This window comes from Pseudomonas edaphica, assembly GCF_965277385.1.
Lineage (GTDB): Bacteria > Pseudomonadota > Gammaproteobacteria > Pseudomonadales > Pseudomonadaceae > Aquipseudomonas > Aquipseudomonas edaphica.
This window is the reverse complement of sequence record NZ_OZ255725.1, coordinates 1419378-1643617: the sequence shown is the minus strand read 5'-3', so window position 1 is coordinate 1643617 and position 224240 is coordinate 1419378. Positions and strand designations below refer to the sequence as shown.

222 protein-coding genes, 2 tRNA genes, 2 pseudogenes and 1 riboswitch (2 of these 227 cut by a window edge) are annotated in these 224240 nt (G+C 59.7%); of the genes and pseudogenes, 114 read left to right on the top strand and 112 right to left on the bottom strand.

Annotated features, from left to right (window positions below; genetic code table 11):
* Window positions 1-901, top strand: the 3' portion of a protein-coding gene (locus tag ACQY47_RS07385; protein WP_428556720.1) for an MFS transporter. The gene continues 299 nt to the left of window position 1, outside the view; the window shows 901 of its 1200 coding nt (coding positions 300-1200); its start codon lies off the left edge, out of view; the stop codon is at window positions 899-901.
* Here the strand turns inward: ACQY47_RS07385 and ACQY47_RS07380 are convergent.
* Both ACQY47_RS07380 and ACQY47_RS07375 read right to left on the bottom strand, forming a co-directional pair.
* Entirely contained in the window at window positions 886-1194 is a 309-nt protein-coding gene (locus tag ACQY47_RS07380) for an addiction module antidote protein (RefSeq protein WP_058419536.1), read from the bottom strand. The two genes, ACQY47_RS07385 and ACQY47_RS07380, sit on opposite strands and share 16 nt — an antisense overlap.
* A gap of 2 nt (window positions 1195-1196) precedes the next feature.
* A complete protein-coding gene (locus ACQY47_RS07375) occupies window positions 1197-1490 on the bottom strand; it encodes a type II toxin-antitoxin system RelE/ParE family toxin (RefSeq protein WP_058419537.1) in 294 nt (97 codons plus the stop codon).
* A gap of 464 nt (window positions 1491-1954) precedes the next feature.
* Here ACQY47_RS07375 and ACQY47_RS07370 point away from each other — a divergent pair, with 464 nt between their 5' ends.
* The 3 genes from ACQY47_RS07370 (at window position 1955) to ACQY47_RS07360 (ending at window position 3117) form a co-directional block, all read left to right on the top strand.
* A complete protein-coding gene (locus ACQY47_RS07370; protein ID WP_017137302.1) occupies window positions 1955-2194 on the top strand; it encodes a DUF6124 family protein in 240 nt (79 codons plus the stop codon).
* 245 nt (window positions 2195-2439) lie between these two features.
* Entirely contained in the window at window positions 2440-2742 is a 303-nt protein-coding gene (locus tag ACQY47_RS07365) for a type II toxin-antitoxin system HigB family toxin (protein WP_236460903.1), read from the top strand.
* A gap of 3 nt (window positions 2743-2745) precedes the next feature.
* Window positions 2746-3117, top strand: a complete 372-nt coding sequence (locus ACQY47_RS07360) for a helix-turn-helix domain-containing protein (RefSeq protein ID WP_138451923.1) — start codon at window positions 2746-2748, stop codon at window positions 3115-3117.
* A gap of 329 nt (window positions 3118-3446) precedes the next feature.
* Here the strand turns inward: ACQY47_RS07360 and ACQY47_RS07355 are convergent.
* The 11 genes from ACQY47_RS07355 to ACQY47_RS07305 form a co-directional block, all read right to left on the bottom strand.
* Window positions 3447-3520 (bottom strand) — tRNA-Gly (locus ACQY47_RS07355).
* A gap of 184 nt (window positions 3521-3704) precedes the next feature.
* Complete coding sequence (locus ACQY47_RS07350; protein ID WP_428556717.1) at window positions 3705-4589, bottom strand: alpha/beta fold hydrolase; 885 nt, start codon at window positions 4587-4589, stop codon at window positions 3705-3707.
* Window positions 4590-4894: 305 nt separating this feature from the next.
* A complete protein-coding gene (locus tag ACQY47_RS07345; protein WP_177032625.1) occupies window positions 4895-5587 on the bottom strand; it encodes a 16S rRNA pseudouridine(516) synthase in 693 nt (230 codons plus the stop codon).
* Window positions 5587-5799 carry a cysteine-rich CWC family protein gene (locus ACQY47_RS07340; protein ID WP_017137305.1) on the bottom strand — a complete coding sequence of 71 codons (213 nt, stop codon included), beginning with the start codon at window positions 5797-5799 and terminating at the stop codon, window positions 5587-5589. Before ACQY47_RS07340 ends, ACQY47_RS07345 begins: the two co-directional genes overlap by 1 nt.
* Before the next feature lie 51 nt (window positions 5800-5850).
* On the bottom strand, window positions 5851-7623 hold the full coding sequence (gene atzF, locus ACQY47_RS07335) for an allophanate hydrolase (RefSeq protein WP_428556714.1): 1773 nt from the start codon (window positions 7621-7623) through the stop codon (window positions 5851-5853).
* 28 nt (window positions 7624-7651) lie between these two features.
* Window positions 7652-11290, bottom strand: a complete 3639-nt coding sequence (gene uca / locus ACQY47_RS07330; protein WP_428556712.1) for an urea carboxylase — start codon at window positions 11288-11290, stop codon at window positions 7652-7654.
* Window positions 11291-11531: 241 nt separating this feature from the next.
* Window positions 11532-12161, bottom strand: coding sequence for an urea amidolyase associated protein UAAP2 (locus ACQY47_RS07325; protein WP_177032619.1), 630 nt, complete (start codon window positions 12159-12161; stop codon window positions 11532-11534).
* 9 nt (window positions 12162-12170) lie between these two features.
* Window positions 12171-12896, bottom strand: coding sequence for an urea amidolyase associated protein UAAP1 (locus tag ACQY47_RS07320; protein ID WP_138453786.1), 726 nt, complete (start codon window positions 12894-12896; stop codon window positions 12171-12173).
* On the bottom strand, window positions 12893-13657 hold the full coding sequence (locus ACQY47_RS07315; protein WP_428556709.1) for an ABC transporter ATP-binding protein: 765 nt from the start codon (window positions 13655-13657) through the stop codon (window positions 12893-12895). The genes ACQY47_RS07320 and ACQY47_RS07315 overlap by 4 nt, the downstream gene beginning before the upstream one ends.
* Window positions 13654-14469, bottom strand: a complete 816-nt coding sequence (locus ACQY47_RS07310; RefSeq protein WP_428556707.1) for an ABC transporter permease — start codon at window positions 14467-14469, stop codon at window positions 13654-13656. The genes ACQY47_RS07315 and ACQY47_RS07310 overlap by 4 nt, the downstream gene beginning before the upstream one ends.
* 12 nt (window positions 14470-14481) lie before the next feature.
* Window positions 14482-15549: a putative urea ABC transporter substrate-binding protein gene (locus tag ACQY47_RS07305; protein WP_428556705.1), complete on the bottom strand. Its 1068-nt coding sequence runs from the start codon at window positions 15547-15549 to the stop codon at window positions 14482-14484.
* Between the two features lie 60 nt (window positions 15550-15609).
* Window positions 15610-15713, bottom strand: a riboswitch (guanidine-I (ykkC/yxkD leader).
* Window positions 15714-16026: 313 nt separating this feature from the next.
* Here ACQY47_RS07305 and ACQY47_RS07300 point away from each other — a divergent pair.
* The gene (locus ACQY47_RS07300) at window positions 16027-16377 is read left to right on the top strand and encodes a hypothetical protein (RefSeq protein WP_428556703.1); all 351 of its coding nucleotides are present in this window, start codon (window positions 16027-16029) and stop codon (window positions 16375-16377) included.
* On the opposite strand, the gene ACQY47_RS07295 is transcribed toward ACQY47_RS07300, so the two are convergent.
* Window positions 16374-17486: an enoyl-CoA hydratase/isomerase family protein gene (locus ACQY47_RS07295; RefSeq protein ID WP_428556701.1), complete on the bottom strand. Its 1113-nt coding sequence runs from the start codon at window positions 17484-17486 to the stop codon at window positions 16374-16376. The genes ACQY47_RS07300 and ACQY47_RS07295 overlap by 4 nt on opposite strands.
* Window positions 17487-17621: 135 nt before the next feature.
* Between ACQY47_RS07295 and ung the strand changes: the two genes are divergently transcribed.
* A complete protein-coding gene (gene ung / locus ACQY47_RS07290; RefSeq protein WP_169985500.1) occupies window positions 17622-18314 on the top strand; it encodes a uracil-DNA glycosylase in 693 nt (230 codons plus the stop codon).
* Window positions 18315-18439: 125 nt separating this feature from the next.
* Here the strand turns inward: ung and ACQY47_RS07285 are convergent, their stop codons facing one another.
* The 5 genes from ACQY47_RS07285 to ACQY47_RS07265 are packed head-to-tail and all read right to left on the bottom strand — an operon-like array spanning window position 18440 to window position 23811.
* Complete coding sequence (locus ACQY47_RS07285; RefSeq protein ID WP_026013720.1) at window positions 18440-19477, bottom strand: AbrB family transcriptional regulator; 1038 nt, start codon at window positions 19475-19477, stop codon at window positions 18440-18442.
* A complete protein-coding gene (locus tag ACQY47_RS07280; RefSeq protein WP_058419550.1) occupies window positions 19470-20984 on the bottom strand; it encodes a tripartite tricarboxylate transporter permease in 1515 nt (504 codons plus the stop codon). The genes ACQY47_RS07285 and ACQY47_RS07280 overlap by 8 nt, the downstream gene beginning before the upstream one ends.
* Window position 20985: 1 nt before the next feature.
* Window positions 20986-21444: a tripartite tricarboxylate transporter TctB family protein gene (locus ACQY47_RS07275; RefSeq protein ID WP_099548634.1), complete on the bottom strand. Its 459-nt coding sequence runs from the start codon at window positions 21442-21444 to the stop codon at window positions 20986-20988.
* Window positions 21445-21504: 60 nt separating this feature from the next.
* Window positions 21505-22488, bottom strand: a complete 984-nt coding sequence (locus ACQY47_RS07270; protein WP_017137320.1) for a Bug family tripartite tricarboxylate transporter substrate binding protein — start codon at window positions 22486-22488, stop codon at window positions 21505-21507.
* A gap of 33 nt (window positions 22489-22521) precedes the next feature.
* Entirely contained in the window at window positions 22522-23811 is a 1290-nt protein-coding gene (locus ACQY47_RS07265) for an OprD family porin (RefSeq protein ID WP_428556697.1), read from the bottom strand.
* A gap of 235 nt (window positions 23812-24046) precedes the next feature.
* On the opposite strand from ACQY47_RS07265, the gene ACQY47_RS07260 reads away from it, so the two are divergent.
* Both ACQY47_RS07260 and ACQY47_RS07255 read left to right on the top strand, forming a co-directional pair.
* Window positions 24047-24718, top strand: coding sequence for a response regulator (locus tag ACQY47_RS07260; RefSeq protein WP_017137322.1), 672 nt, complete (start codon window positions 24047-24049; stop codon window positions 24716-24718).
* Window positions 24711-26096 carry a sensor histidine kinase gene (locus ACQY47_RS07255; RefSeq protein ID WP_428556695.1) on the top strand — a complete coding sequence of 462 codons (1386 nt, stop codon included), beginning with the start codon at window positions 24711-24713 and terminating at the stop codon, window positions 26094-26096. The genes ACQY47_RS07260 and ACQY47_RS07255 overlap by 8 nt, the downstream gene beginning before the upstream one ends.
* Here ACQY47_RS07255 and ACQY47_RS07250 read toward each other — a convergent pair whose 3' ends face one another.
* Together ACQY47_RS07250 and ACQY47_RS07245 are read right to left on the bottom strand one after the other, a co-directional pair.
* Window positions 26097-26918, bottom strand: a complete 822-nt coding sequence (locus ACQY47_RS07250; RefSeq protein WP_017137324.1) for an HDOD domain-containing protein — start codon at window positions 26916-26918, stop codon at window positions 26097-26099. It lies immediately after the preceding gene.
* A 36-nt stretch (window positions 26919-26954) separates the two neighbouring features.
* On the bottom strand, window positions 26955-27896 hold the full coding sequence (locus ACQY47_RS07245; RefSeq protein ID WP_099548636.1) for a YgfZ/GcvT domain-containing protein: 942 nt from the start codon (window positions 27894-27896) through the stop codon (window positions 26955-26957).
* A gap of 140 nt (window positions 27897-28036) precedes the next feature.
* Here ACQY47_RS07245 and ACQY47_RS07240 point away from each other — a divergent pair, with 140 nt between their 5' ends.
* The gene (locus ACQY47_RS07240; protein WP_017736358.1) at window positions 28037-28291 is read left to right on the top strand and encodes a succinate dehydrogenase assembly factor 2; all 255 of its coding nucleotides are present in this window, start codon (window positions 28037-28039) and stop codon (window positions 28289-28291) included.
* Window positions 28275-28721 carry a hypothetical protein gene (locus ACQY47_RS07235; RefSeq protein WP_428556692.1) on the top strand — a complete coding sequence of 149 codons (447 nt, stop codon included), beginning with the start codon at window positions 28275-28277 and terminating at the stop codon, window positions 28719-28721. Before ACQY47_RS07240 ends, ACQY47_RS07235 begins: the two co-directional genes overlap by 17 nt.
* On the opposite strand, the gene nadB is transcribed toward ACQY47_RS07235, so the two are convergent.
* The gene (nadB, locus tag ACQY47_RS07230) at window positions 28690-30306 is read right to left on the bottom strand and encodes an L-aspartate oxidase (RefSeq protein WP_017137328.1); all 1617 of its coding nucleotides are present in this window, start codon (window positions 30304-30306) and stop codon (window positions 28690-28692) included. The two genes, ACQY47_RS07235 and nadB, sit on opposite strands and share 32 nt — an antisense overlap.
* Window positions 30307-30768: 462 nt before the next feature.
* Between nadB and rpoE the strand changes: the two genes are divergently transcribed.
* From rpoE to ACQY47_RS07210, 4 genes are all read left to right on the top strand, one after another.
* The gene (rpoE, locus tag ACQY47_RS07225; protein WP_003172477.1) at window positions 30769-31350 is read left to right on the top strand and encodes an RNA polymerase sigma factor RpoE; all 582 of its coding nucleotides are present in this window, start codon (window positions 30769-30771) and stop codon (window positions 31348-31350) included.
* A gap of 32 nt (window positions 31351-31382) precedes the next feature.
* Entirely contained in the window at window positions 31383-31970 is a 588-nt protein-coding gene (locus tag ACQY47_RS07220; protein WP_034096393.1) for a sigma-E factor negative regulatory protein, read from the top strand.
* 16 nt (window positions 31971-31986) lie between these two features.
* Window positions 31987-32946, top strand: a complete 960-nt coding sequence (locus tag ACQY47_RS07215; protein ID WP_177032613.1) for a MucB/RseB C-terminal domain-containing protein — start codon at window positions 31987-31989, stop codon at window positions 32944-32946.
* Between the two features lie 234 nt (window positions 32947-33180).
* Entirely contained in the window at window positions 33181-34620 is a 1440-nt protein-coding gene (locus ACQY47_RS07210) for a DegQ family serine endoprotease (RefSeq protein WP_017137331.1), read from the top strand.
* Window positions 34621-34687: 67 nt separating this feature from the next.
* Here the strand turns inward: ACQY47_RS07210 and ACQY47_RS07205 are convergent, their stop codons facing one another.
* Window positions 34688-36121: a M48 family metalloprotease gene (locus tag ACQY47_RS07205; protein WP_017137332.1), complete on the bottom strand. Its 1434-nt coding sequence runs from the start codon at window positions 36119-36121 to the stop codon at window positions 34688-34690.
* A gap of 95 nt (window positions 36122-36216) precedes the next feature.
* On the opposite strand from ACQY47_RS07205, the gene ACQY47_RS07200 reads away from it, so the two are divergent.
* Window positions 36217-36456: a sulfurtransferase TusA family protein gene (locus ACQY47_RS07200; protein WP_017137333.1), complete on the top strand. Its 240-nt coding sequence runs from the start codon at window positions 36217-36219 to the stop codon at window positions 36454-36456.
* A gap of 31 nt (window positions 36457-36487) precedes the next feature.
* Entirely contained in the window at window positions 36488-37558 is a 1071-nt protein-coding gene (locus tag ACQY47_RS07195) for an AI-2E family transporter (RefSeq protein ID WP_428556687.1), read from the top strand.
* Window positions 37559-37702: 144 nt separating this feature from the next.
* Here the strand turns inward: ACQY47_RS07195 and ACQY47_RS07190 are convergent, their stop codons facing one another.
* Window positions 37703-38176 carry a peroxiredoxin gene (locus ACQY47_RS07190; RefSeq protein WP_017137335.1) on the bottom strand — a complete coding sequence of 158 codons (474 nt, stop codon included), beginning with the start codon at window positions 38174-38176 and terminating at the stop codon, window positions 37703-37705.
* Window positions 38177-38186: 10 nt separating this feature from the next.
* Window positions 38187-38747 carry a glycine cleavage system protein R gene (locus ACQY47_RS07185; protein ID WP_017137336.1) on the bottom strand — a complete coding sequence of 187 codons (561 nt, stop codon included), beginning with the start codon at window positions 38745-38747 and terminating at the stop codon, window positions 38187-38189.
* A 273-nt stretch (window positions 38748-39020) separates the two neighbouring features.
* On the opposite strand from ACQY47_RS07185, the gene dapA reads away from it, so the two are divergent.
* From dapA to hepT, 7 genes are all read left to right on the top strand, one after another.
* Window positions 39021-39899: a 4-hydroxy-tetrahydrodipicolinate synthase gene (gene dapA, locus ACQY47_RS07180; RefSeq protein ID WP_017137337.1), complete on the top strand. Its 879-nt coding sequence runs from the start codon at window positions 39021-39023 to the stop codon at window positions 39897-39899.
* 17 nt (window positions 39900-39916) lie between these two features.
* Entirely contained in the window at window positions 39917-41032 is a 1116-nt protein-coding gene (gene bamC, locus ACQY47_RS07175; protein WP_017137338.1) for an outer membrane protein assembly factor BamC, read from the top strand.
* 4 nt (window positions 41033-41036) lie between these two features.
* Window positions 41037-41795 (top strand): MBL fold metallo-hydrolase, encoded by a 759-nt coding sequence (locus ACQY47_RS07170; protein WP_017137339.1) that lies wholly within the window; start codon window positions 41037-41039, stop codon window positions 41793-41795.
* Between the two features lie 27 nt (window positions 41796-41822).
* On the top strand, window positions 41823-42536 hold the full coding sequence (gene purC, locus ACQY47_RS07165; protein ID WP_017137340.1) for a phosphoribosylaminoimidazolesuccinocarboxamide synthase: 714 nt from the start codon (window positions 41823-41825) through the stop codon (window positions 42534-42536).
* An 83-nt stretch (window positions 42537-42619) separates the two neighbouring features.
* Window positions 42620-42709: transfer RNA gene (locus ACQY47_RS07160), tRNA-Ser, on the top strand.
* Between the two features lie 119 nt (window positions 42710-42828).
* A complete protein-coding gene (gene mntA / locus ACQY47_RS07155; RefSeq protein ID WP_428556683.1) occupies window positions 42829-43224 on the top strand; it encodes a type VII toxin-antitoxin system MntA family adenylyltransferase antitoxin in 396 nt (131 codons plus the stop codon).
* The gene (gene hepT, locus ACQY47_RS07150) at window positions 43214-43663 is read left to right on the top strand and encodes a type VII toxin-antitoxin system HepT family RNase toxin (protein ID WP_017137342.1); all 450 of its coding nucleotides are present in this window, start codon (window positions 43214-43216) and stop codon (window positions 43661-43663) included. Before mntA ends, hepT begins: the two co-directional genes overlap by 11 nt.
* Window positions 43664-43732: 69 nt before the next feature.
* Here hepT and ACQY47_RS07145 read toward each other — a convergent pair whose 3' ends face one another.
* The 4 genes from ACQY47_RS07145 to ACQY47_RS07130 all read right to left on the bottom strand — a co-directional run bounded on the left by ACQY47_RS07145 (window position 43733) and on the right by ACQY47_RS07130 (window position 47158).
* Window positions 43733-44020 carry a type II toxin-antitoxin system RelE family toxin gene (locus tag ACQY47_RS07145; RefSeq protein WP_065929123.1) on the bottom strand — a complete coding sequence of 96 codons (288 nt, stop codon included), beginning with the start codon at window positions 44018-44020 and terminating at the stop codon, window positions 43733-43735.
* The gene (locus ACQY47_RS07140; protein WP_026013721.1) at window positions 44010-44249 is read right to left on the bottom strand and encodes a type II toxin-antitoxin system RelB/DinJ family antitoxin; all 240 of its coding nucleotides are present in this window, start codon (window positions 44247-44249) and stop codon (window positions 44010-44012) included. The genes ACQY47_RS07145 and ACQY47_RS07140 overlap by 11 nt, the downstream gene beginning before the upstream one ends.
* 425 nt (window positions 44250-44674) lie before the next feature.
* Complete coding sequence (locus ACQY47_RS07135) at window positions 44675-45901, bottom strand: MFS transporter (RefSeq protein WP_017137346.1); 1227 nt, start codon at window positions 45899-45901, stop codon at window positions 44675-44677.
* A gap of 384 nt (window positions 45902-46285) precedes the next feature.
* Window positions 46286-47158 (bottom strand): DUF6216 family protein, encoded by an 873-nt coding sequence (locus ACQY47_RS07130; protein WP_428556679.1) that lies wholly within the window; start codon window positions 47156-47158, stop codon window positions 46286-46288.
* Between the two features lie 276 nt (window positions 47159-47434).
* Here ACQY47_RS07130 and ACQY47_RS07125 point away from each other — a divergent pair, with 276 nt between their 5' ends.
* The 6 genes and pseudogenes from ACQY47_RS07125 to ACQY47_RS07100 all read left to right on the top strand — a co-directional run.
* Complete coding sequence (locus ACQY47_RS07125) at window positions 47435-47689, top strand: hypothetical protein (RefSeq protein WP_056857345.1); 255 nt, start codon at window positions 47435-47437, stop codon at window positions 47687-47689.
* Window positions 47690-47832: 143 nt separating this feature from the next.
* Complete coding sequence (locus ACQY47_RS07120) at window positions 47833-48384, top strand: cytochrome b (protein WP_428556677.1); 552 nt, start codon at window positions 47833-47835, stop codon at window positions 48382-48384.
* 40 nt (window positions 48385-48424) lie between these two features.
* On the top strand, window positions 48425-48976 hold the full coding sequence (locus ACQY47_RS07115; RefSeq protein WP_017137350.1) for a tetratricopeptide repeat protein: 552 nt from the start codon (window positions 48425-48427) through the stop codon (window positions 48974-48976).
* Between the two features lie 60 nt (window positions 48977-49036).
* Window positions 49037-49534, top strand: a complete 498-nt coding sequence (locus ACQY47_RS07110; protein WP_017137351.1) for an RNA polymerase sigma factor — start codon at window positions 49037-49039, stop codon at window positions 49532-49534.
* Window positions 49531-50298, top strand: coding sequence for an anti-sigma factor family protein (locus tag ACQY47_RS07105; RefSeq protein WP_428556674.1), 768 nt, complete (start codon window positions 49531-49533; stop codon window positions 50296-50298). The genes ACQY47_RS07110 and ACQY47_RS07105 overlap by 4 nt, the downstream gene beginning before the upstream one ends.
* A gap of 23 nt (window positions 50299-50321) precedes the next feature.
* Window positions 50322-50554 (top strand): annotated as a pseudogene (locus tag ACQY47_RS07100) (histone deacetylase family protein); the annotation flags it as partial.
* A gap of 90 nt (window positions 50555-50644) precedes the next feature.
* Here the strand turns inward: ACQY47_RS07100 and ACQY47_RS07095 are convergent.
* Genes ACQY47_RS07095 through ACQY47_RS07085 form a run of 3 tightly spaced genes read right to left on the bottom strand, consistent with a single transcriptional unit; the run spans window position 50645 to window position 52301 of the window.
* The gene (locus tag ACQY47_RS07095) at window positions 50645-51523 is read right to left on the bottom strand and encodes a hypothetical protein (RefSeq protein WP_428556672.1); all 879 of its coding nucleotides are present in this window, start codon (window positions 51521-51523) and stop codon (window positions 50645-50647) included.
* A gap of 50 nt (window positions 51524-51573) precedes the next feature.
* Window positions 51574-51888 carry a type II toxin-antitoxin system RelE/ParE family toxin gene (locus ACQY47_RS07090; protein WP_099548647.1) on the bottom strand — a complete coding sequence of 105 codons (315 nt, stop codon included), beginning with the start codon at window positions 51886-51888 and terminating at the stop codon, window positions 51574-51576.
* Window positions 51885-52301, bottom strand: a complete 417-nt coding sequence (locus ACQY47_RS07085; RefSeq protein ID WP_225933039.1) for a ribbon-helix-helix domain-containing protein — start codon at window positions 52299-52301, stop codon at window positions 51885-51887. The genes ACQY47_RS07090 and ACQY47_RS07085 overlap by 4 nt, the downstream gene beginning before the upstream one ends.
* Before the next feature lie 209 nt (window positions 52302-52510).
* Between ACQY47_RS07085 and ACQY47_RS07080 the strand changes: the two genes are divergently transcribed.
* A complete protein-coding gene (locus ACQY47_RS07080) occupies window positions 52511-53413 on the top strand; it encodes a LysR family transcriptional regulator (RefSeq protein ID WP_017137357.1) in 903 nt (300 codons plus the stop codon).
* Here ACQY47_RS07080 and ACQY47_RS07075 read toward each other — a convergent pair.
* Together ACQY47_RS07075 and ACQY47_RS07070 are read right to left on the bottom strand one after the other, a co-directional pair.
* Window positions 53405-54163 carry a substrate-binding domain-containing protein gene (locus tag ACQY47_RS07075; RefSeq protein WP_017137358.1) on the bottom strand — a complete coding sequence of 253 codons (759 nt, stop codon included), beginning with the start codon at window positions 54161-54163 and terminating at the stop codon, window positions 53405-53407. The two genes, ACQY47_RS07080 and ACQY47_RS07075, sit on opposite strands and share 9 nt — an antisense overlap.
* Entirely contained in the window at window positions 54163-55467 is a 1305-nt protein-coding gene (locus ACQY47_RS07070) for an MFS transporter (RefSeq protein WP_428556668.1), read from the bottom strand. Before ACQY47_RS07070 ends, ACQY47_RS07075 begins: the two co-directional genes overlap by 1 nt.
* Window positions 55468-55663: 196 nt before the next feature.
* Between ACQY47_RS07070 and ACQY47_RS07065 the strand changes: the two genes are divergently transcribed.
* Window positions 55664-55810, top strand: a complete 147-nt coding sequence (locus ACQY47_RS07065) for a hypothetical protein (RefSeq protein ID WP_428556666.1) — start codon at window positions 55664-55666, stop codon at window positions 55808-55810.
* Window positions 55811-55935: 125 nt separating this feature from the next.
* On the opposite strand, the gene ACQY47_RS07060 is transcribed toward ACQY47_RS07065, so the two are convergent.
* Both ACQY47_RS07060 and ACQY47_RS07055 read right to left on the bottom strand, forming a co-directional pair.
* Complete coding sequence (locus tag ACQY47_RS07060; RefSeq protein WP_017137361.1) at window positions 55936-56328, bottom strand: VOC family protein; 393 nt, start codon at window positions 56326-56328, stop codon at window positions 55936-55938.
* Window positions 56329-56359: 31 nt separating this feature from the next.
* Complete coding sequence (locus ACQY47_RS07055) at window positions 56360-56539, bottom strand: hypothetical protein (RefSeq protein ID WP_017137362.1); 180 nt, start codon at window positions 56537-56539, stop codon at window positions 56360-56362.
* 129 nt (window positions 56540-56668) lie between these two features.
* Here ACQY47_RS07055 and ACQY47_RS07050 point away from each other — a divergent pair, with 129 nt between their 5' ends.
* From ACQY47_RS07050 to ACQY47_RS07040, 3 genes are all read left to right on the top strand, one after another.
* Complete coding sequence (locus ACQY47_RS07050) at window positions 56669-57604, top strand: LysR substrate-binding domain-containing protein (RefSeq protein ID WP_017137363.1); 936 nt, start codon at window positions 56669-56671, stop codon at window positions 57602-57604.
* Window positions 57605-57629: 25 nt separating this feature from the next.
* A complete protein-coding gene (locus ACQY47_RS07045; RefSeq protein ID WP_017137364.1) occupies window positions 57630-58817 on the top strand; it encodes a low temperature requirement protein A in 1188 nt (395 codons plus the stop codon).
* A gap of 68 nt (window positions 58818-58885) precedes the next feature.
* Window positions 58886-59272 (top strand): 5-carboxymethyl-2-hydroxymuconate Delta-isomerase, encoded by a 387-nt coding sequence (locus ACQY47_RS07040; RefSeq protein ID WP_428556663.1) that lies wholly within the window; start codon window positions 58886-58888, stop codon window positions 59270-59272.
* 21 nt (window positions 59273-59293) lie between these two features.
* Here ACQY47_RS07040 and ACQY47_RS07035 read toward each other — a convergent pair whose 3' ends face one another.
* The 3 genes from ACQY47_RS07035 to ACQY47_RS07025 form a co-directional block, all read right to left on the bottom strand.
* Window positions 59294-60235, bottom strand: a complete 942-nt coding sequence (locus ACQY47_RS07035; protein ID WP_428556661.1) for a LysR family transcriptional regulator — start codon at window positions 60233-60235, stop codon at window positions 59294-59296.
* 356 nt (window positions 60236-60591) lie between these two features.
* A complete protein-coding gene (locus tag ACQY47_RS07030) occupies window positions 60592-62034 on the bottom strand; it encodes an aldehyde dehydrogenase family protein (RefSeq protein WP_428556659.1) in 1443 nt (480 codons plus the stop codon).
* Entirely contained in the window at window positions 62031-63656 is a 1626-nt protein-coding gene (locus ACQY47_RS07025; protein ID WP_428556657.1) for a 5-guanidino-2-oxopentanoate decarboxylase, read from the bottom strand. The genes ACQY47_RS07030 and ACQY47_RS07025 overlap by 4 nt, the downstream gene beginning before the upstream one ends.
* 111 nt (window positions 63657-63767) lie before the next feature.
* Here ACQY47_RS07025 and ACQY47_RS07020 point away from each other — a divergent pair, with 111 nt between their 5' ends.
* Window positions 63768-64640 carry a LysR substrate-binding domain-containing protein gene (locus ACQY47_RS07020; protein ID WP_428556655.1) on the top strand — a complete coding sequence of 291 codons (873 nt, stop codon included), beginning with the start codon at window positions 63768-63770 and terminating at the stop codon, window positions 64638-64640.
* 120 nt (window positions 64641-64760) lie between these two features.
* On the opposite strand, the gene ACQY47_RS07015 is transcribed toward ACQY47_RS07020, so the two are convergent.
* Both ACQY47_RS07015 and ACQY47_RS07010 read right to left on the bottom strand, forming a co-directional pair.
* Window positions 64761-65375, bottom strand: coding sequence for an NAD(P)-dependent oxidoreductase (locus ACQY47_RS07015; RefSeq protein ID WP_017137370.1), 615 nt, complete (start codon window positions 65373-65375; stop codon window positions 64761-64763).
* 33 nt (window positions 65376-65408) lie between these two features.
* Window positions 65409-66275, bottom strand: coding sequence for an MBL fold metallo-hydrolase (locus ACQY47_RS07010; RefSeq protein WP_236462046.1), 867 nt, complete (start codon window positions 66273-66275; stop codon window positions 65409-65411).
* 104 nt (window positions 66276-66379) lie between these two features.
* Here ACQY47_RS07010 and ACQY47_RS07005 point away from each other — a divergent pair, with 104 nt between their 5' ends.
* Both ACQY47_RS07005 and ACQY47_RS07000 read left to right on the top strand, forming a co-directional pair.
* Complete coding sequence (locus ACQY47_RS07005; RefSeq protein WP_428556652.1) at window positions 66380-67285, top strand: LysR family transcriptional regulator; 906 nt, start codon at window positions 66380-66382, stop codon at window positions 67283-67285.
* 99 nt (window positions 67286-67384) lie between these two features.
* Window positions 67385-67561 (top strand): hypothetical protein, encoded by a 177-nt coding sequence (locus ACQY47_RS07000; protein WP_017137373.1) that lies wholly within the window; start codon window positions 67385-67387, stop codon window positions 67559-67561.
* 59 nt (window positions 67562-67620) lie between these two features.
* Here ACQY47_RS07000 and ACQY47_RS06995 read toward each other — a convergent pair whose 3' ends face one another.
* Window positions 67621-68496 (bottom strand): helix-turn-helix domain-containing protein, encoded by an 876-nt coding sequence (locus ACQY47_RS06995; protein WP_170040558.1) that lies wholly within the window; start codon window positions 68494-68496, stop codon window positions 67621-67623.
* A 190-nt stretch (window positions 68497-68686) separates the two neighbouring features.
* On the opposite strand from ACQY47_RS06995, the gene pobA reads away from it, so the two are divergent.
* Both pobA and ACQY47_RS06985 read left to right on the top strand, forming a co-directional pair.
* Window positions 68687-69871, top strand: coding sequence for a 4-hydroxybenzoate 3-monooxygenase (pobA, locus tag ACQY47_RS06990; protein WP_428557349.1), 1185 nt, complete (start codon window positions 68687-68689; stop codon window positions 69869-69871).
* Between the two features lie 67 nt (window positions 69872-69938).
* Entirely contained in the window at window positions 69939-71456 is a 1518-nt protein-coding gene (locus tag ACQY47_RS06985) for an MDR family MFS transporter (RefSeq protein ID WP_169985528.1), read from the top strand.
* Window positions 71457-71527: 71 nt separating this feature from the next.
* On the opposite strand, the gene ACQY47_RS06980 is transcribed toward ACQY47_RS06985, so the two are convergent.
* Together ACQY47_RS06980 and ACQY47_RS06975 are read right to left on the bottom strand one after the other, a co-directional pair.
* On the bottom strand, window positions 71528-72364 hold the full coding sequence (locus ACQY47_RS06980; protein ID WP_017137378.1) for a cache domain-containing protein: 837 nt from the start codon (window positions 72362-72364) through the stop codon (window positions 71528-71530).
* A 50-nt stretch (window positions 72365-72414) separates the two neighbouring features.
* Window positions 72415-73179 carry a transporter substrate-binding domain-containing protein gene (locus ACQY47_RS06975; protein ID WP_026013725.1) on the bottom strand — a complete coding sequence of 255 codons (765 nt, stop codon included), beginning with the start codon at window positions 73177-73179 and terminating at the stop codon, window positions 72415-72417.
* Window positions 73180-73512: 333 nt separating this feature from the next.
* On the opposite strand from ACQY47_RS06975, the gene ACQY47_RS06970 reads away from it, so the two are divergent.
* The 5 genes from ACQY47_RS06970 (at window position 73513) to ACQY47_RS06950 (ending at window position 78310) form a co-directional block, all read left to right on the top strand.
* The gene (locus tag ACQY47_RS06970; RefSeq protein ID WP_017137380.1) at window positions 73513-74883 is read left to right on the top strand and encodes a glutamine synthetase family protein; all 1371 of its coding nucleotides are present in this window, start codon (window positions 73513-73515) and stop codon (window positions 74881-74883) included.
* A gap of 240 nt (window positions 74884-75123) precedes the next feature.
* A complete protein-coding gene (locus ACQY47_RS06965; protein ID WP_017137381.1) occupies window positions 75124-75723 on the top strand; it encodes a class I SAM-dependent methyltransferase in 600 nt (199 codons plus the stop codon).
* A gap of 122 nt (window positions 75724-75845) precedes the next feature.
* Window positions 75846-76979 carry a ribonuclease D gene (gene rnd / locus ACQY47_RS06960; protein WP_428556647.1) on the top strand — a complete coding sequence of 378 codons (1134 nt, stop codon included), beginning with the start codon at window positions 75846-75848 and terminating at the stop codon, window positions 76977-76979.
* A complete protein-coding gene (locus ACQY47_RS06955) occupies window positions 76976-77269 on the top strand; it encodes a YcgL domain-containing protein (RefSeq protein ID WP_017137383.1) in 294 nt (97 codons plus the stop codon). Before rnd ends, ACQY47_RS06955 begins: the two co-directional genes overlap by 4 nt.
* 108 nt (window positions 77270-77377) lie before the next feature.
* On the top strand, window positions 77378-78310 hold the full coding sequence (locus ACQY47_RS06950) for a D-2-hydroxyacid dehydrogenase (RefSeq protein WP_017137384.1): 933 nt from the start codon (window positions 77378-77380) through the stop codon (window positions 78308-78310).
* Between the two features lie 152 nt (window positions 78311-78462).
* On the opposite strand, the gene ACQY47_RS06945 is transcribed toward ACQY47_RS06950, so the two are convergent.
* Window positions 78463-79047: a nitroreductase family protein gene (locus ACQY47_RS06945; protein WP_169985536.1), complete on the bottom strand. Its 585-nt coding sequence runs from the start codon at window positions 79045-79047 to the stop codon at window positions 78463-78465.
* 153 nt (window positions 79048-79200) lie between these two features.
* Here ACQY47_RS06945 and ACQY47_RS06940 point away from each other — a divergent pair, with 153 nt between their 5' ends.
* Window positions 79201-79650: a YcgN family cysteine cluster protein gene (locus ACQY47_RS06940; protein WP_017137386.1), complete on the top strand. Its 450-nt coding sequence runs from the start codon at window positions 79201-79203 to the stop codon at window positions 79648-79650.
* A 13-nt stretch (window positions 79651-79663) separates the two neighbouring features.
* Window positions 79664-80884: a hypothetical protein gene (locus ACQY47_RS06935; protein ID WP_428556644.1), complete on the top strand. Its 1221-nt coding sequence runs from the start codon at window positions 79664-79666 to the stop codon at window positions 80882-80884.
* A gap of 55 nt (window positions 80885-80939) precedes the next feature.
* Here the strand turns inward: ACQY47_RS06935 and ACQY47_RS06930 are convergent, their stop codons facing one another.
* From ACQY47_RS06930 to ACQY47_RS06920, 3 genes are all read right to left on the bottom strand, one after another.
* Window positions 80940-81281, bottom strand: coding sequence for a YgaP family membrane protein (locus ACQY47_RS06930; protein ID WP_017137388.1), 342 nt, complete (start codon window positions 81279-81281; stop codon window positions 80940-80942).
* Between the two features lie 67 nt (window positions 81282-81348).
* Entirely contained in the window at window positions 81349-81816 is a 468-nt protein-coding gene (locus ACQY47_RS06925) for an RNA methyltransferase (RefSeq protein ID WP_003189607.1), read from the bottom strand.
* Window positions 81817-81978: 162 nt separating this feature from the next.
* On the bottom strand, window positions 81979-82353 hold the full coding sequence (locus ACQY47_RS06920; protein ID WP_003210675.1) for a YajD family HNH nuclease: 375 nt from the start codon (window positions 82351-82353) through the stop codon (window positions 81979-81981).
* A 151-nt stretch (window positions 82354-82504) separates the two neighbouring features.
* On the opposite strand from ACQY47_RS06920, the gene ACQY47_RS06915 reads away from it, so the two are divergent.
* Window positions 82505-83425 (top strand): ParB/Srx family N-terminal domain-containing protein, encoded by a 921-nt coding sequence (locus tag ACQY47_RS06915; protein WP_428556641.1) that lies wholly within the window; start codon window positions 82505-82507, stop codon window positions 83423-83425.
* 140 nt (window positions 83426-83565) lie between these two features.
* Here the strand turns inward: ACQY47_RS06915 and ACQY47_RS06910 are convergent, their stop codons facing one another.
* Entirely contained in the window at window positions 83566-84252 is a 687-nt protein-coding gene (locus ACQY47_RS06910) for a spermidine synthase (protein WP_065929156.1), read from the bottom strand.
* Between the two features lie 78 nt (window positions 84253-84330).
* On the opposite strand from ACQY47_RS06910, the gene ACQY47_RS06905 reads away from it, so the two are divergent.
* Entirely contained in the window at window positions 84331-84615 is a 285-nt protein-coding gene (locus ACQY47_RS06905) for a hypothetical protein (protein ID WP_026013726.1), read from the top strand.
* Here ACQY47_RS06905 and ACQY47_RS06900 read toward each other — a convergent pair.
* A complete protein-coding gene (locus tag ACQY47_RS06900) occupies window positions 84612-85085 on the bottom strand; it encodes a cyclic nucleotide-binding domain-containing protein (protein ID WP_017137392.1) in 474 nt (157 codons plus the stop codon). The two genes, ACQY47_RS06905 and ACQY47_RS06900, sit on opposite strands and share 4 nt — an antisense overlap.
* Before the next feature lie 70 nt (window positions 85086-85155).
* Entirely contained in the window at window positions 85156-87198 is a 2043-nt protein-coding gene (locus ACQY47_RS06895) for a S9 family peptidase (RefSeq protein ID WP_428556638.1), read from the bottom strand.
* Between the two features lie 21 nt (window positions 87199-87219).
* On the opposite strand from ACQY47_RS06895, the gene ACQY47_RS06890 reads away from it, so the two are divergent.
* The 3 genes from ACQY47_RS06890 to ACQY47_RS06880 are packed head-to-tail and all read left to right on the top strand — an operon-like array spanning window position 87220 to window position 89117.
* Complete coding sequence (locus tag ACQY47_RS06890) at window positions 87220-87756, top strand: hypothetical protein (RefSeq protein ID WP_017137394.1); 537 nt, start codon at window positions 87220-87222, stop codon at window positions 87754-87756.
* Between the two features lie 30 nt (window positions 87757-87786).
* Window positions 87787-88563, top strand: coding sequence for a class II glutamine amidotransferase (locus ACQY47_RS06885; RefSeq protein WP_017137395.1), 777 nt, complete (start codon window positions 87787-87789; stop codon window positions 88561-88563).
* Between the two features lie 11 nt (window positions 88564-88574).
* Window positions 88575-89117, top strand: coding sequence for a DUF2937 family protein (locus ACQY47_RS06880; RefSeq protein WP_099548664.1), 543 nt, complete (start codon window positions 88575-88577; stop codon window positions 89115-89117).
* Window positions 89118-89221: 104 nt separating this feature from the next.
* Here ACQY47_RS06880 and ACQY47_RS06875 read toward each other — a convergent pair whose 3' ends face one another.
* Window positions 89222-90136 (bottom strand): LysR family transcriptional regulator, encoded by a 915-nt coding sequence (locus ACQY47_RS06875; RefSeq protein WP_017137397.1) that lies wholly within the window; start codon window positions 90134-90136, stop codon window positions 89222-89224.
* 175 nt (window positions 90137-90311) lie between these two features.
* On the opposite strand from ACQY47_RS06875, the gene ACQY47_RS06870 reads away from it, so the two are divergent.
* The 3 genes from ACQY47_RS06870 to ACQY47_RS06860 are packed head-to-tail and all read left to right on the top strand — an operon-like array spanning window position 90312 to window position 92664.
* Window positions 90312-91052 (top strand): 5-oxoprolinase subunit PxpA, encoded by a 741-nt coding sequence (locus tag ACQY47_RS06870; protein ID WP_017137398.1) that lies wholly within the window; start codon window positions 90312-90314, stop codon window positions 91050-91052.
* Complete coding sequence (gene pxpB / locus ACQY47_RS06865; RefSeq protein WP_169985545.1) at window positions 91049-91753, top strand: 5-oxoprolinase subunit PxpB; 705 nt, start codon at window positions 91049-91051, stop codon at window positions 91751-91753. The genes ACQY47_RS06870 and pxpB overlap by 4 nt, the downstream gene beginning before the upstream one ends.
* Window positions 91750-92664, top strand: coding sequence for a biotin-dependent carboxyltransferase family protein (locus ACQY47_RS06860; RefSeq protein WP_428556634.1), 915 nt, complete (start codon window positions 91750-91752; stop codon window positions 92662-92664). Before pxpB ends, ACQY47_RS06860 begins: the two co-directional genes overlap by 4 nt.
* Window positions 92665-92770: 106 nt before the next feature.
* On the opposite strand, the gene ACQY47_RS06855 is transcribed toward ACQY47_RS06860, so the two are convergent.
* From ACQY47_RS06855 to ACQY47_RS06845, 3 genes are all read right to left on the bottom strand, one after another.
* On the bottom strand, window positions 92771-93949 hold the full coding sequence (locus ACQY47_RS06855) for a vWA domain-containing protein (protein WP_138816246.1): 1179 nt from the start codon (window positions 93947-93949) through the stop codon (window positions 92771-92773).
* Window positions 93949-94794, bottom strand: a complete 846-nt coding sequence (locus tag ACQY47_RS06850; RefSeq protein ID WP_017137402.1) for an AAA family ATPase — start codon at window positions 94792-94794, stop codon at window positions 93949-93951. Before ACQY47_RS06850 ends, ACQY47_RS06855 begins: the two co-directional genes overlap by 1 nt.
* A gap of 236 nt (window positions 94795-95030) precedes the next feature.
* Window positions 95031-96107, bottom strand: coding sequence for a DUF748 domain-containing protein (locus ACQY47_RS06845; protein WP_017137403.1), 1077 nt, complete (start codon window positions 96105-96107; stop codon window positions 95031-95033).
* A 124-nt stretch (window positions 96108-96231) separates the two neighbouring features.
* On the opposite strand from ACQY47_RS06845, the gene cysK reads away from it, so the two are divergent.
* Window positions 96232-97206 carry a cysteine synthase A gene (gene cysK, locus ACQY47_RS06840; protein ID WP_099548669.1) on the top strand — a complete coding sequence of 325 codons (975 nt, stop codon included), beginning with the start codon at window positions 96232-96234 and terminating at the stop codon, window positions 97204-97206.
* A 312-nt stretch (window positions 97207-97518) separates the two neighbouring features.
* The gene (locus tag ACQY47_RS06835; protein WP_428556631.1) at window positions 97519-98457 is read left to right on the top strand and encodes an aspartyl/asparaginyl beta-hydroxylase domain-containing protein; all 939 of its coding nucleotides are present in this window, start codon (window positions 97519-97521) and stop codon (window positions 98455-98457) included.
* Between the two features lie 64 nt (window positions 98458-98521).
* Here ACQY47_RS06835 and acnA read toward each other — a convergent pair whose 3' ends face one another.
* Window positions 98522-101263: an aconitate hydratase AcnA gene (gene acnA / locus ACQY47_RS06830; RefSeq protein WP_099548671.1), complete on the bottom strand. Its 2742-nt coding sequence runs from the start codon at window positions 101261-101263 to the stop codon at window positions 98522-98524.
* A 196-nt stretch (window positions 101264-101459) separates the two neighbouring features.
* On the opposite strand from acnA, the gene rlmM reads away from it, so the two are divergent.
* Window positions 101460-102536 carry a 23S rRNA (cytidine(2498)-2'-O)-methyltransferase RlmM gene (gene rlmM, locus ACQY47_RS06825; protein WP_017137407.1) on the top strand — a complete coding sequence of 359 codons (1077 nt, stop codon included), beginning with the start codon at window positions 101460-101462 and terminating at the stop codon, window positions 102534-102536.
* 125 nt (window positions 102537-102661) lie between these two features.
* Complete coding sequence (gene tusA / locus ACQY47_RS06820; protein ID WP_058419610.1) at window positions 102662-102907, top strand: sulfurtransferase TusA; 246 nt, start codon at window positions 102662-102664, stop codon at window positions 102905-102907.
* Here tusA and ACQY47_RS06815 read toward each other — a convergent pair.
* Complete coding sequence (locus tag ACQY47_RS06815; protein WP_017137409.1) at window positions 102904-104286, bottom strand: MATE family efflux transporter; 1383 nt, start codon at window positions 104284-104286, stop codon at window positions 102904-102906. The two genes, tusA and ACQY47_RS06815, sit on opposite strands and share 4 nt — an antisense overlap.
* A 208-nt stretch (window positions 104287-104494) precedes the next feature.
* Between ACQY47_RS06815 and pdxB the strand changes: the two genes are divergently transcribed.
* Window positions 104495-105637: a 4-phosphoerythronate dehydrogenase PdxB gene (pdxB, locus tag ACQY47_RS06810; RefSeq protein ID WP_177032577.1), complete on the top strand. Its 1143-nt coding sequence runs from the start codon at window positions 104495-104497 to the stop codon at window positions 105635-105637.
* Between the two features lie 193 nt (window positions 105638-105830).
* Here pdxB and ACQY47_RS06805 read toward each other — a convergent pair whose 3' ends face one another.
* Window positions 105831-106004 carry a PA1571 family protein gene (locus ACQY47_RS06805; RefSeq protein WP_017137411.1) on the bottom strand — a complete coding sequence of 58 codons (174 nt, stop codon included), beginning with the start codon at window positions 106002-106004 and terminating at the stop codon, window positions 105831-105833.
* A gap of 235 nt (window positions 106005-106239) precedes the next feature.
* Between ACQY47_RS06805 and ACQY47_RS06800 the strand changes: the two genes are divergently transcribed.
* Window positions 106240-108027: an ABC transporter transmembrane domain-containing protein gene (locus ACQY47_RS06800; RefSeq protein ID WP_428556627.1), complete on the top strand. Its 1788-nt coding sequence runs from the start codon at window positions 106240-106242 to the stop codon at window positions 108025-108027.
* A 334-nt stretch (window positions 108028-108361) separates the two neighbouring features.
* Here the strand turns inward: ACQY47_RS06800 and ACQY47_RS06795 are convergent, their stop codons facing one another.
* Window positions 108362-110290: a transglycosylase SLT domain-containing protein gene (locus ACQY47_RS06795; RefSeq protein ID WP_428556625.1), complete on the bottom strand. Its 1929-nt coding sequence runs from the start codon at window positions 110288-110290 to the stop codon at window positions 108362-108364.
* Between the two features lie 213 nt (window positions 110291-110503).
* On the opposite strand from ACQY47_RS06795, the gene ACQY47_RS06790 reads away from it, so the two are divergent.
* Window positions 110504-112426 carry an ATP-binding cassette domain-containing protein gene (locus ACQY47_RS06790; RefSeq protein ID WP_017137414.1) on the top strand — a complete coding sequence of 641 codons (1923 nt, stop codon included), beginning with the start codon at window positions 110504-110506 and terminating at the stop codon, window positions 112424-112426.
* Between the two features lie 180 nt (window positions 112427-112606).
* Here ACQY47_RS06790 and ACQY47_RS06785 read toward each other — a convergent pair whose 3' ends face one another.
* Window positions 112607-113059, bottom strand: coding sequence for a universal stress protein (locus ACQY47_RS06785; RefSeq protein ID WP_056857288.1), 453 nt, complete (start codon window positions 113057-113059; stop codon window positions 112607-112609).
* A 104-nt stretch (window positions 113060-113163) separates the two neighbouring features.
* Between ACQY47_RS06785 and ACQY47_RS06780 the strand changes: the two genes are divergently transcribed.
* The 7 genes from ACQY47_RS06780 to ACQY47_RS06750 all read left to right on the top strand — a co-directional run bounded on the left by ACQY47_RS06780 (window position 113164) and on the right by ACQY47_RS06750 (window position 121634).
* The gene (locus ACQY47_RS06780; protein ID WP_017137416.1) at window positions 113164-113601 is read left to right on the top strand and encodes a hypothetical protein; all 438 of its coding nucleotides are present in this window, start codon (window positions 113164-113166) and stop codon (window positions 113599-113601) included.
* A 499-nt stretch (window positions 113602-114100) separates the two neighbouring features.
* A complete protein-coding gene (gene fadB / locus ACQY47_RS06775; protein ID WP_017137417.1) occupies window positions 114101-116248 on the top strand; it encodes a fatty acid oxidation complex subunit alpha FadB in 2148 nt (715 codons plus the stop codon).
* A gap of 29 nt (window positions 116249-116277) precedes the next feature.
* Window positions 116278-117453 carry an acetyl-CoA C-acyltransferase FadA gene (fadA, locus tag ACQY47_RS06770; RefSeq protein WP_017137418.1) on the top strand — a complete coding sequence of 392 codons (1176 nt, stop codon included), beginning with the start codon at window positions 116278-116280 and terminating at the stop codon, window positions 117451-117453.
* Window positions 117454-117550: 97 nt separating this feature from the next.
* Window positions 117551-117787: a DUF1653 domain-containing protein gene (locus ACQY47_RS06765; protein ID WP_056857286.1), complete on the top strand. Its 237-nt coding sequence runs from the start codon at window positions 117551-117553 to the stop codon at window positions 117785-117787.
* A gap of 114 nt (window positions 117788-117901) precedes the next feature.
* Window positions 117902-120523 carry a type I DNA topoisomerase gene (gene topA, locus ACQY47_RS06760; RefSeq protein WP_099548675.1) on the top strand — a complete coding sequence of 874 codons (2622 nt, stop codon included), beginning with the start codon at window positions 117902-117904 and terminating at the stop codon, window positions 120521-120523.
* Window positions 120524-120650: 127 nt separating this feature from the next.
* Entirely contained in the window at window positions 120651-121172 is a 522-nt protein-coding gene (locus ACQY47_RS06755; RefSeq protein WP_026013729.1) for a DUF6586 family protein, read from the top strand.
* Window positions 121173-121400: 228 nt separating this feature from the next.
* Window positions 121401-121634: a hypothetical protein gene (locus tag ACQY47_RS06750; protein WP_010212068.1), complete on the top strand. Its 234-nt coding sequence runs from the start codon at window positions 121401-121403 to the stop codon at window positions 121632-121634.
* A 239-nt stretch (window positions 121635-121873) separates the two neighbouring features.
* Here the strand turns inward: ACQY47_RS06750 and sulA are convergent, their stop codons facing one another.
* Window positions 121874-122347, bottom strand: coding sequence for an SOS-induced cell division inhibitor SulA (sulA, locus tag ACQY47_RS06745; RefSeq protein WP_428556620.1), 474 nt, complete (start codon window positions 122345-122347; stop codon window positions 121874-121876).
* 10 nt (window positions 122348-122357) lie between these two features.
* Window positions 122358-122966, bottom strand: coding sequence for a transcriptional repressor LexA (gene lexA / locus ACQY47_RS06740; protein ID WP_017137423.1), 609 nt, complete (start codon window positions 122964-122966; stop codon window positions 122358-122360).
* Window positions 122967-123229: 263 nt separating this feature from the next.
* Between lexA and ACQY47_RS06735 the strand changes: the two genes are divergently transcribed.
* Together ACQY47_RS06735 and nagZ are read left to right on the top strand one after the other, a co-directional pair.
* Window positions 123230-123937, top strand: coding sequence for a TetR/AcrR family transcriptional regulator (locus ACQY47_RS06735; protein ID WP_017137424.1), 708 nt, complete (start codon window positions 123230-123232; stop codon window positions 123935-123937).
* Window positions 123938-124071: 134 nt separating this feature from the next.
* Entirely contained in the window at window positions 124072-125082 is a 1011-nt protein-coding gene (gene nagZ, locus ACQY47_RS06730; RefSeq protein ID WP_017137425.1) for a beta-N-acetylhexosaminidase, read from the top strand.
* A 100-nt stretch (window positions 125083-125182) separates the two neighbouring features.
* Here nagZ and ACQY47_RS06725 read toward each other — a convergent pair whose 3' ends face one another.
* From ACQY47_RS06725 to mfd, 3 genes are read right to left on the bottom strand one after another with little or no spacing between them, the layout of a single operon-like run.
* Window positions 125183-127873 (bottom strand): DEAD/DEAH box helicase, encoded by a 2691-nt coding sequence (locus ACQY47_RS06725; protein WP_428556617.1) that lies wholly within the window; start codon window positions 127871-127873, stop codon window positions 125183-125185.
* Between the two features lie 9 nt (window positions 127874-127882).
* Complete coding sequence (locus ACQY47_RS06720; protein WP_428556615.1) at window positions 127883-128452, bottom strand: CsiV family protein; 570 nt, start codon at window positions 128450-128452, stop codon at window positions 127883-127885.
* An 11-nt stretch (window positions 128453-128463) separates the two neighbouring features.
* Entirely contained in the window at window positions 128464-131913 is a 3450-nt protein-coding gene (gene mfd / locus ACQY47_RS06715) for a transcription-repair coupling factor (RefSeq protein ID WP_428556613.1), read from the bottom strand.
* A 340-nt stretch (window positions 131914-132253) separates the two neighbouring features.
* On the opposite strand from mfd, the gene ACQY47_RS06710 reads away from it, so the two are divergent.
* Window positions 132254-133717 carry a glyceraldehyde-3-phosphate dehydrogenase gene (locus tag ACQY47_RS06710; RefSeq protein ID WP_017137429.1) on the top strand — a complete coding sequence of 488 codons (1464 nt, stop codon included), beginning with the start codon at window positions 132254-132256 and terminating at the stop codon, window positions 133715-133717.
* Between the two features lie 162 nt (window positions 133718-133879).
* On the opposite strand, the gene ACQY47_RS06705 is transcribed toward ACQY47_RS06710, so the two are convergent.
* Together ACQY47_RS06705 and ACQY47_RS06700 are read right to left on the bottom strand one after the other, a co-directional pair.
* Window positions 133880-135178, bottom strand: a complete 1299-nt coding sequence (locus tag ACQY47_RS06705) for an MFS transporter (RefSeq protein WP_017137430.1) — start codon at window positions 135176-135178, stop codon at window positions 133880-133882.
* Window positions 135179-135452: 274 nt separating this feature from the next.
* Entirely contained in the window at window positions 135453-135995 is a 543-nt protein-coding gene (locus ACQY47_RS06700; protein WP_138454216.1) for a chalcone isomerase family protein, read from the bottom strand.
* A 235-nt stretch (window positions 135996-136230) separates the two neighbouring features.
* On the opposite strand from ACQY47_RS06700, the gene sthA reads away from it, so the two are divergent.
* Window positions 136231-137625 (top strand): Si-specific NAD(P)(+) transhydrogenase, encoded by a 1395-nt coding sequence (sthA, locus tag ACQY47_RS06695; RefSeq protein ID WP_017137432.1) that lies wholly within the window; start codon window positions 136231-136233, stop codon window positions 137623-137625.
* A 42-nt stretch (window positions 137626-137667) separates the two neighbouring features.
* Here the strand turns inward: sthA and ACQY47_RS06690 are convergent, their stop codons facing one another.
* The gene (locus tag ACQY47_RS06690) at window positions 137668-138390 is read right to left on the bottom strand and encodes a glycerophosphodiester phosphodiesterase (protein WP_017137433.1); all 723 of its coding nucleotides are present in this window, start codon (window positions 138388-138390) and stop codon (window positions 137668-137670) included.
* A 44-nt stretch (window positions 138391-138434) separates the two neighbouring features.
* Window positions 138435-139013, bottom strand: coding sequence for a PilZ domain-containing protein (locus tag ACQY47_RS06685; RefSeq protein WP_138453757.1), 579 nt, complete (start codon window positions 139011-139013; stop codon window positions 138435-138437).
* Between the two features lie 94 nt (window positions 139014-139107).
* On the opposite strand from ACQY47_RS06685, the gene ACQY47_RS06680 reads away from it, so the two are divergent.
* From ACQY47_RS06680 to ACQY47_RS06670, 3 genes are read left to right on the top strand one after another with little or no spacing between them, the layout of a single operon-like run.
* Window positions 139108-140358 carry a lipoprotein-releasing ABC transporter permease subunit gene (locus ACQY47_RS06680; RefSeq protein WP_017137435.1) on the top strand — a complete coding sequence of 417 codons (1251 nt, stop codon included), beginning with the start codon at window positions 139108-139110 and terminating at the stop codon, window positions 140356-140358.
* Window positions 140359-140365: 7 nt separating this feature from the next.
* On the top strand, window positions 140366-141049 hold the full coding sequence (lolD, locus tag ACQY47_RS06675) for a lipoprotein-releasing ABC transporter ATP-binding protein LolD (protein WP_020372695.1): 684 nt from the start codon (window positions 140366-140368) through the stop codon (window positions 141047-141049).
* Between the two features lie 60 nt (window positions 141050-141109).
* On the top strand, window positions 141110-142357 hold the full coding sequence (locus ACQY47_RS06670) for a lipoprotein-releasing ABC transporter permease subunit (RefSeq protein ID WP_056857275.1): 1248 nt from the start codon (window positions 141110-141112) through the stop codon (window positions 142355-142357).
* A gap of 105 nt (window positions 142358-142462) precedes the next feature.
* On the opposite strand, the gene ACQY47_RS06665 is transcribed toward ACQY47_RS06670, so the two are convergent.
* Together ACQY47_RS06665 and ACQY47_RS06660 are read right to left on the bottom strand one after the other, a co-directional pair.
* Window positions 142463-143818: a heavy metal sensor histidine kinase gene (locus ACQY47_RS06665; protein WP_428557348.1), complete on the bottom strand. Its 1356-nt coding sequence runs from the start codon at window positions 143816-143818 to the stop codon at window positions 142463-142465.
* A complete protein-coding gene (locus ACQY47_RS06660; RefSeq protein ID WP_428556608.1) occupies window positions 143815-144495 on the bottom strand; it encodes a heavy metal response regulator transcription factor in 681 nt (226 codons plus the stop codon). The genes ACQY47_RS06665 and ACQY47_RS06660 overlap by 4 nt, the downstream gene beginning before the upstream one ends.
* Before the next feature lie 156 nt (window positions 144496-144651).
* On the opposite strand from ACQY47_RS06660, the gene ACQY47_RS06655 reads away from it, so the two are divergent.
* Together ACQY47_RS06655 and queF are read left to right on the top strand one after the other, a co-directional pair.
* Window positions 144652-145182 carry a cupredoxin domain-containing protein gene (locus ACQY47_RS06655; protein WP_138453710.1) on the top strand — a complete coding sequence of 177 codons (531 nt, stop codon included), beginning with the start codon at window positions 144652-144654 and terminating at the stop codon, window positions 145180-145182.
* Window positions 145183-145248: 66 nt separating this feature from the next.
* The gene (gene queF / locus ACQY47_RS06650; RefSeq protein ID WP_177032560.1) at window positions 145249-146079 is read left to right on the top strand and encodes an NADPH-dependent 7-cyano-7-deazaguanine reductase QueF; all 831 of its coding nucleotides are present in this window, start codon (window positions 145249-145251) and stop codon (window positions 146077-146079) included.
* A gap of 136 nt (window positions 146080-146215) precedes the next feature.
* On the opposite strand, the gene ACQY47_RS06645 is transcribed toward queF, so the two are convergent.
* Both ACQY47_RS06645 and ACQY47_RS06640 read right to left on the bottom strand, forming a co-directional pair.
* Window positions 146216-146482, bottom strand: coding sequence for a DUF4404 family protein (locus ACQY47_RS06645; protein WP_017137441.1), 267 nt, complete (start codon window positions 146480-146482; stop codon window positions 146216-146218).
* Between the two features lie 110 nt (window positions 146483-146592).
* Window positions 146593-147201 carry a phosphatase gene (locus ACQY47_RS06640; RefSeq protein WP_099548682.1) on the bottom strand — a complete coding sequence of 203 codons (609 nt, stop codon included), beginning with the start codon at window positions 147199-147201 and terminating at the stop codon, window positions 146593-146595.
* 209 nt (window positions 147202-147410) lie between these two features.
* Here ACQY47_RS06640 and ACQY47_RS06635 point away from each other — a divergent pair, with 209 nt between their 5' ends.
* Window positions 147411-148100 carry an MlaA family lipoprotein gene (locus tag ACQY47_RS06635; protein WP_065929195.1) on the top strand — a complete coding sequence of 230 codons (690 nt, stop codon included), beginning with the start codon at window positions 147411-147413 and terminating at the stop codon, window positions 148098-148100.
* Between the two features lie 62 nt (window positions 148101-148162).
* Here ACQY47_RS06635 and ACQY47_RS06630 read toward each other — a convergent pair whose 3' ends face one another.
* A complete protein-coding gene (locus ACQY47_RS06630; RefSeq protein ID WP_017137444.1) occupies window positions 148163-148459 on the bottom strand; it encodes a PilZ domain-containing protein in 297 nt (98 codons plus the stop codon).
* A gap of 276 nt (window positions 148460-148735) precedes the next feature.
* Here ACQY47_RS06630 and rssB point away from each other — a divergent pair, with 276 nt between their 5' ends.
* Complete coding sequence (rssB, locus tag ACQY47_RS06625) at window positions 148736-149917, top strand: two-component system response regulator RssB (RefSeq protein WP_099548684.1); 1182 nt, start codon at window positions 148736-148738, stop codon at window positions 149915-149917.
* On the top strand, window positions 149917-150399 hold the full coding sequence (gene rssC / locus ACQY47_RS06620; protein ID WP_003172602.1) for an anti-sigma factor antagonist RssC: 483 nt from the start codon (window positions 149917-149919) through the stop codon (window positions 150397-150399). Before rssB ends, rssC begins: the two co-directional genes overlap by 1 nt.
* 197 nt (window positions 150400-150596) lie before the next feature.
* On the opposite strand, the gene tal is transcribed toward rssC, so the two are convergent.
* The 4 genes and pseudogenes from tal to ACQY47_RS06600 form a co-directional block, all read right to left on the bottom strand.
* Window positions 150597-151523, bottom strand: a complete 927-nt coding sequence (gene tal / locus ACQY47_RS06615) for a transaldolase (RefSeq protein WP_428556603.1) — start codon at window positions 151521-151523, stop codon at window positions 150597-150599.
* Window positions 151524-152284: 761 nt separating this feature from the next.
* Window positions 152285-153271 carry a tRNA dihydrouridine(20/20a) synthase DusA gene (dusA, locus tag ACQY47_RS06610; protein ID WP_428556600.1) on the bottom strand — a complete coding sequence of 329 codons (987 nt, stop codon included), beginning with the start codon at window positions 153269-153271 and terminating at the stop codon, window positions 152285-152287.
* Window positions 153272-153355: 84 nt separating this feature from the next.
* Window positions 153356-153631, bottom strand: a pseudogene (locus ACQY47_RS06605) (type II toxin-antitoxin system RelE/ParE family toxin); the annotation flags it as partial.
* On the bottom strand, window positions 153632-153874 hold the full coding sequence (locus ACQY47_RS06600) for a CopG family ribbon-helix-helix protein (protein WP_200433298.1): 243 nt from the start codon (window positions 153872-153874) through the stop codon (window positions 153632-153634).
* A 236-nt stretch (window positions 153875-154110) separates the two neighbouring features.
* Here ACQY47_RS06600 and ACQY47_RS06595 point away from each other — a divergent pair, with 236 nt between their 5' ends.
* On the top strand, window positions 154111-154854 hold the full coding sequence (locus tag ACQY47_RS06595) for a hypothetical protein (protein WP_428556598.1): 744 nt from the start codon (window positions 154111-154113) through the stop codon (window positions 154852-154854).
* 262 nt (window positions 154855-155116) lie between these two features.
* Here ACQY47_RS06595 and ACQY47_RS06590 read toward each other — a convergent pair whose 3' ends face one another.
* The 4 genes from ACQY47_RS06590 to ACQY47_RS06575 form a co-directional block, all read right to left on the bottom strand.
* Window positions 155117-155638 (bottom strand): hypothetical protein, encoded by a 522-nt coding sequence (locus tag ACQY47_RS06590; RefSeq protein WP_428556596.1) that lies wholly within the window; start codon window positions 155636-155638, stop codon window positions 155117-155119.
* A 49-nt stretch (window positions 155639-155687) separates the two neighbouring features.
* A complete protein-coding gene (locus ACQY47_RS06585) occupies window positions 155688-156272 on the bottom strand; it encodes a hypothetical protein (RefSeq protein WP_428556594.1) in 585 nt (194 codons plus the stop codon).
* Between the two features lie 79 nt (window positions 156273-156351).
* Entirely contained in the window at window positions 156352-156585 is a 234-nt protein-coding gene (locus ACQY47_RS06580) for a hypothetical protein (RefSeq protein ID WP_428556592.1), read from the bottom strand.
* A gap of 30 nt (window positions 156586-156615) precedes the next feature.
* Window positions 156616-157245 (bottom strand): hypothetical protein, encoded by a 630-nt coding sequence (locus ACQY47_RS06575; RefSeq protein ID WP_428556590.1) that lies wholly within the window; start codon window positions 157243-157245, stop codon window positions 156616-156618.
* 318 nt (window positions 157246-157563) lie between these two features.
* Here ACQY47_RS06575 and ACQY47_RS06570 point away from each other — a divergent pair, with 318 nt between their 5' ends.
* The gene (locus ACQY47_RS06570) at window positions 157564-157821 is read left to right on the top strand and encodes a DUF3630 family protein (RefSeq protein WP_428556589.1); all 258 of its coding nucleotides are present in this window, start codon (window positions 157564-157566) and stop codon (window positions 157819-157821) included.
* A 252-nt stretch (window positions 157822-158073) separates the two neighbouring features.
* On the opposite strand, the gene ACQY47_RS06565 is transcribed toward ACQY47_RS06570, so the two are convergent.
* Window positions 158074-158646 carry a hypothetical protein gene (locus ACQY47_RS06565; protein ID WP_428556587.1) on the bottom strand — a complete coding sequence of 191 codons (573 nt, stop codon included), beginning with the start codon at window positions 158644-158646 and terminating at the stop codon, window positions 158074-158076.
* A gap of 852 nt (window positions 158647-159498) precedes the next feature.
* On the opposite strand from ACQY47_RS06565, the gene ACQY47_RS06560 reads away from it, so the two are divergent.
* Complete coding sequence (locus ACQY47_RS06560; protein WP_428556585.1) at window positions 159499-159867, top strand: DUF6124 family protein; 369 nt, start codon at window positions 159499-159501, stop codon at window positions 159865-159867.
* A gap of 146 nt (window positions 159868-160013) precedes the next feature.
* Window positions 160014-160235: a hypothetical protein gene (locus ACQY47_RS06555; RefSeq protein ID WP_428556583.1), complete on the top strand. Its 222-nt coding sequence runs from the start codon at window positions 160014-160016 to the stop codon at window positions 160233-160235.
* Between the two features lie 110 nt (window positions 160236-160345).
* On the opposite strand, the gene ACQY47_RS06550 is transcribed toward ACQY47_RS06555, so the two are convergent.
* On the bottom strand, window positions 160346-161533 hold the full coding sequence (locus ACQY47_RS06550; protein ID WP_428556581.1) for an MFS transporter: 1188 nt from the start codon (window positions 161531-161533) through the stop codon (window positions 160346-160348).
* Between the two features lie 435 nt (window positions 161534-161968).
* Between ACQY47_RS06550 and mqo the strand changes: the two genes are divergently transcribed.
* Window positions 161969-163624: a malate dehydrogenase (quinone) gene (gene mqo / locus ACQY47_RS06545; protein ID WP_099549600.1), complete on the top strand. Its 1656-nt coding sequence runs from the start codon at window positions 161969-161971 to the stop codon at window positions 163622-163624.
* Between the two features lie 67 nt (window positions 163625-163691).
* Here mqo and ACQY47_RS06540 read toward each other — a convergent pair whose 3' ends face one another.
* On the bottom strand, window positions 163692-164357 hold the full coding sequence (locus ACQY47_RS06540) for an NADPH-dependent F420 reductase (RefSeq protein ID WP_240792720.1): 666 nt from the start codon (window positions 164355-164357) through the stop codon (window positions 163692-163694).
* Between the two features lie 120 nt (window positions 164358-164477).
* Between ACQY47_RS06540 and ACQY47_RS06535 the strand changes: the two genes are divergently transcribed.
* Together ACQY47_RS06535 and ACQY47_RS06530 are read left to right on the top strand one after the other, a co-directional pair.
* A complete protein-coding gene (locus ACQY47_RS06535) occupies window positions 164478-165353 on the top strand; it encodes a LysR family transcriptional regulator (protein ID WP_176991362.1) in 876 nt (291 codons plus the stop codon).
* A gap of 159 nt (window positions 165354-165512) precedes the next feature.
* Window positions 165513-165842, top strand: a complete 330-nt coding sequence (locus ACQY47_RS06530) for a YXWGXW repeat-containing protein (protein WP_099549597.1) — start codon at window positions 165513-165515, stop codon at window positions 165840-165842.
* Window positions 165843-165863: 21 nt separating this feature from the next.
* Here ACQY47_RS06530 and ACQY47_RS06525 read toward each other — a convergent pair whose 3' ends face one another.
* The 3 genes from ACQY47_RS06525 to ACQY47_RS06515 all read right to left on the bottom strand — a co-directional run bounded on the left by ACQY47_RS06525 (window position 165864) and on the right by ACQY47_RS06515 (window position 166959).
* Window positions 165864-166232 (bottom strand): hypothetical protein, encoded by a 369-nt coding sequence (locus ACQY47_RS06525; RefSeq protein WP_428557347.1) that lies wholly within the window; start codon window positions 166230-166232, stop codon window positions 165864-165866.
* Window positions 166233-166309: 77 nt separating this feature from the next.
* The gene (locus ACQY47_RS06520; protein ID WP_138816170.1) at window positions 166310-166705 is read right to left on the bottom strand and encodes a PIN domain-containing protein; all 396 of its coding nucleotides are present in this window, start codon (window positions 166703-166705) and stop codon (window positions 166310-166312) included.
* Window positions 166702-166959 carry an AbrB/MazE/SpoVT family DNA-binding domain-containing protein gene (locus ACQY47_RS06515; protein ID WP_017137462.1) on the bottom strand — a complete coding sequence of 86 codons (258 nt, stop codon included), beginning with the start codon at window positions 166957-166959 and terminating at the stop codon, window positions 166702-166704. Before ACQY47_RS06515 ends, ACQY47_RS06520 begins: the two co-directional genes overlap by 4 nt.
* Before the next feature lie 155 nt (window positions 166960-167114).
* Between ACQY47_RS06515 and ACQY47_RS06510 the strand changes: the two genes are divergently transcribed.
* Window positions 167115-167507 (top strand): RidA family protein, encoded by a 393-nt coding sequence (locus ACQY47_RS06510; protein ID WP_099549595.1) that lies wholly within the window; start codon window positions 167115-167117, stop codon window positions 167505-167507.
* On the opposite strand, the gene ppnN is transcribed toward ACQY47_RS06510, so the two are convergent.
* Both ppnN and ACQY47_RS06500 read right to left on the bottom strand, forming a co-directional pair.
* A complete protein-coding gene (gene ppnN, locus ACQY47_RS06505; protein ID WP_428556577.1) occupies window positions 167508-168881 on the bottom strand; it encodes a nucleotide 5'-monophosphate nucleosidase PpnN in 1374 nt (457 codons plus the stop codon).
* 149 nt (window positions 168882-169030) lie between these two features.
* On the bottom strand, window positions 169031-169855 hold the full coding sequence (locus tag ACQY47_RS06500) for an aspartyl/asparaginyl beta-hydroxylase domain-containing protein (RefSeq protein WP_017137465.1): 825 nt from the start codon (window positions 169853-169855) through the stop codon (window positions 169031-169033).
* Window positions 169856-170130: 275 nt separating this feature from the next.
* Between ACQY47_RS06500 and fabV the strand changes: the two genes are divergently transcribed.
* On the top strand, window positions 170131-171324 hold the full coding sequence (gene fabV, locus ACQY47_RS06495) for an enoyl-ACP reductase FabV (RefSeq protein WP_017137466.1): 1194 nt from the start codon (window positions 170131-170133) through the stop codon (window positions 171322-171324).
* 276 nt (window positions 171325-171600) lie between these two features.
* Window positions 171601-172224, top strand: a complete 624-nt coding sequence (locus ACQY47_RS06490) for an HAD family hydrolase (protein WP_017136123.1) — start codon at window positions 171601-171603, stop codon at window positions 172222-172224.
* On the opposite strand, the gene ACQY47_RS06485 is transcribed toward ACQY47_RS06490, so the two are convergent.
* Window positions 172221-173126 (bottom strand): LysR family transcriptional regulator, encoded by a 906-nt coding sequence (locus ACQY47_RS06485; RefSeq protein WP_138450197.1) that lies wholly within the window; start codon window positions 173124-173126, stop codon window positions 172221-172223. The genes ACQY47_RS06490 and ACQY47_RS06485 overlap by 4 nt on opposite strands.
* A 103-nt stretch (window positions 173127-173229) precedes the next feature.
* Here ACQY47_RS06485 and ACQY47_RS06480 point away from each other — a divergent pair, with 103 nt between their 5' ends.
* Window positions 173230-174399 (top strand): aspartate aminotransferase family protein, encoded by a 1170-nt coding sequence (locus ACQY47_RS06480; RefSeq protein ID WP_428556574.1) that lies wholly within the window; start codon window positions 173230-173232, stop codon window positions 174397-174399.
* Between the two features lie 119 nt (window positions 174400-174518).
* Here the strand turns inward: ACQY47_RS06480 and punR are convergent, their stop codons facing one another.
* Entirely contained in the window at window positions 174519-175433 is a 915-nt protein-coding gene (gene punR, locus ACQY47_RS06475; protein WP_017136120.1) for a DNA-binding transcriptional activator PunR, read from the bottom strand.
* A 122-nt stretch (window positions 175434-175555) separates the two neighbouring features.
* Between punR and punC the strand changes: the two genes are divergently transcribed.
* Window positions 175556-176740, top strand: a complete 1185-nt coding sequence (punC, locus tag ACQY47_RS06470) for a purine nucleoside transporter PunC (protein WP_428556572.1) — start codon at window positions 175556-175558, stop codon at window positions 176738-176740.
* A 158-nt stretch (window positions 176741-176898) separates the two neighbouring features.
* Here punC and ACQY47_RS06465 read toward each other — a convergent pair whose 3' ends face one another.
* Entirely contained in the window at window positions 176899-177732 is an 834-nt protein-coding gene (locus ACQY47_RS06465) for a nucleoside-binding protein (protein ID WP_428556570.1), read from the bottom strand.
* Window positions 177733-177890: 158 nt separating this feature from the next.
* Between ACQY47_RS06465 and ACQY47_RS06460 the strand changes: the two genes are divergently transcribed.
* Complete coding sequence (locus ACQY47_RS06460) at window positions 177891-179393, top strand: nucleobase:cation symporter-2 family protein (protein WP_428556568.1); 1503 nt, start codon at window positions 177891-177893, stop codon at window positions 179391-179393.
* A 99-nt stretch (window positions 179394-179492) separates the two neighbouring features.
* Here the strand turns inward: ACQY47_RS06460 and ACQY47_RS06455 are convergent, their stop codons facing one another.
* Together ACQY47_RS06455 and ACQY47_RS06450 are read right to left on the bottom strand one after the other, a co-directional pair.
* Window positions 179493-180425, bottom strand: coding sequence for a proline iminopeptidase-family hydrolase (locus ACQY47_RS06455; protein WP_428556566.1), 933 nt, complete (start codon window positions 180423-180425; stop codon window positions 179493-179495).
* 93 nt (window positions 180426-180518) lie between these two features.
* A complete protein-coding gene (locus ACQY47_RS06450) occupies window positions 180519-181283 on the bottom strand; it encodes a LuxR family transcriptional regulator (protein WP_017136115.1) in 765 nt (254 codons plus the stop codon).
* A 183-nt stretch (window positions 181284-181466) separates the two neighbouring features.
* Here ACQY47_RS06450 and ACQY47_RS06445 point away from each other — a divergent pair, with 183 nt between their 5' ends.
* The 6 genes from ACQY47_RS06445 to ACQY47_RS06420 are packed head-to-tail and all read left to right on the top strand — an operon-like array spanning window position 181467 to window position 187630.
* Window positions 181467-182354 (top strand): proline iminopeptidase-family hydrolase, encoded by an 888-nt coding sequence (locus tag ACQY47_RS06445; RefSeq protein ID WP_428556564.1) that lies wholly within the window; start codon window positions 181467-181469, stop codon window positions 182352-182354.
* 3 nt (window positions 182355-182357) lie between these two features.
* Window positions 182358-183305: an ABC transporter permease gene (locus ACQY47_RS06440; RefSeq protein ID WP_428556562.1), complete on the top strand. Its 948-nt coding sequence runs from the start codon at window positions 182358-182360 to the stop codon at window positions 183303-183305.
* Complete coding sequence (locus ACQY47_RS06435) at window positions 183302-184159, top strand: ABC transporter permease (RefSeq protein ID WP_428556560.1); 858 nt, start codon at window positions 183302-183304, stop codon at window positions 184157-184159. Before ACQY47_RS06440 ends, ACQY47_RS06435 begins: the two co-directional genes overlap by 4 nt.
* Entirely contained in the window at window positions 184156-185112 is a 957-nt protein-coding gene (locus ACQY47_RS06430; protein WP_428556558.1) for an ABC transporter ATP-binding protein, read from the top strand. Before ACQY47_RS06435 ends, ACQY47_RS06430 begins: the two co-directional genes overlap by 4 nt.
* Window positions 185109-186080 carry an ABC transporter ATP-binding protein gene (locus ACQY47_RS06425; RefSeq protein WP_428556556.1) on the top strand — a complete coding sequence of 324 codons (972 nt, stop codon included), beginning with the start codon at window positions 185109-185111 and terminating at the stop codon, window positions 186078-186080. The genes ACQY47_RS06430 and ACQY47_RS06425 overlap by 4 nt, the downstream gene beginning before the upstream one ends.
* A 35-nt stretch (window positions 186081-186115) precedes the next feature.
* Window positions 186116-187630: an ABC transporter substrate-binding protein gene (locus ACQY47_RS06420; RefSeq protein ID WP_236460668.1), complete on the top strand. Its 1515-nt coding sequence runs from the start codon at window positions 186116-186118 to the stop codon at window positions 187628-187630.
* A gap of 166 nt (window positions 187631-187796) precedes the next feature.
* Here ACQY47_RS06420 and ACQY47_RS06415 read toward each other — a convergent pair whose 3' ends face one another.
* From ACQY47_RS06415 to ACQY47_RS06400, 4 genes are all read right to left on the bottom strand, one after another.
* A complete protein-coding gene (locus ACQY47_RS06415; RefSeq protein ID WP_428556554.1) occupies window positions 187797-188537 on the bottom strand; it encodes a YciK family oxidoreductase in 741 nt (246 codons plus the stop codon).
* A 166-nt stretch (window positions 188538-188703) separates the two neighbouring features.
* Entirely contained in the window at window positions 188704-189375 is a 672-nt protein-coding gene (gene mupP, locus ACQY47_RS06410) for an N-acetylmuramic acid 6-phosphate phosphatase MupP (protein WP_099549098.1), read from the bottom strand.
* 4 nt (window positions 189376-189379) lie between these two features.
* Window positions 189380-190078, bottom strand: a complete 699-nt coding sequence (gene ubiG, locus ACQY47_RS06405; RefSeq protein WP_003172645.1) for a bifunctional 2-polyprenyl-6-hydroxyphenol methylase/3-demethylubiquinol 3-O-methyltransferase UbiG — start codon at window positions 190076-190078, stop codon at window positions 189380-189382.
* Window positions 190079-190142: 64 nt separating this feature from the next.
* The gene (locus ACQY47_RS06400; RefSeq protein ID WP_017136108.1) at window positions 190143-191474 is read right to left on the bottom strand and encodes a TRZ/ATZ family hydrolase; all 1332 of its coding nucleotides are present in this window, start codon (window positions 191472-191474) and stop codon (window positions 190143-190145) included.
* A gap of 109 nt (window positions 191475-191583) precedes the next feature.
* Here ACQY47_RS06400 and mtnA point away from each other — a divergent pair, with 109 nt between their 5' ends.
* From mtnA to ACQY47_RS06345, 11 genes are all read left to right on the top strand, one after another.
* The gene (gene mtnA, locus ACQY47_RS06395) at window positions 191584-192654 is read left to right on the top strand and encodes an S-methyl-5-thioribose-1-phosphate isomerase (RefSeq protein WP_428556551.1); all 1071 of its coding nucleotides are present in this window, start codon (window positions 191584-191586) and stop codon (window positions 192652-192654) included.
* Window positions 192655-193077: 423 nt separating this feature from the next.
* Window positions 193078-195741 carry a DNA gyrase subunit A gene (gene gyrA, locus ACQY47_RS06390; RefSeq protein ID WP_017136106.1) on the top strand — a complete coding sequence of 888 codons (2664 nt, stop codon included), beginning with the start codon at window positions 193078-193080 and terminating at the stop codon, window positions 195739-195741.
* A gap of 246 nt (window positions 195742-195987) precedes the next feature.
* Window positions 195988-197073 carry a 3-phosphoserine/phosphohydroxythreonine transaminase gene (gene serC, locus ACQY47_RS06385; RefSeq protein ID WP_026013609.1) on the top strand — a complete coding sequence of 362 codons (1086 nt, stop codon included), beginning with the start codon at window positions 195988-195990 and terminating at the stop codon, window positions 197071-197073.
* Window positions 197073-198167, top strand: a complete 1095-nt coding sequence (gene pheA, locus ACQY47_RS06380; RefSeq protein WP_003172650.1) for a prephenate dehydratase — start codon at window positions 197073-197075, stop codon at window positions 198165-198167. The genes serC and pheA overlap by 1 nt, the downstream gene beginning before the upstream one ends.
* Before the next feature lie 9 nt (window positions 198168-198176).
* A complete protein-coding gene (hisC, locus tag ACQY47_RS06375; protein ID WP_138449030.1) occupies window positions 198177-199289 on the top strand; it encodes a histidinol-phosphate transaminase in 1113 nt (370 codons plus the stop codon).
* A 28-nt stretch (window positions 199290-199317) separates the two neighbouring features.
* Window positions 199318-201528: a bifunctional prephenate dehydrogenase/3-phosphoshikimate 1-carboxyvinyltransferase gene (locus ACQY47_RS06370; RefSeq protein ID WP_428557346.1), complete on the top strand. Its 2211-nt coding sequence runs from the start codon at window positions 199318-199320 to the stop codon at window positions 201526-201528.
* Window positions 201525-202214: a (d)CMP kinase gene (gene cmk / locus ACQY47_RS06365; RefSeq protein ID WP_003172653.1), complete on the top strand. Its 690-nt coding sequence runs from the start codon at window positions 201525-201527 to the stop codon at window positions 202212-202214. Before ACQY47_RS06370 ends, cmk begins: the two co-directional genes overlap by 4 nt.
* Before the next feature lie 120 nt (window positions 202215-202334).
* Complete coding sequence (gene rpsA / locus ACQY47_RS06360; protein WP_017136102.1) at window positions 202335-204029, top strand: 30S ribosomal protein S1; 1695 nt, start codon at window positions 202335-202337, stop codon at window positions 204027-204029.
* 161 nt (window positions 204030-204190) lie between these two features.
* The gene (locus ACQY47_RS06355; protein WP_017136101.1) at window positions 204191-204475 is read left to right on the top strand and encodes a hypothetical protein; all 285 of its coding nucleotides are present in this window, start codon (window positions 204191-204193) and stop codon (window positions 204473-204475) included.
* Between the two features lie 132 nt (window positions 204476-204607).
* Entirely contained in the window at window positions 204608-204901 is a 294-nt protein-coding gene (gene ihfB / locus ACQY47_RS06350) for an integration host factor subunit beta (RefSeq protein ID WP_003172657.1), read from the top strand.
* Window positions 204902-204920: 19 nt separating this feature from the next.
* Window positions 204921-205148 carry a LapA family protein gene (locus ACQY47_RS06345; protein WP_169985671.1) on the top strand — a complete coding sequence of 76 codons (228 nt, stop codon included), beginning with the start codon at window positions 204921-204923 and terminating at the stop codon, window positions 205146-205148.
* A 60-nt stretch (window positions 205149-205208) separates the two neighbouring features.
* Here ACQY47_RS06345 and ACQY47_RS06340 read toward each other — a convergent pair whose 3' ends face one another.
* The 10 genes from ACQY47_RS06340 to wecB form a co-directional block, all read right to left on the bottom strand.
* On the bottom strand, window positions 205209-206225 hold the full coding sequence (locus ACQY47_RS06340) for an MraY family glycosyltransferase (protein WP_017136099.1): 1017 nt from the start codon (window positions 206223-206225) through the stop codon (window positions 205209-205211).
* Window positions 206222-207181 (bottom strand): UDP-glucose 4-epimerase family protein, encoded by a 960-nt coding sequence (locus ACQY47_RS06335; protein ID WP_428556545.1) that lies wholly within the window; start codon window positions 207179-207181, stop codon window positions 206222-206224. Before ACQY47_RS06335 ends, ACQY47_RS06340 begins: the two co-directional genes overlap by 4 nt.
* Window positions 207182-207183: 2 nt before the next feature.
* Window positions 207184-208362, bottom strand: a complete 1179-nt coding sequence (locus ACQY47_RS06330) for a glycosyltransferase family 4 protein (protein WP_017136097.1) — start codon at window positions 208360-208362, stop codon at window positions 207184-207186.
* 7 nt (window positions 208363-208369) lie between these two features.
* Window positions 208370-209998 carry a heparinase II/III family protein gene (locus ACQY47_RS06325; protein WP_428556543.1) on the bottom strand — a complete coding sequence of 543 codons (1629 nt, stop codon included), beginning with the start codon at window positions 209996-209998 and terminating at the stop codon, window positions 208370-208372.
* A 60-nt stretch (window positions 209999-210058) separates the two neighbouring features.
* Window positions 210059-211900 (bottom strand): asparagine synthase (glutamine-hydrolyzing), encoded by a 1842-nt coding sequence (asnB, locus tag ACQY47_RS06320; RefSeq protein WP_428556541.1) that lies wholly within the window; start codon window positions 211898-211900, stop codon window positions 210059-210061.
* Entirely contained in the window at window positions 211900-213522 is a 1623-nt protein-coding gene (locus ACQY47_RS06315) for an O-antigen ligase family protein (RefSeq protein WP_428556539.1), read from the bottom strand. Before ACQY47_RS06315 ends, asnB begins: the two co-directional genes overlap by 1 nt.
* A gap of 16 nt (window positions 213523-213538) precedes the next feature.
* Window positions 213539-214000: a serine O-acetyltransferase gene (locus tag ACQY47_RS06310; protein ID WP_026013606.1), complete on the bottom strand. Its 462-nt coding sequence runs from the start codon at window positions 213998-214000 to the stop codon at window positions 213539-213541.
* 2 nt (window positions 214001-214002) lie between these two features.
* Entirely contained in the window at window positions 214003-215247 is a 1245-nt protein-coding gene (locus ACQY47_RS06305; protein ID WP_017136092.1) for a hypothetical protein, read from the bottom strand.
* Between the two features lie 136 nt (window positions 215248-215383).
* Window positions 215384-216649 carry a UDP-N-acetyl-D-mannosamine dehydrogenase gene (gene wecC / locus ACQY47_RS06300; RefSeq protein ID WP_099549091.1) on the bottom strand — a complete coding sequence of 422 codons (1266 nt, stop codon included), beginning with the start codon at window positions 216647-216649 and terminating at the stop codon, window positions 215384-215386.
* Window positions 216646-217785, bottom strand: coding sequence for a non-hydrolyzing UDP-N-acetylglucosamine 2-epimerase (wecB, locus tag ACQY47_RS06295; RefSeq protein ID WP_099549090.1), 1140 nt, complete (start codon window positions 217783-217785; stop codon window positions 216646-216648). Before wecB ends, wecC begins: the two co-directional genes overlap by 4 nt.
* A 1189-nt stretch (window positions 217786-218974) precedes the next feature.
* Between wecB and ACQY47_RS06290 the strand changes: the two genes are divergently transcribed.
* Together ACQY47_RS06290 and ACQY47_RS06285 are read left to right on the top strand one after the other, a co-directional pair.
* On the top strand, window positions 218975-220969 hold the full coding sequence (locus ACQY47_RS06290; RefSeq protein WP_099549089.1) for a polysaccharide biosynthesis protein: 1995 nt from the start codon (window positions 218975-218977) through the stop codon (window positions 220967-220969).
* A 111-nt stretch (window positions 220970-221080) separates the two neighbouring features.
* Complete coding sequence (locus ACQY47_RS06285; RefSeq protein WP_017136089.1) at window positions 221081-221413, top strand: ComEA family DNA-binding protein; 333 nt, start codon at window positions 221081-221083, stop codon at window positions 221411-221413.
* A gap of 27 nt (window positions 221414-221440) precedes the next feature.
* Here the strand turns inward: ACQY47_RS06285 and ACQY47_RS06280 are convergent, their stop codons facing one another.
* Window positions 221441-222019, bottom strand: a complete 579-nt coding sequence (locus tag ACQY47_RS06280; RefSeq protein ID WP_428556535.1) for a TetR/AcrR family transcriptional regulator — start codon at window positions 222017-222019, stop codon at window positions 221441-221443.
* Between the two features lie 133 nt (window positions 222020-222152).
* On the opposite strand from ACQY47_RS06280, the gene ACQY47_RS06275 reads away from it, so the two are divergent.
* Both ACQY47_RS06275 and ACQY47_RS06270 read left to right on the top strand, forming a co-directional pair.
* Window positions 222153-222797 carry a GntR family transcriptional regulator gene (locus ACQY47_RS06275; protein ID WP_169985861.1) on the top strand — a complete coding sequence of 215 codons (645 nt, stop codon included), beginning with the start codon at window positions 222153-222155 and terminating at the stop codon, window positions 222795-222797.
* 15 nt (window positions 222798-222812) lie between these two features.
* Window positions 222813-223661, top strand: a complete 849-nt coding sequence (locus ACQY47_RS06270) for an urea carboxylase-associated family protein (RefSeq protein ID WP_428556533.1) — start codon at window positions 222813-222815, stop codon at window positions 223659-223661.
* Between the two features lie 6 nt (window positions 223662-223667).
* Here the strand turns inward: ACQY47_RS06270 and ACQY47_RS06265 are convergent, their stop codons facing one another.
* Entirely contained in the window at window positions 223668-223835 is a 168-nt protein-coding gene (locus tag ACQY47_RS06265) for a DUF2897 family protein (protein ID WP_017136085.1), read from the bottom strand.
* A 111-nt stretch (window positions 223836-223946) separates the two neighbouring features.
* Window positions 223947-224240, bottom strand: the 3' end of a protein-coding gene (gene eat / locus ACQY47_RS06260) for an ethanolamine permease (protein WP_428556531.1). Its footprint extends 1071 nt past the window's final position; only the last 294 of its 1365 coding nucleotides appear in the window; its start codon lies off the right edge, out of view; it ends in the stop codon at window positions 223947-223949.

Here is a 224240-nt window from a genome sequence, read left to right as displayed (position 1 = left end):
GCAGGCCACTGGGCTGATCATGCTGCTATTGGCGTTGCTGTTAGGCGGTTTGGGCGCCAGCACCCAACACCCATTAGCCTCTTCGATGATTACTGATGCTTACGAGGACGGCGGTGGGGTCAAGCAAGCCTTGTCCCAATACAACTTTTCCGGCGATATCGGCAAAACCCTGATCCCGGGGTTGGTCGGCTTGCTGCTCACCGTCATCAGTTGGCGCGCCAGTGCCACACTGTTGGGCTTGCTCGGCGTGGCGGCGGCGGGGTTGTTGTGGTGGCTGGTGCCTGCGCAAATGTCCGAAACCGCTTCTGTAAAAAAAGCCAAACCCCTCAGCGGAACCGGTTCCATTACCGGCCTGCGTGCCCTGATGCTTACCGGCACGCTCGACAGCGCCGTGCGCATGGGCTTTCTCACCTTCCTGCCGTTTCTGCTGCAAGCCAAAGGCGCGGGAACTGCCGGCATCGGCCTGGCGTTGACACTGCTGTTTATCGGTGGCGCGTTCGGCAAATTGCTCTGCGGCTACCTCGGTGCCCGCATCGGCATGATGAAAACCGTATGGCTGACGGAAACCAGCACGGCGCTGCTGATCATTGCCGCCGTGTACCTGCCGCTGCATGGACTGATGGTGATGCTGCCGCTGCTAGGGTTGGTGCTCAATGGCACCTCCTCAGTGCTGTACGGCGCCGTGCCGGACCTGGCAGCGGCGGGAAAACGCGAGCAGGCGTTTGCTGTGTTCTACACCGGTACGATCGGCGGCGGCGCGCTGGCGCCGGTTCTGTTTGGTGGTGTGGGCGATGCACTGGGCGTGCCGGTGGCGGTGATGGTATTGGCGGGCATGTTGTTGGTGACGTTGCCCTTGGCGTGGGTGGTGCAGCGGGGGTGTGTGCCTCAGGCAATCGAGTGATTGCAGGAGTGTCCAGGCCGAGCCAACAGATCAATGCCAAGTGAGTGCAGCACCTTCAGAACCGTTTCAAAACGCGGTTTTGCGCCCGGGGCAAATGCCTTGTACAAGCTCTCGCGTCCTACACCCGCATCAGTGGCGATTTTTGTCATGCCACGGGCTTTGGCTACGTAGCCTACTGCGCGAAGGAACTCCTCGTTGTCTCCGTCTGCCAGCACCTGAGAAAGGTATTCGCTGATGGCTTCATCACTGTCGAGCAGCTCGGCCATATCAAATGTCGTCAGTGTTTGAGTCATGCTCAAATCTCCTTTGCTAATTTTTTTGCTCGCCGGATATCGGCTTCTTGTGAAGACTTGTCGCCACCTGCCAGCAAGATGACGACCTCCCTGCCGCGCAGGGTGAAATAAACGCGATAACCCGTACCCACGTCTATCCGCATCTCTGAAATACCGCCGCCCAGCATCTTGAAATCACCCAGATTTCCCACACTGGCTCGCTCGATACGTCGAGCAATAGTGATTTTGGCTCGCAGATCGCGGATTGCCGAGCACCAGTGAGTGAAGGCTTGGGTTTGCTGGATTGAATAACGCACGGGGCCTCACAGAGTTTCACTGTATCTAGTTGGATACGGGCTGGCAAGAGACATGTCTGTGTCGAAGGCTGGGGAGAGTGATGCGAGGGCGTGCCGGTTTCAAACCTTCTTCAGGGTTTTCCTATTGCCAGAATTTACGGTCTGAAGGAGAACGGTACAGCGGTCCTGAATGTTGCGTTATTGCCTACACAACACACAGAATCGTCTGAGTTGTACGCCTTGGACGAGCGCTTTAAGGTTCGTCTGCCGCTGCCCATCAGCGGTCGGGTTTAGTAGCCCGATTTGATCAACGGCGTATGGCTGTCCTATCAGTCAGGCATCTCGATGTCTGTCCTCAATGGTGGCTGTACGCAGGGCACTTTCGGGTGCGCCGGTTTCGTTGATCCGCCGGTCTACTAACCTGCATACAGCCGCCACCCATTGTTTAGTAGCTCTGGAAGGTGGTCCTTACCGAGGATCAACAGATGTGTACTGACTCCTGCAACCCAACCGCGACCCTGTTCAGCGTTCGCCCTGAAGCCAACACCGAAGCCTTGCTCGCCAACGCCTACGAAACCATTGCTGGCGCGGGTGCCATGACCAACGAGTTCGCCGAAAGCCTGCCTTCTCAACATCGCTACCTGGCCTTGGCCATTCAGCAAATGATCGAACTGGGGCTGATGCTGGTAGAAGCGGCGCAAGACCGCGTGGACCGCGCCGCGTAGGTTTTTCACGCCCTGCAACAGGCTTGCCTTCCCAGGCCGCACATACCAAGGGGAAGGGGAGCCATCAGAACTGCAGCTGGCCGAGGTCGGTGACCGCGACTGCTTCTTCAACCAGATCATGGGTGTCCGACTGTAAATTTTTTCATGATTTCAGTTTGGCGTTTCTGGGCGTAGGGGAGTATCAGGGCACGGCAAACAGATGAAACGCACTTGTATGAGTCCCAGTGTGGGACTAGGATCATTCTATGAGAATCATCGCGATTAGCCAGCTCAAGACTTTTTGGCAGAAACACCCGGATTCAGAGCAACCCCTCCTTGCCTGGATTGACGAGGTCAAGAAAGCGAACTGGCAAACGCCCGCAGACATCAAGGGCCAATTTCGCCATGCGAGCGTTCTCAAGAGCCGTCGGGTCGTGTTCAACATCAAAGGCAATGACTACCGACTAGTGGTCTCTGTGGCCTACCGCTACGGCGCGCTCTACATCAAATTTGTCGGCACACATAAGCAGTACGACGCCGTTGACGCAGATACTGTTGAAATGGAGTAACCCATGAACATTCGACCCATTCATACCGAACAGGATTACCAGGAAGCGCTGAAGGCTGTCTCGCCGCTGTTCGACAACGAACCAGAGCCAGGGACTTCTGAAGGGGATTACCTTGAGGTAATGATTACGCTGATAGAGGCTTATGAAACGAAACACTTTCCGGTTGACCTGCCCAATCCGGTAGATGCCATACGTTTCAGGATGGAGCAGTCTGGTTTGTCAGCAACAGACCTTGTGCCTGCCATCGGGCGCAAAAATCGGGTTTATGAGGTGCTGAACGGGAAACGAGCTCTCACGCTGCCGATGATTTGGAAACTGCATGAGATGTTTGGGATTCCGGCGGAGAGTTTGATTAAGCCGGTAAAAGCTCTGTAGTACTCAGATGGTTTGGCTCGCTGAGAAATCCGGGCTACTTATTAGGGCACCGGATTTTTTTGCCTGCCGTTCCCGGCTGTCAGTCATCCTCGCCCAGCACCCCTTTGCCGGCAACGATGGAGTGCCTGCGCCGCTGGTAACGGCTTCAACGACGGCCAGTGCGGCGTTCATGGCGGGTTTATGGCTGATGGGGTCAATGCCGTCTGCACTCAGCTTCAGTGCTGCGTCTGATCCTTTACCTCTGGTCCCAATGCGGTCAATACCGTTTCGGCGAAGGGCTGGCGCTGGATAGGTGGGGAATGATGCGTAAAACGAGGGAAAAGCAGAAGTGGAGCGGGTAGAGGGAATCGAACCCTCGTCGGAAGCTTGGGAAGCTACTGTTCTACCATTAAACTATACCCGCTCAGAGCGGCTGACTTTGTACCAGATGTTCGCCGGGATTTGAAGTTTTTCTTCGAAAAATGTGTGAGTTGGGTTCATCAAGCTTGTGTGGGAGCTGGCTTGCCTGCGATTGCATCACCTGAGTGTGACTGGCACACCGCGGCGCCTGCATCGCGGGCAAGCCCGGCTCCCACATAAGCCGCCTTTCAGATAGCAAACGCATGCTGCGTCTGGCCCTGGTGATAACGCAACCGGCTCACCTGGCGTTCTGGTTTCAAAAATCCCACCACCGCATCCCGGCTGTCCCGGCAGGCCGCCTTGTGCTCCATGTCCAGAAAATGCCCGGTCGCCTGGATGGTGCTGAAGCTGCTGTTGGCCACGTGCTGGCCAAACAGCTTGGCATCCTCGGCGCTGGTGTATTCATCCCATTCGCCATTCAAAAACAGCACCGGAATGTCGATCTGCCTGGCGGCTTTTAGGTAGCACAGCCGGTCGCTGTTGAGCACGTGGCTGATGTGGAAGTGCATCTGCCCGTATTCATGCTCGGCCAGGCCGCTCACATGCTTGTAGTTGAAGCGCTTGAACAGTGACGGCAGGTGTTTGCCGATGGTGCTGTTGACCAGGTGGCCGACGCCGTGGCGGTCGAGGTTGCCGAGGTAGTCGACACCGCGTTCGAGGTAGTCGCGCATGGGGGTGTTGATCACCGGCGAGAACGAGCTGATCACGGCCTTTTCCACCCAGCGCGGGCGGTGGGCGAGGGCGACCAGGGCAGCGGCGCCGCCCCAGGAGAACGACAGCACGTGTTCGGCGCCGAAGTGTTCGATGAGTTCCAGCAGGATCTGGCCTTCGACTTCCTTGGTCAGCATGTGCTCATGACGGTTATGGATTTTGGAGCGGCCAGCGTAGGGCTGGTCGTACAAAACCACATTGAATTGCGGGTACAGGCTTTTCACGGTTTGAGCGAAGGATGCCGTGGTGGCCATGGAGCCGTTGACCAGGATGATGGTCTTTGCAGCAACGTCCGCGCGATAGAACTCCGTGTAAACCCGATACTGACCCTGTATATCCAACACAGCGATTTCTGGCCTCATGTCGTAAGACTCCTGGCAAGCGGGTAGGGCGCGCAGATCACTCTGCACGAGCTTTATGACAGGTAGGCATACGCCTGGAAGATGAGGGCCCATGTCGGTCCGATAGCGGCTGGCCGACGGGTGTTGTTGTGGCGGGCTGTTTGCCTGAAAGGCCCGTAGATCAAGCGCGGGCGGGGCAAGGTGTTTCTTGGAGGTTATGGGGCGACTCGCCAGTCATAATTTGGCTGGCATCTTGATTCAAGCAGCACAGGCGCCAGCTCGCAAGGCGCCAAGCTGGTTTTTTGCCATCACCGGCCGAACGGTCGTCAGACCTGTCGGATTTCTTCGTCGGTCAGTTCCCGATATTCGCCCGGCGCAAGGGTGGCATCCAGCACCAAAGGCCCCATACGCTCACGGTGCAGGCAGATCACCTTGTTATCAAAGTGCCCGAACATGCGCTTCACCTGGTGATAACGGCCTTCGATGATGCTCAGGCGTGCGGTCCTTGGGCCGAGTAGCTCAAGGTCGGCGGGTTGAGTGGTGAGATCTTCAAAGGCGAAATACAGGCCAGCGGCAAAGGTGGCTGCATACTCAGGACCAATGTCCTGCTCGGTTTCAACGAGGTAAACCTTGGGCAGTTTGGTCTGGGGCTGTGTCAGGCGCCGCGACCATTGGCCATCATTGGTGATCAGCATCAGCCCGGTGGTGTTGAAGTCCAGACGGCCGGCGATGTGCAGCTCATGCGTGTCCGGTTCACTCAGCCAATCAAGCACGGTGGGATGCACCGGGTCGGCGGTAGCGCTCACGCAGCCTTGGGGTTTGTGCAGCATGAAATAACGCGCCGGTTTGCCGGCTTGCAGTACCTCATCATCGACACAGACGCGGCTGAATGCTCGCACTTCATGGTGTGGGTCGCTGACGGCCACGCCATCAACTGTCACCCGTCGCTCAACCAGCAGCACACGCACTTGTTGGCGATTGAAACGCGGCAGGTTGCTGAGGAAACGATCAACGCGCATTACGGCTGTTCAGCCCCACGCAATTGCGCATCTACCTGCGCACAGCGTGGGCACAGGCAGGCCTTATTGCGCAGTTCATCGGGCAGCGCTTCGAGTACCGCCGGGTCGATGGTGACGCTGTAGCACCAACAGGCTTGGTCGGCGGTGCGTGGGTCGGCCAGGGTGCAGTCGTTGCGGGCACCGCAGGCAGGGCAAAGGGTGGGTGTGGTCATGTCGGTTCGGGCTGTATCGCGCAATTCCCTGCACGATACAGCCCCGCCCCGCTATTGCAAGCTGCGCAGGTAGCCGCGCCAGCCGCCGAAGTGGCTGATGTCCACGGCGCCGGTCAAGCCATAGGGCTCGCAGATGAAGCCGGTTTCCCAACGCCCGTCGGCCAGTTGCACCTTGCCCAGGCCCAACGGTGCGGGGATACCGGTGAGGAAGGAGCCCAATTCGCGGCTCGGCAGTTCCCACACTTCCACCTCAATAGCCACGCCGCCTTCGCTCACCCGCAGCATGCCGGGGCGATAGGGTGGCCCACCGGCCAGCGCGAACAACTGATAGTCGGCCGAGCTGTGGGTGCGCTCCAGCAGGCGCGCGCCACGCCGCACTAATTGGCCGTTAAGCGCCAGCCCCTGCAGATGCGCGCCGCACACCACCAGCCGGGTGAAGTCATGACCTGCGCTGCCGACAGGCACAGGCAGCGACGTATCGTGCTGGCGCTGCAACGCATCTGCCACGCCCAACAGGTATTGGTCGGTGAACGCTCGGCCAAACAGCGTCACACCCCAAGGCAAACCGTTGTGCATAAAGCCGCTGGGCACGGCGACGGCGGCGTAATCCAGCAGGTTCATGAAGTTGGTGTAGTAGCCCAGCTCGGCGTTGCGCAGCACCGGTTCGGCGCGCAGTTCTTCCAGCGTCACCGGGCGGCCGATGGTCGGCGTCAGTACGCAGTCGAGGCCTTCAAGCAAGCCATCGCACTGCGCTTTCAAGGCTTGCAGGCGGTACTGCGCACGGAAGGTCTGCACGCCGTTCACCGCAGGCGCCTTGGCCAGCACCGCACGAATCACCGGCAGCACGGCCTCGGGGTTCTGCTCCATCAGTTCACCGGCCACGCTGTAGCGTTCAGCCACCCACGGCCCTTCGTAGAGCAGGCGCGCGGCTTCCAGGAAGGGCGACAGGTCCAGCGTCACCGGCTCGCCACCCAGTGCAATCAAGCGGTCGATGGCCTGCGCAAACAACTGCGGGCCTTGCTCGCAGCCGAAGTACTCCAGGTCCTGCTCGCGCGGCACGCCAAAACGAAACGCGAGTGGTGCGCCAAACGCCGACGCATCATTCCACGCCGGGTTCGCTCGGCTGTACGCATCCAACGGATCGAGTTTGGCAGTCAGCGCCAGTAACTGGCTGGCCTCGCGCGCGGTGCGGGTAAAGGTGGTGACGCAATCCAGCGTACGGCACGCCGGCACCACGCCGGCTGTGGAGATCAAGCCTTTGCTCGCCTTGAGCCCCACCAGGTTATTCAGCGCCGCCGGCACCCGCCCGGAACCGGCCGTGTCGGTGCCCAGGGCAAAACTCGCGACACCCAACGCGACGGCCAGTGACGACCCGGCGCTGGAGCCGCCCGACGGATACTCCGGCAACACGCTGTTGGGGCACGCGCCATACGGCGAGCGGCTGCCATTGAGCCCGGTGGCGAACTGGTCGAGGTTGGTCTTGCCCACTGGCACCGCGCCCAAGGCGATCAACTGCTCGACAATGCTCGCGTTGCGCTGCGGCACGTAGGCGAACGCCGGGCACGCGGCGGTGGTGGGAATGCCGGCCAAGTCGATGTTGTCTTTGATCGCAAACGGTACGCCGAATAACGGCAACTCAGCCGGTTCGCGCGCGTCCAATGCGGCCAGGTACGGCTCCAGCTCCGCTTCGGTAAGCAAGTGGATAAACAGGTGATAATCGGGGTTCAAGTGCGCGGCTTTCTCGCGCAGGTGCAGCAGTACTTCACGGGGCGTGGTGTCGCCGCTCAGGTAGGCATTGCGCAGGTTGTCCAGTTGCAGGTTCATGGCTTGTCCGCCTGTAGAAATAGAAGAGTCAGTCACGTTCGAGCACCACCACCCGTTGCCCGGCGCCGATGCCGCTGCCGGGTTGCACGGGGATCTCGCACACGGTGCCGGCGAACGGCGCCACTACCGGGATTTCCATTTTCATTGACTCCAGAATCACCAGCACATCGCCAGCCGACACGCGCTCGCCGTTAGCCACCTGGACTTGCCAGAGGTTGCCGGCGATCGGGCTGTCGACACTGATTTGGTTGGCCTGCAACGGCGTGTCTGCACCTTGTGGTGCCGCGAGTTCTTCACTGTCGAAATGCGCCTGGCCACTGGCAATCCAGCGTTCACGCTCGGCATTGAAGGCGTGCTGCTGATGCTCACGAAACGCGCCAATGCTTGCGGCTTCGCGCGCGAGGAAATCCTGATACTCCGCGAGGTTCAACTGGCTGTGCTCGATGCTCAATTCAAAGCGCCCCAGCGGAAAGTCGCGCCGGATCTGCACCAGCTCATCAGCCGTCACCGGGTAAAAACGGATCTGGTCAAAGAACCGCAATAACCACGGCTTGCCATCAAACGCCGAGACCTCCCGGTAGCGGTTCCACATCTGCAAGGTGCGGCCCACAAACTGATAACCGCCCGGGCCTTCCATGCCGTACACGCACAAATAAGCGCCGCCAATGCCCACCGAATTCTCGGCGGTCCAGGTGCGGGCCGGGTTGTATTTGGTGGTCACCAGACGGTGGCGCGGGTCCAGCGGCGTGGCTACCGGAGCGCCGAGGTAGACGTCACCCAGGCCCATCACCAGGTAGCTGGCATCGAACACCGTGTGGCGAACTTCGTCGAGGTTGGCCAGGTCGTTGATGCGACGGATAAACTCCAGGTTGCTCGGGCACCACGGCGCGTCCTTGCGCACGGTGGTCATGTATTTTTCGATTGCCAGCTGGCACGCCGGGTCGTCCCACGACAGCGGCAAGTGCACGATGCGCGAGGGCACTTGCAGGTTGGGGGTGGCGCACACAGCGGCCCATTGCGTGGTGATCAACGCCAGTAAACCGGCCAGCGGCAGTTGTTCGGGCTGGTAGTGGATTTGCAGGGAACGGATGCCTGGGGTCAGGTCGATGACACCTGGCAGGGCGAGAGTTTCCAGGGCTTGCATGAGTACATGAGCACGAAAGCGCAGCACCAGGTCCAGCTCGGGGGCGCCGATTTCCAGCAGCAGGTGAGTGTCGCCCGCGAGGCGGGCGACGAGGCGGGTGTCGCCTTCACCCAACTCCAGCACCACAGGCGACCCGATCGTAAGTGGGCCACGGTCAATGTGGGAGCCGGGCTTGCCCGCGATGGCATCAATGTGGTCTGCCTGAGGTACCGAGTTGTCTGGATCGCAGGCAAGCCAGCTCCCACATTGATCCCATTTCAGGGCGAGGTCGCGGGCGGTTTTCAGGTTCACCGGTTCGAACCGAAGCTTGTCACCCGCCTTGAGTTGCCCCAACTGCCAAAGGTCCGCCTCGATCACCGTCACCGGGCACACAAACCCGCCCAGGCTCGGCCCATCCGGCCCCAGGATCACGGGCATGTCCCCGGTGAAATCCACCGCGCCGATGGCATAGGGGTTGTCATGGATATTCGACGGATGCAGCCCCGCTTCGCCACCGTCCGTGCGCGCCCATAAAGGTTTTGGCCCGATCAGTCGCACGCCGGTGCGGCTGGAGTTGAAGTGCACTTCCCATTGGGTTGCGAAGAAGGTGTCGATGTATTCAGGCTTGAAGTATTCCGGCGCGCCGTGCGGGCCATAAATCACCCGCAGCGTGCGCACCGCAGGCAGGGGTTCAGCGATCAATTGCTGGCCGGCGTCGGCGTCTGTCAGTGGCAGCAAATGCAACACATCGCCAGCCCGTAAAGCGCGCCCGGCGTGCCCGCCGAACTGGCCGAGGGTGAAGGTGCTTTTGCTGCCCAGGTAATCTGGCACTTGCAACCCGCCGCGCAGGCACAGATAGCTGCGCGCACCGACACCTATGATGCTGCCAAGGCTCAACACCGCGCCTGCTTCAATCCGCAACGCGGTGTTCATCGGCACTGGTTGGTCATTCAGCAACAGCGTGATGGCTGCGCCGGTAACAGCGACGACCGCCGTGCAATTAAAGCGCAACAGCGGCCCATTCATGGTGATTTCCAGCGCCGCCGCGCCGTCGTCATTGCCCAGCAGGCGATTGCCCAGGCGCAGTGCGCGGCTGTCCATCGGCCCGGAGGGCGGCACACCGACGGCCCAGTAGCCGAGGCGGCCGGGGTAGTCCTGCACACTGGTTTGGGTGCCGGCGCTGAGCACTTCGAAGGTGCTGGCGCTGTAGACCAGGCCTTCCAGGCAACGCGTCCACGGGCGGCCGCTGGCAAACGGCGTGGCCAGCAGGATTTGGCGCAGGTAGTCGCGGTTGGTTTCCACGCCGTAGAGCTGGCTGTCGCTCAATGCCTGATGCAGACTCAGACGCGCCTGTTCGCGGGTCGGCGCCCACGTGATGAGCTTGGCGATCATTGGGTCGAAGTAGGGCGGGATTTCGCAACCGGCTTGCACCCAGGTGTCGATCCGCAAACCTTCAGCCGTCGGGAAATCCACACGGGTTAACAGGCCTGGGCTCGGCTGGAAATCCTTGCCTGGATCTTCCGCATACAGCCGCGCCTGAATCGCGTGGCCCTGAGGGTGCAGCTTCAAATCTCTCAACGCAGGTAGTTCACCCGCCGCCAATTGCACCATCCAGCGCACCAGGTCGATGCCCCAGACTTGTTCGGTGACGCCGTGTTCTACCTGCAGGCGCGTGTTCACTTCGAGGAAGTAGAAGCGGCCGTCAGCGCTGTCAAAGATGAACTCCACGGTGCCGGCGCTGCGGTAATTGACCGCCCTGGCCAGGGTGATGGCCGCCGTGCACAAGGCTTCGGCCATGCCGTCGGGCAGGTTCGGCGCGGGTGTTTCTTCGAGGACTTTCTGGTTGCGCCGTTGCACGGAACAGTCGCGCACGCCAAGGGCGATGACGTCGCCCAAACCGTCGCCGAACACCTGCACTTCCAGGTGGCGGGCGTGCTCGATGTATTTCTCGATAAACACACCGGCATCGCTGAAGTTGTTTTGCCCCAGGCGTTTGACCGCTTCAAAGGACTCGCTCAGCTCTGTCGCATTGCGGCACACACGCATGCCGATGCCACCGCCGCCTGCGGTGCTTTTGAGCATGACCGGATAGCTCACGGTTTCGGCCGCCAGCAACGCTGTATCGAGGCTGTCGAGCAGCTCGGTGCCTTCCAATAATGGAATTTGATGGTGTTTGGCCAAGGCCCGCGCGGTGTGCTTGAGGCCGAATACGCGCAGCTGTTCGGGTGTCGGACCGACGAAGGCTATCCCCGCATTTTCGCAGGCTTGGGCAAAGGCGGCGTTCTCTGAGAGAAAACCGTAGCCAGGATGAATCGCCTTGGCGCCACAGGCCTTGGCGGTGGCGAGGATTTTTTCGACTGCCAGGTAGGTGGCCGCCGCCGCGCCTTCGCCGAGGCTGTAGGCCTCGTCGGCTTGCTGGATATGCAGGCTGGCTGCGTCGGCTTCGGCGTAGACGGCGATGCCTTTGACCTGCAGCTCGCGCAAGGTGCGCAGGATGCGGCAGGCGATGGCGCCACGGTTGGCGATCAAGAGTTTTTCGAACATGGCAAAACCCTGCGGGCCGTCCCGCAAAGTGAGGGAGCACTGCGGTCGTCCGCAGTGCCTGTGGTCAGTGTGGGAGCCGGGCTTGCCCGCGATGGCGGTAGGGCAGTCAGCTTATCGGTTGGCTGATGGACCGCTATCGCAGGCAAGCCAGCTCCCACATTTGAACTTCAGTGTTTTCGGATGCATTGCCCGGCTCGGGACTGGCACAGGGCGAATAACCACTTACGCAGGCGTTTTATTTTCAGTTCCATACCAGTAACTCCGCAGGGGTCGGGTTGTAGCCATTGCATGGATTGTTCAGTTGCGGGCAGTTGGAGATCAGCACGATCACGTCCATCTCCGCACGCAGGTCAACGTACTTGCCGGGTGCGGAAATACCGTCTTCAAAGGTCAGCCCGCCGTCGGCGGTGACCGGCACATTCATGAAGAAATTGATGTTCGGCCCGATGTCACCTTTACCCAGCCGGCCGTCGTGGGCGCAGGCGCGCAGGTAGTTGTCGCGGCAGCTGTGCATGTAGCGTTTTTCCAGGGCGTAGCGCACGGTGTTGCTCTCTTGGGCACAGGCACCGCCGAGGGTGTCGTGGCGCCCGCAGGTGTCATCGACGATGGTCAGCATCGGCTGGCCAAGGTTGGAATACAGCACGCTGCCGGTGCTCAGGTACACGCGGTTTTGCCGGCGTAATGTGCGCTGTACGTCGTAGCGTTCCTTGGGGTTTTTGCGGCTGTAGAACAGCGTGTCGACGGCCTGGTTGCCCTCCAGGTCGAGGATGCGCAGGGTCTGCCCGGCCTTGACCTCCATCAGCCACGGTTCGCCGGCGGGAATGATGGCGCGGTACACGGCTGCCTCGGGTTGTTTCAGTGCGATAGACATGGCAGTTCCTCAGGCGAACAGGCGGTCGGTGTTGATAAAGCCGCGCTCGTTTTCCGGGCGCGAAGTGCGGCAGTGTTCGGCGACACTGGAATCGGCGTTCATCCAGCTGAGTTTCAGCGGTTGCGGCGCGTAGTTCGGGTTGGGGTCCATCGGGTGTTGCAGCGCGGTCAGCACCACGAGTGTGTCCATCGGCGCGTAGAGTTCGATGTAGTCGCCGGCTTTGGAATTGCCCGGCACAAAATGCAGGCCGCCGCCTTCGTCAACGCTGACCCGGCTGAACAGGTTGAGGGTCATCAGCAGGTCGCTAAGCCCCAACCCCCACTTGCCCAATTCCACCAACAGGTTGTCGGTGCCGTTGCGAAAGAAGCCGTTGCGCAGCTCCTGATAACGGCCCTGGCCGTACTTTTCAGCGACCTCGGCGGCGCACAGCACGCCGCCGATGCTGTCGCTCCAGCCGCAGGTGTCGGCGGTGATGGCGGCCAGCACGCGGCCCATGTCCGAATACAGGCAGTGGCCGCGGGTGAGCTTGGCGGTGTGTTGGCATTTGAGGCTGTCGGGCAGGTTCAGACGCTCGGTTTTTTCATTGGCATTGAGCAGGGTCAGGCTGACGTTGGCGCCACCGCGAATATCCGTGAGGCGCAGCAGTTGGCCGCGCTTGAGTACAAAGGAGCGGTGGCCGCCGCCGGGTAGCATTTCTTCGGCGAAGGGTGGGAACAGTTGAATGGAATCGGTCATTTGCAAGTCGCTCCAAGTTCGGCGGCCAGCGCTTTGCGGCGCTCGCTGTTCAAAGGGATGTCGTAGGTGATGCGCGCGCCATAGGCGCCGGGGGCGTGGGGGTCGACACGGACTTTGTCGAACACCAGCAAGCGTGTGCCGAGGCTGAAACCTTCGCTGAGGTCGTGGGTGACCATGAACACCGTCAGCCGGGTTTCGCGCCATAGCGCCAGCAACAGCTGATGCATGTCTTTGCGAATGCCCGGGTCGAGGGCGCCGAAGGGTTCGTCCAGCAGCAACACGCGGGGTTTCATGATCAGGGCTTGGGCGATGGCCAGGCGTTGCTGCATGCCGCCGGAGAGCTGCGCCGGGTATTTGTCCAGTGCGTGGCCGAGGCCGACTTTTTGCAGCAGGGCGGCGGCCTGTTCCCGTACGTCTTGTTTGGCTTTGCCGAACAGCCGTCCCAGCAGCGGCGAGCGCGGTAGCTCAAGGCCAAGCGCAACGTTGTCCAGCACCGTCAAATGCGGGAACACCGAGTAACGCTGGAACACCACGCCACGGCTGGCATCCGGCTCGCCGGCAAGTGGTTGGCCGTCCAGCAGGATCTGGCCTTTGCTCGCGGTTTCCTGGCCCAGCAACAAGCGCAGGAAGGTCGATTTGCCGCAGCCGGACGTGCCGACCAGGGTGCAAAACTCACCCTCATCGACATGCAGGTTGAGCCCTTCCAGCACCACCTGTTCGCCATAGCGCTGCCACACATTGTTGACGCTGATAAAACTCATGGCCGCGCTCCTTCGTACCAGGGGAACGCACGCCGTGTGAGGGTTTTGAGGCCCCAATCCATCAGCCAGGCGAGCAGGGTGATCCACACCACGTAGGGCAAGATCACGTCCATCGCCAGGTAGCGGCGCACCAGGAAGATCCGGTAGCCGAGGCCGTCGGTGGAGGCGATGGCTTCGGCGGCGATCAGGAACAACCACGCCGAGCCGAGCATCAGCCGCAGCGAGATCAGCAAGCGCGGCAGCAGTTGCGGCAGTACCACACGCAGCATCAACGTCCAGGTGGAAGCGCCGAGGGTCTGCGCCTTGACCAGCACCTCCACGGGGATTTCCCGCGCGCGTTGCTCCAAGTCACGGGCCAGCGCCGGGGTGATACCGATGACGATCAGCATCACCTTGGACAGTTCGCCCAGGCCAAACACGATGAACAGAATCGGCAATATCGCCAAAGGTGGCACCATCGACAGCACCGTGAGCAGGGGCGATAGCGGCGCGCCAAACAGCGGCAATGTGCCGGCGGCGATGCCCAGGCACAGGCCGGCGAGGGCGCTGACGCCTAAGCCGATCGCCAGGCGGCGCAGGCTGGAGGCGCTGTCTTGCCACAGCACATATTCACCGGTACGCGTATCGGCGCTGAACGCCAGGCGTTTCACCGCGTCGCCCATTTGCGCGGCGCTGGGCAGCAGTTTGTCGTTGGGGTTATCCGCCAGGCGCTCGGCCGAGCCTACAAAGTAGGCGAACAGCAGCAGGGCGAACGGCAGCAGCACCAACAGCAGGCGGCTGGAGCGTTCCGGGTGACGGTTTATCAGGCGCATGGCCGGGTCCTCTTACAGCGTGCCGTCGGCGGCCATCTGCACGTAGCTGGGGTCGAAATGCAGCTTGAGGTTGGCGGTGTCGCCGCTGGTTACGCCATTGGCGAAGCTCATGCCCACGGCGCTGGCGTCCCTGGCCCCTTCGCCGAGCAGGCCGTGTTTAAACGAGAACTCGGCGACCTTGCGCAGGGTGGCGGGCAGTTGCGCGCTGGTGGCGAACGCCAGCGCTTCCTTGGGCGTGGCGAACAGCTTGGTGGTGTCCAGTTGCGCCTGGAAACCCTTGAGGTCGGTGCCGGAGGCCTTGGCCATATGTTCAAGCGCCGCGGTGCTGGCAGCGTTTTTGGCGTTCATCAGCGCGACCACTTCAAACCAGGCGCCGGTCAGCGCTTTGCCCAGGGCCGGGTTGTCTTTGAGGGTTTGGGTGTTGACGACCATCATGTCCATGATTTCGCCGGGCACTTTGCTGGAGTCGAACACTTGGGTGACGCCCGGTTTAGCCTTGATCTCGGAGAGCATCGGGTTCCAGGTGGTCACGGCTTGCACCTGGTCGGTGTTGAAGGCCGCGGCGATGTCGGCGTCGGAGGTGTTGACGACTTTGAGGTCTTTTTCGGTGAGATCAGCGGATTCCAGGGCGCGGGCGAGCAGGTAGTGGGACACCGAGAGTTCCACCAGGTTGACGTTCATGCCCTTGAGGTCGGCCACGGTCTTGCCGGTGCCCTTGATCACCACGCCATCATTGCCGTTGGAAAAGTCGCTGACCACCAGCGCGGTGCTGTCCACACCACCGGCGGCGGGAATGGTCAGGGCGTCCATGTTGGTCATGGTGCAGCCGTCGAACTGGCCGGCGGTGTATTGGTTGATGGACTCGACATAGTCATTGAGCTGCACCATGTCGATCTTGATGCCGTACTTCTTGGCCCACTTGTCGAGGATGCCTTGGCTGCCGGCGTATTCCCACGGCATCCAGCCGGCATAGATAGTCCAGCACACACTGAAGTGGTCTTTGGTCGCGGCTTGGGTTTGAAAGCTCAGCACGGCGGTGAAGGCGGCGGCGAGCAGGGCGGGTAAACGGATTGTGGGCATGGGGCTTCTCCAGTTGAACATGGGCGAGCAGGAGCAACGCGGCACCGTGAACGGTGGCTTGTCTCCCGGGCTTTTATCCCGCCGTGTAACCTCAACTGGAGGTCGCCAACTCTCGGACCAGCCACTCGCTTTTCAAGCGAGCCGGAACCCTAGTCGGCCATTGCAAATTGTGGTGCCGCGAACCTGTGATGAATCCTGCACAGGCTTGCTAAAGCGAGAGTCGTGCCAAGTGGTGGGTGGGCCTCTAGGGCGCGGGGTTGCAGCGAGGTGGTGGTTGGTTGGTGCGCTGACGTGCGTTGTGCTGGTGCGCCGTCGCACTGCAATGAGGCGTTCAGTTCGTCCGAAACAGGTATTTCAAACTGTGTCAAAAACGCACCAGATTCGGTTTTTGATGTCAGATATTTCGTCATTCATTGAAACACGAATGCCGCCCTTCAGCGTCGCTGAAGGTGCTCCCCAGCGGTCCAGGAGGCCGCCATGTATCGACGACTGCTGCTTAGCGCTTTATTTGGCCTGACCCTTTCCGCGTGCGTGCCCTATTACGACGGTGGTGCCACTTACTACCGCTCCGAGGTCTACACCGCACCGACGCCCGCTTATTACTACGGCGGCCCTGCTTACTACCAATACGGACGCAGCTATTACGCGCCGCCGCCGCGCTATTATTCGGCGCCGCGTTATTACCAGCCGGCGCCGCGCTACTACCCACGGCCCGGTTACCGGCCGTATCCGAACCAGGGTTGGGGCGGTGGTAACCGTTGGGGCAATGGTGGTGGGCATAACCAGGGCGGCAACCGAGGCGGTGGGCATGGTGGGGGGCACCGCTAGATATCGGATAAATCCGCCAGCGGGTGCCGTCCTTCCCAAGCCTTGTGAAAGTGCGCTTCGACCACGGCGTCGGGAATGGTATTGATATCCGGCCAATGCCAATGGGGCGTCTGGTCCTTATCGATCAACCGTGCCCGCACGCCTTCGGCAAACTCCGGGTGACGGCAGCAATTGAGGCTCAGGGTGTATTCCATCTGGAACACCTCGGCCAACGACAGGTGCCGCGCCCGCTGGATCTGCTCCCACACCAGGTGCGCGGTCAGCGGGCAGCCTTCACTCAGGTTTTTGCCGGCGCGGCCCAACAGCGGGTCGGCGTGCTCACGTAACGGGCTCAAGGCGCGCCAGCCACAGCGCACATCAGCCACATCCAGCCATTCGTCGATCTGCGCACGGCGCGGCAGCCATTGCGCTTCGGGTTGCTGGTCGACGGCTTCCTGGGCGAGCGCCTTGAGCAGGCTGTTGAGCTGCATCGCGGTTTGTTCCTGCCAGTTCAATTGCAGCAGGCCATCTATCAACGCTTCCTGCTGGTCATCGCGCAGGAAACGGTCGGCCAGGCCCAGGTCCAACGCATCGCGGCCGTTGATATGGGCGCCGGTGAGGCCAAGGAATAACCCCAGCTTGCCCGGTAACCGCGACAGGAACCAACTGGCCCCCACATCCGGGTACAAGCCGATGCTGATCTCGGGCATGGCGAGGCGGCTGCTCGGTGTGACGATACGCACCGAAGCGCTCTGCAGCAGGCCCATACCCCCGCCCAATACATAGCCGTGGCCCCAGCAGATCAGCGGTTTGGGGTAGGTGTGCAGGCGGTAGTCGAGGCGGTATTCAGCGGCGAAGAACTGCGCGGCCAGGGCGGGCACTTCGCCGGGGAATTCACGGCAGGCCTGGGCCAGGCTGCGGACTTCGCCACCGGCGCAAAAGGCTTTGGAGCCATTGCCGCGCAGCAGTACACACACGATATTCGGGTCTTTGGCCCAGGCCTCCAGGCGTTCGTCCAAGGCCAGGATCATGGGCAGGGACAGTGCGTTGAGGGATTTTTCCGCGTCCAGGCTGGCGATGCCGAGGCGGGCACCGTCGCTGCCGGTCAGCTCTTCGAAGTGCAGGTTCATCGTGACCTCAATCGAGAAAGTGAAGGTTCAGTATGAACGCTTCAAAGGAAAGTGCCGATGATGTGTCAGATCAATTGACAAGCGGGGTCGGCTTTCCTAGGGTTCGCCCATTCTTTTTTACACGATGAACACACCATGACCGAAGGCGACCGCATCAAACTCGAACCCAGCTGGAAACACGCCCTGCGGGATGAGTTCGACAAGCCCTACATGGCCGAACTACGCGAGTTCCTGCGCCAGGAACATGCCGCCGGCAAAGAGATTTACCCGCCTGGCCCGTTGATTTTCAACGCGCTCAATTCAACGCCTTTGGACAAGGTCAAGGTGGTGATCCTCGGCCAGGACCCGTACCACGGCCCCGGCCAGGCTCATGGCTTGTGCTTCTCGGTACAACCGGGCGTGCCAACGCCGCCGTCGCTGGTCAATATCTACAAAGAACTCAAGCGCGACCTGAACATCGACATTCCCAACCACGGCTGCCTGCAAAGCTGGGCCGAACAGGGCGTGCTGATGCTCAACACCACCATGACCGTGGAGCGCGCGAATGCCAATGCCCACGCGGGCAAGGGTTGGCAGTTCTTTACCGATCGTGTGATCGAAGTGGTCAGCGAGCACCAGCCGCACCTGGTGTTCCTGTTGTGGGGCGCCCATGCGCAAGGCAAGCAAAAGCTGGTGGATGCGACCAAGCACCTGGTGCTGACCTCGGTGCACCCGTCGCCGCTGTCGGCGTATCGCGGGTTTTTGGGGTGTGGGCACTTCGGTCGTACCAACAAGTTTCTTGAGCAGAATGGCGAGACGCCGATTGAGTGGCGGTTGCCGCCACTCTAAAGGTTAGTCACAAACTAATGTGGGAGCTGGCTGCCTGCGATGACGGTCTGTCAGCCGATACATTTATTGACTGAACCACCGCTATCGCAGGCAAGCCAGCTCCCACATTGGAATTTTTTGAAGGCTTAGATTTTTTCCGGCTGACGATTCCAGTGCCTGAACAACGGCTCAGCCAAAAACAGCACAAACAACAAGCGCATCACTTGCATCGCCGTTACCAGCGGCACCGATAGCTGCAAAGTCTCTGCCGTGAGGCTCATTTCGGCAATGCCGCCCGGCATCATGCCCAGGGTGAGTGAGCGCAAATCCAGCTGCGTCAGCGCGCTCAAGCCCACCGCCGCCAACGTCGCAAGCGCCATGGTCAAGGCGGTGCCGATCAAGGTACGGCCCATGAACGACGGCGCACGACGGAAGAACTGACGGTTGAAGTGGCAGCCCAGGCCGCTACCGATCAGCCACTGGCCGATCTGGCTGCCGCCGTCCGGCAGGCCGTAATGCAAGTCCCAGACAACACTGGCAGTCGCGCTGACCAACAGTGGCCCGAACAACCACGGGTTTGGCTGACGTAAACGCTGCCAGCCCCAGGCCACCAGCGCGCCCAGCGGGAACAGCAGCGCCAGCCAACCCCAACTCACTGGCGCCGGGTGAAACTGCGGCGTACCGCCTTCGAGCAAGTACTTGAAGATCGCCGGCACACACAGCACCACCACCAGCACACGCAAACTTTGCCCCGCTGCGACACGGCTGAGCACTGCGCCGTTGCGGGCGCCGAGATTGACCATTTCACCGGAACCGCCCGGCATGCTGGAGAAAAACGCGGTGGCGCGGTCTTCGCCGCTGCGGCGCATTAACCACACGCCGACCACGCTCGACAGGCTGGTGATCAGCGCACCGAAGAAAATCAGCCCGAAGTGGCTCATTACCTGTTCGATCACCACCGGTGTGAAGTGCAGCCCGATGCCGATGCCTACCACCCATTGGCCACATTTGCGCCCGCCGGGAATCTCCGCCAACTGCCACGGCGTGAGGCAACGCACCAGGATAATCGCCAGCAACGAGCCGACCATATAGGGCAAAGGCCAGCCGACGAGGCTGGCCAGGTAACCGCCGGCCAGGCCGACCAGCGGTGTTGCCCACCATTGTTTAAAGGTGACCTCAGACATCGGCCAGGGCGCGACGCTGTTGGGCACGTTTACGCCAGATACGCAGCAGCGGCACGAACAACATGATCGCCGTCAGTACCCACACGCCAAAGGTGATCGGGCTGGACCAGAGGATTTCCAGCGCACCGTTGGAGATCGACAGCGCGCGGCGCAGGTTCTGCTCCATCAGGCCACCGAGGATAAAGCCCAGCAGTACCGGCGACAGCGGGAAGTCCAGCTTGCGCAGGATGTAACCGAAGATGCCGATGCCGACCATCAGGAACAGGTCGAAGGTGGTGGCGTGAACCGCGTACACACCGATGGCGGTGATGATGGCGATCACCGGCACCAGCGCCCAGTTCGGCACGGCGAGGATGCGCGTGAAGATGCGGATCATCGGGATGTTGAGGATCACCAGCATGATGTTGGCGACAAACAACGAAGCGATCAGGCCCCAGACGATGTCCGGTTGTTGTTGGAACAGCAGCGGGCCGGGGGTGATGTTGTACAGCGACAGGGCGCCGATCATCACTGCGGTGGTGCCAGAACCTGGCACGCCGAGAGTCAACATGGGGACCAGAGCGCCACAAGCGGCCGCGCCGATCGCAGTTTCCGGTGCAGCCAGACCGCGTTTGTCACCTTTACCGAATTCGCCCGAGGCGCCGGCGATGCGCTTCTCGGTCATGTAGGCCACGGCACTGGCCAAGGTCGCGCCGGCACCCGGCAAGACACCCATGATAAAGCCGAGCACGCCGCAACGAATGTTCACGACAAACACTGATGCGGCTTCCTTGACGTTGAACATCATGCGCCCAGTGGTTTTCACGGCTTCCTGGCCACGGTGGGTTTTTTCCAGCAGCAACAGGATTTCGCTGATGGAGAACAGGCCCAGTACCAACACCACAAACTGGATGCCGTCGGTGAGGTGGATGTTGTCGCCGGTAAAACGGTACACGCCGCTGTTGGCATCGATGCCCACGGCCGAGAGGAACAGGCCGATCAGCGCTGCAACAAACGTCTTCAGCGGTTTGTCACCGGCCATGCCGCCCAGGCAGACAATCGCGAACACCATCAGTACGAAATATTCCGCCGGGCCGAAGGCAATCGCCCATTTGGCCAGCAGCGGCGCAAACAGCACCATGCCGCAGGTGGCGATAAACGCGCCGATGAACGAACTCCATGCCGACAGCGACAACGCCACACCGGCCAGGCCTTTGCGGGCCATCGGGTAGCCGTCGAGGGTAGTCATTACGGTAGAAGCTTCGCCCGGGATGTTGAGCAGGATCGAGCTGATACGGCCGCCGTATTCGCAGCCCAGGTACACAGCCGCGAGCAGGATCAGCGCCGATTCCGGCGGCAGGCCCAACGCGAACGCGATGGGGATCAACAAGGCCACGCCGTTGATCGGGCCCAGGCCTGGCAACAGGCCGACCACGGTGCCGATCAAGGTGCCACACAGCGCGGTCACCAGGTTGTAAGGGGTCAGTGCAACGCCGAAGCCCTGGCCCAAATAGCTGAACGTATCCATATCAGTTCTCCAGAACTTCAAGCAGGCCGAGGGGCAGCGGTACATCCATGGCCTTGTCGAACAGCAGGTACAGGCCGATAGCCATGAGGGTGACGATCACTACGCTGGGCAACCAGCGGCCGCCATACAGGCGTGCCATCGGAATACCGATCAACATGCTGCTGAGGATGAAGCCCAAGGGCTCGAAAGTGCCGGCAAACACGATCAGCAGCGCGACGCAAAGGCTGATCTTGATCAGGGTTTCGCGGTCCAGCGCGGGTTCTTCTTCGGTGTGCTTGGTTGGCTGCGGGCGAAAGATCATGTAGATCAGGCCCAGGCTCATCAGGCCGAGCATCAGCAGCGGAAAGGCACGTGGGCCGACCGGCTCGTAGGAAAACGCCGCCTGATACGGCCAGGCCATCAGTGCCAGGCCGGCGCAGACCAGCAGCATCACCGAGGCGAAAATGCGTTGTAAGAGCATGTGGAACTCCTGGGCCGCGCCGCCCGTTAAAGAGGGCGCAGCCGTGCAAAAGAGGGGCGATTACTGGATCAGGCCGAACTCTTTGGCCAGCACTTTGTAGTCAGCCACCTGTTTCTTCACGTAGGTGTCGAGCTCCGGGCCGGTCATGGCAAACGGGAACAGCTCGCGCTGGTCACGCAGCTTGGCGAACTCTTCGGAGGCCAGCAGTTTGTCGAACGCTTCTTTCCACCAGGCGTAGTCGGCATCGCTGACTTTTGGCCCGAGGTAGAAACCGCGGACCACTGGCCAGACGATGTCGTAGCCTTGCTCTTTGGCGGTCGGAATGTTCTTCATTTCCGGCTCGTCCAGGCGCTCTTCGGCGAACACCGCTAGCAGGCGCATGTCACCGCTGAGGATGTGCGGCATGGAGTCGGAGATGTCGGTGCTGCCCACCTGGATGTGGCCGCCGAGCAGGGCGGTGGCGATTTCACCGCCGCCTTCGAGGGCGACATAACGCAGTTCGCGCGGGTTGATGCCGGCGGCCTTGGCGATCAGGGCGGTTTGCATCCAGTCCTGGCTGCCTACGGTGCCGCCGGAACCGATCACCACGCTGCCCGGATCTTTCTTCAAGGCTTTGACGAGATCGTCGAGGGTCTTGTAGGGCGAATCGCTTTTCACTGCGATGGCACCGTAGCTGGTGCCGACCGCTGCCAACCAACGCACGGCGCTTTCATCAAAACGGCCGAACTTGCCCTGGGCCAGGTTCAACAGCGAACCGCTGGACCAGGCCACCAGTGTGCCGCCGTCCGCTGGGCGCTGTGCTACCACCGCGTTATAGGCCACCGCGCCCACGCCGCCGGGCATGTAGGTCACACGCATCGGTTTACTCAGCAGCTTCTCATTGACCAACGCGCTTTGCGCCAGTTTGCAGGTCAGGTCAAAACCACCGCCGGGGGAGGCTGGGGCGATGCATTCCGGGCGTTTGGGTTCGTCGGCGGCCAGCAGTTGGCCGGCGAACAACATGCAGCCGGCGGCGAGGGCCAATTTACGCAGTGAATAGGTCATTTGAATCTCCGTCTTGTTGTTATTTAGGGGCTACTACCAAAGTGCGACGCTATAGCTGACCAGCACGCGTACTTCATCCGCATCACGGGCCGAGTAGTTGGAACGGTACGTGGCATTACGCAGGCGAAACGCGACATCCTTGAACGTGCCACTTTGTACGATGTAGCGGATCTCGCTGTTGCGTTCCCACTCCTTGCCGGTCTCACCGTTCTTGAGCTTGATGTTGTCACCCGACAGGTAACGGCTCATGAAGCTCAAGCCGGGAATGCCCAGCTTGGCGAAGTCGTAGTCGTAACGCGCTTGCCAGGAGCGTTCTTCGGCGCCGGCAAAGTCGTTGATCTGTACGAAGTTGACCAGGTACGGGTCGGCCCCATCCACATACGGAAAGGCGCTGTCGCCGGACATGTGCTGGTAGCCGGCGCTGAGCTTATGGCCATTGAGGGCATAGCTGAACAGGCCGTTGAGCGATCTGTTGTCGATCTTGCCGCCATGGGCCGCGCCCGTGTCATCACTGATGGCCAGGCGCAGGTCGGTGCCGAAGGTGCCGGGGCCGAGTGGGCGCGAGGCAACCAGGCCGAGGAAGTGCTGGCGGTACACGTCATCGAGTTGGGCGAAGTGGTAACTGCCGGTGATCTTGTCGGCGAACTTGTAGTCAACGCCGCCGAAGTTGAAGTGCTTGCCGGTAGCGCCGCTGACGAAACGGCTGTTCTTGTTATTGAGGGCGATTTCTTCGTAGTCGGTGGAATCGCGGTCTTTGGTTTTGTCCAGGCGGCCGCCGGTAAACACCAGGTTCTTGAATTCTTTGGAGGTCAGCAAGCCACCGTTGAAGGTCTGCGGCAGGATGCGGCCGTCGTTGGGCTTGAGGGTCGGCAGTTCGGGGATCAGCGCACCGATCTTGAGTTCGGTGGCGGAGATCTTCACTTTGCCGGTCAGGCCGAGTTTGGCGTAGTCGTCGACAGCGCGGCCGTTGTCAGTGGGCAGCAAGCCAGAACCTGTGCGGTCGGGGCTGGAGTCGAGCTTGACCCCAAGCATGCCCAGCGCGTCCACACCAAAGCCGACGGTGCCGTCGGTGTAGCCCGATTGCAGGTTGAGCATGAAGCCCTGAGCCCATTCGTCGCGCTTGGATTGCTGCGCGCTGGTGCCGTCGCGAAAGTCGCGGTTGAAGTACATATTGCGGGTTTCCAGGGTCGCGCTACTGTCTTCAAAGAAGGCAGCCTGGGCAAGCGGCGAAAAGCCGGCAAGGGCGGTGGCACTGGCAAGGGCGGTCTTGGCAAGACGGGAAAAACGCACAGGCGGGCAAGCCTGGGGCTGTGTCGACAGCATCGTGGTGTACTCCGTTATTGTTCTTATTTTGGCGAAAACGCTTCGAGGCGTTTTTCGATCGCTACGGATCAGGTAGCTCGGCGGGCATTACCCACCGTTGCAGGATGCTAAAGGGCGAAGCTTTCACTAACCTTTCAGCTGCCTTTCAATGTTTTCGGGCTTCACAGGGCAGGCGGCGCCTGTAAACTGCCCGCCAAAGCGTGGCGTCGACCATGCCCGAACGAGGTGAAAATCCATGCGTGTCCTCTTGGTTGAAGACCATCTGCAACTCGCCGAAAGTGTTGCCCAAGCGCTCAAGAGCACGGGTTTGACCGTCGACGTACTGCACGACGGCGTGGCCGCGGACCTGGCCTTGAGCAGCGAGGAATATGCGGTGGTGATTCTCGATGTGGGGCTGCCGCGCATGGATGGTTTTGAGGTGTTGGCGCGTCTGCGGGCGCGTGGGAAAAATCTGCCAGTGTTGATGTTGACGGCGCGCAGTGATGTAAAAGACCGTGTGCATGGCCTGAACCTGGGCGCTGATGACTACCTGGCCAAGCCCTTCGAGTTGACCGAGCTGGAAGCGCGGGTCAAGGCGCTGTTGCGCCGCAGTGTGCTGGGCGGTGAACGTCAGCAGGCGTGCGGCGTGCTGGTCTACGACCTGGATACCCGGCGTTTCACCGTGGGCGGCGAGCTGATGACGTTGACCTCTCGCGAGCAGGCGGTGCTTGAGGCGCTGATCGCGCGGCCCGGCCGCGTGATGAGCAAGGAGCAACTGGCCTCCCAGGTGTTCGGCCTGGACGAGGAAGCCAGCCCCGACGCGATTGAAATCTACGTGCACCGCCTGCGCAAGAAGCTCGACGGCCAGCCCATCGCCATCGTGACCTTCCGTGGCCTTGGCTATTTGCTGGAAGCCCGTGATGCATAAGCCCAGCAGCCTGCGCTGGCGGCTGCTGTGGAACCTGGCGCTGCTGCTGGTGGTGCTGATGCTCGCCAGCGGCATGAGTGCTTACTGGAATGGCCGCGAAGCCGCCGACACCGCCTATGACCGCACTTTGCTGGCTTCTGCGCGCACCATCGCCGCCGGGTTGACCCAGGTGGACGGCACCCTGAGTGCCAATGTGCCGTATGTGGCGCTGGATACCTTCGCCTACGACAGTGCCGGGCGGATCTATTATCAGGTCAATGACATCGATCGAAAATTGATCTCCGGCTACGAAAACCTCCCTGGCCCACCGCCGGGCACGCCGCGCACCGATGATTACCCGGCGTTGGCGCGGTTCTACAACGCCATGTACCAGGGCCAGCATGTGCGGGTGGTCAGCCTGCTCAAGGCGGTATCAGAGCCGAACATGAACGGCATGGCGGAAATTCGCGTGGCGGAAACTGACGAAGCCCGCGAAAGCATGGCCCGCAGCCTGATGGCCGACACTTTGCTGCGCCTGGGCATGTTGGCGGTCGGTGCGTTATTGCTGGTGTGGTTTGCCGTGAGTGCGGCACTGCGCCCGCTGGAACGCCTGCGCACCGCCGTGGAAGAACGCCAGTCCGATGATTTGCGCCCGCTGCCGCTGGTGGAGGTGCAGCATGAGTTCGGCCCGTTAGTGCGCTCGCTCAATCATTTCACCGAGCGCTTGCGCGGCCAGTTCGAGCGCCAGGCGCAGTTTATCGCCGACGCCGCCCACGAATTGCGCACCCCGCTGGCGGCGCTCAAGGCCCGGCTTGAGCTGGGCCTGCGCAGCAGCGACCCGGCGACGTGGCGCAGTACCTTGGAAACCGCCGCTCAAGGCACCGACCGTCTGACCCACTTGGCCAACCAATTGCTGTCCCTGGCACGCATCGAAAACGGCGCGCGGGCGATTGCCGAGGGCGGTGCGCAATTGCTTGACCTCAGCCAGCTGGCGCGGGAACTGGGCATGGCCATGGCGCCGCTGGCCCACGCGCGGGGCGTTGCCCTGGCATTGGAGGCGGACGAACCGGTGTGGCTGCGCGGTGAGCCGACCTTGCTGAATGAACTGCTGAGCAACCTGGTGGATAACGCCCTGGCCCACACCCCATCGGGCGGGAACGTGATTCTGCGGGTGACCGCGCCGGCGATCCTGGAAGTTGAAGATGACGGCCCAGGCATCCCGCTGGATGAGCGGGACCGGGTTTTCGAACGTTTCTACCGCCGCAGCCAGCAGGGCATGGGCTCGGGCTTGGGGCTGGCGATTGTCGGCGAGATCTGCCGGGCGCATTTGGCGCAGATCAGCCTGCATGATGGTGAATTGGCGGGGTTGAAGGTGCGGGTGAGTTTTATCGCGGGGTAGTCAATAGAACATCGAGCGCGCTTCATCCAGCTCGGCACGCAATGTTTCGCTGTAGGGGTCGATGCGCAGCTTCTTGAGCGCCGGCAGGCTGGTAACGTCTACGTTGGCCAATGGATGCGCGGTGCCTCGGTGGCAATACAGTACGGCGATTTGCACCACGTCGATGTAGTCCAGGCTTGGGGAGTCACGCTCCAAATCCAGGTACTGCCCCGGCAGCTTGGCCAGCATTTCCGGGAAATCCCACACACCCAGCAGTTTGTCACCCAGCAACGGGTGAATACTGTCGATGACATGGTTGAGGCTGACCGGGTCGGCCAACAGCTCGTAACGGTCTTCGGCGTAGGTGAGGATCGGCAGCACGCCAATCTGATGCACCAGCCCGCCGAGGGCGGCCTGGTCCGGCTTGAGGTGGCTGTGGTTGCGGCACAAGGCATAACTCACGCCTGCCACTTCCAGGCTGCGGCGCCACACTTCGCGCATTTTTAGTTCGACGACTTCGGAGCGGGCGTGGAAGATCTGTTCCATGACCAGACCGATGGCCAGGTTGCTGCTGTAGTTGGTGCCCAGCCGCGTGATGGCGGTATGCAGATCAGTGACTTCCTGGGTTGCGCGTAGCAGCGGGCTGTTCACCACTTTGATCAGGCGCGCCGACAGCGCGGTATCGCGACCGATCACTTTGCTCAAGTGGCTGATGCTGATCTCCGGGTCTTCCGCGGCCTGACGAATGTTCAAGGCCACTTCCGGTAATGTCGGCAGAACCAGGTCATCGTTGTCGATGGCCGTTACCAAAGCCTGTTGGACTTTTTCCGCCAGCTTGTTCATTCATGCTCTCTAGGGTGTTGCAAAAAGGTGCGGCGATTAACGCTGGATCTCTTTATCTCGATCCAGTAGGTACGGCAGGTCGAGCAGTTGTAAGCCGGGGCCTTCCAGGGTGCCGACGTGCACATCGCCGCTGTCGGCAGCTTCGGCTTGCAGCACGGCCAGAAGTTCAATGGAATGGTCAGCTTTTGCCGCGATGACGACTTCGCCGATCGCGCTGTTATGGTTGGGCGAGAACAGCGGAGTGCCTGGCTCGGGCAATTGCGCCGCATTGAGGCTCAGGCGATACAGGCGACGCTTGAGTTTGCCCAGGTACTGCATGCGCGCGACGATTTCCTGGCCGGTGTAGCAGCCTTTTTTGAAGCTGACGCCGCCTACGGCCTGCAGGTTAAGCATCTGCGGGATAAACAGTTCGCGGGTCTGCGGCATGACCTGGCCGATGCCGGCGCGGATCTGGCCGAGCAACCAGTCATTCAAGTCAGCTTGTTGCAGTTGGCTGGCCAATTGCTGGCGTACGCCTTCGGCGTGTTCGGCAGGCACCCAGAGTTCGGCGCGGTTCTGGGAGACACGAATGGCAATCAATGTGTCGGTGCGCACCACGCTGTCGGTTTCAGTTGGCAGCTCAAGCCCAAGGGTGGCCAGGGTTTGATCCGCATTCGACAGGCCAAAGCGTGCCCAGGCGGCGCTTTCGTCGGTGAGTTTGGATTTGGAGAACACCGCGTATTTCTTCAGGTCTGCCAGTTGCGGTTCGAGCAGCTCAGTGGCCATGGCCAGCAACACGCCGTCACCTTGCAGCAGGATGCGAAAACTCGACTGCATGCGGCCTTTTTGCGTACAACGCGCGCCAAGGCTGGCCTGGGTGTCGCTCAGGTAATTGAGGTTGCAGGTCAGTTGCCCTTGCAGGAACTTGGCGGCGTCGGAGCCGCGGACGGCAAGGACGCCTTCGTGTGTCAGGGGGCAGAAAAATGCAGAGTCGGCCATGGGTCTTCGCAGGTCAAAAAGTCATGCGTGCATCATAGAGGGGCGCCCGGCAAATGGATAGTTTCCGTATGGGGCGACCAAAGCCGAGTGTTCCGCTGCCGTTGGGCCTGTATACTTGCGCGCTATTTGAGGAGCAGTCCATGGTCGAAGATGTAGAAATCAACCGCCTCTACTGGCACAGCCGCCGTGGCATGCTGGAGTTGGATGTGTTGCTGGTGCCGTTCACTAAAGAAGTGTACGCGACGCTGGATAAGGTAGACCGCGATCTCTATGTGCGGCTGCTGACGTGCGAAGACCAGGACATGTTCGGTTGGTTCATGGAACGCGCCGAATCTGAAGACCCGGAGTTGCAGCGCATGGTTCGGATGATCCTGGATCGTGTCCAGCCCAAGTAATCGCTTCGAATGCCGCTGGCAGGCCTCTCGGCTGTTGCTGGCGGCGTATCTGTTTGCCCAAGCGTTCGCGCTGGGTGCCTTGTTGATTATTGATTTGCCCTTCGCAAGCCTTGGCATTCTGCTGTGCCTGGCGCATGCCGCCTGGGTGTTGCCGCGTCATATCCTGCTGACTCACCGTTCGTCGATTCGTGGCCTGCGCCGTGACGAAGATGGCTGGCAATTGTTCAGTGCCGAGCGCGGCTGGCACAGCGTACAGCTGCGTCCGGACAGCCTGGCGTTGCCGCTGATCGTGGTGCTGCGCTATCGGGTGCAGGGCGAGTGGTGGGTGCGTTCTGTTTGCGTACCGATGGATTCGCAGGTCGCCGATGTGCACCGGCGCCTGCGGGTGCGCTTGAAGTTCAGTCGCCGTAGGTGGCTGGCACCAGAATAGTGTCGCGGGCTTCGGGCAGCATCTGCGGGTAGTCGAGGGTGTAATGCAGGCCGCGGCTTTCCTTGCGTTCCATGGCTGAGCGGATCATCAACTCGGCAACCTGGGCCAGGTTGCGCAACTCGATCAGATCGCGGCTGACTTTGTAGTTGCTGTAGAACTCGTCGATTTCGTCCAGTAGCAAACGTACGCGGTGTTGAGCCCGTGCCAGGCGCTTATTGGTGCGCACAATGCCTACGTAGTCCCACATGAAGCGCCGCAGTTCGTCCCAGTTGTGGGCGATGATCACGTCTTCGTCGGAGTCGGTCACCTGGCTGGCGTCCCAGCGCGGCAGGGCAGCGGGCACCGGGATGCGGGGTAGCTGTTCAAGGATGTCGGTGGCCGCCGAGCGTGCGTAGACGAAACATTCGAGCAGCGAGTTGCTGGCCATGCGATTGGCGCCGTGCAGGCCGGTGAAGCTGGTTTCGCCGATCGCATACAGGCCGGGCACGTCGGTGCGACCGTGTTGGTCGACCATCACGCCACCGCAAGTGTAGTGCGCGGCCGGGACCACCGGGATCGGGCCTTTGGTGATATCGATGTTGAACGCCAGGCAGCGCTCATAGACGGTGGGAAAGTGCGTCTTGATGAAGGCTTCGGGTTTGTGGCTGATGTCGAGGTAGACGCAGTCGATGCCCAGGCGCTTCATTTCGTGGTCGATGGCGCGGGCCACGATATCCCGTGGCGCCAGTTCGGCGCGGGGGTCGAAGCGCTGCATGAAGCGCTCGCCGTTGGGAAGTTTCAGGTGCGCACCTTCACCGCGCAGGGCTTCGGTGATGAGGAAGCTCTTGGCTTGCGGGTGATACAGGCAGGTGGGGTGGAACTGGTTGAATTCCAGATTGGCCACCCGACAGCCTGAACGCCAGGCCATGGCGATACCGTCACCGCAGGCGCCGTCGGGGTTGCTGGTATAGAGGTAGACCTTGGCGGCACCGCCTGAGGCGAGAATGGTGAAGCGTGCGCCGTAGGTGTCCACTTCGCCACTGGCGCGGTTGAGCACGTAGGCGCCGAGGCAGCGTTCGCCATCCAGGCCCAGGCGCTTTTCGGTGATCAGGTCGACGGCGACGCGTTGCTCCAGCAATTCGATGTTGGGGCGTTGGCGGGCTTGCTCGAGCAGGGTCTTGAAGATGGCGGCGCCAGTAGCATCGGCGGCGTGGATGATGCGGCGATGGCTGTGGCCACCTTCGCGGGTCAGGTGGAACTCGAATCCGCCGTCATCGCTGCCCGCGTGTTCGTCGCGGGTGAACGGCACGCCCTGGTCGATCAGCCATTGGATGGCTTCGCGGCTATGCTCGACGGTGAAGCGCACCGCGTCCTCGTTGCACAGGCCGCCGCCGGCGTTAAGGGTGTCTTCGACGTGGGATTGCACTGTGTCGGTGTCGTCCAGTACCGCGGCGACACCGCCTTGGGCCCAGAATGTCGAGCCATTGGCCAGGTCGCCCTTGCTCAGGACCGCAATGCGCAGGTGGCTGGGGAGGGTGAGTGCCAGGCTCAAGCCGGCCGCACCGCTACCGATCACCAGAACATCGTGTTGAAACTGTTGGCTCATTTGAAGGATTCCGCAAAAAGCGATCCAAAGGGCTGGCGCAAACAGGACGCCTGGATCGGCGAATCAAAGGGTCACACGGGCCACTAGTATATAGAGGGGGGGAGCGGCACAATAGCCGGGCATTCGTGGCAATGTGAAATTACGGTGCACAGCTGGGTCATATGGGCCGGCTATTGAGATGGGAACTTTTTGCATGAGCCCCGACTCAATAGCAGGTTGCCCGAAAGCTGGGAAAACGTTGAGTTTATTGGCCCGTCGGGAGCATTGGACGCGTCAGAAAACCGGCGACAAGATTATTCGCGCAGCCGGCCTAGCCCGTGCTGCGTTTTTCGTGTGTGCCAAATCAGTGCATGCCGGAAACTTGCTTGGAGGGGGAGAACTTTTGCGAGAAGTCCTAGTCTATGTTTGCAAGCCTGATCGTTTAGTTATGCAAGCCTCCTGCGAGTACAACGAGGAGTGTTCATGCTAACCCAGGAAGAGGATCAGCAGCTGGTCGAGCGCGTTCAACGTGGCGACAAGCGAGCATTTGATCTGCTAGTGCTGAAATACCAGCACAAAATTCTCGGGTTGATCGTGCGGTTTGTGCACGACACCCATGAAGCGCAGGACGTTGCACAGGAAGCCTTTATCAAGGCGTACCGTGCACTTGGCAATTTTCGCGGTGACAGTGCGTTTTACACGTGGCTGTACCGCATCGCCATTAACACGGCGAAGAACTATCTGGTGTCTCGCGGCCGCCGCCCACCGGACAGTGATGTAAGTTCAGAAGATGCAGAATTTTACGATGGTGATCACGGCCTCAAAGATCTCGAGTCGCCGGAACGTGCTTTGCTGCGCGACGAGATCGAGGGCACCGTTCATCGCACTATTCAGCAACTGCCAGAAGATTTGCGTACGGCGTTAACTTTACGTGAATTCGATGGTCTCAGTTACGAAGACATTGCGAGCGTCATGCAATGTCCGGTGGGGACTGTAAGGTCACGGATTTTCCGGGCCCGGGAAGCCATCGACAAAGCCTTGCAACCGTTGTTGCAGGAAAACTAAAGACAGCGGCGACAGCCAAGAGAGGAACCGCCATGAGTCGTGATGCCCTGCAGGAATCGCTGTCCGCAGTGATGGATAACGAAGCGGATGAACTGGAACTTCGTCGAGTGCTCAACGCATTTGATGATGCCGAAACCCGTGATACCTGGTCTCGTTACCAAGTCGCTCGGGCGGTGATGCACAAGGATCTTTTAATCCCTCGTCTGGATATTGCTGCGGCCGTTTCTGCCGCGTTGGCCGATGAAGCCGTTCCGGCAAAAGCTGCTCGTGGTCCATGGCGTAGCCTGGGTCGCCTGGCAGTAGCTGCCTCGGTGACTGTTGCCGTGTTGGCCGGTGTTCGCCTGTACAACCAGGACGAAATTGCCGGTGCCGAACTGGCCCAGCAGACTCAGCAACCGGTCATGGCCGGTCCGCAAGTCAAAGGCCCAGCGGTACTGGCCGGCTACAAGGAAAGCTCTGATGCCACCGGCCCTATGGCCAACGGCGTACTTCAAGGGCAATCCGGCTGGCAGGACCAGCGTCTTCCAGGCTACCTGCGCCAACACGCACAGGAATCGGCCTTGAAAGGCACTGAAAGCGCTCTGCCATACGCTCGTGCAGCCAGCCTGGAAAACCGCTAAACCGCTAAGGGGCCCTATGCGCGCCATACCGCTCCTTACGCTTTTGCTCAGTGGTTGTTTTGCACTATCCGCCCATGCCGACGAAGCCCAAGACTGGCTGACTCGACTTGGGCGTGCAGAACAGCAGCAAAGCTTTGCAGGTACGTTCGTCTACGAGCGTAACGGCAGTTTCTCTACCCATGACATCTGGCATCGCGTCCAAGACGGTCACGTCCGCGAGCGGCTGTTGCAACTCGACGGCTCTGCCCAGGAACTGGTGCGCGTAGATGGACGCACGCAGTGTGTCAGTGGCACCTTGGTTGCCGGCCTTGGCAACTCGCCTGATGCGCCTTCGCGCGCTCTGGATCCGCAAAAACTAACTCAATTCTACGAACTGGCCGTCATTGGCAAATCTCGCGTGGCCGGTCGGAATGCGGTGATTGTGTCGATTACTCCCCGTGATCAATACCGATATGGCTTTGAGTTGCACCTGGATCGTGAAACCGCGCTGCCGCTAAAGTCCCTGTTACTCAATGAGCAGGGTCAGTTGTTGGAGCGCTTCCAGTTCACTCGACTGAACACTTCGGCTGCGCCATCAGATCGTGACTTACTGCCCAGCAGCGAATGCTCACCTGTGGCTGTTTCCAGCACCAAAGCACCCGAGGTGCCCGCCACCCACGCATGGCATCTGGACTGGTTGCCTCCAGGTTTTCAGCTCACCAACAGCGTCTCGCGAAAAGATACTCAGACCCACGCCACTGTCGACAGTCTGATGTACGACGACGGGCTTGCACGTTTCTCAGTGTTTCTTGAGTCCACCGACGGTGCGAGTGTGAGCGAAACACGCACGCAGCTTGGCCCAACTGTGGCCGTGTCGCGCCGTCTGAACACGGTCGATGGCGAAGTCATGGTGACGGTTGTAGGCGAAATCCCCATCGGCACCGCCGAACGCATCGCGCTGTCGGTGCGCGGCGAAAAGACCGCCGCCAAGCCATGAGTCGTTAATCCTATGTTCATCCTGACCTTTCAATGTGAGCCTTTGCGCGGTTGGGGGCTGAGAGCATGAAATTTCTGGATCAGTATTTTCACTTGCAAAAAATCCCCATGTTTTTTATAGGTCAGAGCTTGTCGGCTCTGACCTTATTTTGTTCGCGGAACAAAAATGCCGGTCGAAGTTTTCGGCGTTTCTTGAACCCTGTCGCTCAACCCTGCTCGTCGTAACGGGAGCTGTATGTCGATACCACGTTTGAAGTCTTACCTAACCATAGTCGCCACGGTATTGGTGCTGGGTCAGGCAGTGTCCGCGCAAGCGGCCGAGCTGCCTGACTTCACCCAATTGGTGGAGCAGGCTTCGCCTGCCGTGGTGAATATCAGTACCACGCAGAAGCTGCCGGATCGCAAAGTCTCGAACCAGCAGATGCCTGACCTGGAAGGCTTGCCGCCCATGCTGCGCGAGTTCTTTGAGCGCGGTATGCCGCAACAACGCTCCCCGCGTGGCGGCGGTGGCGGGCAGCGTGAGGCGCAGTCCCTGGGCTCGGGCTTCATTATTTCGCCAGACGGCTACATCCTCACCAATAACCATGTGATTGCCGACGCTGACGAAATTCTCGTGCGCCTGGCCGACCGCAGTGAGTTGAAAGCCAAGCTGGTGGGCACCGATCCGCGTTCCGACGTGGCTTTGCTGAAAATCGAAGGTAAAGACCTGCCCGTACTGAAACTGGGTAAATCCCAGGACCTTAAAGCCGGGCAATGGGTGGTTGCGATCGGTTCACCGTTTGGCTTCGACCATACCGTGACCCAGGGTATCGTCAGCGCCATCGGTCGCAGCCTGCCAAATGAAAACTACGTACCGTTCATCCAGACCGACGTGCCGATCAATCCGGGTAACTCCGGTGGTCCGCTGTTCAACCTGGCGGGCGAAGTGGTGGGGATCAACTCGCAGATCTACACCCGTTCCGGTGGTTTCATGGGCGTGTCCTTCGCCATCCCGATCGACGTGGCCATGGACGTTTCCAACCAGCTCAAAAGCGGCGGCAAAGTCAGCCGTGGCTGGTTGGGTGTGGTGATCCAGGAAGTGAACAAAGACCTGGCTGAATCGTTCGGCCTCGACAAGCCGGCCGGTGCCTTGGTCGCGCAGATTCAGGACGACGGCCCGGCTGCCAAGGGCGGCCTGCAAGTGGGCGACGTGATCCTGAGCATGAATGGCCAGCCGATCGTCATGTCCGCCGACCTGCCGCATCTGGTAGGCGCTCTGAAAGCCGGCAGCAAAGCCAAGCTGGAAGTGATTCGTGACGGCAAGCGCCAGACCGTTGAGCTGACCGTCGGCGCGATCCCGGAAGAGGGTGCAACCCTGGACGCACTGGGCAACGCCAAGCCAGGCGTTGAGCGCAGCAGCAATCGCTTGGGCATTGCCGTGGTTGAGTTGACCGACGAGCAGAAGAAGAGCTTCGACCTCAAGAGCGGTGTTGTGATCAAAGAAGTCCAGGACGGCCCAGCCGCCTTGATCGGCCTGCAGCCGGGCGACGTGATCACCCACCTGAACAACCAGGCGATCAACTCCACCAAGGAATTCACCGACATCGCCAAAGCGTTGCCGAAGAATCGCTCGGTGTCGATGCGCGTGCTGCGTCAGGGCCGTGCAAGCTTCATCACCTTCAAGCTGGCCGAGTAATCCGCTAGCTCAATAAAAAGCCCCGCTTTCGGTTACCGAAAGCGGGGCTTTTTTGTGGGCGATGGTTTTAGCTCATCATCCCTTTCACCAAGCGTTCCTGTTCGATCAGCTCACGCTGGCGCGCGTCGATACGCGAGGACAGTGGGAAGTTGTTGCCGGCCCGGCGTTTGGCAAAGTCCAATTGCTGAATGGCCTGCTTGAAGTCACCCACCAAAGCAAAGTACTCGGCGCGCGCCTGATGCAGACCAATGATATTGCCGGACAGGCCGCGAGTCTCTGCCACCTGGTACCACACATCCGGATCATCGGGGCGCGACTTGAGCAACCCGTCCAATGCCTTTTCAGCATCGGCCGTACGGTTCTGCTTGAGCAGCACATCTATGCGAATCTGATTAAGCGGATAGCTGCCGGGGTACTGGGCCAGCATCCGGTCAGTACGTTGCTGGGCATCCGGCAGACGGTTGCTGTCGATATCCAACTCGATCTGCGCCAGGTTGTAGGTAATGTCGTTGGGCGCCTTGGCCAGCAGCGGCTGCAAGCTTTCCCGCGCCTCTTTGAACTGGGTACCCTTGATCTGCGCGATGGCCAGGCCATAACGCGCTATATCGTTTTTCGGGTTCTCGTCCAATTGCGCCTGGAAGCGCTTGGCGGCCAGCCCTGGCGTGTCTTCGTATTGCAACTGCACCCGTGCGCGAATCAGTTGGTAGCGCAAGCTGTCTTCCTTGCCGCCCTGCTTGGCTTGTTCGGCACGGTTGCGGGTGTCGGCGATCCGCGACTCGGTCACCGGGTGAGTCAGCAAAAACTCCGGTGGCTTGGCATCGAAACGGTATTGGCGCATCAGGCGTTCGAACATCGTCGGCATGGAGCGTGGGTCGTAACCGGCTTTTTCCAGGTTAAGGATGCCGATACGGTCGGCCTCTTGTTCGTTCTGGCGCGAAAACCTGCGCTGTTCCTGGATAGCTGCCGCCTGGCTGCCCGCAATCGCGGCAATGCCAGCATCACCTGCACCGGCTGCCGCCGCGATAATGCCGCCGAGCAGGGCGGCCATCATCGGAATCTGCATGCGCGACTGCGCTTCCACACCTCGCGCGAAGTGACGTTGGGACAAGTGAGCCAATTCGTGAGCGAGTACCGAGGCATATTCGCCTTCAGTCTGAGCATTCAGGAACAAGCCGCCGTTAACCCCTACAATCCCGCCGGGTGCGGCAAAGGCGTTGAGTTGCGGGCTGTCGATGAGGATGAACTCCAGGCGTCGGTCATTCACCTGGCTGGTCTCCACCAGCTTGTACACGCTGGTTTCGACGTAATCCTTGAGCTGCGGGTCATTGAGTTGCGAGACCTGGCCTCGCAGGTAGGCCAGCCATGCGCGGCCCAGTTGGAATTCCTGTTGCGGCGAGACAATGGCAGAACTGGCGTCGCCGAGTGACGGCAGGTCGTCAGCGAAGGCCGGGGAGGCCAGCAGGCAAGCCAGCGTCAGCAGGGTAGGGCGCAAAAAAGTCATGCACAAAGCCTTTCGACAAAGAGCTTACTGTAGCCGGACACTGAGCTTCGGACCAGATATTCTAAGCACTCCAAACGCATGCCCGGAGCAAACCGATGACCAACGCTGTAGCCTTTGACGCCGAACTCGATGCCAGTGGCCTCAATTGCCCGCTGCCCCTGCTCAAGGCCAAGCTGGAACTCAACCGCTTGGCCAGCGGTGCCGTGCTCAAGGTGATCGCCACGGACGCAGGCTCCCAGCGCGATTTTCGCACCTTTGCCAAGCTGGCCGGGCACACCCTGCTGCACGAAGAAGATGCCGCCGGTGTGTACCGTTACTGGTTGCGCAAGGCCTGAACTGTTCGCCACCACCGCCCGAGGTTGATTGATGTTCAAAGTGTTACGAGACTGGATTCAGCGCTATTTTTCCGATGAAGAAGCGGTGGTGCTGGCCGTCCTGCTATTCCTGGCTTTTACCGCCGTGCTCACCTTGGGCGGCATGCTGGCGCCAGTATTGGCGGGTATGGTGCTGGCCTACCTGATGCAAGGTTTGGTCACTACCCTGGAACGTCTGCGTTTGCCCGGCGGTGTGGCGGTAGGGCTGGTCTTTGCCCTGTTCATGGGGCTGTTGGTGGTGTTTATCGTCGTGGTGCTGCCATTGCTGTGGCATCAGTTGATCACCTTGTTCAACGAGTTGCCGGGCATGCTCGCCAAGTGGCAATCGCTGTTGCTGCTGTTGCCGGAGCGTTATCCACACCTGGTATCGGATGAGCAAGTGTTGCAGGCCATTGAAGTGGCGCGCGGCGAAATCGGAAAGTTCGGACAATGGGCGCTGACTTTTTCCCTGTCCAGCCTGCCGCTCCTGGTCAACATCATGATCTACCTGGTGCTGGTGCCGATCCTGGTGTTCTTCTTCCTCAAGGACCGCGCAATGATCGGCCGCTGGGTCAGCGGCTATCTGCCGCGTGAACGGGCGCTGATCACCCGAGTGGCCGAAGAAATGAACCGGCAGATTGCCAACTATATTCGCGGCAAGGTCATTGAGATTGTGATCTGTGGCGGCGTCACCTACATCGCGTTTGTCTCGCTCGGGCTGAACTATGCGGCGCTGCTCGCCTTGCTGGTGGGTGTATCGGTGGTGGTGCCGTATGTGGGCGCGGTGGTGGTGACCGTGCCGGTGATGTTGATCGCGTTGTTCCAGTGGGGCTGGAGCGACCAGTTCATCTACCTGATGGCGGTGTACGGGATTATCCAGACCCTGGATGGCAACGTGCTGGTGCCGCTGCTGTTCTCGGAGGCCGTCAACCTGCACCCGGTGGCGATCATCTGCGCGGTGCTGTTGTTTGGAGGGCTGTGGGGGTTTTGGGGCGTGTTCTTTGCAATCCCGCTGGCGACGCTGTTCAAGGCCGTACTGGATGCGTGGCCGCGGCAAGAGCCGGTGGTTGCACCTTTGTTGTAGCAGCAACCTTATTGTGGCGAGGGGGCTTGCTCCCTTTGGGTTGCGTAGCGGCCCCGTAAAAGCGGGAGCGCTTCGCACTCCAGCGCGAGCAAGCTCGCTCGCCACAACAAGCTCGCTCGCCACAGCAAGCTGGTTCAGCAGGGGTCAAGCTTTATTCAATGCCTGTGCCGCCGCCAACACCGCATCCACATGGCCCGGCACTTTCACACCACGCCATTCCTGACGCAGCACGCCATCCTTGTCGATCAGGAAAGTGCTGCGGTCCACGCCCAGGTATTCCTTGCCATACAGCTTCTTCAGCTTGATCACATCAAACAGCTGGCAAACCGCTTCGTCCTTGTCGCTGATCAGCTCGAAGGGGAATTCCTGCTTGGCCTTGAAGTTCTCGTGGGACTTCACGCTGTCTCGCGACAAGCCAAACACTTCGGTGTTGGCAGCCTTGAACGCGGCGTACTGGTCACGAAAACCCTGACCCTCGGTGGTGCAGCCCGGGGTGCTGTCCTTTGGATAGAAGTAGATCACCACTTGCTTGCCCTTGAGGGCTGCAAGGCTGAACGTCTGGCCGCTGGTGGCCTGGGCTTCGAAATCGGCCACGGGTTTGTCGATGGCTACCGGCATAGGTACTTCCTTACATTGGGTTCTGTGGGCGCCATGGCTCGATCAGTGCGTCGAGGTTCAGGGCATCGGCGAAATCCAGGAATTGGTCACGCAGCCAGCTGATCTGCACGCCGGCCGGCAAGGTCACGGTGAACGTGGCGTTGAGCATGGTGCCGCCGGTTTGCGGGGCCTGGTAGGTGTCGCAGGTCAGGTTTTCCAGCTCGACGTTGTGGTCGATGAAAAACTGGCACAGCTCATTGACGATGTCCGAGCGGTAGGCCGAGCTGACATACGCTACATAAGGCAGGGCCTGCGGGCGGTTTTCCAGGGCGGCGCTGCGCACGACGTTGACGGTGAAGTTGTGCTTCTTGGCCAGGCCCGGCAGGCCGGTTTCGAGGCGCGCCAGGGCGTCCCAGCTGCCGGAGATCTGTAGCACCAACGCGCTGCACTCGCCGTGGCGGGTGAGGCGGGAGGTCACGACGGCGCAGCGGTTCTCATGGCTGGCGCGGCACAGGACGTTGGTCAGCTCCATGGGGTTGGCGCCGAGGGCACTGATAACAAGGAATTGTTCGCGAACTGTGGGGGTGGACATGCAGCCTTCCTAAAGCGATGAGCGGTCGATACCGTGTGGGCTGTATCGATCAAAGGATGAAGGGTAGCGAAAACCATCGCCAAGGGCTAGGAGGTGGCGTTTTCATTACGCGATCGGTCTGATTTCAGCGTGCTTCAAGCCGCGCTTTGGCCCAATGATGGCATTGCCCGTCGTTTAGTTGCCCCAGAACGCATCCTCAGGCGGTACTTCGCTTGTACAAGCATCTTGGCGCCAGTACCATTACGGCTCTCTTTTTCCGGCAGGAGCGGTTGCATGATTGCGGGCAGTATGGTGGCACTGGTCACACCCATGGATGCACAAGGTCATCTCGACTGGGACAGCCTTGGCAAACTGGTGGACTTCCACCTGCAAGAAGGCACCAACGCCATCGTGGCGGTCGGCACCACAGGTGAATCGGCCACCCTTGATGTGGAAGAACACATCCAGGTCATCGAATTCGTGGTCAAGCGCGTGGCGGGCCGCATTGCCGTAATCGCCGGCACAGGCGCCAACTCGACGCGTGAAGCGATCGAGCTGACCAAGAACGCCAAGAAAGCCGGCGCCGATGCCTGCCTGCTGGTAACCCCGTACTACAACAAGCCGACCCAGGAAGGCTTGTACCAGCACTTCAAGGCCATCGCCGAAGCCGTCGACATCCCGCAGATCCTCTACAACGTTCCTGGCCGCACGGCCTGTGACATGAAGGCCGAGACCGTGATCCGCCTGTCCACCGTGCCGAACATCATCGGCATCAAGGAAGCCACCGGCGACCTGCAGCGCGCCAAGGACATCCTGGCCGGCGTGAGCAGCGACTTCCTGGTGTATTCCGGTGACGACGCCACGGCGGTCGAGCTGATCCTGCTGGGCGGCAAAGGCAACATCTCGGTGACCGCCAACGTCGCGCCACGCGCCATGAGCGACATGTGCGCCGCCGCCATCGCCGGTGACGCCGTAAAAGCCCGTGCGATCCACGAGCAACTGATGCCGCTCAACAAGACACTGTTTATTGAATCCAACCCTATTCCCGTGAAATGGGCACTGTTTGAGATGGGCTTGATGCCGGACGGTATCCGTCTGCCGCTCACCCGGCTCAGCGAAGCCTGTCACGAACCGCTGCGACAGGCCCTGCGCCAGTCCGGCGTCCTGGTTTAATTGAGGAAGCACTACGCATGAAGCGATTGGCCGGACTTTCCGCACTTGCCTTGATTATCTCCAGCACCAGTGGCTGCGGTTGGGTATGGGGCCCGGAAGGCTACTTCCGTGACCGCGGCAGCGATTACCTGGAAGCCCAAGCAACCAAACCGATGCAACTGCCGCCGGACGTCAACGTCGCCAAGCGCCTTGACCCGTTGTTGCCGATTCCGCGCAACGTCGCCGATGACACCACCAAGGGCGAGTACGTAGTGCCACGCCCGCAGCCGATCTCGGCCGTGGCGGACACCAGCGACTACAGCCTGCAAAAGAGCGGCGACAACCGCTGGATCATGGCCCAACGCCCACCGGCTGAAGTCTGGCCAGTGGCGGTGCAGTTCTTCCAGGACAACGGTTTCAGCATTGATCAACAACGCCCGCAAACCGGTGAGTTCACTACGGCATGGCAGCACGGCAGCGAACTGTCCGCCAGCATGGCCAAGCGCCTGCAGGCGAGCGGTGTAGCGCCCGACAGCGAAGCCCGTGTGCGTGTGCGCATCGAGCCAGGCGTGCAGCGCAATACCAGTGAAGTCTACGTGGTGAGCGCCGAGCGTCCTGCCGGCAGCACTGCCAACGTCGATTTCACCCCGCGTTCGGTCAACATGGGCGTAGACGCCGCGTTAGTCGACGAGATGCTGGCCAGCATGAGCCGTATCTCCGAGAAGGGCGGTTCGGTTTCCCTGCTCGCCGCCGGTAACTTCGACACGCCTAACCGCGTCAGCCTCACCGAAGACGGCAGCGGCAACGTGGTGCTCACCCTGGGTGAAGACCTCGACCGTGCCTGGGCCAGTGTTGGCCGTGCGTTGGAGCAAGGTCCATGGCGCGTTGAAGACATTAACCGCAGCCTGGGCCTGTACTACATCAACGTAGCGGAAAAGGCCGAGAAGAAAGACGACGAGCCAGGTTTCTTCGGCAAGTTGTTCGGCAGCAAGCCGACCAAGGAAGAGATCGAAACCCGTGCCGAGCGTTATCAGGTTCGTTTGAGCAAGGTGGGCGAGAGCGTACAAGTGACCGTCGAGAAGAACATCAACACCGTTGCGCCGGCTGAAACAGCCCGCAAAGTGTTGGGCGTGATTCAGGACAACCTGGGCTGACCCGATGCGTTTTGCCGTTCTCGGCAGCGGTAGCCAAGGGAACGGCACGCTGGTCGCACATGACGACACGTATGTGCTGGTGGATTGTGGTTTCTCGTTAAAAGAAACCGAGCGGCGCCTGCTGCGCCTGGGGGTTCACCCCTCGCAGCTGAGCGCAATTGTGGTGACCCACGAACATGCCGACCACGTGCATGGCGTGGGTTTGCTGTCTCGGCGCTACAATCTTCCGGTGTACCTGAGTCGCGGCACCTTGCGCGGGATGCGCAAACCCATAGAACCCGCAGGCTTCCTGGCCGGTGGCGAGACGCTGCAGATCGGTGCGTTGAGCATTGACGTAGTTGCCGTAGCGCACGACGCCCAGGAACCGACGCAGTATGTATTCAGTGGCGGTCAGCGGCGTTTCGGCGTGCTCACCGACCTGGGCTCCTACTGCTCCAAGGTGCTGGACGGTTACCGTGACCTCGATGCCTTGATGATCGAGTCCAACCACTGCCGCGACCTGCTGGCACGTGGTCATTACCCCTACTTTCTCAAGCAGCGGGTAGGCGGCGAACTGGGACATTTGAACAACCACCAGGCGGCGTACCTGGTGTATGAGTTGGGCTGGCAAGACTTGCAACACCTGGTCCTGGCCCACCTGAGCAGCAAGAACAACCTGCCTGCGCTTGCGCGGCAATGTTTTGTCGACACCCTTGGGTGCGACCCGGACTGGCTGCAACTGGCCGATCAAGATTCAGGGCTCGACTGGCGACACATCGCCTAGCCCACCATTTAGCAAGCGGAGCCCATCATGGAAAAACGTGAAGAACTCTACCGCGGCAAAGCCAAGTCGGTATACAAGACCGACGACGCCAACCGCCTGATCCTGCTGTTTCGCAACGACACCTCGGCGTTCGACGGCAAGCGCATCGAACAGCTTGATCGCAAAGGCATGGTGAACAACAAGTTCAACGCCTTCATCATGCAAAAACTCGAAGCGGCCGGCATTCCGACCCAATTCGACAAACTGCTGGGCGATAACGAGTGCCTGGTCAAGAAGCTCGACATGATCCCGGTTGAATGCGTCGTGCGTAACTACGCCGCCGGCAGCCTGGTCAAGCGCCTGGGCGTGGAAGAGGGCCTCAAGCTCAACCCTTACACGTTCGAGCTGTTCCTGAAGGACGACGCCAAGGGCGACCCGTTCATCAACGAATCCCACGTGGTGGCATTCGGCTGGGGCACCGCTGAGCAACTGGTACGCATGAAGGAGTTGTCCCTCAAGGTCAACGACGTGCTGAGCAAGCTGTTCGACGACGCAGGCCTGCTGCTGGTCGACTTCAAACTCGAATTCGGCGTGTTCCACGACGGCACCATCGTCCTGGGCGACGAATTCAGCCCGGATGGCTGCCGCCTGTGGGACAAAGCCACCAAGAAAAAGATGGACAAAGACCGCTTCCGCCAAGGCCTCGGTGACGTCATCGAAGCCTACGAAGAAGTCGCCAACCGTCTCGGCGTACCGCTGTAATCGACGCAAGCATCTGATAGCACGGAAAAAAATCACTTTTTTGGTTTGCTTTCGCGAAACACACTGTTATGATGCGCGCCGTTGGAGAGATGCCAGAGTGGCCGAATGGGACGGATTCGAAATCCGTTGTACCTTCACCGGTACCTAGGGTTCGAATCCCTATCTCTCCGCCATTATTGAATAACGAAAAACCCCCGATAACTTAATTGTTGTTGGGGGTTTTTTGTTTGGGGCAGAAATGTCGAGGCGATTTCTGCTACGGTCATTCATCAGATGACACGTGGAGCGCAACATGAACGTTGAGCAAGTGTTGGCTCACTTATTGGCCGGTATTCCTGATCTGATCGCGGTTTATGTCTTTGGCAGTCAGGCGACAGGCGAGGCACATGCTGACAGCGATCTGGACTTGGCAGTGCTTGTTGCGGGCTCTGTGGATCCGCTGCTGTTGTGGCGGTTAGCTGGAGAGCTTGCTGACATTGTGGCGGTGCCCGTTGATTTACTCGACCTGCGGGCGGCGTCCACCGTCATGCAATATCAAGTCATAACAACAGGGCGCAGGCTCTGGAGCAAGGACAGCCAAGCAGGTATTTTCGAGAGTTACATCCTCAGCGAAAAAACCGAGCTGGACACTGCAAGGGCAGGGTTGCTGGCCGATATCCAGAAGGAAGGGAAAGTGCATGGTCGATGATGTGCTCATCAACAAAGCGTCGAGCATTGAGCGTTGTGTCGCTCGCGCTCGCGAGGAATACGACAAGAATCCCACCAGTTTCGCTACTGATTTCACCCGTCAGGATGCGGCGATTCTTAATATCCAGCGTGCGTGTGAGGCCGCTCTGGATATGGGGCAGCATCTAATTCGACGTGAACGACTGGGTGTTCCTCAGGGTGCTCGAGACGTGTTTGAGTTGCTGTCACGAGGCGGTTGGGTCCAATCGTCTCTGCTGACCAACCTGAAAAACATGGTCGGTTTCCGCAATATCGCAGTGCATGAGTATCAAACGCTTCAGTTGCCGATCACTGTTGCAATCATCACTCAGCATTTAGGTGATTTTCTGGCATTTAGCGCATTTATCCTGACTAAGGATGCAGGGCAGTCAGCGGTTGTCGCAGATACTGGGTTCATTTGAACGAGCTTGACTTGGTCCCCCTGGGCTTTCTGTCCAAGCGCAATATTGCGAAGGATGTCAGATCTACTGCTAGCTCAAACGCTCGCCCGCTTTACGATAAGCCTGTTCACGCTCCCGTTTATCAATGGCCACCACCACCACGGTGATTTCCTGATCGATCACCTGATAAACCAGCCTGTAACCGCTACTACGTAGCTTGATTTTGTAGCAGTCGGGCAGGTCATGCAGGCGATTGGCTTCAATACGTGGGTTGTTCAGGATTTCCACCAGCTTCTTCTTGAGCTGCTGACGAATGGTGTCGCCGAGCTTTTGCCACTCCTTCAATGCACGCGCATCGAAATCAAGGCTATAGGTCATCTATAGAAACCTTTACCCGTTGAGGCGATGCCAATCGTTCCCGGACGGTGGCCATCAACGCTTCATCTTCCTCAGTCATCAGAACGGGCTTGAAAGGTAGCTGGCCGCGATCCGCCACGTATTGCAGGGCCTGGCGCATCAGTTCGGAAGGCGTAACGCCGAGCTTTTCCAGTTCGAGATAGGCGCGCGCTTTCAGGTCGTCATCGATACGGATGCTTATAGTCGCCATGGGAAAGATCCTCGTGTAATGACGTTGGTCATTACATTGGATCAAGAGGGGCTTATTGGCAAGCCTGTCGGGATGTATGGCGTTCGCATACTCCCTTGTTAGCGCGTCACAATGTCCATGTGTCATAGAGGCTCCTCAGCACACCAGCGATCTTTTTTAGGCTAGCCCAGGGGCTTGGGTACACAAGCTTCATTGTGGGAACACTCATTACTGGGCGTTTCCAAATGCGTGATTACCGGTGGCATTGACTCTGCAGCTATCATGGGCCTCGCGCAATTGATCGAGAATGCTCAGGCATTGGTCGACGCTGTACTTGAGCGTCATGCCCCAACGGATAAACCAGGCAACTAACCCTCTACCCCTGAAACAAAAAAAGCCTGCCGAGCTTAATGCTCAGCAGGCTTTTTAGTGGTTACCGAGTCGTATCAGCCAGGCTGCGCCGCCAAGCTATTACTCACATTACGCCCCAACACCAGCACGGTCACAAATCCAAGCCCCACCAGCGCCGTGGCCAGGCTCAAGAGCATTGCGCTGCCCATCTGGTCCACGATCCGTCCGCCAAAGAATGAACCCAGGGCGATGATCACTTGGAACAGGGCAACGAACAGCGGCATGCCGCGTTCGACGTCTTTAGGTGCGACCACAAACATCCAGATACTCGCGCAGGCCGGGAAGGCGCCGAAGGCGAAGCCCCAGAGTGCGATCAGCATCGCGGCGCCGGTCATGCCGGTGGCGAAGTGAGGGAACAGCGCGGTGCTGGTGCCGATCATCAGCGCGACTAGCAGCAGGGTGTGACGCACGCTGCGGTTGGCGGCGAAACCGGCAAAGACGTTGCCCATCACGCCGGCCACGCCATACAGCAGCAACAGTGAGCCGATGGTCGGGCCGTCGAACCCGGAACTGTTTTTGAAGAACGGCGCGACATAGGTGTAGGCAGCAAAGTGCGCCAGGCCGATCAGCAGCACGGCGATCAAGCCGACCCGCGCTTGTGGGTTGATAAACAAGGCCGGCAGGTCACGGATCTGGATGGCCTTTTCCGGGGTGAGTCGCGGCAGCAGGAACACCTGCGCCAGCAGCACCGGCACGCCGACAATCGCGGTCACCAGGAAGGTCATGCGCCAGCCCATCAGGCCACTGAGCCAGGTGCCGACGGGTACGCCCAGCACGGTGGCCAGGGTCACGCCCATCATGATGATCGAGGTAGCCTTCGCTACGCCTACGCCCTTGGGCGCCAAGCGGCCGCTGAGGGCAATGGCCGTGGCCCAGAAGCCGCCGATGCTGATGCCGAGCAGGACACGGCCGAATAGCAGCAGGCTGAAGTCGCTGGCGTAGGCCACTACCGTGTTGGCGATGATCATGATCAGCGTCAGGCCGATCAGCAGGTAACGACGGTCCATGCCGCCAATGATCACCGACAGCAACGGCGCGGCGAGGGCGGCCATGATGCCGGGCAGGGTCACCATCAGGCCGGCGTGACCGGCACTGATGCCCAGGTCGCTGGCGACGTCATTGAGCACGCCCACCGGCAGAAACTCACTGGTTACCAGGGCGAAAGCGCCTACGGCGACCGAGAGAATCGCCAGCCACTGCTGTTTGACACTTTGTTGATTATGTTCGGGACGGCCGCTGTGGGCCTGGCTGGGGCTTGGCATAGTGTCGGTTCCAGAAGGAATGTCGCCTGAAGCCAGGCGAAGGGGAGGGAAAGTGGAGGCGATTATAGGAACCGGTGCTGGCAATCACACAGGCGCTCGTTTCGATAATAACCATCAGTGCAATCGATTCGACGCTCTGGGACGGCCTTGATGGTCGGTGAGCCAGCCTGCTATGGCAAGTAGCCTTGTGGCGAGCAGGCTTTTTGTGGCGAGCAGGCTTGCCCTGCGTTGGGCTGCGTAGCGGCCCTAAAACCTGCCACCGTGATCCCCCCCCTGACACTCGGCGCCTGGGATGGGGCGGCTTCGCCGCCCAACGCAGGACAAGCCTGCTCGCCACAACGAGCCTGCTTGCCACACCAGACCTGCTTGCCACAGTGACAGTGTTTACGGTTGAGCGGCGGTCTCTGCGGTCGTATTTGTACTCTGCGCGGTCATCTGGTCATGGAGTTTGCGGGCAACGCCCAAACGCGAGAGCTTGGTCAAAATACAGAAGACCGCAAATATCGACAGGCAGGCGATGAACAGCAAAAAGCCTTTTTGCTCTTTCAACCCGGTTTTTACATTTTCACCATAAGTGGGCGAAAGAAATAGCGTGCAAATGGTATTGATGGTGCTTTCCGAGAAGTCCTCGTTATAGAACTTTTCCAGTGCCGTTGGTGATTTGCACTCGTCCACAGACAGCGTTTCGCTGGGCCAGAAGTGGAATTTGGCGTTGTTTTCCGACAGATAGAAAGACGGCACGTCCGAGGCTTTTTTCAAGGACACCATCAGGTAGCTGGAGTCAGCCAATGGCGGCGTGATGCTGATAATCGCCAGGAAGAAGGCGCCCAACCCCAAAAACCAATTACGCTTGAAGGGGGTGATCATTGCCTCTTTAAGCGATAGCTGAGTGAAGTCTTTCCAGTCAATGTACTTTCTGATCCTGGCCACATCGTTGTAACTGAAGTTGTTGTCAGTGATCCACTGATCGGCTTGCCGCGCGTGTTCCAGGTTTTGCGCGGGGATATTGAATTCGAACCGATAATATTCAACTTCGCGCAGGTCTTTGCGGGTGGCCTCATATTTTGGGTTTTCAAATGTGGTCGAGCCACCGAAGAACCGCCACATCAAGTCACGCAGAAAAATCAGCGAGCCTGAGCGCGAGTAGATATATAAAACCAGCGCACATATTGCCAGGCCACTGAGCAGCCCGACGATGGCGGCATAGTTTTGAAACGTCCATGTGACGATATTATCGTTGAGTACAGGTTGGGACATGCAGGGTCATCCTTGAAGGGTTATTAGAGCGGCGCGTCAGCGAAGTTGCTGTGACTGGCCGGGCGAAAATCTAATAAAAACAAGACGACTTTTCAAACATTATCATTGCGTTGAACTTCGAACTGGGCGGGTACTACATAACGCTGGAATCTTTCTTACGTGGTTTAAAAACAAAGGCTACAGCCAGTTCGTTGCGAACGGATATTTAACTCACTATCTTCTGACTACGAGACGTTCACTCGTAGGCTTTCCCCTCAAACGCAAAGGAAATGCACCATGAGCAAAAACACCAAAAAGACCTCCAGCACGATGGCGACGTTGGCCGCCGAAACCTTGAATAATCCAAACGCCTCGGCCATAGCCAAGAGCCTGGCTGCGTCGGCGCTGTCCCAGACCGGTACTGATAAGCAGACGAGTGCACACATGGAGGAAAAGGCCGGCAAAGCCCTTCAAAGCGATAAATACAGTGAGGAGACCAAATCCCTGGCTGCATCGGTCCTCTCTCAAGCTAACAAAGAGCGGGGAAACTGAGTCATAAAAGCCGTATAAAAACGCCCCGTCGTTGAATCAGCGACGGGGCTTCTTGGTTTCCCGATCAGCAAAAATTATTCGCCCCCCACCGAATAACTTTCGCCACTGCGGTGTTCACTTCACAGACCACCCAGGAAACACCCATGAACACAGCATCCGACCGCTACGACCGCCTGACCCGCAGCTTCCACTGGCTGACCGCCGCCGTGGTGATCTTCATGTTTGCCAGTGCGCATATCTGGGAAGTCCTGGAGAAGGGCACACCGCTGCGCAAGGGCCTGCAAGCGCTGCATATCTCTTTAGGTATCGTCATGGCGCTGTTGATTGCCGCGCGGATTGTGTGGCGTATGTTCGGCGGCAATCGGCCCAAGGCCGACAGTCACCGGGCGCTTAACCTGCTGGCGAAATTAGCGCATGGTTGCCTGTACCTGTTGCTGGTGTCGCAGATTGTGTTGGGCTTCCTGTTTCGCTGGGCTCAAGGTGAACCCTTCAATTTTTTCGGACTGTTTGCCGTGCCCGCGCCTTTTGTGATCGATCATGCCTGGCGGGGCACCTTGGGCGGCCTGCATAACAATGTGGCCTGGGCGATCATCCTGCTGGCGGGCGTGCATGCCATTGCTGCGCTATGGCATCACTACGTGTTGGGCGACGGCACCTTGCGCCGGATGTTGCCGGGCGCACGCAATGCGCTTTAACAGTGATGTTTCCTCCCTATCGTTACGGAGTAAGACAACCATGAAGGCTCGCCACGAACACCCTGTCACCTACCGCACCGCGCTGGTCTTCGGCGCTTGCCTGGCCGCCGCTTTGCTCGCAGGCCAGGCCCACGCCTCCGGCGATGAGTCGGCCCCGCCCAAGCCCAACTGCCCCAAGGGCCAGGTCTGGGACACCAAGACCGGCAAGTGCGTGCTGCAAACCAGCAAGGCCACCTCCGACGCCGACCGCACCGATTACGCCTACCGCCTGGCCAAGGATGGGCGCTTTGATGAGGCGCTGGCCTTGCTCGACACTCTGCAAAATCCCAACACCGCCAAGGCCCTCAACTATCGCGGCTACGCCACGCGCAAGCTGGGGCGCACCGATGAGGGCATCGGTTATTACCTCAAGTCGGTTGCACTCGACCCCAACTACGCACAGGTTCGCGAGTACCTGGGCGAGGCCTATGTGATCAAGGGCCGGGTCGACCTGGCGCAAGAGCAACTGGTGAAAATCAAAGCCTTGTGCAGTACCACCTGCGAAGAATACGAAGACCTGGCCGCAGCCATCGCCGCAGCGCCACAGGCTTGAACGCCGTGAACCTGTCCGCAGGAGGCAGCCATCGTTCGGGACGCTGAGTTTCGCCGCGAGTTGGGCCAATTGTTGCCACGCTTGTGGCGATACGGTTGGGTGTTGTCGCGGCAAAAGCACCTGGCCGAAGATCTGGTGCAAGCCACCTGCGTAAGGGCCTTGGAGCGTGCCGGGCAATTCGTGGCCGGCACGCGCCTGGATCGCTGGTTGCTGGCGATCATGCACTCGATCTGGCTCAACGAACTGCGCTCGCAACGGGTGCGGCAAGGGCAGGGGTTTGTTGATGCCGAGCAGGTGCTGTCGTTTGATGGCGAGCGCCAGGCGCAGGAACAGATACTGGCCGCACAAGTGATCAAGCGCGTTAACGGTTTGCCCGAAGCGCAGCGCGAAACCGTGTTTCTGGCGTATGTCGAAGGGCTTTCATACAAGGAAATTGCCGAAATCCTGCAGATACCTATCGGCACGGTGATGAGCCGGTTGGCGGCCGCCCGCATTAAGCTGGCCGAAGCCGCCTCCCCAACAGCCCGGCAGGATAAAGCCAACGGAGAACGGCGATGAGCCACACTGACACACCGTCCGATGAGCAGTTATCGGCTTATCTGGATGGCGAACTGAGCGCAGACCAACATAAACGGATCGCCGACCAGGCCAGCGCTGACCCGGCGCTTGCCGCACGCCTGGACGCATTGCGCTGCGCTGACTTGCCGTTCAAGGCCGCCTTCGACACGGTGCTGGAACACGCCCCGACTGAACGCCTGCACGCAATGCTCAACGCCTTGCCACCGGCGGCGCCCCAAGCCTGGAGCCGTCGGCGTTTTCTTGCCGTGGCTGCGAGTTTCGCGGTGGCCGGCGTGGCGGCCGATCGCCTGTTCATAGGGTGGCAGCGTGCTGAACCCGGCCAAGGCTGGCGGGCCTCGGTGGCCGAATACATGGCCTTGTATACGCCCCAGACCCTGGAAAACCTCAGCCTCGACCCGGCCTCCCACACGGCCCAGTTGACCGCCGTGGGCGCACAACTGGGCGTGTCGTTATCGCCTGAGTCCGTGAGCCTGCCTGGCGCCGAATTCCGACGGGCGCAGATCCTCGACTATGACGGCGTGTTGATCGGTCAACTCACCTACCTCGACCCACGCCACGGGCCTTTGGCACTGTGCATCACCTCCAGTAAAAAGGGCATGCAGCCGTTGGCCAGCGAACAGCGCCGAGGCCTGAACGTGGTGTATTGGGCCAACCCTGCGCATGCTTTTATGCTGATTGGGAGAAACCCGGTTGAGGATTTGCAGCACATGGCCATTGGTGTCGAGAGCCGCTTGCCGGCCTGACCTCGGTGAGTCGTCGTCCGCAGCGCGTCGCCGTGCTCGACACCGACCTGCACCACGGTCAAGGTTTCCAGGAGATTTTCTACGAGCGGGACGACGTGCTGTATGTGTCCATCCACGGCGCCCGTGAAGCCGTGTTCTTCGACAAGCTCGAACTGGCCCAGCGGCGCTGAAGAACTTTTCGGCGGATGCGCTGGTGTTGTCCCTGGGCTTTGAAATTTGCGAGCTGGACCCGCAAAGCAAAGTCGCGGTGACGCGCGTCTGGCGAGAGGTGGTGTCGCGATAGAAGATGTCCTGTTGATTTTATGACAGGTTCGCGAGCATTCAAATTGGCCCGTATTGCAAAATTTTAAGGCGACAGCGTGCGAGTCTCAGGCGTCAACTCCAACACCCGATTCCTCCCGCCTTCCGCCAGCAGATAAGTGCCTCGATTCGTCGGCACAATTGACTGCGGCGCCTTCAGGAACGACAAAATCGTCTGTTGCCGCCCCTGTTTATCAATGAGCAGCAATCTTGCTCGGTGCGTCGAATCTTCATTCACCCACAGCCCGCGCTCATCGCACATCAAGAACGTGGGTTTGTTCAAGCCTGCCAGCACCACCGGATCGCTGCCGTCGTCGGTCAGTTCGCGCACCACGCCTTTTTTCTTTTCGGTGTAGAGCATTCGGCCGTCGGTGCAACGGGTGATGGACTCGCCTTCGTGCAGCTTGTCGCGTATGACAGTCAGCGATTGGTCACTCCAGCGGTAACGCAAAAGTCGCCCGTTGTCTTTGCGGTCTTCGATGGCGTAGAGGTCGTCGCCCTCGACCCACAGGCCTTGCACGTTTTCGCCGCGAAACAGCTCGGTCACCACGCCGTCCTTGAGAAAGCTGACCGGGGCGTCGCCGGTTTCCTGGCTGAACACCCAACCGCCATGGGTGGCGAACATGCCATCGGGCTTGGACAGGCTGCCCACCACCACGTCACGTCGCCCGTCGGGATGGATACGCACGATGCTGCCTTTGGCGTCATTGAGTTCCTGGCTGATCATCAGCGAGCCATCCGGCATGGGCATCAATGAGGCGGCTTTGGGCACGTCACTGTGCACGGTTTGCACGCTCCAGCCGGTCGCCGCGCTGACGGGGTAGAAGCTTTGCCAGGCGAAAAAGCCCAGGGTCGCAACAGCCAGCAAGCCGGTCAGGCTTAACGCCCAGCGCAAAGGTCGACGCGGGTTTGGGGTGTCATTCATTTTTTCTTCCTTGTTTTTGGGCACGCCATCGGTGGGCGTGATGCTTGCTCTCACCCGTGATTCTGAAATTGGGCGGCGTAATCCTGGCCGCCGTAAAACACGCCCAGGATCGACACGGTTTCAGTCTCGGCGGCCACGCTGAATGCGATGGCGGTGGTGTGCCGGTAATGGGTGATGCGCAAGGCAGGCAGCAGGTCGTTACGGCATTTACCGCGCAATGGAAACACACTGAGGCTGTCGCAGTAACTGATGATGTTGTCGATAAAACGTGCTGCAGCATCGGGGGCTTCGGTTTTGCTGATGTAGTCTTCAAGGGCGTCCAGTTGGGCTAACGCCTCAGGCGCAAAGGCTACCGTATAGCTCACGGTTTTTCTGTACCGGTTCGCTGGCGTTTGGCTGCCATGTGTTCGCGAACCTGCTCGGTGGAGAGCGCTCGGCCAGGGGCTGCCTCGAGAGCGGCGGCGGCGGGGATCACCTGGTCGCGCAACCAGTCTTCCATGGCGCGATCACGGGCCATCAGCGCCCTGAGGCCGTCGCGTATCACTTCACTTTCGCTCGCATATTCACCGGAGGTGACCTTGGCTTTGACCAGGGCGGCCATCTCGAGTGGCAAGGTAATGCTCATTTGCTGGGTTGAGCGCATGTCGAAGCCTGCGGACAGTGGGTAGGATTCAATCCTACTCGACCATTGGCGTGTTGCAAGGAGCAACTGACCGATGTCGGTGTCCGGCGTCTCATCGTCGATCCAAAATAGGTAGGGGTTCTGGCAGGTTTCCATGAGCGTTTCTCTCTCCTGTTGAGTAACTCAGGCTGCAAGTATTGACGCTTTTCAGCGACTGCGTGGCGCCACTCAGCCAATAACGCACTGATATGTATGACTTCATATTTGTAGCAGGGTTATTAACGCCAACCGTCCCTGCACGCATGGCGCCTTACCACCGGCCATACGATAATGCCCCCCAAATCGACCACACTGGCCCATCCCCCGTGATCATCAACTTCGACCTCAACGACCTCCAAGCCTTCCGCGCCGTGGTAGACAAGGGCAGTTTTCGCGGCGCCGCCGAGGCCATCCGCATCTCACAGCCAGCCCTGAGCCGGCGTATCGAAAAGCTCGAGTCCGCCCTTGACGTAAAGCTGTTCGAACGCACCACGCGCCGGGTTAGCCTGACCATGGTCGGGCGCGCGTTTCTGCCTCAGGTGGAGCGCATTCTCGACGACCTCGACATCGCCTTGATGGGTATCAGTAACGTCGCCTCCACGCGCATGGGCAACGTGACCATCGCCTGCGTGCCGTCCACCGCGTATTACTTCATGCCCCACGTGATCTCCGAATTTCACAAGCTATACCCGAAGATTCGCCTGCGTGTGCTGGATGCCAGCGCCGGTGAGGTGTGCAATGCGGTGGAAAGCGGTGAGGCGGATTTCGGCGTGAGTTTCAGCGGCAGCCTGGCCGATGAAGTGGAGTTCGAGTTGCTGTTCCAGGAGCGCTATGTGCTGGCCTGCCGCCGTGACCATGAGTTGGCCGAACGCGACAGCGTAAGCTGGGCCGAAGCCTACGAGCACGACTACATCACCGTCGACAAAACGTCGGGCAACCGCTTCCTGCTGGACCAGGCTTTGCGCGGCGTGCGGGTGAAAAAGCCGAGTATCTGCGAGACCCACCACGTGACCACCATGATCGGGCTGGTGGAGGCGGGGCTGGGCGTGGCGATGGTACCGTCGATTGCGATGCCGGCGTGCGAACACCCGATTCTGGTGAGTGTGCCACTGATCGAGCCGCAGGTGATGCGCCATGTGGGCTTGATAAAACGCCGCGGGCGGACATTGCCGCCAGCGGCGCTGGAGTTGGAGCGGTTGGTGCGCGAGATGCCGTTTCGGTCAGTGTGAAACCGAGTCCAGGCCGGTGGATTGCACCACCGGTTGCGCTTCGGGCGAGGCCAGGAACTGCAGCAACGCCTTGGCCTGGGCCGGGTGTTCGGCGTTGACCGGAATGCCCGCCGCAAAGCGCGTCACCGACTGCACGTCTTCCGGGATCTTGCCGACGTAGGTCACGCCCGGCACCGGCAACAATTCGGCCACTTGCTGCAGGCCCACCTCGTAATCACCCTTGGCGACCACTGACGCCACCGGGATGCGTTCGATCATGCTGCCCTTGGCGGGCATGCCGAGCTTCTTGAACAGCTCCTTCTCGACATACACACCGCTGGCGCTGTCCGAATACGCCACGGACTTGGCCTGGCTCAGCACTGCCTTCAGCTCGGCATCGGTGCCGATCGCAGGTTTGGCTGCGCCGGCTTTGACCACCAGGCCGATGCGCGAATCCGCCAGTTCCACACGGGACGCCGGGTCGACCTTGCCTTGTTTGATCAAGTCATCCAGGGCATAGCCGACCATGATCACCACATCGGCGTGTTCGCCACGGGCCAGGCGGTTGGGGATCGCCTCCGGCGCCTTGCCCATCGACGGGCCGAGGATGGTGTCCAGGGTGTCGCCGCTGTGCTCGGCATATTGCGGGCCGAGCAGTTTATAGGCGGCGGTGAAACCGCCGGAGGTCATCACCTTGAGCTGTTCGGCCTGGGCCGTCAGCGCCAGGGCGCCGAGGGCCAGGGCCGTCAGGGTTTTCAATAGTGTCTTCATTACACCGCCCCCTGCATGACTTGGCCACGCGTGTTGGCACGACGGTACAGCGCCAGGGTCGAGCACAGCGCGCACAACGCGGCAAACATCATCCAATAGGCCGGCGAGGCTTTGTCGCCAGTGATGTGAATGAACCACGTGGAGATCGCCGGCGTGAAGCCACCGAAGATCGCCGTTGCCAGGCTATAGGCCAGGGAGAAGCCCGCCACACGCACTTCCACCGGCATGATTTCGGTCAGCGCCGGGATCATCGCGCCGTTGTACATGCCGTACAGGAACGAGAACCACAGCAGGGTTTCGAGCATATGCGCAAAGCTTGGCGCATTGACCACGAACGACAGTGCCGGGTAGGCGGTGATCACGGTCAGGGCGGTCATTGCGACCAGCACCGGCTTGCGGCCAAAGCGGTCACTCAGGGTGCCGCCGATCGGCAGCCAGACAAAGTTCGACACGGCCACCAGCAAGGTCACCAGCAGGGCGTCGGAGGTGCTCAGTTGCAGCACGGTCTTGCCGAAGGTCGGCGCGTATACCGTGATCAAGTAAAACGCGGTGGTGGTCATGGCCACCATCAGCATGCCGCCGATCACCACACTCCAGTTTTTCACCAGGGTCGCCAGCACTTCGCGCATGGTCGGGCGATGCTTGCGGTTGGCGAACTCTTCGGTTTCCTGCAAGTTGCGACGCAGCACGAAGATGAACGGGATGATCACGCAGCCGAGGGCGAACGGAATGCGCCAGCCCCAATCGGCAACGACCGAGGGTTCCATCCACACATTCAGGCCGTAGCCCAGTGCGGCGGCCACTACGATGGAGATCTGTTGGCTGCCCGACTGCCAGCTGGTGTAGAAGCCTTTGCGGCCTGGCGTAGCCATTTCAGACAGGTAAACCGACACACCGCCCAGTTCTGCGCCAGCCGAGAAGCCTTGCAGCAGGCGGCCCAGCAGCACCAGCAACGGCGCCCACAGGCCAATGGTCTGGTACCCCGGCACGAGCACGATCAGCAACGTACCGCTGGCCATGATCGACAGGGTCACGATCAAGCCTTTGCGACGACCGACGTCATCGATATAGGCACCCAGGATAATCGCGCCCAGGGGCCGCATCAGGAAGCCTGCACCGAACACGGCGAAGGTCATCATTAATGACGCAAACTCATTAGCGGCGGGGAAGAACGCGGCAGCGATATAGGTGGCGTAGAAGCCGAACAGAAAGAAGTCGAACTGTTCGAGGAAGTTGCCCGAAGTAACGCGCAATACCGCACCAACTTTCGAGCGGGCAGAGTCGGGCCGGGAAGGGCTAGTCATGGTTTTGTGTCTCCAGCGTTCTTTTTAAAGTGCTTGTTTCGCTTAAGACCGCGGATAGTGGCTGACACATTTAGAAATGATAAGTGAGTAATTTGGATGGATTGATGCGTCTTGGCTATCAATCGCGGCGTCCGTCAAAATCTCACTGCTGTTCTATGCTTTACAGGTGACCAATTCTTACGGATGGGAGGTGCGTATGGGTAACGAGTACGAACGCCAGGACAAGCCGGAGCATGAACAGCCCCAGCGGCAACGCGAAGAAGACAAGCCGCAGACCTGGAAACATCCAGACGACGGCACCGAGCTGTCCGAGCGCGATCAGGAGCGACCGCTCAAGCCGTGAATTCCAAGGCGATGATGATCAAACTGTGGGAGCTGGCTTGCCTGCGATGGCGGCGGGTCAGTCTCTACATCTGTGCCTGACACACCGCTATCGCAGGCAAGCCAGCTCCCACAATGTTTCTGTGTTCAGCCCACTATCGGCGTACACAACTCCACCAGCGTGCCATCCGGGCAGCGCACATACGACACCACTTGCCCCCAGGGCTTGGTGCTCGGTGGCGACAGCTCCTTCGCACCGTGTAACAGCGCCTTGGCATGGGCGACGAATACATCCTCGGTGACAAACCCCACCTCCATCCCCAGCGGCTTTCGGGAGGCGTGCGCCTCGACGTGCCCGCCGTCGAAGTTCATTTCGCCCAGTTCATGCGCGGCAAACGACAGCGTGGTGTCCCCCGTTTCCAGCTCGCCATAAGTGCCGGATTCATGCAAAAACCGGCGACTGAACCCAAAGGCTGCTTCAAAGAATGCCAGTGACGCGGCAACGTCGGGCACATAGATAATGGTGTAGGCGAATTTCAAGATAGGCAGTCCTTGCAGAAAAAGTGACAGTTCATGAAGCCAATACTGAGATAGGAAAACCCCACGCCAGCACCCAATAGGCCACTGCCGCGGCCAGGCATAAGCCAATAAACACCCGCGTCAGTGTCCTGACGGTAGGGTTGGCAATGAACCGGACGACCCAGAGGCAGAGCCCGGCCACGACCATGGCCAAGGCAATAATGACCAGCACGATGGCGTTCCTTTGACCTTCAAGCGCTGATTTATAGTCCCAAAGGCGCCGGATGAACAGTGTTCACATAGACGCAGCCCCGCGGGCTTTCTAAACTGCGGCTTGTCTTGGGGAAAGGGGCAGGCGCCGATGAATCGCAATGAATTACGCAAGGCCGACATCAACCTGATGGTGGTCTTCGAAGCACTGATGCTCGAGCGCAATGTGACGCGGGTGGCAGAGAAGCTGTTTCTCGGCCAGCCGACCATCAGTTCGGCGCTCAACCGCTTGCGCACCTTGTTCAACGACCCACTGTTTATTCGCGTCGGTCACCGCATGGAGCCCACCGCGCGGGCCGAGGAGATCATCCAGCACCTGTCGCCGGCCCTGGACTCTTTGTCGTCGGCCTTGAGCCTGACCCACGATTTCGACCCGACCCAAAGCACCATGACCTTCCGCATCGGCCTGTCCGATGACGTCGAGTTCGGCCTGCTGCCGCCGCTGCTGCGGGCCTTGCGTCAGGAAGCGCCGTTGGTGGTGTTCGTGGTGCAACACGTCGATTACTGGCGCATCCCCGACCTGCTGGCTTCCGGCGATATCACCGTGGGCATCACCCAGACCCGCGGCCTGCCGGCCAATGCCAAGCGCAAGTTGTTGCGGCATATTCGCCCCTGCCTGTTGCGCGCCGATGCCTCGGACACACCGCTGACCCTCGACGAATATTGCGCCCGTCCCCATGTGCTGGTGTCTCACACCGCCAACGTGTCGGGGTTTGCCGACGAGTGGCTGGCCGAGATTGGTCGCAAGCGCCACGTGGTGCTGTCCGTACCTCAGTACAGCGCATTGCCGGCGTTGCTCGCCGGCACCGACATGATCGCCAGCCTGCCGGATTACACCGCCCATGCCATGGCCGCCGGCGGCAACCTGTTTTGCGAGCCGTTCCCGTTCGAAACCCCGACCCTGGACCTGTCCATGGTCTGGCTCAGCCACGTCGACACGGACCCTGCCGAACGCTGGATGCGTTCACGGCTGGAAGCGTTCATGAGTGAACGCGACAGGCTGCCGGTAATCGCGGAAAAATCTTGAGATAAGCCTTCAGGGAGATCCACCGATGACTTCATCCCGTTCTTTGCTGCGTGGGCGCGGCAGTCATGACAGCGGCAAGGTGGGCATGGTCGAGCTGTTTTTCGACCTGGTGTTCGTGTTCGCCGTGACCCAGTTGTCCCACTCGCTGCTGGCCCACCTGAGCCTCGGCGGCGCGGTGCAGGTGGCGCTGATGATGGTCGCGGTGTGGTGGGTGTGGATCTTCACCTCGTGGATCACCAACTGGCTGGACCCGGAAAAAATCCCTATCCGCATTGGCCTGTTCGGCTTGATGGTCGCCGGCCTGTTGCTGTCTTCATCAATCCCCAAAGCCTTTACCGATCGCGGCCTGTTGTTCGCCGGCGCTTACGTCTTCATGCAGGTGGGCCGCACGCTGTTTGCGTTGTGGGCCGTTCGCGGCGAGTCGCTGAACATGACCCGCAACTTCCAGCGGATCCTGGCGTGGATGCTGTGTTCCGGGGTGTTCTGGCTCACCGGCGGCCTGCTCGAAGGCGAGCAACGCCTGGCTTTCTGGGCGCTGGCGCTGCTGATAGAACTGATATCGCCGTCGGTGTATTTCTGGGTGCCAGGGCTTGGGCGCTCGACCCTGGCGGACTGGAATGTCGAAGGCAACCACATGGCCGAGCGTTGCGGCCTGTTTGTGATTATCGCCCTGGGTGAATCCTTGCTGGTGACCGGCGCCACGTTCGCCGAGTTGCCGTGGAGCGTCGAAGGCCTGGGTGCTTTCCTGGTGGCCGTGGTGGGCAGTATTGCGCTGTGGTGGATCTATTTCGACAGCGGCGCCGAGCGCGCCCATCACCGGATTGCCAGCTCCGCCGACCCCGGCCGCCAGGCGCGTATCGCCTACACCTATCTGCATGTGCTGATCGTCGCCGGGATCATCGTCAGCGCGGTGGCCGACGAACTGGTGCTGGTGCATCCAGGGCATGCCAGCCAGGCGGGCGTGCTGGCGATGATTGCCGGGCCGTTTTTGTTTTTGCTCGGCAGTGCGTTGTTCAAGTGGGTGATGAGTGACCGGCCGTTGCCACCGCTCTCGCACCTGGGCGGGCTGCTGATGTTGCTGGTGCTGTTGCCGCTGGGGTTGCAGCATATGTTTTCGGCGTTGGCGCTGGGCGCGTTGACCACGGCGGTGTTGGTGATCGTGGCGTTCTGGGAAAATCGTTCGCTGCGGGGGCTGACCGAAGTTTCACATTGAAATCGGTCTGCCTTCGTTCAACTGCATGCTATATGTAGGTTTCTTTTCAAGCCCACTCGGAGCTTTTCATGCCGCACCTGCACCTGGAATACACCGCCAACCTGACCGGCCTTGCCGTCGAGAAAACCCTGCTGCGCCTGAACAACGTGCTGATGGCGTCCGGGCAGTTCGGTTCCGAGTTCGATATCAAGAGCCGCGCAATCAAGGTCGAGAGTTTCCAGGTGGGCACTTCCCTCAGCCCGCGCGGTTTTATTGCGGTAAAGCTCTCGCTGCTCAGCGGGCGCTCACCGCAGGTCAAGCAGCAGTTGTCGGAAAGCTTGTTGGCGGCCCTGCAGGACGCGGCTGAGTGGCCGGCCGATCTGCAGGTTCAACTCAGTGTGCAGTTGATGGACATGGATCGTGATTCCTACAGCAAAGAAACAGCGGTGAGCGGGAAGCTGCAAGCTTCAAGTTGAGAACGCGAGCACTTGCAGCTTCTAGCTTGCAGCTTCTAGCTGATCTTCACACACCTTGACGATCTGCTCGCGAAACCAGGTATTGGCGCTGTCCTGACCACTGGTTTCATTCCACTGCATATCCAGGGTAAACCCCGGTAACCCGTTCGGCGCTTCGCAATGGCCGAACACGGTGGCCGGGGCCAGCAGCTTTTGCACGCGACGGGGCAGGGTGACGATAAAGTCGGTGCCACTGATCATCTTCAAGGCGGCGCTGTAGCTGTTGGCACGGGCAATCACCTGGCGCTTGTGAGCCTGGCGTGCCAGCCAGCCGTCGATCATGTTGGTGTCGGAGGTCCAGGGCGCGGGGAACACGTGGCGCCGTTCGACAAACGATTGCAGGCTGAAGGCCGGCTCGCGCGGCGTGGCGCGTTTATCAAACACACACACTAAATCGTCTTCCAGCAGCATCTGGGTCTTGAAGTCTTTGTGGGCACGGTGAAGGTGCGGGCCGAAGCAAATCACCAGGTCGAGACGGCCTTCGCGCAGGTCCTCGGCGGGCAGCTCGGTTTCCAGCTTTTGCACATTGATGATCACCGGCAAGTCGGCTTGGTCGAAGTTCTTCAACAGGCGTGGCAGGATCAGTTGCTCGAAGTATTCCGGGGCACAGACATTGAAGGTCACCGCCTGCTGCGTCGGGTCGAAGGCCTGGCTGCCGGCATGGCACAGGTTGATGCTTTCAAGGATCTTCTGCACGTGTTCGTACATGGTTGTGGCCTTGTACGTCGGGCGCATGCCGGCCCGCGTGTTGATAAACAGCTCATCCTCAAAACTGGTGCGCAGCTTCTTCAGGCTGTAGCTCACGGTTGACTGACTGACGAACAGCGTCTCGGACACCTCGGTAACGCTGCTCTGGTCATAGACGGCGATAAACACCATCAAGTCCTGCATATCAAGCTTTCTGAGCAAGTTACTGTTTAGCATCGGTTTCGTCCGTAAACCCTTTGTACCGAACTCAGTACAAGACTGGCAAAAGCTTAACGGAACGGTCGTACCAATAGAAAGCGCTGTAGGGCGTTTCTATGTTTGGTGTGGGACATAAAATGTTGGCAACACGACGTCAGTGAATATGTCGGCTGTAATGCTTTGGGTTCAAGCGTGTGACGATCAGCACAGTGACCACCAGGCCACAGCAGGTCGAGGGGTTGCGGGCTGAAGATAGGGCAATAAACAGCACCGTGGGAGCTGGCTTGCCTGCGATGGCAGTCTACCTGCAGCGAATTTACCGTCTGACACACCGCTATCGCAGGCAAGCCAGCTCCCACAGGGGGACGGTGTTGTCAGCTCGCGCGAATCACATGCTTGATCTCCTGAAACGCCGCCAAGCCCCACGGCCCCAGTTCGCGGCCGATACTGCTCTGCTTGTAGCCGCCCCATGCCGTCTGCGGGAAGATCACCTGCGGTGCGTTGATCCACACCAGGCCCGCCTGCAAGGCATTGGCCACGCGTTCGGCGGCTTCGGCATTGGCGCTCACCACACTGGCGACCAGGCCGAAATCGCTGTCGTTAGCCAGGGCGATGGCCTCGGCTTCAGTGGTAAAGCGTCGTACACACAGCACCGGGCCGAAGATCTCTTCATTCCACAAGGCGCTGCCTGATGGCACGTCGGTAAACACTGTCGGGCGAATGAAAAAGCCTTTTTCCAGATCAGCCGGGCGATCGCCGCCGCACAACAAGCGCGCGCCTTGGTCGATACCACGCTGGATATGCCCCAGCACCCGCTGATACTGCGCACGGTTGATCAGCGCGCCCATCTCCACATCCTCGGCAAACGGGTCGGCCACGCGAATCCCTTCAGCCCGCGCCTGCAAACGCTGCAGGAATTCATCCGCCAGGTTGTCGGCTACCAGCACGCGACTGGTGGCCGAACAGATCTGCCCGGCATTGAAAAAACCACCGCCACAGGCCAGCTCCACTGCCAGGTCGAGGTCGGCATCGGCCAGCACCAGCAATGAGGATTTGCCGCCCAGTTCCAGGCTCACACCCTTGATGGTTTCGGCGGCGCGCTGCATCACCTGCACGCCCACCGCATTGCTGCCGGTAAAGGAAATTTTCGCCACGCGACGGTCCGCAGCCAGCGGCGCACCGACCGCCAGCCCCGTGCCACACACCAGGTTAAACACACCCGCCGGGAAGCCTGCTTCGGCAATAATCCGCGCCAATTGCAACTCCGCCAGGGGCGTGACTTCCGACGGCTTAAGCACCACGCAGCAACCGGCCGCTAACGCGGGGGCAAGCTTCCAGGCGGTGGTCACCATCGGGAAGTTCCACGGCACGATCAAACCCACCACGCCACAGGGTTCGCGGCGCAGGCGTGCGCTGAAATCGTCGCTGGGCAATGCCACCATGCAGTCTTGACCTGCGTCCATCGCGTCGCAGATGCCCGCGTAGTATTCGAAGGTGGCAATCACGTCATCCACATCAATAGCCGCTTCAAACAGCGGCTTGCCGTTGTTGCTCGACTGCAACTGCATCAGTTGTTCACGTTGCTCGCTCACACTTTGGGCGACCTTGCGCAACAGGGCGCCGCGATCACGGCCACTGCTTTTCGACCAGTCGACAAAAGCCGCGCTGGCCGCGTCGACCGCCAGTTCCACTGCTGAGGCATCGCCCACGCTGACATGGGCCAAGGTCGCTTCGGTAGCCGGGTTGATCACCTCCAGCACCGCATGGCCCGCCTGCCATTGGCCGTTGATAAACACACCGTTCAAGACTGCGCTCATACCGCCACCTCCTGCATCCAGAGCCCTTGGTTGATTTCAATCAGTGTCGGCCCCTGGCGATCCGCGGCGGTGCGCAACGCGCTGCGCAATTGCTCGACGCCCTGGATACTTTCTGCTGCGCAACCCAAGGCCTTGGCTACGCCGATAAAGTCCGGGGTGTAGATGTCCACACCGACCGGCTCGATGGCGCGGTTGAGCATGTATTTCTTGATCTCTTCATAGCCCTGGTTATTCCACAGCAGCACAATCACTGGCACCTGCGCCTCTACCGCGCTGGCCAGTTCCGGCAGGGAAAATTGCAGGCCGCCGTCGCCGATCAGGCACACCACCGGCTGGCCGTCACCTCGGCCCAGCCAGGCACCGACTGCAGCGGGCAGGGCGTAGCCCAAGGTGCCGTAGCCGGTGGAGGAGTTGAACCAGCGGCGTGGGTGGTCAAGGTTCAGTGTCAGGTTGCCGCTGTACACCGGCTGGGTGGAGTCGCCCACCAGCACGGCGTTGGGCAGCGCTTGCAGCACGGTGTTGAGGAACAGGGTTTGTGCGCGGGTGGCAGCGTCCCAGTTGGGCGCCAGTTCGGCCCACAAACGCGCGACTCGTTCAGCGCCCCAATCGCGGTTGCGGGCAGGCAATGGGGTTTTATTCAATTCGGCGAGCAAGGCGTCGGCGGCTATCTGTGCATCGGCTACCAGTGCCACGTGCGGCGGGTAGTTGCGTACAGTCTGGTCGGGGTCGATGTCGATACGCAGCAGTGCGCCGGGGATCTCGAAGCCGCCGGCGAAGGTCACGTCGTAGTCGGTTTCTGCCAGCTCTGTGCCGATGGCCAGCACTACGTCGGCTTCAGCGACCAGCGCACGGGTGGCGACCAGGGTTTGCGTCGAGCCGATCAGCAGCGGGTGGGTCGCTGCCAGCATGCCTTTGGCATTGATGGTCAGCGCCACCGGCGCGCCGAGGATGTTGGCCAGGCGCGTCAGCTCTGGCGCGGCATCGATGGCACCGCCACCGGCCAGGATCAGCGGGCGTTTGGCCGCTGCGAGCAATTGGCTCATCTGCTTGACCGCCGACGGCGACGCACCGGCGCGGGCAACGCTGACCGGCTCGCTGCCCAGCAACGCGTCGGCATTCTCCACCAGCACATCCAGCGGGATTTCGATATGTACCGGGCGTGGTCGCCCCGCCTGGAACAATGAAAACGCCCGTGCCAGCACACCAGGCAATTCCGCCGCCGACATCAACGTGTGGGAGAACGCCGACACGCCGGCGATCATCGCGCTCTGGTTCGGCAGCTCATGCAGTTTGCCGCGCCCGCCGCCCAATTGGCTGCGCGACTGCACGCTGGAAATCACCAGCATCGGGATCGAGTCGGCGTAGGCCTGGCCCATGGCGGTGGTGATATTGGTCATGCCCGGGCCGGTGATGATGAAGCACACGCCGGGTTTGCCGCTGGTGCGTGCATACCCGTCGGCCATGAAGCCGGCGCCCTGTTCGTGGCGCGGGGTGACATGGCGGATGCCGGAATGCGCCAGGCCGCGATACAGCTCAACGGTGTGTACGCCTGGAATGCCGAACACCTGGTCCACGCCGTAGCTTTCCAGGAGGTTGACCAATACTTCGCCGCAGGTCGCCATACATGTCGCTCTTGTTATGGATTCGAGGCGCTATTGGAGCGGCTGGCCCGTAGCGGCAACAATCGATAAAAAGTCATACTAGCCATGTCCCCACGTCATGGCTCACACACGATGAAACGCCTTCCGCCGCTGCCTGCGCTGCACACGTTTTGGGTCACTGCCCAGTGCTGCAACTTCACCCGCGCCGCCGAGCAACTGCACATCACCCAGGGCGCAGTGAGCCGCCAGATTGCCGGCCTGGAAAGCCATTTGGGTTACGCCCTGTTTCAGCGCCAGGCGCGGGGCTTGAGCCTCACCGAAGAAGGCCGCGAGTGGTCACTGCGTGCGCAGCAAGTATTCGGCCTGATCGGTGACGCGGTGGAGCAGATCGGCAGCCGCCGCGCGACCCTGCAACTCAAGGCCTCCACCTGCGTGATGCGCTGGCTGCTGCCGCGCCTGTTGCAATGGCAGAAGGAGCGCCCGGATGTGCCGGTGGAACTCACCACCACCGTGGCCTATACCGTGGACTTTCGTCGTGAGCAATTTGATGCGGCGGTGATCTATGCGCCCATCGCCGAGCAGTCGGCTGAGGCACGGCACCTGTTTGATGAGCAACTTACGCCAGTGTGCGCACCGGCGCTGCTCGGCGCTTTGGATACCCCGGCAGACTTGCAGCAACAAGTGCTGCTGCACCCCACGCGGGACGAGCGGGATTGGGCGTTGTGGTTAAAGGCGGCGAATACGCGGTTGAGCAACCTGGCCCAGGGGCATCATTTCGAGACGCTGGACCTGGCCATGACGGTGGCGTCACAAGGCTCGGGTGTGGCGATTGGCGACAGTGCGCTGATTGGTGAGGATGTGAAAGCCGGGCGGCTGGCGACGCCGTTTGAACTGCGGGTGCCGACGGGGATGGGCTATTACCTGGTGTACCCGCCGGGGATCGAGCCGTCGGCTGGGCTGCAAGCGTTGATGGGGTGGCTGGTGAGCGAGGCACACCAGTCTTAACACTGAAGATCAAATGTGGGAGCTGGCTTGCCTGCGATGGCATCAACTCGGTTTAACAGGTACACCGAGTTGCCCGCATCGCAGGCAAGCCAGCTCCCACACAAGCCAGTTCCCACAGAGTCAGTAACCGACGGTGAAGCGTTGGCGCGAGTGCTTCGGCGATTCCACTTCGTCGATCAGGGCGATGGCAAAGTCAGCAAAACTGATCCAGCTACGGCCCTCGGCGCTCACCAGCAGATCGTCCTGGCCCAGACGGAATTTCCCGGTGCGCTCGGTTTCAACAAACTCCGCCGATGGCGACAGGAAGGTCCAATCCAGTTCTTTTTCCTGACGCAGCACGTCGAGAAACTCAGCCCCGGCGCTGGCTTCGGCTTTGTATTCAGCCGGGAAACCCTCGCTGTCGATCACTCGACTGCCACCTGGCAACAACAGCGAACCCGCACCGCCCACCACCAGCAGGCGTTTCACGCCGGCTTTTTTTACCGGGCCGATCACGGCGCTGGCGGGCAGGGTGGCGAAGTGCGCCGCACTGATCACCACGTCGTTGCCGCTCACTGCTTGCTGCAAGGCCGTTGCATCAAGGGCGTCGACCTTTTTAACGGTAAGGCCTGGGCGTGCGGCCAGCGTGTCGGTATTACGCGCAATGGCAGTAACGGTATGCCCACGACGCAGCGCTTCTTCCAGCAGTTGGCTACCGGCACGGCCGGTGGCACCAATGATTGCAATCTTGCTCATGACGTTCTCCAGTACGTTAGGGTTTAAAACCAATCACCACTTCATTTCGCCCTTGGCGACTTTGGCACCCAGTTCCAGGCTGCTTTCGTCTTTAAGGTTCGGGTAACGCTTTTTCATCGCCGCGATCAGCGCAGTCGAGTCCTTGGCCTTGGCGGTCTCGATATCGAAGGCCTTGATGTAGTCGGCGGTAAAGGCCACGGACTGCACGGTCGGTGTGCCAAGGTAGTGGCCAGGGATCACGGTGGCCGGTTTCAGGTCCTGGATACGTTGCAGGGTGGCCAGCCAGTCGGTGTGGGATTTGGCGGTTTGCGTGTCGGCCATCCACACGTGGGTGTTTTCAAACACCACGACGCCACCGACGACCGCCTTGATCGAGGGGATCCACACAAAGGTGCGCTCAGGTTGCGGACCGTCCAGGCCGATCACTTCCAGGCTTTTGCCTTCCAGCGTCAGGGTATGGCCCTGCAACACCTGCGGGATGATGGCTTTGCTTGGCTTGTCGTCGCCGAGTTTCGGGCTCCAGAACGCGATTTTTTGCTCGACGGTGGCCTTGATATGGTCCACCACCGGCTGGGTGGCCAGCACTTTGGCGTCGGGGAACGCGGCGGTCAGGGTGTCGAGGCCGAAGTAGAAGTCCGGGTCGCCGTCGCTGACGTAGATGGTGGTGAGGTGTTTGCCGCTGCTGCGGATTTTCTGCACCAGTTGCTCGGCTTGGGTCTTGCCGAACTGGGCGTTGACCAGGATGAGGTCTTTTTCACCGCTGACCAGTACCGAGCTGACCGGCATCATGGCCGAGGTGCCAGGGTTGTAGGCATCCAGCTTCAGGTCGGCAGCCGCAGCATGGGCAGCGAACGCCAGGGCGGCCGAAGCCAGGGCAAATCGTTTAAGTACCGAGATCATGTGCAGCTCCAGCAGCAGGTAAGTGATGCACAGAGCTTAGTTGCACCAAACACAACAAAAAATGCGATGCTTGGACATAGTTTGTTTCTAAAAGCGTGCAAATCATGGATCGTCTTCAAGCAATGCGGGTGTTTGTCACGGTAGTTGACCTGGGCAGCCAGTCCGCCGCCGCCGATCAGTTGGACCTGTCGCGGCCGGTGGTCTCGCGCTATCTGGCTGAACTTGAGGATTGGGTCGGTGCGCGCTTGATGCATCGCACCACGCGCAAGCTCAGCCTCACCGCCGCCGGCAGTGAAACGCTGCCGCGCTGCCGGCAAATGCTGGAGCTGTGCAGTGACATGCAGGCGGCCGTCAGTGAGCCGGATGAAGCGCCGCGTGGCCAGTTGCGCCTGAGTGTCAGTAGCTCATTCGGCCAGGCTCAGTTGGCGGATGCTGTGGCCGAATTCGTCAAGCGCTTCCCGTTGGTCAACATCGACCTGCAGATGCTCGACCGCACGGTAAACCTGGTGGATGAGCGTATCGACCTGGCCATCCGCACCAGCTTTGAGCTGGACCCCAACCTGATCGCGCGCAAGCTCACGCTGTGTCGCTCGGTGATCTGCGCGTCACCGGCGTACCTGCTGGAACACCCGCAGCCTCGGCAAGTCCACGACTTGGCGGAGCACAACTGCCTGACGCATTCTTACTTCGGCAAAAGCCTGTGGCACTTCACCGAGAACGGCGAAGCAGTCTCAGTGGCGGTGCAGGGCAATATTACCGCCAACGAGGCCACGACCTTGCTGCGGGTGACGCTGGCGGGCGCCGGGGTGGCGCGGCTGCCCAGTTATCAGGCGGGGGACTACATCCGCAGTGGCGAATTGATCAGGCTGCTGCCCGAGGCTGAGCCGCAGCAAATGAACGTCTACGCCGTGTATGCCTCGCGTAAACACATGCCGTTGGCGTTGCGCAGCCTGCTGGATTTTCTGGTGCTGCGGTTCCCGGAAGAGCCAGTGTGGGATATCGGTCTGTAAAGCCGACATAAAGATGTTGAATGACGCCCAATAATGGCAACTCGCCCTGACTGACCTATGCTTTAAACAGCACCGAGTCGATCTATTCAGAGGTGTGCCATGACCCTAAAAATTAGAAAGTACCTGATGATTTTCATCCTGTGCGCGTTGGCTACCGCGCTGTACGGCACGGCCGCCTATCGGGTTGAACAGACCCGTATGCAACCGACCTTTGCGATCAGTTGCCATCAGGATCTGTGTGTGCCGCGTACCGGTAGTTTCAGCGCGCTCAGGTAGGCTGTGATCGTTCCCACGCTCCGCGTGGTAATGCAGCCCAGGACGCTCCGCGTCCCGCGTCAATCCGCCTTCAGCTGCTCGCGAAACGCCTTGGGCGAAAACCCCACCCGGCGGCGGAACAGCCGGGAGAAGTTGGTCGGGTCGGAAAACCCCAACACCTCCGACATCTCATTGATGGTCATGCTGGTATAGGTCAGCAAGCGCTTGGCTTCCAGCAACTGGCGGTCATGCATGATCTGCAAGGCAGGCTGCCCACCCAATTCCCGACACGTACCGTTCAGGTGTGAGACCGAGATACCCAGCTTGTGCGCCAGGTCTTCAATCTTCGGGTGTTCGCGGTAATGTTGCTCGACCAATTGCGTGAAGCGACGGAAATACTCCCGACCACGTGGGGCACGCGGGTGGCGGCGCTGGATGGCTTGACGGCTGATCCACACCAGCAGCACGCTGACCAGGGCGTGCATCATCATGTCGCGGGCCGGTTGTTCATCGGCGTACTCATCCTGCAGTCGGTCGAACAGGCTGTTGAGGTAATCGCTGTCCTTGCCGGCGGGGTAATTGCCCAGGGCCTGCAAACCGTCCACCGTCGCGCCCAACTGTGTCTGCAAATGGCTGACCAGCGGCGCGGCCAGCGTCAGGATAAAACCTTCCACATCTTCAGAAAACCGAAACCCGTGTACACACAACGGCGGCAGCACCTGCAAGGTGGCTTCGCTGAGGGTAGTACGCTGGCCTTCGATTTCCAGCTGCGCCTGGCCTCTGTGTACGTACAGCAACTGGCACAGGTCCGCGTGCCGGTGGGGTTGGATTTCCCACTGGTATTCCCGGCTCCGTCGGGAAATGGTTTCACAGTGCAACAAATCCGGAGTCGGCCATTGCTGACTTTCTCCGTAAAGCTTGAAGACCGGAATCGCGGTACTGGCAGTTTTGGTCATGGTTTCAATCCGATACTCAGGATAGTGGTGCGGTAATCGCCCCAATTGGCAAAAAGCGCAGGCTTTGTCTCAGTTTTCACCTTCTTATGGCGGCCACTCAAGTGAAAAATGATCAGCAACAGGATGAATGACAACTCTTTCACCCTATCCGTTCGGGTGAAGCTTGCGAGCCATAAAAATAATGAAAACGCTGAAAACCCAAGTCGCCATTATTGGCGCCGGTCCCTCCGGATTGCTGCTCGGCCAACTGCTGCATAACGCTGGTATCCAGACCCTGATTCTAGAGCGCCAGAGCGCCGACTACGTGCAAGGCCGCATCCGCGCCGGTGTGCTGGAACAAGGCATGGTCGACCTGCTGCGCGAGGCGGGCGTCAGCCGACGCATGGACGCCGAAGGCCTGGTGCATGACGGCTTTGAGTTGGCACTCAATGGCCAACTGACCCATATCGACCTCAAAGGCTTGACCGGCGGTCAGTCGGTGATGATCTACGGCCAGACCGAAGTCACCCGCGACCTGATGGCCGCCCGCGAAGCTGCCGGCGCTGTGACCCTGTACGAAGCGCGCGACGTGCAGCCCCATGACCTTAAAACTGATCGGCCCTGGCTCACCTTCGAACATGACGGCGAACACGTGCGCCTGGACTGCGACTACATCGCCGGATGCGACGGTTTTCACGGGGTGGCGCGCCAGTCGATTCCGGCGCAGTCGTTGCAGGTGTTCGAGCGCGTCTATCCGTTCGGCTGGCTGGGCATCCTCGCCGATACACCGCCGGTGCATGACGAGCTGGTGTATGCCAAACATTCGCGTGGCTTTGCGTTGTGCAGCATGCGTTCGCCGACCCGCAGCCGCTATTACCTGCAGGTGCCGGTCGATGAGCCTCTGGATGATTGGTCGGATGAGCGTTTCTGGGCCGAGCTGAAAACCCGCCTGCCCAGCCAGTTGGCTGAGCAACTGGTCACCGGGCCGTCAATCGAAAAAAGCATCGCGCCGCTGCGCAGCTTTGTGGTGGAGCCGATGCAGTACGGGCGCCTGTTCCTGCTCGGTGACGCCGCGCATATCGTGCCGCCCACCGGCGCCAAAGGCTTGAACCTGGCGGCCAGTGATGTGAGCACGCTGTTTCGGATCATGCTCAAGGTGTACCGCGAGGGCCGCGTGGACTTGCTGGAAAAATACTCGGCCATCTGCCTGCGCCGGGTGTGGAAGGCCGAGCGGTTTTCCTGGTGGATGACCTCGATGTTGCACCAGTTCCCGGACGCCGACGGCTTCAGCCAGCGAATTGCCGAGAGCGAGCTTGAGTATTTCATCCATTCGCAGGCGGGGCGCAAAACCATCGCAGAAAATTACGTCGGACTTCCTTACGAAGCTATCGAGTAGCCTGCTATCGTATCCAGCATTCCCGCAGGCTCTTCCTTGCCTGCGGGCCTTGCTCGAAGGTTCTGCCGTGACCAGCCTCAACCAACCCGCTCAGCCCGTTCCTGCCGTTCGCAGTGTGCTCGCCGCCTTGATGCTGGCGATTTTCCTCGGCGCCCTGGACCAGACCATTGTCGCCGTGTCCATGCCGGCGATTTCCGCGCAGTTTCACGATGTAAACCTGCTGGCCTGGGTGATCTCCGGCTACATGGTGGCGATGACCGTGGCCGTACCGATCTACGGCAAGCTCGGCGACCTGTACGGGCGCCGGCCGATGATGTTGATCGGCATGGGTGTGTTCACCCTGGCCTCGCTGTTTTGCGGCATGGCGCAAAGCATGGAGCAGTTGGTGCTGGCGCGGATTCTCCAGGGCATCGGTGCCGGCGGGATGATCTCGGTCAGCCAGGCGATCATTGGCGACATCATCGCGCCCCGTGAGCGTGGGCGTTACCAGGGCTATTTCAGCAGCATGTACGCGGTGGCCAGTGTGGCCGGGCCAGTGCTGGGCGGCTACATGACCGAATACCTGTCGTGGCGTTGGGTGTTTTTGATCAACCTGCCGCTGGGCGCCGGGGCCTGGTATGTGGCGCACCGCACACTGGTAGGGCTGCCGGTGCCGCAGCGCAAGCCGATTATCGATTACCTCGGCACCGTGCTGATGATCATCGGCCTGACCGCCTTGCTGCTGGGCATCACCGAAATCGGCCAGGGCCATCATTGGCGTGACGAGCAAGTACTGGGACTGTTGGCCTGCGCGTTGGTGGCCTTGACGGTGTTCGTGTGGCACGAACGCCGGGCGCGCGAGCCATTGTTGCCGATGCACCTGTTCGCCAATCGCAGCGCGGTGCTGTGCTGGTGCACGATTTTCTTCACCAGCTTCCAGGCGATTTCCCTGACGGTGTTGATGCCGTTGCGTTATCAGACGGTGACCGGCTCGGGGGCCGACAGCGCCGCCTTGCACTTGCTGCCATTGGCCATGGGCTTGCCGATGGGGGCCTATTTCGCCGGGCGCATGACCTCGGTGACCGGGCGTTATAAACCGATGATCCTCACCGGCGCATGCTTGAGCCCGCTGGCGATTCTCGGCATGGCCTACAGCGCGCCGCAGGCGGTGGAGCTTACGGCGGTGTTTATGCTGCTGTGCGGGATTGCGGCGGGGATGCAGTTTCCGACGTCCCTGGTGGGTACACAGAACTCGGTGGAGCAGCGCGACATTGGCGTGGCCACCAGCACGACTAACCTGTTCCGCTCGTTGGGCGGGGCGGTCGGTGTGGCGTGCATGTCGGCACTGCTGTTGGCGTTGTTGCAGGACTCCAGCTTTGCGCATTTGGCCAGCGGCGCGCTGGGGGCTGAAGGCAGTTCCGGCAACGTGTTGCTCGACGGCCTCAACGCCGCGCCGGGGCCTGCGCAGGATGCCTTGCGCGGGGAGCTGGCGGTGACATTCCGGCATTTGCTGATGGTGAGTGCGGCGGTGTCGTTGCTGGGGTTGGCGGCGGCCATTGCGATGCCCAATCGTGTGCTGCGTGGGCGTGAAGACAAAGCACGTTAACTGACACAACGATGATCAAACTGTGGGAGCAGGCAAGCCAGCTCCCACAATGGATTGCATTCCAACTCAGATCAGGGGCTGTAGTACCCAACCGCCACCATAAAATGCCCGGCCTTGCGCACGTACGCATGCTTGTTCTCAACCTTGTCGGTCACCGGGTTCTTCCAGCGGTACTTGTATTCGCCCTGATCCTGCTCGGCCATCAGCTTCAGAATCGGTTCACCCACCGGCTTGCCATCCGGGTCTTTGATCTTGCGAAAGTCGGTATTGACCAGTCGCAAGTTGGTGCCATGCGCCACATACCGCCCGGTGTTCAGATCGACCACAAATACATACAAATCATCCTGCAGAAACCCGCCCTGCAATGAGTTGATGGCCTTGAGCGTGCCTGCCTCATCCTTGACCAGCGCCTTCACAGCCTTGTTGCGCAACGCTCGGGCCTGTTCCGGTGTGGCCCGTGGCAGGTAGTAACCCACCGCCAGGATGCGTTCACCCACGCGCTGATAAAACACGTGCTTGTGCTCAACCTTGCCGTCGTTCCAGTTCTGCCAGCGGTAGTCGGCTTGTTGGATGCCCTGGCCTTCGGGCACGGTCAGCGCCTGTTTGAACGAAGCTTGCAGGTCTGGCCCGAGCACCTCGGACACATCACGGCCGATCAATGCAGAGGAAGGCCCGCCGCTGGCTAACAACACGCCCTTGGTGTCGACCACGAACACATAGCGGTCATGGTCGATAAACTCACCCTGGCGGCTGAACGCGGCGAAGGCTTTGTCGCCGTTGCTTTGGAAGTAAGTGACAGCCTTTTCCAGCAGAGCCTTGGCGGCCCGAGCGTCCTCATCCTGAGTGGTCGCGTGCACCTGGCTGAACCCCAACAGCAGCAGGCAGGTGAGTCGGAGCAATCCCTTCATTACCGATCCCTCGTTATGGTTGATGTGAGCACAGCGTAGACGGCTCCTGCTCAGGGCGCCGCCAGCCACTGATTGACGATGCCTTCATACACCCCGGTGGCCATGCTCAGGTGCAGCCACTGGTCGACGTAGCTTTTCCACGCCACATCATCGCGGGGCAGCAGGAAGGCCTTTTCGCTGTATTGCATCTGCCGCTCGGGGTTGACCGCACACAGCCCAGGTTTCTGTTTTTGCTGGAAGCGCGCTTCGCTGGCGTCGGTGATCATCACGTCGGCTTTGCCCGCCAGCAGTTCGTCGAAAATCGTCACGTTGTCATGCAGGCGGATTTGCGCCTTGGCCAGGTGGGCGCGGGCAAACACCTCGTTGGTGCCGCCCGCCGGCTCGATCACACGCACCTGCGGCTGGTTGATCTGCTCGACGCTCTGGTAGCGCTGTACATCGGCGCAGCGCACCAGCGGGATCTTGCCATCGACGCCGAGAGGCTGGCTGAAGAAGGCTTTTTTCTGGCGTTCCAACGACACCGAAATACCGCCCACCGCGATGTCGCAGCGCTGGGCGAGGAAGTCCGGCATCAGGGTTTTCCAGGTAGTGGGCACCCATTTGATGTTGGCGTTGAGGCTCTTGGCCAGGGACTCGGCCATGGCGATATCAATGCCTTCGTAGCGCCCATCGGCACGCAGCGAGGTGTAGGGCTTGTAGTCGCCGGTGGTGCAGACGGTGAGGGTGCCGTTTTGCAGCACCTCGTCCAGGCGTGAATCGGCCAGGGCGTGGGTGGCCACGCTTGCCAGTAAACAGAAGACCAGGGGAGCTTTCATGCGGTCAAATCCTTGGGGCATGCTCGGGTCGCCATTATTTCCAGCTATGCGCAGGGATGGCAATTGTTTAGCCAGGCTGCAACCAAACTCCGTCAACCCTGAATTGAACAACCTTTGTGGGCGTGTGACGCTGCCGGGCATCTACCTCACTGTGAATCTCGCATGGACGGCTCCCCCGACACTCACCTCGCGACACTGCCGTCCGCGCTGGCCTTCTGGGCCTTGTTCCACTGCCGACACGCGCGCCCACCGGATACCTTTCTCTTACGTTGATTTGCCCCATGAATGACGCGCACCTGTGCGCCTGCCTGACGCAAACGTATGAGAGTTCCCATGAGTGTTTTTGCCAGCCTGCAAGAAGCCCAGTCTTTTCTTGAACAGCACCCGGACATCGAAATGTTCGAGTTGTTTATCCTCGACAACAACGGCGTACCGCGCGGCAAGTTGCTGCACCGCGATGAGCTGCTGGCGGTGTATGAAAGTGGCCGCCCGTTGCCCAGCACCATCCTGGGCCTGACGATTAACGGCGACGACGTGGAAAACTCCGGGCTGGTGTGGGAAGTCGGCGATATCGACTGCCGCGCCTACCCGGTCAGCGGCAGCTTGCAGCGTATGCCGTGGCGCCTGATCCCCACAGCCGCCGTGCAAGTCAGCATGCACCCCACCGAAGGCTTGCCGGCCACCGTGGCTGACCCTCGGCATTTGCTGGCCAAGGTGATCGACGACCTCAAGGCCGACGGTTATTACCCGGTGATGGCGGCGGAGTTGGAGTTTTACCTGCTCGACCAGAAACCCGACAGCAACGGCCGCCCACAACCGGCACGGGATGTGGACGGCAATCGCCCGCGCTCGACCCAGGTGTACGGCCTGCGTGAGCTGGAGCAAATCGAGCCGTTCCTGGCCGACCTCTACAGCGCTTGCAAGCTGCAAGGCATTCCGGCGCGCACGGCGATTTCCGAGTATGCGCCGGGCCAGGTGGAAATCACCCTGGAACATCGCGCGGATGCCCTGCAAGCCATGGACGAAGCGGTGCGCTACAAGCGTCTGGTCAAGGGCGTGGCGCATAAGCACGCAATGACCGCCTGCTTTATGGCCAAGCCGTTCGATGACCTGGCGGGCACCGGCATGCACATGCATGTGAGCCTGGCGGATGCCCAGGGCAATAACCTGTTCGCCAGCGAGGCCGCCGATGGCACGCCGCTGCTGCGCCAGGCGGTGGGCGGCATGCTCAGCACCTTGCTTGATTCGCTGCTGATGTTTTGCCCGAATGCCAACTCTTATCGGCGCTTCCAGACCAACAGCTATGCGCCGCTGGCGGCCACCTGGGGCGTGGATAACCGCACCGTCAGCCTGCGCGTGCCGGGCGGGCCTGCCTATTCCCGGCATATCGAACACCGGATTTGCGGGGCCGACGCCAATCCTTACCTGGCGGCTGCCGCCATCCTGGCGGGTATTCACCGAGGCATTCGCGAACAGCGCGACCCCGGTGCGCCGGTGGAAGGTAACGGATACGCCCAGGCCAAGGAGTTGCTGCCCACTGACTGGCTGACCACCTTGCGTGCGCTGGAGGGTTCAAGCTGGGCGCGGGAGGCGTTTGGCAGTGAGTTTCTCGGCGTCTATTTGGCGGTGAAGCGTGAGGAATATCGTCAGTTCATGGGGGAGGTGGGCGAGCAGGATTGGCGCTGGTATCTGCATCAGGCGTGATCCGCTGGCAGCAGATTTGGATACACCGAAGAGCTGCTTTTCTGTGGGCGCTGGCTTGCCTGCGAAGGCATCAACTCGGTGTACCCGATGTACCGAGGTGCCAGCATCGCAGGCAAGCCAGCTCCCACAGTCGAACGTCGGTGTTTTACAGGCGTCACGGTTTCAACCTTTTTTTCACGTTGCAGTGGTTAAGCTGCGGATCAAGGTCGTTCACCACCGTTCCACCCACATGAGCCCGCGATGTCGCCACAACCTCCATCCTCTATCGAGATCGAATTCACCGAGCGCTGTGACCGCGAGCATGCGCAGGTCTGCGGCGACACGCGTCCGCCCGCGCTGCTCAAGCGTCTGGCGGCCTGGCGCGATGAACGGCTGGTGCGCCAAGCGTTGAAAGTGGCCGGTGAGCCTGGGTTGATCCTCGACCTGGCGTGTGGCTCCGGCCGGTTTTGGCCCGTGTTGGCCGAACACGTCAACCGGGTGATCCTGGCATCCGACAACTCCCAGGACATGCTCGACCATGCGCGCACCCATCACCCGGCGGCGTTGCTCAAGCGGGTCAAAACGTTCCAGGGTTCGGCGTTTTCCATCGGTCTGTCGGCCAACGCCGTGGACTGCATTTTCTGCCTGGAACTGTTTCGTCATGTGCCCAGCAGCGACGTACGCATGGCGCTGTTGCGCGAATTCCACCGTGTCAGTCGCGACACAGTGATTGTCGCGGTGAGCTCGCGCACACCGGTGGAGGACGAATTCCGCCAGGCCGGTTTCAAGGTCCTCCATCAGCAGGAGTTCCTGCCGGGCTCCAAGCTGTGGCGTGTCTACGTCTTGCGTAAGAGAGGCTAAGTCCCGCCTGTCGGACTATTCTTCCTCTCTTGTCAGAGTTTTCATGATGGTGTGTGCACTGCGGATGCTCGCAAGTCCCTTTCGCGATATATACTGCGCGCCATTCTTCAAGGGAGAGCCGTGTGGCCATCGATATTCACTGGATCTGCGACAACGATAGCCTCGGCCAGCATTGCGCCGAATGGCAGCAGTTGCCATTCGTCGCCCTCGACACCGAATTCATGCGGGTCGACACCTTTTATCCCATTGCCGGGCTGATCCAGATCGGTGATGGCGTTCGCGCTTACCTGATCGACCCCCTGACCATCGATAACTGGCAACCCTTGGCCGCCTTGCTGGAGAACCCGGCGGTGATCAAGGTGGTGCACGCCTGCAGCGAAGACCTGGAAGTGTTGTTGCGCCTGACCGGCAGCCTGCCGGTGCCGTTGTTCGACACTCAATTGGCAGCGGCTTACCTGAACCTCGGTTTCTCCATGGGCTACTCGCGCCTGGTGCAGGCTGTACTCGACATCGAACTGCCAAAGGGCGAAACCCGCTCGGACTGGCTGCAGCGGCCGTTGTCCGAGACCCAGGTGAGCTACGCCGCCGAAGACGCGGTGCACCTGGCCGAAGTCTATGTGCGCTTGCGCCCGCAGCTGTCGGATGACAAATATGCCTGGGTACTGGAAGACGGCGCCGAACTGGTGGCCAACCTGCGCCGCGAAGTCGACCCGCATGAGGTCTACCGTGACGCCAAGCTGGCGTGGAAACTCTCGCGTGCGCAGCTCGCCGTATTGCGTGAGCTGTGCGCCTGGCGCGAGCAGCAGGCCCGTGCCCGTGACCTGCCGCGCAACCGCATCATTCGCGAACACTCATTGTGGCCCTTGGCCAAATCCCAGCCGGATAACCTCGCTGCGCTGGGCAAGATCGAAGACATGCACCCGCGCACTGTGCGTCAGGACGGCCAGTTTCTGCTGGACCTGATCAAGCGCGCCGGCAGCGTGTCGATGGATCAGTGGCCGCCCGCCGTGGCTGAGCCGCTGCCGGTGGACGCTGCTGTGCTGATCAAGCAACTGCGCGCCCTGGGCCAGGCCGAGGCCGAGCGCCTGGAGATGGCGCCGGAACTGATGCTGCGCAAGAAAACCCTCGAAGCCCTGGTCAAGAGCGGCTACCCCGATGGGCCTTATACATTGCCAGACTCGCTGCGTGGCTGGCGCCGCGAGTTGATGGGCCAGGCGCTGCTCGACAGCCTGGCCACTGCCGGAGAACAGCCTTGAAACGTATTTGCTCCATTTATCGCAGCTTGAAAAAAGACGGGATGTACCTCTACGTGCTCAAAAGCGATGCGCTGGAGCGTGTGCCGGAACCCTTGATGACTGCCTTCGGCAAAGCCCATCTTGCATTCGAGATGATACTCACGCCGGAGCGCAAGTTGTCGCGCGAGGACATTACCGTGGTCCTGGAAAACCTCGACAAGCAGGGCTACCACCTGCAAATGCCACCGGCCGAGGACGAGTACATCGAGCACTTGCCCGAAGAGCTGCTGCGCCGCAACGACCCGATGTAACCGGTCAGTGCCCTGTCCAGGGCACATTCTTTTATGGACTCGTATTCGTTTGGCGGTGGCCGTAAGGAAGCGGGCGGCCGTCTGCACTGTTTTTGAAAGGTTTGAACCATGCGTGTTCTGATTGCTGAACAGGATCACCCGCTCTACGCCCAATTGCTGAGCGAAGCGGCCCCGGACCTTGAGGTGCTGACCAGCGGCGACTCGGCCGAACTGTCGCGCCTGGCCGCCGATTGCCCGGTTTGGCTGGGCCAGCCGGACCTGCTCGCCACCTTGCTGCGCCAGGGCCATAAGCCGCAATGGCTGCAATCGACCTGGGCGGGTATCACGCCGCTGCTGGCCGATGGCTTGCCGCGCGACTATCGCCTGACCCGCGCGGTCGGCATCTTTGGCCAGGTCATGGCCGAGTTCGTGCTCACCTATATGCTCGGCCATGAGCGCGAAGTGCTGGCGCGACTGGTCAGTCAGGTCGAGCGCAAGTGGGACAACCGCATGGGCCAAAGCCTGGCGGGACGCAAGGTGCTGGTGGTTGGCACCGGCGATATCGGCCAGAGCGTTGCTGATTTTTTGCTGCCGTTTGGCGTCAAGCTCTACGGGATTGCCAGCAGCGCGCGGGAACAGGCACCGTTTATCGAAGTGGCCGGGTTGGACCAACTGAGCCGGCTGGTGGGCGAGGTGGACTACGTGATCAACCTGCTGCCGAACACGCCTGATACCCATGATTTGTACAACGCGGCGCTGTTCAAGCAATTCAAGCCGACGGGGTTGTTTATCAACGTTGGGCGCGGCGTGGCGGTGGTCGATGCCGATTTGGTCGAGGCGCTTAAAGAGGGGCACTTGGCCGGTGCGGTGATCGACGTGTGCCGTCAGGAGCCTTTGCCGCAACGCCATCCGTTCTGGACTGCCTGGGGCTTGCTGTTGACCGGGCACAGTTCCGCGCCGACGTCGCCGGGGATGATGGTGGAATTGTTTGTGCAGAATCTGCGGGCTTATCAGGCCAAGGATGCACTGCGCGGGGAAGTCAGCTTCGAAAGGGGCTATTAAACGTGTGAGCTGGGCTTATGTGGGAGCTGGCTTGCCTGCGATAGCATCACCTCGGTCTACCTGATTCACCGAGGTGCCTTCATCGCAGGCAAGCCAGCTCCCACACAAACCAGCTCCCACACAAGCCCGCACATATTGGATCTATGCAAGGCTTACAGGCTGAAATCACCCTCGGACACCAGTTCGCTCAGCGGCCGACGCGGGCTTGGCGCTTCACGACCTTGCAGGTACTCCGGCAAGCTCGACTTGTCCCCCAGCTTGCCCACGGCCACAGCCGCGTGCAGGGCATAACCTTCTGGAATCTTCAGCTCTTTGCGGGTCAGCTCCTGATCGAAACCGGCCATGCCGTGGGTGTACCAGCCGCTGAGGCTGGCTTGCAGCGCCAGGTGGCCCCACGCCGAACCGGTGTCGAAGGTGTGCCACAACGCCGGGGTTTCTTCGCTGGCGCCGGGGGCGGTAAAGTCGGTTTTTGAAGCGATGATCACCAGGGCTGACGCGTGTTGCGCCCAACCACGGTTGAATTCATTGAGCAACCCCAGGAAACGCTCCCAGTTCGGCGTGTCGCGGCGCGCGTAGAGAAAGCGCCATGGCTGCGAGTTGTAGGCCGACGGCGCCCAGCGTGCGGCTTCGAAGAAGCTCAGCAGCGTCTCCTGCGGGATGCTTTCGCCGGTAAAGGCGCGGGGCGACCAACGTTCGGTGAACTGGGTGTGGATCGGGTAATCGGCAACGCGTGTCATGGGCAGTTCCTGATCGTCAATTCGGCCTTCAAAGCTACTGCGCGCCCACTAGACTGACAAGTGTTGTTACACCGCCAGTCGTAAGCGCTTGGCCCCAGGCGCCTTGGGCACTAGACTGGCGGCCTTTTCACCTTCCGATACTGATGTAGAGCCATGGCCGCCAAAGTCGAACCTTTCTGGATACGCAAAACCCTTGAACACCTCGACCAGGAGGAGTGGGAGTCGTTGTGCGACGGCTGTGGCCTGTGCTGCCTGCAAAAGCTTGAGGATGAAGAAGACAACAGCGTCTATTACACGCGCATCGCCTGCAAATTGCTCGACCTGAAAACCTGTCAGTGCAGCGACTACACCAACCGCCGCGCCTCGGTGCCCGATTGCATCCAGCTCACGCCGGGCCAGGCCGACCAGTTCAAATGGCTGCCGCCGACCTGCGGCTACCGCCTGGTCAGCGAACGCAAGGACTTGCCGCTGTGGCATCACCTGGTGTGTGGCGACCGCGATGCTGTGCACCATGAACGCATTTCCCAGTCCGGGCGCATGCTCGCCGAAGGCAGCGTGCCCGAAGATGACTGGGAGGATTACCTGATCTTCCGCGCAGGCTGAAAAAGGAGTGTGTATGAGGGTGGCAACCCGGCTGGCGGCATCCTTGGTGCTGCTGGCACTGAGCCTGCCTGCGTGGTGCGCGAAGAAAGTCGACCTCGATTATCACGTCAAGCTGCTGCCCCAGAGTGATCAGGCCGAGGTCCGCGTGAGCCTGTCCCAGGGTTCGGCTGTGCGCAGCCTGAACTTCGACCTGGGCCGTGACGGCGACTACAGTGACTTCAAGGCCGACGGCCAATGGCAGGTCACCGGTAGCCGTGGCCTGTGGCAACCCAGCGCCGACAAAGCCAGCCTGACTTACCGCGTGCGCCTCACCCATGCGCGCAAGGCGGGCGTGTATGAGGCACGGATGACGCCGAGTTGGGCGCTGTTTCGTGGCGACGACCTGGTGCCGGTCGCGCGGCTGGACCAGCAGGACGGTACCGAGTTGGTGTCGCGCCTGATGTTTGAATTGCCGGCCGGCTGGAAGAGCGTCGAAACCGCCTGGCCGCGTATCGGCAAGCACAAGTTCCGTATCGACAATGTGTCCCGCCTGTTCGACCGGCCTACCGGCTGGATGCTCGCTGGCGGCCTCGGCAGTCGTCGCGTGCGCCTGGGTGAAACCGACGTCACCGTGGCCTCGCCCAAGGGTCAGGCCATGCGCCGGATGGACGTGCTGACGCTGCTGACGTTCGTCTGGCCGCAAGTCGAAGCCGCACTGCCACGCCATCCTGCCAAGCTGTTGATCGTCGGCGCCAGCGACCCGATGCGCCGTGGCGCTTTCTCATCGCGCGATTCGATCTACCTCAACAGCCGCACGCCGCTGATCAGCGAAAACGGCAGCAGCCCGTTGCTGCGCGAAGTGGTGCAAGCCATTGGCCGTTTTAACGACCACGATGCCAGTGACTGGATCAGCGAAGGGTTGGGCGAGTATTACGCCATTGAACTGCTGCGGCGTGCCGGCGGCATTACCGATGAGCGGTATGCGGCGATACAGACGCGGTTGGCCAAGGAGGGCAAGGGCGTGATCAGCCTGCGCGGCAATCAAGTCAACGCTGCGACCGTGGCGCGGGCGGTGCTGGTGTTGCAGGAGCTGGACCGCGAGATCCGCGTCAAGACCCACAACAAACGTTCGCTGGATGATCTGGCGCAGGCGGTGATGCGGGCGAACAGTGTTAATACGGCGCAGTTTGTGCAGTTGGCTGAAAGTGTGATCGGCGAGTCGTCGGTGGTGCTGGACAACAAATTATTGCGTTGACCCAAAACAACTGTGGGAGCTGGCTAGCTCCCACAGTTGATTGGGGTTGGCCGGGCTATTTAGTGGCTTTCTCCGCCGCCACTTCAGCCTTGGTCTTCAAGTTCTTCAACTCTTCGCCCGCGCGTTCGATCTTGGTGCGCACACTGTTCATTTCCTGGCGGCCTTGCTCCAGCTTGTCCTTGAGCGAGCTGTGCCCGGTCACGCCGCGCACCAGCGCCACGCCACCAATCGCCACCTGGATCAGCCCGAAGATGCCGCCACGGCGCAGGCCTTTGCCGACCATCATCACACCGCCGGCCACCGAAAGAATGCGTTCCGACCCGTGTACGTTTTGCTCACTTTTGGGGGCTGGTTGCAGGTGTTCGATGATAGGTCGCAGGGTTTTGCTGTCGCTCATGGTTTGTCTCCAACAAAGGCAAGTGTAAGTAGCTGACTGTTTGCAGGCGCCGGATGTTCCCGAAATATCAGTACTTGGGGCCTGAGCGGGTGTTGTTGCCCTTGGCCAGACGGTCGTACAGCACCACATTGACGGTGGCGGCAAGGTTCATGCAGCCGGTGGTCGGGATGTACACCACGTCTTCACACCAGTCGCGGATCTCTTTGTCCAGCGAGCCGTCTTCGGGGCCGAAGATGTACAGCGCGCGGTCCGGGTGCGTGTATTCGGGCAGCGGGCGGGCGCCTTCCACCAGCTCTACGGCGACCGGGATACAGCCCAGCGGCAGGATCTTTTTCAGGTCATCGATGCCGATCAACGGAATGTCGTGGTGGACCTTCTTGGTGTCGGTGATGAAGTCCCGGGCGCGCTCGTAACGCACGCCGGTGTAAAACACCGAGGCCACGCCGTAGCAGCCGGCGGCACGCATCACCGAGCCGACGTTTTCGGGGGATTTGGGGTTATACAGACCGATGCAGCTGTAGCGTTTATTGCCCACGGGGAAGGGTGCCTTGGAGGAAAACCGCGATTATACGGCCTTGGAGGCATGTGTTGCTTGGGCGATCGCTATCGCGGGCAAGCCCGGCTCCCACACTTGGAATGCATTCCCCTGTGGGAGCTGGCTTGCCTGCGATGAGGCCCGCACAGACAAAGAAGGGCTTCAGTCGTCCTTTTTCATCAACCCCGCCAACGCCGCAAACGGGTTGTGCGTCGCCTTGGCAATCGTCGGGCTGCTGGTGGAGCCTTCGCCGAAATACTGCTGGTCGGTGTAGCGCGAGTGTTCGTTGTCGTGGCAGTACAGGCACAGCAACTCCCAGTTGGAACCGTCCTGGGGGTTGTCATCATGATTGTGGTTGCGATGGTGTACGGTCAGTTCGCTCAAGCGTTTGCCGGCAAACTCACGGGCACAGCGGCCGCACACGTGCGGGTACATCTTCAAGGCTTTGTCGCGGTAGCCCATTTCCCGGTCGCGCTGGGCATCGGCGAGGATGCGGTCCAGCTTGGCGGTGTGGGAGGGCGGGTTGGTCGAGCTCATCATGGCTCCTGGCTATTTGGGGGTTCACGGATAGGGTTGATTCTAGCCGCTCGCGAGGCAAATGACCGCTGGCTTTTTCAGCCGCGGTACAGCTGCGCTTGAGCGAACGTTTGTAGTATCGGCATATTCACTTCACAAGGATCTGAAACCTATGCGTGTGTACACATGGACCGCAGCCCTGCTGCTCAGCGCCCTGGCCGCTCAAGCCCAGGCGTTCTCCACACCCAAGCCCGGCCAGGTGATCGAGGTGGCCCTTGAGCAACTGCACCCGACCCAGGCCGTGGTGGGCTTTGACCAGATCTACTACAGCCTGGGGCTGTTCGCCGACAAACCGGCCAAGGTGTTCGACGAATACTGCGAAACCAACGGCCAGGGCGCCGCCGACAACGTGCCGAAGAAAGCCAACCTGCACCAACCCGATAGTTTCACCTGCAAAAACCCGGTGGGCACCCACCCCGACGACATGAAAACCGTGGTGGTCGGCCCCGGTGGCCAGTTGTACCTGACCGACGGTCACCATAGTTTTACCACCTTGTGGGAAGTGCCCGGCGGCGGCCCGCAGCTGAAAATGTGGGTCAAGGTAACCGATGACTTCAGCAACAGCGCCGACATGAATACCTTCTGGCAGCGCATGGAGGCGGCCCGCAAGGTCTGGCTCAAGGACAATCAAGGCCAGACCCTGCCGCCGCAACAGCTGCCTGCGCACCTGGGCTTCAAGAACCTGCAGGACGACACGTTTCGCAGCCTGGTGTATTTCACCCGCAAGGCCGCCTATGGCAAGCCGGACGATGGCGCGATTGCGCCGGAATTCCTGGAGTTCTACTGGGGCAACTGGCTGCGTACGCAGATTGATTTGAAGGCGTACAACTTGAACAAAAAGGGCGGCTACAAGGATGCGATTGAGGCGGTTGCCAAGCGCATGGTCAGCCTGGCGCCGGGTTCACAGGTGGGCAGCAGCGGTTTTACTGCCAGGCAACTGGGCGGTATGACCCAACTGGACCAGGGCGAGCTGGACAGGACCTTCGAGAAAAAAGTGCCGTATGTGATCGACTATCGAAAATCCCGGGGCTGACACGGGACCAAAATGTGGGAGCTGGCTTGCCTGCGATTGCATCACCTCGTTCTACCTGAATCACCGAGGTGCCGGCATCGCAGGCAAGCCAGCTCCCACACAAGCCAGTTCCCACAGGGAATTTGTGGTGTCAGCGGGACTCAGCCCTTGAGCTTCTCGGCAATCCAGATGGTATGCCGGGTGCCCTTGTTGCCATGGGCGAACACCTGCACTTCCTCGGCCTTGAACCCGGCCTTGCGCAGTTTGTCGCTGAATAGCTTGTCGGCGCTGGCTGACCACACCGCCAGCACGCCTTTAGGCCGCAGCGCTTTGGCACACGCGGCCAGGCCACCGGCCGAATACAGCCAACTGTTGGCTTTTTGCGTCAGGCCTTCGGGGCCGTTGTCCACATCCAGCATGATCGCGTCAAAGCCTTGCGGCTCGGCCTGCAGCACCTTGGCCACGTCTTCCATGCGGATCACCGTGCGTGGGTCCAGCAGCGGGCGGCCGGATTTTTCCCCCAGTGGGCCACGGTTCCATTCCACTACGCCAGGCACCAATTCCGCCACCACCACTTCAGCGCTCTTGCCCAAATGCTTGAGTGCCGAGGCCAGGGTAAAGCCCATGCCCAGGCCGCCGATCAGCACCCGCGAACCCGGCCGACCGGCGACTTTACGGCAAGGAATCTCCGCCAGCGCGTCTTCGGAACCATGCATGCGTGTGTTCATCAACTGGCCGCCGTCACCGCCCTGGATCTTGATGACAAAATCCTCGCCGTATTCGAACAGGCACAAGGCACCGCCGTTGTCGGGGATTGGGGTGGTGTCGAGCAGAACGAAACGTTTCATGGAAATCTCATTGGGAAGGGCATTCTTGCGCGGTTGGGAGTAGCCTTACGACATTCCGGTCAGGCCATGGAGCCATCGATGAAGTGCAGCATTCTAACGGTCATTGCGTTGAGCGCGCTCACATTGGGTGCGGCGCAGGCGCAAGAGGCGCAAACCGTGCCCGTGGCGCCTACGCCAACCCCCGGTGCGCCGGGCACGCCGACGCCCACCTTGTACCCGCAAGTCACTCCGCCCGTGGCGCCCAAAACCACCGCGAACGGCTCACCGGCGCTGGTGCCGATTGTGTTGCCAACGCCGCCCAAGGATCAGACGGTGCCCGGCCTGCTGCAAAATGACAGCAAGCCGAAGACGCCCGGCGGTTAAAATTGCTGGGACAGTAATTGCCCGTCGGCCATGCGCAGGCGCTTGGACAAGGCAATCGCAATCGCGCGAATGATCTTGGCCGCTACCCTGGGGGCTTCGTTGAGCATTTTTTCCAGCGCATCTTTGCCCAGGTTCAACAGCACGCAATCACTGGCGGCCACGCAACTGGCGGAGCGCCGCTCGCCGTCAAGCACGGCCATTTCGCCAAAGGCCCGACCACTGCGCAAGGTGGCGATGGTCAGGCGCTGGCCGGTGTGATTGGTTTTTTGCACGGCCACCTGGCCGCTGTGCAGGATGCACATGAAGGTGCCTGCATCGCCCTCGAGGAAAATCACCTCATCGCGGGCAATGCTGCTGATATTGAAGTAGCCGGCGGCCACGTGAAAATCTTCCGGTAACAGCGGGTCGAACAGGCCGCAATCCATGAGCATGTCGCGGATTTCGTTGTTCATCAGAGTCGGTAGTGGCATAGCTGCAATCTTGGTCCATCAATCAAGTCGGGCGGTCTTGTGTTCAGACAGGACCGCCTTGCTAAGTTCCTTAAACGAGCCCCAGGGCCTTGAAGACAAATCCATATTCGAGCGCTACGTCACGTAATCCCTGGTAACGCCCGCTCATCCCGCCATGGCCGGCACCGAGTTCAGTCTTGAGCAGCAACAGGTTGTGGTCGGTTTTGGTGTCGCGCAATTTGGCCACCCACTTGGCCGCTTCCCAATACTGCACGCGGCTGTCGTTGTAGCCGGCAATCACCAGCATGTGCGGGTAAGCCTGGGCCTGGACGTTTTCATAGGGCGCGTAGGCCTTGATGCGTTCATACACCTCGGGCTCTTGCGGGTTGCCCCACTCGTCGTACTCGGTAATGGTCAGCGGCAGTTCCGGGTCGAGCATGGTGTTGAGCACGTCGACGAACGGCACTTCGGCAATCGCCGCCTGAAACAGCTCCGGGCGTTGATTGAGCACCGCGCCGATCAACAGGCCGCCGGCACTGCCGCCGCTGATAGCCAGCTGCTTGGAGGTGGTCAGCCCTTCGGCGATCAAGTGCTCGGCGCAGGCGATAAAGTCGCTGAACGTGTTCTGTTTGTGTTCCTGCTTGCCATTGCGGTACCAGGCTTCACCCAGCTCACCGCCGCCGCGTACATGCGCGATGGCAAATGCCACGCCACGCTCCAGCAAACTCAGGCGCGCATGGGAAAACCAAGGGTCGAGGCTTGAGCCGTAGGCGCCGTAGCCATAGAGGTACAGCGGCGTGGGTTGGCCAAGCTGATCACGCTTGACCACCAGGCTGATCGGCACCTGAGTGCCATCTGCAGAAGTCGCCCACAGCCGTTGGCTGACATAATCGTCGGCGTTGAACACACCGAGTACCGGGGTTTCCTTGAGCACCACCTGCGCGCCGCTGGCCAGTTCAAGCTGGCGCACCTGGGCCGGACGGTTCAGGGCTTCATAACGCAGGCGGATCTTGTCGCTGGCAAATTCCAGGCTGTTCTGCACGTAAAGGCTGTAGGCGGCGTCAGGCAATTCCACGCGGTAGGCGCTCGAACCCTGCGGGTGCACTTCGATCACCGGCAGGCCGCCGATACGCAGACTCAAGGTCATGGCGCCGGCATTGAGGGTCACGCCGTCGAGCATCACGTCATCGCTGTGGGGGACCAGGTTCTGCCATTGATCCTCGCTTGGCACACTGCCAGTGTCGGCGGCGATGAACAGCGCATAGTTGATGCCGTCACGGTTGCTGCGGATAAACCAGGTCCATTGGTCATCCAGCATGCCGTGGTCGACATCGTATTCATGGTCTTCGACCCGTGGCGCCAGGCAGGTGAAAGCCTGCTGTGGCTGGTCGGCGTCCAGCGCCCAGATTTCGCTGGTGGTCTTGCTGCCCAGGGCCAGCAGCAATTGGCGCTCGGAGCTGGAGCGGTAGCAATGCAGGAAGAACCGCCCGTCGGGCTCATGGAACACTTCCTGCGCCGCCGTGCCATCCAGGCGGTAGCGGTAAAGCTTGTGCGGGCGATGGGTGTCGTCCAGTTCGCCGAAGAACAGCGTCAGGCTGTCGTTGGCCCAGGTCATGCTGCCGTCGCAGTCTTCAAACTCCAGTTCGCTGACCTTGCCGGTGGCCAATTCCTTCACGTACAGGGTGTAAATCTCTTCACCGCTGGTGTCGAGGCTGTAGGCCAGGCGCAGGTGGTCGGGGCTGATGCTGAACGCGCCCAGGGAGAAAAAGCCGCCGTTTGCCAGCACATTCGGGTCCAGCAGCAATTCTTCGCTGCTTTCGTCCACCGTGTTGCTGTCATCCGACGGGCGACGGCAGCGGTAGTGGCGGGCGTATTCATCACCGGCGGTGGTGCGTGTGTAATACAGGTACGGGCCCCACGGCGAAGGCAAGGACAGGTCGGTTTCCAGGATGCGGCCCTTGATCTCTTCGAACAGGCTTTGACGCAGGGCTTGCTGGCCGGCGAGCTGGTCTTCCTGCCAGGCGTTTTCGGCTTTGAGGTAATCGAGGACTTCAGGTGTGTCACGTTCCTGCAGCCAGGCATACGGGTCCGGGCCTTGGGCCTTGCGTGCGATCGGGGCAGTCGATATAGGCATGGATCACTCTCTGTCTGGCGGATGGTGGCAGGCATTGCAGCCGAGACACGCAAAAGCCGTTATCATAGCCGCCTCTTTGCCAGCCTTGCCATGGACACCATGACCGAGAACGACTATCTGACCGCTTGGGGCCTTTACGCCTTCGCCGCTTTGGGCTGCCTGTTGGTGTGGTGGCGCATGACCCGCTGGATCTGGCGCTGGCTGCGTGAGCCGCTGCAATTGTTGATGGCGGTGTTGCTGTTCAGCCCGACCATCGTCGACCCGGTCAAGACCCAGTTTGCGCCAGCCGTGGCCATTACCGCCCTGGACCTGGTGCTGCATGTGGGCAATAACGCCTGGCGCGCCATCTCCGACCTGTTCATGTACACGATGATCGCGTTTGGCGTGTATATCGTGTTCGTGTTGATCCGCTGGCCCATCGAGCGTGCCGCCAACGCCCGCCGTGAGCGCAAGGCCGCCGCCGACGCCGCACTGGCCGCCGAGCCGGTAGACGAAGACGACGAACCTTTCCGTCGCCCGCCGCCTGCCGGCAATCTGCGGGTTGAGCCGCGTCTTTAACGTTGTAAGCCCTGCAGCGAGAGCCCTGGCATGTGTGAATTATTGGGCATGAGTGCCAACGTCCCCACCGATATCGTGTTCAGCTTTACCGGGCTGATGCAGCGGGGCGGGCGTACCGGCCCCCACCGCGACGGTTGGGGCATCGCGTTTTACGAAGGCCGTGGCCTGCGGCTGTTCCAGGACCCGGCCGCGAGCAGCGAGTCGGAAGTCGCCCTGCTGGTGCAGCGTTATCCAATCAAAAGTGAAGTGGTGATCGGCCATATCCGCCAGGCCAATGTGGGCAAGGTGAGCCTGGCCAACACGCACCCGTTCGTGCGTGAACTCTGGGGCCGTAACTGGTGCTTTGCGCATAACGGCCAATTGGCCGACTTCAACCCGCGCGCCACGTTCTACCGGCCGGTGGGCGACACCGACAGCGAAGCGGCGTTCTGCGACCTGCTCAATCGCGTGCGCGAAGCCTTTCCGGAGCCGGTGGAGATCGAGCAGGTGCTGCCGGACCTGATCGCCGCCTGCGCCGAATACCGCAGCAAAGGCGTGTTCAACTGCCTGCTCAGCGACGGCGACTGGCTGTTTTGCTACTGCTCGACCAAACTGGCGCAGATTACCCGGCGCGCCCCGTTTGGCCCGGCGCGTTTGAAAGATGTCGACGTGATCGTCGATTTTCAGGCCGAAACCACGCCTGATGACGTAGTCACGGTGATCGCCACCGAGCCCTTGACCGACAATGAAAACTGGACCCGCTACGAACCGGGCCAATGGAGCCTGTGGCGACGCGGTGAATGCGTCAGTCAAGGCGTTACCGAGTAAGGATATCGACCATGTTGCTCAGTTATCTGCGGTTGGTGCTGTTTGCCATTGGCTTGTTGGTCGGCGTGCAAGTGCCGGGGTTTATCAACGACTACGCCAAGCGCGTTGAAGCCCATTTGATCGAAGCCCAGACCGGCCTGCGCGGCTTTGATGCCACGGCGCAGCAGTTCTTCAATGGGGACTTGCAGGCGTTGGTGGCCCATTACCGCGCCAGTGATGACCCGGTGTTTCGCAGCGATGCCAACAGCCTGGGCACTTTGCTCGATCGTCAGGTGGCGTTGGACAAGCAGTTCCAGGCCATGCAAGGCCCGTGGTATATCCGCGCGCTGCAAGTGGCGGTGGCTGCCGACCCGGATATCCGCCTGGAAACCTGGAATGGCTACAGCTACCAGATTTTGCTGACGCCTGAGGCGATGGGCTGGGGTTTGGGCGGGGCGATGCTGTTGTCGTTCGGCATCGAATGCCTGTTTCGCCTGATCGACTGGGTGGTGTTGGGCGGCAAGCGCCTGCGCCAGAGCCGGCCGATTGAAGAGCGCGACCTTAAAGGCCTCTAAAGATGATCGTTCCCACGCTCTGCGTGGGAATGCCTCTTGTGACGCTCTGCGTCAGGCTTTGGAACGCAGAGCGTCCCGGGCTACGTTCCCACGCGTGGGAACGATCATTGGCTTAGTACCATCCTTTCTTCACCCACTTCCTCGGCATACCGCGCCACCACCTTCTGACACAACCCCACAATCTCCTCCACCAACTCCACCCCCACACGCCACGACACCACCACCTGCAAGTTCGGCAAGCGTTGCGCCATTGGCAGCATCACCAACTCCCCACTGGCCAATTCCTCCATCACCAGCACCGGCGGTAACGCGCCAATCCCGAAGCCATCGCGTAGCAAGCGGGTAATCGCCGACACCGAGTTCACACAGTTCATGCGTGGCGAGGCCACCCCGTTGGCCTGCATCAGGCTCAGCACATCCTGGTGTGGGTGGGAATTTTTCGAGTAGGTGATGATGCGCTCCTGGGCCAGTTCGGCGAGGGAGGCGTAGTCACGGTTGTAGATGGAGTGGCTGGCGACTATCCAGGCCATGGGGTGGCTGGCCAGCTCCAGGCTGCGCACGGTTTCCAGGCGCAGCAGGTCGGTTTGCAGGATCAGGTCGAGGAAGCCTTTTTGCAGCTGATCGCTGAGGTTAAGCGCCGTATCGGCGACCAGTTCGATTTCTACCCGCGGGAAGTGATCCATCAATTGCGCCACCAATGGGCTCAGCCAAGTGTGGATTACCGTGTCCATGGCACCGATGCGGATGCGCCCAACCTTGCTGCTGGTGGTCTCCAGGGACTGCTTCAAGCCCTGCATTGTGACCATCATCTGCTCGGCATAATCGAGCACCTTCAAGCCTTCCGGGGTCAGGCTGACGCCGCGTGAATCGCGCAGAAACAGCTTCACACCCAGTTCGCTTTCGAGCACGGCGATGCGGCTGGAAATCGAGGCCTGGGTGGTGAACAGCTTTTCGGCGGTCAGGCGAAAGCTCTTGAGCTTGGCCACCCAGACGAAAGTTTCGAGGAACTTCAAATTCATGGGATCAACTTTTCTTATGCTTGGATCGGTTTTTATTAGTTGGACGCCGCACCCGGCAAACGCCAAAAATCGAGGCATTCCACGATAAGCGCCGTTAGGGTGTCAGGACAAGTTGCGAGTTCTGCGTAAAAAATCCCACACTACAAAAAATACAAAGCCTACAGGAGCAACCACCGTGAGCCGTCTGCTTTTGAATTGCGACATCGGCGAAAGCTTTGGTAACTGGACCTTGGGTCTGGACGCCGAGGTCATGCCGTTCATCGATTGCGCCAACGTGGCCTGTGGGTTTCATGCCGGCGACCCGAGCATCATGCGCCAGACCGTCAGCCTGGCACTCAAGCATGGCGTGCAAATAGGTGCGCACCCGGCCTACCAGGACCTGCAAGGGTTCGGCCGCCGTTCCATGGCCTATACGCCGCAGGAAATCCAGGACCTCATGCACTACCAGATCGGCGCCCTTGAGGGCATCTGCCGTGCGCAGGGTACCCGCGTCAGCTACGTCAAACCCCATGGTGCGCTGTACAACGACATGATGGCCAAACCGGCGCAACTGCGAGCGGTGATGCAGGCTGTGGCCGCGTATGGCGATTTGCCCTTGATGTTGCTGGCCAAAAGCGACAACAGCGAAGCCCAGGCGATGGGCGATGAATTCGGCCTGACACTGTGGTTCGAAGCCTTCGCTGATCGCGCCTATGACCCTAAGGGCCATCTGGTTTCGCGTCAGTTGCCGGGCGCGGTCCATCACGACGCCGACACCATCGTGCAGCAAGCCCTGACCATTTCCCGTGGGCAAGCCCTGACGGCCAGCGACGGCAGCGCCCTGGTGTTGCAGGCCAACACCCTGTGCGTACACGGCGACAACGCCAGCTCGATCGCCGCTGTGCAGCGCATCCGCGAGGCGTTGAAACCAGCATGAAGCCACGCATTGAAGTGGTGGCCATCGACTGCCTGATGGTGCGTCTGTTTGAGGTGATTGCGGAAGCCAACATGCCGTGGATGCTCGCCGCCACCCAACGTCTGCGTGAAGGTTTTGGTGACGCGCTGGTGGATCTGGTGCCGTCCTACACGACCTTGATGGTGCATTACGACCTCACAGCGTTAAGCCCGGCCCAGGCGCGGGAGCTGATCGACCGTGCGCTGACCGACTTGCAACCCCAGGCGCAGGGCAGCGGCCAGTGCCACGTGTTGCCGGTGTGGTACGACCTGAGTGTCGGCCCGGAACTGACGTTGCTCAGCCAGCGCAGCGGGTTGTCGATCGAGCAGGTGATCCATCGCCACAGTGCCCACGAATACCAAGTCTTTGCCCTCGGCTTCGCGCCCGGTTTTGCCTTTATGGGCTTGGTCGACGAAATCCTCGCCACACCACGGCTCAACACGCCGCGTAAACGCGTGGCGGCCGGCAGTGTCGGCATTGCCGAGCGGCAAACCGCCGCCTACCCGGTGGTGTCGCCGGGCGGCTGGAACCTGATCGGCCGCACCCCGGCCAAACTGTTCGACCGCGAGCGTGACGGCTACAGCCTGATGCAGCCGGGCGATACCGTGCGTTTCGAAGCGGTCGGCCACGCCGAATTCATCCATTTGGGTGGCGATGACACGCCGTTGGAGGCGCAGGCATGAGCCGCTTGTTGATCGAGGCCAGCACGCCGCTGTGCCTGTTACAGGACGCCGGACGCTTTGGCGTGCGCCACCTGGGCGTGACCCAGGGCGGGGCGCTGGATTGGGTGTCGATGTCTTGGGCCAATTGGCTGCTGGGCAATGCGCTGGATGCATCGGTGGTGGAAATCACCCTGGGCGGGTTTACCGTGCAGGCGCAAGACTATTGCTTGCTGGCATTGGCCGGTGCGGATTTGGGGGCCTATATCGACGAACGCGCCATCAGTCCCGGGCGCAGTTTTATCCTGCAAAAGGGCCAGCGTCTGCGTTTTACCCAGCCGTTCAGCGGTGCGCGGGCTTACCTGGCGGCGCCCGGCGGGTTCGATGCGCCGAGCGTTCTGGGCAGTTGCGCCACCGTGGTACGTGAGGAATTGGGTGGGCTGGACGGTTTCGGCAAGGCCTTGGCCGAAGGCGGGCGGTTGGTTTATTCCGGTACGGGCGGAGCGATGAACGTGCTGAGCACGCCTGATCTGCCGGCAAAAGCGCCGCTGGACGTGATTGTCGGCGCGCAGATCGGCCGGTTCAGTGGGCAGAGCCTGTTCGATGCATTCAATACCGACTGGTCGCTGGACAGCCGCGCCGACCGCATGGGCATGCGCCTGCTGGGCACGCCGTTGCAGTACCAGGGGCCGTCGTTGATCTCTGAAGGCATCCCGTTGGGCGCGATCCAGGTGCCGCCGGATGGGCAGCCGATTGTGTTGCTCAATGATCGGCAGACCATTGGCGGCTATCCGCGTTTGGGCGCACTGACGCCGTTGGCATTGGCGCGGCTGGCGCAGTGTTTGCCGGGGGAGAAGGTGAGGCTGGCGCCAGTGGTGCAGGAGACTGCGCATCGGCAGCACATCGAGTTTTTGCAGCGGTTTTTGAATCGCTAAAAGCATCGCAGGCAAGCCAGCTCCCACAGGGGAATGCATTTCAACTTTGGAATGCACTCCCCTGTGGGAGCTGGCTTGCCTGCGATAGCGTCAGTGAATACACCACCTACTTAGACAGAAAACGCATGCCTTCTTCCAGCCCACGCAACGTCAGCGGATACATCTGATCCTCCACCAACTCGCGCACAATCCCCGTCGACGCCGTATAGCCCCAAGTGTCTTTCGGGTACGGGTTAATCCAGATCAGCTTCTTGTACTTGGCCATGAAGCGCTGCATCCACACATACCCAGGCTCCTCGTTCCAGTGCTCGACACTGCCGCCGGCCTGGGTGATTTCATACGGCGCCATCGACGCATCGCCGATAAAGATCACTTTGTAGTCGGCGCCGTACTTGTGCAGCAGATCCTGGGTTGAGGTGCGCTCCGAAGTGCGGCGCTGGTTGTTCTTCCACACCGACTCGTACACGAAGTTGTGGAAGTAGAAGTACTCCAGGTGCTTGAACTCGGTTTTGCACGCCGAAAACAGCTCTTCGCAGATCTTCACGTGAGCGTCCATCGAGCCGCCGATATCGAACAGCAGCAACAGCTTGATGGTGTTGCGCCGCTCCGGGCGCATCTGGATATTCAGCAAGCCGGCATCCCGCGCCGTGTGGTCGATGGTGCCATCAATATCCAGCTCTTCAGCCGCACCCTGACGCGCAAACTTGCGCAGGCGGCGCAGGGCGATCTTGATATTGCGCGTGCCCAGCTCGACCTGATCGTCGAGGTTCTTGTATTCGCGCTGGTCCCAGACCTTTACGGCTTTGCCCTGGCGTTTGCCGGCATCACCAACCCGGATACCTTCCGGGTTGTAGCCGCCGGAGCCAAACGGGCTGGTGCCGCCAGTGCCGATCCACTTGTTGCCGCCGGCGTGGCGTTCTTTCTGTTCTTCCAGGCGTTTCTTGAATTCTTCGATCAACTTGTCCAGGCCGCCAAGGGACTGGATCTGCGCGCGTTCCTCATCGGTCAGCGAGCGTTCGAATTCCTTGCGCAGCCATTCTTCAGGGATCAACGCCTGCAGGTGGTCGTCGAGTTTTTCCAGCCCATTGAAATAGGCGCCGAACGCGCGGTCGAACTTGTCGAAATGCCGTTCGTCCTTGACCAGGATCGCCCGGGCCAAGTAATAAAACTCGTCCATGTCAGCGAAGACCACGCGCTGTTTAAGCGCGTTGATCAGGTCGAGCAGCTCGCGCACCGACACCGGCACCTTGGCGGCACGCATTTCATTGAACAGGTTGAGCAGCATCAGCGATTACCGCGACGGCTCATGAACGCCAGACGCTCCAGCAACTGCACGTCTTGCTCGTTCTTGACCAGGGCACCGGCCAGCGGCGGAATAGCCTTGGTCGGGTCGCGCTCGCGCAGCACCGCTTCGCCGATGTTGTCGGCCATCAGCAGCTTGAGCCAGTCGACCAGTTCGGAGGTGGACGGCTTTTTCTTCAGGCCCGGCACTTTGCGCACGTCGAAGAATACGTCCAGCGCTTCGCTGACCAAATCCTTCTTGATATCGGGGTAGTGCACGTCGACGATCTTTTGCAGGGTGCTGCGGTCGGGGAACGCAATGTAATGGAAGAAGCAGCGGCGCAGGAACGCGTCCGGCAGCTCTTTTTCGTTGTTGGAGGTAATGATGATGATCGGGCGTTTCTTGGCCTTGATGGTCTCGTCGATTTCGTAGACGTAGAACTCCATCTTGTCGAGTTCTTGCAGCAGGTCGTTGGGGAACTCGATGTCGGCCTTGTCGATTTCATCGATCAGCAGGATCACGCGCTCCTCGGACTCGAAGGCTTCCCAGAGCTTGCCCTTTTTCAGGTAATTGCGCACATCGTGGACTTTCTCGTTGCCCAGTTGCGAGTCGCGCAGGCGGCTGACCGCATCGTACTCATACAGGCCCTGATGCGCCTTGGTGGTCGACTTGATGTGCCAGGTGATGAGCTTGGCACCAAAGGACTCGGCCAATTGCTCGGCAAGCATGGTCTTGCCGGTGCCCGGTTCGCCCTTGACCAGCAGCGGCCGCTCCAGGGTGATGGCGGCGTTGACGGCCAGTTTCAGGTCATCGGTAGCCACATAGGCCTGGGTGCCTTCGAACTTCATCGGTCATTCCTCGAATTCATCAATGCCCGGACTATACCGCGCAGCCCTGGCGACTGTGAACGCAGACGGGTTATTCAGTCTCTGAATGGCCGGTCACATCGCAGTTCTGCTGCGGGGTCGTGCTTATGCTTGTGTGGGAGCTGGCTTGCCTGCGATGCGAGCACCTCGGTGATTCAGGCAGACTGAGTTGATGCTATCGCAGGCAAGCCAGCTCCCACACAAGCCAGCTCCCAGGGTTAGTTGGCGGAAGGCTTGGGTTGTTCGTAGCGCGCATTGAACGCCTGGATGAAGCCATTACGCAAAATCGCCAAAAATGCGGAGAACGCGCTGATATCTTGCTGATGCACGCTGCCACTGAGTTCCACGCGGGTGGCAAACTGGTTTTTGTTCTGGTTCTTGAGCACGGTTTCGCTGGTGCCTACCACGGCTTCCCAGATCGAGCGGAAGATGTTTTTGTCCTTGTTCTCCACGTCCTGTTTCCAGTCGAACACTTCTACATCGCGCAGCAGCGGCTTGATATAGCCAGTGAGCTGGCCTTTTTCCGCTTGGGCTTCAATCACCACGTCGCCGGTGCCAGCCTTGAAGTCGAATTTGCCATAGGCCGAGGCGAAGTCGTTCATGCGTTTAAGTTGCAAGTCGCGGGCGCGGAAGCGGAATTCGAAGTCTTCAAAATTATTTAAAGGATCAAAGGTTGCGTTGGCCTCCATAGGGGCCTGGCCCTGCAGCAGGGCCTTGCCTTCGAATCGCGCGTCGCGTTTGCCTTTGAGGTCTACCACGTTGGTCAGGTTGTACAGACTGGCATTGACCTCAGTGGCCTTGATGTTCACCTGGGGCTTGGAGCTGAAATTATGAAAGGCGATCTTGCCATCTTCAATGCGCACTTCATTCAGCGTGATCGGCAGCAGTTTTTTCAACTGTTGCTGCCAGTCGGTGCCTTTACCGGTTTGGGACGCCTGTTTGTTGGCACCGCCGTCGACGAAGTTGATTTCAGGCTTTACGAAATGGCCCTCGGCGACGACGGCATGGTCGTACCACAGCGAGTGCCAGCTGACGGCAAATTCAATCAGCGGCGCGTTGACGAACGGCACAGGTACTTTACCGTCGACCTTGACGATTTTCAGGCCATTAATGCGGTAGGCGCCACGCCACAAGGCCAGGTCCACGTCAGTGACCTGGCCACGGTAGTCGCCCATGTCGGCCAGCTTGTCGTTCAGGTAATTGCGCACCAGATAGGGCAGGGCCAGGTCCAGGGCGATCAGTACTACCACCAGTACGGCGACGATCCATAGCAGCCCACTGTAGCGACGTTTCATGTCATTACTCTCCAACGGTATAGGCGATGGACCGCACGCGCGGGCGCAACGTTCCTCTGACTGGACGCCCAAAGGCCTGAGGCATACCCTTGGGGCCTTCTTGAAATTGCCTTAAGGACCCGTCATGAGCCGTATCTTTGCCGACAACGCGCACTCCATCGGTAACACGCCCCTGGTGCAGATCAACCGCATTGCGCCGCGTGGCGTGACCATCCTGGCCAAGATCGAGGGGCGTAACCCGGGTTACTCGGTGAAGTGCCGCATTGGCGCCAACATGATCTGGGACGCCGAAAGCACCGGCAAACTCAAGCCGGGCATGACCATTGTCGAACCGACCTCCGGCAACACCGGCATCGGCCTGGCATTTGTCGCCGCCGCCCGTGGCTACAAGCTGCTGCTGACCATGCCGGCCTCCATGAGCATCGAGCGACGCAAAGTGCTCAAGGCCCTGGGCGCCGAGTTGGTGCTGACTGAGCCGGCCAAGGGCATGAAAGGCGCTATCGACAAGGCTGGCGAGATTGTCGCCAGCGACCCGGCCACCTACTTTATGCCGGCCCAGTTCGAAAACCCGGCCAACCCGGCTATTCACGAGAAAACCACCGGCCCGGAAATCTGGAACGACACCGATGGCGCCGTGGACGTGCTGGTGGCGGGCGTGGGCACTGGCGGCACCATTACTGGCGTTTCGCGCTATATCAAGAACATTGCGGGCAAGCCGATTCTGTCGGTGGCGGTTGAGCCGAGGGTATCGCCGGTGATCACCCAGGCACTGGCCGGTGAGGAGATCAAGCCGAGCCCGCATAAAATCCAGGGCATCGGCGCCGGGTTTGTGCCGAAGAACCTCGACCTGTCGATGGTTGACCGCGTGGAGCTGGTGACCGACGACGAATCCAAGGCCATGGCCCTGCGCCTGATGCAGGAAGAGGGGATTTTGTGCGGTATCTCCTGCGGCGCCGCCATGGCTGTGGCCGTGCGTCTGGCCGAGAAGCCGGAAATGCAGGGCAAGACCATCGTGGTGATCCTGCCGGACTCCGGCGAGCGTTACCTGTCGAGCATGTTGTTCAGCGATCTGTTTACCGATCAAGAAACCCAGGCGTGATGATCTTCTGTGGCGAGCAGGCTTGCCCTGCGCTGGGCTGCGAAGCAGCCCTAAACCCGACGAATCGGTCTATCAGGTACACCGCGTAGTCTGAATTGGGAGTGCTTCGCACTCCAACGCAGGGCAAGCCTGCTCGCCACAACAAGCCTGCTTGCCACAACGGCTCCGCTCATCATCGGAGTTGATGTATATCAGCCGGTCGGCCTGGGCCTTCTGCATAATGGCCCAAGTGTTTATCATGGCCGGCTGCTACGTCTGGTTTCCCGTTGACGGGAGGTTGCTGGCCAGGCGCTTATTTTCAGGAGTTGCTGCATGACCTTTTCTTTGGCCGCCAAACTGTCGGTGCTGGCGTTGTTTATCGGCAGCATTCTGTATGTGCACTTGCGCGGCAAGGCGCGTTTGCCGGTGTTGCGCCAGTTCGTCAACCATTCGGCGCTGTTCGCCCCGTATAACGCCTTGATGTACCTGTACTCGGCCGTGCCGTCCAAGCCATACCTGGATCGCAGCAAGTTCCCGGAACTGGATGTGCTCAAGGATAACTGGGAAGTGATCCGCGAAGAGGCCATGCACCTGTTCGACGAGGGTTATATCCGCGCCGCCGAAAAAAACAACGACGCCGGTTTCGGCTCGTTCTTCAAGAAGGGCTGGAAGCGTTTCTACCTCAAGTGGTACGACAAACCCCTGCCATCGGCGGAGGCGCTGTGCCCGAAAACCGTGGCCTTGGTGAGCAGCATCCCGAACGTCAAGGGCGCGATGTTCGCGCTGTTGCCGGGCGGCAGCCACCTCAACCCGCACCGTGACCCGTTTGCAGGCTCCTTGCGTTATCACTTGGGCCTGTCCACGCCGAACTCCGACGACTGCCGCATCTTCGTCGACGGCCAGGTCTACGCGTGGCGCGACGGTGAAGACGTGATGTTCGATGAAACCTACGTGCATTGGGTGAAGAACGAAACTGAAAAGACCCGTGTGATTCTGTTCTGCGATATCGAACGCCCGCTGAGCAACCGCCTCATGACCGGCATCAACCGCTGGGTCAGCAAGCAGCTGGGTCGCGCGACTGCGCCGCAGAACCTGGATGACGAGCGTGTGGGCGGGATCAACCAGGCGTATGCCTGGAGCAAGACGTTCAGTGACAAGTTCAGTGGTGTGGTCAAGCAGTGGAAACGCAAGCATCCCAAGGCCTACCGCATTGCGCGGCCGGTGCTGGCTGTGGTTGTGCTGGTGCTGCTGTGGAAGTGGCTGTTCGGCTGATCTGAACACGGTCAAAACTGTGGGAGCAGGCAAGCCAGCTCCCACATTTGATCTCCCGTGTTGCTTAGGACGCGATCAACTGGCGCAGCACATAGTGCAAGATGCCACCGGCCTTGAAGTATTCCACCTCATTAAGCGTATCAATCCGGCACAGCACCTCAACCTTCTCGCTGCTGCCGTCTTCACGGGTAATCACCAGCGTCAGGTTCATCCGTGGCTCGATCTCGGCATCGGTAAGCCCAAGAATGTCGATCTTCTCCTTGCCGGTCAGCTTGAGCGCCTTGCGGTTCTGATCCAGCTTGAACTGCAACGGCAACACGCCCATGCCCACCAAGTTGGAACGGTGAATCCGCTCGAAACTCTCGGCGATCACTGCCTTTACCCCCAGCAGATTAGTACCTTTGGCCGCCCAGTCGCGGCTTGAACCGGTGCCATATTCCTGGCCTGCAATCACCACCAGCGGCGTGCCCGAGGCCTGGTACTTCATGGCGGCGTCATAGATCGGCATTTTCTCGCCGGTGGGGATGTACAGCGTGTTGCCGCCTTCTTCGCCGCCGAGCATTTCGTTGCGGATACGGATGTTGGCAAAGGTGCCGCGCATCATCACTTCATGGTTGCCCCGGCGTGAGCCGTAGGAGTTGAAGTCGCGTGGCTCCACGCCTTGCTCGCGCAGGTAGCGCCCGGCGGGGCTGTCGGTCTTGATATTGCCGGCGGGGGAGATGTGGTCGGTGGTCACCGAATCGCCCAGCAGGGCCAGCACGTTGGCGCCCTTGACGTCTTCGATCACCGGCAGTGGCCCGGAAATATCGTCAAAGAACGGCGGATGCTGGATGTAGGTGGAGTCCTCCTGCCATACATAGGTCGCGGCCTGCGGCACTTCAATCGCCTGCCATTGCTCGTCACCGGCAAACACTTCGGCATATTCCTTGTGAAACATACCGGTGCTGACCTGCGCCACCGCGTCGGCAATCTCTTTGCTGCTCGGCCAGATGTCTTTGAGGTACACCGGCTTGCCGTCCTTGCCTTCGCCCAGCGGCTCGCTGCTGATGTCGATACGCACGGTGCCCGCCAAGGCATAGGCGACCACCAGCGGCGGCGAAGCCAGCCAGTTGGTTTTCACCAGTGGGTGCACGCGGCCTTCGAAGTTGCGGTTGCCCGACAGCACCGAAGCCACCGCCAGGTCGGCCTTCTGGATGGCTTTTTCGATCGGCTCAGGCAATGGCCCGGAGTTGCCGATGCAGGTGGTGCAACCGTAGCCGACCAGATCAAAGCCCAGCTTGTCGAGGTATTGGGTAAGGCCTGCCGCCTTGTAGTAATCGGTCACCACCTTGGAGCCGGGCGCCAGGGAGGTTTTCACCCACGGCTTGCTGGTCAGGCCTTTTTCCACGGCCTTTTTCGCCACCAGGCCTGCGGCCATCATCACGCTGGGGTTGGAAGTGTTGGTGCAGGAGGTAATCGCGGCGATCACCACCGCGCCGTTTTTGAGACGATAGGTGTGGCCGTCGTACTCGTAATCGGTCTCGCCGACCAAATCCGCATTGCCCACGGCAACCCCGCCGCCGCCTTCACTTTCCAGGCGACCTTCTTCTTTGCTGGCGGGTTTGAACTGCAGGTCGAGGAAGTCCGTGAACGCCTGGCCAACATTGGGCAGTGACACACGGTCCTGCGGGCGTTTCGGCCCGGCCAGGCTGGCTTCGACACTGCCCATGTCCAGCGCCAGGGTGTCGGTGAACACCGGTTCCTGGCCGGCGTTACGCCACAGGCCCTGGGCCTTGGTGTAGGCCTCCACCAACTTGACGGTTTCTGCCGGGCGGCCGGACAGGCGCAGGTAGTCCAGCGTCACTTCATCCACCGGGAAAAAGCCGCAAGTGGCGCCGTATTCCGGGGCCATGTTGGCGATGGTAGCGCGGTCGGCCAGAGGCAGGTCGGCCAAGCCGTCGCCGTAGAACTCGACGAATTTGCCCACTACGCCTTTTTTACGCAGCATCTGGGTGACAGTCAGCACCAGGTCAGTGGCAGTAATACCTTCTTTCAATTTGCCGGTCAGCTTGAAGCCGATCACTTCCGGAATCAGCATCGACACCGGCTGGCCGAGCATCGCCGCTTCCGCTTCGATACCGCCCACGCCCCAGCCCAGTACACCCAGGCCGTTGATCATGGTGGTGTGGGAGTCGGTGCCCACCAACGTGTCGGGGAAGGCGTAAGTGCGGCCGTCTTCGTCCTTGGTCCACACCGTGCGCCCCAGGTACTCAAGGTTGACCTGGTGGCAGATGCCGGTGCCCGGTGGCACCACGCTGAAGTTGTCGAACGCACTTTGGCCCCAGCGCAGGAAGGCGTAGCGTTCGCCGTTGCGCTGCATCTCGATGTCGACGTTCTGTTCAAAGGCGCTGGTGCTGCCGAACTTGTCGACCATCACCGAGTGGTCAATCACCAGGTCCACGGGGGACAGCGGGTTAATGCGCTGCGGGTCGCCACCGGCCTTGGCCACGGCGGCGCGCATGGCGGCCAGGTCGACCACGGCGGGCACACCGGTGAAGTCTTGCATCAATACGCGAGCCGGGCGGTACTGGATCTCGCGGTCGGACTGGCGCTCTTTGAGCCAGGCGGCGATGGCCTTGAGGTCGGCGCCGGTGACGGTCTTGTTGTCTTCCCAGCGCAGCAGGTTTTCCAGCAGCACCTTGAGGGACATCGGCAGCTTGTCCAGGTCACCCAGGCTCTTGGCAGCTTCGGGCAAGCTGAAGTAGTGGTAAGTCTTGTCGTCGATTTGCAGGGTTTTGAGGGTTCTCAGGCTATCTAGCGATGACATTACATGACTCCTTATGGTCCGCACGGCTACGGACCTGACGGGACGAACAGAGCTTTCAACTTAGCCCTGTTTTCATTAGCAGGCTAATAACTGGACTCTATCGTTAAGTCCAAGGTTCCGAACTCGGCTATCATGCGCGCGTTTTCATGACAGGTATTGCGATAGCGCAAGGCCGGTTGAGTCACCAGGAGAGTTGATGAACACCCTTTTTATGCACTGCCGCCCGGGTTTTGAAGGCGAAGTCTGTTCCGAGATCGCGGAACACGCCGCGCGCCTGAACGTTTCCGGCTACGCCAAGGCCAAGACCGGCAGCGCCTGCGCCGAATTTGTCTGCACCGAAGAAGACGGCGCCCAGCGCCTCATGCACGGCCAGCGCTTTGCCGAGCTGATCTTCCCAAGGCAGTGGGCGCGCGGGGTATTCATCGACCTGCCGGAAACCGACCGCATCAGCGTGATCCTCGCCCACCTGCGCGAATTCCCGGTGTGCGGCAGCCTGTGGCTGGAGATGGTCGACACCAACGACGGCAAAGAGCTGTCGAACTTCTGCAAGAAATTTGAAGTGCATCTGCGCAAAGCCTTGCTCAACGCCGGCAAGCTGGTGGACGACCCGAGCAAGCCGCGCCTGCTGTTGACCTTCAAAAGCGGCCGCGAAGTGTTCATGGGCCTGGCCGAGTCGAACAACTCGGCGATGTGGCCGATGGGCATCCCACGCCTCAAGTTCCCGCGTGACGCGCCAAGCCGTTCGACCTTGAAGCTTGAAGAGGCCTGGCATCACTTCATCCCCCGCGACCAGTGGGACGAACGCCTGCATGGCGACATGACCGGCGTCGACCTCGGCGCCGCGCCGGGCGGCTGGACCTGGCAACTGGTCAACCGTGGCATGCTGGTGACCGCCATCGACAACGGCCCCATGGCCGAAAGCCTGATGGACACCGGCCTGGTGCAGCATTTGATGGCCGACGGTTTTACCTTCGTGCCCAAGCAGCCGGTGGACTGGATGGTCTGCGATATCGTCGAGAAACCGGCACGTAACGCCGCGCTGCTGGAAACCTGGATTGGCGAAGGGCATTGCCGCGAAGCGGTGGTGAACCTCAAACTGCCGATGAAGCAGCGTTATGCTGAGGTAAAGCGTTTGCTTGAGCGCATCGAAGACGGCTTCAAGGCTCGTGGTATTCGGGTGGAAATCGGCTGCAAGCAGCTGTATCACGACCGAGAGGAAGTGACTTGCCACCTGCGTCGGCTGGTTGATGCAAAAAAACCTAAAGGTCGCTGAAACCCAATGTGGGAGCTGGCTTGCCTGCGATAGCGGTATAACGGTTGAAATCTATGTTGAATGTGCCCCGGTCATCGCGGGCAAGCCCGCTCCCACACTGGAGCGGGCCAGTTTCAGGAGTGATTATGAGTATTGAATTGCCTGTCGACGGCACCCTCGACGCCACCGGCCTCAACTGCCCGGAACCGGTGATGATGTTGCACCAGCACATCCGCGACCTGCCGCCTGGCGGCCTGCTCAAGGTGATCGCGACCGACCCGTCGACCCGTCGCGATATTCCCAAGTTCTGTGTGTTCCTTGACCACGAACTGGTGGATCAGCAGGAACAGGCCGGCAAATACCTGTACTGGATTCGCAAGAAGTCTGCTTAAACCAGGCGAATCCGCCGGCGCGCGCTGCGTGCCAGGCGGATCACCAGCATCGCCGCGGCGCAGCTCAAGCCCACGATCAGCCCTTGCCACAGCCCACTCGGCCCACTTGCTGCGCCCAGCCAATCGGTCAGCCCCAGGGCATAACCCACCGGCAACCCCACGCCCCAGTAAGCAAACAAGGTCAGCACCATGGTCACCCGTGTGTCCTGGTAGCCACGCAACGCGCCGGCTGCGGTGACCTGGATCGCGTCGGAGAACTGGAACAGCGCCGCAAACACGATCAGCATCGATGCCACGTGGATCACCCGCGGGTCAGGCGTGTAAATCGTGGCAATCTGTTCGCGAAACAGCAGCATCAGGCTGCAGGACAGGCACGCGTAGGTCAGTGCCGTGCCCATGCCGACCCCGGCGGCAAAGCGTGCTTCACGCGGCTCGCCACGGCCCAATGCCTGGCCGACCCGCACCGTGACCGCCATGCTCAGCGAATAGGGGATCATAAACACCAGCGAGCTGAAGTTCAGCGCGATCTGGTGCCCGGCGACCACGTTGGCGCCCAGGCTGCCGATCAGCAGGGCGATCACCGCAAAGATGCTCGATTCGGCAAACACCGCGATCCCGATCGGCAGGCCGATGCCCAGCACGCGCTTGATCACGGCCCATTGCGGCCAGTCGAAACGCTTGAACAACTCGCTGCTCTGGTACGCCGGTGCCCAGCGGGTCCAGGCGGCGAGGCCGAGCATCATCACCCACATCACAATGGCTGTAGCCCAGCCACAGCCTACGCCGCCCATGGCCGGCACACCGAAGTGGCCATAAATGAACACGTAGTTCAGTGGAATGTTCAACGCCAGCCCGCACAGGCCCATGACCATGCTGGGGCGCGTACGGCCCAGGCCATCACTGAAGCAACGCAACACGTAATACAGGGCGATGGCGGGCATGCCGGACGCGATGCCGTGCAGGTAGGCCATGCAGGGTTTGATCAGCTCGGGGTCGACATTCATCGCGTGCAGGATCGGCTCGGCGCTGATCAGCATCAGCAGGGCAGTGATGCCCACCACCACTGCCAGCCACAGGGATTGGCGCACCAGCGGGCCAATCTCGGTGTGGTGACCGGCGCCGAAGCGCTGGGCGACTTTGGGCGTGGTGGCCAGCAGCGTGCCGGTCATCAGCAGGTACACCGGAATCCAGATCGAGTTGCCCAAGGCCACCGCCGCCAGGTCTCGCGGGCTCACGCGCCCGGCCATCACCGCATCGACAAAGCCCATGGCCGTGGTGGCGAGTTGGCCGATCATGATCGGCAGGGCCAGGGTCAGCAGGCTGCGCACCTCGCGACTGACGCGGGCGGGGCGGGAGAGGGTGGCGGTGGCGGTGTTCACGTGCGGTTGTCCAGTAAAAGAGTTGCAAAGGACGGCGAAGTCTACGCGTTGACGCTGTGGTCAGGAAAAAACCTGTGTTGCTGATTTGTAATGCGCTTTCCCGGTAGAGGATAAACCCCTGTGGGAACTGGCCCATGTGGGAGCTGGCCAGCTCCCACACTCGAACTACGCATCCCTGTACACTGCTGGTCCGCGAAAGGAGCCTGCCATGCTGATTATTGCCGACGAAAATATCCCGCTGCTCGATGCCTTTTTTGAAGGGTTTGGCGAGATTCGCCGCGTACCCGGGCGTTCCATCGACCGCGCCATGGTCGAGCAGGCCGATGTGCTGCTGGTGCGCTCGGTAACAAACGTCAATCGTGCCTTGTTGGACGGCACTCAAGTGCGCTTTGTGGGCACCTGCACCATTGGCACCGATCACCTGGACCTGGATTACTTCAAACAGGCCGGTATCACCTGGTCCAGCGCCCCGGGCTGTAATGCCCGAGGCGTGGTGGACTATGTGCTGGGCAGCTTGCAGACCCTGGCCGAGATCGAAGGCGCCGACCTGAACCAGCGCACTTATGGCATCGTCGGTGCCGGTGAAGTGGGCGGGCGCTTGGTCAAGGTGCTTAAAGGTCTGGGTTGGAACGTGCTGGTGTGCGACCCGCCGCGCCAGATTGCCGAAGACGGTGATTACGTCAGCCTGCAGCAGATTATCGAGCAGTGCGATGTGATCAGCCTGCACACGCCGCTGACCAAGTCTGGTAACGGCTCCACCTGGCACCTGTTTGATCGTGAACGCCTTGGTCGCCTCAAGCCCGGCACCTGGCTGATCAACGCCAGTCGCGGCCCTGTCGTCGATAACGCGGCCTTGCGCGAAGTACTGCTGGAGCGCGAAGACCTGCAAGCCGTGCTGGACGTGTGGGAAGGCGAGCCCGAAGTGGACGTCGACCTGGCCGACCTGTGCGTGCTGGCCACACCGCATATCGCCGGCTACAGCCTCGACGGCAAACAGCGTGGCACCGCGCAGATCTACCAGGCTTTGTGCGCCCATATGGGCCAGGAACCCAGTATCCAGTTGAGTGATTTGTTGCCGCAGCCATGGCTGGCCGAGGTGCACTTGAATGCATCGACAGACCCAGCCTGGGCGCTGGCGACCTTGTGCCGCAGTGTGTACGACCCGCGCCGCGATGATGCGGATTTGCGCCGCAGCCTTGTGGGAACCGTGGAAGAGCAACGCAAGGCGTTCGACCTGCTGCGCAAGCATTACCCGGAGCGTCGCGAGATAGATGGCTTGAAGGTGCGGATCAATGGCGAGTCGGCAGTGTTGTCGAACATCGTCACTGCATTGGGCGCCATGCCTTTATAGGACGGTTACGCCTGTGGCGAGGGAGCTTGCTCCCGTTCGACTGCGCAGCAGTCGCAGGCTTTCAGGGGCGCTGCGCACTGGAGCGCCAGCCCGGCCCAGCGGGAGCAAGCTCCCTCGCCACAAAAGGCGGACCACAAAAAACAGGCATAAAAAACCCGGCCATCAAGGCCGGGTCTGAAAGAGCGTGGGCGCGTCAGCCTTGCTTGGCAGGTTTGACCAGTCGCTGTTCCAGGTCGCTGCACGCTTGCTGGATCATTTCTTCGGTAATCTGCACTTCGCGGCCCTTGGCGTCGATATACGAGCAAGGCAGGTGCTGCGGCTGGCGAATCACTTCAATTTTGGCGTCACTGCTGTTTTGCAAGGTCATGGCCTGTCTCCTCATCAGGTTGTGTGCCTAATCTAATACCTGCGCGTGACCGCGCTATTACAACTGCTTACACGATCACCGCTTCGAACGCCCAGTCCAGCAGAAACCGATACAAATTTCCACCCAGGCGTTAGACCGATAGCCTCTAGGCATCAACATCGGCGGGCATAATTAACCTGACGCATTGTTATTTAGCTAAGTTCCCCCAATGTTGGTGTACAGGTTCCTCATCGGTATGCCCGCCATGTTCTCAGTCCGTCAACGCCGTGCCATTCGCCTGGCCAGCCGCTTTATCGCGCCGTACCGCTGGCAGGCACTGGGTGCTTTGTTGGCACTCATCGTCACTGCGGGCATCACCTTGTCCATGGGGCAGGGCATTCGCCTGCTGGTGGACCAGGGGTTCATGACCCAGTCGCCGCACCTGCTCAACCAGTCTATTGGCCTGTTTATGGTGCTGGTGCTGGGTCTGGCCGTGGGTACGTTTGCGCGGTTTTACCTGGTGTCGTGGATCGGCGAACGGGTGGTGGCGGACATTCGTCGGCAAGTCTTCAATCATCTGATCTACCTGCACCCAGGCTTTTACGAGAACAACCGCAGTTCGGAAATCCAGTCGCGGCTGACCACCGACACCACGTTGCTGCAATCGGTGATCGGCTCGTCGCTGTCGCTGTTCCTGCGCAACGCCTTGATGGTGATCGGCGGCATCGTGCTGTTGTTTGTCACCAACCCCAAGCTCACCAGCATCGTGGTGGTGGCGCTGCCGCTGGTGCTGGCGCCGATCCTGATCTTCGGTCGCCGCGTGCGCAGCCTGTCGCGGCTGAGCCAGGACCGTATTGCCGATGTGGGCAGTTACGTGTCGGAGACGCTTGGCCAGATCAAGACCGTGCAGGCCTATAACCACCAGGTGCAGGACGAACAGCGCTTTGCCATCACCGTGGAAGAGGCGTTTGCCACGGCGCGTAAACGCATCGCGCAGCGCGCCTGGCTGATTACACTGGTGATCATGCTGGTGCTCGGTGCGGTGGGGGTGATGCTGTGGGTGGGCGGTATGGATGTGATCAGTGGGCGGATTTCCGGCGGTGAACTGGCGGCGTTCGTGTTTTACAGCCTGATCGTCGGCAGTGCGGTTGGCACTCTGAGCGAAGTGCTCGGTGAGCTGCAACGTGCCGCCGGTGCCGCTGAGCGGATTGGCGAACTGTTGCAGTCGAGCAATGACATCCAGGCACCCGCCGAAGGCAGCGTGCAGTTGCCGGAGCGGGTCAGCGGTCGTATGGAACTGCAAGACTTGCGTTTTTCCTACCCGTCGCGGCCGGACAGCTACGCCATCGACGGTTTGAGCTTGAGCATCAACCCCGGTGAAACCCTGGCGTTGGTCGGCCCATCCGGCGCGGGTAAATCGACGATCTTTGATTTGCTGCTGCGCTTTTACGATCCGCAGCAAGGCCGCATCCTGCTTGAGGGCCACCCGCTGACCGAACTCGAGCCAATGGACCTGCGCCGTCATTTCGCGCTGGTTTCCCAGAGCCCGGCGCTGTTCTTCGGCAGCGTTGAAGAAAACATCCGTTATGGCAACCCGTCCGCCACCCGCGAACAGGTCGAAGCCGCGGCACGCATCGCCCACGCCCATGACTTCATCCTGCAAATGCCCGACGGCTACCAGACCCATCTGGGTGACGGCGGTATGGGCCTGTCCGGCGGCCAACGCCAACGCCTGGCCATCGCCCGCGCGCTGCTGGTGGATGCGCCGATCCTGCTGCTGGACGAAGCCACCAGCGCCCTGGATGCGCAGAGTGAGCATTTGATACAGCAAGCCTTGCCGCAACTGATGCAGGGCCGCACCACGCTGGTGATTGCGCATCGGTTGGCCACGGTGAAGAACGCCGACCGAATTGCGGTGATGGACCAGGGCAAGCTGGTGGCAGTGGGTACGCATCAACAGTTGATTGCGAGTAATCCGTTGTATGCACGGTTAGCGGCGTTGCAGTTCAGTGATGGCGGTGAGGTTGTGAAAAACCAAGGCTAGCGCGATCTATGTGGCGAGCGGGCTAGTGTGGCAGGCAGGCTAGTAGGGTGAGCAGGCTAGTAGGCTGAGCAGGTTTGTTGTGGAGAGCGGGCTTGATGTGGCGAGCGGGCTTGCCCCGCGTTGGGCTGCGTAGCAGCCCCAAAACCTGCCGACTCGGTCTATCAGTTACACCGTGGCGGGGCTGAATGGGGAGCGCTTCGCACTCCAGCGCAGGGCAAGCCTGCTCGCCACAACAAGGCTGCTCGCCACAATAAGCCTACTTGCCACATAAAGCCTGGTGGCCAAATGAAACCTGTTGGCCACAGCAAGCCAACTGATCGCACTTCAGTCAGTCTTACTGATCATCAAAATACCGCTCATGCCAATCCACCAGCGGCTGCGGTGAATTGAGTTTCTGCCCGTAGATCACCGAATAAGACAGCACGTTCTGCACATACTGGCGGGTTTCGTCGAACGGGATGCTTTCCACCCACACATCGAAACTCAGGTGGTCGGCACCGCGCAGCCACTGGCGCACACGGCCGGGGCCGGCGTTGTAGGCGGCGGAGGCGAGTACGCGGTTGCCGTTGAACTGGCTGTGTACCTGGCTCAGGTAGGCGGCGCCGAGCTGGATGTTTTTGTCCGGGTCCAGCACCTGGGCCGGGGAGGCCAGTGGGATGCTGAATTTACGTGCGGTTTCTTTGGCAGTGCCGGGCATCAGTTGCATCAGGCCACTGGCGCCGACGCCGGAGCGGGCGTCGTCCATGAAGGCACTTTCCTGGCGGGTGATGGCGAACACCCAGCTTGAATGCAGGCCACGCACCTTGGCTTCGCGTACCAGCGTGTCGCGGTGGGCCATCGGGAAACGGATATCCAGGTCATCCCAGTACTGCGCCTGGCTGATGGTGCGGATCGCCGGGAAGTACCACTTCATGTCGTAGGCCAGCTTGGCCTGGGCGACCATTTCATCGCGGTTGAAGTGACGGCTGACGTGGTACCACTCGCGGCGGCCATCGACAATCTGGCCGCGTGCGTAGAACTCCATCGCGCGGCGCACGCCGGGGGTGTTGCGCACTTTGTTGATCAACGCCTGGCTCATCACCAACGGTTTGTTTTTCAACTGGTAGGGCGCTTTGGAGCGATCAGCCGCGAGGAACCCGTAGAAATCACGTTCCTGCGCAAGGTTCTTGTACAGCACCAGCGGCTGCGGGTTCTTCGGCTCGGCCAGTTCCAGGCTACGCGCCTGCCAGTAGCGCCAGCGGTTGGTGGTGGCCAGGTCTTGCGGGAGTTTGCGGGTCAACTGGTAGGCATCTTCCCAGCGAGCCAGGCGCAACAGCAGGCGCAGGCGCCATTCGGAGACGGTGTTGTCACGCAGCTCGGGGTCGTACTTGGTCATCACGTCCAGGGCGCGTGGGTCGTAGCGGCGCGCGAGGGTCAGGCCGATTTCGCGGGCGATCGACACTTTTTCGTCACGGGAGAAGTGCATGCTGCTGGCATAGCCGTCGAGCAGGGCCATGGCCTTGTCCGGGTCCTGGCGTGCCAGGCGGCGCAGGCCCAGGCCAACGGCGTCAGACATGGCCTCGTTGGCCGGCAGGAAGCGCGACGGGTCGCTGAGCATGTCGGGCTTTTGCGCCACGTCGATCATCAAGCGGCCTTGGGCGCCAAGGGTTGGCAGGGTTTTCACCAGGCTGTTGGCCAACGCGTAGTTGCGGGCTTCGGCGGCGAGCTTGGCGCGGTCCCAGATTTTCTGTTCGGTGAGTTGGCCATCGGCGGCCCACTGGCCAAAGGTGGCGTCACAGGCGACCGGCTGGGATTTGCCGGTCATCCAGAGTTTTTCGGTGGTCTTGTAGCCTTCGGCTTTGAGGTTGTGCGTCAGCTGGTACTGGCCATGCAGGCAGTCCAGTTCGACGAAATTGAGCTTGGCGTCGTAGTACTTTTCGAAGGTTTGCCAGTCACCACGGTCGGCCAGCCAGCGCAACCAACGCAGTTTCATCCAGTTGGCCTGGGGCAGGTCGCCGTTTTTGGCGAGGAACTGTTCGATTTCTTCGTTGCTCGCGGTTTTGAGGCGCGCGGTCAGCTCGTCGTAGGCCAGGTACGGCGTGAGCGGGTAGTCGGCCAGGGCCTGGCTGTATTGCATATACGGGCCGCTGTCGCCTTTGGCGAGGGCGCGTTTGGCTTCATCGTAATACTGACGTTGGGTGGTGAGGTCCACGGCCTGGGCGGATTGAACGGCGGTGGCGGAAAGAAGCAGACAAGATAAAAAGTTGAAAAGGCGACTGCGCATGAGACGTCCGTGCAGAGAAATCACGACTAGTGCCGACGTCGCCGACACTGATTGCCCCTAGCTTAGCCTTTTGCCAGCGGCTGGCGAAAGCTTTGCCGGCCGGCTGGCAGCAGTTCACCGTAAATGTCCTACAGAACGTGTCTGTGGCAAAAATGCCGGCCGCATCCCACCTTCAAGTCAGGTAGAATGCGCGCCCAGTTTTTGGAGAAGCGTATGACCCTGCTCAAATTCAGCGATGTGTCCCTTGCTTTCGGCGCTATGCCGTTGTTGGACAAGGTGTCCTGGCAGATCGCCCGTGGTGAGCGGGTGTGCATCATCGGCCGCAACGGCACCGGCAAGTCCAGCATGATGAAGCTGGTAAAAGGCGACCAGAAGCCCGATGACGGCTCTGTATGGCGCGCGCCGGGCCTCAAGATCGGCGAATTGCCGCAGGAATTGCCGGTGGCCGACGGACGGACAGTGTTCGACGTGGTTGCCGAAGGCCTCGACGGCGTTGGCGAGTTGCTCGCGCAGTACCATCACCTGGCGCAGAACTGCGTCACCGAAGCCGACCTGGACAAGCTCATGCACGTCCAGCAAGACCTCGAAGCCCGTGACGGCTGGCGCTTGCAGCAACTGGTCGACAGCACCCTGAGCCGCCTGCAACTGCCGGCCGACAAGACCCTCGCCGAGTTGTCCGGTGGCTGGCGCCGTCGCGTGCTGCTGGCCCAGGCGCTGGTGTCCGAGCCCGACCTGCTGCTGCTCGACGAACCAACCAACCACCTGGACATCGGCGCTATCGCCTGGCTCGAAGAAGCCCTCAAGGATTTCCAGGGCGCCGTGCTGTTCATCACGCACGACCGCTCCTTCCTGCAAAACCTGGCCACGCGCATCCTCGAACTGGACCGTGGCGGCCTGATCGACTGGAACGGCGACTACGCCAGCTTCCTGGTACACAAAGAAGCCTCGCTGGCCGCTGAAGAAACCGCCAACGCGCTGTTCGACAAGAAGCTGGCCCAGGAAGAAGTCTGGATCCGCCAGGGCATCAAGGCCCGTCGCACCCGTAACGAAGGCCGTGTACGCGCCCTCAAAGCCCTGCGTGTTGAGCGCAGTGAGCGCCGCGAGCGCACCGGCAAGGCCAATATCCAGCTGGACACCGCCGACAAGTCGGGCAAGCAGGTGATGGTGCTGGAGAATGTCAGCTTCCACCACCCGGATGGCCCGTTCCTGATCAAGGACTTCTCGATGGTCCTGCAGCGCGGCGACCGTATCGGCCTGCTGGGCGCCAACGGCACCGGCAAGACCACCTTGCTCAAACTGATGCTCAATGGCCTGCAACCGACCAGCGGCACCGTGGAAGAAGGCACGCGCATCGACGTGGCCTACTTCGACCAGTTGCGCCATCAGTTGGACCTGGAAAAGACCGTGATCGACAACGTTGCCGAAGGCCGCGACTTTATCGACATCGACGGTCAGAGCCGCCACGTGCTGAGCTACCTGGGCGACTTCCTGTTCAGCCCGCAGCGTGCGCGTACGCCAGTCAAAGCCCTGTCCGGTGGTGAGCGTGCGCGCCTGCTGCTGGCCAAGCTGTTCAGCAAGCCGTCCAACCTGCTGGTACTCGACGAACCGACCAACGACCTCGACGTGGAAACCCTCGAGCTGCTGGAAGAGGTTTTGCTGACCTTCAACGGCACCGTGCTGATGGTCAGCCACGACCGGGCATTCCTCGACAACGTGGTGACCAGCACCCTGGTCTTCGAAGGTGAAGGCAAGGTGCGTGAATACGTCGGTGGTTACCAGGACTGGATCCGTCAGGGCGGCTCGCCGCGCCTGCTGGGCGTGACCGAGAGCAAGTCCGGCAAGGCCGACCTGACCTCGGCAGTCGTGGCGCCTGTGGCCGCTGCTGCTGCACCGGTTGCGGAAGCTGCACCGGCGGCCAAGAAGAAGCTCAGCTACAAGCTGCAACGCGAGCTGGAAGCCTTGCCGGGTGATATCGACGCCAAGGAACAGCAGATCGCTGCGGTAGAAGCAGACATGGCTGACGCGGGTTTCTACCTGCGCCCGGCGGCGGAAACCGCCAAGGTGATTGCTTCCCTGGAAACGTTGAACCAGGAGCTGGAAGTGCTGATGGAGCGTTGGGCTGAGCTGGATGCCTGATTGATTCGCACGCCATAAAAAAGCCCGGCGCTCATCGGTATGATCGCCGGGCTTTTTATATGAAATGCGATTCAAATGTGGGAGCTGGCTTGCCTGCGATAGCCTCACCTCGGTCTGCCTGAAGCACCGAGGTGCCTGCATCGCAGGCAAGCCAGCTCCCACATTAGATCTTCATCGGCCTTACGAGCTTTTTACCAGCTTGACCGCCAGCACATCACACGGCGCGCCGTGCAGCACGTCATTGGCGGTAGAACCCAGCAACAACGCCAGGCCATGACGACCATGGCTGCCGACCACGATCAGGTCGCAGTTCTGCTCTTTGGCCAGGTGATGGATTTCCTGGCGCGGTTGGCCGTAGGTGAGGTGGCAGTCTTCCTTTTTCAAGTGCGGGTACTTGAGAATCAAACGGTCCAGGCGCTCTTTGGCCTGGTCAAACTGCTGTTGCTGCAACTGGGAAAGGTCCATGGGGACGTCGCCACCAAAGGCCATGGCCATGGGCTCGACGATATGCACGAGTGACAGCTTGGCGCCGTTGGCGATTGCTGAAGCCTGAGCGCGCTTGATAACCGGGTCGCACTCTTCGGTCAGATCGACCGCGACCAGGATATGTTTGTAGGAATGTTCGTTGGGCATGGCGCGTTCCTCCAGGAGACTGCAATAAGTTCAGTATGGCTGGTTTCAAGCGGATGGGTTGCGTCAGCTCAAATCCGCGCATCTAGAAATTCGGGAGTACACATATGACGGTCTGGATAGTGGTGTCAATCCTTCTGGTGGTTCTTAGCCCCCTGGCCTGGCTGCGCCCGTCGCGCCATCAGAGCGGGCGCATGGCCCTGCGCATGGAGGCGCGCCGCATCGGTTTGGCCATGCAATTGGCGCCACAGGAGTGGCCGCACTGGCTTGCGCAAGAGCCGCCGAGCCCCTGCGCGCAGTACTGCAGACCACGGCGGGGCAGCACGCCGGCCCTGTGGAGTTATTGGCAAATGTCGCCAGGCGTATGGGTCAATCAATGGCGTGAAGTGTGTGAGGATGAAAAGTTGTTGCCGCATTTTGCGACGTTGCCGGCCAACGTCTACAAGGTCGAGGCCGACAAGCAAATGATCGCCCTGTATTGGGGCGAGAAGGGTGAGGCCAGTGTGCTGAAGGACATCGATACGCTGCTCAAGGCCCTGGCATGACGCCATTAGCGTTAAAAGACAGGCATTAAAAAGCCCGACATCATCATCGGGCTGGAGTTGGCCAGGCAGGCCGGTAATTCTGTGTTCCTCGCGCCGGGTGTTCATTACGGGGCGCTTTGCGGTTGTCGCAAGCCTAGCGGCATATCCGATTCTGTACAGCCTTTTCCCACATCTTTTTTATTATTGATTCTGTGAATATTTGAATATTGACAGGGCGCAGGCGTGGGCGTGGAGTTCTGAACTGACTGGAAAGTCGCGTTTTTCCTGGCCTTTCGAGCGATTGACAATTGCCCTGAATTGGATGAAGGTGACGTACCCAAATCAAACGGGCGTATGAATTGAGCGTTTGTCTGTCAGACGACTCATACAGAACCCCGACTAGCGCATTGGCGGGTGTGCCTGGCGGATTGGCATGAGCATTGAGGCAACTATCAATGTCCAACCAATAGGCCAGCGTCCAGTGTGTACTGTTCAGCTTCCATATCGTGGAGATCAGTTGATGATTTACGAAGGTAAAGCCATCACGGTTAAGGCTCTTGAAAGTGGCATCGTCGAACTGAAATTCGACCTCAAGGGTGAGTCCGTCAACAAGTTCAACCGTCTAACCCTGAACGAACTGCGTCAGGCCGTAGACACCATCAAAGCAGATGCTTCGGTCAAGGGCGTGATCGTCTCCAGCGGCAAGGACGTGTTTATCGTCGGCGCTGACATCACCGAATTCGTCGACAACTTCAAGCTGCCCGATGCAGAGCTTGTGGCCGGCAACCTCGAAGCCAACAAGATTTTCAGCGATTTCGAAGACCTCAACGTGCCAACCGTGGCTGCCATCAATGGCATCGCGTTGGGCGGCGGCCTGGAAATGTGCCTGGCTGCAGACTTCCGCGTCATGTCGGCCACCGCCAAAATCGGCCTGCCTGAAGTCAAACTGGGCATCTACCCAGGTTTCGGCGGCACTGTGCGTCTGCCGCGCCTGATCGGCGCTGACAACGCGATCGAGTGGATCGCCGCCGGTAAAGAAAACCGTGCCGAAGACGCGCTGAAAGTCGGTGCAGTCGATGCCGTGGTTGCCCCGGACAAACTGGCTGAAGCCGCCCTGAACCTGATCAAAGGCGCCATCAGCGGCGAATTTGACTACAAGGCCAAGCGTCAGCCGAAGCTGGAAAAACTCAAGCTCAACGCCATCGAACAAATGATGTCGTTCGAAACCGCCAAAGGTTTTGTGGCCGGCCAGGCCGGCCCGAACTACCCGGCGCCGGTTGAAGCGATCAAGACCATCCAGAAAGCTGCGAACTTCGGTCGCGACAAAGCCCTGGAAGTGGAAGCGGCAGGTTTCGTCAAACTGGCGAAAACCTCGGCAGCACAAAGCTTGATCGGCCTGTTCCTGAACGATCAGGAACTGAAGAAAAAGGCCAAGGCCTACGACGAAATCGCCCGCGACGTGAAACAGGCTGCCGTACTGGGCGCCGGTATCATGGGCGGCGGTATCGCCTATCAGTCGGCGTCCAAAGGCACGCCGATCCTGATGAAAGACATCAACGAGCACGGCATCGAGCAAGGCCTGGCAGAAGCCGCCAAGCTGCTGGTGGGCCGCGTTGATAAAGGTCGCATGACCGCCGCGAAGATGGCTGAAGTGCTTAACGGCATTCGTCCTACGCTGTCCTACGGCGATTTCGGTCACGTCGACCTGGTGGTCGAAGCCGTAGTCGAAAACCCGAAGGTCAAGCAAGCCGTACTGGCTGAAGTGGAAGCCCAGGTTAAAGACGACACTATCCTGGCCTCGAACACTTCGACCATTTCCATCTCGCTGCTGGCCAAAGCCCTCAAGCGTCCGGAAAACTTCGTCGGCATGCACTTCTTCAACCCGGTACACATGATGCCGCTGGTGGAAGTGATCCGTGGCGAGAAGTCCAGCGAGTTGGCGGTTGCCACCACCGTTGCCTACGCCAAGAAAATGGGCAAGAACCCGATCGTGGTCAATGACTGCCCGGGCTTCCTGGTCAACCGCGTGTTGTTCCCGTACTTCGGCGGTTTCGCCAAGCTGGTCAGCGCCGGTGTCGACTTCGTACGCATCGACAAGGTTATGGAAAAATTCGGCTGGCCAATGGGCCCGGCGTACTTGATGGACGTGGTCGGTATCGACACGGGCCACCACGGTCGTGACGTGATGGCTGAAGGCTTCCCGGACCGCATGAAAGACGACCGCCGCTCGGCGATCGACGCGCTCTACGAGGCCAAGCGCCTGGGCCAGAAAAACGGCAAAGGCTTCTACGCCTACGAGGCTGACAAGAAGGGCAAGCAGAAGAAAGTGGCCGACCCGTCGGTTCACGAAGTACTCGCGCCAGTCATCTACGAGCAGCGTGAGGTGTCCGATGAGGACATCATCAACTGGATGATGATCGCCCTGTGCCTGGAAACCGTGCGTTGCCTGGAAGACGGCATCGTTGAAACCGCCGCCGAGGCCGATATGGGCCTGGTGTACGGTATTGGTTTCCCTCCATTCCGTGGTGGTGCGCTGCGTTACATCGACTCGATCGGTGTGGCTGAGTTCGTTGCCCTGGCTGACAAATACGCTGATTTGGGCCCGCTGTACCACCCGACCGCGAAGCTGCGTGAAATGGCCAAAAACGGCCAGAGCTTCTTCGGTTAAGCGCCCAGACGACTAGAGCGAGAATATTTATGAGCTTGAATCCAAGAGACGTGGTGATTGTCGACTTCGGTCGCACGCCAATGGGCCGCTCCAAGGGCGGCATGCACCGCAACACCCGCGCCGAAGACATGTCGGCGCACCTGATCAGCAAATTGCTGGAGCGTAACGTCAAGGTCGACCCTAACGAAGTCGAAGACGTGATCTGGGGCTGCGTCAACCAGACCCTGGAACAGGGCTGGAACATCGCGCGCATGGCGTCGTTGATGACCCAGATCCCGCACACCGCAGCTGGCCAGACCGTCAGCCGCCTGTGTGGTTCGTCGATGAGCGCGCTGCACACTGCTGCGCAAGCGATCATGACCGGCAACGGCGATGTGTTCGTGGTCGGCGGCGTGGAGCACATGGGCCACGTCAGCATGATGCACGGCGTCGACCCTAACCCACACATGTCGCTGTACGCGGCAAAAGCCTCGGGCATGATGGGCCTCACCGCAGAAATGCTCGGCAAAATGCACGGTATTACCCGCGAAGCCCAGGACGCATTCGGCGTGCGTTCCCACCAGTTGGCCCACAAGGCGACCGTGGAAGGCAAGTTCAAGGATGAGATCATCCCGATGAACGGTTACGACGAGAACGGTTTCCTCAAACTGTTCGACTACGACGAAACCATTCGTCCGGATACCACCCTGGAAAGCCTGGCGGCCTTGAAACCCGCCTTCAATCCCAAGGGCGGCACCGTGACAGCCGGTACGTCGTCGCAAATCACCGACGGTGCTTCGTGCATGATCGTGATGTCGGCGCAACGTGCCCAGGACCTGGGCATTCAGCCGATGGCGGTGATCCGTTCGATGGCAGTGGCAGGTGTGGACCCGGCAATCATGGGCTATGGTCCAGTACCGGCCACACAAAAAGCCTTGAAGCGCGCGGGCCTGACCATCTCCGATATCGACTTCTTCGAGCTCAACGAAGCTTTCGCCGCACAGGCCCTGCCAGTGCTGAAAGATTTGAAAGTACTCGACAAGATGAACGAGAAGGTTAACCTGCACGGCGGCGCGATTGCCTTGGGCCACCCATTCGGTTGCTCCGGTGCACGTATCTCCGGCACTTTGCTTAACGTGATGAAGCAAAATGGCGGCAACCTTGGGGTTGCAACCATGTGCATTGGTCTCGGCCAAGGCATTTCCACCGTCTTCGAACGTATCTAAACGTTTCGCTGACGGAAGCCGGGGCCCAGTGCCCCGGTTTTTGTTTTTTGGAATTTTTAATATTTTTTTTCAACAAATTTTGCACGAGGGCCAAAGCATGAAAGTCGAACCAGGGCTCTACCAACATTATAAGGGCCCGCAGTACCGCGTTTTTAATGTGGCGCGGCACTCCGAGACCGAAGAAGAAGTGGTGTTTTACCAAGCACTGTATGGCGATTACGGCTTTTGGGTGCGCCCATTGAGCATGTTCCTTCAGACCGTCGAAGTTGACGGCGAGCAGGTCCCGCGCTTTGCTTTGGTGCAGGTCGAACCCAGTCTTTTTTCAGGGCAATAACGGCAGGCCGCGCAGAATGCTGCGCTTGACCTCACCTTGTTGCCACTATATATAGCGTTGCCGCGACAGGCGCCAACTGCCTTTCACTTCTCGAATTCAGGAATTTTCCGATCCATGGGCAAATCGCTGGTCATTGTGGAATCCCCGGCTAAGGCCAAGACCATCAACAAGTACTTGGGCAACGAGTACGTGGTGAAGTCGAGTATCGGCCATATCCGAGACCTGCCCACCAGCGGTTCGGCTAGCGCCAGCAAGGAGCCTGCCGCCAAGCGCGGCAAGGCCGCTGCGGGCGAAGGTCCGGTGCTCAGCCCTAAAGAGAAAGCGCGCAAGCAGCTGGTCTCACGCATGGGTGTGGACCCGGATCATGGCTGGAAGGCCAAGTACGAAATCCTTCCAGGCAAGGAAAAGGTCATCGAAGAGCTGCGCCGGCTCGCCAAAGATGCCGACACCATCTATCTCGCGACGGACTTGGACCGCGAAGGGGAAGCCATTGCCTGGCACCTGCGCGAAGCCATCGGCGGTGATGACAGCCGCTACAAGCGTGTGGTGTTCAACGAAATCACCAAAAAAGCCATCCAGGAAGCCTTCTCCAAGCCGGGCGAGCTGGATATCGACCGTGTTAACGCCCAGCAGGCGCGTCGTTTCCTCGACCGCGTGGTGGGTTACATGGTCTCGCCACTGCTGTGGGCGAAAATCGCCCGTGGCCTGTCCGCCGGCCGTGTGCAATCGGTAGCGGTCAAGCTGGTGGTGGAGCGGGAGCGCGAGATTCGTGCGTTCAACCCCGAAGAATACTGGGAAGTCCACGCTGACCTGGGTACTGCCAAGGGCGCCAACGTGCGCTTTGAAGTGGCCCGTGAGAAAGGCGAGGCCTTCAAGCCGCTGAACGAAGCCCAGGCCATGGCCGCGCTGGAGAAGCTCAAGGCTTCCAGCTACAGCATCGTCAAGCGCGAAGACAAGCCAACCAGCAGCAAGCCGTCGGCGCCGTTCATCACGTCCACCTTGCAACAGGCCGCGAGCAACCGCCTGGGCTTTGGCGTGAAGAAGACCATGATGATGGCCCAGCGCTTGTACGAAGCCGGCTACATCACTTATATGCGTACCGACTCCACCAACCTGTCGCAAGACGCGGTGGCGATGGCGCGCACTTATATTGAAAGCGAGTTCGGCAAGAAGTACCTGCCGGAAAAGCCTAACGTCTACAGCAGCAAGGAAGGCGCACAAGAGGCTCACGAAGCGATTCGTCCTTCCGACGCCAACACCGAGCCAAGCAAGCTGAGCGGCATGGAGCGTGATGCTGAGCGCCTCTACGAGCTGATCTGGCGCCAGTTCCTGGCTTGCCAGATGCTGCCGGCGCAATACCTGTCCACCACCGTCAGCGTGGGCGCAGGCGACTTCGAGCTGCGTGCCAAGGGCCGTATCCTCAAGTTCGACGGCTATACCCGCGTGATGCCGCAAATCGCCAAGCCAGGCGATGACGACGTGCTGCCGGACATGGCCCAGGGCGACACGTTGAAGCTGATCAAGCTCGACCCGTCCCAGCACTTCACCAAGCCGCCGGCGCGTTACTCCGAAGCCAGCCTGGTAAAAGAGATGGAAAAACGCGGTATTGGTCGTCCTTCGACCTATGCGGCAATCATCTCGACCATCCAGGACCGTGGCTACGTAGCGCTGCACAACCGTCGTTTCTACTCGGAAAAGATGGGCGACATCGTCACCGAACGCCTGTCCGAGAGCTTCTCCAACCTCATGGATTACGGCTTCACCGCCGGCATGGAAGAGAACCTCGATGACGTGGCGCAGGGCGAACGCGACTGGAAAAACGTGCTGGATGAGTTCTACGGCGACTTCAAAAAGAAACTCGAAGTAGCCGAAAGCCCTGAAAGCGGCATGCGCGCCAACCAGCCGGTGATGACCGACATCCCGTGCCTGACGTGCGGCCGCCCGATGCAGATTCGTACCGCATCCACCGGTGTGTTCCTCGGTTGCTCGGGCTACAGCCTGCCGCCGAAAGAGCGCTGCAAGGCCACCGTTAACCTGGTGCCAGGCGATGAGATTGCCGCCGACGACGAGGGTGAATCCGAGTCGCTGGTACTGCGCGGCAAGCACCGTTGCCCGATCTGCAGCACGGCGATGGACGCTTACCTGCTCGACGAGAAGCATAAGTTGCACATCTGCGGTAACAACCCGGATTGCAATGGCTACGAGATCGAAGAGGGCACCTACCGCATCAAAGGCTACGAAGGTCCGAGCCTGGAATGCGACAAGTGCGGCAGCGAGATGCAGCTCAAGACCGGTCGTTTCGGCAAGTTCTTCGGCTGCACCAACCCGACTTGCAAGAACACGCGCAAACTGCTCAAAAGCGGTGACGCGGCGCCGCCGAAGATGGACCCGGTGAAGATGCCTGAACTCAAGTGCGAGAAGGTCAACGACACCTACATCCTGCGTGACGGCGCTTCGGGCCTGTTCCTGGCGGCCAGTCAGTTTCCGAAAAACCGCGAGACCCGTGCCCCGTTGGTGATGGAAATCGTGCCGCACAAGGACGAGATCGATCCGAAGTACCACTTCCTGTGTGAAGCGCCGAAGAAGGATCCCGACGGTCGCCCGTCCGTGATCCGCTACAGCCGCAAAACCAAGGAGCAGTACGTGCAGACCGAAGTGGACGGCAAGCCTACCGGCTGGAAAGCTTTCTACGACGGTGGTAAGTGGAAGGTCGAGGACAAGCGCCAAGGCGCTTGATCGGCTGATCTGCCAGCTACAAAGGCCGCCTGAAAAGGCGGCCTTTTTTTACGCTTGCAGGAAACTTGGCTGATCCGTGACACTGTTCAGCCAGCATCACGCTTATTTCGTTGTGGAGATTGCCGTTATGGCCAACGAACTCTATACCCGTACCAATCAGAAAATTTACTTCGCGGGTTTGTCCCTGGAAGCCCTTGGCCGCGCCGAGGAAGGGAAGGAGATGAATGCCATCGCGCTGGTCCAGGCCGGGCGTGAGGCGGCGTTGTTCCACCTCTATGGCGCTTTGCTGGGCCTGTGCCATGAAATTGCCGGGTTCTACCGCTTGCCCCAGGCGGGCGCGCCCCGAGCAGAAATGCTCATGAACCGCGAAGTGCTGGACAGCATGGCGATTCCTGAACTGGCCGAACTGGTGGAAATGGCGCAGAGCCCCGACAGTTGGGTTGCTCGATTGCTCAAAGCGCATGCGGATATGTTCCAGCCGCCGCGTGTTCCCCATGTGCCCAAGGGTGATGTGACACAGCCGCTGATCGTGGCCGTTGCGCTGGGAGAGGATGAGCCCAAGCCCTTGAGCCGCGAAGAGCTGGAAAGCTGGCGCCAGGAGTTGAAGAAGATGGCGTTGCGGTTTCGTGAAGGCTTGAACGAGTGTTAAGAGGTTTGCGCTGAACAAAGGTGGGAGCTGGCTTGCCTGCGATAGCGCTGGGTCAGCTTGCCGGCCATTTGCTGATGCACCGCGATCGCAGGCAAGCCAGCTCCCACATTGAGAGCAGTCTTGCCGAAGAGCACCATTCATCAAGCCGTTAAGAAACCTGTTCAGATGCTCAGCGAGGCAGGGTGGATGACTGATATAATCCCGGCCTTTCGTGGAGAACAGACTTATATGCCAACGTCCTTTCTGGAAATTGTAGAGTTGCCTGACGGCCGAATTGAGCTGCGCAGGGCCGAGGACGAGGGTTCTCTGGTTATTTTGGATTTTTCCGAAGATGCAAAAGTGTTCCTGCAGGGCCAACATGTAGAAGTGGCAAAAGCCATGTTGAGCGTTGGTGTGCAGATGGCTGGTCGCCTGGCCGAAGGCGAGCCGGAGAAAGAAGATGGACCGCGGGTGCTTCACTGAGTAGCAATGACGTGCTCTGGCGACCGGGCTTCTGTGGCGAGGGAGCTTGCTCCCGCTGGGCTGCGAAGCGGCCCTGAATAGATTTAATGCGCTGTATCAGGTATTCCACGGTGCCTGGTTTTGGGGCTGCTGCGCAGCCCAGCGCGAGCAAGCTCGCTCGCCACAACAAGCTCACCTGCCACAACAGGCTCGCCTGCCATAGCAAGCCCATCCATACGGCTGGCCTGCAGCAGATCCCATTACCCCAATCGAATATTCAAACTCTGCGCATCGCCCGTGCGCGCGGCGCTGATCAGCTGCTGCTTGGCTGTTGCATTCAGCGGGTTCAACCAGCTCACCACCGTGTGGCTGCGCCCCAGGCGCAAGGCTTCGCACGTCAGTTGCTGGGCACTTTGCGCACCGCGCGGTTGCAGCAGCAGGATGCGCTGACGGTTGAGGCCAGCGTCCCGCAGCCAGGCCTGGGTCAGGCTGGCGGGTGGGGCAATCAGCGTCAGCCAGCGTGCGTCCTGCTCCTCGCTCAATTCTCGAAGGATCGGCGCCAGCAGGCTCAGGCAGCTCCCGGCAGCACCGCGCAACGACAGTTCACTGAACGCCTCAGGTTCGGAGCCCCAAGGGGCCTCGACTGCTTCCTTGAGAATGGGCGCAAGGGGTTGGGCCATAAAGGCCTCGAACAGCGACAGTTGTGTGTGTTGTGGGGTGTGCACGAGTTGCATGGTGCCTCCTTTAGCGGCGAATAACGCCGACGCTCAAGCCTTCGATCACCAGGTCCTGATCTTTCAGGTTCACTTCAATCGGGGCGAACTCAGGGTTCTCGGCCATAAGCCAGACCTTGCTGCCTTCGCGCTTGAAGCGTTTGACGGTGACTTCGTCGCCGATACGGGCGACGACGATCTGACCATTACGGGCTTCGCGAGTGGTGTGGACAGCCAGCAGATCACCGTCGAATATGCCCACGTCCTTCATGCTCATGCCGTGTACGCGCAACAGGTAGTCGGCACGCGGATGGAAGAACGTCGGGTTGATGTTGCAGGACTCTTCGACGTGCTGCTGCGCCAGGATCGGCGCACCGGCGGCGACGCGACCGATGATCGGCAGGGTCGATTCGTCGGCCTTGGCTTCAAAGCCAGGGATGCGAATACCGCGTGAAGCACCTGGGGTCATCTCGATCGCGCCTTTGCGGGCGAGGGCCTTGAGGTGTTCTTCGGCGGCGTTGGGGGACTTGAACCCCAGTTCCAGCGCAATTTCCGCTCGCGTCGGCGGGTAGCCGTTGTCGTCGAGGCAGCGCTTGATAAAAGCCAGAATCTCAGCTTGGCGTGGCGTCAGTTTTAGCATGTTGATCGCTCTGTCTTTTTATACAGTGACTGGGATTATATACAGTGAACTGCGCTTGGCAATCATCCTTTTTTGGCACTCCGCTGGACGGTCGTCTGTCACTCTTCCTGCAAGGCATAGACAGCGCTGCCTACAGGGCGCGAAGGATGTGATTAAATAGCGATGAAATAGATGACTGCCCGGCCGGAAAACGGCCTCGCAGGCTTGACAAGACACACCCTGAAACGTATGTTTCAAACAAGTGTTTGTCAGGCGGAGTAGCCATGGCCCAGTCGGAAACCGTTGAACGCATTCTCGATGCTGCCGAGCAATTGTTCGCGGAAAAAGGATTTGCTGAAACTTCATTGCGGCTGATTACCAGCAAGGCTGGGGTTAACCTCGCCGCTGTGAACTATCATTTCGGCTCGAAAAAAGCCCTGATCCAGGCGGTGTTCTCGCGCTTCCTGGGGCCGTTCTGCGCCAGCCTCGACCGTGAGCTGGAGCGTCGCCAGACCAAGCCCGAAAACAAGCCAAGCCTGGAAGACCTGCTGGAAATCCTGGTTGAGCAAGCCTTGGTGGTTCAGCCACGCAGCGGCAATGACCTGTCGATCTTCATGCGCCTGTTAGGGCTGGCCTTCAGCCAGAGCCAGGGCCACTTGCGCCGTTACCTGGAAGACATGTACGGCAAGGTGTTCCGTCGTTACATGCTGCTGGTCAACGAAGCTGCGCCGCGTATTCCGCCGATCGAACTGTTCTGGCGTGTGCACTTCATGCTCGGCGCCGCCGCGTTCAGCATGTCCGGTATCAAGGCGTTGCGCGCGATTGCTGAGACCGATTTCGGCGTCAACACCTCCATCGAGCAAGTGATGCGCCTGATGGTGCCGTTCCTTGCCGCCGGCATGCGCGCCGAAACCGGCGTGACCGACCCGGTCATGGCCGCCGCCCAGTTGCGTGCGCGCAGCAAATCTACGCCGGCCGTCGCCAAGGCGTGATTGCCCCAGGTGTGCGCGGCGGCTAAGCTAGCCGCCATGCCGATTTCAGCTATTTACTCACAACCCGTTGTGCTCGCTGCGCTTATTGCGCCAGGTGAGGGCAACGGGTTGTGTGCGTTATTTAAGGAAAGTTTATGACTGCTGCCCTGCAAGGTTCGTTAATGGTCGATGTGGCCGGTACTTGGCTGACGGCCGAGGATCGCCAGTTGTTGCGCCAGCCTGAAGTGGGCGGGTTGATCATTTTTGCGCGCAATATCGAGCACCCGCGGCAAGTGCGCGAATTGAGCGCGGCCATTCGCGCGGTGCGCCCAGACCTGCTGCTGGCGGTCGATCAGGAAGGCGGGCGTGTGCAGCGCCTGCGCCAGGGCTTTGTGCGCCTGCCGGCCATGCGCCTGCTGGCGGATAAACCCAACGCCGAATACCTGGCCGAGCAGTGCGGCTGGATCATGGCCACTGAAGTGCTGGCGGTCGGCCTCGACCTGAGCTTCGCCCCGGTGCTTGACCTCGACTACCAACGCAGCGCCGTTGTCGGCACCCGTTCCTTCGAAGGCGATCCGGAGCGAGCTGCCGTGCTCGCGGGTGCATTCATTCGCGGCATGAACAGCGCCGGCATGGCGGCCACCGGCAAACACTTCCCGGGCCATGGCTGGGCCGAGGCGGATTCCCACGTCGCGATTCCAAACGACGAGCGCAGCCTGGAACAGATTCGCGCAAATGATCTGGTGCCTTTCGCACGCCTGAGCAAGCAATTGGCGGCGGTGATGCCGGCCCACGTCATTTATCCGCAAGTGGACGCCCAACCCGCCGGCTTCTCGCGTCGCTGGTTGCAGGACATTCTGCGCGGCGAGCTGCAATTTGATGGGGTGATTTTCAGCGATGACCTGTCCATGGCCGGCGCTCATGTGGTCGGTGATGCGGCCAGTCGAATTGAGGCGGCGCTGACGGCCGGTTGTGATATGGGGTTGGTGTGTAATGACCGTGCTGCTGCTGAGCTGGCACTGACTGCGGCGCAGCGCATGAAGGTCACGCCGTCGGCGCGGATTGCGCGGATGCGTGGGCAGGCAATTGCCTCTACGGAGTACAAGCAGGATCCGCGTTGGCTGGTGGCGCTTACCGCGTTGCGCGATGCTCAGTTGATCGACTGAACACCGCGTCGCTGCCATCGCAGGCAAGCCAGCTCCCACTCTCGATTTGTGAATACATTCAAGGGTGGGAGCTGGCTTGCCTGCGATAGCGATCTAACCGTCAGCGCTTCTCTTGCTTGTTGGGCAACGGCGCAAACAACGCCTCGATATCCTCATTACCCAACTGCCAATCCCCGGTCGTGCGCCCATCCAGCACGCCTGCTGCCAGATCAGACTTTTCCTTCTGCAGGTGTTGGATCTTCTCCTCCACCGTGCCTCGCGCAATCATCTTGTACACGAACACCGGCTTCTCCTGCCCGATGCGATACGCACGGTCGGTCGCCTGGTTTTCCGTCGCCGGGTTCCACCACGGGTCATAGTGGATCACCGTATCCGCCTCGGTCAGGTTCAAGCCCACGCCGCCGGCCTTCAGGCTGATCAGAAAAATCTGCAGCTTGCCGCTCTGGAAATCCTTCACCGGCGTGCGCCGGTCGCGGGTCTGGCCGGTGAGTAATGCGTAGGGCACGCCGCGTTTTTTCAGCTCGGCTTCGATCAGGCTCAGCATCGAGGTGAACTGCGAGAACAACAATATTCGGCGCCCTTCGGCGAACAGCTCTTCGAGCATCTCCAACAGGCTGTCGAGTTTGCCCGAGCTGCTGCCACGGGCGGGCAGGGTGGCATCGTTGACCAGGCGCAGGTCGCAGCACACCTGGCGCAACTTGAGCAGTGCTTCAAGAATGATGATCTGGCTGCGCGCCACGCCTTTACGGGTGATTTCGTCGCGCACCTTTTTGTCCATGGCCAGGCGCATGGTTTCGTACACGTCGCGCTGGGCCTCATTGAGGTCGACCCAATGGATGATCTCGGTCTTGGGCGGCAGCTCGGTGGCCACCTGCTCTTTGGTGCGGCGCAGCAGGAAAGGTTTTATCCGGCCGTTGAGGTGTTGCAAGCGCACCTCACTGGCGCGCTTTTCGATGGGCACGCGGTAATCGCGGTTGAAGCTTTTTACGTCACCCAGCCAGCCCGGCAGCAGGAAGTGGAACAGCGACCACAGCTCGCCCAAGTGGTTTTCCAGCGGCGTGCCGCTCAGGCACAGGCGCTGGCGAGCAGTGAGCTCGCGCGCGGCCTGGGCAGCCTTGCTGTTGGGGTTCTTGATGTATTGGGCTTCATCGAGGATCAGCACATGCAAGGGCAGGGCGGCGAGCGTGTCGATGTCCTTGGGCAGCAGCGCGTAGGTGGTCAGCAGCAGGTCATAGTCCTGCAAATGGGGGAAATGTTTCTTGCGACCTGCGCCGTATAGCGCCTGCACCCGCAGTTGCGGTGTGAAGTGCGCCGCCTCATCCAGCCAGTTGGGAATCAGGCTGGTGGGCATCACCACCATGCACGGTCGGTCGAGGCGCCCGGCAGCCTTTTCGCTGAGAATATGCGCCAGGGTCTGCAGGGTTTTGCCCAGGCCCATGTCATCGGCAAGGATCCCGCCGACATCGAGCTGACGCAGCGACTGCATCCAGCTCAAGCCTTCCAGCTGATACGGGCGCAAGGTCGCGTTCAAGCCCTCGGGCGCCACGCAGGTGAAGTCCTTGATGTCGCGCAGGCGCTGGGCGAAATTGCGGATCTTCTCACCGCCTTCCCATTGCAGCGGCAGATCTTCCAGCGGGTTCAGGCGAATGGCATCGGCTTTGGCCAGGCGCAAGCTGGTGGTGCCGGTTTCCTGTAGGTAGAACTCGCCAAGGGTTGCCAGCACCGGCTTGAGCCTGCCGTACGGCAACGCCACTTGCAGCGGGCCGTGGCCGTTGGGCAGGCCGGGAATATTCACCAGGATCAGCTCGTCGTCACGGCGCCGGGCGAGTTTTTCCGGGTTGAGGATTTCGGTATGCGAACGCATCAAGTTGAGCAAAATCGGCAACAGGCTCAGGCGCTCGCCATTGACGATAATCCCCAGCTCCAGGTCGAACCAGTCGCGTTCCGGGCCTTCATCGACGGTGGCGTACCAGTCATCGACGGTGCTCAAGTCGAAACCGAAATCCTCATCGATCTGCAACTCCCAACCCTCGGCGCGCAAGGTCGGCGAGGCGTTGAGAGTGAAGTTCAACCAGGCGCTGTCATTGACCATTTCGAACAATTCACCGGCACTCTCCGGCAAGGCCTTGCTCTGGCGTGTAGCGATCTTGAAGCCCAGCAGGCGCAGTTGTTCGCGATAGGGTTGCTCCAGTTCCGGATGGCGCTTGATGCGCAGGCTCTGGGTTTCCTGGCGCACGATGATGTCGGCGTTTTTTTGCCCGCTGACATAGTTGCCCAGGTAATTGAACGACAGCGCCGCACGGTGCTGGATATAGCGCTGCATCTTGCCATTACGCGGTTCAAAAGCGCTGAACTCGACGCTGGCCAGCCACAGGCGCGGCACCGGCCGCACCTCCTCCATGACCACTTGTGGCAGCACCACGCGGTTATCCAGCACGGCCTGGAGTTTTTCCAACAGTTCGGCATCTTGCGCGGCGGCCGGGTAGGCCAGGGTTTCCTGGACCTTGAGCAGCACTGCCGCGATGTGTTTGCAGTTGGTGTGTACCGGGCAGGTGCAGCGGCTGTCCACCAGGATCAGCGTGCCCTTGGCCGATTCGCGCAGCGAGATGGTTTGTCGGTAAACATTGCCGCCCGAGCCTTCGCAGCTGGCGATGATGGTGCTGTCGCCGGACTCGACGATGCGCACGCGGTTTTCCAGGGCGTAGCGCCGCCCGCGCTCAAGGCTTTGCTCTTTAAAGCGATTGGCCCACGAAGGGGCCAGGGGTTTGGTCAACGACGACGTCAGGGGCATGGCGCTGGATCAGTCCTGAATGTCGGGCGGTGGCGCACTGGGTGGTTTGGCGGTCAGCGACGTGATCTTGATCAGCAGCGCCAAGTGGCCGCCATCCAGGTAATTGAGTTGGTTGTTCTTGGTGCGCACGTCTTGCTGGCTCAAGTGTTCGCTGGCAATCACGCTGCCATTGGCGTCGAACTGGTTGATCCAGAAATCCGCGTCGATATCGGTAAAGCGCCCCAGTTGCAGGTTCAGCGTGCCTTCGATGGGGAACTGGCCGAACTGCTCCTGGCCGTCGGTAATGGCCAGCTTCACGGGTTGCTCGCCCAGGTTCTGATCCCAGGCGCGGTGCAGCAATACGGTGTAACTATTGTCCGCACTGAGCTTGTCGACGATGTTGGCCAGCCGCGGTGGGCTCAGCTTGTCGGTCGGCAACCGCGCAGCGCCGGCATCCCAGTTTTCCGGCGCGGCGCGGCTGTTGATCACCGGTTCGGCGTTCTGGCGCACCAGGATCATTTCAACCAGGTACGGGCTGTCGGCAAACGCCGAAGGTGCGACCACCACCAACACTAAGCTCAGAATGCGGAACAGGCGCATGGGGGCGTCCTTCAAGCAGATTTCGGGATGAGGCGCTCAAACAGCGCCTCCAGGGTATTGAAGCGTTCTTCGGCACGCTCCATCGGCACCATGAATTTGAACAGCGTAGCCCCTTCGAACTTGTAGCGGTTGGGTTGGCCCTGAATCAGTTTGATCAGCACCAATGGGTCCACCGGCGTTTGCGCCTCGAACTCGATGCGCCCACCCTGCGGCCCGGCGTCGACTTTCTTGATGCCCAACTGTTCGGCCTGCAATTTCAGCAGCGTCAGGCGCACCAGGTTCTTGGTTGGCTCGGGCAGCAGGCCGAAGCGGTCGATCATCTCGACTTGCAAGTCCTTGAGGCCTTCTTCGTCGGTGGCCGAGGCGATGCGCTTGTACAGAATCAGCCGCGCATGCACGTCGGGCAGGTAGTCCTCGGGAATCAGCGCCGGCAAACGCAGGTTGATTTCCGGGCCGCCGCCCAAGGGTTGGTCGAGGTTCGGTTGTTCGCCCTTGCGGATGGCTTTCACTGCGCGCTCGAGCATCTCCATATACAAGGTGAAACCCACGGCCTGGATCTGCCCGCTCTGGCCGTCGCCGAGCAGTTCGCCGGCGCCACGGATTTCCAGGTCGTTGGTGGCCAGCACAAAACCGGCACCGAGGTCCTGGGTATTGGCGATCGCTTCCAGGCGCTTTTCGGCATCGGAGGTGATCTGTTGGCGCGGCGGAGTCAGCAGGTAGGCATAGGCTTGGTGGTGACTACGGCCCACACGGCCACGCAGCTGGTGCAATTGCGCCAGGCCGAACTTGTCGGCGCGCTCGATGATGATGGTGTTGGCGCTTGGCACGTCGATGCCGGTCTCGATGATGGTCGAGGCAATCAGCACGTTGAAGCGCTTGTGATAGAAGTCGCTCATGACTTGTTCGAGTTCGCGTTCGCGCATCTGCCCGTGGCCGATGGCAATACGGGCTTCCGGCACCAGTTCGGCGAGGTCGGCGGCGCATTTCTCGATGGTCTTCACGTCGTTGTGCAGGTAATACACCTGGCCGCCACGCAGCAATTCGCGCAGCAGTGCTTCCTTGACCGTGCTTTTGTTCTGCTCCATCACAAAGGTGCGCACCGACAACCGGCGCGCCGGCGGCGTGGCAATGATCGACAAGTCGCGCATGCCCGACACGGCCATGTTCAGCGTGCGTGGGATCGGCGTCGCAGTGAGCGTAAGAATGTCGACTTCGCTGCGCAGGGCCTTGAGCTGTTCTTTTTGACGCACACCAAAGCGGTGCTCTTCGTCGATGATCACCAGGCCCAGGTTCTTGATCTTCACATCGTCCGACAGCAGCTTGTGCGTGCCGATCACGATATCGATCTTGCCCTCGGCCAGGTCAGCGACGGCGGCGTTGACTTCCTTGGCGGATTTGAACCGGCTCATCACTTCCACGGTCACCGGCCAGTCGGCAAAGCGATCACGGAAGCTGTTGTAGTGCTGTTGGGCGAGCAGGGTGGTGGGTACCAGGATCGCCACCTGGCGGCCACCATGCACGGCAATAAACGCCGCGCGCATGGCCACTTCGGTTTTGCCGAAGCCCACGTCGCCGCAGACCAGGCGGTCCATCGGCTTGGGCGCCAGCATATCGGCACGCACCGCTTCGATGGTGGTTTGCTGGTCGGGAGTTTCTTCGAAGGCAAAGCCGGCGCTGAAGGTGGCGTAGTCGGCTTTCGGGTCGGCAAACGCATAGCCTTCGCGCGCGGCACGGCGGGCATAAATGTCGAGCAACTCGGCCGCTACGTCGCGCACCTGTTCGGCGGCCTTGCGCTTGGCTTTCTGCCAGGTCTCGGAGCCCAGGCGATGCAACGGCGCCAGCGCGTCGTCGCTGCCGGTATAGCGGGCGATCAGGTGCAGGCTGGCCACCGGCACATAGAGCTTGGCGCCTTCGGCGTATTCCATGGTGAGGAATTCGGCGGCCTGGTTGTCGATCTCCAGGGTCTGCAGGCCCAGGTAGCGGCCCACGCCGTGGTCGATATGCACCACCGGCGCGCCTTCGCGCAGCTCGGTGAGGTTCTTGATCACCGCGTCGTTGTTGGCGTCGGCGCGTTTTTCACGGCGCCGGCGCTGCATCACTCGCTGACCGAACAGCGGGCTCTCGGCGATGAGTGCCAGCGCCGGGTTGTCCAGCAACAAGCCTTCGTCCAGCGGCGCAATGGTGATCGCCAGGCGCTCTTTGCCGGCGACGAAATCCGGCCAGCTGTCGACGGTTTTCGGGCGCAGCTTCAGGCGTTCCAGCAACTCCAGCAGCACTTCGCGACGGCCGGCGGATTCGGCGGTAAACAGCACGCGACCAGGGAAGTCGCCAAGGAAATTCGACAGCGCTTCCAGTGGCTGGGTGGCTTTGGCCTGGATCGCCAAGTCCGGCAGCGTGCTCGCCGGGAAACGCTCGCGACCACTGCCGGTGTCCACGTCCTGCTGGCTGGCGACCACGCGCGGCCAGTTTTTCAGGCGGGCGAAGCAGTCTTCCACCGGCAGGAACAGCTCGGCGGGCGGCAATAAAGGTCGCGCCGGGTCGACGCGGCGCTCTTCGTAGCGGTTGCGCACGTCGTTCCAGAAGTTTTCCGCCGCCTGCTCGATGCCCGGCAGCGAGAATACTTGGGTGTCTGCGGGCAGGTAATCGAACAGGGTGGAGGTTTCGTCGAAGAACAGCGGCAGGTAGTACTCGATACCGGCCGGTGTAATCCCGCTGCTTAAATCCTGAAAGATCGGGCAGCGGCGGAAGTCGACGTCGAAGCGTTCGCGAAAGCGCGCCTTGAAGCGCGTGACCGCGTCTTTTTGCAGCGGGAATTCGCGCGCCGGCAGCAGCTTGATCGACTCTACTTTGTCGATGGAGCGCTGGTTGTCTGGGTCGAAGGTGCGCAACGTCTCGATTTCGTCATCGAACAGGTCGATGCGGTACGGCAGTTTGCTGCCCATCGGAAACAGGTCGATCAACGCACCACGCACCGCGAATTCGCCGTGTTCGTACACTGTGTCGACGCAGCGGTAGCCGCTGGCTTCCAGGCGCGTGCGCATCTGCTCTACATCGAGTTTCTGGCCGACATCCAGCACCAGGCTGCTGCCGAGCAGGAACTTGGTCGGCGCCAGGCGGTGCAGGGCGGTGGTGATCGGCACCACCAGCACGCCGTGCGCCAGTTCCGGCAGGCGGTACAGGCTGGCGATGCGCTGGGAAATGATGTCCTGGTGCGGCGAGAACAGGTCGTAGGGCAGGGTTTCCCAGTCGGGGAAATGCAGCACCGGCAAATCGGGGGCGAAGAAGCTCAGCTCCTGCTCCAGCCGCTCGGCGCTTTGGCTGTCGGCGGTGAGTAGCAGGGTAAAGCGCTTGGCTGCGCTGGCAGCCTCGGCAATGGCCAGGCTCAGGGCGGCACCGGGCAGGTTGCCCCAGTGCTGTTTACCTGCCGCGGCAGGGAGAAGCGGTAGACGCAGAACGGGCACGGAAGGTTGAGCTCCAAGCGTTGCGACAAAGTCGGTAATTGTAGCGGCCCAAGGTGCCGCCTGTCAGTTGCTGACTGAACCTATTACGGTTTGCAGGAAATGTAGTGGCTAAGACAAACAATGGCGGGTTTTGACTCAATATGTAGTGCCATTTTGTGCAGATGTTTCGGAGGGTTACGGACAAGTCGGCGTTGGCGCTCAACCGGCGGCCTTCTGGAAGCCGCGTATTTACTGGGCTGCAGCGGTGTGTGATTTTTTCGCAAGCACTTTTTGTTGCCTGACGCGCATTGCTCCGAGGCCGGTCGGGCGGCATAATGTAGCCCCTTTTTTCTGCCCCTACATGTGGAAGGTTCCCGTGACTCAGAAGCCCGACCAGTGTCTTGGTGAATGGATCGACCGTGAAGCACTCGCTGAAGCGATGATTCCGCTTATCGGTCAGCTGTACCGCAATAACAATGTGGTGAGCTCGATCTATGGCCGCAGCCTGATCAACCAGTCAGTCATCGCGATTCTCAAAGCCCATCGCTTTGCTCGCCATCGTTCTGCCGACGACAGCGAACTCTCCGTCCACGAAACATTCCCTCTGCTTAAAGCCATGAGCGAGCTCAAGCTCGGCGCGGCTTCGGTAGACCTGGGCAAGTTGGCTTACAAGTTCCGCAAAGAAGGTGCCGGCCGCAGCGCCGAGCAGTTCGTGCGTGAAGAAATGGCCGATGTGGTTGGCCAGCAAAACGCTGCAGCCCGCAAAGGCACCGACGTGGTGTTGTACGGCTTCGGTCGTATCGGCCGCCTGCTGGCGCGCATCCTGATCGAAAAAACCGGTGGCGGCGACGGCCTGCGCCTGCGTGCCATCGTGGTGCGTAAAGGCGCCGAGAACGACCTGACCAAGCGTGCCAGCCTGCTGCGCCGCGACTCGGTACATGGCCCGTTCAACGGCACCATCGTCATCGACGAAGAAAACAACACCATCACCGCCAACGGTAACCTGATCCAGGTGATCTACGCGAAGAACCCGGCCGAGGTGGATTACACCCAATACGGCATCAAGGACGCACTGCTGGTGGACAACACCGGTGTATGGCGTGATGCCGAAGGCCTGGGCCAGCACCTGGCCTGCCCAGGTATCGACCGCGTTGTGCTGACTGCGCCTGGCAAGGGCAAGCTCAAGAACATCGTGCACGGTATCAACCACGGCGAAATCACCGCTGACGACAAGATCGTGTCCGCTGCTTCCTGCACCACCAACGCCATCGTGCCGGTGCTGAAGGCTGTGAATGACAAGTTCGGCATCGTGAATGGTCACGTTGAAACGGTTCACTCGTACACCAACGACCAGAACCTGATCGACAACTTCCACAAAGGCGATCGCCGCGGCCGTAGCGCCGCGTTGAACATGGTGATCACCGAGACCGGTGCCGCCACCGCTGCTGCCAAGGCCCTGCCTGAGCTGGCCGGCAAGCTGACCGGTAACGCGATCCGCGTACCGACGCCGAACGTGTCGATGGCCATTCTCAACCTGAACCTTGAGAAAGCCGCCACCCGCGAAGAGATGAACGAGTACCTGCGCTACATGGCGCTGCACTCCGACCTGCATAAGCAGATCGACTTCGTTAACTCGCAGGAAGTGGTGTCCACCGACTTCGTGGGCTCGCGTCACGCCGGTGTGGTCGACGCTGAAGCGACCATTACCCAGGACAACCGCGTTGTGCTGTACGTGTGGTACGACAACGAGTTCGGCTACAGCTGCCAGGTGGTTCGAGTGATGGAAGACATGGCCGGGGTTAACCCGCCAGCATTCCCGCGCTAAGCCTTTGCGGTAAATGAAAAAGCCCCGACTGGTTCGGGGCTTTTTTGTGGCTGTTGGTTTTGTGGTGAATATCAGGGCCTCATCGCAGGCAAGCCAGCTCCCACATTTCGACTTGTGAACACCGTCAAATGTGGGAGCTGGCTTGCCTGCGATAGCGGTCTATCAGGCGCCGCCAACCACCGAAGCCTGCGCCGTCCGCAGTTCATGCCGATTGCCTTTAAACAGCACCAACGTCGCAATCAGCCCCAACACCGCCGCGCCACTCAGCCAAATCCCTGGCGCCGCCTTGTTATCCAGTACATGGATCAGGTAAGTACAGGCCGCCGGCGTAAACCCACCAAAGGTCGCCGTTGCCAGGCTATAAGCCAGCGAGAATCCAGTGGTGCGCACTTCAATCGGCATGATCTCGGTAAGCGCCACCACCATCGCCCCGTTGTACGAGCCATACAGGAACGACAACCACAACAGCACGATCAGCAGATGGCTGAAACTCGGATTCGCCACCAGCCACGACAGCGCCGGATACGCTGTGAGAATTGCCAGAATCGTCGCACCCAGCAGCAAGGGTTTGCGCCCGATCTTGTCGGACACCGCGCCCATCACCGGCAGCCAGATAAAGTTGGAGATGCCCACGCACACCGTCACCAGCAATGCGTCGAAGTCAGACAGGTGCAGTTCGGCCTTGCCGAAGGTCGGGGTGTAAGCGGTAATGAGGTAGAACGACACGGTGGTCATCACCACCAGCGCCATGCCGGCGATGACGATGCCAAAGTTCTGGCCGATCGAACGCACGATTTCCTGCAGGGTAGGGCGGTGTTTACGTGCCTGGAACTCTGGGGTTTCCTCCAGCGAACGGCGAATCACGAAGATCACCGGCACGATCAGGCAGCCGATCAGGAACGGCACGCGCCAGCCCCAGTCGCCCATCTCTTCCGGGCTGAGCCAGTGGTTGAGGCCCACGCCGAGCAAACCGGCGAACACCACCGCAGCCTGCTGGCTGGCGGACTGCCAACTGACGAAAAAGCCCTTGCGTCCCGGTGTGGCGATTTCTGCCAGGTACACCGACACACCGCCCAGCTCGACGCCGGCAGAGAAACCCTGAAGCAGTCGACCGAACAGCACGATCAGCGGCGCGGCCACACCCAATGTGGCGTAGCCGGGCACGCAGGCAATCAGGATGGTGCCGGCGGCCATCAAGGCCAGCGTGATGACCAGGCCCTTTTTGCGGCCGTGGCGGTCGATATAGGCGCCAAGGAAGATTGCGCCCAGTGGCCGCATCAGGAAACCGGCGCCGAAGGTCGCAAGCGATAGCATCAACGAGGCAAACGCGCTGTCGCTGGGAAAGAAGGTCTTGGCAATGGCCGTGGCATAGAAGCCATAGACCATGAAGTCGAACATCTCGAGGAAGTTGCCGCTGACAACGCGAAAAATCGCTTTGCCTTTGCCCGTGGTAGTGGACATGTCATGCACTCATGTTGGCTGTCTTATTAGTGATCCCTGGTCATTACTCGTCCTTGCTGCAGTTTTGTAACCATATGTGTATTGGCCATTACCGGCAATAAAAATTGATAGCAAGCATGACTAAATGCGCAGTTGTCGAGGGCGATGAAAATCAAATGTGGGAGCTGGCTTGCCTGCGATAGCGGTGTGTCAGTCCGCAAATGAATGGCTGACCCACCGCTATCGCAGGCAAGCCAGCTCCCACAGGGTTCTTTGGTGTTTTTGGGGGCGTTGGTTAGTTCAGGAGGGCGTTGCGCAGGCTGTCCGACAGGCCTTTCGGCGCGAGCCAGATACCGAGGTAGGCTTTCGCCAATTCATCATCGCGACTGCTGAACACCACTTGCTCATTGATCTCCAGGCTCAGCCCACGCCCAGGACGAAAATCCAGGGCGTAACGGTCACCGCTGCGAATGTTGCGGAAACTGGCGTGCAGTTGGTCCAGCTCGGGCTTCAGGCGGGCGAGGGTTGCAGCGGATTGCTGGCGTTCAAGGGTAGCCGTAGCGGCCTTGATCACATCATTGCGGTCGATGTCGCGAAAGTAATACAGCGCCAGGCGCACAGCCTTTTGCTGGTCCCAGGCCTGTTTGGCGCTGATATCAGCTGGAGCGTACAGCGCGGCCGCATACACATCCGCCCAGAGATACACCAGCACCGCCTGGTTTTTCAGCGCCAGCTCATGCGTTTGCGCAGCAAAACCGGCTTGCTTAAGCCGACTCGCTTCACTGGCGTGCGCTGTCAGCGAAAAAATCATCATTAAACAGAAAACCACATGCCGCATAATGGCCCCGCCTGCGAAGGTGCGTGTCAGCAGTGTAATGCCAGTTTGCAGTTCCTGTAGTAAAGGCAAGACTGGCCTACGACGCGACCAAGGGTTAATGTGCGCGGCGTTGAGCCTTATATAGACTGTGCCCCGGCTCACACACTTGAGCCAAAAATTTCCTTCATGCCCGCTGGCCGCGGCATGATTTAGCCAGGCGTCCAACCGTACGCCTGGCCTGTTCTGAGGAGTACGCATGGCTGTCTACAACTACGACGTGGTGGTACTGGGTTCCGGCCCGGCTGGAGAAGGTGCGGCAATGAACGCCGCCAAAGCGGGGCGCAAGGTGGCGATGGTCGATAGCCGTCGCCAGGTCGGCGGTAACTGCACCCACCTGGGTACCATCCCGTCCAAGGCCTTGCGTCACTCGGTGCGCCAGATCATGCAGTTCAACACCAACCCGATGTTCCGGGCCATTGGTGAGCCGCGCTGGTTCTCGTTCCCGGACGTGCTTAAAAGCGCCGAGAAGGTCATCTCCAAGCAAGTTGCGTCTCGCACGGGTTACTACGCCCGTAACCGCGTCGACCTGTTTTTTGGCACCGGCAGTTTCGCCGACGAGCAAACCGTCGAAGTGGTCTGCGCCAATGGCGTGGTCGAGAAGCTGGTGGCCAAGCACATCATCATCGCCACCGGTTCGCGCCCGTATCGCCCAGCCGATATCGATTTCCACCACCCGCGTATCTACGATAGCGACACCATCCTGAGCCTGGGCCACACCCCGCGCAAACTGATCATCTATGGCGCCGGCGTTATCGGCTGTGAATACGCCTCGATCTTCAGTGGCCTGGGTGTGTTGGTGGAGCTGGTCGACAACCGTGACCAGTTGCTGAGCTTCCTCGACTCGGAAATCTCCCAGGCGTTGAGCTACCACTTCAGCAACAACAACATCACCGTGCGCCACAACGAAGAGTACGAGCGGGTCGAAGGCCTGGATAACGGGGTGATTTTGCACCTCAAGTCCGGCAAGAAGATCAAGGCCGACGCCTTGCTGTGGTGCAACGGCCGTACCGGCAACACCGACAAGCTGGGCATGGAAAACATCGGGGTCAAGGTCAACAGCCGTGGCCAGATCGAAGTGGATGAGAACTACCGCACTTGCGTACCGAACATCTACGGTGCCGGTGACGTGATCGGCTGGCCGAGCCTGGCCAGTGCTGCGCATGACCAGGGCCGTTCGGCCGCTGGCAGCATCGTCGACAATGGCAGCTGGCGTTATGTGAACGACGTGCCGACCGGGATCTACACGATTCCCGAGATCAGCTCGATCGGCAAGAACGAGCACGAACTGACCAAGGCCAAGGTGCCTTATGAAGTCGGCAAGGCGTTCTTCAAGAGCATGGCGCGTGCGCAGATCGCCGGTGAGCCGCAAGGCATGCTGAAGATCCTGTTCCACCGTGAAACCCTTGAGGTTCTCGGCGTGCATTGCTTCGGCTACCAGGCCTCCGAGATCGTGCACATCGGCCAGGCGATCATGAGCCAACCGGGTGAGCAAAATACCCTCAAGTATTTTGTAAACACCACGTTCAACTACCCGACCATGGCCGAAGCCTATCGGGTAGCGGCCTACGACGGCCTCAACCGGCTTTTTTGAGCGGCTCCGGCCGGTGGCCTGAGCCGGCCGGGGAGACCGATTTCAGTAATTCTCGAGGGTGGCAGTGGCCAAACCGGGAAAGTCTGTAATCAGGCTATCTACGCCGAAGTCGGCGAGCCTGCGCATCAGCGCAGGTTCGTTGACCGTCCACACGGACACGTGCAAACCCTGACGCTGGGCTTTTTCCAGGCGCTCGGGGGTGCACAGCGTCCAGTTCAACGCCAAGTACTCACAGCCGTAGTTCTGCGCGACCTTCAACGGGTCGAGCCAGGCGTATTCGGCCACCAGGCCGCGTGACAGGTCCGGGGTGAGCTCAACCGCCGCTTTTAATACTTCCCGAGAACTTGAGGTCACGGTGACTTTGTCCATCAGGCCATGCCGCACGGCCATCTCGCGGATCGCCAGCACAGTGGTCGCGGCGCGGGTGCGCGAGGCACTTTTGACTTCCAGCTGCCAGTGATCGAAGTCGCACTGTTCGAACAGTTCTTCCAGGCGCGGAATCGGGCACGGTTTGACCCAGCCTGGGCCACCTTTGCGCGCGTCCATCTTTACCAGGTCTGCCGCCGAATACTCGACGACTTTGCCGCGCCGGTCGGCGGTGCGCTTGAGGGTCGGGTCGTGGATCACCATCAACTCGCCGTCCATGGACAGGTGCAAGTCCAGTTCGCAACGGCGTACACCGTGCTTGAGGCACTCCTGAAAGCTGGTCAGGGTGTTTTCCGGTGCTTCGCCTTTGGCACCGCGGTGGCCGTAAATCAGGGTCACAGTTGCTCCTTTGCGCCAGATAGGCTGGCGTGTTCAATACGTATTCAGAGGTCGTCGCTTTGTTCCCGCGCCAGACGGCGTTCCTGTGCCTGTTTCTGCAGGATATAGCGCGCCAGCAACTGGCGTTGGGCGTCGGTCATGGATTCGAACTCCGTGCCCACGTCAAAACCATCGCCTTTGGGCTCGCAATGCGTCACGCGTGCGCGCAACAGCAGGCCGAGCGCCTGGGGCATCAGCACCAGCTTGACCGCCAGGTGCGCGCCGGGCGCCAGCGGCGTGGGGTGCTGGAAGTCGATGCCGCCTTCGGAGATGATCACCGGCTGCGGTGCGCCGACTTCGTCCAACAGACCACGGGCCATGATCTGGCTGAGCAGGTCCACGCGTTTGTTCTGGACTTTGAGAAAGGCCGCCAGGCTGCGATCTTTCTCGCTGATCTGGCGCAGCAGGTGTTGGGCTTCGAATTCGCTGAGGTGCAGTTCGCTGAGCAGATTGAACAGCGGGGAATCATCCAGCAACACTTCCTTGCTCGCCGCTTCCGGGGCAGACAGTGTGCTGATTTGAAGTGCGATCATGTCGTCGATACGGTAGTATTCGCGGCGTTCTTCTTCATCTAATGTCGACATGGCGAACCCCAGGTAACGGTAATGGTCAGAGTGTAAAGCTGCTTACCAGACCCCGCCACCGGGACGTCTTCTTTTCCTCCGAACAAGCCCCGACATGTTCAGACCTCTCTTCGTATTTATCGGCACGCGTTATACCCGTGCAAAGCGCCGCAATCATTTTGTGTCGTTCATTTCCCTGACCTCGATGATCGGGCTCGCCTTGGGCGTGGTCGTGATGATCGTGGTGCTGTCGGTGATGAACGGCTTCGATCATGAGATGCGCACCCGCGTGCTGGGCATGGTGCCCCACGCGACCATCGAGTCCGATGAACCCATCAACGACTGGCAAAGCCTGGCCGCCAAGGTCAAGCAGAACCCCAAGGTGGTGGCCGTTGCGCCGTTTACCCAGATGCAGGGGCTGCTGACCAACGACGGCAAGGTGCAGAAGATCCTGCTCAATGGCGTTGACCCGGCCCAGGAACGTAACGTGTCGATCATCGACAAGTTCATGTTGCAGGGCAAACTCGACGACTTGGCACCCGGCAGCTTCGGCATCGTGATCGGCGACAAGGCGGCGGCCAAGCTCGGCGTGGGCATCGGCGACAAGCTGACCTTCGTCGCGCCGGAAGTCACCGTGACCCCGGCCGGCATGTTCCCGCGCATGAAGCGCTTTACCGTGGTCGGCACCTTCCACGTCGGCGCCGGCGAAATCGACGGCTACCTGGGCCTCACCAACCTCACCGACCTGGCCCGCCTGCATCGCTGGCAGCCGGATCAGGTGCAGGGCCTGCGCCTCAAGTTCAACGACCTGTTCGATGCACCGCGCGGCGCGTGGGAAATCGCCCAGCACCTGGGCGACTCGCAGTACTACGCCCGTGACTGGACCCGCACCCACGGCAACCTCTACCAGGCCATCCGCATGGAAAAAGCCATGATTGGCCTGCTGTTGCTGCTGATCGTCGCCGTGGCTGCGTTCAACATCATCTCCACGCTGGTGATGGTGGTGAACGACAAGAAGGGCGATATCGCCATCCTGCGTACCCTTGGCGCCACGCCGGGCCAGATCATGGCGATCTTCATGGTGCAGGGCACCGTGATCGGTGTGGTCGGCACCTTGATCGGTACCGCCGTCGGCATTCTGGCCGCGCTGAACGTCAGCGCCGCCATTGCCGCGCTGGAAAAAGTCATCGGCCACAAGTTTCTCAACGCTGACGTCTACTTCATCGACTACTTGCCGTCCCAGGTTCAGGCCCAGGACGTGTTGATGGTGGGCGGCGCCGCGTTGCTATTGAGTTTCCTTGCCACCCTGTATCCAGCCTGGCGCGCGGCACGCACCCAGCCAGCACAGGCCTTACGTTATGAGTGAATCGGGCATGAGTGAAAAAGCTATCTTGAGCTGCCGCAACCTGGGCAAATCCTACGAGGAAGGCCCGGAGTCGGTAGTGGTGTTGTCCAACCTGCAGCTGGAACTGCACCCGGGCGAGCGCGTGGCGATCGTCGGCAGTTCCGGTTCCGGCAAAAGTACCTTGCTCAACCTGTTGGGCGGCCTGGATACGCCTTCCGAGGGCAGCGTGTGGCTGGCCGGCGAAGAACTGTCGGCACTCGGTGAAAAAGCCCGTGGCCAACTGCGCAACCGTTCGCTCGGTTTTGTGTACCAGTTCCACCACCTGCTGCCGGAATTCACCGCACTGGAAAACGTGTGCATGCCGCTGCTGATCGGCAAGACCGCGATCCCGGAAGCCCGCCAGCGCGCCAAGGCACTGCTGGAGCGCGTTGGCCTTGGCCATCGCCTGGAGCACAAACCGGCGGAACTGTCCGGCGGCGAGCGCCAGCGTGTGGCCATCGCCCGTGCCCTGGTCAACAACCCAGGCCTGGTGATGCTCGACGAGCCAACCGGTAACCTCGACTCGCACACAGCGCAAGGCATCAAGGACTTGATGCTGGAACTGAGCACCCAGATGCGCACCGCGTTCCTGGTGGTCACCCATGACATGAGCATGGCCCGCCAGATGGACCGCGTGTTGCACCTGCAGGAAGGTCATCTGGTCGCCATCTGACCCGTTTCAAGCCTGGCTTTTTAAGCCAGGCTTTTTCATTTTTTTAAACGGTGCCCGCGAATGTTCAGACCGTTATCGATTTTCATCGGCACGCGCTATACCCGCGCCAAGCGCCGCAACCGTTTTGTCTCGTTTATCTCGATGACCTCGATGATCGGCCTCGCCCTGGGCGTGCTGGCGATGATCGTGGTGCTGTCGGTAATGAACGGCTTCCAGCGTGAAATGAGCACGCGCATCCTCGGCATGGTGCCCCACGCCACCATCGTCGGTGTAAACCCGATTGATAACTGGCAGCCCGTGGCCGCCGCCGCGCTGAAGAACCCCGAGGTCACCGCTGCGGTGCCGTTCACACAGATGGACGGCATGTTCTCCTACAAGGGCGCGATGCAGCCGATCGAGATCAGCGGCGTTGACCCGGCCCAGGAAGGCAAGGTGTCGATCGTGGCCCAGCATATCGTGCGCGGCAAACTCGAAGACCTCAAAGCCGGCGAGTTCGGCGTAGTGATCGGCGACATCACCGCTCGGCGCTTTCGCCTGAATGTGGGCGACAAGCTGACCCTGATCGTGCCGGAAATCAGCACGGCCGCACCGGGCGGCATCACCCCGCGCATGCAGCGCTTGAACGTGGTCGGTATCTTCAAGGTCGGTGCCGAGCTGGATGGCTCCATGGCCCTGATCAACATGGCCGACGCCGCCGAGATCCAGCATTGGCAGCCGAACCAGGTGCAAAGCGTGCGCCTGGCGGTGAAAGACTTGTACGCGGCCCCCAAGGTTTCGGCCGACATTGCCGCTAGCCTCGGCGCCGACTACAAGCCGGATGACTGGACCCACACCCAGGGCAGCCTGTTCAGTGCAATGAAGATGGAAAAGACCATGATCGGCCTGCTGTTGCTGATGATCGTCGCCGTCGCTGCGTTCAACATCATCGCCACCCTGATCATGGTGGTGAACGACAAAGGCGCGGACATCGCGATTTTGCGCACCATCGGCGCCACGCCACGGCAGATCATGGCGATCTTCATGGTGCAGGGCACGGTGATCGGTATCGTCGGCACCTTGATCGGCGGCGTGCTGGGCGTGATTGCGGCGCTGAACGTGAGTGAACTGGTGGGCTGGCTGGAGCGCGTGACCGGGCAGCATATCTTCAGTTCGGACGTGTACTTTGTCAGCAACCTGCCTTCCGAGCTGCAAGGCGGCGATGTACTGCTGATTTGCACGGCCGGGTTTGTGTTGAGCTTTATGGCGACGATTTACCCGGCGTATCGGGCGGCGAAGATTGAGCCGGCGCATGCCCTCAGGTATTCGTAAACGCTAAGACCGCTATCGCAGGCAAGCCAGCTCCCACATTTTGATGTGTGAATACATTCGAATGTGGGAGCTGGCTTGCCTGCGATAGGGCCGGCCCAGCTTGCATCAATCCCCCTTGGGCAACTCAATCACAAACCTTGTCCAGCCCATTTCAGACTCACAATAAATCCTCCCTCCATGCGCCCGCACAATCGACTGGGTAATCGCCAACCCCAGCCCAGCATGCTCGCTGCTGCCTTCACGGCGCGCCGGGTCCGCCCGATAGAACCGGTCAAACAATTTAGGTAACAAAGCCGCAGGGATACCTTCCCCTGTATTGGCGACAGTCAGCGTCACAGCCTGTGCGCTTTCCGTTATCCGCACCCGCACCTCGCCACCCACGGGGGTAAACCGCAGTGCGTTATCCAGCAAGTTCGACAAGGCCCGGCGCAACATACCGCGATCGCCCGCCGTTTGAGCCGTGCCTTCGCACACCAGATTGACCTGCGCGTCTTCGGCCAACAGCGCAAAAAACTCCAGCAACGCCTCCACTTCATCGTGCAGCGCCAGCGCTTCGCGCTTGGGCATCAGCAGGCCATGGTCGGCTTTGGCCAGGTACAACATGTCATTCACCAATTGCGCCATCCACTGCAACTCCTCCAGGTTGCTGTGCAGCGCCTCGCGGTAGTCCTCCAGCGGGCGCGGCTGGGTGAGGATCACCTGGGTTTGAGTCAGCAGGTTCGACAGGGGCGTGCGCAGTTCATGGGCGATGTCGGCGGAGAAAGACGAGAGGCGCTGGAACGCGTCGTCGAGCCGTCCCAGCATCGCGTTAAACGCTTGGGCGAGTTCGGCCAGTTCCACCGGCATTTGCGCCTGGGGCAAGCGTTGGGTCAGGGAGTGGGCCGACACGCCGGCGGCCACTTCACTCATGCGCCGTAACGGCCGCAGCCCGCTGCGTGCTGCCCATGCGCCGAGCAGCGCGGTGGCCAGGGCGGACAAGCCGACCGTGAGCCAGATCAACCGCTGCATGCGTTGCAGAAAGTGCTGGTGGTGCGTGATGTCGAGGATCAGCGTCACTTGCGGCGAACTGGCTTGGCCCGCCAGCAATGGCGCGTTGTAGACGCGATAATCGGTGCCGGCATTTTGCAGGCTGTGCAGGCCGGGCGCTGCGGGCAGCGTGACGCTCGGCGCGCCATCAAACCAGCGTTGGTCGGCGGCACTGATGCGCAAGGCAAGGTCCGGCTGGCGGCTGAGTTCGGCACGCAGTTGCGCTTCTCGCGGGGTGAAGGACGCCAGTGAGTCGACACCCTGCAAGGTGCTGCGCAGCGCGATCAGTTTGCCGTCGAGTTGCTGCTGGTCCAGTTCGATAAAGTGCGCTTCGCTGGCCTGGTTAAACAACACGCCAGCGATGAGCGAGACCACCGCCGTGCAGCCGGCAAACAACAATGCCAGACGGCTGGCCAGGGACAGGCGCGCAATCAATTGCACCGTTCCTCCAGCACATAGCCCATGCCGCGCACGGTGTGGATCAGCTTGGTGGGGAAGTTGTCGTCGACTTTAAGGCGCAAGCGGCGGATCGCCACTTCGATGATATTGGTGTCACTGTCGAAATTCATGTCCCACACCTGGGAGGCAATCAGGCTCTTGGGCAGCACTTCACCCTGGCGGCGCAGCAGCAGTTCGAGCAAGGCGAACTCCTTGGCGGTGAGGTCGATACGCTGGCCGTCGCGCTCGACGCGGCGGCGGATCAGGTCCAGGCGCAGGTCGGCCAGTTGCAGGGCGATTTCCTGCGGCGTGCTGCTGCCACGGCGCAACAGGCTGCGCACCCGCGCCAGCAATTCGGAAAAGGCGAAAGGCTTGACCAGGTAATCGTCGGCGCCCAGCTCCAGGCCGTGCACACGGTCTTCCACGGCGTCGCGGGCGGTGAGGAACAACACCGGAATGTCCAGGCCGGCACTGCGCACGGCGTGCAGAATTTGCCAGCCGTCGCGGCCGGGCAGCATCACGTCGAGGATCAGCAGATCGTAATCGCCGGTCAGGGCCAAATGCTGCCCACTCGTGCCGTCGGCCACCAACTCGGTGGTAAAGCCAGCCTCGGTCAGGCCCTGGCGCAGGTAGTGGCCGGTTTTCGGTTGGTCTTCAACGATCAGCAGTTTCATGGGCAACTCGTGGCAACAGGTGGCGATGGGCTTTATACCGTGGGCGGCAGCGTCAGGGCGTAACCTGACAAAGTTGTAATCTAGCAGTCAGCTGGCTGGCAGCAGAGCCATCTTAAAGTGCTGACCAAGCTGGACACACTTTTTTGGAGAAGCGTCATGGCGTTGCGTACACCTCTGTTATTGGCGGGCTGTCTGTTGGCATTGAGCGTTAATGCAATGGCTGATGAGGCTCACACCTACGCGTTTGGTCACCCGGCACCGGCCGATAAAGCCACGCGCACCGTAGAAGTAACCCTGCAGGACATTTCCTTTTCGCCCAAGGCTCTGGATGTAAAAGCCGGTGAGACCGTGCGCTTTGTGCTGGTCAACAAAGGCCAGTTGCTGCACGAGTTCAACCTGGGTGATGCGGCGATGCACGCCGAACACCAAAAAGAAATGCTCAAGATGCAGGCCAGCGGCATGCTCACGGCCACCGGCATGGGCAAGATGGACCACGCCGCCATGGGGCATGGCGATATGGGCGAGATGGGTGGCATGAAGCATGACGATCCCAACAGCGTGCTGGTGGAACCGGGCAAGACCGCCGAGCTGACCTGGACCTTCAACAAGGCCACCGGTCTTGAGTTTGCCTGCAACATTCCGGGGCATTATCAGGCGGGCATGGTCGGCAAGCTGACCGTTGAGTGAGGCGATTCTTAAGGGCGGGAGCAAAGGCTGGTAGACTGGCGCGGTTTATTTAGCCAGGTTTCCGCCATGCATCCCGCAGCCGAACATTCGCCGCTGGGCAAGTCCAGTGAATACATCTCTACCTACACGCCGTCGTTGCTGTTCCCGATCCCTCGCGCCGCCAAATGGGCCGAGCTGGGCCTGACTGCCGAAACCCTGCCTTATAAGGGCGTGGATTTCTGGAACTGCTTCGAACTGTCGTGGTTGCTGCCATCGGGCAAGCCGGTGGTGGCCATCGGTGAATTCAGCATCCCGGCCGAGTCGCCGAACATCATCGAGTCCAAATCTTTCAAGCTGTACCTCAACTCGCTGAACCAGACCGCGTTTGCCGACACGCAAAGCCTGGAAACCACCTTGCGCACCGACCTCAGCGCCGCCGCTGGCCTGCCTGTGAGTGTGCGCATCCGCAGCCTGGCCGAGGTTGAGGCTGAAGGCGTGATGGCGTTGCCGGGCGCGTGCATCGACGACCTGGACATCAGCGTCAGCAACTACGAGCACCCGCGCCCGGAACTGCTGCGTTGCGACGACTCGCGCATTATCGAGGAGAGCGTGCACAGCCACCTGCTCAAATCCAACTGCCCGGTCACCAGCCAGCCGGATTGGGGCAGCGTGGTGGTGGAGTACCGTGGTCACGCGTTGGATCACGCCAGTTTGCTGGAATATATCGTGAGTTTCCGCCAGCACTCGGACTTTCATGAACAGTGCGTGGAGCGCATCTTTTTGGACTTGCAGCGGTTGCTCAAGCCAGAGAAGTTGACGGTGTATGCGCGCTATGTGCGGCGCGGTGGGTTGGATATCAACCCGTATCGCAGCACTGAGAATGTGCAGTTCCAGAACGTGCGCCTGGCTCGTCAGTAGCCGTCACACAAAACAAATGTGGGAGCTGGCTTGCCTGCGATAGCGGCCCATCAGTCATACATCGGGTGACTGATACACCGCCATCGCAAGCAAGCCAGCTCCCACATTTTGGTTCTGTGTTTGGCTTGGGGCCGGGTTAGATCCCCATGTTGCCCAAAGTGATCATGATATTGCGCAATGTCCCGGAAATGACCGGGTGTTCGGCATCGAACTCTATGGCTGCTTGATTCACATCGTCGGAAATACTGGGCGTTTGGGTGGCCGGTTCAAGTTCGAGTTGTAATTCGAACTTGGCAATCAAGGCTTCCAGTGCTTCACGTTTTTCTTCAGACAGCGGCGGTTGCTGTTCCAACTGCCCGCGCAGGATGTTGACCTGTTCTTCAAGCTTTATGCGGTCAGGCATGACGTTCTTCCTTTTATCGATAGGCACTGGCATAGACCGCGGCACGCCGTGAAAGGTCTACGGGCTGACCTGTAGATTAATCCACCGGCGCCTTGAGTGCATGATCTCTATCAGGGCTTCTCGCCTTTAAGCTGGCGCAGGCTGATATCCGCCAGGCAGGTGCCCAGCTCGCCAAGGTGATCGATCACCGAATGCACGCCCAGCCCATACAGCGCCACCGTGGCTTTGCCGCGCTTGTGCTCGCGCTGTTGTTCGGTCAACGCCTGCCATTGCTCAGGTGACAGGCCGCACAGCGAGCCGCAGGACGCCAGGCCGATGGTCCATAACCCGGCATTCAGGCCTGATTGCAGCAAACGCGGCTCGCCGCTGACCAGCACACAGCCTTCGAGGCGTTCGATATTCAGTGCCATCAAGGCTTGCCAGCAGGCATGTGGCGCCGGCCAGCGGAGGGAGGAGGGCGGTGTTGCCTTCACCCAGTCGGGCAATGCGGCCGACAGGGGTGTGGTGACAGAAGCGGGCAGTTCATCCAGCCAGGCGCAGGGCACGCCTTGGTCCTTGAGGCTGCGCAGAATCTTCAGCGCGCCGGGCGTGGCCTGGGAGTCGGGGCAGGGCGAGTCTGTGCGGGCTTGGGAACCGAAATCCACCAGGCAGCCACTCAGGCCAAACAGCACGGCAGTCAAGGTGGGGGCGCTGGCTATGGCAATTTCGGCGTGAGGCATTTCGACTTCCCTGAAATAACTATCCTGAAATAGCTACGACGCTATCCGGGCTGCATGACAAGCGGATGACACTTAACCTGTTTGTAGGAATTTTGTGCATTTTGCGTATGTCGTTTCCTCGTTACTGCCTAAATCCACACATCCGTCATATACTGACGGTCTTATTCAGGGCATAGCGCCCATGACAGATCATTCAAGGAGCCAAAGCTATGCGCTGGAGCCAGTACTTCGCTCAGCTATCTGTGTGTGCAACTATCCTGCTCGCCCCCTTCGCAGCCCAGGCTGCGTCGGAAGACGATCCATGGGAAAGCGTCAACCGCCCGATCTTCACCTTCAACGACACCGTTGATACCTACGCGCTCAAGCCGATTGCCCAGGGTTATCAATTTGTAACCCCGCAATTTGTGCAAGACGGCATCCACAACTTCTTCCGCAACATCGGCGATGTCGGCAACCTGGCCAACAACGTGCTGCAGCTCAAGCCGCACGCCGCCGGTGTAGACACCGCCCGCCTGTTGATGAACACCACCTTCGGCGTGCTTGGCTTTGTTGATGTGGGCACCAAAATGGGGCTGCAACGCAGCGATGAAGACTTCGGCCAGACCCTCGGCTACTGGGGCGTTGGCAGCGGTCCTTACGTGATGCTGCCGCTGCTCGGCCCAAGCACCCTGCGTGATGCGCCGTCCAAATACGTCGACAGCTACACCCAACCGTACCGCTACATGAACGATATCGGCTGGCGCAACAGCACCTTCGGCCTGAACATCGTTGATACCCGTGCCAGCCTGCTCGACAGCGAGAAGCTGATCACGGGCGACAAATACACCTTTATCCGTAACGCTTACCTGCAGAACCGTGAGTTCAAGGTAAAAGACGGCAAGGTCGTCGACGACTTTTAAGCCGTGACGTTTTGAAATGAAAAAAGGCGACCTCTATAGGTCGCCTTTTTTGTGCGCGTTTTTCAGCGCATTTTCAAGATCCTGAGGCCCAGGTGCTGGCGCTCGCCTTCGTTTTTGGCCCACACCACCTCGGTGTCCGCCTCCAGGCCCGTGAGGGCGGCGTGTTCCGAATCGATGCGCACGGTCAGTTGGTCTCCCACCTGAAACTGGCGAGGTGCCTCAACCTGCATGCCGGAGCTGGAAAGGTCCACACAAACCCCGGCAATCTCTTGCCCCGCGTGGATCAGCGCCACATCGGCATCCACGCGCATGCGGATGAAATCGCGTTTTTCGTCGTAGCCGCGCTCATGTTCGCTCACGGGTTCCATCCTTACTTTGTGTTGTGGTGGTGACTGTTCTTATAACTCCCGGTGATTTGCGGTGTAAAGACGCCCGGCGACCATCGGCATGAGCTTGAAACCCCTGACGGATGGGAGTACCGTCTGCGCCTTAGAAGGGCACCTCTGCTTTACCGTTGTGCATGGGAGAAATCCCAGTACTTTGTAGGACAGAGAGGCTAGAAAGCGAATCCAGTACGTGAGCCCGGCCATTGCCGAGCCGCCTACGCCAACCTAATTCTGGCGCCGTTTGCCCACATGCAAAAAACCAGTGCCACGCTGCTGATAATCGATGACGACGAAGTAGTGCGCGCGAGCCTCGCGGCCTATTTGGAAGACAGTGGCTTCAGCGTCCTGCAGGCCAGTAATGGCCAACAGGGTCTCCAGGTGTTCGAGCGCGACAAGCCCGACCTCGTGATCTGCGACCTGCGCATGCCCCAAATGGGCGGCCTCGAGCTGATTCGCCAGGTAACCGAGCGTGCGCCGCAGACGCCAGTGATTGTTGTGTCCGGTGCCGGCGTGATGAACGATGCTGTCGAGGCCCTGCGCCTGGGCGCTGCCGACTACCTGATCAAGCCCCTGGAAGACCTGGCGGTGCTGGAGCATTCGGTGCGCCGCGCGCTGGACCGTGCTCGCCTGCTGCTGGAAAACCAGCGCTACCGCGAAAAGCTCGAAACCGCCAACCGCGAACTCGAAGCCAGCCTCAATTTGCTCCAGGAAGACCAGAACGCCGGTCGCCAGGTGCAGATGAACATGCTGCCGGTGAGCCCGTGGACCATCGACGAATTCAAGTTTGCGCACCAGATCATCCCGTCGCTGTACCTGTCGGGTGATTTTGTCGACTACTTCCGCGTCGATGAGCGACGTGTGGCGTTCTACCTGGCCGACGTGTCCGGCCACGGCGCTTCTTCTGCGTTTGTTACCGTGTTGTTGAAATTCATGACCACACGGCTGTTGTTCGAATCCAAGCGCAATGGCACCTTGCCGGAGTTCACCCCCTCCGAGGTGCTGGGCCACATCAACCGAGGCCTGATCAGCTGCAAGCTGGGCAAGCACGTGACGATGGTTGGCGGCGTTATTGATGAAGAAACCGGTCTTTTGACCTACAGCATCGGCGGTCACCTGCCGATGCCGGTTTTATACACTCCCGACAGTGTGCGTTACCTGGAAGGCCGTGGTCTGCCGGTGGGCTTGTTTAACGAAGCCACCTACGAAGACCACATCCTGGAATTGCCGCCGACGTTCAGCCTTACGCTGATGTCCGACGGCATACTGGACCTTCTTCCAGAGCCTACACTCAAAGAGAAAGAAGCCGCCTTGCCCCAAAAGGTCAAGTCGGCGGGCGGCAGCCTGGATGGCCTGCGGCAGGTTTTTGGATTGTCCACGCTAGGGGAGATGCCGGATGATATCGCCCTATTGGTGTTGAGCAGGAATCTTTGATGAGTACCGGAAGAATCCAATTCGCCGAGCAAGACGGGACCTTCGTCCTGAAGTTTGTCGGTGAAGTGCGCCTGACCTTGTGTTCGGCGCTGGATGCGACGATTGAGCGGATCTTCACCGCGCTGAACTTCTCAGCGATCGTGATCGATCTGACCGAAACCCGCAGCATCGATAGCACCACCCTTGGCCTGTTGGCCAAGTTGTCCATTCTGTCTCGGCAGAAGGTTGGCCTGTTGCCGACCGTCGTCACCACCCACGAAGACATCACCCGTCTGTTGCAGTCCATGGGCTTTGATCAAGTGTTCAACATCGTTGACCGCCCGATCCCGTGCCCGGAATGCCTGACCGACCTGCCTTCGCAAGACCAGTCCGAAGAAGTGGTACGGGTCAAGGTGCTGGAAGCGCACAAGATCCTGATGGGCCTGAACGAGTCCAACCGCGAAGCCTTCCACGACCTGGTCAACGCCCTAGAGCGCCACTGACCTTCAGTTGAAACCCAATCCAATGTGGGAGCTGGCTTGCCTGCGATAGCGGTATGTCAGCCACCTATTCATTGCTGACCCACCGCTATCGCAGGCAAGCCAGCTCCCACAGTTTGAACGGTGACTGGTTTGAGAACTGCGAACCACAAAAAAGGGCGGCACCCTCACAGGTGCCGCCCTTTTTGTCGCCGCCTGCCTTACAGCTTGGCAGTCAACAACGCCTCCAGCTTCTCCTGGTCCCGAGCAAACTGACGAATCCCCTCCGCCAGCTTCTCAGTCGCCATTGCGTCCTCGTTGGACTCCCAACGGAACTGCGCTTCAGTCAAATGCACCCGCGCTTCACCGGCATGGCCTGGCGACAGCTTGCGCTCCAGCTTGCCTTCATCGGCGGCCAGCTTCTCCAGCAGGTCCGGGCTGATGGTCAAGCGGTCACAGCCGGCCAGCTCTTCAATCTGGCTGAGGTTACGGAAGCTCGCACCCATCACTACAGTTTTATAGCCATTGGCCTTGTAGTAGTTGTAGATGCGCGTTACCGACACAACGCCTGGGTCTTCAGCGCCGATGTAGTCGTTGCCGTTAGCCTTCTTGTACCAATCGTAGATACGGCCCACGAACGGCGAAATCAGGAACACACCGGCTTCGGCGCAGGCGACGGCCTGGGCAAACGAGAACAGCAGTGTCAGGTTGGTTTGAATGCCTTCTTTTTCCAGCTTCTCCGCTGCGCGGATGCCTTCCCAGGTGGAGGCGATCTTGATCAGCACGCGGTCACGGCCTACGCCGGCTTTGTCGTACAGGTCGATCAGACGGTGCGCACGCTTGAGAATCGCGGCTTCATCGAACGACAAACGCGCATCCACCTCGGTGGAAATACGCCCCGGTACGACTTTGAGAATCTCTTGACCTACCGCCACCGCAAAACGGTCGCTGGCCAGGCCGACGTCACCGTTGCAGTCCTTCACAGCCTCATCCAGCAGCGTGGCATAGCTTGGAATCGACGCCGCCTTGAGCAGCAGGGAAGGGTTAGTGGTGGCGTCTTGCGGCTTGAGCTTGGCGAGGGTGGAGAAATCGCCGGTATCGGCTACAACGGTGGTGAATTGCTTGAGTTGTTCCAGCTTGGAAGTCATGGGCGTGCTCTGTCCTGTGGGTCTGATGACATTACCCGAGCGCCGACAAGCGCTCAAGGGCGCAAATACATTCAGTCGTTTGCGAGGGCAACAACCTGAAAACAGCCGTTTGAATGCCCCGTCTTGGTGCTAAATAGGAGACCAAAACCCCCGACAGGTTCAACCCAAGTTCCCCCAACCAACGCGGCCCCGTGTGAGAGCTGGCTTCCTGTGGCGAGCAGGCTTGCTGTGGCGAGCAGGCTTGCCCTGCGTTGGGCTGCGAAGCAGCCCCAGTAAGGCGATCGAGTTTTTCATTCAGAACGCCGTCATAGTCATCAGGGCCGCTACGCACCCCAACGCAGGGCAAGCCTGCTCGCCACAACAGCCCAGCCACCGACCAACCCTGACACCCATCACCCAAAACGGTGGGAGCTGGCTTGCCTGCAATAACGCCAGCCCAGCCACCAACCACCCCCTGACACCCTGCACTCAAACTGTGGGAGCTGGCTTGCCTGCGATAACGCCAGCCCAGCCACCACCCAACCCCCTGACACCCCGCACTCAAACCTGTGGGAGCTGGCTTGCCTGCAATAACGCCAGCCCAGCCACCACCCAACCCCCTGACACCCTGCACTCAAAACGGTGGGAGCTGGCTTGCCTGCGATAACGCCAGCCCAGCCACCACCCAACTCCCTGACACCCCGCACTCAAAACTGTGGGAGCGAGCTTGCTCGCGAAAGCCGCCTGTCAGCCTCCAAATAAACCAACTGACACCCAACCCCTCACCGCCCCTCCAACAACTCCCCAGCCTGATCCAACAAAGCCAACGGATCACTCGCCTTATGAATATCCACCGACAACAACTGCCTGAACCGACGAGCCCCCGGAAACCCGGTCCCCAACCCCAACACATGCCGAGTAATGTGATGCATCGCACCACCACTGGCCAAATGCTCCGCAATATAAGGCCGCAACTGCGCCAACACCTGCGCCCGACTCACCACCGGCGCCTCACTCCCAAACAACCGCTGATCCACCTCCGCCAACACATACGGATTGTGATAAGCCTCCCGCCCCAACATCACCCCATCAAACACCTGCAAATGCTCCTGGCACTGCTCCAGCGTCTTGATCCCGCCATTCAACACAATCTCCAACTCCGGGAAATCCTGCTTCAACTGCGCCGCCACGTCATACCGCAACGGCGGAATATCCCGATTCTCCTTCGGCGACAACCCCTCCAGAATCGCAATCCGCGCATGCACCGTAAAACTCGTACACCCCGCATCCCTCACCGTCCCAACGAAATCACACAACTCGGCATAACTGTCCCGCCCATTAATCCCGATACGATGCTTCACCGTCACCGGAATCGACACCGCATCCCGCATCGCCTTCACACACTCCGCCACCAGGGCCGGGTGCGCCATCAAGATCGCGCCGATCATATTGTTCTGCACCCGATCACTCGGGCAGCCGACGTTCAAGTTCACTTCGTCGTAACCGGCCGCCTCAGCCATACGCGCGCAGGCAGCCAGGTCGGCGGGGACGCTGCCGCCCAACTGCAGCGCGAGTGGGTGCTCGGCTTCGTTATGGCGCAGGAAGCGCTCGTGGTCGCCATGCAGGATCGCGCCAGTGGTGACCATCTCGGTGTAGAGCAGGGCGTGCTTGGAGAGCAGGCGCAGGAAGTACCGGCAGTGGCGGTCGGTCCAATCCATCATCGGGGCGACGGAGAAGCGGCGGGAGAGTGGGGCGGATTGTAGGGGCATTGAGGGATCTGAGTCAGCGGGGTGAATGGGGCGCAGTTTATCAGGGATGGGTCTTGGGTGTGGGAAGGGCGTGTTTCGCGGCCTTCACCACTTCGAGCGCGGACGTTGTCTTGTGTGGAATATGCCAAGAATTTGTAAGCGATCTTCGCGTACCCGATACGGGATCAGATAGGACCAGTTGGGCACCGCCCATTCTCGGGTGTGTTTTACCCGACCTTCACGGCCCATGGAGGGAAACTGAGCTAGCTTGTCGACGCTGGCGAAGATGACATCGGAGAAGTCGTCAGCCGCCTTTGGATTTTCGAGAGCGATATAGTTTGCTTCGTCTTCCAGATTTTTGAGTGCTTTTTCAAGCCACTCTCAACCCGCATTCCGGCTCCAGCGCCTAGCGCGCATCGCTGCCACTTGGTCGTCGGTGGCGAACTTGCCTTGGTCGGCTTCTTTTACTGCCAGTTCGATCTGGGCGGTCAGCGTTTTTTCGTGTTCGATGTAGTCGCGAAGAACGTCCATCGCCAGGTAGGTCGCAGTCTGGCCGTTGGTTTTGGCCAGGTCGGCGAGAGAGTTGGACAGGTCTTCCGGGAGGTTTAGGGAGATTCCAGACATGGCTGCCTCGATGGTGGGCGGTAGTTGGGCATCTTACACCTTGGAGCACTCGCTTGAATCGACAGGTCGTCGCTAGGTGTATCCGGAAGTGATTTGTTCGACATCACTGCCGGAGTATCGTGGCCTGACCCCGATATCTCTAGTAGGGCCCTATCAGGGCATGTGTGCGTATTGGGAAAGCATGGCTCGCGCTAGCTTAAGTATTCATACTCGGAAACGTTAAAATGGAGTCCCGCATGGCGCAGCTACCTGATTTCATAACGCTTGACGAGCTGGGTGACCTCATCGAAGGCCAAGTACATCCGGTAATTTTGAGCTACGAAAACGAGCACATCGCTACTCATCATGGCGTAGGAACTGCATTCGTCCTAGAACATGGAGGGGAGCTATTTGTTATCTCTGCACAGCATGTGCTCGTTAGCCAGTATGCAAAAGCTGAAGACCTGCGTATCAGGCTACGTAACGCTCCTATTTCTATCGTTTTTGACCGAAAAGCGGTTTTCGTTCCTGACTTCGACCCAGATTTCGATTTACTGATCCTGCGCATTCTTGAATCCCAGCACGAAGCGTTGATAGCTGCTGGCCTCAGTTGGATTCGTGCCACAGATATTATTCAAACTGAGCACCAGCCAAGCGCCGACGTCTTCCGAGTTTTCGGATACCCAGATGTCGGCAGAGCCTACGACTACGATAAGCAGTTGCTCTCGGCAGTTCTTTACTCGGTCAATGGAGTCCTTGTTGAATCGACACTACCTGGGCTCACAACCCTGAAAGTTGTCGGTGATCGTCCCGGTGAATTCAGAGGTATGAGCGGTTCAGTCGTGATCGCTGAGACCAATGATCAATGGCAATTCGCGGGCATGGTGACTCTCGCAAGCGACGTCAATGGACTACTCAACTTCATACCCGCTGAGAAAATCCTCTACTACCTCGACCGAATTCTAATGCTAGAAATGACCGGCGAGTTTTTGAAGGATTAGGGCAACACCATATCTGGGGATCGCGACATCCGCTGTATCACGGTCGTCAGGTGAGATCAGGGAGTTGAATCTTCCGGCAGCGTCAGGGATTCCGTGTCATAGCAGCCTCAATGATTGCATCCAGTCGGGATCTTAAATCGTTGGTTGCTGTTTTGGTTCGGCAGGCCACCTTAGGACCGCTAAATAAATCTGTCCCCTCCAATTAGATTCATCGTTTCCATATGTCCCAAGCACAAAGGACGTTTGTAGTAGTGTATTAAGATTAGATTTTAGTGCTCTTGGGGTGTCTGATTCTTTTGAGCATTTCCCTCGTGCTTACAGGTTTAAGCATTCCATGCGAAATTGCTCGAAAGGAAAGAACAGATACACCGAAGGAGAAAAGTAAAAGTAACATTGGGATAAAGAAAATTAATAATATTTTGGATTGTGGTCCACCATCTCCTGTGTCGATTTTCAATTGCAGCATTATGGTGATTATAATTGCACCAAGAGCAAGCCCTGATGTAAACAAAATCGTTGCCTGAAGTGCTCTTTCAGCAGCGTATAGGGAGCGGCGTTGAGCGGGGCCGGGGTTGAAAGCACGAGATCTGTTGTAAAGTAATGCCGAAAAGCCGAACAAGATAGCTAATATTGTAAAGCATAAAGTTGCCAGGTAGAAAAACTCTTTTTGCGCCAAGTAATGGTAGGTTGTGGTGAAAAATATAGTTGAGCCAAGAGAGAAAATCGTGAAGAAAAAAAGTCTTAGTGTCAGTCTTTTTATTAATTTTTCAGCTCGATTTAACAAGTAAGTAATCCTTTCTAAATATTTTTAAAGCCGAATTTTCGATGTTCTGTTAGGAGAGCGGTAGGCATCTCTCGCCTGGGCCGGCCGATCCAGGGAATTGTAAGCCTAAGCTACTGATGGAATTAATAACCTCGCAGACGAGCTGGGAGGCTTGAGTGCGGATCTGCTGGAGGTAAGCGACATCGATGCTAGTGGCAAAGATCCTCTGCTTCCGATCAACAAACGATGGCAATGACTTGCCGTTGACATCCGGTGCCCCCCAAGCGCCATGGCATATGACGTTGCGCAACTCGGCAGCATGTATCAAATCGTCCACCAATTGATCAAAATTGCTAGGGGGCCTTTTATGGTAATTGCGCAGGGCACTGCCGTATGAATCAATGAGCCCTCTGAGAGGATCAGACAGCGCCCGCTCAAGCTGGCCCGGCCATTTGCTGTATGCCTGCTCCAACTCATCCTGCGCGTACCTGCGCGTAGCGGTCAGGGCGAAAATGGCTCTGCCCAATACCTGCTCCAGAAAGCCGTAAGTTGCAACCGTACGACCCAGTTGCTCCCAGAATTCACCCGAATGACGATGGGTGGGATAGTCGACTGGCAATTGGCCTTCGTCGAGCTGGTAATATTTGGCACTCATCAGCTACCTCCAAAAACGTTCTAGAATAGAGGCGCCCAGGGCGCTTTTTCACAGGCGCGGCGTCGTGAGTGCACCGGTTTCAGCTTTCTGCCATTTTCTTGGCCCAGAGAGCGTCGGTGTATTCGGCATTAAACGCGTCAAAATCGTCCTGGTCGAAAATTCCCAGTTCTTTCAGCTCAAGCATGCGTCCATCGATCATGCCTTGTCGCCAGGAACTGCTGCCGGGGTCTTCGTCGCTCAGCAAATAGCCTAGTTCTTCGCGTAATCGCGTCAGGCGACGAGCTTTCAGAGTTTCGTTGGGATCGAGAGTCATCTACCGTCCTCTGGCTTTGTTAACGCGAGTTTACGTGGGTAGATCCAAAGTAGCGCTCCATCGGCGACTATTCTTCTCTAGCCTGTCTAAATCGACTATTACGTCTCTCATACTTTGATCTCGACTCCACTCGCCTGGTGAAGGTTCGTCAGCGGGTAGATCTGCATGTGATCGAAGTTTTCTAACTATGTCAGATGCTTGGAGCCCTAGTACTGCATACCCTCGTCTCCTTACCCAGAAAAACTCGGGATGATCGGGTGGGTCGTAGTCGTACTCCTGAATTCCCCGGAGCTTTCCATGAAGCTGGTCTTGTAGATCGGGAATTCGAAGTATCGAGTACATCAGATCTTTGGGTAGCAGCCTCCAGTCGACGTCGAGCTCCAAGGGAGCAAATACAGGCGTCGCGGTAGTGGTTTGAGATTGGCCATCCTCGCCTGCGGGTTGACCCCGCAATGTGCCATCGTCTATGCAGACGTCAAAGCATTGAGTTGCGAATTGCTCCAAATGCGAAACAACGATAATCCCAAGGTATGTTGTGTTCTGGTTTACCGTATTCCGCTTGATCCAAGACTCCTTAGCTAGAACGAACAAATTTCCGAGCAGGACACCGCTGATACCTGCTGCTGCCGAAATGATCGCTGAAACGTTCCCTGGGTCCATGATCGCTCCTGCGCGAATGTCACGAGTTAAACGCTGATTGTAGGCATACAGGAGTCAAAGGAGCAGACATAAATCCATCATCTGGAATGAGAATATGATGCATGTGTCGGTTTGCGTGGTACGAAAGTGGTACGGGGTTTTTTTGCCTGATCTGGAGTGACCGGATTATGTAGCCTATAGGATTAGTAGTTCCAATCCATCACCGAAAAGGCTGATATTTTTCGCTGGTGACCGGCAGCAGTCGACCCATTGCGACCATTCGCAGGAGCCACCAGAATCGGGGGACTTCTGGTGGTGAGGTGGTGAGGTGGTGAGGTGGTGAGGATTGAAGTATCAGAAGCAGCCGACTGGACGCTTTTCGAGGACGTGGCCCGGGTTCTTGAGCAAGGGCTGGGAGGTTGCTGGAAAGAGAGGCTCGATGGTCAAGATCAGCGCTACTGGGATCTGTTGGTAGATGAACACACGCTCACCCTGCACCTTGAACACTATTTAGGCATTTCAGTGGACATTCCCGATGGCGCAGATGACATCGCTCGAAGAGTATGTGCGTTGCTCAAGCAGCCTCTTTGCGGGTAAGCCCGCTCCAACAAAGATCACGTCTGATCTAGACGGCAGCAGTGGGTCGATTTCTGCCTGTAGCCACCGTCAGCTTTTGGCCGTTTTCTGCCTGTCGCGAAGGGCTGAAAACGACCCTGAGCGGTCCGTCAAACCGCCCGAAAGGCATATTCAATGCAGTGTGTCAGACACGGCCTCGAATGGAGAAGACATTGCAACAAGAGCCAAAATGTTTCGATTTGAGCAGAGACCTGCCTATTTTGGTGCGCTAAATCACTGGTACAGTGCCGTGATCAAAAAGAAGTGGCGACCATACGGATGCACTGAATATGTCCAGCCCTTTTGTTCTGCCATCTCAGGTCGATCGAGCGGCTTGTCAGTTTCATCGTAGACAAGGTTGTAGAAGAAGTTCGGTCCAGTAGCCCCACCGGTTTCCCCCCAATCCCACTTCCCGTATTTTGGCGACGGCCCGGGTAGATTGCGGGCCAGTTCCGCATAGTGACCACTCGTCAATTGGAATCGTATCCAGTCGGGATTGATTTCGTAGTGGGCAAAGGCCACTAGCAACCCGATCGTTAGGGCTGGCGCGCCCATGACGGAAAGTAACCTACCCCATAGGCGGTACCATAAACTGGCGATCAGCCCGACGATGAAGGTACCCATTGCAATGAGCGCGGGGACTCCAAGCAGCGGAATCATTAAGAGCCAAAGCCCATACACGCGGTCGAGTTCGTCACCAAAATAGAACACCGCGCCGGCCGTTAGCCAAACATAAAAATGAGCCGGCCTCAGCCATCCTGCTGTGCTCACCGGGGATTGATCTGCTTCGGTACTGGTTTGATTCATCGGTCCTCCGTGACCATAGTTTATTTCGCACTTCGGATAGTAGAACCTGACAACTTGGGACTCCGGCTTCCGACTATTGTCGCACTTGGGAAATCGCAGAAACTCCACGTAATGCCTCTCGTGTGCTGACCGTCCCTGTGCAGATTGTCGCCGATTTACACACGTCCGTCGAACGGCTGTAAATGGCCGATTCTGTTGAAAAAGTCGGCTTCGAATTCCACGCCAGAAAAGTACGCGCCTGAGATTGAAATCTGAATTTTTGGCAGAAGGTTCAGTACTCGGATTTCACGTAGCAGCGGGCAACAGAGGTGTTTTCATCCATCAATATTCGAGTGTTTTGGGAAAACCGACTTTTTCAACACAATCGGCCGATTGCTGCCTGTCGTTAGGAGCATGGTGTCGCTGCTTGGAAGTAGTATTGGTACGAAAGTGGTACGCAGCTTTCAGGTCGGCTCTACAGAGCAAGTAATACGCGGCCTATAGGATTAGTAATTCCAATCCATCATGGGGGGCGAGGCAGGAAGGACTAAGTGATCCGAAGAACAGGCCAAATCCTCTAGGAAAAATCCCACACGTTTCTCAGCTTGCCCCTCAGACCCCCTCTAGCTAACCTCCCCCAGCCGCTGCCAATCCAGCGGCCGGATGTGGAAGTCCGACCAAGCTGAAGGCGTTCAATCGCCCATAAACACCTACCGACGTTTTTTTACGTCTGTATGATTGCTTATGGCGGCTGTGCGCGGGGCACTTCGGTGCGCCGGGTCCTTTAGCCCTGGTCTTCCACACCTGCGTACAGCTGCCACCCTCATGTGGAAGTGAGTTTGGTAGTTCCTGGAATTCTAAAGGAGCTTCGCCATGTACAAGGTCACACCGAATCCGCCTCATGCCTCAAACGCTGAACCCACCGATGCCAAGCTTCACGCTGCGGCTCAGCGCGCTATTCATCATTACCTGCCGCCATCTGACGACAACGCCGCCCCCGCCGACCACCCAACCACCAACCTATTCCACGTCAGCCCCAACATCGACACCGAAACCCTCCTAGCCAACGCCGCCGAGCACCTCGACTCCGCCAACCAAATAACCGCCACCCTGGCCTTCGACCTCGAAGACCCGCACCGCGCCATCATCCTCGGCATCCAGCAACTCATCGACCTAAGCGCTCTACTCGTCGCCCGAGCCCAAGAGCAAGTCGCCCCTGCCGCCAGCCCAGCCACCGCCTGACCCCCAACCCCGCCGCCTTACCCAAAGGCGGCAACCTGAACCCATGCTGTCACCGCGCAAAATTTCATAATCCCCAGCGCCTTTGAGGTCTACGATCCTCTTCAAGAGAGGACCCCCGCGCCTCCAGCCCACAGGGAACTGAAAACATGATCTCGAACCTGGTTAAAGTCGCGCTGATTGCTGGCACGTTGCTGTTGGGCGCTTGTTCGACGGGGTCGTCGGGCGGGAGGGGTGACCCTTGTTTTACTGGCGGATGCCAGGCGTTTGGGGACCATAGCCCGAGCAAGGCGGCCAAGATGAGTTTTGGCGGGAGTGGGTTGGGGAGTAGTTATGGGGAGTATGGGGCGGGGTTGTTGCATGATGATTGATGGGTGGTGGGGCAGTCGTTGATTTGTTGACTGACCCACCGCTATCGCGGGCAAGCCCGCTCCCACATTGGTGCAGGGCTCCCGCATTGGAATAGGGGTGGCCTGATATTTCAGTGGCCGCCTTTCATGCGGCGGGCGATGAGGTAGATGCCCAGGCCGACCAGCGCGGTGGCGGCGCCGATGTAGCCGGTGCTGGTCCAGCCGTATCCCGCTGTAATTGCCATTCCGCCGAACCACGGCCCTAGCGCGTTTGCCAGGTTGAACGCTGCGTGGTTTGACGCTGCCGCCAAACTTGGGGCTTCGTGGGCAATGTCCATCAGGCGGATTTGCAGCGGCGCGGCCATGGCAATCATGGTGCCGACCAGGCCGATGCCCAGCAGTACGCTCCACAGCGAGCTGGCGGCGAAGGTGAAGAAGATCAGTACGGCCATCGACCACACCATGATCCAGCCCACGGCGCGAAATTGCAGGCGGTCGAACAGTTTGCCGCCGGCGATGTTGCCGATGATGCCGCCGACGCCAAACGCGGCGAGGCCGAAGGGGATCCATTGGGGCGAGACTTTGGTCACTTCGAGCATGGTCGGGGCGAGGTAGCTGAACACGCAGAACATGCCGGCAAAGCCAATCGCGCCGATGGATAGGGCCATCCACACTTGGGGTTTGGTGAAGGCGCGCAGTTCTTTGCGCGGGTCGCTGCGCGGTTCGTCGTGGCGGTCGGGGACGAATTGCCAGACGAGGGCGATAGTGCACAGGGCGATGGCGCTGACCAGTGCGAACGCCGAGCGCCAGCCCAGGTGTTCGCCCAGGAAGGTGGCGATGGGGTTGCCGAGCAGCATGGCGAGGGTGAGGCCCATCATCACGCGGGCCACGGCGCCGGCGCGTTTGTCGTTGGGCACCATGCTGGAGGCGACGACGGCGGCGATGCCGAAGTAGGCGCCGTGGGGCAGGCCGCTGATGAAGCGGAAGGCCACCAGCGAGCCGAAGGTGGGGGTGAAGGCGGTGGCGAGGTTGCCCAGGGCGTAGAGGCCCATCAGCAGTAAGAGCATGTGTTTGCGCAGCAGTTTGGCGCCGAGAATGGCCAGCAGTGGCGCGCCGACCATCACGCCCAGGGCGTAGGCGCTGATCGCGTGGCCGACTTGGGGTTCGCTTAAGCCCAGGTTTTGGGCGATGTCGGGCATCAGGCCCATGATGGCGAATTCGCCGGTGCCGATCGCGAAGGCGCCCACGGCCATGGCCGCTTCCATTTTGGCGGCGCTGCGCGCGGGCAGTACGTGCCCGGGTGTTTGCTGGATAGTCATGGGTAACTCTGTAGGAAAAAAGTGCACGAAGGACAGTGGCGATGCTACGCAAGCCGCCACGAAGGTGTCTAGAACAGCGTTTTGCGCGAGGGTTCAGTTTGATTAAACGCCCTGTGACCCCAGGTCGCGGCTGCGATGCTTGACACGTGCGCGTTAAAAGCCGCGATTTAGAGCTGTCAATTGGCCAAACGGCGCATAAATGCGGTTCAGCGTGATATTCTGCGCGCCGTCTTGGTCTAGTCTTTCCCCGGTGCGTACACCCGTATACGTCCCGGCGGTCGGCTGTCGCCCAGGTAGCTGAAGCCAATAATGATAAGAAGTCAGCGCAGAAGGGACAAAAACAGTGAGGTCGCTACGTCGGCCTTGTGTGCCCACCCTACGGCCTGCAGAGTCAGGGGCGGTGGGGCGGATGGCGTTTTATCATAGGTGCTACTGATGTTTAAAAAAGTAAACACTGCCCTGCTGGGGCTGGCTTTGTCGATGGGGATCACGTCCGTTCACGCGGAAGAGGCAAAGAAAGTCGATGTGCTGCTGATCGGCGGCGGCATCATGAGTGCGACCCTGGGTGTTTGGCTCAATGAGCTGCAGCCGGACTGGTCGATGGAGATGGTCGAGCGCCTCGATGGCGTGGCCGAAGAAAGCTCCAACGGCTGGAACAACGCCGGTACCGGTCACTCGGCCCTGGCCGAGCTGAACTACACCCCGGAAAACAAGGACGGCACCGTTGAGATCCCGAAAGCGGTCGAGATCAACGAAGCGTTCCAGATTTCCCGTCAGTTCTGGTCCTGGCAGGTTCAGCAGGGCGTGCTGAAGAACCCGCGTTCGTTCATCAACTCCACACCGCACATGAGCTTTGTGTGGGGCGATGACAACATCAAGTTCCTGAAAAAGCGCTACGAAGCCCTGCAAGCCAGCCCGCTGTTCGCCGGCATGCAGTACTCCGAAGACCCGGCGCAGATCGCCAAGTGGGTTCCATTGATGATGGAAGGCCGTGATCCGAAGCAGAAGATCGCCGCCACCTGGACCCCGATCGGCACCGACGTGAACTTCGGCGAGATCACCCGCCAGTTCGTCGCTCACCTGCAAACCACGCCGAAGTTTGATCTCAAACTGTCGAGCGAAGTGCAGGACATCACCAAGAACGCCGACGGTTCGTGGCGTGTGAGCTACAAAAACCTGAAAGACGGCACCAAGACCGAAACCGACGCCAAGTTCGTGTTCATCGGCGCGGGCGGCGGTGCACTGCACCTGCTGCAAAAGTCGGGCATTCCTGAAGCCAAGGAATACGCAGGCTTCCCGGTTGGTGGTTCGTTCCTGGTGACCGATAACCCGGCCATCGCCGAGCAGCACATGGCCAAGGCCTACGGTAAGGCTTCGGTTGGCGCGCCACCGATGTCGGTTCCGCACCTGGACACCCGCGTGCTGGATGGCAAGCGTGTGATTCTGTTTGGCCCATTCGCAACCTTCTCGACCAAGTTCCTCAAAGAAGGCTCGTACCTGGACCTGCTGACCAGCACCACCACCCACAACATCTGGCCTATGACCAAAGTCGGTATTCGTGAATACCCACTGGTCGAGTACCTCGCCGGCCAACTGATGCTGTCCGATGACGACCGCTTCAAGGCGCTGCAAGAGTACTTCCCGAACGCCAAGCAGTCCGACTGGCGCCTGTGGCAAGCCGGTCAGCGCGTGCAGATCATCAAGCGTGACGAAGAGCAGGGCGGCGTCCTGAAACTCGGCACCGAAGTGGTCAGCTCCGCCGACAACACCATCGCCGGCCTGTTGGGTGCATCGCCGGGCGCGTCCACCGCGGCTCCGATCATGCTGACCGTGCTGCAAAAAGTGTTCAAGGACAAGGTCGCGACTCCTGAGTGGCAGGCCAAACTGCACCAGATCGTACCGAGCTACGGCACCAAGCTGAACGACAGCCCGGAAGCGGTTGCCAAGGAATGGGCCTACACCGCCGGTATCCTGCAACTGACGCCTCCGCCTGCGATCCCGCAGTTGAGCGCACCAAAGGCAACCCAGGCCACCGAGGCTGCCAAGCCTGCGGCTGAGCCGAGCAAGCCGACGTCTGACCTGGCGCTGTAAGCCAAGCCTGATGTTAAAAAGCCCGCTGAACCGGTAACGGTCAGCGGGCTTTTTTGTGGGCGTGTGTTCAGGTGCGGGAGCGTTCGGCTGGCGGCAGTTCAACTGTGCGCTCGGCGGCGGCCAATGCGGCCTTTAAACCTGCTTTATCCAGCGGCACGCAGTACGCAGGCTTGGCCCGCTCAAAGCGCCAGCTTTCATCCAGCGTTCCCGCGTCCACGGCGTCGAAACCCAGCTCGTCGAGCAGCGTGATCACATGCGCCTTTGCCGTCGCATCATCGGCGGCCACCGGCAGGGCGCGACGGTCAGGCGCGCCGTGGGGGCGTGCATCGCGGTTGATGTCTGAGTCAAAGATCGCATTAAACACTTTGACGACCTTTGAGTCGGCAAAATGCTCGGCCAACAGGCGGCTGGTGGTGGTTTCAAAACGGTCCAGCACCGGGATATGCCCATCGCGGTCAGGGTAGTAATTGTTGGCGTCCAGCACCGTTTTGCCTGCCAGCCACTGCGCGGGCACGCTGCGGTAGTGTTCAAGCGGGATCGCCACCAGCACCACGTCGCCAAACTGGGCGGCATCCTGCGCGCTGCCCACTTGCACACCGGGTATGCCGCTGCGCACGCTGCTCATGGTCTGCGGGCCACGGGAGTTGCTCAGCATCACCGCGTGCCCGGCAGCCAGGGCCAGTTGGGCCACGGCGCGCCCGATAAAACCTGCTCCAATCACGCCAATCTTCATGGCTTTGCTCCTGCGAAGTGGGGGAGTGGCTATGATGATTGGCAACCATTGGGTGATAAATGTGTGGTTTGGAGTCAGTGTAGTTACTGGGAGTAGTTAATTGTGGACCGTCTAACCAGCATGAGTGCGTTTGTAACGGCCGCCGAGCTGGGTTCTTATGCCCGCGCGGCCGAGCGCTTGAACCTGTCGCCGCAGATGGTGGCCAAGCATGTCACCGCGCTGGAGCAACACCTGGGCGCCCGCTTGCTCAACCGCACCACGCGCCGGCAAAGCCTGACGGAGTTGGGTAGCGCGTACTACGAGCGCTGCAAACATATCCTCACGGAAGCCGAGGCGGCCGATTCGCTGGCGCAGATCATGAATGACACCCCGCGCGGCAAGTTGAAGGTCACCGCCCCGGTCACGTTCGGCTCCTACAGCCTGATGCCGCTGATAACCGGGTTTTTGCGTGACAACCCGGATGTGGAAATCGACTTGCACCTGACCGACCGTTTTGTCGACCTGGTGGAGGAGGGTTATGAAGCGGCTTTTCGCATCGGCCCGCTTGCGACGACCGGCCTTACGGCGCGGCCGCTGGCACCTTATCGCCTGGTGGCCTGCGCCGCGCCTGCCTACCTGGCCGCACGGGGCGTGCCTTTGGTGCCGGCAGACCTTGAGCATCACGAATGCCTGGGTTATGCGTTCTGGTCACGCCCGGCAGAGCGTGAATGGGTCTTTTACCAAGGCACCACTGTGCACAAGGTGCAGGTTGCCAGCCGTTTGCAGGTCAACGAAAGCCGGGCGTTGATGACGGCGGCACTGGATGGTTTCGGCATCGTGCTTGGCCCTGAAGACTTCTTGCGCACGGCACTGGCCAAGGGCGAGTTGGTGCGGGTGCTGCCAGGCTTCGAGGCGCCGAGCCGCTCGATGCACCTGGTCTACACGGCGAACCGCCAGCGCACGGCCAAGTTGCGGCGCTTTGTCGAGGCGGTGCTGGGGCGTTTCGGACCCGCTTGAGCGCTCAAATACCGGCCCTGTGGTGCGAATACCTCAGGTTCAGCAACCTGACAGACACCACCTGTTAAAAATAACCCAGAGCCAAGCAGGAGCGAGGCTGCAGCAAGGGGGCATTTTTTACCGGTGTATTCGTTGGGCGCTGGCGCCCGAGGGGTGTGTATGTTGCTACGTTATGCGGCATTGGCGGCGTTTGTCGTCGCGGCGTCCGGGTGTGTACAAGAGCGCGTGGTGCACGAGCGCGGGCCGGTGCAACGAGAGTATGTCGAGGTGGTGGCGCCGCAGCCGCCGCCGGTGCAGGTGATCGAAGTCGAGCCAGCGGCTCGCTACGGTTATGTGTGGTCACGCGGCTACTGGCGTTGGGAAGGTGGGCGCTATGTGGCGGTGCACGGCCATTGGGAGCAGGTGCGCGAAGGTTATCGTTATGTGCATCCGCACTGGGTGCAGCGTAATGACGGTTATCACTGGCAGGGCGGTGGCTGGGTTCGCTGAACCTGGCACCTGACAAAACGGCTAGCTCGGCTTTTGGGTGCCTAACAGCTTGACCTCGCGCAGCAGCGCGGCACCGAGTTGATCGCTGCCCAACTCCTGATAGCCAACTATCTGGGTGTCGCCGTGTTCTTCGGCCTGGATGATGATCACCGGTGTCTCCTTGCCGGTGGCTTCATCCACATGCAGGGCGTACTGCGGCACATCCACCTTGATCGGTGAACCCGCGGGCTTGCCTTGCACATTCAGCGTAAACGCCGCGCAGCCGCTGTCGATATCCACGCTGGTCGCGGAGCGGCCGCTGACGAAGCAGGTTTTGGGCAGGGCGGGCCAGGTGATGGTCTCGGCCAGGGCGAGGGTGGGCGCCAGGGCCATGGCAACAAGAAGCAGCATGCGCACGTGGGGAGTTCTCTTGATCAAGGGCAGTGGCGTTTTTTACCAAAGCCCGGCATGCGTCGCAATGCTGCGGCTCAAGCCAGGCGCTTCATTCCCGTGGCTTTTGCCGCATTAAGGTCGAAGGTGGCGGTGTATTCACAGCCGGCTGCATGGGCGCAGCGTTCGATCAGGTAGTCGGCGAAATCGGCTTTGCCGGCGGTGAATCGTCGCAGTGCCTGCCAGATGATCTCGGCGTGCTCGACGGTCAGTTCACGGGTGCGCAGCAGCGTTTCCAGCACGGTCACCACGTCGCTTTTGGCCGATTGGTAGCAGCTTTGCAGCACCCAGACCAATTCCACCACCGACACCAGGCTGACAAAGCCCGGTGACACGCTGGTGAGCGACTCGATCAGCGCCGAGGCCTTGGGCGATTGCACGGGGTCATCCTGGGTGACATAGCGCACCAGCACATTGGTATCGAGCCCGATCATCCGGCGTTTGCTCCTTGCGCGGCGATGGCGCGGTTCATGTCTTCGATCGACACGGCCTGTGCGGGCTTGCGGATCAGCCCCTTGAGGTCCTGCACGGTTTTGCTCGCGGCGATAATGGAAAACTTGCCGTCTTCCGTTTCGACAAATTCAACCCGATCGCCTGTTTCCAGGCCAAGCGCGGTGCGCACTTGCACGGGGATAGTGATTTGCCCTTTCGAGGTGAGTGTGGCGGTGGCCATAGTGAAAATCTCCATCGTGATATTCCTTACATTAAGGTAAGGATTTATGAAGGACAAGATCCGTTGGTCCATAGGGTGCTCTGCTGGTGTGAGTGAGTGGGAACAGGTAAAACCCTAGCTCGAACTCTGCGCGCTCACACGCCCGCCTGCGACCCAAAGAGATACAAGCTATGACCGAACGTCAGCTCATCATTCCTGCCGCCATGCAACCCATTGTCGAGCGCGCCGGCTACGTGCCTGCGGTAAAAGTTGGCAACACTCTTTACTGCGCAGGCCAGGTCGGCCGTACACCGCAGCTGGCCGTGATCGAAGACCCCGAGGCGCAATTTATCGCGGCCTGGGAAAACCTGAGGGAAGTATTGGAAGAGGGCGGTTGCAGCTTCGATGACGTGGTGGACATGACCACTTATCACGTGAACATGCGCCAGCACATGGCGGTTTTTCGGGAGGTGAAAAACCGCCTGTTCCCGCGCGGGCATTGCGCCTGGACCACGATCGGGGTGTCCGAACTGGCACACCCCGGCCTATTGGTGGAAATCAAATGCGTGGCGGTGCAGCGCTAGTTACTGCACCACGCGATAGCACGGCACATAGGCTGCGCCGCCCGGCAACTTCATACGGTGCTGGGCGACAAATGCCTGCAACAGCTCGTCCAAGGGTTTCATGATCGCCGGGTCACCGTGAATCTCATACGGGCCATGCTGCTCGATCAGGCGAATACCCTTGTCCTTGACGTTACCGGCCACAATCCCCGAGAACGCGCGGCGCAGGTTGGCCGCCAGCTCATGGGGCGGCAGCGCGTGGCTCAGTTGCAGGCTGGCCATGTTTTCGTGGGTGGGGTCGAACGGGCGCTGGAAGCCTTCGTCGATCTTCAGCAGCCAGTTGAAGTGGAACGCGTCGTTGCGCTCACGGCGGAATTGCTTCACGGCCTTGAGCCCGATGGTCATCTGGCGGGCCACTTCGGCCGGGTCGTCGATGATGATCTGGTAGTGCGCCTGCGCCGCTTCGCCGAGGGTGGCGCCGACGAACGCGTGCAGTTGTTGCAGGTACGGCGCGGCCTGTTTCGGCCCGGTGAGGATGACCGGGAACGGTACATCGCGGTTATCCGGGTGCATCAGGATGCCCAGCAGGTACAGGAACTCTTCGGCCGTGCCGGCGCCGCCCGGGAAGATGATGATGCCGTGGCCCACGCGCACAAAGGCTTCCAGGCGTTTTTCGATGTCCGGCAGAATCACCAGCTCGTTAACGATGGGGTTCGGTGCTTCGGCCGCGATGATGCCCGGCTCGGTCAGGCCCAGGTAACGGCCGTTGGTAATGCGTTGCTTGGCGTGGGAAATGGTCGCGCCTTTCATCGGGCCTTTCATCACGCCGGGGCCGCAGCCGGTGCACACGTCAAGGCTGCGCAGGCCCAGTTCGTGGCCGACTTTCTTGGTGTATTTGTATTCTTCGGTATTGATCGAGTGCCCGCCCCAGCACACCACGATTTTCGGTTCGACACCCGGGCGCAATGTACGGGCGTTGCGCAGCAGGTGGAACACGTAGTCGGTGATGCCCTGGGAGTTGCTCAGGTCGATGCGCTGGCTGTCCAGCTCGTTCTCGGTGTAGACAATATCGCGCAGGGCGCTGAAGAGCATTTCGCGGGTGCTGGCGATCATCTCGCCATCGACGAAGGCATCGGCGGGGGCGTTCAACAGTTCCAGGCGCACGCCACGGTCCTGCTGGTGGATACGCACTTCAAAGTCTTTATAGGCGTCGAGGATGGTCTTGGCGTTGTCGATATGCGCGCCGGTGTTGAGGATGGCCAGGGCGCACTGGCGGAACAACGTGTAGATGCTGCCGGTACCGGCTTCACTCAGTTGCTGGACTTCACGTTGGGACAGGGTTTCGAGGCTGCCCTTGGGGCTGACGGAGGCATTGATGACTTGACGTTGGGGCATTCTGATTCCTTGAAAGCACAGCCATCGCAGCCGCCAGGGGCGGCGATGGCTGGAGAATGGTGAGCGCCGAACTCGGTCGCACTAGACAGTTAGTTTGGCCGCCGCAAGGGCCGGGCGCAAACACCGTCAACACCATCATGCCGCAGAACTTACTGAATCAGCTTCCAGTTTTTGTAGAAAACCCGACGCAGGGTAAACACCAACCCGGCAAAACCCGAAATCACGGCGTTGAGCACTGAGGGCAGCAAGGTCGGCCGCACGATGTCAATGAACAGGCAGTAACGCTTTGCGTCGTTTTTGTTGAAGGAGGCATGCATCAGCGTGTCATCGAAGATGAACAGCGGGTCATCGTGCCAGTAGTGCTTGTGCTTGCCCACCTGGATGTAAACACCGTCGTGATGAGGCGCCGGCGCCATGTTGTAGAGCACGCGGAACATCATGCGCAGCGGGCCGAAGTGGAAGGACGTGGAGCGGTTTTCGTTGAACACCGAGACGCCGATGGTCTTCACAAACGGCAGTTTCTTGCGCAGTTGCGGAATGTCCAGGGTGGTTTCGATCGGGCGACCGTACCATTGGAAGAACAACATGCCGCGCTTTTTCTCGGCCATGCGCTCGTCCAGGTAGCTGATGATTTCGTCCTTGTTGGCCATGGCGTCGTCGATGACTTGTTGCAGGTCTTCGCGCCAGGCGGGCGGCAGGTCGCGCATGGTGTAGACGTGGCGGTTGCGCAGGCTCAACAGGTCGAACAGGGTATTGAACGGCGCCAATATCCAGGTGTTGCGGCCGTTACCAACGAAGTATTTCTTGATGGTGTCGCGGTCGTACAGGCCGTTGCGCAGGAAGTCATAAATGCCGCAGAACAGCACCAGCAGCAGAAACACCAGGCTGGTACGTGGGAAGCAATAGATGAACAGCAGAACGCCGAGTACCCAGGCGACTGAGACCAATTTTTTTTGCACAGCACTTTTACTCATGAAGCGAGGCTCCGGACCTGAAACAAAGCGAAACAATCCCGCCATGATAGTGGGTTATCACGGTGCCGGGCGTTTTAAATATTGCGAATTTGTGAACGTTGAACACAGTTTTTAACCAGGCGGTGCTGCGCGCCAGCTGTTTTGCCGATTGGATTTTGTAAACAGAAGATTTGCGTCTATCGTGACGCTTCGGTTTTTCGCGCGTCATAGACCGGTACGATTGAAGTTGAATGGCCACCACTGGCCGTCGACCCCTTGGAAGAGGCAGAAATTTTATGATCATCAAACCGCGGGTTCGTGGCTTTATCTGTGTGACCGCTCACCCTGTTGGCTGTGAAGCGAACGTCAAAGAGCAGATCGACTACGTAACCCAGCATGGCGCCATCGAAGGCGGCCCCAAGAAGGTGCTGGTCCTCGGCGCTTCCACCGGTTATGGCCTGGCCGCGCGCATCAGTGCTGCGTTTGGCTGCGGCGCCGACACCCTGGGCGTGTTTTTTGAGAAAGAAGGCGAAGAAGGCAAGCTGAGCTCCGCCGGCTGGTACAACAGCGCGGCGTTCGAGAAGTTTGCCGTGGAAAAAGGCCTGTACGCCAAGAGCATCAACGGCGACGCGTTCTCTGACGAGATCAAGCGCCTGACCATCGAAACCATCAAGAAAGACCTGGGCAAAATCGACCTGGTGGTTTACAGCCTGGCCGCGCCGCGCCGTACCGACCCGCAAGGCGTGGTGCACAACTCCACCCTCAAGCCGATCGGCAAGGCCGTGACCCTGCGCGGTATCAACACCGACAAAGGCGTTGTGGTCGACACCACCCTTGAGCCTGCAACCCAGGAAGAAATCGACGGCACCGTGAAAGTCATGGGCGGCGAAGACTGGCAGCTGTGGATCGACGCCCTGCGTGACGCCGACGTGTTGGCCGAAGGCGCCAAGACCACTGCGTTCACCTACCTCGGCGAGAAGCTGACCCAGGATATTTACTGGAACGGCTCCATCGGCGAAGCCAAGAAAGACCTCGACAAAAAAGTCCTGACCCTGCGCGACAACCTCGCCGCGCTGAAGGGCGACGCCCGTGTGTCTGTGCTCAAGGCCGTGGTTACCCAGGCAAGCTCCGCGATCCCGATCATGCCGCTGTACCTGTCGCTGCTGTTTAAAGTGATGAAAGAGCAGGGCACCCACGAAGGTTGCATCGAGCAGGTTTACGGCCTGTTCAAAGACAGCCTGTACGGCAGCGAGCCGAAGCTGGACGCCGACGGCCGCCTGCGCGCCGACCTGGCTGAGCTGGAACCGAAGGTTCAGGACGCCGTGGCTGCACTGTGGAATCAGGTGACCGATGACAATGTCAACGAGATCAGCGATTTCGCTGGCTACAAGGCGGAGTTCCTGCGTTTGTTCGGGTTTGAAATCGACGGCGTGGACTATGAAGCTGATGTGAATCCGACTGTGAAGATCAAGGGCCTTATCCAGGCCTAAACACGATCAGAAAAAAATGTGGGAGCCTGGCTTATGTGGGAGCTGGCTTGCCTGCGATACAGTCACCTCGGTATATCAGTTGCACCGAGGCGATGCTATCGCAGGCAAGCCAGCTCCCACACAAGCCAGCTCCCACACAAGCCAGCTTCCACACAAGCCAGCTCCCACATTTGCCTTGGGTTAATTCAGAACCCTCCTACATTCCCTCGCGCTCCCACCCTTCCTCACAATCTGCCAGACTCCTTGCGCTATCAAGCCACGCTAACGGAGGATCTGATGACGATTCGTGCAGTAGTTTTTGATTTTGGCGGTGTCCTGTTCGATTGGAACCCGCAGCACCTTTACCGCAAGCTGATTGCCGACGACGCCGAACGGCAACACTTTCTCGACACCATCTGCACCCAAGCCTGGAACACCGAGCAAGACGCCGGCCGCAGCCTGGCCGAAGGCACCCGCCACCTTATCGAGCAATACCCGCAGCACGAACCCCTGATCCAGGCCTATTACGACCGTTGGCACGAAATGCTGCGTGGCGCGTTGCCCGATGGCGTGGCCATTCTTGAGGCGCTGCATAAGGCCGATATGCCGCTGTTCGGGCTCACCAATTGGTCGGCTGAAACCTTCCCTTACGCACGGGCCAACTACCCGTTTCTGCAGCACTTGCGCGATATCGTCGTGTCTGGCGAGTTGAAGTTGATCAAGCCGGACCCCGCGATCTATCACGCGAGCCTTGATCAGGTTCGCGCTCACTTGCCGGATATCCAGGCCAGGGAAGTGGTGTTTATCGACGACGTTGCCGGCAATATCGAGGCCGCTGAAGCCCTCGGCTGGCAGGGCATTCACCATGTGTCGGCCGAGCGCACTGCGGCGCGTTTGCGCGCGTTGGGCGTGAGCTTTTAGCGCGCCCACTTTTCCATGGCGAAATCCACAAAAGCGCGCAGCTTGGGCAGGCGGTAGCGGTCCTGTCGGTAGAGCAGGTGCATGGGGCGGCTGGGCAGTTGATAGGTGGTCAGCAACGCCACCAGCTTGCCGCTCTCCAGGTCCGGTTGCACCAAGGCATCGGCCAGCATGATGATGCCCATGCCGTTCACGGCTGCCTGGCGCAAGCCTTGGGAGCTGTTGATGGTCAATGCTCCGGCCACCGGCACCTCCACTTCGCCTGCATCGCCGGTCATGCGCCACAGTTTGCTGGTGTCTCGCCAGTTATCGTTCGCCGGGTAGGCAAACGCCAGGCAGTCGTGCTGGCGCAAGTCGTCGGGCGTCTGCGGAATGCCACGTCGCGCCAGGTACGCCGGTGACGCACAGAGCGTCAGGGTATAGGCCTGCATCGGCCTGGCGATCAGGCTTGAGGTTTCCAACTCGCCCAGGCGGATGGCAACGTCGAAGCCGCTGTCGACCAGATCCATGCGCTCATTGCTGAGTTCGACATACAGATTGATCTGCGGGTAGCGCTGGGCAAATTCGCTCAAGGCCGGTGTGAGGCGCTCGGTGCCGAACACCGGTGGCGCGGTGATGCGCAGGCTGCCTTTGGGGGTTTCGCTGTGGATCTGCTCCGCCAATAGCTCAGAGTCGGCCACCAGCCCCAGCACCTCCAGGCAACGCTGGTAATACTGCCCGCCAAATTCGGTGAGGCTCTGTTTGCGCGTGGTGCGCTTCAGCAAGCTGACCCCCAGCCGTTGCTCCAGCGCGCGCAAGTGGTTACCGACCATGGTGGTCGACAGCCCGCATTCCTGCGCGGCGGCGGTCATGCTGCCGGCCTCGACCACTTTCACGTACACCGACATCGACTGGAACAGATCCATTATCAAGCCCTGGTTTAAAGTCATTGCAGGAATGCGCAGTTTATCCAGCTCAGGTGGCTAACGATACTGGCAGCATCACAACGATGCACTGGAGCCTGCCACCATGACCGCCGCCTGCCTGATGACCACCTATCAACCCATGGCCCTGAGCTTTACCCGTGGCCTGGGCACGCGCCTGTGGGACCAGCAGGGCCGTGAATACCTCGACGCCGTGGCCGGTGTGGCGGTAACCAATGTCGGGCACTCCCACCCCAAATTGGTCACGGCGATCAGCGAGCAGGCGGGCCTGTTGCTGCACACCTCCAATCTCTACAGCATCGACTGGCAGCAGCGCCTGGCCGAGCGCCTGACGCGGTTATCCGGCCTGGACCGTGCGTTCTTCAATAACTCCGGCGCCGAAGCCAACGAGACCGCGCTGAAACTGGCGCGGCTGCACGGCTGGAAAAAAGGCATTGAAGAGCCGCTGGTGGTGGTGATGGAGAACGCATTTCACGGGCGCACCCTCGGCACCATGGCCGCCAGTGACGGGCCTTCGGTGCGCCTGGGGTTCCAGCGCCTGCCGGGGGACTTTCTCAAGGTGCGCTTTGGCGACTTGGCCGCATTGGCGGCCATTACCGAGCAATTCGGCACGCGCATTGCGGCGGTCTTGCTCGAGCCGATTCAGGGTGAAAGCGGCGTGCTGCCCGCGCCGCCCGGTTACCTGAAGGCGCTGCGCGACCACTGCACGCGCCACGGCTGGTTGATGATGCTCGATGAAATCCAGACCGGTATCGGCCGCACTGGCGCCTGGTTTGCGTTCCAGCACGAAGGCATCGTGCCCGACGTGATAACCCTGGCCAAAGGCCTCGGCAACGGCGTGCCCATCGGTGCCTGCCTGGCCCGGGACGCCGTGGCCCAGTTGTTTACGCCAGGCAGCCACGGCAGCACGTTTGGCGGTAACCCGCTGGCCTGCCGCGTGGGTTGCACAGTGTTGGACATCATTGAAGAACAAGGCTTGCTGCACAACGCCGCGCTACAGGGCGAGCGCCTGCTGGCGCGGTTGCGGGTGGAGTTGAGCGAGCACCCGCAGGTGCTGGCGATTCGCGGCCAGGGCTTGATGGTCGGCATCGAGTTGGCCAGGCCTTACCGTGACCTGGCCCAGCGTTCGGCCCAGGAGCATGGGCTGCTGATCAATGTGACGCGGGGCAAGATCATCCGCCTGTTGCCGCCGCTGACGCTGGATGCCAAGGAGGTTGAGATGATTGTGCGGGCCATCACCCGTCTCCTGGATTGAAACCGGATCAAACTGTGGGAGCTGGCTTGCCTGCGATAGCGGTGTGTCAGCCACTGTAGTTGGCACAGACAGTCCGCTATCGCAGGCAAGCCAGCTCCCACATTGGATCGGCGTGATATTCAGAGATCCGGGCCATTGAGCCATTCCTGGTTCATGGTTTCGGTATCGCCCAGGTATTCCAATAACCAACTCATCGCCGGCGATACCTTATCCTGCGCCCACGCCACACACGACGGGCTGGCCGGAAACGGTCGGCTCAGTTGCAGCGCCACCAGGTCGCCACGCTCGACCCACGGCAATACCTGATGAGCCGGCGCCATGCCCACGCACAGCCCATCGCGCAGGCAATCGAGTGCCGAGGCCCAGTTGGGCACGACCAAACGGCGTTGGTTATCCAGGGTCCAGGTGTCACGCTTGGGCAGGTTGCGCGAGGTGTCGGTCATGCACAGCGAGGCGAACGGGCGCAGTTGGTCGTCACTGAGCAAGCCGCTGACGCTTGCCAGCGGGTGCTGGGCGCTGACCACACACAGCCAGTTGAGCAGGCCCATGTCCCGAAACGTGAAGCGGCTGGCCACCGGCACTGCGCTGGTGGCGCCGATCACAATGTCGGTACGCTCATCGGCCAGGGCGTCCCACACGCCGTTGTACACCTCGTATTCGAGCAGCAATTCCACCTCGGGGAACTGTCGATAAAAATCCAGCACCAGTTGCCGGCAGCGCTGGGGTTTGACGATGGAGTCCACCGCGACCTTCAACTGGCCGCTCCAGCCATTCGCCACCTGCTGGCACAAACGCCGGGTGCCGAGCATTTTTTTCATCACCCCGCGCGCTTCGTCTATAAATAGACGGCCGGCGGGAGTCAGCTCCACATCGCGATGACGGCGCACAAACAGCGGCACCGCCAACCATTCCTCCAACTGGCGCACCGTATAGCTGATGGCTGACGGCACGCGGTGCAATTCCTGGGCAGCGGCGCTGAAGCTGCCATGGCGTGCCACGGCATCGACTACATCCAGGGAGTATTCGGACCACATAGCGGTTGCCTTCAAAATATTTGATTCAAGTGTCCAATTATTATCGCTTCACACACAGCCTGTCAGCTTCATAATGGGCGCCAGTCAGCAAATAGTTTGATGGCAGCATCCACAAGGCTTCAATGAAAAATTCTTTTGGTTTCACCTGGTATCTGGCGGGGCTGAGCATGCTCGGTTATCTGGCCATGGACATGTACTTGCCGGCGTTTGGCGCCATGGGCGAGCAGTTGCAGATCAGTGCGGGCGCGGTGGGCGCCAGCTTGAGTATTTTTCTCGCCGGCTTTGCGCTCGGGCAGTTGCTGTGGGGGCCGTTGTCCGATCGCCTGGGGCGCAAGCCGGTGCTGCTCGCCGGGCTGAGCCTGTTTGTGCTGGGCTGCGCCGGGATGTTCTGGGTCGAGACGGCGCCGCAGTTATTGGCGTTGCGTTTTATCCAGGCGATTGGCGTGTGTTCCGCCGCCGTGAGTTGGCAGGCGCTGGTGATTGACCGTTACCCGGCCGACAAGGCCCACCGTGTGTTCGCCAGCATCATGCCGCTGATGTCGCTGTCACCGGCCTTGGCGCCGCTGTTGGGCGCGATGGTGCTGAACCACTTTGGCTGGCAGGCGATTTTCGCGGTATTGCTGGGCGTGTCAGTGCTGTTGCTGTTGCCGACGTTGCTGCTGCGCAAAATGCCGAAACGTCGGGCCGAGGAGGGCGAACCTTCGCGCCTGGGCTATGGGCAGTTGCTGACCTCCCGCGTATTTACCGGCAATGTGATGATCTTCGCCGCCTGTTCGGCCAGCTTCTTTGCCTGGCTCACCGCGTCGCCGTTCATCCTTGGCGACATGGGTTACAGCCCAAATGACATCGGCCTAAGTTACGTGTTGCCGACCTTGTCCTTTCTGGTCGGCGGTTACAGCTGTCGCAGCGCCTTGCAGCATTACCAGGGCAAAACCCTATTGCCGTGGTTGCTGGTGGCCTATTGCATCAGCATGGTCGCGTTGTACCTGGTTGCGACCTTGACCGTGCCGACCCTGACCACCTTGTTGATTCCGTTCTGCCTGATGGCGTTGGTCAACGGTGCGAGTTACCCCATCGTGGTGGCGAATGCGTTGATGCCCTTTGCGGAAAATTCCGGTAAGGCGGCGGCGCTGCAGAACACCCTGCAGTTAGGCCTGTGCTTTCTGAGCAGCCTGCTGGTGTCGTCGTTGATCGACCAGCCGCTGTTGATCACCGTGATTGTGATGCTGGCGACTGCGCCGCTGGCGGTGTTGGGTTACTGGCTGGCGCGGCCGAAAGCCGATAAGTCGGAACTCGCAAGCGCCTAAAACTGAAACCCAATCAAACATGTGGGAGAGGGCTAGTGTGGGAGCTGGCTTGCCTGCGATGGCATCAACTGGGTGTACCTGATGCACCGGGTTGTCTGCATCGCAGGCAAGCCAGCTCCCACACTAGCCAGCTCTCACAGTTGATTGGGTTTCTTCAGTTAGAACGTCACTTCCATATTCAGCGTAGGCGTGGAGGTCCGGGTACCCATACCTCCATCCACCCCGAACTTGTTATGCCAGTACTCGTAACCCACCCCCAGGCACAGGTTCGGCTTCACGCTTTTTCCCGGCCGCACCGCCACCATCAGCGCGGTGCGCATCAGGGTTTCCGGCGCGGTGTCGCGGCCGTGGTAGTCCTCGCCCTTTTCCCCGACGTAATTGATAAACCCCTGGAACTTCGCCGCGTGGTTGGCGATGTCGAACGGGCGCATCCAGGTCAGGTTGAGCATGTAGGTGTCGTCGAAGGTGTGGTTCGACTCTTTCGCACCGGGGATGCCGGTGTGGTTCTTTTCCTTGTAGTACATCAGGCTCAAATCCAGCACGCCGACGGTGTTGAACTTCAACGTCGGGCCGATCACCAGCGCGCGTTTTTTAGCTGAGGCGAAGTTGTTGTTGCGGTTGGCGTCGAAGCCCAGGGTCAGGGCGTAATCCTTGACCAGGCCGGTGCCCAGCGGCACATCGAATACCCGTGAGGCGTACAGCTGGTGTCGGTACACGGCGTAGACCTCACTGCCACCGTGGTCGGTGCCCTTGCGTGGGTCGCTGCTGTCGGACAGAAACACATCGAGGTTCAGGTAGTTGCTGCCGTACTGGTAGCCGCTGGCGTGGGTAAAGCTGTAGATGCGCTTGCTGAAGTCGTCGGGGTTGTTGGGGTTGGTGAAGTGCTGGCCGTAGCGAAACCCTACGCTGTTGTTCATCCATTCCAGCGCGACGGCCTCCCCGCCGCCGAGAAGGGTCAATGCAACGGTGGCGCCCTGTAATGCCTTTTTCATTGTTCTAGGTCCTTTGGCGTTCTGGCTCATGACGGCCGGATTGTTTTTGTAACGCCGATGGAGGGTATCTTGTTCGATTGATTGTATACAACTCTATGGACATCCAGTCCAAACATTGCATACAGTGTTCGCACAACAAAAACAGAGAACCCCTCACCATGACTATCCCGAAGGCGTCACCGCAGCGGCCAGAAGACGAGAATCTCGGCGTCGCGGCCAACATGGCTTACGGCCTGCAGCATGTGCTCACCATGTATGGCGGCATCGTTGCCGTACCGTTGATCGTCGGCCAGGCGGCCGGGTTGTCGCCGGCGGATATCGGCCTGCTGATTGCTGCCTCGCTGTTTGCCGGTGGCCTGGCCACGTTGCTGCAAACCCTCGGCCTGCCGTTTTTTGGCTGCCAGTTGCCGCTGGTGCAGGGCGTGTCGTTTGCCGGTGTAGCAACCATGGTGGCCATCGTAGGCAGTGATGGCGCGGGCGGGGTGCCGGCGATTCTCGGGGCGGTGATGGCCGCGTCGTTTATCGGCTTATTGATCACGCCGGTATTCTCACGGATCACCAAGTTCTTCCCGCCGCTGGTCACCGGCATCGTGATCACCACCATCGGCCTGACGCTGATGCCGGTGGCAGCGCGCTGGGCCATGGGCGGCAATAGCCGCGCAGCGGACTTTGGCAGCATGGCCAACATCGGCCTGGCGGCACTGACCCTGGTGCTGGTGTTGCTACTGAGCAAGATCGGCAGCGCGACCATCTCGCGCCTGTCGATTCTGTTGGCCATGGTGATTGGCACCGTGATCGCGGTATTCCTGGGCATGGCGGATTTCTCCAGCGTCGCCCAAGGGCCGATGTTCGGCTTCCCGACACCTTTCCATTTCGGCATGCCGACCTTCCATGTGGCGGCGATCATTTCCATGTGCATCGTGGTGATGGTGACGTTGGTGGAAACCTCGGCGGACATCCTCGCGGTCGGCGAGATCATCGACACCAAAGTCGACTCCAAGCGCCTGGGTAATGGCCTGCGTGCCGATATGCTGTCGAGCATGTTTGCGCCGATCTTCGGTTCATTCACCCAAAGCGCCTTCGCCCAGAACGTCGGCCTAGTGGCGGTTACGGGAGTGAAAAGCCGCTTTGTAGTGGCCACTGGCGGTGTATTTCTGGTGGTGTTGGGCCTGCTGCCCTTTATGGGGCGGGTGATTGCGGCGGTGCCGACTTCGGTGCTTGGCGGCGCCGGTATTGTGTTGTTCGGCACCGTGGCGGCCAGTGGGATTCGCACGCTGTCCAGGGTGGATTACCGCAACAACATGAACCTGATCATCGTGGCAACGAGCATCGGTTTCGGCATGATCCCGATTGCAGCGCCGAACTTTTATGATCACTTCCCCACCTGGTTCGCGACCATTTTCCATTCGGGCATCAGTTCGTCGGCGATCATGGCGATTCTGCTGAACCTGGCGTTCAACCACTTCACTGCCGGTAACTCGGACCAGCAGTCGGTGTTTGTGGCCGGGACTGAGCGCAGTCTGTGCTTCCACGACGTGGCGGCGTTGCGCGATGGGGATTACTTCAGTGGCGGTAAATTGTTTGATGCTGAAGGGAAGGAGATTCCAGTGGTGGCGCAAGTGCCGAGGAAGGCCGCAAAGCCTGAGACCACCGAGGTCTAAAACTGTGGGAGCTGGCTTGCCTGCGATGGCGGCGAGCCAGTCACTGCACCTGTAACTGATGTACCGCTATCGCAGGCAAGCCAGCTCCCACAGTTGAACTCAGCCGGCCTTGAGTTCTTGGTGCGGCAGCGAACACGCTTCGTCCAGAAACTTCACCACCGTCCCCATGCACGCCTGGCGTTCTTCCACGTGGGGCATGTGGCTGGAGTCTTCAAACAACGCCCAGCGCACGTCAGTGATTTCATCCAGGAACGGCTTGACCACCAAGGGCGTGGCCTCGTCGTGGCGTCCTGATATCACCAGCGTCGGCACATTGATCGCCGACAGGCGCCCGATCACGCTCCAATCCTTCAAGCTGCCGATGATGTGAAATTCGGTCGGGCCGCTCATGGCGTGGTACACCGTCGGGTCGGCGTCCACCGCTGCAAAGGTGCGCGCCACTTCTTCCGGCCATGGGTTTACTCGGCACACATGCTGGTCATAGAAGATCCGCGCGGCCGCAAGGTATTCCGGGTCTTGGTAAGTGCCGGCCTGTTCGTGTTTGAGCAGGGTTTGGTGCACGCCTTCGGGCAACAGTTGGCGCAGGCGGTTGGCTTCGCTGACCCAGGTGCGCATGCAGGTGGGCGAGTTGGCCGGGATAAACGCGCGCAGGCCCTTGGGTCGCAAAATCGCGTGTTCGCTGCCGAGCATGCCGCCCCAGGATTGCCCCAGGATCGCGTAGTTGTCACTGATCTGCAGGTGGTCCAGCAGGTTGTTCAGCTCGTCGAGGAACAGGTCGATGGTCCAGAACGACGCGTCCTTGTCCGGCAAGTGCGTAGAGCGGCCATTGCCGATTTGATCGTAGTGAATCACCGCATGGCCGCTGGCGGCGACGTCCTTGAACGCGTCTACGTAGTCATGGGTGCAACCGGGGCCGCCATGGAGGATCACCAAGGGCGTGCGGCCGGTGCCCAGGTCGCCAGTGACGCGGTACCAGGTCTGGTAGGCGCCGAAGGCCGCGTAGCCTTCGCGGACTTTCTCGATGAATTCCATTTCGTACCCTGCTCTGAAAAAAAGGATCAGGGATACGATAGTCGGCACGCAGCGTTTAAGTAACTAGCAAAACAGCTAGGTTTTATCGACGGATCAATCTTCGAGCAGGCGGTAATGGGTCGCGCGCACCACCGCCTGTACGCGGTTCTTGGCACCCAGTTTGTGCATGGCCGAGGCCAGGTGCAGGGTGACCACCGCCAGTGAGCGGCTTAACTGCGTGGCGATCTCGGCGGCGGTCAGGCCCTCGGCCGCCCATTTAAGGCACTCGCGCTCGCGTTTGGTCAGATGGATGTGCGGGTAGGTGCGTAGCTCTTTGCTCAGCAGCGGGTAGGCCGCTTCCTGCAAGGCATGGGTGATCAGGCTGAAGTCCGTCAAGGTTTGCTGGGCATCTTCCAGCACCGTGCTGGCCTTGCCGGTGCGCAGGCCGGTCAGCGACGCGAAGCCGCCACGCGGCAGGTGGATCGGCACGGTGACGCCGCAGGTCAGTTGGCGCTCATGCAGGTAAGAGGACACGGGCGCATGGCACGGGTCGATGATCTTTTGCAGCGCAGTGTCGGCTTTGGCCTCATAGGACCACACGAACGGCGACACCGTGCTCAAGGCCAGGTGCTGCACCGGGTCGATCTGGTAAAAACCTTCGCTGCACCATAATGCGTGCCAGTCCGACGGCGTGTTACGCGACTCCAGCACCGAAGGCGTGATCAGCGAACCGTCCTGGTCGATGGGCACCGGCGTGTAGTCATACACCAACGCATCAAAGCCCAACTGCTGGGCGAGGACAAACGTGTTGTCCACCTGTTCAACCAGGCTCCTGCCGGGCATGAGGCGGTTGTTGAAGGCAGTAAGTTTGGACAGCATCCGTTCTGCTCCCGAATTCATTTGAATCTCGACTTGCGGCAAGTAGAATGCCACGCCCCGGCGAAGGACTGCCAGGCCAAACCTATAAGAACTACTAGGTTATGGACGCGCGGCATCCTCGGTAGTGTTGGCCCTGTAAACGGCCGCTACCTGCCAGGCCGATACAACACAAGGAATGTATGTATGTGGCGTGAAATTGCCCCCGACCAGCAATACAACGTGCAGGTCGATGGCCATAACCTCGTGGCCTACAGCTTTGGCGACGGCGATGAGGTGCTCTTGTGTCTCAACGGCGGCCCGGGCCTGCCGTGTGACTACTTGCGCGACGCCCATGGCTGGCTCAAAGAGCATAACCTGCGAGTGGTTGCATTCGATCAGCTTGGCACGGGCGCATCAGCCAGACCATCAGATGTTTCCCTGTGGGAAATTGGCCGTTATGTCGAAGAAGTCGAAACCGTGCGCCAGGCACTGGGCCTGGGCCGCGTGCATCTGCTTGGGCATTCGTGGGGCGGCTGGTTGGGCATCGAGTACGCCATCCACTATCCCGACGCCCTGAAAAGCCTGATCCTGGAAAACACCGTCGGCGATATTCCGCACCTGTCCCAGGAGCTCGAACGCCTGCGCGGTGCCCTCGGCAGCGAAACCGTGGCCATGATGCAGCGCCATGAAGCCATGGGCACACTCGATCATCCGCAGTACCAGGCCGCTATCACCTTGCTCAACTACCGCCACGTCTGCCGTCTGGACGAATGGCCGGAGCCGGTCAAGCGCTCCCTGGGCGACTGGAACATGGGGCCTTACGAAACCATGCAAGGCCCCAACGAGTTCCTCTATATCGGCAACCTCAAGGACTGGAACCGCATCCCGGAGATGGCCGATTTCAAGATGCCGATCCTGATCACCACCGGCCAGCACGACGAACTGACACCCGCCTGTGCCCATCGCATGAAACTCGCCGCCACACACGCCGAGTTGCATGTATTCTCCAACAGCAGCCATATGCCGTTTTATGAGGAACCCCATGCGTACTTCCCGGTGCTGCTGGACTTCCTCGCTCGCCACCGAGGCTGACGGATGAATCTTGCGCGTTACCGTTTTGTGTTGTCCCGGCCGCTGCAATTGCTGCCGGTGTTGTTTGGCATCAGCCTGATCACCTTTGTGCTGGTGCGCTCGATCCCCGGCGACCCGGCGCGGGCCTTGCTGGGCTCGCGCAGCACGCCGGACGCGCTGCTGAAAATCCGCGCCCAATACGGCCTGGACCAGCCCTTGTGGCTGCAATATTTCTACTTCCTCAAGAACCTGCTCAAGGGCGATCTCGGCCAGTCACTGCTCTATAAGGTCGACGCGTTGAAACTGATCGTCACCCGCATTGAGCCGACGCTGGTGCTGGTGCTCGGCAGTGTGCTGCTGGCGCTGTTGATCGCGGTGCCGCTGGCCACCGTGGCGGCGCGCAACAAAGGCGGTTGGGCGGATAACCTGATCCGCGTGTTCACCACGGTCGGCCTGGGCATGCCGGCCTTCTGGCTGGGCTTGATGCTGATTTTGTTGCTGAGTGTGAAGTGGGGCTTGTTCCCGGTATCGGGCTACGGTCGCACGTTTACAGATAAAGCCCACCACATGGTCCTGCCGTGCTTGACCATTGCGCTGGCGCTGGCGGCGGTGCTGGTGCGCAACCTGCGGGCGAGCATGCTGATGGAGTTGCAGGCTGACCATGTCACCGCTGCCCGCGCACGCGGGTTATCCGAGGCGGCGGTGTTTCGTCGGCATGTGTTACCCAATTCCCTGGTGCCGACGGTTAACCTGCTGGCGGTGAATATCGGCTGGCTGATCAGCGGCACGGTGGTGATCGAAAGCCTGTTCGCGATTCCCGGCATCGGCCAATTATTGGTGCGCGGCATTTTTACCCGCGACTACATGGTGGTACAGGGCGTGGCGATGGTGCTGGCGTGTGCGACGGTGGTGGTTAACTTCGTCGCGGACGTGGCGACCGTGGCCCTCGACCCACGGGTGAAGATGCAATGAGCAGCCGCCCACTGATTGCGCCGTGGCGTTTGCGCCTGCGGTTTGGTTTTCGCAATGGTCGGCTGACCGCTGCGTGGGGGCTGTTGATCCTGTTTATGTGGCTGGCCCTGGCGTTATTCGCGCCGTGGATCGCGCCGTATGACCCGATTGCGCAGAACACCGATCTGAGTTTGCTGGCGCCCAGCCTTTCCCATCCATTTGGCACGGATAACTACGGCAGAGACATCCTTTCGAGGGTGATCTGGGGCGCGCGGATTGACCTGCAATTGGCCGTTATCGGCGTGATCTTCCCGTTCCTGATCGGCACTTTTATCGGCGCCGTTTCCGGCTACATCGGCGGGCGTTTCGACAGCGTGTGCATGCGCGTGATCGACGTGGTGCTGGCGTTCCCGTTCCTGGTGCTGATGCTGGCGATCATGGCCATCCTTGGGCCAGGCTTGCAGAGTTTTTATATCGCCATGGCGTTGGTGGGCTGGGTGTCGTATGCGCGGTTGATCCGCTCGCAGATCCTGGTGCTCAAGGAAAGCGACTTCGCCCTGGCCGCCAAGAGCCTGGGCTTTGGCCATGGGCGCATTCTGTTCCGGCACTTATTGCCCAACGCGATGTTTGGCTCGATTGTGTTTTCGATGTCCGACGCCGTGCTGGTGCTGCTCAACGGCGCCGCCGTGAGCTACCTGGGCCTGGGCGTGCAACCGCCGACGGCGGAGTGGGGCACGATGGTCGCCGAAGGGCAGGCGTTTATCACCACCGCCTGGTGGCTTTGCACCTTCCCGGGCCTGGCCATTGTGACCCTGGCCATGGGTTTCAGCCTGCTCGCCGATGGTGTGGCGCAAGTGTTGGGGGATCGTTCATGAGCCTGCTTCAGGTGCAGGACCTCAGCGTGATCGCCAACAATGGCGGGCGTGAGGTCACGCTGGTTGATCGTGTGTCCTTTGATTTGGCCGAAGGAGAAATCCTCGGCCTGGTAGGTGAAAGCGGCTCGGGCAAGACCCTGGCCTGTCGCGCCCTGATGCGCCTGTTGCCGTCGCCCAACCTGCGGGTGCAAGGCGGCGCCGTGCGCCTGGCCGGTCGCGACCTGTTGCAACTCGATGAGGCTGGCATGCGCGCCGTGCGCGGTGGGCAACTGGGCATGATTTTCCAGAACCCCAGCAGTCACCTGGACCCGTTGATGCGCATCGGCGAGCAGATTGCCGAAGGTATCCGTTTGCATCAGGGCGCGTCGAAAAAAGACGCACGCCTGCAAGCCATCGAGGTGTTGCGCCAGGTCGGTATTCCCGATCCCAAGGCGCGGGTCGACAACTACCCCCATGAGTTCTCCGGCGGCATGCGCCAGCGCGCGATGATCGCCGTGGCCCTGGGTTGCAACCCGCAAGTGCTGATTGCCGACGAGCCGACCACCGCGCTGGACGTGACGGTGCAGGCGCAGATCCTGCGCCTGCTGCTGGAGCTGCGAGACCAGCGTGGCCTGGCGATCATCATGATCACCCATGACCTCGGCGTGGTGGCGCAGACCTGTGATTCCATCGCGGTGATGTACGCCGGACGCCTGTGCGAGCACGCGAGCAAATACGACGTGCTGGCCCATCCACAACACCCGTACACCGCTGGCCTTATCGATTGCCAACCCGCCCACAGCAGCGGCCACGCCTTGCTGCGCACCATCCCTGGCCAGCCGCCGTTACTGGATGCCTTGCCCGACGGTTGCCGCTTCAACCCGCGCTGCCCGCAAGTGGCGGCGTTGTGCACTGAGCTGCTGCCCGAAGGTGCGCGCGTAGCCTGCCACTATCCGCTGGGAGAGCGCCCATGAGCCTGTTGCAGATCAAGGACCTGGAGGTGCGGTTTGCCGCGTCCGGCACGGGTGTGTTGGGCCTTAATAAACAGTGGGTGAGGGCGGTCAATGGTGTGTCGCTCAACCTGACCGCAGGTCAAACCCTGGGGTTGGTGGGCGAGTCCGGCAGTGGCAAAAGCACGCTGGGGCGGGCAATTCTGCACCTCACCCCGATCAGCGCCGGGCAGGTGTTGTTCGATGGCGTCGACATGGCGCGGGGCAGTGCTATCGACATCGCCCGCCTGCGGCATGAAACCGCAATGATTTTCCAAGACCCCTACGCTGCCCTGAACCCGCGACACAGCATTGGCGAAACCCTTGCCGAAGTGCTGCGGGTGCAGCGCAAGATCGCCCCGGAGCAGATACCGGCTCGCGTGGTCGAGCTGCTTGACCTGGTGGGCCTGCGCCCTGAACTCGCCAGCCGTAAACCCGGCTCCCTCAGCGGTGGCCAGTGCCAGCGCGTCGGCATCGCCCGCGCCCTGGCGGTGGAGCCGCGTCTGATCATTGCCGATGAATGCGTGGCGGCACTGGATGTGTCGATTCAGGGCCAGATCATCAACCTGTTGCTGGCGCTGCAACAGCGCATGAACCTGGCGATTCTGTTTATCGCCCATGACCTGGCCATCGTGCGGCGCCTGTGCGACCGCGTGGCGGTGATGTACCTGGGCAAAATCGTCGAAGAAGGGCCAGTGGAAGCAGTGTTTACTGCGCCACGCCATCCGTATACGGCGGCATTGATCGAGGCGATTCCCGAGATTGATCCGCACCGGCCGTTGCCCGCAGAACCGTTGCCCGGTGAGCCGCCGAGCCCGCTGAAGTTGCCCACCGGCTGCGCCTTTCACCCGCGTTGCCGGCACGCCCGGACGATGTGTTCCGTGGTGTTGCCGCCGACCCATTACCTGCACGAGCATCGGTACAGTTGCGTGCTTGAAGAACCTCTGTTTTGACCCACTTCTGCCATTCATGAACAAGGAGTTATGACATGCAATCGCGCCACTTGAAGTTGCTCGCCGCCGCTACATTGACCGCCTGGTCCCTCACTGCTGGGCTGGCCCACGCCGCCGGCGTGCTGACCATCGGCTGCCGTGAAGACAGCACCACGTTCGACCCGATCAAAAGCGCACAGAACCGCGACACGTGGGTGTTCGCCAACGTCTACGACACCTTGGTGCGCGTGGATAACCTGGGCACCAAGATGGAACCGGGCCTGGCCGAAAGCTGGGAGATTTCCAAGGACGGCCTGACCTACACCTTCAAGCTGCGTGACGCCAAGTTCTCCGATGGCTCGGCGATCACCGCCGATGACGCGGCGTTCAGCCTGTTGCGCATCCGCGACAACAAAGCGTCGCTGTGGGCAGATCCGTTCAGCCTGATCAACACGGCCAAGGCCAGCGACCCGCAGACCCTGGTGGTCACCCTTAAAACCCCGGCTGTGGCCTTCCTCTCGCAACTGGCCTCGCCGACGGTATCGATCCTGTCGCAAAAAGCCATGACCACGATGGGCGAAGACGCCTACTCGGAAAACCCGGTGACCTCCGGCGCGTTTACCGTGGAGGAGTGGCGCAAGGGCGACCGCGTGATCCTCAAAAAGAACCCGAACTTCTGGCAGGCCAGGAACGTGAGCCTGGATGGCGTGGAGTGGGTCTCGGTCACCGACGACAACACGCGCATGCGCATGGTGCAGAACAACGAGCTGGACACGGCGATCTTCGTGCCGTTCTCCCGCGTGGAAGAGCTGAAGAAAGACAAAAGCGTGGTGATCCATGCCGACCCGTCGACCCGCGAAGATCACCTGCTGATCAACCACGCCCACGGCCTGCTGGCCAAGCCGCAGGTGCGCGAGGCGCTGGACATGGCCATCGACAAGCAGTCGCTGGTCAAGAGCGCCACGTACGGCCAAGGCACCGTGGCCTATTCCTACATCCCCAAAGGCTCGCTGTACCACTACGCCAACAACCTGCAACGCCCGTATGACCCAGCCGCCGCCAAGAAACTGCTGGAAGAGGCTGGTGCCAAGGACTTGAAACTCAACTACGTGGTCAACGCCGGCAACGAAGCTGACGAGCAGATTGCGGTGATCATCAAGGACCAGTTGGCCAAGGTCGGCGTGACCGCCAACCTGCAAAAGGTCGACCCGACCCAAAGCTGGCAGATGCTGGTGGACGGTGAGTACGATATTTCGGTGATGTACTGGACCAACGACATCCTCGACCCGGACCAGAAGACCACTTTCGTGCTCGGCCATGACACCAACCAGAACTACATGACCCGCTACAAGAACGACAAGGTCAAGGAACTGGTAGCGCAGGCGCGGATCGAGGCCGACCCGGCCAAGCGTGAGCAGATGTATGTGGAGTTGCAGAAGCTGGCGAAGCAGGATGTGAACTGGATTGACCTGTACTACAGCCCGTACATCAACATCTCACGCAAGAACGTGAGCAACTTCCTGCAGAACCCGCTGGGGCGTTTTACCCTTGAGGAAGTGGTGAAGAACTAACGGTCACCGCTAAGCAAATGTGGGAGCTGGCTTGCCTGCGATGGTATCAACTCGGTTTAACAGATAGACCGAGTTGCCCGCATCGCAGGCAAGCCAGCTCCCACACAAGCCAGCTCCCACATGAACCCAGTTTCACATTGGGGTTTCAGGTGAACAGTGTCAGTGCTTACTGCGCATCAAACGCCTGCCCATTGATCCCCGCACTGTCCTGCCCCATCAGGTACAGGTACACCGGCATGATGTCTTCCGGTGCAGGCCTTTCCATCGGGTTTTCCCCCGGATACGCCTGGGCACGCATGCTGGTGCGTGTGCCGCCCGGGTTGATGCTGTTGGAGCGTACCGATGCCACATCTTCCAGCTCGTCGGCCAGGGTTTGCATCAAGCCTTCGGTGGCAAACTTCGACACCCCATAAGCGCCCCAGTACGCCCGGCCCTTGCGCCCGACGCTGCTGGAGGTGAACACCACCGACGCATCCTGGGACAGCTTGAGCAGTGGCAATAATGTGCTGGTCAGCATGAACATCGCGTTGACGTTTACGTGCATCACGCGCATGAAATTCTCACCGGACAACTGCTCGATCGGCGTGCGTGGGCCAATGATCGAGGCATTGTGCAGCAGGCCGTCGAGGCGACCGAATTCTTTTTCGATCATCGCTGCCAGCTCATCGTATTGATGGGGCAGGGCGGTTTCCAGGTTGAACGGGATCACCACCGGCTGCGGCTGACCGGCCGCTTCGATCTCGTCATACACCTGGGCCAGGTTGGCTTCGGTCTTGCCCAGCAACAGCACGGTAGCGCCATGGGCGGCATAGGTTTTTGCCGCCGCCGCGCCGATCCCGCGACCGGCACCGGTCACCAGGATCACCCGGTCTTTGAGCAGTTCTGGACGTGCGGAGTAATCAAACATAAAAAACCTCGACAGAATTCAAGCTGAAACAGGCCTTGAAGTGGAATCCATTTCATGTGGGAGCTGGCTTGCCTGCGATGGCGGAGTATCAGTCACCGCAAGTGCTGGCTGGCAGGCCGCTATCGCAGGCAAGCCAGCTCCCACAGTGATCTCAGTGCTCGAACAATCAGCAGCTGCACAGTGCGTTATCCAGCACCTTGCGCAGTTCCAGCGGGTGGTCCACTACCACGTCGGCGCCCCAGTTGCGTGGGTTGTCGTCCGGGTGGATGTAGCCGAAGGTGACCGCTGCGGTGCGGGTGCCAGCGTCGCGGCCAGACTCGATATCGCGCAGGTCATCGCCCACGAACAGCACGCTGGCCGGGTCCAGGTCGAGCATCTTGCACGCCAGGATCAGCGGCTCGGGGTCGGGCTTACTGTTCTTCACGTGGTCCGGGCAGATCAGCAGTGCCGAACGCTCGGCCAGGCCCAGTTGCTGCATGATCGGTTCGGCAAAGCGCAACGGTTTGTTGGTGACCACGCCCCAGACCAGTTTGGATTTCTCGATGTCTTCCAGTAACTCGGCCATGCCGTCGAACAGTTTGCTGTGGATTGCGCAGCCCTTGAGATAGCGCTCCAGGAATTCCAGGCGCAACGCTTCAAAGCCAGGCGATTCGGGGTCCATCGAGAAGGTCACGGCGACCATCGCCCGTGCCCCGCCGGAAATTTCATCGCGGATGTGCTGGGGGTTGATCGGCTCCAGGCCTCGGTCGGTGCGCATGGCCTGGCAGATCGCGATAAAGTCCGGCGCGGTGTCCAGCAAGGTGCCGTCCATGTCGAAGAGAACTGCTCGCAACTTCACAGGCTTACTCCTCGCGCAGGGTCTGGATCATGTAGTTGACGTCCACGTCGCTCGCCAGCTTGTAGTGCTTGGTCAGCGGGTTGTAGGTCAGGCCGATGATGTCCTTGACGGTCAGCCCGGCCTGACGGCTCCAGGCGCCCAGCTCGCTTGGGCGGATGAATTTCTTGAAGTCGTGGGTGCCACGCGGCAGCAGCTTCATGATGTATTCGGCGCCGATGATCGCGAACAGGTAGGCCTTGGGGTTGCGGTTGATGGTGGAGAAGAACACCTGGCCGCCCGGCTTGACCATACGGAAGCAGGCGCGGATCACCGAGGATGGGTCTGGCACGTGCTCGAGCATCTCAAGGCAAGTAACCACGTCGAACTGCTCGGGCATCTCTTCGGCCAGAGCTTCGGCGGTGATCTGGCGGTATTCGACGCTCACGCCGGATTCCAGCTGGTGCAGTTGGGCCACGGCCAGCGGCGCTTCGCCCATGTCGATGCCCATCACGGTGGCGCCGCGCTGGGCCATGGCTTCGCTGAGGATGCCGCCGCCGCAACCGACGTCCAGCACCTTCTTGCCGGCCAGGTTGACGCGCTCGTCAATCCAGTTGACGCGCAGCGGGTTGATGTCGTGCAGGGGTTTGAACTCGCTTTCGCGGTCCCACCAGCGGTGGGCCAGGGCTTCAAACTTGGCGATTTCGGCGTGGTCGACGTTGCTCATGGTGAATCCTCTAAATCTGATAAATCGGTTATTCAGTCCTGAACGGCGCGGTTCAAGACCTTCGTTATTCGCTGTGCCCGCTGATCCGTTGGCCCCAGGCGATGGCCGTGGCGGTCAACTGTTGTTCATCCATGCGGGTCAATCGCCGGTCGTCGAGCAACTGCTTGCCGGCGACCCAAAGGTGTTTCACACACTCGCGTCCGGTGGCATATATAAGCGTTGAGACCGGGTCGTAGATCGGTTGTTGCGCCAGCCCCGAAAGATCGAATGCGACGATATCCGCCGCCTTGCCGACTTCGAGCGAGCCAATCTCGCTGTCCAGGCCCATGGCACGCGCCCCGTTGAGCGTAGCCATGCGCAGGGCGCGATGGGCGTCCAGGGCAGTGGCCGAGCCCGCGACAGCCTTGGCCAGCATCGCCGCCGTGCGGGTTTCGCCCAACAGGTCGAGGTCATTGTTGCTGGCCGCGCCGTCGGTGCCGATGGCCACGTTCACGCCAGCCTGCCACAGACGCTCTACCGGGCAAAAGCCGCTGGCCAGTTTCAGGTTCGATTCCGGGCAATGGATGACGCTGGTGTTGCTTTCTACCAGCAAAGCCAGGTCGTCCTCGCTGATTTGGGTCATATGAACGGCCTGGAAGCGTGGGCCGAGCAGGCCCAGACGGCCCAGGCGCGCCAGTGGGCGTTCGCCGGTCTTGTCCACGGCTTGTTGCACTTCGAAGGCGGTTTCGTGCACATGCATATGGATGGCGGCGTCCAGTTCTTCGGCAATCACGCGGATTTTTTCCAGGTTGGCGTCGCTCACGGTGTAGGGCGCGTGAGGGCCGAAGGTGATCTTGATACGCGGGTGGTGCTTGAGGTCGCCGAACAGCTCCACGCCCTGGCGAATCGCCTCATCAGCGCTGCTGGCGCCTGGGATCGGGAAGTCGAGGATCGGCAGCGCGATCTGCGCGCGCATGCCGCTGTTGTGTACGCAGTCGCTGGCGACCTTGGGGTAGAAGTACATGTCCGAGAAGCAGGTGATGCCGCCCTTGAGCTGTTCGGCGATGGCCAGGTCGGTGCCGTCGCGCACGAAGGCTTCATCGACCCATTTGGCTTCGGCGGGCCAGATGTGTTTTTCCAGCCAGGTCATCAGCGGCAGATCGTCGGCCAAGCCGCGAAACAGGCTCATCGCCGCGTGGCCGTGGGCGTTGATCAAACCGGGGCTGAGCAGCATGCCCGGCAACTCGCGCACTTCGCTGGCTGTCAGCTTCAAGGCCGCCGCCCGTGGCCCGATAAACGCAATGCGCCCGTCACGGATGCCCAGGCCGTGCTCCTTGAGCACCACGCCAGCGGGTTCGACAGGTACCAGCCAGGTTGGCAGCAGCAATAAGTCGAGCGGGGCGGCAGTGGAGGTCATCGCAGGCTTCTTCCCAGGCAGCTATAAAAGAAGGGCGAAGTATACCCGAGCGTCCTGGCTGGCGGATCGCTATAATCGGCGGCTTTTGTTCATGAGTGCGGGGTAAGGGATGCGCGACCGACTGTTAGCTGCAGAGAAAGTGAAGGCCATCGATTGGCGTGATGGCGCACTGCACCTGCTCGATCAGCGTGCCTTGCCCTCGCGGGAAACCTGGGTGGCCTGCACCACGGCGGCTGAAGTCGCCCAAGCCATTCGCAGCATGACTGTGCGTGGCGCGCCGGCTATCGGCATCAGTGCTGCCTACGGCCTGGTGCTGGCCGCCCGCGAGCGGATCGCCGAGGGCGGTAACTGGCAGGCGGCATGGGAAGAAGACTACGCATTGCTGGCCGATAGCCGTCCGACCGCCGCGAACCTGTTCTGGGCCTTGAAGCGCATGCGTGACCGCCTGGATCGGGTCAAAAAACACGCCGACCCGCTGGCGGTGCTGGAAACCGAAGCCATTGCGATCCATGAAAGCGACCGCGAAGCCAACCTGGTCATGGCCCAATTGGGCCTCGAGCGCATTCGCAAGCACCAGGGCAACGCCCAGGCGATCCTCACCCATGGCAATGCGGGCGCCCTGGCCACTGGCGGCGTGGGCACGGCCCTTGGGGTGATCCGCGCGGCGTTCCTGGAGGGTTTGGTCGAGCATGTCTACGTCAATGAAACCCGCCCCTGGCTGCAAGGTTCGCGGCTGACCGCGTGGGAGTTGGCGGGTGATGGCATCCCGGCCACGGTCAATGCTGACTCGGCCGGTGCGCATATCCTCAAGACCAAAGGCGTGACCTGGGTCGTGGTCGGCGCCGACTGCATTGCGGCCAATGGTGATGTGATCGGCCCGATCGGCACTTATCAATTGGCGGTGTGTGCCATGCACCACGGCGTGCGTTTTATGGTGGTGGCGCCCAGTTCGACGCTCGATTTGATGATGGCCACCGGTGATGATGTCAGCCTGGAAGAGCGTGATGCGGCGGAGTTGCTGGAGGTTAACGGTCAGCGGTTGGAGGTTGCGGCGTTTAATCCTGTCTTCGATGTGACGCCGGCGGACCTGATTGATGTGATCGTGACCGAAAAAGGCATTGTCGAACGGCCTGATACTGCCAAGCTGGCCAAGTTGATGTGCCGTAAGCGCCTGCATTGAGGGCTTTGGTGGCTGTTGGATCGCTATCGCAGGCAAGCCAGCTCCCACACTTACGGTGCTCGCAGGCCAACATGTGGGAGCGGGCTTGCCCGCGATTGGCCCTGTAAGTCAATAAAACCCTTGGATCCAGCCTCAAAAAACGGCACCCACCCCGCTCTGAGCCTCTCTCGTCCCTCTCAAGCCTGTCATCCGTCAAATTACTAGCCTCCATGCGCATCAGGGGGATAGGTGCGTGGCGGCGATTGTGATAACATCCGGCGGTTTCCAGGGCCGCCCCGAGGGGTTGCCCATAACGTGCAGATCCGTGTCATAACTCGTTGATTTGTCGTAAGTCGTTGTCAGGCACTCTGCCAGCAACGGCGAGCTTCGTTCGTCCCATATGGATGTGACGAGGTTTCACCCGAAAAAGGAATCAGGCTTCTCATGGGCGAACTGGCCAAAGAAATCCTCCCGGTCAATATCGAAGACGAGCTGAAACAGTCCTACCTCGACTACGCAATGAGCGTAATTGTCGGTCGGGCACTGCCTGATGCGCGCGATGGCTTGAAGCCCGTGCACCGGCGTGTGCTGTTCGCGATGAGCGAGCTGGGTAACGACTGGAACAAGCCGTACAAGAAATCTGCCCGTGTTGTCGGTGACGTGATCGGTAAGTATCACCCTCACGGCGACACTGCGGTGTACGACACCATCGTTCGGATGGCCCAGCCGTTTTCCCTGCGCTACCTGCTGGTAGACGGCCAGGGCAACTTCGGTTCGGTCGACGGCGACAACGCTGCGGCCATGCGATACACCGAAGTACGCATGACTAAGCTGGCGCACGAGCTGCTGGCTGACCTGCATAAAGAAACCGTGGACTGGGTGCCGAACTACGACGGCACCGAAATGATCCCGGCTGTCATGCCAACCCGTATTCCCAACCTGCTGGTCAACGGTTCCAGCGGTATTGCCGTGGGCATGGCCACCAACATCCCGCCGCACAACCTCGGTGAAGTCATCGACGGTTGCCTGGCCCTCATCGACAACCCTGAGCTGACCGTCGATGAGCTGATGCAATACATCCCCGGTCCGGACTTCCCGACTGCCGCGATCATCAACGGTCGTGCCGGCATCATCGAAGCCTATCGTACCGGCCGTGGCCGCATTTATATGCGCGCCCGCTCGATGATCGAAGACATCGACAAGGTCGGTGGCCGCCAGCAGATCGTCATTACCGAACTCCCGTACCAGTTGAACAAGGCGCGTTTGATCGAGAAGATCGCCGAGCTGGTTAAAGAGAAGAAGCTCGAAGGCATCACCGAACTGCGCGACGAGTCTGACAAAGACGGTATGCGCGTGGTGATCGAGCTGCGTCGTGGCGAAGTGCCTGAGGTGATCCTCAACAACCTCTACGCCCAGACCCAGCTGCAAAGCGTGTTTGGTATCAACGTAGTGGCCTTGATCGACGGCCGCCCGCGCATCCTGAACCTCAAGGACCTGCTCGAAGCCTTCGTGCGTCACCGCCGCGAAGTGGTCACCCGCCGCACCGTGTTCGAACTGCGCAAGGCCCGCGAGCGCGGCCACATCCTGGAAGGCCAGGCGGTAGCGCTGTCGAACATCGACCCGGTGATCGCGCTGATCAAGGCTTCGCCGACGCCGTCGGAAGCCAAGGAAGCGCTGATCAAGATGCCGTGGGAATCCAGCGCTGTCGTGGCGATGGTTGAACGTGCCGGTGCCGATTCGTGCCGCCCGGAGACCCTGGACCCGCAATACGGCCTGCGCGACGGCAAGTACTTCCTGTCGCCGGAACAGGCCCAGGCCATTCTGGAACTGCGTTTGCACCGTCTGACCGGCCTGGAGCACGAGAAACTGCTGGCCGAGTACCAGGAGATTCTCAACCAGATCGGCGAGCTGATCCGCATCCTCAACAGCGCTGTGCGCCTGATGGAAGTGATCCGCGAAGAACTGGAAGTGATCCGTGCCGAATACGGCGACGTGCGCCGCACCGAAATCCTCGATGCGCGCCTCGACCTGACCCTGGGTGACATGATCCCGGAAGAAGAACGTGTGGTGACCATTTCCCACGGTGGCTACGCCAAGACCCAGCCCTTGGCTGCGTACCAGGCTCAGCGTCGTGGCGGTAAAGGTAAATCGGCTACCGGCGTGAAGGATGAGGACTACATCGCTCACCTGCTGGTTGCCAACAGCCACACCACGCTGTTGCTGTTCTCCAGCAAAGGCAAGGTGTACTGGCTCAAGACCTACGAGATTCCGGAAGCCTCCCGCGCTGCCCGTGGTCGTCCGTTGGTTAACCTGCTGCCGCTGGACAGTGATGAATACATCACCACCATGCTGCCGGTTGAGGAATACACCGAAGGTCACTTCATCTTCATGGCCACCGCCAAAGGCACCGTGAAGAAGACTCCGCTGGAATCCTTCAGCCGCCAGCGCAGCGTGGGCCTGATCGCCCTGGAGCTGGACGAAGGCGACGTATTGATCTCTGCGGCCATCACCGATGGCGAGCGTGAAGTCATGCTGTTCTCCGATGGCGGCAAAGTGACACGCTTCAAGGAATCCGACGTTCGCGCCATGGGCCGTACCGCTCGCGGTGTGCGCGGTATGCGTCTGCCGGAAGGGCAGAAGCTGATTTCGATGCTGATCCCGGAAGAAGGCAGCCAGATCCTCACCGCTTCGGCGCGTGGTTATGGCAAGCGGACCGCCATCAGCGAGTTCCCGGAGTACAAGCGTGGCGGCCAGGGCGTAATCGCCATGGTCAGCAACGACCGCAACGGCCGTCTGGTTGGCGCGGTGCAGGTGCTTGATGGTGAGGAGATCATGCTGATTTCTGACCAGGGCACTCTGGTGCGTACCCGTGTGGCTGAAGTGTCGAGCCTGGGCCGTAACACCCAGGGCGTGACGCTGATCAAGCTGGCCAGCGACGAAACGCTGGTAGGCCTGGAGCGCGTTCAGGAGCCATCGGAAGTCGAAGGCGAAGAGCTGGAAGGCGAAGACGGTGCAGTGTTCGATGGCGAGGTGATCGCAACCGGCGATGACAACGTCGACGAGCCAACCCTCGATGCTGCCGCAGACGAAGAAGAACCGCAGGAATAAGCGGACACACAGGGGGCGGATGAAGATTCGCCCCCTTGTTGTTTGTGTCCCCTTTGAAACACAGGTCCTTGGTCTGGCTTCGATCCCTGTGGGAGCTGGCTTGCCTGCGATAGCATCACCGCGGTATCACTGCAACTACCGAGGTGCCTGTATCGCAGGCAAGCCAGCTCCCACAAGGGCTCGCGCCAGCGCAAGGCCGTTGCCGAACATGATTGCAGCCCCAACCAGATCAGAGTGAGATTGGATGTGAGCAAGAGAGCCTATAACTTCTGTGCCGGTCCCGCGGCGCTTCCTGAAGCAGTCCTGCAGCGTGCGCAGGGTGAACTCCTCGACTGGCATGGAAAAGGCCTCTCCGTGATGGAAATGAGCCATCGCAGCGATGAGTTTGTGTCCATCGCCACCAAGGCCGAGCAGGATCTGCGCGACTTGCTGGACATCCCTTCCAACTACAAGGTGCTGTTCCTGCAAGGCGGCGCGAGCCAGCAGTTCGCCCAGATTCCGCTGAACCTGCTGCCGGAAGACGGCACTGCCGACTATATCGACACGGGTATCTGGGGTCAGAAGGCGATTGAAGAGGCCTCGCGCTACGGTCACGTCAACGTGGCGGGTACCGCCAAGCCGTACGATTACTTCGCCATTCCGGGTCAGAACGAGTGGAAGCTGTCCAAAGACGCGGCCTACGTACACTACGTCGCCAACGAAACCATCGGCGGCCTGGAGTTTGACTGGGTGCCGGAAGTGGGTGACGTGCCGTTGGTGTGCGACATGTCTTCGGACATCCTCTCGCGCCCGATCGATGTGTCCAAATACGGCATGATCTACGCCGGTGCGCAGAAGAACATCGGCCCGAGCGGCATCCTGGTCAACATCGTCCGCGAAGACCTGCTGGGCCGCGCGCGTTCGCTGTGCCCGACCATGCTCAACTACAAGGTCGCGGCCGATAATGGCTCGATGTACAACACGCCGCCGGCGTTCGCCTGGTACCTGTCGGGCCTGGTGTTTGAATGGCTGAAAGAGCAGGGTGGTGTTGCCGCCATGGGCAAGCTCAACGAAGAGAAGAAGCGCACCCTGTACGACTTCATCGACGCCAGCGGCCTGTACAGCAACCCGATCAACCTCACCGACCGCTCGTGGATGAACGTGCCGTTCCGCCTGGCCGATGACCGCCTGGACAAGCCATTCCTGGCCGGTGCCGACGCACGTGGCCTGCTGAACCTCAAGGGCCACCGTTCGGTCGGTGGCATGCGCGCCTCCATCTACAACGCTGTCGACATCCACGCGATCAACGCGCTGGTTGCCTACATGGCAGAGTTCGAAAAGGAACACGGCTAATGTCTGAGCAAGAACTCAAGGCCCTGCGTGTACGTATTGACAGCCTGGACGAGAAAGTCCTGGAGCTGATCAGTGAGCGTGCGCGCTGCGCCCAGGAAGTCGCCCGCGTGAAAATGGCGTCCCTGGCTGAAGGCGAAGTGCCGGTGTTCTACCGGCCTGAGCGCGAAGCCCAGGTGCTCAAGCGCGTGATGGAGCGCAACAAAGGCCCGTTGGGCAACGAAGAGATGGCGCGGTTGTTCCGTGAAATCATGTCGTCGTGCCTGGCGCTGGAGCAGCCACTTAAGGTGGCGTACCTCGGCCCGGAAGGCACCTTCACCCAGGCAGCGGCCATGAAGCATTTTGGCCACGCGGTGATCAGCAAACCGATGGCGGCCATCGATGAAGTGTTCCGCGAAGTGGCGGCCGGTGCGGTGAATTTTGGCGTGGTGCCGGTGGAAAACTCCACCGAAGGCGCGGTCAACCACACGCTGGACAGCTTCCTTGAGCACGACATGGTGATCTGCGGTGAAGTCGAACTGCGTATCCACCACCACCTGCTGGTGGGCGAGAACACCAAGACCGACAGCATCAGCCGTATCTACTCCCACGCCCAATCGCTGGCCCAGTGCCGCAAGTGGCTGGACGCGCATTACCCGAATGTCGAGCGCGTGGCGGTGTCCAGCAACGCCGAAGCGGCCAAGCGGGTCAAGGGTGAGTGGAATTCGGCGGCCATCGCCGGTGACATGGCTGCGGGCCTGTATGGCCTGACGCGCCTGGCCGAAAAAATCGAAGACCGCCCGGATAACTCCACGCGCTTCTTGATGATCGGCAGCCAGGAAGTGCCGCCGACCGGCGACGACAAAACCTCGATCATCGTCTCCATGAGCAACAAGCCCGGCGCGCTGCATGAGCTGCTGGTGCCGTTCCACGATAACGGGATTGACCTGACGCGAATCGAAACTCGCCCTTCGCGCAGCGGTAAATGGACTTATGTGTTCTTTATCGACTTCATCGGCCACCACCGCGACCCGCTGGTCAAAGGGGTGCTGGAGAAAATCAGTCAGGAAGCCGTGGCACTCAAGGTGCTGGGCTCTTACCCGAAAGCGGTTTTGTGAGGCTTTAACATGAGTGGCAACTTCCTCGCCCTGGCTCAGCCGGGCGTGCAACAACTGTCGCCTTACGTTCCAGGCAAGCCTGTGGACGAGCTGGCGCGTGAGTTGAACCTGGACCCGTCGAAGATCGTAAAGCTGGCCAGTAACGAAAACCCGCTGGGCCCAAGCCCAAAAGTATTGGCGGCGATTCGTGAGGAACTGACTGAGCTGACCCGCTACCCGGACGGTAATGGCTTCGCCCTCAAGTCGCTGCTGGCCGAGAACTGCCGCGTCGAGCTGAACCAGGTAACCCTGGGCAACGGTTCCAACGACATTCTTGAGCTGGTCGGCCGTGCGTACCTGGCGCCAGGCCTGAATGCGGTGTTCAGCGAGCACGCGTTCGCCGTCTACCCGATCGTGACCCAGGCTGTGGGGGCTGACGCCCGCGTCATTCCTGCCAAGGATTGGGGCCATGACCTGCCGGCCATGCTGGCGGCCATCGACGCGCAAACCCGCGTGGTGTTTATCGCCAACCCGAACAACCCGACCGGCACCTGGTTCGACGCCCAGGCGCTGAACGACTTCCTGCAGGACGTGCCCGAGCACGTGCTGGTGGTGCTGGACGAAGCCTACATCGAGTACGCCGAAGGCAGCGACCTGCCGGACGGCCTGGACTTCCTGGCGGCTTACCCGAACCTGCTGGTGTCGCGCACCTTCTCCAAGGCCTACGGCCTGGCATCGCTGCGCGTGGGTTACGGCTTGTCCACCGCGGTGGTTGCCGATGTGCTCAACCGTGTGCGCCAGCCGTTCAACGTCAACAGCCTGGCGTTGGCGGCGGCGTGTGCGGCGGTCAAGGATGCCGAGTACCTCGAAGAAGGCCGTCGCATCAACGAAAGCGGCATGCTGCAGCTGCAGGAAGGTTTCCGTGAGCTGGGCCTGGGCTGGATTCCTTCCAAGGGCAACTTCATTTGTGTGGACCTCGGCCAAGTCGCCGCGCCGGTGTTCCAGGGCCTGCTGCGCGAAGGCGTGATCGTGCGCCCGGTGGCCAACTACGGCATGCCGAACCACCTGCGTATCACCATTGGCTTGCCGGCCGAAAACAGTCGCTTCCTGGAGGCGTTGGCCAAGGTTCTGGCTCGTGGTTGATGTCACTGCATTGCAACCTGCTGTGCCTATGATCGGTCGCCTGGTGGTGGTCGGCCTGGGGTTGATCGGTGGCTCCTTCGCCAAAGGCCTGCGTGAAAGCGGGCTGTGTGGCGAGGTGGTCGGTGTGGACCTGGACCCGCAATCGCGCAAGCTGGCGGTGGAGCTGGGCGTGGTGGACCGCTGTGAGGCAGACCTGGCGCTGGCGTGCCAGGGCGCGGATGTGATCCAGCTCGCCGTGCCGATTCTGGCGATGGAGAAGTTGCTGGCCTTGCTGGCCGGCATGGACCTTGGGCAGGCGATCCTCACGGACGTCGGCAGTGCCAAAGGCAATGTGGTGCGCGCCGCCAAACTCGCCTTTGGCGGCATGCCGGCGCGTTTTGTGCCGGGCCATCCGATTGCCGGTTCCGAGCAGAGCGGCGTCGAGGCGTCCAATGCGCAGTTGTTCCGTCGCCATAAGGTGATTCTGACCCCGCTTGAGCAGACCGATCCGGCGGCCTTGGCGGTGGTGGATCGTCTGTGGCGCGAGTTGGGCGCGGATGTCGAGCACATGCAGGTCGAGCGCCACGACGAAGTGTTGGCGGCGACCAGCCATTTGCCGCACTTGCTGGCCTTTGGCTTGGTGGATTCTCTGGCCAAGCGCAATGAAAACCTTGAGATTTTCCGTTACGCCGCCGGTGGTTTTCGCGATTTCACGCGGATTGCCGGCAGTGATCCGGTGATGTGGCACGACATCTTCCTCGCCAATCGTGAAGCTGTGTTGCGCACCCTGGACACCTTCCGCAGTGACCTCGACGCCTTGCGCGATGCGGTTGATGCGGGTGATGGCCATCAATTATTGGGCGTGTTCACCCGTGCGCGGGTTGCGCGTGAGCATTTCAGCAAGATCCTGGCGCGCCGGGCCTACATGGAAACCGCTGTGAACGCCAATGAGCAGACCTTTCTCGCCAACCCGGGCGGCCGCTTGAGCGGGCAGATCCGGGTGCCGGGCGACAAGTCGATCTCCCATCGTTCGATCATGCTGGGTTCATTGGCCGACGGCGTGACCGAAGTCGAAGGTTTCCTTGAAGGCGAAGATGCCCTGGCAACCCTGCAAGCGTTTCGTGACATGGGCGTTGTGATTGAAGGGCCGCACCATGGGCGCGTGACGATTCATGGCGTGGGTTTGCACGGTTTGCAGCCGGCGCCGGGGCCGATCTACCTGGGTAACTCCGGTACGTCGATGCGTTTGCTGTCCGGGTTGCTCGCGGCGCAGCGCTTTGACAGTGTGTTGACCGGTGATGCATCGCTGTCCAAACGCCCGATGAACCGCGTGGCCAAGCCACTGCGGGAAATGGGCGCAGTGATCGAGACCGGGCCGGATGGGCGTCCGCCGCTGACGATCCGCGGTGGCCAGGCGCTTAAAGGCCTGGACTATTCGATGCCGATGGCCAGTGCGCAGGTGAAGTCCTGCCTGTTGCTGGCCGGGTTGTATGCCGAGGGCAAGACCTCGGTGACCGAGCCTGCGCCGACCCGTGATCATACCGAGCGGATGTTGCGTGGGTTTGGTTATCCGGTTGCCGTGGCGGGGGCTACGGCGTCTGTCGAGTCGGGCCATGCATTGAAGGCTACACATATAGAAGTGCCGGGGGATATTTCCTCTTCGGCGTTCTTCCTGGTGGCGGCTTCGATTGCTGAAGGCTCCGAGTTGCTGCTGGAGCACGTTGGCGTTAACCCGACGCGCACTGGTGTGATCGATATCCTGCGGCTGATGGGCGCGGATATCACCCTGGAAAACCCGCGTGAAGTGGGCGGTGAGCCAGTTGCCGACCTGCGCGTGCGCGCCGCTGAGTTAAAAGGCATCGAGATTCCCGAGGCCCTGGTGCCGCTGGCGATCGACGAGTTCCCGGTGTTGTTCGTGGCGGCGGCCTGCGCCAAAGGGCGCACCGTGCTGCGTGGCGCCGAAGAACTGCGGGTCAAGGAGTCCGACCGCATCCAGGTCATGGCCGATGGTCTGTTGGCCCTTGGCGTGAAGTGTGAACCGACACCTGATGGGATTATCATTGACGGTGGCCCAATGGGCGGTGGCGAAGTGCAATCCCATGGTGATCACCGCATCGCCATGGCGTTCAGCGTGGCCTCCCTACGGGCGGCCGCGCCGATTCGTATCCGTGACTGCGCCAATGTTGCTACGTCTTTTCCGAATTTTCTTACACTGTGTGCCCACGTCGGCATCCGTGTTGCCCAAGAGGCTCAATTGTGAATATCAAAGCACCGGTGATTACCATCGACGGGCCAAGCGGCTCGGGCAAAGGCACGATCGCCGGCATTCTGGCCAAGCGCCTGGGCTGGTGCCTGCTGGATTCCGGCGCGCTGTACCGCCTGCTGGCCTTTGCCGCACGCAACCATGGCGTCGACCTGACCAACGAAGAATCCCTGAAGCTGCTGGCGGCGCACCTTGATGTGCAGTTCGTCGGCGCGACGGAAGGTCATCCGCAGCGCATCATCCTTGAGGGCGATGACGTGACCGATGACCTGCGCAACGAACAAGTCGGCTCCTGGGCCTCCCAGGTTGCCGCTCTGCCGGCCGTGCGTGACGCATTGCTGCAGCGCCAGCGGGCGTTTCAGGAGCCGCCGGGCCTGGTCGCTGATGGCCGTGACATGGGGACCGTGGTGTTTCCCGAGGCGCCGCTGAAGATTTTCCTGACCGCCAGCGCCGAGGAACGTGCTCGCCGCCGTTACTTGCAGTTGAAGGGCAAAGTCGATGGTGTTAGTCTGTCGAGTCTGCTAGATGAGATCCGTGCACGCGATGAGCGTGATACCCAGCGTGCGGTAGCCCCGCTAAAGCCGGCGGCTGACGCCATACAGCTGGATTCCACGGAGTTGTCCATCGAGCAGGTGCTGGAACGCATCTTGAGTGAAATCGCCATTCGCGATATCGCCGGGTGATCAAGAAGGCCGCAGGGGACCAGTCATAGTCCTGCGGTGGCTTCTTTTAACTGAAACTGACCCACACCGTCTGGGGTGTGGAGATGGGCGTATTCTTCGCCCTTATCAACAGGAATTAAAATGAGCGAAAGCTTTGCGGAACTCTTTGAAGAAAGCCTAAAAACCCTGAACCTTCAGGCAGGCTCCATCATCACCGGTGTTATCGTTGATATCGATTACCAAGCTCGCTGGGTAACCGTTCACGCTGGTCTGAAGTCTGAAGCTCTGATCCCGCTGGAACAGTTCTACAACGATGCTGGCGATCTGACTATCAATGTCGGTGACGAAGTTCACGTTGCTCTGGACTCGGTTGAAGACGGTTTCGGTGAAACCAAGCTGTCCCGTGAAAAAGCCAAGCGCGCTGAATGCTGGATTGTTCTCGAAGCAGCCTTCGCAGCTGAAGAAGTGGTCAAGGGCGTTATCAACGGTAAGGTTAAAGGCGGCTTCACTGTCGACGTTAACGGCATCCGTGCGTTCCTGCCAGGTTCTTTGGTCGACGTTCGTCCTGTGCGCGACACCACGCACCTGGAAGGCAAAGAACTCGAATTCAAGGTCATCAAACTCGACCAGAAGCGCAACAACGTTGTCGTTTCCCGTCGCAGCGTCCTGGAAGCAGAGAACTCCGCCGAGCGTGAAGCTCTGCTGGAATCCCTGCAGGAAGGCCAACAAGTCAAAGGTATCGTCAAGAACCTCACCGATTACGGCGCATTCGTCGATCTGGGTGGCGTCGATGGCCTGCTGCACATTACCGACATGGCTTGGAAGCGTATCAAGCATCCTTCCGAAATCGTCAATGTTGGCGACGAGATCGATGTCAAGGTTCTGAAGTACGATCGTGAGCGTAACCGCGTTTCCCTGGGCTTGAAGCAGCTGGGCGAAGATCCATGGGTTGCTATCAAAGCTCGTTACCCAGAAAGCACTCGCGTAACCGCGCGTGTTACCAACCTGACCGACTACGGCTGCTTCGCAGAGCTGGAAGAAGGCGTGGAAGGCCTGGTACACGTTTCCGAAATGGACTGGACCAACAAGAACATCCACCCTTCGAAAGTCGTACAAGTCGGCGACGAAGTGGAAGTTATGGTTCTGGACATCGACGAAGAGCGTCGTCGTATCTCCCTGGGCATCAAGCAGTGCAAATCTAACCCATGGGAAGATTTCTCTGGCCAGTTCAACAAGGGCGATAAAATCTCCGGCACCATCAAGTCGATCACCGATTTCGGTATCTTCATTGGTCTGGACGGCGGCATCGACGGCCTGGTTCACCTGTCCGACATCTCCTGGAACGAAGTGGGCGAAGAAGCTGTTCGTCGTTTCAAGAAGGGCGACGAGCTGGACACCGTTATCCTGTCGGTTGACCCAGAGCGCGAGCGCATCTCCCTGGGTATCAAGCAACTGGAAAGCGATCCGTTCTCCGAGTACGTTCAAGAGAACGACAAAGGCGCAATCGTTAAAGGCACTGTGAAAGAAGTTGACGCCAAAGGCGCCATCATCGTTCTGGCCGACGATATCGAAGCGACTCTGAAAGCCTCCGAAATCAGCCGTGACCGCGTTGAAGACGCGCGCAACGTTCTGAAAGAAGGCCAGGAAGTAGAAGCCAAGATCATCAGCGTTGACCGCAAGAGCCGCGTGATCCAACTCTCCATCAAGTCCAAGGACGAGATCGAAGAGAAAGAAGCAATCCAGAGCCTGCGCGACAAGCCAGCTACCTCTGACATCGCTTCGGGTCCGACCACTCTGGGCGACCTGCTGCGTGCACAAATGGAAAAGCAGAACTAAGTTCTGTCAGACCATAGAAAAAGGGCGACTTCGGTCGCCCTTTTTTGTGCCTGAAATTCGTTGAATCAACAAGTTAGAACCAAGGCGTGCAGCCCAGTGTCAGAGCTGACTATAGTTCTTAACAAATGCTCCGCTGTGTTGTTGTTTCAATAAGGATTTGAATGAACAGGCTTATCGTTTTATTTGCAGTGGTGCTGCTGGCAGGCTGCACTGCCACCAGTGCCAAAACCCACGCCAAGCGCGGCGTCAGCGGCATTGAGATCGACTGCTCGGGCCTTGGCAGCAACTGGGACAAGTGTGAGAAGCGCGCTGCCCGGGAGTGCAAGATGCAGGGCTACAAGGTCATCACCCGATCCAGTGACGCCAAGGACGAGGAGGGTGACTATTTGTTCGGCTGGAACCCTGCTGGCGCTGTCACTCGTACCATGTTGGTGATCTGTAATTGAGGGGGTCAAGCATGTGTTCCGGGTATCCGTTTATGCTGCAGATAAGTTGGCAGGTGGGCTGTTCAAATTCACCAAGTCATGCTAAAACCTTCGAAGCGCTTTTCCTAGCTGCTTGAAAAAGAAGGGAAAAATATGACGAAGTCGGAGTTGATCGAACGAATTGTCACCCATCAAGGGCTGCTTTCATCCAAGGATGTAGAGCTGGCTATCAAGACTATGCTTGAACAGATGTCCCAATGCCTGGCTACCGGGGATCGGATTGAGATCCGTGGTTTTGGCAGTTTCTCCCTGCACTACCGTGCACCGCGAGTGGGTCGCAACCCGAAAACCGGGCAATCCGTCAGCCTTGACGGTAAGTTTGTGCCTCACTTCAAGCCGGGCAAGGAATTGCGCGATCGAGTTAATGAGGACGAAGACGAGGTTTGATACTCGTGAGGGAGTGGGCATGAGTAGATTGACGCGTGTTATTGCAATGCTGGTAGTGTTGGTACTGCTGCTGTGCATCGTGGCATTTGTGCTGGAAAATCAACAGTCGGTTTCTCTGCAGTTTCTGAGTTGGGCAGCCCCGCAGTTACCAATTTCTGTTTTCGTAGTGCTCGCTTTATTGGTCGGAATGCTTGTTGGCCCACTGATGGCGTGGGTTGCCAGGGCGCGGCGCAAGACTCGAGTTTGATCCTGGCCACTATTGATGAGTGGAAGGAAGGGGAGGCGATCGCCGCCCCTTTGCACTGGTTCAATTCGGTTCTTTCTCTCCTGCCCTGAACTTTACGGCCAACGCTATCAGCGGCAGATAGGCCACCAGCAGTCCCAGAAAGCCATCCACCGTTCCGTTGCCCACGAGCAGCGCCATAGGTAACAGCCATCCAATGTTGATTGCCGCTACCACCAGGGTAACGGGTGCGTGTTTACCGAACTGGCGAGAAGCGAACTGGTAGGCGTGGCTGCGGTGGGCCTCATAGACTTTGTCGCCTCTGAGCAGGCGGCGCAGCAAGGTCCATGTCGCATCAGTGATAAACACACCCAGCAGGATCAGCCAGCTCCACAGTAGCTGCGGCGAGACCCAGGCCGCTTGCAGCGACAGCACCCCCAGCGTGATGCCGAGGAACCCGCTGCCCGCATCGCCCATGAAGATACGGGCTTTTGGGAAGTTCCAATACAGGAAGCCAACCACTGCAAACGCCAGTAATAACGGTGTAAACGCGATCAGCTCATGACCTGTTAGCCAATAGAGCAGCGCACTGCCAAGGCATACGCAAATAGCCTCGACGCTGGCTATTCCATCAATTCCATCCATGAAGTTATACAAGTTCAGCAGCCATACCAGGTAGACCGCTGCCAGCATATGGCCGATCCAGCTCAAGTCGACGGCGAATCCCGCCACCACCAGCGGCGGCAGGCCACCGATCCAGAACAGTGCCCATGCCGCGGCTATAAAGTGCCCTAGCAGGCGCCAACGTGCGCTGATATGGCCATGGTCGTCCAAAAAACCCAATACCGCGATGCCGGTCCCGGCGCCGAATAATGCGTACGTGAGTGGCCATGTAATCAGGCCAAGGCTGGCAGTCAGCAATAGCGCTAACAGAAAGCTGACGACGATCGAGACACCACCGCCCCTGGGCGTAGGCACGACGTGCGAGCTGCGCGCATTCGGGATGTCGATCAGGCTTCGAGCCAGAGCGTAATGACGCAAGGCCCCCGTTAAAAGGAGTGCGACAATCGTCACAGCCGGTAACAACCACCACATATTCATTTAGTTTGCCGTTCCAAAAAGTGTTTACCTGTTTTACTCAGTGCCTGGTCAACGCTGCTCGGCGGTGTCCAGCCCAGCAGTTCGCGGGTCTTGCCAATATCGACCTGCAGGGAGCCGCATAGCCTTTGAGCGAGTGCCCGGCGACCAAGCGCAGTGGCGCCGGTTTGCAGCAACCAACTCGGCACAGGTAGCAAGCGTGCGGGCTTGTTCAGAGCCGTTCCCATTCGACGCAAAAGCGCTGTGGTCGAGAGGTCCTCCCCGTCACTGACCAGGAAGGTTTGATTGGCGGCAGCGGGGTGCTCGGTGCACGTCACAATCAAATCAATCAAGTTGTCCAGGGCAACCAGGCTGCGTCGATTGTTCACGGCGCCAAAGGGCAAGGGCAGGCCTTTATGCAACCAGCGCATCATGCTCAGGAAGTTCGCTTGAACGCCGGGTCCGTAGACCAATACGGGACGAATGATCACCACTTCCATGCCAGTTTCAGAAGCCAGTTTTCGCAGGCCTTGCTCTGCTTCCTTCTTGGAGATGCCGTAAGGGTCGGTAGGGGTTGTGGGACCGTCAGCCGTATACGGCGCGCCAGTCGCCGTGCTCTCGCCATTGACCTTGATCGAGCTGATAAATATAAAGCGCTTAACCCCGGCAGCCGCCGCTTGGCGGGCCAGGTTTAAGGTGCCTTCGACATTGACCCGCCGGTATTCGGCAAGTGGATCGGTGGATGCGTCACTCATGACATGGACCCGGGCGGCCAGGTGGATCACCGTTTCTTGGCTCTCGAGCAACACCTGCCAATCCTGATCGTCGGATAGCCCGCCGATAAGGCGCTGGTTGACGCGCGTATCAAGATCGGCCTTGAGCTCGCGTACAGCAGCGGTAATCGAGTGCTGGCGTTTAAGCAGTGGCGCGATTAACCCGCTACCGACAAAGCCACTCGCTCCCGTCAGGAGGATTTGCATAATCAAGGAGTTCCTGTGAGTGAAAGAACATCTTTCGCCATTTCGCGCATGATGCGGCCACGTGCGAAACGCTCGACGAAGGCATGGCGCGGGCGCGTCATAATATTGAGAGTCTTGAAGGACTGGATTCCTGCGGCGGCGTCACACGGCGCAAACACGGCAGCGTTTTCAATATGTTCAGAGACAAAACTGGCTGCGTAACCAGAGATGCCCGCCCAGATCGGTTTGCCCAGTGCAGCGTATTCAAAGACTTTTGATGGCAAGACCTTGCGGAAGGCGTCGTGGTCGTTCAAATGCAGGAAAAGCACATCCGCCGACTGATAAGCCTCGATCAATTGTTCGCGCTTGACCGGTTTCAAGAGTTCAACGTTAGTACAGGCGTGAGTGACAATGGCTTGTTTTAACAGCTCGATCCGGCCTCCGTCGCCTATCACGCGGAATCGCACCTTCCCTTCAAGTTGTTTGGCCAGTTGGGGGATAATGTTGTGCAGCCCCTGGCCTTCACCGATATTTCCCGCATAGACAATGTCCAGGATCGGGCTGGGCACCTTTTCTTCAGCGACGGGTTGCGCATCCAGGAATTCGCCATCGATGCCATTCGTATAGGTGGAGTAGCGTTGGTCGGGATAGCGTGATTTGAAGTAAGGAAGAAAACCTTCAGAGACCAGGTTGACCTTTTGCGCCGAGTGAATGGTAAAACGTTCAACCAGCGATAATAAGGGTTTAAGTAACCAGACTTTTTCTTTGGACAGCACATCCTTGATCGTGTCGACAAAGATGTCGCGTATATCCAAGTAGAGCGGCGTTCGTTTTGTGCGTGCGATCACCGCTCCCAGCGTAGCGGTCATCAGGCGTGAAGAAGTCGCATAGACAAGATCGTAGTCTTGGTTTCGCACAATCTTGCGTGCAGCGTTGGCATACACCAGAAACGCTCTTGCTTGATCGACCATCCCGCTCTTGTGGCCAGGCAGGGCCACTCGGCGGATGGTGAGCCTCGGGTGCTTCTCCAGTTCAGGGGCTTGACTGCTGAAGGAGCTGTAGCGATTCGGCAGGGTTGTGATCAACTCAATATGGGCGTCTGCAGGGAGTTGCTCCAGAAGTGCGTCTACCAGTGCTGTCGTGCGGAATGAACCGGCTGACAGATCAGGCTGGTAGTAAAAGCTCAAAATCAAAAGTTTCACGTAAGCCTCACCAGGTTATGCGGGTGGTCAGTTTGTCTGTCGACATTTCAGCGACGATGCACTGATTGGGAACAGACTTGCCGAATTCCGGATGCCATGTGGAAGACACCACATTGATCCGGGTTGCGCCCTCTAGTGTCGCGACAGCGACCTGACCGCCGGGCAGGGTGATCGTTACCGTGTTGCCTTGTTGAGTGGTGCGGATATCAGGGTGTAAAAATAGCCTTGATACAGCTTGATCGAATGTGCCGGAGACGGAATCTATCACCTGTAATTCACCGGCCATCGCAACCCACTCACGAACGTGCAGGTTTTTCCCCGGTAGACGCAGGTAGCCGTCATGGCTGCCACTGACACGTACGGTGTCGACTGTGTGTTCCAGCTTACCCACGCAGGTGCGTGCGCGTCGTGCGACCCTGAATCCGGCCCAGACTTCAGATGAGTTTTCACCGTTCACTTCTATTGTGTTGTGCGCTGCCGTGCTGCGTTGCCGTTGACGTTCCGCGTCTTCGCCGTATTGAGACGTTCCAGAGTTGACGAACACGCGCTGTCCAAACAGGCTGAGTTCGAAGCTCAGGGTGTCCGCATGGGTATGACCTGGCTGGTAATCAGGCGCAACCTGCGCAAGGTTCAACAATGCTTTGCACTGATCGCCAAAATTGATCGCCACGTAGCCACTTTCAGCCTGGTGTACAGCTGCAATCGTAGTGGTGGGCATGTCATTGGGCGCACGGCATCCCAATTCAAACGCGTACGCCTCTATATCGAGCAGTGTGGGTGCAATGCCGAATGCCGAGTCATTAAAGAACGCAATGCCACCATCCGGGTGCTGGAGGCTGCGTAACCAGACCAGGCCTTGCTCAATCTGGTGTTTCCATTGGTTTTTGCGAATGTTAAGTTCCGGCAGCTCGGAGTGAGTGGCCAGGTTCAGCAGGTCGCAGATGTCCCAAAGAAGAGACGCGTGGTACATGGGTGAAAGTTCGAAGTGCGCACCGTCCGCCAGAAACTGCTCCTTGATTTCCTCATCAAGGATCTTCAAACCCTTGGACAGCCAGCGGTCTGCCCGATCGCCGTTCAGAAAGCTCCCGGCAAACACCAGTGCCTTGCCATTCACGAACAAATGGTTAGCGAGAATGTGATATTCGATCTGTTCGGACAGCGCGTGGGCCTGTGTAGCCAGGCTGTCCAGCCAGTGCGGTTCCAGGCTCGGTTGTTGTTGCAGCCACTTGATCAGATTTACGATGCGTAAAGAGAGCGTGTAGGGTTCCCAGCCGCATCCATGAAAGGGGGCGTTGTTTGTGATCCAACTGTTGACCAGGCGCGTGTCGAAGTCTCTTCGGTCTTCGCCTGAAGAGGCCAGATGATCCAGATAATGCAGGTTGTATTGCCAAATTTTCGGGCGTGTCTGATCGTGCCAATCAATCGGCGCCGTCAGGCCCATGAATTCAAACTGTTCGTCGGCACCGAAGCGCGAGGCACACCAATGGGGAGCCTTCGCCAGGTTAATTCCGGGGCGCCGGGTAAAGCCTTGTGCCGAAAAAGGCCGAACTTTAGCGAAGCGATAGTAAAGACGGTAAACAACCTGCTTCAATCGCAGCATTTTAACGGTGTGGTAGAGCTTGATTATTCGTTGCATCAACGTCCTGCTTAGGTCAGTCACTTGAAAGTTAAAGTAGTGAGTATTGACTGACGCCAGTTAAGGGAAATTTATTTTCAGCCAGCGCTCGAAGTACAACACCTGCCAGAGTTTGTAGGTGTTGTTTGCGCTGCCTGAAAAATGATTGTTCACTAATTTTTCCACCTCTCCCCGGGCCACATAGGTGTAGATGCGCTCGAACTCGGCGAGCAGGCGTTGTTGGCCTATGCGTTGAATAATGCCATCGAGAGGTGGGTTGAAGCCTGTTTTGGGGCGATCAACCAATGAGGCGGGAAGCAGACTTTTCAGGAGCTGTTTGAGTGGGGCCTTTGGTGCTCCGCCTTTAAGCAAATCTGCACTTGAGGTTGCAAGACCGCTGGCCACCACACGCTCGTCCAGCAAGGGGACGCGCAGTTCGATACTGGCCAGCATACTGGCCTTGTCCGAGACACTCAGGTTATGGCTCAAGAAGCCTGTCTGGTCAAAATGCTGTGCACATTTGACTTTGTCTTCAACGGCGCCGCTGTACTGATCCATTACGCTGGACAGGCGTTGCTTGTAGTGTCGTTCAAGCTCGTTGTAGTCACGAAAAAAGCCCTGCAACTCTTGGCGGGAGAAGTACCCCAGCATGCGCGAATACGCCAGGGGCCAATAGTTTTCCTGAGCATAGGACACCAACCGTTCGAACTTTTTGTCGAGCCGCTTTGGAAATAACTTGAGTTTTAGCAGTGCACTTAATACGGGATACAGCAGCCTGATGAGTGTGTGATGCTTGAGTACTGTGTAGCGTGGGTAACCTGCAAACGCCTCATCTCCGCCCATGCCACTGAGCATGACGGTATATCCACTTTTCCTGGCTTCGGTGGACAAGCGGTAGGTTGCCCAGAACGTATAGTCGGATACCAGTTCTTCGGTGTTGGCAGCGACGAAGTCGATGGACTCGAAGGGGTCTATATCTGAGTCGAGAATCTCCGTGACCACCAGCTTTTTGCCAAGGTGTTCGGCGATCCTGGCGGAAAACTTCGTATCGACAGCGGAGTCGTCCGTTGCGTCGTACTGTGCAAAAAATAGGTCAGCATCACCGGTGAAACTTGCCAGGATGCTGGAGTCTGCGCCACCACTGAAAAATACCCCGACCGGGACGTCCGCTTCCAATTGGCGCGTCACGGCAGAACGCACATCCTGCACGAGGCTTTGCTCGGTCTTGAAGTGCATGGCGCTCTGGTAACGCTGGGTTGTCATCTTGCCGGTTGCCAGGTCGAACGCCAGGTAACTACCAGGCATCAGTTTCTTGATGGATGTGTAGCCGGTGTTGGGTTCGTAGAGAAAGCCGTTGTTGAAAAACTCAAAGACATCATCAGGGTCTATGTCGGTGTTTACCTGCGAAAAACATTTCAGGCCGCGGATTTCTGAGCAGGCGTAGAAGCCGTCGACGCCGGTGTAGCAATACACCGGCTTGATGCCAACGACGTCCCTTACCAGAAAGGTTTTTTGGCGCGGCTCATCCAATATGACAAACGTGAACATGCCTTCAAGCAGTGCAAAGGCCTGCTCTTGATGTTCTACGTACAATTGCAGGATAACTTCGGTATCGGAGGTGCCTTTGAAGGTATAGCCTTTTTCGATCAGTTGCCGGCGCAATTCGTGATGGTTAAACACCTCGCCATTGAACACGATACTTACACCATGATTGTCGGCAAACATCGGCTGGCTGCCAGTCGGTGACAAATCCAGGATGCTCAGCCTGTTATGTCCTAGCCCTACCTGATAGCCCGCGACACTGGCGAAATAGGTGCCGGATGCATCCGGGCCACGGTGCCGTGTAACCGCCAGGCTTTTTTCCATTTGGGCCTGGGTCTCGGGTACACCGTCTTTGACTGCAAAAAAGCTGAGGCCACACATTATACCGACGTCTCCCTGGGGTCTTTGACGACCGTTTCCGGCCTGGTGTTGGAGAGTGACGCTGTATGCCCGTCAGGCAAGGCGGTACCCATCATTTGATTTGAATGCTTATGCGCCAGCATTACGCCCCAAGCTGCTGCGAGCAGTAAGTTGAAAGAGATCAGGCGAAACACCGCGAAGAACAACCCGTAGATCGCCAGCGTTATGACCGCCGTGCGAATCACGGTGAGGTGAGCGGGGTCGGACTTTAGAGTGGTGAACCGATATAAAACGGGAGCACCGAGGACAGTGATGTACATCAGCAGCCCTAAGACGCCGCCGACCATCAGCATGTACAGTGGCCAGTTATGGATATAGCCAACTGACTCCGTGAATGAATCACCGCCGGGCTTCTCCCAGCGCATCTCGTGTTTGATCCCGATACCATTGCCCAGCGCGGGGTGGTCCTGAAACATGCGCCAGGCGATTTTATATTCCTGTACCCGGGAAGAGACGTTGAAGTCCTGCTTCTCGTTGGCAGCGGGCTTGGACTCGGAGACTACAGGCGCCGCAGCGTCAGGTTGCGTGTGTTTCTCTCCCATGGACGCAATGGAAGAGGTTGCGATAGGTAATGCAGTATTCGCCAGGGAGTTCATGCGCCCGAGCCATACGTCTTGCATGCCGGTGGCAAAAATAAACACAAGGCAAAACAGCGCTTGAATGACAATGCCGGATACTACTTTTAGCCATAAGTGCCTGCGCGCGAAAAAGGTATAGAGCGCGAACAAGCCAATGACGAGAAGTGCACTGATCAGCATGCTTCGTGTGAATGTGATCAGCACGGCGGCTGTGCACAGCAGCGATATCAGGCCACTGATCCATGCAACCCTTCGGTCAGGGGTCAGCGTGCCGACGACATAGCCGAGCACCATGCCCAGCGGCAGGATCGCGTCGGTTGCTTGCGCCAGCACCATGGTGATGCGATCACGCATTGGGCCCTGTGCGTTAACGTTGCGCAGCGCTTCTTCATAAGGGATTTTTACCATCTCCCCGTTGACCTCAAGGGTCCAGTACGGCTGCCACAGACCGTGATAGAAGTAATAGAAAACGATGTAGCCTGCGGTCAATAAAATCAGGGTTCCCACCGAAGCGCCGAGCCAACGAACGTTGTTTTCTTCGCGGCCTACAAGAGCGCAGATCGGGATCAGTGCATAGATAAACAGAAAGGGCACGACCCCTCTGAGCCAATCAGCCATCGGAACATGGTGGTACATCGCTACAACCAGGTTCAGCACTAGAAACCCAAGGCCTATTAGCAATGGCGCGGCGAACAGGCGCAGGACCGATGTAAAACCCAGAGTACGGAGCAATTTGATCAATGCGCTGAGGAATACCGCCACCAGCAGGGCAGCAAACGCCACTTCCTGAGCGCCCAACGAAGTGGGCGCGGGGTGGAGAGCAAAGGCCAATGGGAATAGCGCCAATAAACCCAGCCAAGGCGACATGATGGCCGTCAATACCAATAAAGCGCTGCCGATAATGGCCGTGTAGAAAAGCACGCCAGGATCCAGCATAAATAAAATGGCGATGAGCGCTGCCGCCGTGATCGCCATGGAATTTTTTACGCAGTCAGGTTGACGCATTGCGGTACTCCATTGTTCAAGGGCGTATGGCTTTATAGTCGCTGGCTGTTTGTCCAATCACTTTTGCGGGTATTCCCACAACGATTGAATTATCAGGCACGTCTTTCAATACGACCGCTGAAGCGCCAATTTGACAGTTATTGCCGATGACGATATCGCCAATGATCTTTGCCCCGGCCCCTATGTAGCAGTTGTCACCGATGACGGGGCAGCGATTGATCTCGCTGGTGACATAACCCTCAGCGGCGCCGATGGTGATGCCTTGGCCCAGCACACAGCCGTCGCCAACCTTGGCATTTGCGTGCAGTACAACGCCGATCGCGCCATAGGCGAATATCGTGCCCCTTCCGATCGTTGCGGTGATTGGAATGTAAGAGTTGAACAGTAGGAAAATCACATTTCGAACAAGGCCTGGTAATAACGGCACTCGACGCCGGTGCAGCCAGTTTCCAACTCGATAAAGTTTTACTGCGTTCACGGTTAAAACCTCAACGTGCGAAGATCAGCGGGTCGAAGCTGGAGTGCTCCCACTGCAATGATCATGAGCGAGCACATATACAGCACGGCCCAGACCAGGCTGATGTGTGTCAAAAAGATAGTCAGGGGAGAGAGTAAGGCGACCCAAAAAACTACCGGCAAGCGAATGCCTGGACGGCAGCTTATGTGCAGGAACAACAAGTAGGCCGAGAACCCGATAGCGTAGAACAACTGTGCCTGGTTCAAGTCTTTGACAAACAGAATCATGCTCGTTATGGCCAGTGGGGCAATGACAAGGTTTGCCACGATGACTTTACGGTGCAGGCCGGAGGCGACCAGATAGCGCTCTGTCACCACTGCCCAGTACAGCACTGGCAGGCAGGGCAGCATCACCAGATAGTTCGAGTACTGAGGGAACAGCCAAACCGCTGCGTACCCCGATAAGCCTACCAACGCGAAGTAGAAAATAGCGATCGACGTGATGATTCTATATTGCGCTTGGCGTTGCCCGCCCGAGACGAAGGCGACAAACACTGCCCTGACGTTGATGGGGAACAGGCTGGTAGCGGATTGAATGATCGAGACGATGACCCTGAACAATCCAAGGTCGCGCACGGGCAGGCTCTTGGAAAGAATGAAGGGCAAGATGTTGGTGAACAGATTGAACACCAGGGTGATGGATATCATTCTGGGTAATAACAGCAGCACACCTTGGCAGGTCTGCAGCAGCTGTTTGCCGACGGGCAGTTTCGCACCTTTGAAAAACAGCACCGCTACCGCAAACGCGCACGGAATCAAGTTGGTCAGAATCAGTATGTCGACGATAGTCAGCGAGACTATTTGTTGGTAGCTGATAAACAGGAGCGTGAAAAACACGCCAAGAAATAGCACCAGGTAGGCCACGATCCAGCGTTGCAGGCGTAGCCCGAACAGCGATAACAGGCATGCCGAGCTCAAAAGCATCACCCCAAGCAGGAGTGGGTTGCCAATGTGGTCAATCAGGTTCACAGCGCTGAACAGTACAAAAATCAGTACGGCCATAAATAATGAAGTTACCAGAATGTACTCGGCCTCCACGGTGGCAATCAGCTGCTCATTGACGATATCCAACAGTTTTTGAAATAAAAATACCAGCACGTTGGCCTTGATGAATGCGCCGTACGCTTCCAAGCCGTAAAGTCCGGGAATCACAAAGTTAACAACCAGGCCACTTATCAGTGTCAGCACCTGGATCAATAAATTGACCATGCCAGAACCTCTTGAACCTCATCATGACAAATGCAATTGCATGATCATTTAACAAACGTGCCCAGCTCGGTGCTCGGAAACCGACGCAATACTAACGGCTTGCGTCGATTTCCAAGCGGTATTCATCAAGCTTTTTTCAAGCCCACACACCGCGTGTGTCGATGACTTTGAGCGAGGACAGGCGTGCGCCCGGGATTTTCTTGAATACGCTGTGATCGACCAGCAGGACAATCACGTGCGCAGATGACAGCGCCTGATCGATTCCGCTCAGGGTTGCAATACCTTCAAGGCGAGCCGGCAGGTGCGCGATATTCGGTTCAATCGCCAGAACAGTACCGGGATGGGACTGGGCAATGTGTGCGGTGATCTCTAAGGATGGACTTTCACGCAAGTCGTCGATGTCCGGCTTGAAGGCCAGCCCGAGGCAGGCAACCGTAACGTCCTTGGCGGTTTTCGACGGGTGTTCCTGCAGGAATTGACCGATAGCCAGTTGAACCTGCTCCAATACCCACTTTGGCTTGCTGTCATTCACTTCCCTTGCGGTGCGGATCAGGCGTGCCAGGGCGGGCGTTTTGCTGACAATGAACCAGGGGTCGACAGCGATGCAGTGACCGCCCACACCGGGGCCAGGTTGCAGGATATTAACGCGAGGGTGGTGATTCGCAAGGCGGATCAGCTCCCATACATTGATGTTGAGTTCGTCGCAGATCATCGACAGTTCATTGGCAAACGCGATATTCACGTCGCGAAAGCTGTTCTCTGTGAGTTTGCACATTTCGGCGGTGCGGGCGTCGGTGATGATGCATTCACCCTCAACGAATGTTTTATACAGAGACCGCGCAGCTTCTGAACATTTGCTGGTAAGCCCGCCGATGATGCGATCGTTTTCGATCAACTCCCGCAGTACGTGACCCGGCAGCACGCGCTCGGGGCAATGCGCTATGCGGATGTCTGACTCTGCGCCATGGGTTTGCGGAAATGTCAGGTCCGGACGGGCTTCTGCCAGCCAGGCAGACATTTGCTCGGTAGCCCCGACAGGGGAGGTTGATTCCAGCACGACCAAGTCACCCTTTTTCAGGACGGGAGCAATGGCTCGGCTGGCTGATTCGATGTAGGAAAGATCGGGTTCGTGATCGCCCTTGAACGGTGTCGGGACGGCAATCAGGAAGGCATCGGCCGGCTCTGCGGTTAGAGTTGCCCGCAAATAGCCTTCGGTAACGGCGGCCCGTACGACGATATCCAGATCCGGTTCGATAATATGGATTTCGCCGCGGTTGATGGTTGCAACTGTGTTCGGGTTGACGTCGACGCCAATGACTTTTTTCTTACGTGCAGCGAAAACAGCTGCCGTCGGAAGCCCTATATAGCCGAGGCCGACTACAGAAACAGTTTCAAAGCTCATGAATTAGCCTTTTTAATTCGTGAAAGTACATCGAGAATTCGTGCGGATGCTTTTCCGTCACCATAGGGGTTGTGAGCGAAGCTCATCTGGCCATAGGCTTCAACATCAGTCAGCAAGACTCTCAAGTTAGAGGTAATGGCCTCAATTTCAGTCCCGACAAGTTTGACTGTGCCCGCGTCAACCGCCTCTGGACGCTCTGTGGTGTCACGCATCACCAGCACAGGTTTACCTAAAGAGGGGGCCTCTTCCTGAATGCCACCTGAATCACTCAAAATTAGATAAGAGCGATCCATCAAATACACAAAGGGCAGATAATCCAGGGGTTCGATCAGATGGATATTCTGGATGTCGCTGAGCAGGCGATTGACTGGCTCGCGTACATTCGGATTCAGGTGAACGGGGTACACAATCTCGACATCGGGGAACTCCAGGGCCGTATTGATCAAGGCCTGGCAGATATTCTCAAAGCCACCGCCGAAACTTTCGCGGCGATGACCCGTGACCAGGATCACTCGCTGGCAATCGCCCAGAAACGAGAACTGCTGGTGAAATTGCTGTTGCAGGGCCGGACGGGTCTTGATTCGGCCCACCACATCCAGCAACGCGTCAATGACAGTGTTGCCGGTCACATGGACGCTTTGGCTTGCGACCCCCTCTCTCAGCAAATTCTGCCTGGACGTTTCAGTGGGTGCGAAGTGCAATGCCGCAAGAGCGCCAGTCAGCTTGCGGTTTGCCTCTTCAGGCCACGGAGAATAGAGGTTTCCGGTGCGCAGGCCGGCTTCGACGTGAGCCACAGGAATTTGGTGATAGTAAGCGGCCAATGTGGTGGCGAACGTCGTCGCTGTGTCGCCATGGACCAGGACAATATCCGGTTTGAAGGTTGCGAAGACAGTTTTCATTCCCTGCAAGATGGCACTCGTGACATCGGTCAGATCCTGGCCGGACTTCATGATGTTCAAATCGAAATCAGGCTTGATTTCAAAGAGACTGAGCACTTGGTCGAGCATTTCTCGGTGCTGTCCAGTCACGCAGACCTTGGCAGTGAAGCGCTCATCTGCTGCAAGGCTCAACGCCAAGGGAGCCATTTTGATTGCTTCAGGTCGTGTGCCGAATACACACAGGGTTCTTAAAGTCATCGCAACACCGCTACTTAAAGTAAAAATCAATGCACGCTTACGTCATAATCCGCGGATTAGGGTGCCGTCAGTTGTGATACGTTTTTGCACACGCTATGCCAGGGCGCAGGGCCGCGGGACAGCACAATCAGATAGTGGAAACATGACATCTGATAGTTGTGCATGCGTTATTTTTTGGAATTCCACTCGCAGGCAGTTGCAGGCCCGTGAGTTGAGGTTCGTGCGAATTCCAAGCCATTTGCCTGGGTCTAGTGAAAATTCTCGGGCGTCCTCCTTTCGTCCCGTTTGGCAGTGCGTATGTACACCTGCGATGATCACTCAGCAAGTAGTGCGCATACTCTAAAGTATCCCTCCCATTCGGCTCCAAGGCAAAAATTGGCTTGCATTGGGGCTGGTTAGTTTCGTTAAAACATGATCGCGGATTAGCATCTCTATGATTAAAGTCAACCGTCAAGTGCGGGTGATCCGGTCATTATTTTGTCGCGGCGGATGCTTACAGATTTTTCCTACAGCGCTTTCCGCTGTAGCGGCGCAGGTGAACGCGTTGCGGAGTATAGCCTCTTTAGGCGTGTTTTTTCCAAGATTGGAATGGAACAGCTGTTCGACTGGCTCTAAAAGGGCATTCGCGAGACGTTCTAGATTAAGGGACTTAGAGTCCAGCTATACCATTAATGAACATCGACGGTGGCATCAGCCTCTCTCGTATTGTTTTAAGGGTGACCATTTTTGTTACATTTTGCTATACGATACTGTTGCTGTGCTAGCTAATGATACGGCTGCAACTCAACGTCTCGGGCCAAGCCTAGCAGCTTGTCAGGTGTTCGCCATTTTTTGTTCATGAGCGCTCGAACCCCGCGGTTTCGTAGGGGTCAGTGCCTACCCGTCCTGGTTTTTTTTGGGGCTGACAAAGGATTTCAAAGGATTTCCGACACAACAAGGGTATCATCCCATCTATGGTGTTTACTGTAGGTGTCGAGTACCACCGTGGTATTTTCTGTACAGAATAGGGGTTATTAACCCAAGGAAAGGTCGTCAAAGGAGTGCGATTTTTCTGAAAGGAGATTTTCATGCAGTTGCCACGTCTGTACGATTTTTGTTCAGTGCGGGTTATTCATTGTGGATCGCTATTTTCGTCTATTCGCGGGCAGGGTTTTGATTCTAGGAGCGTGGAAAAGTGTTGGAGAGGGGCATGGATAAGATGAGAGTTTTTTTATTAAATCTGCCGCGCCGCCACAAGCGCATTCTTCAGGTGCTTGTCGATATTGTACTGGTGTGGATTTCATTATGGTTGGCCTTCGTCGTACGGCTTGGAATTGCCGAGATGGAACAACCGATCCAGCGATACTTATGGCTGTTCGTGAGCGCTCCGGTTATTGCCATTCCCCTGTTTGTTCGCTTTGGCATGTACCGCGCCGTCATGCGTTACTTTGGTAACGATGCACTTATTACTATTATCAAGGCGGTGAGCCTTTCTTCACTTATTCTTGGCTTGGCTGTCTATCTTTACAGCAACCATCAATACGTTGTTCCACGCTCGGTTATTTTCAATTATTGGTGGTTGTGCCTGGTTACCGTAGGCGGGTTGAGACTAGCGATGCGCCAGTACTTCATGGGGGATTGGTTCTCTGCAGCACAGCATGTTCCCTTTACCAATCGTGATGATGGCTTGACGAAAGTTGCCATTTACGGAGCCGGCTCGGCGGGTAATCAATTGGTTGCTGCGTTGCGCATGGGGCGTGTCATGCGGCCGGTCGCGTTTATCGATGACGACGGGAGTATCGCAGGTCGTGTCATCTCTGGGCTGCAGGTGTTCAAGCCCAAGCATATTCAGCAGATGATCGACACAACAGGCGCTCAGCAGATATTGCTCGCAGTGCCTTCGGCGGGCCGCGGGCGCAGGCGTGAGATTCTCTCGAACTTGGAGCGTTTTCCGCTGCATGTGCGCAGTGTTCCGGATTTTATGGACCTGGCCAGTGGCCGCGTCAAGGTCGACGATATTCAGGAAGTCGATATTGCCGACTTGCTGGGGCGTGATGCAGTGCCAGCCCAGGAAGACCTGCTTGCACGTTGTATCGTTGGCCAGTCGGTCTTGGTCACGGGAGCAGGGGGGTCGATCGGGTCTGAGCTATGCCGGCAGATTTTGACGCAGAAACCCAAGACCTTACTCTTGTTCGAACACAGCGAATTTAACCTCTACAGTATCCTGTCCGAACTTGAACACCGCGTTGCGCATGAGTCAATGCCCATTAAGTTATTGCCCATTCTGGGTTCGGTACGCGACGAGAATAAATTACTTGATGTTATGAAGAGCTGGCACGTCGACACGGTTTATCATGCGGCTGCGTACAAGCATGTGCCGATTGTCGAACACAACATTGCCGAAGGTGTCTTGAATAACATCATTGGTACTTTGAATACCGCCCAGGCAGCCTTGAAGGCCGGTGTGGTGAACTTTGTGCTGATTTCCACCGACAAGGCTGTTCGCCCCACTAATGTGATGGGGAGTACCAAGCGCCTTGCAGAATTAGCCCTGCAAGCCCTCAGCGTTGAAAAAGCGCCGGTGATGTTTGGCGACAAGTCTGGCGTGGCCCGCGTAAACAAAACGCGCTTCACGATGGTCAGGTTCGGCAATGTACTGGGTTCTTCCGGCTCAGTGATTCCGCTTTTTCACCGGCAGATCAAGGCCGGCGGTCCATTGACCGTCACACACCCAAAAATTACGCGTTATTTCATGACCATCCCCGAAGCGGCCCAACTGGTGATCCAGGCCGGTTCCATGGGGCAGGGGGGGGACGTGTTCGTTCTGGACATGGGTGAGCCCGTAAAAATTGTAGAGCTTGCGGAAAAGATGATTCATTTATCCGGGCTGAGTGTACGCACGGATAAAAACCCTCTCGGGGATATCGCGATTGAGTTCACCGGATTGCGGCCAGGCGAAAAGCTTTACGAGGAGTTGCTGATCGGCAACAACGTCGTCGCTACCCAGCACCCGATGATTATGAGCGCCAACGAGGATCACCTGGCGTGGGACGTACTCAAAAGCAAACTGAGCGAATTGCTCGGCGCGGTGAGTGAGGACGACTACACCCGTGTGCGTCAGATCCTGCGCGAGACAGTCAGTGGCTACTCGCCCGACGGCGAAATCGTCGATTGGATCTACCAGCAGCGCCGTTTGGAGCCGTGAGTTAACACCCTGTTACTCACCCGTTTTTGACTCTCTCCCCACATCGCCTAAGTTAGAAAAGCAGCTTTTGGAAAGCTGCTTTTCTTCTACCGATGTCATGGAGTGTCACCAATGCAAAACGCCTATATCTCTTCCCTGATCTTTGCCGTCCTCACCAGCCTCTCCGTAGCAACCACCGCAGCCCCCTCCATCAAACCCGAAGCCCCGGCGCCTATCACGGCCCAGATGGCTAACGTCGAGCAATCCACCAAGGTCAATCTCAACACCGCCGACGCTGAAGTCCTGCGCCGCGACCTGTTCGGTATTGGCGCCGCCAAGGCCAAGGCGATCATCGCCTATCGCGACAGCAACGGGCCTTTCACGGCGGTAGACGAGTTGCTGGAAGTCAAAGGCATCGGTAAGGCGTTGCTGGAGAAAAACCGCGACAGGCTGGCAATCAACTAAGGGTGTAAATCCTGGGCAAGAGGCCGGTCATTGACCGGCCTTCTGTTTGTCCGAGACCTGTTCTTTCAAACACCCGCGTACCACTTCCATGATATGGGCTGCCAGTTCCGGGTTTTCGACGCTTCTGGCCAACACCAATGCGCCCACCAATGTCGACATCAGTACCAGGCTCTCGTGTTCCCCCTTTGGGTGCTCCAATGCTGAGTCGATCTGCGTCAACCTGGCTTCAAGTACCGCATCCGTTACCGGACTATGCTGCCCTCGCAGGCCCAGCTCCGACGACATCGTGGGCAGCGGGCAGCCTTCACCCGGCGAGGTCTGGTGCCATTGCGAAAGGTAACTGTCGATGAACGCATCCAGCGGCCGTTTCTGGCTGAACAACATTGCGCAATGGGCATCCAGCTCTACGGCGGCGGCCAGAAGGGCTTTGTCCACTAGGTCATCCTTGGACTTGAAATGCGCGTAGAACCCGCCGTGTGTCAGGTTCAACGCTTTCATCAAGGGCTGCAGGCCGGTGGCGCCAATACCATCGCGGCGAAATCGTACGGAGGCTTCCTTGATGATGCGTTGGTGAGTCTGGGCTTTGTGGTCTGTTGAATAACGCATAGGACGGCCTCGAGAACGAGTGCGCATTTTAGCGGAGTCGAACCTGTTTACCCATAGAGACGGCATTCAGCGGGCTTGGCATGAAAAGTGATTACATCTGCTGCATGAATTGTTCAACAATCGAGACTCGATGATGACGCTCAGCTTGTCTCTAGCCGATCAGATTGCCCTTGAACTGCGCGCCGACATCATGGGTGGGCGGCTGTTACCGGGGATGGCGCTGGTCGAAGTGGACCTGGTCAAACGCTATAACGCCTCGCGCAATACCATTCGCGAAGCGTTACACCGTTTGGGGCAGGAGGGGCTCACCCGTTATGTGCGCAACAAGGGCGTGATGGTCCGGCGTGTGGCGCGCGACGACGTGCGTGACCTGTTTGTGGTCCGCCGTACCCTTGAGCTGCAGGCCATCGCCCAGAGTGGCACGCTGACGGGCGACCACGACGTGCGTATGCAAAATGCCATCGACGCCACCACGCTGGCGCGAGAGCGCGAAGATTGGCGCGCCGTTGCCACTCATAGCCTGGTGTTCCACCAGCACATTGTCGGGTTGATGCGCAGCCCTTTATTCGATGAGTTTTTCGCCCAAGTGATTGCTCAATTGCGCCTGGTGTTTTGTGCGGCGCCCGATGAACAACGTTTTCAGTCGCCCTGGCTGGAGCGTGATCGTGAGATCTACACCTTGCTGGCGCAGGGCAATAAACCAGCTGCGCAGGAGGCGATGAGCCTCTATCTGCACGATTCTGAACAGCTGTCCCTGGCGCTGTTTGACTACCCTTGATGGAGGATTGCACCCATGTACAAAGACTATCCGGCTGCCTATCAGGTCAGCAAAGGCTCGGCGCTGCAAGTGGACACGGCCTTCTACGCACGTATTCGCGACCAGGCGGGTAAACGCACATTGATCGAGCAGTTCGAAGTGCCGATTCGCACGGGCAGGGCGTGGAAAGTGCCGGCCGGGCATGTGTTTCGCGTGACAACGCCGGTAGGGCCACAGGTCGGCGATTTCAATGTGTGGAACGCCAATGACCCGCGCGAACGCCTATGGGCGGCACGCACGCGGCAGTTGCAGGGCGCCCATGTCAGTACCCATGACCGGCTATGGTCGAACCTGCCGTTTCTGCGCCCCTTGGTGACCATCACTGATGACAGCCTGGCGGGCTACGGCATCGATGAACACGGTGGGCGCCTGCACGATTTGCTCGGCACTCGCTGTGACCCGTATGTGAACCGCATGCTCACCGGCGAAGACTTCCACCACCATTGCCATTCCAACTTGACCCGCGCCGTGCTGCCCCATGGCCTGACCGAATTTGACGTGCACGATGTGCTGAATATTTTCCAGTGCACCGGTCTTAATCATGACGACATGTACTTCATGAAAGCCTGCCCGGCGCAGAAGGGCGATTACCTGGAGTTTTTTGCCGAGATTGATTTGCTCTGCGCATTGTCGACGTGCCCGGGCGGGGACTTGTCGCTACCGATGTGGGGGCCGGACGCACAAGACCCATTGACCGTGTGCCGCCCGCTGGGCGTAGAGATCTATCGCTTGGAGGTGGAGTTGCTCAACGGCTGGAGCCAGCCTGAGCGTGCTGCCTACAAAGGGCAGCACGGCTTGCATATTGCCAAGGCAGCCTGGGAATAACCTGCTTCAGCGGTCCTGCGCATCCTTGGCGTCCGCCTGGGCGTTGCGCTCGACCACGCGTTTGCGTTGTTCGTCGGTGAGTTCCACCTTGTTGGCGCTGTCACGCAGCATCAGCAGCCCACCGACGATCGACCCGATCGCTACCACTAAAATCAACCACGCATACCACGGCATAATGCTCTCCTTGAGGCGGACCAGCGTCGGAGGATGTTCCCACGCTAATAACGGCTTTGAGTAACAGGCGTTCTGAGTAGTTCATTGTAGGCCTGTTCCGCCTCGTTAACCTTAGCGCCCGTTCAACATCGCATCAGCCGGTGCGTCGGCACGGTCTTGGGCGGTCAGCTGGAAGTAGATGAACCCCGCCAGCATAAAGCCCAGGAATATCAAACCGATCAGCGCATTGAACCAGGCCATGGCCACCAGGCACACCAGCGCCAATACCAGCGCAATAGCCGGCACGATCGGATAGCCCGGTGCGCGGAATGTGCGCTCCAGCAGCGGTTCGGTCTTACGCAGCTTGAACAGGCTGAGCATGCTCATGATGTACATCACAATGGCGCCGAACACCGCCATGGTGAT

Coding starts and splice junctions, on each gene's coding strand:
- ACQY47_RS06710 (WP_017137429.1), top strand. CDS start 132,254: ATGTGGAAGGTTCCCGTGACTCAGAAGCCCGACCAGTGTCTTGGTGAA.
- ACQY47_RS07275 (WP_099548634.1), bottom strand. CDS start 21,444: ATGCTCTTACAACGCATTTTCGCCTCGGTGATGCTGCTGGTCTGCGCC.
- ACQY47_RS07250 (WP_017137324.1), bottom strand. CDS start 26,918: ATGAACAAGCTGGCGGAAAAAGTCCAACAGGCTTTGGTAACGGCCATC.
- ACQY47_RS07320 (WP_138453786.1), bottom strand. CDS start 12,896: ATGACCGATTCCATTCAACTGTTCCCACCCTTCGCCGAAGAAATGCTA.
- rpsA (WP_017136102.1), top strand. CDS start 202,335: ATGAGCGAAAGCTTTGCGGAACTCTTTGAAGAAAGCCTAAAAACCCTG.
- rssC (WP_003172602.1), top strand. CDS start 149,917: ATGAGTACCGGAAGAATCCAATTCGCCGAGCAAGACGGGACCTTCGTC.
- ACQY47_RS07350 (WP_428556717.1), bottom strand. CDS start 4,589: ATGAGGCCAGAAATCGCTGTGTTGGATATACAGGGTCAGTATCGGGTT.
- hisC (WP_138449030.1), top strand. CDS start 198,177: ATGAGTGGCAACTTCCTCGCCCTGGCTCAGCCGGGCGTGCAACAACTG.
- ACQY47_RS07345 (WP_177032625.1), bottom strand. CDS start 5,587: ATGCGCGTTGATCGTTTCCTCAGCAACCTGCCGCGTTTCAATCGCCAA.
- ACQY47_RS06660 (WP_428556608.1), bottom strand. CDS start 144,495: ATGAAACTGCTGATCGTTGAAGACCAACCGAAAACCGGCCACTACCTG.
- tusA (WP_058419610.1), top strand. CDS start 102,662: ATGAGTATTGAATTGCCTGTCGACGGCACCCTCGACGCCACCGGCCTC.
- ACQY47_RS07205 (WP_017137332.1), bottom strand. CDS start 36,121: ATGACTTTTTTGCGCCCTACCCTGCTGACGCTGGCTTGCCTGCTGGCC.
- ACQY47_RS06565 (WP_428556587.1), bottom strand. CDS start 158,646: ATGAATCAAACCAGTACCGAAGCAGATCAATCCCCGGTGAGCACAGCA.
- ACQY47_RS06420 (WP_236460668.1), top strand. CDS start 186,116: ATGCAATCGCGCCACTTGAAGTTGCTCGCCGCCGCTACATTGACCGCC.
- ACQY47_RS06860 (WP_428556634.1), top strand. CDS start 91,750: ATGAGCCGCTTGTTGATCGAGGCCAGCACGCCGCTGTGCCTGTTACAG.
- pdxB (WP_177032577.1), top strand. CDS start 104,495: ATGCTGATTATTGCCGACGAAAATATCCCGCTGCTCGATGCCTTTTTT.
- ACQY47_RS06275 (WP_169985861.1), top strand. CDS start 222,153: ATGACGCTCAGCTTGTCTCTAGCCGATCAGATTGCCCTTGAACTGCGC.
- ACQY47_RS07010 (WP_236462046.1), bottom strand. CDS start 66,275: ATGATCTCGGTACTTAAACGATTTGCCCTGGCTTCGGCCGCCCTGGCG.
- ACQY47_RS06550 (WP_428556581.1), bottom strand. CDS start 161,533: ATGACTATCCAGCAAACACCCGGGCACGTACTGCCCGCGCGCAGCGCC.
- ACQY47_RS07190 (WP_017137335.1), bottom strand. CDS start 38,176: ATGCCGGTAGCCATCGACAAACCCGTGGCCGATTTCGAAGCCCAGGCC.
- ACQY47_RS06400 (WP_017136108.1), bottom strand. CDS start 191,474: ATGACCTCCACTGCCGCCCCGCTCGACTTATTGCTGCTGCCAACCTGG.
- ACQY47_RS07120 (WP_428556677.1), top strand. CDS start 47,833: ATGAACACAGCATCCGACCGCTACGACCGCCTGACCCGCAGCTTCCAC.
- ACQY47_RS06355 (WP_017136101.1), top strand. CDS start 204,191: ATGAACAGGCTTATCGTTTTATTTGCAGTGGTGCTGCTGGCAGGCTGC.
- ACQY47_RS06270 (WP_428556533.1), top strand. CDS start 222,813: ATGTACAAAGACTATCCGGCTGCCTATCAGGTCAGCAAAGGCTCGGCG.
- ACQY47_RS07265 (WP_428556697.1), bottom strand. CDS start 23,811: ATGCTGTCGACACAGCCCCAGGCTTGCCCGCCTGTGCGTTTTTCCCGT.
- ACQY47_RS06415 (WP_428556554.1), bottom strand. CDS start 188,537: ATGTTTGATTACTCCGCACGTCCAGAACTGCTCAAAGACCGGGTGATC.
- ung (WP_169985500.1), top strand. CDS start 17,622: ATGACCGAAGGCGACCGCATCAAACTCGAACCCAGCTGGAAACACGCC.
- ACQY47_RS07000 (WP_017137373.1), top strand. CDS start 67,385: ATGACCCTAAAAATTAGAAAGTACCTGATGATTTTCATCCTGTGCGCG.
- ACQY47_RS07005 (WP_428556652.1), top strand. CDS start 66,380: ATGGATCGTCTTCAAGCAATGCGGGTGTTTGTCACGGTAGTTGACCTG.
- ACQY47_RS06345 (WP_169985671.1), top strand. CDS start 204,921: ATGAGTAGATTGACGCGTGTTATTGCAATGCTGGTAGTGTTGGTACTG.
- ACQY47_RS07140 (WP_026013721.1), bottom strand. CDS start 44,249: ATGGCGACTATAAGCATCCGTATCGATGACGACCTGAAAGCGCGCGCC.
- ACQY47_RS06580 (WP_428556592.1), bottom strand. CDS start 156,585: ATGACTCTCGATCCCAACGAAACTCTGAAAGCTCGTCGCCTGACGCGA.
- ACQY47_RS07310 (WP_428556707.1), bottom strand. CDS start 14,469: ATGCGCCTGATAAACCGTCACCCGGAACGCTCCAGCCGCCTGCTGTTG.
- ACQY47_RS06875 (WP_017137397.1), bottom strand. CDS start 90,136: ATGAATTTGAAGTTCCTCGAAACTTTCGTCTGGGTGGCCAAGCTCAAG.
- ACQY47_RS06980 (WP_017137378.1), bottom strand. CDS start 72,364: ATGAAGGGATTGCTCCGACTCACCTGCCTGCTGCTGTTGGGGTTCAGC.
- mtnA (WP_428556551.1), top strand. CDS start 191,584: ATGCGCGACCGACTGTTAGCTGCAGAGAAAGTGAAGGCCATCGATTGG.
- hepT (WP_017137342.1), top strand. CDS start 43,214: ATGGTCGATGATGTGCTCATCAACAAAGCGTCGAGCATTGAGCGTTGT.
- ACQY47_RS06540 (WP_240792720.1), bottom strand. CDS start 164,357: ATGAAGATTGGCGTGATTGGAGCAGGTTTTATCGGGCGCGCCGTGGCC.
- lolD (WP_020372695.1), top strand. CDS start 140,366: ATGAGTGAAAAAGCTATCTTGAGCTGCCGCAACCTGGGCAAATCCTAC.
- nadB (WP_017137328.1), bottom strand. CDS start 30,306: ATGAGCCAACAGTTTCAACACGATGTTCTGGTGATCGGTAGCGGTGCG.
- ACQY47_RS06325 (WP_428556543.1), bottom strand. CDS start 209,998: ATGCAACGAATAATCAAGCTCTACCACACCGTTAAAATGCTGCGATTG.
- ACQY47_RS07105 (WP_428556674.1), top strand. CDS start 49,531: ATGAGCCACACTGACACACCGTCCGATGAGCAGTTATCGGCTTATCTG.
- ACQY47_RS07185 (WP_017137336.1), bottom strand. CDS start 38,747: ATGTCCACCCCCACAGTTCGCGAACAATTCCTTGTTATCAGTGCCCTC.
- ACQY47_RS06290 (WP_099549089.1), top strand. CDS start 218,975: ATGGATAAGATGAGAGTTTTTTTATTAAATCTGCCGCGCCGCCACAAG.
- ACQY47_RS06835 (WP_428556631.1), top strand. CDS start 97,519: ATGACCTTTTCTTTGGCCGCCAAACTGTCGGTGCTGGCGTTGTTTATC.
- ACQY47_RS07115 (WP_017137350.1), top strand. CDS start 48,425: ATGAAGGCTCGCCACGAACACCCTGTCACCTACCGCACCGCGCTGGTC.
- ACQY47_RS07130 (WP_428556679.1), bottom strand. CDS start 47,158: ATGTCCCAACCTGTACTCAACGATAATATCGTCACATGGACGTTTCAA.
- ACQY47_RS06905 (WP_026013726.1), top strand. CDS start 84,331: ATGAAGTGCAGCATTCTAACGGTCATTGCGTTGAGCGCGCTCACATTG.
- ACQY47_RS06640 (WP_099548682.1), bottom strand. CDS start 147,201: ATGCCTCACGCCGAAATTGCCATAGCCAGCGCCCCCACCTTGACTGCC.
- ACQY47_RS06635 (WP_065929195.1), top strand. CDS start 147,411: ATGCGCTGGAGCCAGTACTTCGCTCAGCTATCTGTGTGTGCAACTATC.
- ACQY47_RS06425 (WP_428556556.1), top strand. CDS start 185,109: ATGAGCCTGTTGCAGATCAAGGACCTGGAGGTGCGGTTTGCCGCGTCC.
- ACQY47_RS06305 (WP_017136092.1), bottom strand. CDS start 215,247: ATGGTCAATTTATTGATCCAGGTGCTGACACTGATAAGTGGCCTGGTT.
- ACQY47_RS07070 (WP_428556668.1), bottom strand. CDS start 55,467: ATGACTAGCCCTTCCCGGCCCGACTCTGCCCGCTCGAAAGTTGGTGCG.
- ACQY47_RS06910 (WP_065929156.1), bottom strand. CDS start 84,252: ATGAAACGTTTCGTTCTGCTCGACACCACCCCAATCCCCGACAACGGC.
- ACQY47_RS06800 (WP_428556627.1), top strand. CDS start 106,240: ATGCCCGCCATGTTCTCAGTCCGTCAACGCCGTGCCATTCGCCTGGCC.
- ACQY47_RS06855 (WP_138816246.1), bottom strand. CDS start 93,949: ATGCTGCTCAACCTGTTCAATGAAATGCGTGCCGCCAAGGTGCCGGTG.
- ACQY47_RS06490 (WP_017136123.1), top strand. CDS start 171,601: ATGACGATTCGTGCAGTAGTTTTTGATTTTGGCGGTGTCCTGTTCGAT.
- ACQY47_RS06805 (WP_017137411.1), bottom strand. CDS start 106,004: ATGACCTTGCAAAACAGCAGTGACGCCAAAATTGAAGTGATTCGCCAG.
- ACQY47_RS06895 (WP_428556638.1), bottom strand. CDS start 87,198: ATGCCTATATCGACTGCCCCGATCGCACGCAAGGCCCAAGGCCCGGAC.
- ACQY47_RS06520 (WP_138816170.1), bottom strand. CDS start 166,705: ATGATCGGGCTCGATACCAATGTGCTGGTGCGCTATGTCACCCAGGAT.
- ACQY47_RS07075 (WP_017137358.1), bottom strand. CDS start 54,163: ATGAAGACACTATTGAAAACCCTGACGGCCCTGGCCCTCGGCGCCCTG.
- ACQY47_RS06790 (WP_017137414.1), top strand. CDS start 110,504: ATGACCCTGCTCAAATTCAGCGATGTGTCCCTTGCTTTCGGCGCTATG.
- fadA (WP_017137418.1), top strand. CDS start 116,278: ATGAGCTTGAATCCAAGAGACGTGGTGATTGTCGACTTCGGTCGCACG.
- ACQY47_RS06465 (WP_428556570.1), bottom strand. CDS start 177,732: ATGAAAAAGGCATTACAGGGCGCCACCGTTGCATTGACCCTTCTCGGC.
- topA (WP_099548675.1), top strand. CDS start 117,902: ATGGGCAAATCGCTGGTCATTGTGGAATCCCCGGCTAAGGCCAAGACC.
- atzF (WP_428556714.1), bottom strand. CDS start 7,623: ATGAACCTGCAACTGGACAACCTGCGCAATGCCTACCTGAGCGGCGAC.
- cysK (WP_099548669.1), top strand. CDS start 96,232: ATGAGCCGTATCTTTGCCGACAACGCGCACTCCATCGGTAACACGCCC.
- fadB (WP_017137417.1), top strand. CDS start 114,101: ATGATTTACGAAGGTAAAGCCATCACGGTTAAGGCTCTTGAAAGTGGC.
- ACQY47_RS06530 (WP_099549597.1), top strand. CDS start 165,513: ATGTTGCTACGTTATGCGGCATTGGCGGCGTTTGTCGTCGCGGCGTCC.
- ACQY47_RS06585 (WP_428556594.1), bottom strand. CDS start 156,272: ATGAGTGCCAAATATTACCAGCTCGACGAAGGCCAATTGCCAGTCGAC.
- ACQY47_RS06780 (WP_017137416.1), top strand. CDS start 113,164: ATGACGGTCTGGATAGTGGTGTCAATCCTTCTGGTGGTTCTTAGCCCC.
- ACQY47_RS06430 (WP_428556558.1), top strand. CDS start 184,156: ATGAGCCTGCTTCAGGTGCAGGACCTCAGCGTGATCGCCAACAATGGC.
- ACQY47_RS07135 (WP_017137346.1), bottom strand. CDS start 45,901: ATGCCAAGCCCCAGCCAGGCCCACAGCGGCCGTCCCGAACATAATCAA.
- ACQY47_RS07035 (WP_428556661.1), bottom strand. CDS start 60,235: ATGCTAAACAGTAACTTGCTCAGAAAGCTTGATATGCAGGACTTGATG.
- ACQY47_RS07050 (WP_017137363.1), top strand. CDS start 56,669: ATGAATCGCAATGAATTACGCAAGGCCGACATCAACCTGATGGTGGTC.
- pxpB (WP_169985545.1), top strand. CDS start 91,049: ATGAAGCCACGCATTGAAGTGGTGGCCATCGACTGCCTGATGGTGCGT.
- ACQY47_RS06555 (WP_428556583.1), top strand. CDS start 160,014: ATGATCTCGAACCTGGTTAAAGTCGCGCTGATTGCTGGCACGTTGCTG.
- ACQY47_RS06485 (WP_138450197.1), bottom strand. CDS start 173,126: ATGGATCTGTTCCAGTCGATGTCGGTGTACGTGAAAGTGGTCGAGGCC.
- wecB (WP_099549090.1), bottom strand. CDS start 217,785: ATGACTTTAAGAACCCTGTGTGTATTCGGCACACGACCTGAAGCAATC.
- ACQY47_RS07215 (WP_177032613.1), top strand. CDS start 31,987: ATGCGCGCCATACCGCTCCTTACGCTTTTGCTCAGTGGTTGTTTTGCA.
- ACQY47_RS06600 (WP_200433298.1), bottom strand. CDS start 153,874: ATGTCTGGAATCTCCCTAAACCTCCCGGAAGACCTGTCCAACTCTCTC.
- fabV (WP_017137466.1), top strand. CDS start 170,131: ATGATCATCAAACCGCGGGTTCGTGGCTTTATCTGTGTGACCGCTCAC.
- ACQY47_RS06575 (WP_428556590.1), bottom strand. CDS start 157,245: ATGGACCCAGGGAACGTTTCAGCGATCATTTCGGCAGCAGCAGGTATC.
- ACQY47_RS07365 (WP_236460903.1), top strand. CDS start 2,440: ATGAGAATCATCGCGATTAGCCAGCTCAAGACTTTTTGGCAGAAACAC.
- ACQY47_RS06450 (WP_017136115.1), bottom strand. CDS start 181,283: ATGCTGTCCAAACTTACTGCCTTCAACAACCGCCTCATGCCCGGCAGG.
- ubiG (WP_003172645.1), bottom strand. CDS start 190,078: ATGAGCAACGTCGACCACGCCGAAATCGCCAAGTTTGAAGCCCTGGCC.
- rssB (WP_099548684.1), top strand. CDS start 148,736: ATGCAAAAAACCAGTGCCACGCTGCTGATAATCGATGACGACGAAGTA.
- ACQY47_RS06915 (WP_428556641.1), top strand. CDS start 82,505: ATGCGTGTGTACACATGGACCGCAGCCCTGCTGCTCAGCGCCCTGGCC.
- ACQY47_RS07085 (WP_225933039.1), bottom strand. CDS start 52,301: ATGGAAACCTGCCAGAACCCCTACCTATTTTGGATCGACGATGAGACG.
- ACQY47_RS06975 (WP_026013725.1), bottom strand. CDS start 73,179: ATGAAAGCTCCCCTGGTCTTCTGTTTACTGGCAAGCGTGGCCACCCAC.
- rpoE (WP_003172477.1), top strand. CDS start 30,769: ATGCTAACCCAGGAAGAGGATCAGCAGCTGGTCGAGCGCGTTCAACGT.
- asnB (WP_428556541.1), bottom strand. CDS start 211,900: ATGTGTGGCCTCAGCTTTTTTGCAGTCAAAGACGGTGTACCCGAGACC.
- ACQY47_RS06720 (WP_428556615.1), bottom strand. CDS start 128,452: ATGCGCCTGTTCCGCATTCTGAGCTTAGTGTTGGTGGTGGTCGCACCT.
- ACQY47_RS07020 (WP_428556655.1), top strand. CDS start 63,768: ATGAAACGCCTTCCGCCGCTGCCTGCGCTGCACACGTTTTGGGTCACT.
- mqo (WP_099549600.1), top strand. CDS start 161,969: ATGTTTAAAAAAGTAAACACTGCCCTGCTGGGGCTGGCTTTGTCGATG.
- ACQY47_RS07325 (WP_177032619.1), bottom strand. CDS start 12,161: ATGTCTATCGCACTGAAACAACCCGAGGCAGCCGTGTACCGCGCCATC.
- ACQY47_RS07340 (WP_017137305.1), bottom strand. CDS start 5,799: ATGACCACACCCACCCTTTGCCCTGCCTGCGGTGCCCGCAACGACTGC.
- ACQY47_RS07300 (WP_428556703.1), top strand. CDS start 16,027: ATGTATCGACGACTGCTGCTTAGCGCTTTATTTGGCCTGACCCTTTCC.
- ACQY47_RS06890 (WP_017137394.1), top strand. CDS start 87,220: ATGGTGGCAGGCATTGCAGCCGAGACACGCAAAAGCCGTTATCATAGC.
- mntA (WP_428556683.1), top strand. CDS start 42,829: ATGAACGTTGAGCAAGTGTTGGCTCACTTATTGGCCGGTATTCCTGAT.
- ACQY47_RS06435 (WP_428556560.1), top strand. CDS start 183,302: ATGAGCAGCCGCCCACTGATTGCGCCGTGGCGTTTGCGCCTGCGGTTT.
- ACQY47_RS06440 (WP_428556562.1), top strand. CDS start 182,358: ATGAATCTTGCGCGTTACCGTTTTGTGTTGTCCCGGCCGCTGCAATTG.
- ACQY47_RS07245 (WP_099548636.1), bottom strand. CDS start 27,896: ATGGCCGACTCTGCATTTTTCTGCCCCCTGACACACGAAGGCGTCCTT.
- ACQY47_RS06515 (WP_017137462.1), bottom strand. CDS start 166,959: ATGGAGATTTTCACTATGGCCACCGCCACACTCACCTCGAAAGGGCAA.
- ACQY47_RS07295 (WP_428556701.1), bottom strand. CDS start 17,486: ATGAACCTGCACTTCGAAGAGCTGACCGGCAGCGACGGTGCCCGCCTC.
- ACQY47_RS06340 (WP_017136099.1), bottom strand. CDS start 206,225: ATGAATATGTGGTGGTTGTTACCGGCTGTGACGATTGTCGCACTCCTT.
- ACQY47_RS07305 (WP_428556705.1), bottom strand. CDS start 15,549: ATGCCCACAATCCGTTTACCCGCCCTGCTCGCCGCCGCCTTCACCGCC.
- purC (WP_017137340.1), top strand. CDS start 41,823: ATGGAAAAACGTGAAGAACTCTACCGCGGCAAAGCCAAGTCGGTATAC.
- dusA (WP_428556600.1), bottom strand. CDS start 153,271: ATGCCCCTACAATCCGCCCCACTCTCCCGCCGCTTCTCCGTCGCCCCG.
- ACQY47_RS06940 (WP_017137386.1), top strand. CDS start 79,201: ATGGCCGCCAAAGTCGAACCTTTCTGGATACGCAAAACCCTTGAACAC.
- ACQY47_RS07030 (WP_428556659.1), bottom strand. CDS start 62,034: ATGAGCGCAGTCTTGAACGGTGTGTTTATCAACGGCCAATGGCAGGCG.
- ACQY47_RS07145 (WP_065929123.1), bottom strand. CDS start 44,020: ATGACCTATAGCCTTGATTTCGATGCGCGTGCATTGAAGGAGTGGCAA.
- ACQY47_RS07220 (WP_034096393.1), top strand. CDS start 31,383: ATGAGTCGTGATGCCCTGCAGGAATCGCTGTCCGCAGTGATGGATAAC.
- ACQY47_RS06595 (WP_428556598.1), top strand. CDS start 154,111: ATGGCGCAGCTACCTGATTTCATAACGCTTGACGAGCTGGGTGACCTC.
- ACQY47_RS07370 (WP_017137302.1), top strand. CDS start 1,955: ATGTGTACTGACTCCTGCAACCCAACCGCGACCCTGTTCAGCGTTCGC.
- ACQY47_RS06685 (WP_138453757.1), bottom strand. CDS start 139,013: ATGTCGACATTAGATGAAGAAGAACGCCGCGAATACTACCGTATCGAC.
- ACQY47_RS06645 (WP_017137441.1), bottom strand. CDS start 146,482: ATGCCTGACCGCATAAAGCTTGAAGAACAGGTCAACATCCTGCGCGGG.
- ACQY47_RS07095 (WP_428556672.1), bottom strand. CDS start 51,523: ATGAATGACACCCCAAACCCGCGTCGACCTTTGCGCTGGGCGTTAAGC.
- tal (WP_428556603.1), bottom strand. CDS start 151,523: ATGACTTCCAAGCTGGAACAACTCAAGCAATTCACCACCGTTGTAGCC.
- ACQY47_RS07065 (WP_428556666.1), top strand. CDS start 55,664: ATGGGTAACGAGTACGAACGCCAGGACAAGCCGGAGCATGAACAGCCC.
- sthA (WP_017137432.1), top strand. CDS start 136,231: ATGGCTGTCTACAACTACGACGTGGTGGTACTGGGTTCCGGCCCGGCT.
- ACQY47_RS06735 (WP_017137424.1), top strand. CDS start 123,230: ATGGCCCAGTCGGAAACCGTTGAACGCATTCTCGATGCTGCCGAGCAA.
- ACQY47_RS06460 (WP_428556568.1), top strand. CDS start 177,891: ATGACTATCCCGAAGGCGTCACCGCAGCGGCCAGAAGACGAGAATCTC.
- ACQY47_RS07210 (WP_017137331.1), top strand. CDS start 33,181: ATGTCGATACCACGTTTGAAGTCTTACCTAACCATAGTCGCCACGGTA.
- ACQY47_RS07125 (WP_056857345.1), top strand. CDS start 47,435: ATGAGCAAAAACACCAAAAAGACCTCCAGCACGATGGCGACGTTGGCC.
- ACQY47_RS06850 (WP_017137402.1), bottom strand. CDS start 94,794: ATGAAGTTCGAAGGCACCCAGGCCTATGTGGCTACCGATGACCTGAAA.
- ACQY47_RS06705 (WP_017137430.1), bottom strand. CDS start 135,178: ATGTCCACTACCACGGGCAAAGGCAAAGCGATTTTTCGCGTTGTCAGC.
- rlmM (WP_017137407.1), top strand. CDS start 101,460: ATGAACACCCTTTTTATGCACTGCCGCCCGGGTTTTGAAGGCGAAGTC.
- ACQY47_RS06335 (WP_428556545.1), bottom strand. CDS start 207,181: ATGCAAATCCTCCTGACGGGAGCGAGTGGCTTTGTCGGTAGCGGGTTA.
- ACQY47_RS07015 (WP_017137370.1), bottom strand. CDS start 65,375: ATGAGCAAGATTGCAATCATTGGTGCCACCGGCCGTGCCGGTAGCCAA.
- ACQY47_RS07280 (WP_058419550.1), bottom strand. CDS start 20,984: ATGGATACGTTCAGCTATTTGGGCCAGGGCTTCGGCGTTGCACTGACC.
- ACQY47_RS06535 (WP_176991362.1), top strand. CDS start 164,478: ATGAGTGCGTTTGTAACGGCCGCCGAGCTGGGTTCTTATGCCCGCGCG.
- ACQY47_RS07240 (WP_017736358.1), top strand. CDS start 28,037: ATGGTCGAAGATGTAGAAATCAACCGCCTCTACTGGCACAGCCGCCGT.
- ACQY47_RS07260 (WP_017137322.1), top strand. CDS start 24,047: ATGCGTGTCCTCTTGGTTGAAGACCATCTGCAACTCGCCGAAAGTGTT.
- ACQY47_RS06965 (WP_017137381.1), top strand. CDS start 75,124: ATGTCGCCACAACCTCCATCCTCTATCGAGATCGAATTCACCGAGCGC.
- acnA (WP_099548671.1), bottom strand. CDS start 101,263: ATGTCATCGCTAGATAGCCTGAGAACCCTCAAAACCCTGCAAATCGAC.
- lexA (WP_017137423.1), bottom strand. CDS start 122,966: ATGCTAAAACTGACGCCACGCCAAGCTGAGATTCTGGCTTTTATCAAG.
- ACQY47_RS07360 (WP_138451923.1), top strand. CDS start 2,746: ATGAACATTCGACCCATTCATACCGAACAGGATTACCAGGAAGCGCTG.
- uca (WP_428556712.1), bottom strand. CDS start 11,290: ATGTTCGAAAAACTCTTGATCGCCAACCGTGGCGCCATCGCCTGCCGC.
- ACQY47_RS07380 (WP_058419536.1), bottom strand. CDS start 1,194: ATGACTCAAACACTGACGACATTTGATATGGCCGAGCTGCTCGACAGT.
- ACQY47_RS06480 (WP_428556574.1), top strand. CDS start 173,230: ATGACCGCCGCCTGCCTGATGACCACCTATCAACCCATGGCCCTGAGC.
- ACQY47_RS07315 (WP_428556709.1), bottom strand. CDS start 13,657: ATGAGTTTTATCAGCGTCAACAATGTGTGGCAGCGCTATGGCGAACAG.
- sulA (WP_428556620.1), bottom strand. CDS start 122,347: ATGCAACTCGTGCACACCCCACAACACACACAACTGTCGCTGTTCGAG.
- ACQY47_RS06920 (WP_003210675.1), bottom strand. CDS start 82,353: ATGAGCTCGACCAACCCGCCCTCCCACACCGCCAAGCTGGACCGCATC.
- ACQY47_RS06725 (WP_428556617.1), bottom strand. CDS start 127,873: ATGCCCCTGACGTCGTCGTTGACCAAACCCCTGGCCCCTTCGTGGGCC.
- ACQY47_RS06560 (WP_428556585.1), top strand. CDS start 159,499: ATGTACAAGGTCACACCGAATCCGCCTCATGCCTCAAACGCTGAACCC.
- ACQY47_RS06700 (WP_138454216.1), bottom strand. CDS start 135,995: ATGCGGCATGTGGTTTTCTGTTTAATGATGATTTTTTCGCTGACAGCG.
- ACQY47_RS07040 (WP_428556663.1), top strand. CDS start 58,886: ATGCCGCACCTGCACCTGGAATACACCGCCAACCTGACCGGCCTTGCC.
- ACQY47_RS07285 (WP_026013720.1), bottom strand. CDS start 19,477: ATGTCTGAGGTCACCTTTAAACAATGGTGGGCAACACCGCTGGTCGGC.
- ACQY47_RS06680 (WP_017137435.1), top strand. CDS start 139,108: ATGTTCAGACCTCTCTTCGTATTTATCGGCACGCGTTATACCCGTGCA.
- ACQY47_RS06795 (WP_428556625.1), bottom strand. CDS start 110,290: ATGCGCAGTCGCCTTTTCAACTTTTTATCTTGTCTGCTTCTTTCCGCC.
- ACQY47_RS06845 (WP_017137403.1), bottom strand. CDS start 96,107: ATGAAACGTCGCTACAGTGGGCTGCTATGGATCGTCGCCGTACTGGTG.
- ACQY47_RS07025 (WP_428556657.1), bottom strand. CDS start 63,656: ATGGCGACCTGCGGCGAAGTATTGGTCAACCTCCTGGAAAGCTACGGC.
- ACQY47_RS06445 (WP_428556564.1), top strand. CDS start 181,467: ATGTGGCGTGAAATTGCCCCCGACCAGCAATACAACGTGCAGGTCGAT.
- queF (WP_177032560.1), top strand. CDS start 145,249: ATGCATCCCGCAGCCGAACATTCGCCGCTGGGCAAGTCCAGTGAATAC.
- ACQY47_RS07255 (WP_428556695.1), top strand. CDS start 24,711: ATGCATAAGCCCAGCAGCCTGCGCTGGCGGCTGCTGTGGAACCTGGCG.
- ACQY47_RS06670 (WP_056857275.1), top strand. CDS start 141,110: ATGTTCAGACCGTTATCGATTTTCATCGGCACGCGCTATACCCGCGCC.
- ACQY47_RS06510 (WP_099549595.1), top strand. CDS start 167,115: ATGACCGAACGTCAGCTCATCATTCCTGCCGCCATGCAACCCATTGTC.
- ACQY47_RS06265 (WP_017136085.1), bottom strand. CDS start 223,835: ATGCCGTGGTATGCGTGGTTGATTTTAGTGGTAGCGATCGGGTCGATC.
- ACQY47_RS06900 (WP_017137392.1), bottom strand. CDS start 85,085: ATGCCACTACCGACTCTGATGAACAACGAAATCCGCGACATGCTCATG.
- dapA (WP_017137337.1), top strand. CDS start 39,021: ATGATTGCGGGCAGTATGGTGGCACTGGTCACACCCATGGATGCACAA.
- ACQY47_RS07200 (WP_017137333.1), top strand. CDS start 36,217: ATGACCAACGCTGTAGCCTTTGACGCCGAACTCGATGCCAGTGGCCTC.
- ACQY47_RS07045 (WP_017137364.1), top strand. CDS start 57,630: ATGACTTCATCCCGTTCTTTGCTGCGTGGGCGCGGCAGTCATGACAGC.
- ACQY47_RS07270 (WP_017137320.1), bottom strand. CDS start 22,488: ATGACCTATTCACTGCGTAAATTGGCCCTCGCCGCCGGCTGCATGTTG.
- ACQY47_RS06750 (WP_010212068.1), top strand. CDS start 121,401: ATGCCAACGTCCTTTCTGGAAATTGTAGAGTTGCCTGACGGCCGAATT.
- ACQY47_RS06455 (WP_428556566.1), bottom strand. CDS start 180,425: ATGGAATTCATCGAGAAAGTCCGCGAAGGCTACGCGGCCTTCGGCGCC.
- ACQY47_RS06785 (WP_056857288.1), bottom strand. CDS start 113,059: ATGCCCAACGAACATTCCTACAAACATATCCTGGTCGCGGTCGATCTG.
- wecC (WP_099549091.1), bottom strand. CDS start 216,649: ATGAGCTTTGAAACTGTTTCTGTAGTCGGCCTCGGCTATATAGGGCTT.
- ACQY47_RS06885 (WP_017137395.1), top strand. CDS start 87,787: ATGTGTGAATTATTGGGCATGAGTGCCAACGTCCCCACCGATATCGTG.
- ACQY47_RS06945 (WP_169985536.1), bottom strand. CDS start 79,047: ATGACACGCGTTGCCGATTACCCGATCCACACCCAGTTCACCGAACGT.
- ACQY47_RS06995 (WP_170040558.1), bottom strand. CDS start 68,496: ATGACCAAAACTGCCAGTACCGCGATTCCGGTCTTCAAGCTTTACGGA.
- ihfB (WP_003172657.1), top strand. CDS start 204,608: ATGACGAAGTCGGAGTTGATCGAACGAATTGTCACCCATCAAGGGCTG.
- ACQY47_RS07170 (WP_017137339.1), top strand. CDS start 41,037: ATGCGTTTTGCCGTTCTCGGCAGCGGTAGCCAAGGGAACGGCACGCTG.
- ACQY47_RS06765 (WP_056857286.1), top strand. CDS start 117,551: ATGAAAGTCGAACCAGGGCTCTACCAACATTATAAGGGCCCGCAGTAC.
- ACQY47_RS06935 (WP_428556644.1), top strand. CDS start 79,664: ATGAGGGTGGCAACCCGGCTGGCGGCATCCTTGGTGCTGCTGGCACTG.
- ACQY47_RS06655 (WP_138453710.1), top strand. CDS start 144,652: ATGGCGTTGCGTACACCTCTGTTATTGGCGGGCTGTCTGTTGGCATTG.
- ACQY47_RS06280 (WP_428556535.1), bottom strand. CDS start 222,019: ATGCGTTATTCAACAGACCACAAAGCCCAGACTCACCAACGCATCATC.
- ACQY47_RS06315 (WP_428556539.1), bottom strand. CDS start 213,522: ATGCGTCAACCTGACTGCGTAAAAAATTCCATGGCGATCACGGCGGCA.
- ppnN (WP_428556577.1), bottom strand. CDS start 168,881: ATGCCCCAACGTCAAGTCATCAATGCCTCCGTCAGCCCCAAGGGCAGC.
- ACQY47_RS06970 (WP_017137380.1), top strand. CDS start 73,513: ATGAGTGTTTTTGCCAGCCTGCAAGAAGCCCAGTCTTTTCTTGAACAG.
- pheA (WP_003172650.1), top strand. CDS start 197,073: ATGTCTGAGCAAGAACTCAAGGCCCTGCGTGTACGTATTGACAGCCTG.
- ACQY47_RS06285 (WP_017136089.1), top strand. CDS start 221,081: ATGCAAAACGCCTATATCTCTTCCCTGATCTTTGCCGTCCTCACCAGC.
- ACQY47_RS06930 (WP_017137388.1), bottom strand. CDS start 81,281: ATGAGCGACAGCAAAACCCTGCGACCTATCATCGAACACCTGCAACCA.
- ACQY47_RS06370 (WP_428557346.1), top strand. CDS start 199,318: ATGATCGGTCGCCTGGTGGTGGTCGGCCTGGGGTTGATCGGTGGCTCC.
- ACQY47_RS06500 (WP_017137465.1), bottom strand. CDS start 169,855: ATGAGTAAAAGTGCTGTGCAAAAAAAATTGGTCTCAGTCGCCTGGGTA.
- ACQY47_RS06950 (WP_017137384.1), top strand. CDS start 77,378: ATGCGTGTTCTGATTGCTGAACAGGATCACCCGCTCTACGCCCAATTG.
- ACQY47_RS07195 (WP_428556687.1), top strand. CDS start 36,488: ATGTTCAAAGTGTTACGAGACTGGATTCAGCGCTATTTTTCCGATGAA.
- nagZ (WP_017137425.1), top strand. CDS start 124,072: ATGACTGCTGCCCTGCAAGGTTCGTTAATGGTCGATGTGGCCGGTACT.
- gyrA (WP_017136106.1), top strand. CDS start 193,078: ATGGGCGAACTGGCCAAAGAAATCCTCCCGGTCAATATCGAAGACGAG.
- bamC (WP_017137338.1), top strand. CDS start 39,917: ATGAAGCGATTGGCCGGACTTTCCGCACTTGCCTTGATTATCTCCAGC.
- ACQY47_RS06755 (WP_026013729.1), top strand. CDS start 120,651: ATGGCCAACGAACTCTATACCCGTACCAATCAGAAAATTTACTTCGCG.
- punC (WP_428556572.1), top strand. CDS start 175,556: ATGAAAAATTCTTTTGGTTTCACCTGGTATCTGGCGGGGCTGAGCATG.
- ACQY47_RS06525 (WP_428557347.1), bottom strand. CDS start 166,232: ATGCTGCTTCTTGTTGCCATGGCCCTGGCGCCCACCCTCGCCCTGGCC.
- punR (WP_017136120.1), bottom strand. CDS start 175,433: ATGTGGTCCGAATACTCCCTGGATGTAGTCGATGCCGTGGCACGCCAT.
- ACQY47_RS06880 (WP_099548664.1), top strand. CDS start 88,575: ATGTTGCTCAGTTATCTGCGGTTGGTGCTGTTTGCCATTGGCTTGTTG.